Origin of the sequence: Pseudomonas spartinae, assembly GCF_965197125.1 — a bacterium.
GTDB classification, from domain to species: domain Bacteria; phylum Pseudomonadota; class Gammaproteobacteria; order Pseudomonadales; family Pseudomonadaceae; genus Aquipseudomonas; species Aquipseudomonas composti_A.
Genome location: NZ_CBDAMB010000006.1, coordinates 1 through 225,138 on the forward strand (window position 1 = coordinate 1; position 225,138 = coordinate 225,138).

Here is a 225,138-nt window from a genome sequence, read left to right on the forward strand (position 1 = left end):
GTGAACAAGGATTCCTGAGTGATATCGGCGCCACGCATGGAAATCGGGGTTCCCGGCAGATTGGAGCCGATATCGTAAACCTTACGCCGCAAAGCCAGACAGGGCGTAGGCGAATTTCAACAGGCTGCTATGGCTCACCCACGGGCGCTGCATGGCATAACCGCTTCACCCCGCTGGCCGTTAATCGCTTCGGCCAGCGGCCTTTTTTCGGTTTGATTCGCAGGTGCCCCATATGCCGTTCGAATGGAGCTATTTCTTCTCCCTGTTTTCCATGCCGGCCTTCTGGGCCGCGTGCTGGACGGTGGTAAAACTCAGCAGCCTGGCCTGGTTGCTCGGCCTGGTACTGGGCTTTGGGCTGGCCAGTGCCAAGCAGGCCAGCAGCCGCTGGCTCAGCGCGCCGGCAGCAACCTACGTCTGGTTCTTTCGCAGCGTGCCGCTGCTGGTACTGCTGATCTTCGTCTACAACCTGCCGCAGCTCGTCCCGGCCAGCGGCAAGGTGCTGTCCAACCCGTTCTACGCCGGCCTGTTCGCCCTGGTGCTGACCGAAGCGGCGTACATGGCGGAGATTCATCGCGGCGGCCTGCTTTCGGTGGCCAAAGGTCAACGCGAGGCTGTCCGTGCGCTGGGCATCGGCCGACTCGGCGCGCAACGCCTGATCGTGGTGCCGCAGGCCTTCCGCATCGCCCTGCCGACCCTGACCAACGAGTACGTCACCATCGTCAAGCTGACCTCGCTGGTCTCGGTGATCTCCCTCAGCGAGCTGCTGCTGGTCGGCCAGCGTCTCTATGCGCAGAACTTCCTGGTGCTGGAAACCCTCGGCGCCGTGGCCGTGTACTACGTGCTGATCGTCAGCCTGTTCGGCTGGGGCCTGCAGTATCTGGAACGCCATCTCGACCTGGCCCGGCGCAAACCCGACACCCTCGCTGACGCCCAGGTGACCGAGCTGCGCAGCAGCCTGCCAGCGGTGAGCGCCGGCAGCCGCCAGGCTCGTCAGCCCGGCGCACCGGCGGCGCTGCACCTGAGCAACATCCACAAGCACTATGGCAACCACCACGTACTCAAGGGTATCGACCTCAGCGTACAACCTGGCGAGGTGATCGCCATCATCGGCCCGTCCGGCTCCGGCAAGACCTCGCTGATTCGCACGGTCAACGGCCTGGAAAGCATCGACGAAGGCGAGATCGTGCTGTTCGGCGAAAGCTTCATCCTGGCCGGCGACCGCCCCGAGAACCGCCGCCAGCGCGAAGGCGTGCGGCGCATCGGCATGGTGTTCCAGAGCTTCAACCTGTTCCCCCATCGCACCATCGCCGACAACGTGCTGCTCGCGCCGCGCTACCACGGCCTGGGCGATACTGCCGAACTGCGTCGCCAGGCCCTGGTGCTGCTGGACAAGGTCGGCCTGCTGGCCCACGCCGACAAGTACCCGCACCAGCTGTCCGGCGGCCAGCAGCAGCGTGTGGCCATCGCCCGCGCCCTGGCGATGAAGCCGGACATCATGCTGTTCGACGAGCCCACCTCGGCGCTCGACCCGGAACTGGTCGGCGACGTGCTCGCGGTGATCCGCGACCTGGCCCGCGAAGGCATGACCATGCTGATCGTCACCCACGAGATGGACTTCGCCCTGTCGATTTCCGACCGCGTGCTGTTCATGGAAAACGGCCAGGTTCAGCTCGACGCCTCGCCCGAGGCCATCCGCACCGGCAACCACCAACGCGTACGCCGCTTCATTGGCCTGGAGAACGCATGAACGACATCGCCACCCTGCGCCGCGACCTGGCCGCGGCCTATCGCCTGGCTGCCCTGTTCGGTTGGGACGACACCCTCTACACGCACTTTTCCGTGCGCCTGCCGGGCGACGGCGAGCCGCGCTTTCTGATCAACCCGTTCGGCCTGTTCTTCGAGGAGATTCGCGCCAGCGATCTGATCGTGGTGGACATGCACGGTCAGGTGGTCGAGGGCCACGCCGACTACAACGTCGCCGGCTTCACCATCCACAGCGCCGTGCACATGGCCCGCGACGATGCCCACTGCGTGATCCACACCCACACGCTGGCAGGCATGGCAGTGGCCGCGCAGGATTCCGGCCTGCTGCAGCTCAACCAGATCAGCACCGAGTTCCACGGACGCCTGGGCTACCACGCCTATGAAGGCGTGGCGCTGGATCTGGACGAACGCACGCGCATCCAGGCCTCGCTGGGCGACAACATCGCCCTGCTGCTGCGCCACCATGGCCTGCTCAGCGTCGGCACCAGCGTCGCCGATGCCTTCTATGTCATGCATTACCTGAACCGCGCCTGCGAGATCCAGCTTGCCGCCACCGGCGCTGGCCAGCCGTGCAGCGAGATTCCCACGCACCTGGCGCAGCACGCCTGCGAGCAGTTGCAGGGCGCCGAATGGCAGCGCCAGCTGCTGTGGCAGGCCTGGTTGCGCAAGCTCGATCGCCTCGACCCCAGCTACCGCGACTGATGAGCACACCCTGCCAACCCTTATGAACCGGGGCTTACAGCCTTACTTCAAACAATCCTGAAGTAAGTTTTTGCCCCAGCCGATTTTTCCCAGCGCCTGGCCGGTCAAGACTCCGGCCACAACCAGAACGAGCCTGAGGCCTAGCCATGGACAAGACCTTCCACCAGCCCCTGGGCGGCAATGAGATGCCGCGCTTCGGCGGCATCGCCACCATGATGCGCCTGCCGCATATCCAGAGCCCCGAGGAAAAGCGCCAGCTCGACGTCGCCTTCGTCGGCGTGCCGCTGGACATCGGCACTTCGCTGCGCTCCGGCACCCGCTTCGGCCCGCGCGAGATCCGCGCCCAGTCGGTAATGATCCGCCCCTACAACATGGCCACCGGCGCCGCGCCGTTCGACTCGCTGAACGTGGCCGACATCGGCGATGTGGCGATCAACACCTTCAACCTGCTCGACGCCGTGCGCATCATCGAAGAGGCCTACGACGAGATCGCCGAACTCGGCATCAAGCCACTGACCCTGGGCGGCGACCACACCATCACCCTGCCGATCCTGCGCGCGCTGCACAGGAAACACGGAAAGATCGGCCTGGTGCACATCGACGCCCACGCCGATGTGAACGACCATATGTTCGGCGAGAAGATCGCCCACGGCACCACCTTCCGCCGCGCCCAGGAGGAAGGCCTGCTCGACAGCGAGCGCGTGGTGCAGATCGGCCTGCGTGCCCAGGGCTACACCGCCGAGGACTTCAACTGGAGCCGCAAGCAGGGCTTTCGCGTGGTGCAGGCCGAAGAGTGCTGGCACCAGTCGCTGGCACCGCTGATGGCCGAGGTGCGCGAGCAGGTCGGCGGCGGCCCGGTGTACCTGTCCTTCGACATCGACGGCATCGACCCGGCCTGGGCGCCCGGTACCGGCACCCCGGAAATCGGCGGGCTGACCACCATCCAGGCCATGGAGATCATCCGCGGTTGCGCGGGCCTGGATCTGATCGGCGGCGACCTGGTCGAGGTCTCACCGCCCTACGACACCACCGGCAACACCTCGCTGCTCGGCGCCAACCTGCTGTACGAAATGCTCTGCGTGCTGCCGGGGGTTCAGCACCGCTGACCCAAGGTTTGCCAACCCGTTCGGGTGTCCTCGAAGACACCCGAAACATCCATACAACAACAATTAGGGTGCCCTGATGAATCGAGAAGACGCTGCCACGACACTGGACAAGCAGCCACCAGCCAACGCCCCGGCCACGCGGCCCTACGACCTGCGCCAGTTTCTGATCTTCCTGATCCCTTCCCTGCTCGGCGTGCTGCTGTTTCTCACCCCCATCGTCTATGAGGAGAAGGTGACCATCGGCCTCGGCGTCATGGCCGATGCGCTCAAGGCCGCCACCAGCGACCACCTGCCCGCCATCGCCACAGCGCTGCTGATCCTCTCGGCAGTGCTGGGCGTATTCGCTAGCCTGCTCAAGCCGCGCTGGATTACCGAACGCCGCGCGCTCGATGACCTGTTCAACCTTCACCCGCTATGGCTCGGCCTGCGTGTGGTCGGCGCGCTGTTCGCAGCGATGACCTTCTGGCAGTTCGGCCCTGAGTGGGTCTGGAGCGCCAATACCGGCGGCGTGGTACTGAAAGACCTGGCGCCGGTACTGATCACCTTCTTCCTGGTCGCCGGGCTGATTCTGCCGCTACTCACCGACTACGGTTTGATGGAGTTCTGCGGCACCCTGGTGCGCAACGTGTTCCGCAAGATCTTCGGCCTGCCGGGACGCTCGGCCATCGACGCCATCGCCAGTTGGCTCGGCTCTGGCACCGTCGGTGTGCTGATCACCGCCCAGCAGTATCAGAAGGGCTTCTACAGCGCCCGCGAAGCAGCGGTGATCGCCACCAACTTCTCCATCGCCTCGATTGCCTTCAGCCTGCTGATCACCAGCTTCATGAAGCTCGACCATCTGTTCGTGCCCTTCTACCTGACCGTGGTGGTCGCCGGCCTCGCCGCTGCCATCATCACCCCGCGCATTCCGCCGCTGTCGTGGAAGAAGGACGAGTACGTCGCCGGTGTCGGCAAGCAGATTCAGGAAGACGTGCCCGCCGGCACCTCGCTGCTGCGCTGGGGCCTGACTCAGGCGGTGCAGCGTGCCAATGCCAACCCGTCGCCAGCGCAGATGGTCAAGATCGGCGTGCACAACGTGGTCGACATCTGGCTCGGCCTGCTGCCGCTGGTGATGGCCATCGGCACCGTTTCCCTGGCCATCGCCGAGTTCACGCCAATCTTCAACTGGCTGTCCTACCCCCTGGTACCCCTGCTCGAAGCCCTGCAACTGCCTGAAGCCGCCAAGGCGGCGCCAGCGATGCTGGTGGGTTTCGCCGACATGTTCCTGCCGGCGGTACTGGGCAAGGGCATCGAGAGTGAGCTGACCCGTTTCGTGGTGGCCTGCGTGTCGCTGACCCAGCTCATCTACATGTCCGAAGTGGGCGTGCTGATTCTCAAGGCCAAGCTGCCGTTGAACCTGCTGGAGCTGTTCGTCATCTTCATCATCCGCACCCTGATCACCCTGCCGATCATCGCGCTGATGGCGCACTGGATCGTTGGCTGACGTCGACACAAGGACCTGACCATGACCACCTGCGGCGAATTTCTCGTCAAACAACTCGAAGCCTGGGGCGTCGACACCGTGTTCGGCATCCCCGGCGTGCATACCGTCGAGCTCTATCGCGGCCTGCCAGGGAGTGGCATCCGTCATATCACCCCGCGCCACGAACAGGGCGCCGGTTTCATGGCCGACGGCTACGCGCGAGTGAGCGGCAAGCCCGGCGTGTGCTTCATCATCACCGGCCCAGGGATGACCAATATCCTCACCGCCATGGGCCAGGCCTATGCCGACTCGATCCCGATGCTGGTGATCTCCAGCGTCAACGAGCGCCAGCGCCTCGGCCTGGGCAAGGGCTACCTGCACGAACTGCCCAACCAGCGGGCGATGACAGCCGGCGTCACCGCCTTCAGTCATACCCTGATGAGCGTCGAGGAGCTGCCCGCGGTGCTGTCTCGCGCTTTCACCGTGTTCGAGGGCGAGCGACCACGGCCGGTGCACATCGAACTGCCGCTGGACATCATCACCGCCGACGCTTCGCACATGTCCTTGGCGCCACGCCCGACGGTACGCCGCCCAGCGCCGAACCGTACCTTGATCCGCGAGGCCGCCGGGTTGCTCAAGCAGGCCGAACGCCCGCTGCTGCTGCTCGGTGGCGGCTGCGTCGGCGCCGAAGCCGAGGCGCGCGCTCTGGCTGCCGTGCTGGATGCACCGACCGCCCAGACCATCAACGCCAAGGGGTTGCTACCGCCGGGGCATCCGCTGTTGCTGGGCAGCAACCAGTCGCTGCGCCCGGTGCGCGACCTGGCGCTGGAGGCCGACGTGGTGCTGGCCATCGGCACCGAACTGGGGGAAACCGACTACGACGTGGTGTTCGACGGCGACTTCCGCCTGCCTGGCCGGCTGATCCGCATCGATATCGACGGTCAGCAGTTGCAGCGCAACTTCACCCCTCACCTGGCGATCCAGGGCGATGCGCGCCTGGCCATGCGCATGCTGTTGGCCGAGTTCGATCCCCGCCAGGCGAGCGGGAACAGCCCCGGTGCCCAGCGTACGGCTGCCGTGCAGAAACGCCTGAGCGAAGATTTCAGCGATTGGGCGCACTACCAGCAGTTGTTCGACTGCATCCTCGATGTCCTGCCCGATGCCCGCTTCGTAGGCGACTCGACGCAGACCGTGTACAGCGGCAATCACCTGGTGGAGCTGGACGGCGCACGGCGCTGGTTCAACGCCTCCACCGGCTACGGCACCCTCGGCTATGGCTTGCCGGCAGCCATCGGCGCCAAGCTGGCCGAACCGACTCGTCCGGTGATCAGCCTGATGGGCGATGGCGGCATCCAGTTCACCCTGCCCGAATTGGCCAGCGCCGTGGAAGCCCGGGTTGGCATCATCGTCCTACTGTGGAACAACGCCGGTTACGGCGAGATCAAGCGCTACATGCAGCGCCGCGATATCACCCCGATTGCCGTCGACATCTACACGCCGGATCTGCTGGCCATCGCCCGTGGCTTTGGCTGCGCCGCCGAGCGCGCGCGTGACCATGCGCACCTGGCCGAGCTGCTGCGCAGCGCGCCCGCAGACCGCCCGTTGATCATCGAAGTGCAGGAGGCCGCGCCCTTTCATCCCTGACTAGATCAATCGCGGCTAAAGCCGCTCCTACAGAAAGCTGGGTATCCCTGTGGGAGGGGCTTTAGCCGCGACATCCCCGCCCCGGATTGCATCCGGGCGACGGGCATAACCACAAGATTCAGCTGTACCACTGACTGCCGCCCACCAATACCAATAATCAAGCATCGGGGAGTCGTTCCATGTTCAAGAACCTCAGCCAGCATTTCGGCCAGGACGGCCTGGCCCCAACCGACAAGGCCCATCGCAGCCTCGGCTTTGGTGGCACCATCGCCCTGTGGCTGGGCGCCAACGTGGTGGTCACCACCATCCTTACCGGCATGCTGCTGGTGCCGGATCTGAAATTCACCCAGGCCATGCTCATCGTGCTGATCGGTTCGGGCATCGGCATCTTGCCGCTGGTGCTGGTCGGCCTGATGGGCCAGCGCAGCGGCCTCACCACCATGGTGCTGGCACGCGGCAGCTACGGCTCGCGCGGCGCCAAGCTGCCGTCGCTGGTCAACCTGCTGACCCTGCTGGCCTGGAGCTGGATTCAGGCGCTGCTGGCCGGTATGAGCCTGAACTATGCGGTGGAGCACCTGACCGGTTACTCCAACCTGCCGCTGTTCACCATCCTCTGCGAATCCCTGGTGCTGCTGATCGCCCTGCGCGGCCATCTGGGCATCGAGAAGGTCGAGCGCTGGGCGGCCATCGGCATGCTCCTGCTGGCCGGCGCGGTGTTCTACGTGATGGGGCAGAAGTTCGAGTTCGCCAGTCTGTTGGCCATGCCCACCGAACCACGCAACCAGATCACCCCCGGCATCGCCTTCGATATCGTCATCGCCACCGCCTTCTCCTGGATTCCACTGGCTGCCGACTACAACCGCAACTGCCGCAGCCAGGGCGTGGCCGGGGTCGGCACCTGGATTGGCTATGTCGCCGCCACCCTGCTGGCCATGGGCCTGGGCGCGACCGTGTCGGGCTTCTCGGTACTGACCGGCATGCAGCAGACCTACGACCCGGCCGTGCTACTGGCGGGCTTCGGCTTCGGTCTGCCGGCGGCCATCGTAGTGTTCCTCTCGGTGATGACCACCAACGTCATGTGCGTGTACAGCGCCTCGTTGTCGTACCTGAACATCAGCCCGAAGACCCCGTTCTGGAAGCCCGCCCTGTGCATCGGCGTGCTGTCGATCCTCGGCTCGCAGATCCCCGGCATTCTCGACAATTTCCAGAGCTTTCTACTGGTGATCGGCAGCGTGTTCATCCCGGCCTTCGCCGTGCTGATCGCCGACTATTTCCTGATTCACAAGGGCCAGTACGCGGTGGACGAACTGCTCAGCGAGGATGGTGGTCGTTACCGTTACCTGAATGGTTTCAACCCGGCCGCTTTCGTCGCCTACGGCCTGGGCGCCGTGCTGGCTTACTACTGGGGCTGGGTCTCGCCGCTGACCTGGGGCGCCTCGCTGCCGGTATTTTTGATCACCGCGGCCAGCTATGCGGTACTACGCCGCTGGGTGCTGGTGCCACGCGCGCAGCTGGCGTAGCGTGATGACCATTGTGGCGGGTTGCCCCCACCCTACACGCCACACGAACCTGTGGGGCGCGTACACCCGCCAATGAGGTGAGTTCCTGTCATGAAAATCGTCAGCCGAGACCGCTGGTTCGAGGTCGAGCACCGCCACGACGGCATCTGCCTGATCCACGAACCCTACGTGCGTCCCTTCTATCGCTGCAACATGTGGCATGTGCAGGGGCGCGAGCAGGACGTATTGATCGACTCAGGCTCCGGGCTGGTCAGCCTGCGCGAGCAACTGCCCTGGCTGACCGACAGGCCGCTGCTGGCGGTGGCCAGCCACTGCCACTTCGACCATATCGCCGGCCATCACGAATTCGACGAGCGCCTGGTGCACCCGGCCGAGGCCGATATCCTTGCCGCGCCGGACGGTGCCAACACCCTGGCCACTGATTTCGTCGGCGACGACATGTTCGAGGCGCACCCGGATTGCCCGCTGTGCTACGCCGAATACCGCGTAAGGGCGGCACCGGCCACGCGCCTGATCGAGGATGGTGACGTGCTGGATCTGGGTAATCGGGTATTGCAGGTGCTGCACACACCCGGTCATTCACCGGGCAGCATCAGCCTGTGGGAAGCGAGTACGCAGACGCTGTTTTCCGGCGACATCCTCTACGACGGGCCGCTGATCGAGGACGCCTACCATTCGAATGTTGAGGATTACGCGCTAAGCCTGGCGCGCCTGCGCGAACTGCCCGTACGCAGCGTGCACGGCGGGCATTTCGCGAGTTTTTCGGGGCAGCGGATGCGCGAGCTGATAGACGCCTGGTTCGACGCCCATCGGCTCACCTGATGAGTTTCAGCGACGCTGACGCGCTTCGCGGCGCAGGCGTTGCTGCTCGGCCTCGCTGATACGAATTGGCTGAGGTTGCGGGACCAGGCCAAGGGCCTGCAGCACGGCTTGCAGTTGTTCTTGCAGCTTGGCGAGCATGGGTACTACCTCCTGCCAAGTAAAGGGAAAAGCCAGTGGCTCACCTATCAGATTAGGCCGGGCAAAACGAATTTCAACCGGGCGCCGTCAAATTACCGGACTCTTGCGCCGATAGGGGAACACGTCGATCACCTTGCCTGCGCGGATCGCCTCCTGCAACTGTTTCCAGTAGTCGGCGTCATAGAGGTTGCCGTGCAGCTGGCTGAACAGCCGACGCTGCTTGATATCGGCGAACAAAAACGGCGGGAACTCCTCGGGGAATACGTCATTGGGCGCGACCGAGTACCAGGGTTCGGCGCTCATCTCGTCCTCGGGGAAACGCGGCGGCGGGATGCGCCGGAAATTCACCTCGGTGAGAAAGCAGATCTCGTCATAGTCGTAGAACACCACGCGACCATGGCGGGTAACGCCGAAGTTTTTCAGCAGCATGTCCCCGGGGAAGATATTGGCCGCGGCCAGCTGCTTGATGGCCAGGCCGTAGTCATCCAGCGCCTCACGCACCTGCGCCTCGTTGGCACTTTCCAGATAGAGGTTGAGTGGCGTCATGCGCCGCTCGGTCCAGCAATGGCGCACCAGCACGGTGTCGCCCTCCACCACCACGGTCGAGGGCGCCACTTCCAGCAGCTCGGCCAGACACTCGGGCTCGAACTTGGCCTTGGGGAAGCGGAAATCGGCGAATTCCTGGGTATCGGCCATGCGCCCTACGCGGTCGACGCTTTTCACCAGCCGGTACTTCTCGATCACCGTGTTGCGATCCACCGTCTTGGCGTGGGCGAAACGGTCCTTGATGATCTTGAACACGGTGTTGAAGCCCGGCAGGGTGAACACGCTCATGACCATGCCGCGCACGCCGGGCGCCATGATGAAGCGGTCGTCGGTGCTGGCCAGGTGGCCGATCAGCGAGCGGTAGAACTCGCTCTTGCCGTGCTTGTAGAAACCGATCGAGGTGTACAGCTCGGCGATGTGCTTGCCCGGCAGGATGCGCTTGAGAAAACCGATGAACTCGGCCGGGATGGCCACGTCCACCATGAAATAGCTGCGGGTGAAGGAGAAGATGATCGACACCTCCGCCTCGTCGGTGATCGCCGCATCGGCCTGGATGCCCTGCCCTTCACGGTGCAGCAGCGGGATCGCCAGCGGCCATTGCTCCTCGCGGTTGTAGATACGCCCGATCAGGTAGGCGCCCTTGTTGCGATACAGCACCGAGGAGAAGAGTTCGATGCACAGCTGCGGATCCTTGCACACCCAGTCCGGCAGGCTGGCACGCAACTGCTCTTCGAGACGCTGCAGGTCACGCGGCAGATCCTCGTAGGATGCGTCGAAACGGTAGTCGTCGAAGATCGCCTGCAGTGCCGAGTGCAGTTCTGCGGCCGGGCGATAGCTGCGCGTTTGCGCCGCGCCGGGCTGGTTGCGCAAGGACGGTCGCGTGGTGTGGATAAACATGCAGCCATCGCTGATCTGGTCGTGGCTGAACAGGCTGCAGAAGATCGAGTTGAACCAGGTTTCCGCCAGCTCGTCGTCGAAACGCAGGTCGATCAGAGCAATGTAGGCACTTTTGACCAGCGGCCACTGCCCCACGTCCAGCAACGAAGCATCGAAGCCCTGCAGCAGGCGCTCGCGGGTTTGCGCGACCTGTTCCTCGTACAGGTTGATGCGCGCCGCCGAGGCCTGCTGCGCCTCCTGCCATTGCGCCTGCTCGAAGCGCACGCGGGCGCCATCGGTGATCTGGCGAAAGTGCTCGCGGTAGTCATCGAAGCCCTCGAGGATTAGCTGAGCGATCGTGCCAGCCGACCAGTGCTGTCCCATTACCCATGCCTCGTCCGCCATGATCAGCCGAGCTTAGCCGACAACGCACGGCTGGATACAATCGGGGTTCGCCAGTCGCGGCTAAAGCCCCTCCCACGCGCACCCCTGCGCAGACATTCAAAAGCGCAATGCGGATTGCCAGAACCCCATCGAGCGGCAACACTCTGCGCCCCACCCTGCCGGATGTTTCGCCTTGCGTACCGCCGATCTGCTCCGCCTGTTGCTGCTTGCCGCCATCTGGGGCGCCAGCTTCCTGTTCATGCGCGTTGCCGCGCCCGTGCTGGGCAGCATGCCGACGGCGTTCTTCCGCGCCAGCTTCGGCGTACTGGGCTTGCTCGCGCTGCTTTTGCTGCTGCGCTGCGACTGGGACTTTCGCGGCAAACTGCGTATCTGCATGGGCTTGGGCGTGATCAATGCCGGTCTGCCCTCGGCCATGTACTGCCTGGCAGCGTTGATCCTGCCGGCCGGTTATTCGGCAATCTTCAACGCCACCACGCCGTTGATGGGCGTTTTGATCGGTGCGCTGTTCTTTCATGAGGGCATCACCCCAAGCAAGGCGGCGGGCGTGTTCCTGGGTTTGCTCGGGGTGGCCGTACTGACCCGCACCGGCCCGGTGGCCTTCGACATGCAACTGCTGCTCGGCGCGGGTGCCTGCCTGGTGGCGACCACCTGCTACGGCTTCGCCGGCTTTCTCACCCGGCGCTGGATCGGCCAGCAGGGTGGTCTGGACAACCGCCTGACCGCCTTCGCCAGCCTGGCGGGTGCCAGCCTGTTCCTGCTGCCGCTATTTGCCGGCAGCCTGGTGCTGCAACCACCAGCAAGCTGGGGCGGTATCGAGGTGTGGCTGTCGCTGGCGGGTCTCGGCCTGGTCTGCACGGCGTTCGCCTACGTGCTGTACTTTCGTCTGCTGGCCGATATCGGGCCGATCAAGGCCAGCACCACCACCTTCCTCATCCCGCCGTTCGGCGTGCTGTGGGGCGCGCTGCTGCTGGACGAGCCGCTGAGCTGGGACTACCTGCCCGGCTGCGTGCTGATCGCCCTGGCGCTGTGGCTGGTGGTCAGGCCAAGTGTGAACAGAACGTAGCCCGGATGTGCTCCGGGAGACAGGGACGTAGGGTGGATCGCGCTTTATCGATCCACCAAAGCGGTGGATGTGAAAAGCAACATCCACCCTACGCCTGCAACCGCCTTACTGCTGCAGCTCCTGTTCGGTGAACATATCGCTGAACAGCATGCTCGACAGGTAGCGTTCACCGGAATCCGGCAGGATCACCACAATGGTCTTGCCCTGCATTTCCGGCTTCTCCGCCAGACGCACCGCCGCCATCATCGCCGCACCACAGGAAATCCCGCAGAGGATGCCTTCCTCGCGCATCAGGCGCAGGGCCATGGACTTGGCATCGTCATCGTTGACCAGTTCGACCTGATCGACCATCGCCAGGTCGAGGTTCTTCGGCACGAAACCGGCGCCAATGCCCTGGATCTTGTGCGGAGCCGGTTTGACCTCGTCACCGGCCAGGGTCTGGCTGATCACCGGCGAGCCCACCGGCTCCACCGCCACCGAGAGGATCGGCTTGCCCTGGGTCTGCTTGATGTAGCGCGAGATACCAGTGATGGTGCCGCCTGTACCGACACCGGCGACCAGCACGTCGATGGCGCCGTCAGTGTCGCGCCAGATCTCAGGGCCGGTGGTCTTTTCGTGGATGGCCGGGTTGGCCGGGTTCTCGAACTGCTGCGGCAGGTAGTAGTCAGGGTTGGCAGCGACCAGCTCATTGGCTTTCTCGATCGCGCCCTTCATGCCCTTGGCCGGTTCGGTCAGCACCAGTTCGGCGCCGAGGGCCTTGAGCACCTTGCGTCGCTCCAGGCTCATGGAAGCCGGCATGGTCAGCACCAGCTTGTAGCCGCGCGCAGCGGCGACGAAGGCCAGGCCGATGCCGGTGTTGCCGGAGGTCGGCTCGACGATGGTCATGCCCGGCTTGAGCACACCGCGCTCCTCGGCATCCCAGATCATGTTGGCGCCGATGCGGCATTTGACCGAATACGCCGGGTTACGCCCTTCGATCTTGGCCAGGATGGTCACGCCTTTCGGGCCCAGACGGTTGATCATCACCAGCGGCGTGTTGCCGATGGCCTGGGCGTTGTCTGCGAAGATACGACTCATGACGGAAGTCCTTGCGGGCAGGAAAAACCCCAAGCCTATGCCGCCGCCCGCTGGCCGTCCAGCCGGCAGACCGAAAGCTGGGTGACACGCCATTCAGTGACTGAATACCGTGTCTGCGTTCACAGCCACCTGAGCGGCGCGTTATAGTCGCGCTCTGAATTTGTGCAGCGGGCCGGCCCGCGCTATCGCTCCGAGGATTTTCCGATGAAGTTCGAAGGTACCCAGTCCTACGTCGCCACCGACGACCTCAAGCTCGCGGTCAACGCCGCCATCACCCTGCAGCGCCCGTTGCTGGTCAAGGGTGAGCCGGGCACCGGCAAGACCATGCTCGCCGAGCAACTGTCTGAGGCCTTCGGCGCCAAGCTGATCACCTGGCACATCAAATCCACCACCAAGGCGCATCAGGGCCTCTACGAATACGATGCGGTCAGCCGCCTGCGCGACTCGCAGCTCGATTCCGACAAGGTTCACGACGTTCGCAACTACATCAAGAAAGGCAAGCTGTGGGAGGCGTTCGAGTCCGACGAGCGCGTGATCCTATTGATCGACGAGATCGACAAGGCCGACATCGAATTCCCCAACGACCTGTTGCAGGAACTCGACAAGATGGAGTTCTACGTTTACGAGACCGACGAGACGATCAAGGCCAAGCAGCGCCCGATCATCATCATCACCTCGAACAACGAGAAAGAACTGCCGGACGCCTTCCTGCGCCGCTGCTTCTTCCACTACATCGCCTTCCCCGATCGCGACACCCTGAAGAAGATCGTCGACGTGCACTACCCCAACATCAGCGGCGAGCTGGTGGCCGAGGCGCTGGACGTGTTCTTCGACGTGCGCAAGGTGCCGGGCCTTAAGAAGAAGCCTTCGACCAGCGAACTGGTGGACTGGCTCAAGCTGCTGATGGCCGACAACATCGGCGAAGCCGTGCTGCGCGAACGCGATCCGACCAAGGCCATCCCGCCGCTGGCCGGTGCACTGGTGAAGAACGAGCAGGATGTGCAGTTGCTCGAGCGCCTGGCCTTCATGACCCGCCGCGCCTCTCGGTAGACATCGGGCGGCTGCGCGTCGGCCAGGCGGCGTTGAGAGCAGGCTCGCAATGCTCATGTACAAAAGTACATTGCGCTTGCTCGCCTGCTCTCGCCTTGCCTGACTCTAGCTCGCTCGCCCTTCCTCTGGTGCGGGCAGTGGCCACAGGCAGTCACAGACTTTCATGAGGGCATAGCATGCTGCTCAACCTATTCAACGAAATGCGCGCGGCCAAGGTGCCGGTGTCGGTGCGCGAGTTGCTCGACCTGATCAACGCGCTCAAGCACAACGTCGTGTTCGCCGACATGGACGAGTTCTATTACCTGGCGCGCGCGATCCTGGTCAAAGACGAACGTCACTTCGACAAGTTCGACCGTGCCTTCGGCGCCTACTTCAAGGGCCTGGAAAACCTCAACCAACACATCGAGGCGATGATTCCCGAGGAGTGGCTGCGCAAGGAATTCGAGCGCCTGCTCAGCGATGAAGAGAAAGCGCAGATCCAGAGCCTCGGCGGCCTCGACAAGCTGATCGAGGAGTTCAAGAAACGCCTCGAGGAGCAGAAGGAAAAACACGCCGGCGGCAACAAGTGGATCGGCACCGGCGGCACCAGCCCGTTCGGCTCCGGCGGCTACAACCCCGAAGGCATCCGCGTCGGCGATGCCGGCAAGCGCCAGGGCAAGGCCGCCAAGGTGTGGGATCAGCGCGAGTACAAGAACCTCGACGATCAGGTCGAACTGGGCACGCGCAACATCAAGGTGGCGCTGCGTCGCCTGCGCAAATTCGCCCGCCAGGGCGCGGCCGAAGAGCTCGATTTGGACGGCACCATCGACCACACCGCCAAAGACGGCGGCCTGCTCAATATCCAGATGCGTCCGGAGCGGCGCAACACGGTCAAGCTCCTGCTGCTGCTGGACATCGGCGGCTCGATGGACGCCCACGTAAAGGTCTGCGAGGAGCTGTTCTCGGCCTGCAAGACCGAGTTCAAGCATCTGGAATACTTCTACTTCCACAACTTCATCTACGAGAGCGTGTGGAAGAACAACATGCGCCGCACCAGCGAACGCACCTCGACCCTGGACCTGTTGCACAAGTACGGCGCCGACTACAAGGTGGTGTTCGTCGGCGACGCGGCCATGGCGCCCTACGAGATCACCCAGGCCGGCGGCAGCGTCGAGCACTGGAACGAGGAAGCCGGTTACGTCTGGATGAAGCGCTTCACCGAGAAGTTCAAGAAGATCATCTGGATCAACCCCTACCCCAAGGACACCTGGAACTACACCGCCTCCACCGGCCTGGTACGCGAACTGGTCGAAGATCGCATGTACCCGCTGACCCTGCAGGGCCTGGAAGACGGCATGAAGTACCTGTCCAAGTAAGCCCGCCGCCACGAAAAACGCCGCGAACCCTGCAGAGGATTCGCGGCGTTTCTGTAACCCGGATGCAATCCGGGAAATCTCGAGTTTCCCCGGATTGCATCCGGGCTACGCGTACAAACTCAACGTTTGTCGGCGTCGTCCGGCTTGTTCAGATCCATCACCGTCTGCGCTGGCGTCTGCAGTGGTTCTTCCGACTTGCTCTCGGCAGCCGCTGCTACGGGCGCGGCCGGAGCACTGACTTCTTCGCTCACGTCTTCCTTCTTACGCATGCCCAGGCGCTTGCCCAGCCAGCCGAACAGCAGCACCGGGACGATCCAGAACTTCTTCAACAGCACCAGCAGCATGGCCAGCAGACCGGTCTTGGCGGCCACTTTGCCGGCCACCAGCGCGCCCAGGCCGTAGGCCGCCACGGTGTCCAGATCCGGGTTGAACTCGGCATAGCGCTGGCCCGGGTTGAACTCGGTCGCCGCCAGCACGGCCGGCACGTTGGCTTCGATTTCTGCCAGTTGATCCATATTGGCGACGAAGTTCAGCACCAGCACGCCCTTACGGCCCAGCACGCGGATGTTGTAGTTCAGGGTGTTGGCCTCGCTGTCGCCGAACTTCAGCTCCTTGGCCCAGTACAGTTTCTTGCCTTGCGCATCGTAGTGCGGCTCTGCAGCCCAGCCGACCAGTTGCACGGCCTCATAGCCGTTCTCTTCACGCCAGGTGTTGGCCTCGCGCATATCGGACTGCATGTCCTTGAGCATGTCGCTGTAGTCGATGTCGGCCGCGTCCTCATCGGACACGTAGCCGCTGTCTTCATACTCGACGGTCACACCCCAGGATTCGTCGGCCAGCGGCGATACGCCGGCGGGCAGGATCATGCCCAGCGGAGGAACGTCATCCGGCGGGTTGCCCCAGCCGTCGACCAGCAGGCGCTGGGCATTCTCACCATCGAGAAAGACCAGCGAATCGGGCAGATTGAGGGTGGCCAGATCATTGCCCAGGACCACGCGGCCGCTCTGGAACTGCAGGCTGGCAACGAATTCTTCAGGGCTTATGTACTGCGCCGACTCGTCGCTCTCGCTGACTTCCTCGCTGACCGCAGCGCTGTCAGGCTCGGTCTCGGGGTTGGCGTATGCAGCACAGGTGAATGGCAGGACAGCAGCCAGCGCGGCTGCCAGGATCGAATCCTTGATCGACATGGAAACTCCAATGACACGAGAGAGGGATAAATGTAACGCCGTATTACATTATCACGAGCGGCCTCGTACCCAGGCGAACCAGTGCTCTTTTTTGTGGCCTGCCATCCCTGGCGGCCACCCTTCGGGCTCGCGCGAAAAAACGCTCCCGCGTTTTTTTGTGGCCTGCCCATCCGTGCGGCCACCTCGGCTTAGGCAAAACCGACGATCATCCTATTCAGCGCCAGTGGCGTTGCTGGGCACGCGTGGTCCGCCCTGCCCCGAACATCAAGCCGAACATGAGTACCAGCAACTCAGCCAACCAGGCCAACAGCAAGGCGCTGATCACGCCCCAGAGAATTGCATTCGGGGTGAACAGCACCTGGTATCGGTAAGCCTGCAGGGTTTCCTCGAACAGCTCGTGATCCGCTGCGGTCGCCAGGTGCCAGGCCTGGGTGTACCAGGGCCCCTGCATGGCCTGCCATTCGCGCTCGAGCAAGGCCGAGCGCTGCACCAGGTGCCCGACGCTCGCGGCATCGCTGCGCATCACCGGGTCGTCGCTGACACGGTAGTGCGCCACCAGCGCGTCCATATCGCCCTTGAAGAACTTCTGCGCGGTTTCCTGAAAACCCTTGAGACTCTGCTGCGACTCCAGGCGATGAGCCTCGACGCGCTTGGCGTAGTCATCGATGAAACCCGGCACCTGTACGCCGAGCAACAGGCCGAAAGCGAACAGTGTCAGACGCAGGTAACTTCTAAGCATGGGTCAGGCCTTGCCGTGAGTGATGCATTCGCCGCGGCGCCACAGGCGCCATTCGCCGGGCTGGTACAGCGCCCATTGTTCGTTATCGGTCAAAGGTTCGGTAGCGATCACCGTCACCACGTCGTTGGGCGTGGTTTCTGACTGGAAATCCACCTTCAGGTCGGCATCGCGTAGTTGCGCGGGGCCGAACGGCGCGCGCCGGGTGATATGCGCCAGCTTGGTCGAACAGAAGCTGAACAGCCAGTCGCCGTCGCTGAGCAGGCAGTTGAACACGCCGAGCTGACGGTAGCTGGAACAGGCCGCCACCAGCACCGGCAGGAGCATTTCCACCGATACCGGCTCGGGAAAGGCGCGGCGCACGCGGTTGAGCAGGTCGCAGAACGCCGCTTCGCTGTCGGTCTCGCCTATCGGCCGATAGAAGCTGCGGGAGCCTTCCAGACCGGTCAGCTGGCCGTTATGTGCGAAGCACCAGTTACGCCCCCACAGCTCGCGACTGAACGGATGAGTGTTGGCCAGACAGACCTTGCCGACGTTGGCCTGACGGATATGGCCGATCACCACTTCGCTCTTGATCGGGTAGCGCTGTACCAGCTGCGCCACCTCGGATTCGCTGCTCGCCCGCGGGTCCTGGAACAGACGCAGGCCGCGCCCCTCATAGAAACCGATGCCCCAGCCATCGCGATGCGGACCGGTACGGCCACCGCGCTGCATCAGTCCGGTGAAACTGAACACGATGTCTGTGGGTACATTGGCGCTCATGCCGAGCAATTCGCACATCGAATCAATTCTCCTTGCCGAGAGTCAGGCGCAAACGATCGGCTTCATCTTGCAGACGCGCTTCGATTCGCTTGCGGCCCATTGGCAGAAAACGCACCAGCAATCGCCAGAGCAGCGCCGGCAGGTCACCCGGCCGGCGCGGAATCAGGTGTAGATGAAAATGAGGCAGGTGCTGATTGGCATCCGGGCCATCGTTGATCAGCAGGTTGATGCCGTTCTCACCAAAGCCCGCCTCGCGCAGCGCTGCAGCGATACGCTCGGACAGTGCCAGCAGGCGCTCACGCGCCGAAGCCGGCAAATCATGCAGAAATGGCGCATGCAGGCGGCTGACGATCAACACATGGGCCGGACGCATCGGAAAGATATCCAGCAGCACGATGAAATCATCGTCCTCGAACAGGCGATGAGCGGGTAGCCGTTGCTCGGCAATGGCACAGAACACGCAATCCATCGAGCCTCCCTTGCACAAGGCCATCATGCTGAACGCACGGGCCAGCAGGCGCAAGGGGGCAAATCAGATACGCGGCTCCATACGGCCGCTGCGATCATGCCCGTAGTCGCGGATCGGCAGTTCGTCGTCTTCTTCCATACGCTCGCGCAGCGTGCGCGGGTCTTCGTCGGGCTCGACTGCGTGCTCCTGCTTGCGGCCCTTCCACCAACGCTCGATGGGCCAGCGCACGGCGACGAACAGCAGATAGACGGCCAGCGCGATCAGGCTGTAGAGCGCCAGATCGGCGACCGCGCGCCAGGCGTTGTTGCCGACCTTGAGCAATACGTCCATGGCAGTGATCGCCAGCGCCGGCGCGAACAGCTCGCGCGTCGGATCGACGATGGTCGGGCTGAACAGCAGCACGGCCACCAGCACGGCGAGCGGCTCGCGCAGGTAGCGCCACATCCAGCTGGTCAGGCGCATCCACACCAACAGGCAACCCAGGGCAGCAATCCCGTAGGCCGCCCAGGCCAGGAGGTAGTCGTTTTCATTCATCATAAGCAGGCGCCGGCGTGGCAGGTCTGGCAAAGGGGCGCTTATGATAGCGGCTTTTGCCCGATGCGGCGCCCCTGCCGTCGCCCTCTCGTTCTCTGGAGCCATGCCATGCCCTCTGCCCCCATCGCCCGCCAGGAAGCCGGAAAAGATCCCTATCGCTGGCTGGAAAACCGCGATAGCGATGAGGTTCTGGCCCATCTGCAGGCAGAGAACGCCTACCTGGAGGGCGTTCTGCAACCGCAGCAAGCGCTACGCGAGCAGTTGTTCGAAGAGATCAAGGGGCGCATTCGCGAGACCGACCTGTCGCTGCCCACGCCCTGGGGGGATTACCTCTACTACCAGCGCACCACGGCCGGCGACGAATACCCGCGCCACTATCGCTGCCGGCGCCCGGCCGATGGTTCGCTGGTGGTCGATGCGGCCAGCGAAGTGCTACTGCTCGACCCCAACGCACTGGCTGGCGGCGGCTTTCTTTCCGTCGGCGCCTTCAGCATCAGTCCTGACCAGCAGCGCCTGGCCTACAGCCTCGATAGCAGTGGCGACGAAATCTACCGCCTGTTCGTCAAGGAACTGGACAGCGGTGAGATCAGCGAACTGCCGTTCGACGACTGCGACGGCAGCATGACCTGGGCAAACGACAGCCAAACGCTGTTCTTCACCGAACTGGATGAAACCCATCGCCCCTACAAACTGCATCGCCACCGCCTGGGCGACGCCGCTGCCGAGGTCGTGTTCGAGGAGGTCGATGGCCGTTTCTTCCTGCACTGCTACCGTTCCAGCTCCGAGCGCCAGCTGATCCTGCAACTGGGCAGCAAGACCACCAGCGAGGCCTGGGTACTCGACGCGCAGCAGCCGCAGGGCGAATTCAGCTGCCTGGCAACGCGTGAGGAAGGCCATGAGTACGATGTCGATCACGGCATGCTCGACGGTCAGTGGTGCTGGCTGATCCGCAGCAACCAGAGCGGCATCAACTTCGCGCTGTACCGCGCCACCGAGCAGCAGGCGCAACGCCCACACTGGCAGCAGATTCGCGCTCACGACCCGCAAGTGATGCTCGAAGGCGCCACGCTGAACCAGCACGCCCTCACCCTTGCCCTGCGTGAAGGCGGCCTGCCGATCCTCGAAGTGCAGCCGCAGGGCCTGGCGCCCTACCGCGTGCAACTGCCGGATGCAGCCTACAGCCTCTACGTGCAGGACAGCCTGGAATTCCACAGCCCGGTGATCCGCCTGCGCTACGAAGCGCTGAACCGTCCCGCGCAAGTGCGCCAGCTGGAACTGGCCACGGGCACGCAGCAGGTCCTCAAGCAGACGCCGGTGGAAGGCCCGTTCGATGCCGATGCCTACGAGAGCCGCCGCCTCTGGGCCAGCGCTGCCGACGGGACGCAGATACCGATCAGCCTGGTGGCGCGCCGCGAGGTATTCGCCGCCGGCAAGCCGGCGCCGCTCTATCTCTATGGTTATGGCGCCTACGGCGAGAGCCTCGACCCCTGGTTTTCCCATGCCCGCCTGAGCCTGCTGGAACGCGGTTTCGTCTTCGCCATTGCCCACGTACGCGGCGGCGGCGAGATGGGTGAAGCCTGGTACCGTGCCGGCAAGCTGGAGCACAAACAGAACACCTTCGACGATTTCATCGCCTGCGCCGAGTGCCTGATCGCCGAGGGCCTGACCACCGCCTCGCAACTGGCGATCAGCGGCGGCAGTGCCGGCGGCCTGCTGATCGGCGCCGTACTCAATCAACGCCCCGAGCTGTTCGCAGCAGCCATCGCCGAGGTGCCTTTCGTCGACGTCCTCAACACCATGCTCAACCCCGACCTGCCGCTGACCGTGACCGAGTACGACGAATGGGGCGACCCGAATCAGCCCGAGGTATTCGAGCGCATCAAGGCCTATGCGCCTTACGAAAACGTGCGCGCCCAGGCCTATCCAGCGATCCTTGCTGTCGCCGGTTACAACGACAGTCGGGTGCAGTATTGGGAGGCGGCGAAGTGGGTGGCCAAGTTGCGCCGCGACAGGAGCGACGACAACCTGCTGCTGCTCAAGACCGACCTCGACGCCGGCCACGGTGGCATGAGTGGGCGTTATCAGGGCATCAAGGATGTGGCGCTGGAGTACGCGTTCATCTTGCGTGTGCTCGCATAACGTATCCGTAGGAGCGGCTGGGCGGCATTCCGCTTTAGCCGCGATATTTGGGGGAATCGCGGCTGAAACGGAATGCCGCCCAACCGCTCCGACAAGAACCGATGATCAGTCCTGCTTGCGCTGCCCGTCCAGCCCCTGGCTGTTACGGCGCAGTTGCTCATCGAGTTGCGGAATCGGCTGATCGCCAGTGGATTTTGGTGCAGTCCCGGGGAGCGTCTGTCCCTGGGGCGGCGGCAAGAGGGGCGCCGATCCCTGGCGCTTGATCGTATTGGGCGTGGAAGGCTGACCGTAAGGCTGTGGGGTCGCAGTGCCCGGCGCACCCGCGCCAGGGGCAGACGGCATGCGCGGCGGTTCCTGAGCCCAGGCCAGGCCGCCAAGGCCGGAGGCCAGAATCATCACGGCGAACAGTGGGAAGCGCATGACAGTTCTCCTGTGCAGCTGGCTTTCGTTCTATTCTGGCAACATATCCAGCCAAGCGTTCACCTCTCGATAACAGGTTCTGCCATGAGCACCAACAACCGTTACTACCTGTCCGCCCAGGCCGAAGAAGGCTACCGGCAGAAAGCACTGAAAATGTACCCCCACGTCTGTGGCCGCTGCGCCCGCGAATTCTCTGGCAAGCGCCTGAGCGAGCTGACCGTGCATCACCGCGACCACAACCACCACAACAACCCGGCCGATGGTTCCAACTGGGAATTGCTGTGCCTGTTCTGTCACGACAACGAACATTCGCGCTACACCGATCAGCAGTACTTCGCCGAAGGCTCCACCGCCAGCCCGCAGTCCGCCAAATCGACCTACAAGGCCTTTGGCGATCTGGCCAGCCTGCTGAAAAAGGACTAGCAGGCAGTGAGCACCGTATAATCGGCGCTTTTGCGAGTACCACCGTGGCCAACAAGAGATACGCCTGCATCGGCCTGTTCAATCCGAAGTCGCCGGAAAATGTCGGCTCCATCATGCGCGCGGCAGGCTGCTATGGCGTCAGTTCGGTGTTCTACACCGGAACCCGCTACGACCGCGCCAAGGATTTCATCACCGACACCAAGAAGGTTCACCAGGATATCCCGCTGATCAACATCGACGATCTGCGCAAGATCCTGCCGCTGGGCTGCACGCCGGTCGCGGTTGAGCTGGTCGATGATGCCCGCGCCCTGCCCGCCTATACCCACCCCGACCGGGCGCTGTACATCTTCGGCCCGGAGGACGGCTCCCTGCAGCAGGAGATTCTCGACTGGTGTGGCGCTGAAGTGGTGTACATCCCCACACAGGGCTGCATGAACCTGGCTGCCACGGTCAATGTGGTGCTCTACGACCGCCTGGCCAAGGGCAACAACACCCGCTCCGGCCCCTTGTTCTGACTCGAACCAGACAGGGGCCAGAGCGGTGACGCTCAACGCAGCAAACGCGTATCCAGCGTCTTCGACGGGCCACCGATGACGTTCTCGGTGATGTCGATGAAGTCCTTGGTGCTGACCTTGTCCAGGCGCATCAGCCCACGGGTGACGTCATCGAGCGACAGGTTGCCCTTGTCCTTGGTCTTCTGCCGGATCTCCCGATCCAGCTCCTGCAACAGCAGCACGGCACGCGCCGTCACCGGGCCACTGGCGTTGTCGGTGCGCAGGCTGTTGACCGGCTTGCTCCAGCGAATCAGCTGTTCGCGGATCTTCTGATAGCGATCCTCGCTGATGCCGCCGGCACGGCGCACCAGCTCGATGGCGTAGTACTCGGCCAGGCCTTCGGCGATCCAGTCGCTGCGCTCACGGCCATAGATGCGGCCGAACACGTGCACCAGTTCGTGCACCAGAGAACTGGTGCCGTTTTCGCTGACCAGCGGGCGGTCGGCATGCATGAAGTAGGAATTGGCCGCCGACAGGCCGCCGCGCCACATCGGGTCGCCAGCGCCAACGATCAGCAGCTTGTCCGGATCGCGCGGGAACACCTGCTGAATCTGCGGCCAGACGAAGGTCAGGAAGGTCATGATGTCCATGCGCCGCACGCCCTCGCCAATCGGCGCGGAGATAGCGACTTCGGTGTCACCCAGGCGCGTGCGACGAGTGCCGAGCTTGCCGGCGAGCATCCAGCCGGTCGGGCGGTCGAACTTGCGCTCCGGGTTGTCGATACGGAAACGATTCTTGCCGATGCGCGGCCAGCCGGTCTCCACGCTCTTCCAGCCCTTGGGCAGATCGAACTGCAGGCGCGCCACCAGATCGGTCTTGTCCTTCTGATCGAGCTTGGCCGCCGGCACCAGGTCGTCACCACGAAACAGCGCCCAGTCCTGGGTCATCCTGGCATCGTAGCGCCCCGGCTTGCGCTGGTGGTCGATCAGCACACGGTAGCTCAGCACGCTCTTGCCCTCACCCGGCTGCCACTTGCCGCGCCCGGCCTGCTCCTGCGACCACTGGCCGTCGGCCTTGAAGTCGCTGAAACGGCCATCTTCACCGAGGTTGAAGTCGAGGCTGCGCACGCGCTCGCCCTCCTCCAGGGTGATGCTGACCTCAGCCTGGTTGCTCTCCGGCAGAAAGCGTATGCGGTAATCCAGATCGACCTTATGCGTGGCAGCGAAGGCCGGCAGACTCAGAAGCAGCAATGACGAGTACAACGGCAAGCGAAGGGACATCGAGCGAAACTCCTGATGCGGAACGTGGCGGCATATGACAGCTGCGCCACAGGGCAAATTCCATGGACAGGCAGCAGATTTGCCACGAAGCCGCGCGGCAATCAACCCGCGCGGAAAATCAGATGATCTTCCCAGTCGTCTTCGGCCACGCTGTTCTCACTGAGCATACGTCCTGATTGGGAAATACGCTCGGCATGCACCGCATCCGGGTCGCCGCAGACCAGGTGATGCCAGTGCGGCAGGTCCTTGCCCTCGCTGACCAGACGATAGCCGCAGGTCGGCGGCAACCACTGGAACTGATCGGCCTGCGCTGGTGTGAGCTGAATGCAGTCGGGCACATGCTTGACCCGGTTGGGGTAGTCGCTGCAACGGCAGGTTTGCAGGTCCAGCAGCTTGCAGGCGATGCGCGTGTAGTAGACCGCGCCGTCGTCTTCGTCTTCGAGTTTCTGCAGGCAGCACAGACCGCAGCCGTCGCACAGCGACTCCCACTCGCGCTGATCGAGCTGGGCAAGCGTCTTGCGTTTCCAGAAGGGTTGGAGGTCGGCAGCCATGGCAGCAGTATGGGGCTCGGGCGCAAAGCGCAGCAGTCTAGCGTGGGCAGCACACCGGGCCAAGTTGCGCTGGCCCGACGCCATCAGTAACCGCGGGCGAAATCCACCTCGCCGCGTAACGGCGCGCCAGCTTGCCAGCGCGCCAGGTTTTCGATGAACAGCTCGCTCATCAGCAGCGGGTCGGTGGGCGCCGAGCTGTGACCGGTGAGCAACAACCGGGGCGCCGTCCAGAATGCATGCCCAGGCGGCAGAGGCTCTTCACGGCACACGTCGATGACGGCGGCGGCCAGCTGGTTCTGCTCCAGCGCGGCCACCAGGTCGGCGTCGACCACGGCAACGCCGCGACCGGCATTGATCAGCACGGCCTGCGGGCGCAGGCGGGCGAACAGCCGGGCATCGTACAGATCGCGCGTGGCCTGCGTGTCCGGCAGCAGGTTGACCACGTAATCGGCCCAGGCGACCAGATGCGGCAGCTGATCCATGGCCGCAACCTCGACAAAAGGCGCCTGCTCACGAGCCTGACTGGCAATGCCGCGCAGCTCCAAGCCAAAGGGCTGGAGAAAATCGGCCACGGCCTGGCCGATATCGCCGCAACCGACCACCAGCACGCGGCGCCCGCGCAGGCTGCGCGGCAGGCTGTGATCCCAATGCTGCTCGACCTGAGCCGCCAGACGGGCGAACAGGCGCCGCTCATGGGTCAGCAGGTGAGCCAGCACGTATTCGGCCATCACCTGTCCGAAGATGCCAACCGCGCGGGTCAGGCGGTAATCGCGCGGCAGGTCTGCCGCCAGCAACGGCGTGATACCGGCCCAGGTCGATTGCAACCACTGCGGGCGCGCCCCTTCGCGCAGCAAGGGCGCGAGCAGATCGGGCTGGCCCAGCCACAGCTCGCAGTCGCCGGCCAGCGCACGCAGCTGTTCGAGCTGCGCACCGACCACCACTTGCAGTTCGGGGCAGGCGCTACGGATACGCTCGGAATAGCGCGCGTGGTCATGTTCGGCGATCAGCAGGCGCATCGGTCACACCGGATCGTTACGGCGCAGCAGTTCGTCGGGCAGGTGCTCGATGTACTCCTCCTCGGGCGGCGGCATCTGCAGGTGATAACCCTGCTTCTCGAGGTTCTCCAGCACCTGGGCGATGTCCTCGCGGGCCAGCTGACGTTCGGGACTGAGCACCAGATCGAAGGCATGCGCAGGCGGACCGAAGACGCTGAGCAGCCCTTCGGGTACGCGCGCCAGGGCTTCGGCCTTGAGCACGTAGAGGTACATCTCGTTCTTGCGCGGACTCTTGTAGATGGAACAGATGCGTTTCACGCGGATTCTCCTTCGGCGGCCAGACAATCCAACAGAGCCTGGCCCATCAGCTCCCGGCGCCAGCCGCGCAGGGATTCAGGCAATTGGTACGGCCCCTTGGGGAAGCCGGTTTTCAGCAAGGCTTCCAGGGTCTTCTTGCGCAACATCAGCTCGGGCACGATATCCAGGCGCTCGCCCTCGCGCTGACCGACGGCGCGCAGTTTCTTCAGCAGCGCCGAGGCTTCCACCGGCAACGGCTCGGGCAGGGCTTCGGGCCACTGTTCGGGCGGCAATACGGCCGCCTCACGAATCAGCTCCAGCAGCGTCTCACCGTCCTGACGCACGGTTTTCGGGTGCATGTCCTCGATGCGCGCCAATGCCACCAGGTTATCCGGCTGGGTGCGCGCCAGCGGCCACAGCGAATGTTCGCGCAGCACGCGATTGCGTGGCTGGTTGCGCGCCCGCGCCTCACGCTCGCGCCAGGCGCACAGCGCGCGCAGCACAGCCTGCTGCTGACGCGACAGCTTCCATGCCAGCTTGGCCTCGCGCCAGGCATCTTCAGGCGCGACTTCACGGTTCAGATTGGCCACCAGTTCGGCACCGTCCTGCTGGATCCATTCGACCTTCTGTGGCGCCAGGCGCGCGGTCAGAGCGCGATACACCTCGACCAGGTGCAGGACGTCCTCGGCGGCGTAGCGCACCTGCAGGTCGGACAACGGCCGCTGCAGCCAATCGGAGCGGGTCTCGCCCTTGGGCAGTTCGATGTCGAGCAGCGCCTGCACCAGGCGCGAATAGCCCATGGAGAAACCGAGATTGAGGTAACCCGCGGCCAGTTGCGTATCGAACAGCGGCGCCGGCAGGCTGCCTGTCAGGCGCAGGAAGACCTCCAGGTCTTCACTGCACGAATGCAGCACCTTGACCACGCCTGGCGCTTCGAGCAATGCGGCGAACGGCTGCCAGTCGCTGATGCGCAGCGGGTCAATCAGGTAGGCGCCGTCGCCGCCGCTGACCTGCAACAACCCGGCGATGGGATAGAAGGTGTCGACGCGCATGAACTCGGTGTCCAGCGCGACGAAGGGCAGCGCCTGCCAGGCAGCGCAATGCTCGGCCAGGCTGGCGTCGTCGAGAATCCAGTGAATGTCGTTAGCCACGCGGCTCTCCCGTCTTGAATGCCGCGCAGTATATATGCCCAGGCCATCGCACGGGGCGGCAGCCTGCCGCCGATCAGCGGAACTGTGTAATCTGTGCCGCGCGCCACCTCCGACACGGAAGAACAACAATGCTGAAGAAACTGCTTGCCCTGCTCGTCATGCTGCTGGCCGCAGCGGCCAGTTACCTGGCCCTGAGCCCCAGCCCGATCGATCCACTGCCCTGGGACGCCGCGCCCGCGCCGGCGCTGACGGGCGTGCTGGAGCCCAACGACACGCTGATGAAGGCCGAGCTGCTGGCCCGCGGCCAGGTCCATGGCCCGGAAGACACTGCAGTCGACAGCCAGGGCCGGGTCTATGCCGGCCTGCATGACGGGCGCATCGTGCGCGTGCTGCACGACGACAGCCTGGAAACCTTCGCCGATACCGGCGGCCGCCCGCTGGGCATGGACTTCGACGCCAGTGGCAACCTGATCGTCGCCGATGCCTACAAGGGCCTGCTCAGCATCGACCCGCAGGGCACCATCAAGGTGCTGACCACCGAGGCTGATGGCCTGCGCTTCGCCTTCACCGATGATCTGGACATCGCCAGCGACGGCACCATCTACTTCAGCGACGCCTCCTCGCGCTTCGAACAACCGGACTACCTGCTCGACCTGCTCGAGGCTCGCCCTCACGGGCGCCTGCTCAGCTATGATCCGGCAAGCGGCGAGACCCACGTTTTGCTCAATGATCTGTACTTCGCCAACGGCGTGGCGCTGTCGGCGAACGAGGACTTCGTACTGGTCAACGAGACCTATCGCTATCGCATCACCCGTTACTGGCTCAAGGGCGACAAGGCCGGCCAGCACGACATCTTCATCGACAACCTGCCTGGCCTGCCGGACAACCTGCAAGGCGACCGCAAGGGCACCTTCTGGGTCGCCCTGCCGAGCCCTCGCAAGGCCGATGCCGATTTCCTCCACCGCCACCCCTGGCTCAAGTCGCAACTGGCCAAGCTGCCGCGCGCCCTGTGGCCGAAGGCGATCCCCTATGGCTTCGCCATCGCCCTCAACGAGCAAGGCGAGATCGTCCGCAGCCTGCATGACACCAGCGGCACGCACCTGCGCATGATCACCTCGGTCAAGCCGGTGGGCGACTACCTGTATTTCGGCAGCCTGGATAACGACCGAATCGGCAAACTGCAGATTCACTGAGCCAGCAAGCGGCCCGGGTCATTCTGGCCTGGGCTGCCGGCTCAGACCTTCTGGGCGATCCAAATGGTGTGCCGCGTGCCCCGATTGCCGTGGGCATAGACCTGCACCGCCTCCCCCTTGAATCCGGCCTTGCGTACTTTCTCGGAAAAGGCGCGGTCGGCGCTCGACGACCACACCGCCAACATCCCCTTGGGCCGCAGCGCTTTGGCGCACTGGCGCAGGCCGTCCATGCTGTACAGCCAGTCATTACCCTTCTGCGTCAGGCCTTCGGGGCCGTTGTCGACATCCAGCATGATCGCGTCATAGCGCTGCTCGGCTGCCTGCAGCACCTTGGCGACGTCCTCCTGGATAATCAGCGTGCGCGGGTCGCTCAGGGGATGGCCCGACTTCGCACCCAGTGGGCCACGATTCCACTCGACCACGCCTGGCACCAGCTCGGCCACCGCAACCTCGGCATCGGCACCCAGGTGCTGCAGCGCTGACGCCAGGGTAAACCCCATGCCCAGGCCGCCGATCAATACCCGCACCTGTGGCCGACTCGCGATCTGCTTGCAGGGAATTGCGGCCAGGGCATCTTCCGAGCCGTGCATGCGCGTGTTCATCAGTTGCCCGCCATCACCGCCAGCAATCTTGATGACAAAGTCGTCACCGTACTCGAACAGATTGAGCGCGCCATCCGTACCGGGGATTGCAGCGGTGTCGAGCAAGACGAAACGTTTCATGCAGACCAAGACCTATGTAGCGAGCGACGGGGCGGGCAGCATGCCTGAATCACGCACGCAACACAGCCCCGCCAGAAACGACGAGGCCCCGCGTTATCACGCGGGGCCCCGAGTCTACTGCGATAGGCTCAGACCACGCCTTGCGCCAGCATGGCATCGGCGACCTTGACGAAGCCGGCGATGTTGGCGCCCTTGACGTAGTTGATGCGGCCATTCTCCTCACCATGGTGGACGCAAGCATGGTGGATGTTCTGCATGATGCCATGCAGGCGTTCATCCACTTCACCGGCGCTCCAGTGCAGGCGCATGGCGTTCTGGCTCATTTCCAGACCGCTGGTGGCCACGCCACCGGCGTTGGAGGCCTTGCCCGGCGCGTAGCAGATGCCGGCTTCGACGAACAGGTCCACCGCCTCCAGGGTCGAGGGCATGTTGGCGCCCTCGGCCACGCAGATGCAGCCGCTCTTCAGCAGCGCACGGGCATCCTCACCGTCCAGCTCGTTCTGCGTTGCGCACGGCAGCGCGATATCGCACGGCAGGCTCCAGGGCCGCTGCCCCGCCAGGAACTGCAGACCATAGTGCTCGGCCATCTCGCGCAGGCGGCCGCGACGCAAGTTCTTCAGGTCCATCAGATAATGCCATTGCTCAGCGCTCAGGCCGCCCTCGGCATACAGCGTGCCCTCGGAATCGGACAGCGAGATGACCCGGCCACCCAGATCCATGACCTTCTGCGCAGCGAACTGAGCAACGTTGCCAGAACCGGAGATGGCCACGCGCTTGTCCTCGAAGCCCTGGCCGACGCACTTGAGCATTTCCTGGGCGAAGTACACGCAGCCGTAACCGGTGGCCTCCGGGCGAATCAGGCTGCCGCCGTAGCTCAGCCCTTTGCCGGTCAGGACCGAGGTGAACTGGTTGGACAGCCGCTTGTACTGGCCGAACAGGTAGCCGATCTCACGGCCGCCGACACCGATGTCACCGGCCGGCACGTCCAGATCAGCACCGATATGACGATACAACTCGCTCATGAACGACTGGCAGAAACGCATCACCTCGCCTTCGCTCTTGCCCTTGGGATCGAAGTCCGCCCCCCCTTTACCGCCGCCCATGGGCAGCGAAGTCAGGGAGTTCTTGAACACCTGTTCGAAGGCGAGAAACTTGAGCACACCCAGGTTCACCGACGGGTGGAAACGCAGACCGCCCTTGTACGGGCCGATGGCACTGCTCATCTGAATGCGGTAGCCGCGGTTGACCTGCACCTGACCACGATCATCGACCCAAGGCACGCGAAACAGAATGGCCCGCTCCGGCTCGACCATACGCTCGAGAATGCCGGCATCGCGGTAACGCGGGTTGGCTTCAAGGAAGGGCCACAGGCTGCGTACCACCTCTTCCACCGCCTGGTGGAACTCGGGCTGGTCGGGGTCGCGCTGCTTCAGGCGTGACAGGAAAGAATCGACGGACAACGACATGCGGCACCTCGACACCACAAAAACAAAGTGGCCGGCACTCTATCAGGCAGCAAAGCACCAAAACAGATCAAAATGTCGCCTTGATGAAACTTTTCAGTGCATTAATCCAAAAACAGCTGATAAAGCCCGTTATAGACGCATCGCAACGGCATAAATTCGCACCAAAATTAACCAGAAACGCACCTTTATTTATCAGACCCATGTCTGGCGCTCAGCAGAAGGGAGTACGGCAAGGCTCGCGCTTGGCCAAGCGAGGCTTCGATCCCGCCGTGACGAAGCGCCTCCCTCGCGAAAGATCACTCGGCTGACAAGGCGCTATGATGCGAGCAAACCTTGCTACGACACAGGAGGCACCATGCCACTCGCTCAACTGATCAGCACGGAACAACTTCAACAACGTCTAGGCCAGAACGACCTGCTGGTACTGGACTGCCGCTTCGCCCTCGAAGACCCGGCGTATGGACGCCGCAGCTACCTCGATGGGCATATCCCGGGCGCGCACTTTCTCGACCTGGACCAGGACCTGTCCGCTCCGGTGGTCAAAGGCGTCACCGGTCGCCACCCGTTACCGGACCCGAGCGCACTGATCGAACGCCTGCGCAGCTGTGGTCTGCGCGCAGACAGCCAGGTGGTGCTGTATGACGACGGTCCCGGCGCCTTCGCAGCTCGCGCCTGGTGGCTGCTGATCTGGCTGGGCAAGCGCGATGGCCTGTACCTGCTCGATGGTGGCCTGAAAGCCTGGCGTGAATCCGGCCAGGAACTGACCACCACCCCACCGAGCAACCCACCCGGTGACTTTGCTGCGCAACCCGACAGCAGCCTGGTGCTGACGACCGAACAACTGGCCCAGCGCCTGGGCAACCCGGCCATGACCTTGCTCGATGCACGGGCTCTGCCACGCTTTCGCGGCGAGGTCGAACCACTCGACCCGGTCGCCGGACACATTCCCGGTGCCCAGTGCGCCGTGTTCACCGACAACCTGGGGGCCAACGGCCGCTTCCTGTCAGCACAAGCGCTACGCCAGCGCTTCGACACACTGCGCGGTGAGCGGCCGCTGGAAAACCTGGTGGCCTATTGCGGCTCCGGCGTCACCGCCTGCCACAATCTGTTCGCCATGAGCCTTGCCGGCTATCCGCTGGCGCCGCTCTATGCCGGCTCCTGGAGCGAATGGATCACCGACCCCTCACGTCCAACTGCCACCGGTGATTGACCGGTGGCTCTAAGCACCAATCGAAATATGGGCAATAACTCAAATCCGGAATCAATTTAAAAACAGCCCTTTACGATTGAAATATCGCACTAGACTTGAAAATGAGCGGCTAACCCCGCTCCCGGTGGAGCCTTTATCGAAGAATCCAGACCGTTGAAAGCCGTTGGCCAAGGATTGCCAGCGCACGGCTACATGGACACAGGAAGCCAAAGCCGAGCTAGTTTTTCATCGGTCTGCAACAGCTGCTACGCGCCCGGCATCCACCGGCACCCTCCGCGAGGATGCCATGGGAATTGCCGCCTGCGATCTCAGCCAACATGTGATCCGCCCTACCCTGCTCTATCTCGAACGTCATAGCGCCACGGCCGAAGCACTGCTCCTGGGCGCGGCGGCCTGCCAGTCAGCACTGGGCAGTGCACTGGACACACCACAGGGCCATGGCCTGTATCGCATCAGCGAGCAGCGCCACCAAATACTCTGGGACCGGCACCTGGCCTTGGACCCGGAACTTGCCAGCCGCGTGCGCGGCCTGGCCAGCCAGCATGCCTTTCTCGAAGCCCCGCACCTGGAACTGACGGTCAACCTGCGCTACGCCACGGCCATAGCCTGGCTGTTGATCGAGCGCGAGAACCTGGAGCTGCCAGCGGCCGACGATCTGCTGGCCATGGGCCAAATATGGTGCAAGGTTTTTCAACCGCAGGCACGCCAACACGATTTTCTCGACGCCTGGCAGCGCTGCATCGAAACCGCCAGCCAGGTTGCCTGACCGAATCGTCAGAAAATGACGCCTGAAAGATACGCACATAACCAGACTCATTGTCCGACAATACGCTGTTTTTTCTGGAACTTAACTGCCTTGGCAGGGGTCAGGAAAAACTGTAGCGTGCGCCCCCCGCCTCACCACAGGAGCTTCCCCCGTGAGCAAACGTCTTCTCAAGACCGGTCTTGCCGTCGCCATCACCGCCACCTCGAGCCATGGTTTCGCCAGCGGCTTCGCCATCAACGAGCAGAGCATTTCGGGTATGGGTACTTCGTTCGCCGGGCGCTCATCGTCCGCCGACGATGCCAGCACCGTGTTCGGCAACCCGGCCGGCATGGCCCGCCTCAAGCGTGATGAAATCTATGCGGGTGCTGCCGTCATTCATGCCAAGACCGACATCAGCCACGCCAGTGCCAATGTCGGCGCCCTGGCACTATCGGGTAGCAACGATGGCGACATGGTGCCGACCACAGGCGTGCCCATGGGCTATTACGTCAAACCGCTGGACGACAAGGTCGCCTTCGGTCTGGGTATCTACGTTCCTTTCGGCCTGATGACCGACTACGAGAGCAACTTCCAGGGGCGCTATCACGCCAACAAGAGCTACGTGCGCGTAATCACCATCCAGCCGACCCTGAGCTACCGCTTCAATGACAAGCTGTCGGTCGGTTTCGGCCCCACCTTCAACCATATCGAAGGCGAACTCAGCTCCTCGGTACTCAACCCGCTGAGCCCTGGCAGCAACGATGGCCAGGTGAGGGTCAAGGGTGACGATACCGCTGTCGGTTTCAACGTCGGCATGCTCTATGAGTTCACCCCCAACACTCGCGCAGGCGTGACCTACCATTCGCGGGTGAAATACGAGCTGGAAGGCGATACCCGTGTTTCCGGTAGTGGCGCTCTGGCTGGCGTGGCCGGCAAGTATGACGCCAATCTGGACCTGACCACGCCAGAGTCGGTGGACATGTCGATCACCCACGACCTGACCGATGCGCTGACGCTGCATGTCGGTAGCACCTGGACCCGCTGGAGCCGCTTCAAGGAAATCCGCGTGGAGAACGACTCAGCGACGCTGCCAGCCAACCTCTCCACCATCGTCGAGGAACAGAACTGGCACGACACCTGGGCGCATGCGGTCGGCCTGTCCTACCAGGTCAACCCGCAATGGACGCTGCGTACCGGTATCGCCGTCGATCAGTCGCCGACCAACAACGTCGACCGCTCTCCGCGCGTGCCCTCCGGTGACCGCACCATCTTCAGCGTCGGCGCTGGCTGGAGCCCGACCCAGGACATGACCATCGACGTCGCCTACTCCTACCTGCAGGAAGAGTCAGTGGACGTGAACCACGCCAGCGATACCCGTGGCACCTACCGCGCACGCTACAAGAACAGCGCACACGGCCTCGGCGCCTCGCTCAGCTACCGCTTCTGATCGACCTAGCCCAAGCGGCCACGGACGGCCGCACGCCCCCGTCGATCAGGGCTGCGAAGCGATAGCCTGCTCCACCGCGGCGATCAGCTCCGGATCGTCCGGCTTGGTCAGGCTGGAGAAACTGGCCACCACCTTGCCCTGGCGGTCGACCACGTACTTGAAGAAGTTCCAGCGCGGTGGCCGGCTCTGCTCGGCAAGGCCCTTGAACAACGCAATTGCATTGGCACCCGAGACTGGCTGCGGCTCGGTCATGGTGAAGGTCACGCCATAGTTGACGTAGCAGACAGCGGCCGTTTCCTTGCTGTCAGCGGACTCCTGGCGAAAATCATCGGATGGCACGCCCAGCACTTCCAGGCCCTGATCCTTGTATCGCTGGTACAGCGCTTCGAGCCCTTTGAATTGCGGCGTGAAACCGCAGAAGCTGGCCGTATTGACCACCACCAGCGGCTTGCCGGCGTACTGGCAGAGGTCGACGCTGCTGTCCTTGCTGCGCAGTTTGGGCAGCTCGCCTTGAAGCATGGCCGGACATTCGGCAGCCAGCACCGGCAGAGCCAGGCTGAACAGCAACAAGGAGCAGGCAAGACGGTGAAGAGACATGGCAGTGACCTCAGGCGAGAGCGCGATCTCACCACGCTACTCGCAGGCCCAGCCTCAGGCAACTAGCAGATGCCGACCCCCAGTTGCAGCAGCGCCAGCCCACCCTGACGCCAGCCCCACCAGGCCAGCGCCAGCAGCACGCCGAAACCCAGCGCCAGGGCACTGAGCGTCAGCAGCTTGCGGCTCATGCCGGCGCGCCCTGCAACCGCGCTACCGGCACTTCACGCACCGGCCAGTTGAGCGCGGCGGCCATCAGGCTCAGGCCGATGGAAATCTGCCAGACCAAGTCGTAGCTGCCGGTGGTGTCGTAGAGATACCCGCCCAGCCAGCCGCCGAGGAAAGACCCGAGCTGGTGGAACAGGAACACGATACCGCCGAGCATCGACAGGTTGCGCACACCGAACAGAGTCGCCACGGTGCCGTTGGTCAGCGGTACCGTGGATAGCCACAACAGGCCCATGGCAATGCCGAACAGATAGGCGCTCCACTGCGTCAGCGGCGCCACCAGGAACAGCGTGATCACCACACCGCGCAGCAGATACAGGATGCTGAGCAGACGCGGTTTGGGCATGCGTCCACCGAGCCAGCCGGCGAAGTAAGTACCGAAGATGTTGAACAGCCCCACCAGCGCCAGCACCGTGGTACCTGTCAGCGCCGGCAAATGGTGATCGACCAGATAGGCCGGCAGGTGCACAGCGACGAAGACCACCTGGAAGCCACAGACGAAGAAGCCCAACGCCAGCAGCCAGAAACCCGAATGGCTGGTGGCCTCGCGCAGCGCCTCGCCCAGCGTTTGCTGCGGACCATTGCTCACTGGGGGCGGCGTTTCCTTGATCATCGCCGCCAGCGGAATCATCAACGCCACCAGCAGCCCCAGGGCCAGCAGTGCTGCCGACCAACCGAGCCAGCCGATCAGCCCAAGGGTGCCCGGCAACATGGCGAACTGGCCGAACGAGCCTGCGGCCGCGGCGACGCCCATGGCCATGCTGCGCTTCTCCGGCGGCACGGCGCGACCGACCACCCCCAGAATCACCGAGAACGAGGTGCCGGACAGACCGATACCGATCAACAGGCCGGCACTCAGCGACAACGACAACGGCGAGTCCGACATGCCCATGCAAAAGAGCCCCAGCACATACAGCACGCCACCCGTGACAATGGCCTTGCGTGCGCCAAAGCGGTCGGCCAGCGCCCCGGTGATCGGTTGCGCGATACCCCAGATCAGGTTCTGCAGGGCGATAGCGAAGGCGAACACCTCACGACCCCAGCCAAACTCCGCACTCATTGGCGGCAGGAACAGGCCGAAGCCATGGCGCGTGCCAAGCGACAGCGCCAGGATCAGCGATGCGCCGAGCAACAGCCAGGTGGTTGAACGCCATGCAGTGGTCATCGGTCTCTCCAGCAAACGGCCGTTGGCAGCCGTTAAGGCAGTAAAAATGTGTAGGCCATCAGGCCAGTTGTTCGAGCAACTTCATCAACTCGGCACGGCGACCCTCGCCCAGTTGTGCGGTTACCTCGCGCTGCGCCTGCTCCCATAGCGGCAATGCCTGGGCGATGCGTTGCAGGCCGGCTTCTGTGAGCCGTACCTCACGAGCGCGCAAGTCGCGCCCCTCTCCCAGTTGCACCAGCCCCTGTTCCTCCAGCACCCGTACATTACGGCCCAGCGTGCTGCGATCCAGCCCCATGGCCTCGGCCAGCAGCGAAATGCTCGGCTGCCCGAGCCGGTGTACGTGACGCAACAGGGAAAACTGCGCACCACCAAGCCCGACGGGTGCAAGGGCGTCATCGTAGAGACGGGTAACGCCGCGACTGGCGCGGCGCAGTTGAGTACAGAGACAGGAGGTCGGCAACATGAATGCAGGTATATACCCGCACTAGCGATTCATACTCATACAGTTGCGCACTGCGTCGGCAGAACAGTTGCGTCAGAGGCTCAGCGCAAGCGCTAAAAGTGCGGCGCACTCAGCCAGCTCGACAAGTGCCCCGGCCGTATCGCCCGTGGTGCCGCCGAGGCGTTGCAGCAAGGCGCGGCGCAGCCAGACGAACAGTAGCAAGCCCGTCGCCAGCGCCAGCAGCCCCTGCCAGCCGAACAGCAGCATGCCCAGCAGGTGCAGACCCAGCACCCTGGGCAGTTGCCGACGCGGCAGGTGATCGACCAGCGCCTGGCCCAGGCCGCCGGCGCGCACGTAGGGTGTGGTCGCCAGCAACAGCGGCAACAGGCTGCGCCCCAGCCAGGGCAACAATACGAGATAGATCCCCTGCCCGGCCTGCAACAGCGTGAACAATGCAGCGAACTTCAGGAGCAACAGCAGCACCAGCACCACTACCGCAATCGGGCCGCTGCGCGGGTCTTTCATGATCGCCAGGGTCCGCTCGCGGTCGCCGAAGCCACCGACCCAGGCGTCGGCCGTATCGGCCAGGCCATCCAGGTGCAGACCGCCGCTCAACGCCACCCACAGCGCCAGCAGCAGCGCCGCCTGCAACAGCGCCGGTGCCTGCCCCAACAACAGGTGCGCGCCCCACAGCAGCAGACCGAGCAGCAGACCTACGGCGGGATACCAGAGCAGCGAACGGCCCATCTGCTCCGGCGAAGGCATACCCGGCAGCTTGACCGGTAAGCGGGTGAGAAACTGCAGGGCGATCAGCAGCGCGATCATGACGACTCCGTCAGTTGCCCGTCGGCATCCAGGCTCAGGCGAAAGCGCTGGGCGTAACCGACATTGACCTGCAGCAGCTCCTGGCGCGGCAAGCCGCGTGCCCGCGCCAGCAACAGGCGCATCACGCCGCCATGAGTGATCACCAGCAGACGCTCGCCGGCATAGCTGCGCTGCAAGCGCAGCAAAGCCGCAAGAATGCGCGCTTCGAACTGCAGCAGAGGCTCGCCATTGGGCGGTGTGAATGCATAGGGGTCGGCCCAGAACTGCCCCAGCGCCTCGGCATCACTGTGCATCAGCTCGGCAGCACTGCGCCCTTCCCAGTCACCAAAATGCAGTTCCTGCAGGCCAGGCTCGAGGTGCAGCGGCAAGGCATGAGCGGCGGCCAGCTCCTCGGCAAACCGGGCACAGCGCTGCAGCGGCGAGCTGATCAGGCGATCCCAGGGGCCGGCACCCCGCACGGCGCCCCGCAACTGCGCCCAGCCCTGTTCAGTCAGCGCATCGTCCAGGCTGCCGCGCAAGCCGCCGCCCAGCTCGGTCTCGCCATGACGCAGCAATTCCAGATGCAGCATCAGCCTGGCCTCTGCGCCACGGCGGCTTCGGCGAAGGTCGCCATCTGTCCGTGCAGGGCACAGGCCAGACGCAGCAATGGCACGGCCAGCGCAGCACCACTGCCCTCGCCCAGACGCAGGCCCAACTCCAGCAGCGGTTCGGCCTCCAGCGCCTGCAGTACGCGCACGTGACCCGGCTCGGCGCCGTGGTGGGCGAACAGCAGCCAGTCACGGCAGTCGGGGTTCAGGCGCACCGCGAGCAAGGCCGCAACGCTGCAGATGAAGCCATCGACCAATATCGCAATGCCGTGCTGTGCAGCGGCCAGGTAGGCGCCAACGAGCGCGGCGATCTCGAAGCCACCGAGGTGAATCAGCGCCTGCAACGGATCGCCGATCTGCCCCCGGTGCAGCGCCAGCGCGGCGTCGATCACCCGCGCCTTGTGCGCCACGCCAGCGCCGTCCAGTCCGGTACCGGGGCCGGCCAGCTCGCTCGCCGGGCAATTCAGCAGCCAGCAGGCCAGCGCTGCCGCCGCAGTGGTATTGCCAATGCCCATCTCACCGCCGACGAACAGGTCGCAACCGAGCGCACGCGCACGCTGGATGCTGTCGCGGCCGGCTTCCAGGCAAATCAGCGCCTGCGCCAGGGTCATGGCCGGAGCGCAGGCGAAGTTCTGCGTACCAGCACCGACCTGCAGATGGCGCACGCCAGGTAATGGCGGCAATGGTTCGACCGTGCCCAGGTCGATGACCTCCAGCGCGCCATCGAGCTCGCGCGCGAGCACGCTGATGGCCGCGCCGCCGCTGACGAAGTTGGCCAGCATCTGCCCGGTCACCGCCTGCGGGAAAGCGGAAATCCCCTCAGCGACCACGCCATGGTCGCCGGCAAAAATGGCGATACACAGTTTGTCCAGGCTCGGCCGCTCGCGTCCCTGCAAGGCCGCCAGATGAATGGCCAGCGCTTCCAGGCGCCCGAGCGAACCCGCCGGCTTGGTCAGTTGCGCCTGACGGGTCTGCGCCTTGGAGCGAGCGACATGATCGAGTGGCTGACAGGGCCCTTGCCACCATTGCAGAGTCATAACGAATCCCCCTTGAGCAGCATGGGCAGCCCGGCGACGGTGAACAGCACACGCTGGCTGCGCTCGGCCAGAGCCTGGTGCAGCCAGCCGGCTTCATCGACATAACGGCGGGTCAACTCGCCGAGCGGCACCACACCCAGGCCGGTTTCGTTGCTGACCAGCAGGATGCGCCCCGGCAACTCGCTCACGCAGCCGAGCAATGCCTCTCGCTCAGCCTCGAGCCGCGCCGGATCTTCCAGCATCAGCAGATTGGTCAGCCACAGGGTCAGGCAGTCGACCAGCAGGCAACGCCCCGGCACAGCCTGTTCGCGCAGCACGCGAGCCAGCGCCAGCGGCTCTTCGACCAGCGCCCAATGGGCCGGCCGCCGCGCGCGATGCTGGGCGACACGAGTGTTCATCTCGCCGTCGAGTGGCTGACTGGTGGCGACATAGACCACCTCCAGCCCCGACTCACCGGCCAGTTTCTCGGCCAACCGGCTCTTGCCGGAACGGGCACCGCCGAGGATCAATTCAAGCATCTTCACTCCGTTGCGTGCGCCGTGCGCACCGTTCAATAGCTCGTGCGTCGCGCTCGTCACAGGCCACAGAGAACCCGTAACTGCTGGGTATCCAGGTGCAGCTCCACCTGATCCGCCAGGCGCTCGATATCGCGCTCACGCAGCGCCTGATAGTCCACCGCCTGCACCTCGCGCAGCCCCGCCCAGCGCAACAGTGCTGCGAACGCCGGTGGTTGCTCGAACAGGCCATGCAGGTAGGTGCCGAACACCTGGCCATCGGTACTCAGGCCACCGTCGCTGCGCCCGTCATCGAGCTGCACGGCGCCGTTGAGCCCCGGCCCGCGACTGACGCCGGCGTGGATCTCGTAGCCGCTGACCGGCGCCTGCTCCAGGCACAAATGGCCGCGCACGTTGCGCAGCTGTTTTTCCGGCTCCAGCACCGTTTCGAAATCCAGCAGGGCCAGCCCCTCGCTGCTACCCGCCGCGCCCTCGAGGCCGTGCGGATCGTGAATCTGTCGACCGAGCATCTGCAGTCCTCCGCAGATGCCCAGAACCTTCCCGCCATAGCGCAAGTGGCGGGCAATCGCCTTGTCCCAGCCCTGCTCACGCAGACGTGCGAGATCGGCACGCACGCTCTTGGAGCCAGGCAGGATGATCAGATCCGCCGGGGGAATGGCCTGACCGGGTCCGACGAAGCTCAGGTGCACCTGCGGATGCAGACGCAACGGGTCGAAATCGGTGTGATTGCTGATGCGCGGCAGCACCGGCACCACCACACGCAAGGCCTCATCGTCCTTGGCTTGCTGACGGGTATCGACGGCATCCTCGGCTTCCAGGTGAAAGTCCATCAGGTACGGCAGCACGCCGAGTACCGGCTTGCCGGTGCGCTGTTCGAGCCAGTCCAGCCCGGGCTTGAGCAACGCGATGTCACCGCGAAAACGATTGATCACGAAGCCCCGGATGCGCGCCTGCTCGCTCGGGCTGAGCAGCTCCAGGGTGCCAACCAGATGAGCGAACACACCGCCCTTGTCGATGTCGGCGATCAGAATCACCGGGCAATCCACCGCCTCGGCAAAGCCCATGTTGGCGATGTCGCCGGCACGCAGGTTGATCTCGGCCGGCGAGCCTGCGCCCTCGACCAGCACCAGTTCATGGTGCTCCAGCAAACGCGCGTGGGACTCCAGCACCGCCGCCATAGCCACTGGCTTGTAACCGTGATAGGTCAGCGCCTGCATGTTGCCGATGGCGCGGCCGTGGATAATCACCTGGGCGCCCATGTCGCTGTTGGGCTTGAGCAGCACCGGGTTCATGTCGGTATGTGGCTGCAGGCCGGCCGCTTGTGCCTGCACCGCCTGCGCCCGGCCGATCTCGCCACCGTCGGCGGTCACGGCAGAGTTGAGCGCCATGTTCTGCGCCTTGAACGGCGCGACGGAAATGCCCTGGCGCCGCGCCCAGCGGCACAGCGCCGTCACCAGCGTGCTCTTGCCCGCATCGGAGGTGGTGCCCTGCACCATCAGCGTAGCCATCAGGGCGTTTCCTCGAGACTCGCCAGGATCGGCGCGCACTCCAGCAGTCCCTGCTCCAACCGCAGCCAGCCTGATTCGTCCGCCGGCAGACCGAAACGCAGGCTGTCCAACTCGGCGAACAGCCGCACCAGGATGCCACGCCGCGCCAGCAGCTCGGCGCAGGGCACGGCGCGACGGGTGCAGCAGAACTGGAACAGCGACGAGCCCCCGGTCGACGGCAGGCCACAGTCACGCAGCAGCGCCGTCAGACGCTCGCCGTCGGCCAGCAGGCGTTCACGCTGGCGACGCTGCCCCTCGCCATCGACCAGTAGGCTATGCGCCACGCTGCGCGCCGGGCCGCTGACGGCCCAGGGGCCGAGCAGCACTTGCAGCTCATCCAGCAGCGCCTGGGCGGCCAGGACGAAGCCCAGACGCAGGCCGGCCAGGCCGAAGAACTTGCCGAACGAGCGCAGCACGATCAGCCCCGGCATGTCGCTGTAGGCGGCCAGGCTGTGCTCCGGCGTGCAATCCATGAAAGCTTCGTCGACCACCAGCCAGCCGCCCCGCTCGGCCAGTTCATCGTGCCAGTCGAGCAGACGGGCCGGTTCGATCAGGCGACCAGTCGGGTTGTTCGGGTTGACCAGCAGCAGCACGTCCAGCTGCGGCAGCGCGCGATGCACCGAACCTTCGCTGAGCTTGGTGACACGGTGGCCTTCGCGACGCCAGGCGGCAGCGTGCTCGGCGTAGGTCGGCGCGATGATGCCCACACTGGCGTCGCGGCGCAGACGCGGCAAGGCCTGGATCGCTGCCTGCGAGCCGGCGACCGGCAGCAGACTGACGGCGCCATAGTAGTCGCGCGCGGCCTGTTCCAGCCCATCGTCCGCTTCGGGCAGGCGCGCCCAGGCCGAACCGGGGACGGCCGGCAGATCCCAACCGTAGGGCGACACCCCGGTGGACAGATCCAGCCAGTCTTCCAGGGGGATGCCATAGCGCTGCACAGCGGCGCGCAGTCGACCTCCATGCTCAAGCAACCCAGACCTCCCATAGGATCAGGCACACCAGCCACAAGCCAACGCCTGCGACGACTCGATTCATCGCCCGCTCGATATCCCGCGCACGCGGCGCCGGGCCCTCGCCCAACTGCGGGCGCTCATGCCGCTCGCCATGATACTCCGCCGCACCGCCCAGGCTCACGCCGAGGCTGCCTGCACCAGAGGCCATCACCGGGCCAGCATTGGGACTGTCCCACAACGGGGCCTGCTTGCGCCAGCAGCGCAGGGCCAGGGCGGTGCGCCCGAGCAGTGCATAGGTCAGCGCCACCAGGCGTGCAGGAATGTAATTGAGCACGTCATCGATCTTCGCCGCGGCCCAGCCAAAACGCTCGAAGCGGTCGTTGCGATAACCCCACATGGCATCGAGGGTATTGCTCAGGCGATACAGGACCACGCCCGGCGCGCCAGCGACGATGAACCAGAACAAGGCGGCGAACACCGCATCGGAACCATTCTCCAGCACCGATTCGGTACCGGCGCGGGCCACGCCCGTGGCGTCCAGTTCGGCGGTGTTACGGCTGACCATCCAGCCGACGCGCTCACGCGCCAGGGCCAGATCGCCCAGGCGCAACGCCTGCGCCACCGGTTGCGCATGTTCGTACAGGCTGCGCAGGCCAAGGGCGAAGTACAGGGCCAGGATCTCCACCGCCCAGCCCAGTGAACTGACCTGCGTCAGCAACCAGGTGATCAAGGTCAGCGGCAGCACCGCCAGACACCAGGCCGTGACGCCATGGCTGCGCCAACCGCCGCCGGCGGGATTGAAGCGCTGCTCCAGGCGCTCGGCCAGACGCCCGAAAGCCACCAGCGGGTGCGCGCGCCGGGGCTCACCCAGCGCGGCGTCCAGCGCCACGCCGGCGCAGGTGATCAGCGCCAGGCTCATCGTTCAGTCACCCTGTATTCCCCATCGATTCTCGAACAGCAACTCGGCCAGAGGCCGCGGCTTGGCCCAGCCCTCTTCCACCAGCATCGGTTTTTCGTAAAAGGCATGCACCGGCCCCAGACACAGCAGCGCCACCGGCTTGCTGCCGGCCGGCATCCCCAGCAGCTCGGCGAGTGCCTCGGGGTCGAACAGCGAGACCCAGCCAAGCCCCAGCCCTTCGGCCCGCGCGGCCAGCCAGAGATTCTGAATGGCACAGGCGACCGAGGCCATATCCATTTCCGGCAAGGTGCGTCGTCCGAAGACATGCGCTTCACGCCCGTCCATCAGCGCCACCGCCAGCAGTTCGGCGCAATCGCGGATACCTTCGACCTTGAGCCGCATGAATTCATCCGAACGCTCGCCCAGGGCTTCGGCGGTGCGTACCCGCTCGGCCTCCACCAGCGCATGGGCCGCCTCGCGCAACGGCCGATCGCTGATACGCAGGAAACGCCAGGGCTGCATCAGACCGACGCTGGGCGCGTGGTGCGCCGCTTCGAGCAGGCGCGCCAGCACCTCGGGCGGCACCTGACCACCGGCGAAGTGGCGCATGTCACGGCGCTCGGCGATGACGCGGTACACCGCGGCGCGCTCCTCAAGACTGAAAGCGTGGTCGGTCACGGACGCAACAGCGCAGCGGCTGCCTCCGGGTTGGACGGCAAGTAGAAGTGGATATAGCTGGCGGTGAGTCGACCCAGGCGGTACACCGCCTCGGCCACTGGTTTGCCATTCGGGCAGCGGCCGAGCGCCAGTGGCTGCAATGGACTTTCCAGCCGCGAGTGGTGGTAACTGTGGCCGCGCAGCTCACCCTCCGGCAACGTCACCTCCTGCAGGGCCAGAGCCGTCAGGCGGGCCTGCAATGCCGCGCTGCCGCTGAGCAGACCGAGCATGCGCCCACTGGCGCCCTGTTTGTCACGCAGCTCATCGAGCAAGTAGAGCATGCCGCCACATTCGGCGAGCAGCGGCTTGCCGGCCCGGTGATGGGCACGAATCGCGTCAGCCATGGCCTGATTGCCCTCCAGCTCGGACAGGTACAGCTCGGGATAACCGCCCGGCAGATAAAGGCTGTCCACGTCAGGCAACGTGCGGTCGCTCAGTGGCGAGAAGAAATGCAGCTCGGCCCCGAGTGCGTGCAGCAGGTCGAGGTTGGCCTGATAAAGAAAGGCGAACGCCGCGTCACGCGCCACGCCGATACGAACTCCGGCCAGCAGCTCAGGTGGCGGCTCAATCACCGGCGCGGCAAAACTCACTGCCGGCGGCAGATCAACGTCGGCGGTAGCTGCCAGCGCATCGGCAGCGGCATCCAGGCGCGCGTCCAGATCAGCCAGCTCGTCTGCCTGCACCAGGCCCAGGTGACGACTGGGCAGTTCCACCGCAGCGCTACGCGGCAAGGCGCCGAACCAGCGAATGCTGGGCGGCAATGCATCGCGTAGGATGTCGCCATGACGGGTGCTGGCCACGCGGTTACCGAGCACGCCGGCAAAAGGCAGGTCTGGCTGGAAGGTGGCCAGGCCATGGGCCAGCGCACCGAAGGTCTGCGCCATTGCTGCGCCATCGATCACCGCCAGCACCGGCACGCCGAAACGACGCGCCAGATCGGCCGCCGAGGGTTTGCCATCGAACAGCCCCATCACCCCTTCGATGAGAATCAGATCGGCCTCGCCTGCGGCCTGCCACAACAATCGACGGCTCTCGCCCTCACCGACCATGGCCAGATCGAGCTGGTACACCGGCGCGCCACTGGCACGGGCATGGATCATCGGATCGAGAAAATCCGGACCGCACTTGAATACCCGCACTCGCCGCCCCTGGCGCGTATGCAGGCGCGCCAGGGCGGCAGTCACGGTGGTCTTGCCCTGGCCGGAGGCCGGGGCGGCAATCAACAGTGCCGGGCAGTGACGTGCAGCCATCAGAATTCGACGCCCTTCTGAGCCTTAACCCCGGACTTGAAGGCATGTTTGACCAGGCTCATCTCGGTGACCGTATCGGCCGCCTCGATCATCCCCGGCAAGGCGCCACGGCCCGTCACCACCACATGCTGCAGCAGCGGCCGGGCCTCGATATCGGCCAGCACCGCGTCCAGTTCGAGGTAGCCATGCTTGAGGGCGATGTTCAGCTCGTCCAGCACGACCAGGCCGACGGACTCGTCGCTGAGCAGGCGCTGGGCCACAGCCCAGGCTTCCTGCGCCTTGGCGATATCCCGCTGACGATCCTGGGTTTCCCAGGTAAAGCCCTCGCCCATGACGTGGTAGCTGACCTCTTCGGGAAAGCGCCTGAAGAAGGTTTCCTCACCGGTGCTGGCAGCGCCCTTGATGAACTGCACCACGCCGACCCGGAGGCCATGACCGAGGGCGCGCGCGACCATGCCGAAGGCGCTGCTGCTCTTGCCCTTGCCATTACCGCTGTGCACCAGCAGCAGGCCGTATTCGTCCTGAGCCTGGGCGATCTTCTCGTCGATCAGGGCTTTCTTGCGCTGCATGCGCGCCTTGTGGCGGGCATCGCGTTCGCTGGACTCGTTCATGCTGTGCTCCTGTACATCAGGCACCCGCGTCTGCTGTTGGTTAAACAGCATGAGCGGCGATGAGAAAGCAGGTCGCGATGATCCGCACGTTCTCACCCAGGCGCCAATGGCTGGTCAGGCGAGCGGAAGACAGGAAACACCCACACCCCGGGAAACCGGAGCGTCGGCCGGACAACGCCCTCCGCGATGCCGTGAAATTGCGACAGGCCGGTCTCCGGGCTCGTGAGTGAACCCAAAGGCTCGACACCGCGCCTTCCCGTGCAGAGCACAGTGGCGTTGCAGACTGCGTGAGCGGTGTTTGACTCACCTACCGTTGCGGGGGCAGCGCCGGCATTCGGACCGGCTTCCCTGTTTCACCCCTCATGCGCGCTTGACGGCAACTCGGGGCACCTGAAGCAAGGCGCGCAGGGTAGAGGCTGGCAGCCCTGCGCGTCAACGCCGAGACCGCTCAATGCCTGGGCGTGAAGCCCGCCGGTTTGGTGGCCAGCCACTCGACGAAGGTACGCAGACGCTCATCACCCAGCAGCGCGTCGCGGCTGTTATAGGTCAGCGCCAGCTCCTTTTCGCTGAACAACCGGTGAATCTGGTTATGGCAGGCGCGACAGACCCAGAGCGTGGCCGTGATCCGCGCGTGGCGAGCGAAGCGTTTCTGCACGTAGGCCTTGTCGTGCAGTGCTTTGGGAATCAAATGATGACGCGTCAGCGCAACCGGCCGTGCGCACAGCTCGCAAGCCTCGGGCTGAGGCGGCAGGCGAATGGGCTCGGCCATGGCTGGTCAGGGATTGCGGGCAAGCTCGGGCGTGATCACACGCTTGGCATCGAGGTAGACACGCTGCCAGTAGACGTTGTCGAGACTGTCCAGACGCACCGTACCGCCCGTGGACGGCGCATGTACGAAACGCCCCTCGCCGACGTAGATACCGGCGTGACTGACAGCGCGCCCGCCATTGGTGGCGAAGAACACCAGATCACCGCTTTGCAGCGCATCGCGGCGAACGTCCGGAGTGCGCATCGCACTCAGCTCGCGGGTCGAGCGCGGTAGGCGGATACCCGCAGCATCGCGGTATACATAGCCGATCAGACCACTGCAGTCGAAGCCACCCTCTGGCGTGTTACCGCCATAGCGATAAGGCGTGCCGACCAACCCCAGCGCGCGAAACAACACATCATCAGTACCGCCCTGATAGGCGGAAGAAGACACCGGAGGAATATAGGTCGGCTGAGGAGAAGGTGCGCGGCTGCTACAGGCACTCAGCAGCAGCACGAGAGAAATGAGGGCAACACGGGTCGTGACGGGCATAAGCGAGGCGATCCAGAGCCTGAGTGCGCTCTACTCTGCCGATTCACGACGAACGGCGCAACCCTTGGGTTACGCCGTGACCCATCAGTTGTGGCGCTTGGCGGCGACCTGCTCTTCCACCGGAGCCAGTGCCAGGACGCGCTTGGCCTGCAGGTAACTGCGGTTCCAGTAGCTGTCGTCCAGGCTGTCGATACGCACACCACCGCTGCGGCTGCTGCTGGAGTGGATGAACTGGTCATCGCCCAGGTAGATGCCGGCATGGCTGACGCGACCACGGCCACGGTCGTTGAACAGAATCAGATCACCCGGCTCCAGATCGGCGCGCGCCACCTTGGGCGCGGCCAGCTTGATCAACTCACGGGTCGAACGCGGCAGTTCGAGACCAACTTCCTTGCGGAACAGGTAACCCACGAAACCGCTGCAATCGAAACCGGACTGCACCGAAGTGCCGCCATAGCGATAACGCGTACCGATCAGCGAACGCCCGAGGTCGAGCAGACTGTCAGCCAACTGCGGCATTTCGTAGGGTTTGTCGTCGGTCAGCGCGGCGATTTCATCGTCGGCAGGCTCAGGCTCGACCTGCTGGGAGAGCGGACGAGCAACTGGCTCGACCGCGGCTTCGCCGATCTGCGGTTGCGGCGCGTGGCCGGCGCAGGCAGCGAGAAAGGCTGTGAGTGCAAGAGGCACGAGGGGTGCGAAGCGTCTTAGCATGGGCACGACCGTGTCGATTGAATTTACAAGCTGGCGAATATGCCCGCTATAAGGCTCATTTGCAAATTCTATCGTTATAAATGTGACCCAGTAGTTTCGCCACGCAATCTAAAGCGCCCGACCGTTCGCACGGCCGGGCAACTCAGGCGCTAGCCGAGAATCTCGCTCAGCGGGATAAAGCGCAGCATATCCCCCTCGGCCAGCGTGCTGCCTTCCATCACCTCGGCCAGCCCTTCGGCCCAGGCGGCGCTAAGCAGCACGCCTGAACTCTGATTGGCGTAGGGCACCACCCGCCCCTGCTCCAGGCGTGCCCGCAGGTACTCGCGACGCATGCCCGGCTTGCGCCAGGCGAAACCTGCCGGCACCGCGAAGCCCAGGGGCTCGACACGCTGCACGCCCAGGCGGCGCAGCATGTAAGGACGCGCCAGCAGGCCGAAGGTAACCAGTGTCGAGGCCGGGTTGCCCGGCAAGCCAATGACCGGAACGCCCTGGTAATGACCGAACGTCAGTGGTTTGCCGGGCTTGATCGCCAGCTTCCACAGCGCCAGCTCGCCGGCCTCGCGCAGGGCCATGCCAAGAAAATCTGCCTCACCGACAGAAACACCACCCGTGGAGAGAATCAGGTCGACCTCGCCCAGGCCGCCCAGCGCCTCGCGGGTGAGCTGCAGGTCATCGGGCAGGATGCCTGCATCGACCACGCTGCAACCCAGTCGCTGCAGCCAGGCGATCAACAGACGTCGATTACTGTTGTAGATCTGGCCCGGCCCCAAGGCCTGCCCTGGCTCGACCAGCTCATCCCCGGTGGACAGCACGGCGACGCGCAGGCGCCGACGCACCGACAAGTGCGCAGCGCCGAGAGAGGCCGCCAGCCCCAGTTCGATAGGCCCCAGACGCGTGCCTGCCGGCAGCACGCAATCGCCGATACGAGTTTCCTGACCTTGAGCACGGACGTTCTGAGCGACCTTCAGCTGCTGGCGAAAATGCACGCGCCCCGCCTCATCGACTTCGACGTTTTCCTGCATTTCCACGGTGTCGGCGCCCTCAGGCAGCGGCGCTCCAGTGAAAATGCGCGCACAGGTTCCTGGCTCCAGGGGCGCAGGCGCAGTGCCGGCCTGAATGCGTTGACTGACCGGCAACGGCTGGTCGTTCCAGTCGGCCAGCCGCAGGGCATATCCGTCCATGGCGCTGTTGGCCCAAGGCGGCAGATCCAGCGCTGCGATCAGCGGCTCGGCCAGCACCCGACCATCAGCCTCGGCCAGCGCAACCTGCTCGACCTGCTCGATCGGCGCCGCCTCTGCCAGCGCCAGCAGGCGTTCCAGCGCTGCTTCCATTGGCAACAGGCCGGGGTGATCGCAACCACTCATCCACGGGTCTCGCAGGCAGCAATCTGTTTCAGGTGCGGGACGAAGTTGCAGGGACGGTGCCGCGCATCCAGCTGCTCGCCGAGAATGCCGTCCCAAGCGGTGCGGCAGGCGTTGGTCGACCCCGGCAGGCAGCACACCAGGGTGCCATTGGCCAGACCGGCCAGCGCGCGCGACTGAATGGTGGAGGTGCCGATATCGGCAACGGATATCTGCCGGAACAGCTCACCGAAGCCGTCGACCTGTTTGTCCAACAAGCAGGCGACCGCTTCCGGCGTGCTGTCACGGCCGGTGAAGCCGGTGCCGCCCGTGATCACCACGACCTGCACCTGGTCCTCGGCGATCCAGGTCGCTACCTGGGCGCGGATCTTGTACAGGTCGTCCTTGAGCAGCACGCGAGCGGCCAGTTGGTGGCCGGCAGCAGTCAGGCGATCAACCAGCAGTTGCCCCGAGGTATCGTTCTCCAGCGTACGCGTGTCGCTGACGGTGAGCACGGCGATGTTCAGCGGCACGAAAACCGCTTCGGCCTTGTGGTTCATGGCAGGCATCCAATTAGTAGACAATGGGCGCTGTTATATCACACAGCCTGCCCTCGGAGACTGCCTGCATGCCCGCTTCCAAAGCCCTTCCCAGCTGCTCGGTACTACTGCTTTCCGGCGGCCGCGGCCAGCGCATGGGCGGCCACGACAAGGGTTTGCTGGAATGGCAAGGCCGCCCACTGATCGCCTGGTTGCATGACCTGACCAGACCAATGAGCGACGACCTGATCATTTCCTGCAACCGCAACAATGAACGCTATGCGCCTTATGCCGATCAGCTGGTCGCCGACGAGGATGAAGACTTCCAGGGGCCGCTGGCAGGCATTCGCGCCGGCATGGCCGCAGCACGCCACGAACAGATGCTGGTATTGCCGTGTGACGCCCCGCTGGTCAACCGCGCACTGCTCGAGTCGCTACTGGCGCAATCAGGCAGCCAACCGGTGGTGATTCGCCAGGGTAATTACTGGCAACCGCTGTTCTGCCTGCTCCCCACACGACTGAAGGACGACCTGGAGCAGGCCTGGCAATCCGGCGAGCGCAGCCCACAACGCTGGTTCGGCAAACTGTCCCCCATCGCCGTCGAGTGCCCGGCGGGCGACGCCCGACTGGCCAATTTCAATACACCGGAAACACTGACGGCTCATCCATTGCCTGGCTGAAACACATCTGCCTCGGCGGAACTCATGTGACAGTTTTACGTCTGAGCCAGGGTATAGCATCCCTTTTAGTACCCAAGGAGACAGACCATGAACAAACGGATCATCCCCGCCCTGCTTATGACGATCGGCTTCGCTGTACTGGCCGGCTGCTCCACGCCGTCGGTGATCACGCTGAATGACGGGCGTGAGATCCAGACCGTCGACAAGCCCAACTTCGATGAAGAATCCGGCTTCTACGAATTCGAGCAGCTCGACGGCAAGCGCGCCACGATCAACAAGGATCAGGTGCAGACGGTCAAGGAGCTCTGAACAAGGGCACGTGAGGCGCTACTGAAAGATGCCGGGAACCCAAACCGGCTGACGACTGGATGCTCAGCCCGAAGATTTTTTCAGGCTAACCCCTTGTGCGATAAAAGTTTTTCAGTAGAATACGCCTCATTCGGAGTGTAGCGCAGCTTGGTAGCGCGTCTCGTTCGGGACGAGAAGGTCGCAGGTTCGAATCCTGTCTCTCCGACCAAATCAAAACCCGCCTTAACCGGCGGGTTTTTTATTGCCTGCAATTTGTTGGAATGTCGCTCTCAGCTCAGAAAGGCCACCACCTGCTCGGCATCGAATGGCCAGTTCAGCTCACCACCCGTGTCGCAGCGACGCAGTACCGGGATACGCAATCCGTAGCGCTCGACCATCCCTTCATGCTCGGCGATGTCGATCAACTCGACCAGCAGGCCATTCTCGACGAATGGCATGAGCAGCGCCTCGGCCACCTCGCAAAGATGGCAGCCCAGGGTTCCGAAAAGTTGGCATTCAGGCGTCATGAACGCACCTCACGATCAGCAAGGTGCACAGTTTAGCACCGGCGTCGATCAGCTCGCGTCGGCGTCCTTGCCCGCCTCATCGGCAACCAGCGACTGCAACCCGTCGAGCAGACTGCGGTTGAGGCTGTCGGCTTTCTCCAGGCGCGGCAGATCGAAGCGCTCATCCAGCGAGAAGCCGCCCTTGAGCAATTCCTTGAGCATGCTGCGCGGCTCCTGCGCCAGCTCACCCGCGCTGCGCAGCGCATCGAGCAGCCCCTGAGCGTAATCCTGCAGACCTGTATTGGTCGCACTGGCCCCCTGCCCGGCTACCGAACCATAGGCATCGGTGGCCTGCCGCACGCTGGTCTGGGTCAGGCGCAGCGACATCGACGCCAATTGCTCGCCATCCATGTCCAGTGCCATGGCGCGGTCGAAAGCGCCGGCCAGATCACCAGCATAGAACTTGTCGGAGAGATCCTGAACCTGACCGAACAGCTTCTCCAGCGCCTTGACCTCGTCATCGTCCAGCTCGCCTTCGACGTCCACCTGCCAGCCACCAATGCGCATGCTGCCGGACTGACTGCTACCCGCCACGGTCGCGGACTTGCCATCGCTGGAGGCGGCGAAGCTGCTCTGCGACCAATTGGCCGAAGCCTGCGCCACGGAAATACGCAGACGGTCACCATCGCGAGTGGTTACGGACAGCTCGAAGGTCTCCGCCAGTGCGCTGAAGCGTTCGCTGTAACCGGCCAGAGCGACCTTGTCCGAAGGGCTCTGGGCAGCGCTGCCGAAGCGCTTGTCGAGGTCACCGAAACCATCCTGAATACGCTTGTAGGTGTCATCGATATCGCCGGCTACCTGGCCTTTCAATACGCCCATGCCATCGAGAATCTTGCGTGCCTCGGCGAACCCCTTCTCCACGCCCTCGCGCGCCTGAGACAACAGCTTGTCCAACTTGGCCGGGTCAGCGCCGGCAGCAGCCTCGCTCTGCAAGCGCTGCTCGATGAAGCCCAGAATCCGCCCGGCCACTTTCTCCGGGGTGTAGTCCTCGCGCGACCCAGAGAGCGAGCCCGGCTGTACACCCAGCTTCTCCGCGAGGCGGTTGGCCAGCGTAGCCTGCGCATCGGCGGCGTTGTTACGCGCGGCCATGGGCTGGCTGGCTTGCGCAGTACGGGAAGCGGCGGAGTTGAGAGAGCTCAGAGGGTTCATGACTGGGTACCTGAATAGGTTATCTGCCGAACTTAACGGCCATCGAAGGGTGAGCTTTAATCTTTATCGACCAACGGTTGCCGACTTTTCTCAACTGCCGTAGCCCCTGCCGGGAATATTCCCGATGGTCGGCAAACCCGAGCAAAGCGCTGCCGAGCGCAAGCTAGAGCGCTCTCAACAATGCCACCGCTTCGCTCAAAGCCCCGCCAGACTAAAGTCTTACAGTCGACTCGCAGGTGAAATGCTTTATTTCACCGCGCCGTAACTGGCCGGTCATTTCGTGGCCGACCTGCTTATAACAACGAGGAGACAACAATAATGAGCAAGACTCCCCTCGCCCGCGCCGTGGCCCTCGCCACGCTGGGCGCCAGCCTCACCCTACCAAGCCTGGCACAGGCCGACTTCATCGCTGACAGCAAGGCCACCCTCGAACTTCGCAACTTCTATATGAACCGTGACCTGCGCGACACCACAGCCGCGCAGCAGTCCAAGCGTGAAGAATGGGCGCAGGGTTTCATCCTCAAGGCCGAGTCCGGCTTTACCGAAGGCACCGTCGGCTTTGGTCTGGACGCTTACGCAGGCCTGGGCCTGAAGCTCGACTCCTCGGACGACCGTGCCGGTACCAACCTGCTACCCAACGGCTTTGGCGATGAAGGCCCGGACGAGTATTCAGAGGCGACCGGCGCGGTCAAAGTGCGTATTTCAAACACTGTCGGCAAGGTTGGCGGCCTGATGCCCAAGCTGCCTATCGTGTCCTCCGGCGACTCGCGCCTGCTACCGCAAGTCTTCAACGGCGGCATGATCACCTCGCAGGAATTCGCCGGGCTGACGCTCAATGGCGGTCAGCTGCGTGAAGTGAACTTCCGCAACTCCACCGACAGCCAGGACATCACCGCCAGCAACGTCGGCGGCAAGAGCGACCGTTACAACTTCGGCGGCGGCGACTACAAGTTCAATGGCGGCAATACCACCGTCGGCCTGTGGTACGGCGAGCTGCAAGACATCTACGACCAGAAGCTCTACAACCTGATCCACGTGCAGCCGATTGGCGACTGGAAGCTGGGCGCCAACCTGGCCTACTTCGACTCCCAGGACAACGGCCGCAAGCTCGGCGGCGACGTGGACAACGACCTCACCTCGGTCAATCTCTGGGCCGGTATCGGCGCCCACACTTTCCGCCTGGGCTACCAGAAGGTCGGCGGCGACAACGCCTTCCCCTTCCTGAGCGAAACCGATCCCTACATCGTCAACTACCTGCAGATTCTCGACTTCACCCGCAAGGATGAGAAATCCTGGCAGGCCCGCTATGACATCAACTTCGCCAGCTACGGCATCCCGGGGCTGAGCGCCTTCGTTCGCTACGTCACCGGCGACGGCTTCGACGGCGTGGGCGGCGCGAGTGGCAAGGAATGGGAGCGCGACGTCGACATCAGTTACATCATCCAACAAGGCCCGCTGAAGAACCTGGGCGTGCGCTGGCGTAACGCGATGGTGCGCTCCAACGCGAGCATCGGTGATCTGGACGAAAATCGCCTGATCGTCAGCTACACCATTCCGCTGATGTAACACGCATCCGCGAAACAAAAGCGCCGCAACGCCGGTATCGGGTTGCGGCGTTTTTTATCGCCACGGGAAAGCAGCCAGAATCACTTCTCGGCTAGGCTGAAACCTGCGCGGAGGACGACTCGATGGACGACTACCAGCCCCTGGCCTGTGATCTCTACGATTATCTGGAGATTGCCTGCATGCATCGCTATCAGTTGGATATCGAGCTGGTCGACGGCACTCGCCTGCAGGGCCAGGCACTGACCACCGAAACGATAGCGAGCAAGGGAGAATTTCTGCTGGTACGTACAGCGGACGGCGAACAGCGCCTGCGCATGGACCACCTGCTGGCGATCACCCCGCAGGATGCAGGTGCCAGCTTTGGCCGGGTGCTGCTGGGCGGCAACAGCTGCTGAATGCGACTCGGCTAGCGCAAGGGTGCGCCACGCACCCCAGCGGCAATCGCATCAACCCGCGATGCGCACAGCACACCCTAGGCGAGCGTGCAGTAACGCAGCGTTACCACATCAGGTCGTCGGGGATCTGATAGGCCGCGTAAGGATCGTCGGCATCCGGCTCTTCGACATGGGTGTTGAGCAGGACGATGCGCGAAGCGTCGCGCTCCTGGATCTTCAACGCAGCCTCGCGCGGGATGATCTCGTAACCACCACCATGACGCACGATGGCCAGCCAGCCGTTGGAGAGCTTGTTGCGCACCATGGTATTGACCGGCAGGCGCTTGACCTTCTTGTCATCGACGAAGTTGTAGTAATCCTCGCCGTCGAGCTTGGGCAGACGCGAACGCTCGATCAGTTGTTTGACTTGCGCCGTACGCGCCTTCTGCTCGGCCTTTTCCTGCTGCTGACGATTCAGCTCCTGGTCACGCGCCGCCTTCTCGGCCTGCGCCTGCACCGCAGCCTGGCGCGCAGTGTCGTCCAGCTCGGCCTGGCCCTTGTGCGCCAGACGCTTCTGCTTCTGCTGCTGCTTGCCAGCCTGCTTGACCTGTTTTTCATTGACCAGGCCGGCTTTGAGCAGCTGGTCGCGCAGGGAAAGACCCATGACTAAAAATCCCGAACATGATTGTGTTGCGGCAGTGACGCAAATTCGCGCTGCCAGTCCAAGGCGCCCAGCATAAGGGCTAAGCGGCCGCCGCTCCAGCCCGGATCGGCGCATGACGCGTGCTACAGCTTCTCCAGCTTCTTCGCCTCGCCCCACAGGGCGTCCAGCTCCTCCAGCGAGCAGCCGTCCATGCTGCGCCCCGCGTCACGCACGCTTTGTTCGATAAAGCGAAAGCGCCGCTCGAACTTGCCGTTGGCCGCGCGCAGCGCCGCTTCCGGGTCGACTTTCAGGTGGCGCGCCAGGTTGCTGACGACGAACAGCAGGTCGCCGATTTCCTCGGCCACTGCCTCGGCATCGTTCTCGCTCATGGCTTCGAGCACTTCATCCAGCTCTTCGCGCACCTTATCCACCACCGGCAAGGCTTCGGGCCAGTCGAAGCCGACCTGGGCGGCACGCTTCTGCAGCTTGGCCGCGCGCGACAGCGCCGGCAACGCGGTCGGTACATCATCGAGCAGGGAAAGCTGCTCGGGCGCAGCGGCCTTCTCGGCGCGCTCCTGCGCCTTGAGCTCTTCCCAGCGCTGCTTGACCGCAGCCTCCTCCAGCTTCGCCGCGTCCGGCGCTCCGTACAGATCACCATCGGGAAACACATGCGGGTGGCGGCGAATCAGCTTGGTGGTGATGGCATCGACCACCCGGGCGAAATCGAAACGCCCCTCCTCCTGCGCCAGCTGGCTGTAGTAGACCACCTGAAACAGCAGGTCACCGAGTTCGCCCGGCAAGTGATCGAAGTCGCCACGCTCGATGGCGTCGGCGACCTCGTAGGCCTCCTCCAGGGTGTAAGGCACGATGCTCGCGTAGCTCTGCTTCAGATCCCACGGGCAGCCATGCTGCGGATCGCGCAGACGAGCCATCAGGTGCAGCAGATCATCGAGTTGGTACATGAATAAGTCCTGTTACGCCACGCGGTGACGACGCGCCTCGATGATATTGGGCAGCTGACCGATGCGCGCCAACAGGCGGCCCAGGGCATCGAGCCCCGGAATCTCCACGGTGATCGACATGGAGGCGGTGTTGTCCTCCTTGTTCGAGCGGGTGTTGACCGCCAGTACGTTGAGCTTCTCGTTGAGCAGCACCTGGGTGACGTCACGCAGCAGACCGGAACGGTCATAGGCCTTGATGACGATCTCCACCGGATAGGTCTGCACCGGCACCGGTCCCCAGTTCACCTGGATCATGCGTTCCGGCTCGCGCGCAGTCTGCTGCAGCGCCGTGGGGCAATCCTGGCGGTGAATGGTGACGCCGCGGCCGAGGGTGATGTAACCGACGATGGGGTCGCCCGGCAGCGGCTGGCAGCAGCCCGCCATCTGCGTCAACAGGTTGCCGACACCCTGGATCTGGATGTCGCCACGCTTGCCCGGCTTGAAGCCCTGAGCCTTGCGTGGGATCAGCTCCAGCTGCTCGTTGCCGCGCTCCGGCTCGACCAGTTGCTGCGCCAGGTTGACCGCATGGGCCAGGCGCACGTCGCCAGCGCCAAGGGAGGCGAACAGGTCATCGGCGGTTTTCAGGTTGGCCTTCTCGGCCAGCTTGTCGAAGTCCGCACCGACCAGGGCCATACGTGCCAGTTCGCGCTCGAGCAACTGCTTGCCGGCGGCGACGTTCTGGTCGCGATCCTGCAGCTTGAACCAGTGCACGATCTTCGCCCGCGCGCGGCTGGTGGTGACGTAGCCCAGGTTGGGGTTGAGCCAGTCACGGCTCGGCGAGCCCTGCTTGCTGGTGATGATCTCCACCTGCTCACCGGTCTGCAGGCTGTAGGTCAGCGGCACGATGCGGCCGTTGATCTTGGCGCCTCGGCAGTTGTGACCGATCTCGGTGTGCACGCGGTAGGCAAAGTCCAGCGGCGTGGCGCCCTTGGGCAGGTCGATGGCATGCCCGTCAGGGGTGAAGACGTAGACCCGGTCCGGCTCGATATCGACGCGCAGCTGTTCGGCCAGGCCGCCGATATCGCCCAGTTCCTCGTGCCACTCGATGACCTGACGCAGCCAGGAAATCTTCTCTTCATAGTGGTTGGAGCCGGATTTGACGTCGGTACCCTTGTAGCGCCAGTGCGCGCAAACCCCCAGTTCGGCTTCCTCGTGCATGGCGTGGGTGCGAATCTGCACCTCCAGCACCTTGCCTTCCGGGCCGAGCACGGCGGTGTGCAGCGAGCGATAGCCGTTTTCCTTGGGGTTGGCGATGTAGTCGTCGAACTCCTTGGGAATGTGCCGCCACAGGGTGTGCACGATACCCAGCGCGGTGTAGCAGTCGCGCATCTCCGGCACCAGCACGCGCACCGCGCGCACGTCGTAGATCTGGCTGAACTGCAGGCCCTTGCGCTGCATCTTGCGCCAGATCGAATAGATGTGTTTCGCCCGGCCGCTGATGTCGGCCTTGATACCGGTAGCTTCCAGCTCCTGGCGCAGGTGCGCCATGGCATCGTTGATGTACTGCTCGCGATCCAGACGGCGCTCATGCAGCAGCTTGGCGATCTGCTTGTACTGCTCCGGCTCCAGGTAACGGAAGGACAGGTCCTCCAGCTCCCACTTGATATGACCGATGCCCAGGCGGTGAGCCAGCGGCGCATAGATGTCGAACACCTCACGCGCGACACGCTGGCGCTTCTCCTCGTCGGCTTCCTTGACCGCACGGATGGCGCAGGTGCGCTCGGCCAGCTTGATCAAGGCCACGCGCACGTCGTCGACCATGGCCACCAGCATCTTGCGCAGGTTCTCGACCTGCGTCTGCGAGCCGAGCACGACCGATTCACGCGGATTGATACTGGCGCTGATCGCGGCCATGCGCAGCACGCCTTCGATCAGCTTGGCCACCACCGGACCGAAGCGCTGGTGCACGGCGGCCAGGGTAATCTTGCCCTCGCGCACGCCGCGATAGATGACCGCAGCGACCAGCGAATCCTGATCGAGCTTGAGATCGGCGAGGATTTCCGCGATGTCGAGACCGGCGCGGAATGTCGAGGCGCCCTCGCTCCAGTGATGCTCGGTGGTGTTGGCCTGTTGCTCCAGATCACGGGCGAATTCGCAGGCCTCTTGCAGCGCCTGACGATCCAGCGCCGGATCGACGCGGGTAACGTGCTGCAACCAGGCCTCGAGGTTGATGCTGCCGTCATCGTTGACCGGCTGATGCGCTCTCACCTGAACCATCGTCTTACCTTCCCTACGGTGCGCATACGGTGCACCGAGCAGTCGCCGGCCTTCTCTGAGCCGGTCGGATTAACTGAAAGAATGCGCATCCTGCACATCCCTGCGGTACCGAACGTACCGCTTTGGCCCGAGGCCTAGGCCTCGGGTTTCTCGAACAGAGCCATCGCCTCGACATGCGCCGTTTGCGCAAACATGTCGAGTATCCCGGCGCGGCGCAGGCGATAGCCCTGCTCCAGCAACTCGGCGGCATCGCGCGCCAGCGTGGTCGGGTTGCAGGATACATAGACCAGGCGCCGCGCGCCCAACTGCGTCATCCCGCGTACCACTTGCAACGCGCCATCGCGCGGCGGATCGAGCAGCGCTGCGGTAAAACCGCCACGCGCCCAGGTCTCCTCGGCCAGCGGCTTGGACAGGTCGGCATGGAAAAAGTGCACGTTGCCCAAACCATTGTTCTGCGCGTTGCCAGCGGCGCGCTGCACCATCGCCTCGACGCCCTCCACTGCCACTACCTCAGCCGCCTGCCGGGCCAGTGGCAAGGCGAAATTACCCAGGCCACAGAACAGATCCAGCACCCGCTCACCAGGCTGCACTGACAACCAGTCTAGCGCCTGAGCAACCATCGCCTGGTTGACCAGACCATTGACCTGTACGAAGTCACCCGGCCGATAGGCCAACTGCAGCTGCCAGCGCTCAAGCATGAAACCCAGCTCGGCGGTTTGCTCGTCAGGCTGCGGTAGCCCCTCGCCCTGCAGCCATAATTGCGCACGATGCTCGCTGCAGAACGTGCGCAGGCGGCCCAGGTCAGCCTCGCTCAAGCTGCTGGTATGGCGCAGCAACAGCGCTTCGGCAGTACCACTGAACAACTCCACATGCCCGACGGCCTGCGGCTTGTCCAGGCTGCGCAACAAGGCCGGCAGTGCCTTGAAAATGGGCTGCAAGGGCTGTACCAGCACCAGGCAGTGGTCGATGGCAACGATGTCCTGACTGGCTTCGGCGCGGAACCCGACCTGCAACTGACGCCCCTTGGCGTCCCAGCGCACGGCAACGCGCGCGCGGCGGCGGTAGCCGAATTCCGCGCCGACCAGCGGCGGTGCCCACTCATCCGGCTGCACACCGCCCAGACGTGAAAGTTGTTCGGCCAGCGTGCGCTGTTTCAGGGCAAGTTGATCGGCATGAGGCATGTGCTGCAGGTTGCAGCCGCCGCAACGGTCGGCGTGTACGCAAGGCGCCTCACGGCGCTCGCTGCTGGCGGCGATGATCCTTTCGGCGCGCGCTTCGATGGTCTGGCTGCGCGCGCTGAGCACCCGTGCCTCGACCTGCTCGCCCGCCAGCGCACCGCTGACGAACCAGGTTCGCCCGCCTTCGAACGCGATACCGCGACCGTCACCAGCCAGGCGCTCGATGGACAGCTTCTGCTTCTTGCCCACCGGAACCTGCGCCGCACGAGTGCCGCCGCTGGGCTGAAAGCGCAAGTTGGAGCTGCGTCTGGCCATCAGTGCGCCGGTTCTTCGTAAACGCCGGTGGACAGATAGCGGTCGCCGCGGTCGCAGATGATCGCCACCAATACCGCGTTTTCCAGCTGCTGCGACAGGCGCAGCATGCCGGCCACCGAGCCGCCGGAAGACACACCACAGAAGATGCCCTCTTCCCGCGCCAGGCGCCGCATGACCTGTTCGGCTTCGGCCTGGCCCATGTCCATGACCTGATCGACCCGTTCGGCCTGATAGATCTTCGGCAGGTATTCCTGCGGCCAGCGGCGGATACCGGGAATGGCCGAGCCTTCCTGCGGCTGCAGACCGACGATCTGGATCGCCGGGTTCTGCTCCTTGAGGTAGCGCGAGGTGCCCATGATGGTGCCGGTGGTGCCCATCGAGCTGATGAAATGGGTGATGGTCCCACCGGTCTGGCGCCAGATTTCCGGGCCAGTACCGCTGTAGTGCGCCTCGGGATTGTCGCCGTTGGCGAACTGATCGAGCACCTTGCCACGCCCCTCGGCCTGCAGTTTCTCGGCCAGGTCGCGTGCGCCTTCCATGCCCTCTTCCTTGCTGACCAGGATCAGCTCGGCGCCATAGGCGGTCATCGCCCACTTGCGCTCGGCGGTGGAGTTGTCCGGCATGATCAGGATCATCTTGTAACCCTTGATCGCCGCGGCCATGGCCAGGGCGATGCCGGTGTTGCCACTGGTGGCTTCGATCAGGGTGTCGCCCGGCTGGATGGCACCACGCAACTCGGCGCGGTTGATCATCGACAAGGCCGGACGGTCCTTGACCGAGCCCGCCGGGTTGTTGCCTTCCAGCTTGACCAGCAGCGTGTTGCTGGTGTCACCGCCCAGGCGTTGCAGACGTACCAGAGGGGTATTACCGATGCAGTCGGCAATGGTGGGGAATTGCAGGGTCATGGGTCGCTCGAATCCAGACTGACGCGAAGGGGCGTCATGATACGCCGAACCCGTCGCGGCATCACCCAGCGAACGTAACCAGCCGTTGTGCGCCGTGATCAGGCCGCCGGCAAGTGCATATGGATGCGCAACCCTGGGCGCCCGTTCTCGGCCCAGACACGCCCGCCTTGTGCCTCGATCATGCTGCGGGCAATGGCCAGGCCCAGGCCGAAACCGTCGCCACCCGGCCTGGCGGCGCTGAGGCGAGTGAAGGGACGGAAGATGGTCTCCAGTTCACCCTCGGCCACGCCCGAGCCCTGATCCTCGATGCACAACAGCCATTTATTGCCTTCAAGTCGACCACCCAGGCGAACCACACCGCCATCTGGCGAATGACGGATGGCATTGCGCAGGACGTTTTCCAGGGCCTGCGCCAGGCCATTGAGGTTGCCGCGCACCCGACAATCCGCCGGCAGATCACAGGGCATGCGCGTAAGCGGCCAGCCGGTTTCGAAGCCGGCGTTCTCACGCAGTACATCCCACAGCCTGACCACATCCACGTCTTTACTGGGCAGTTGCGGCCGCTCCGTGTCCAGCCAGACCAGCTCCAGTGCATCGCCGACCAGCTTTTCCATCGCGTCCACTTCACGCACCAGGCGCTGGCGCAGCGCATCGCCATCGCGCTCGTTTTCTCCGGCCACGCGCAGGCGGCTCAGCGGGGTGCGCAACTCATGGGACAGGTCGCGCAACAACTGGCGCTGAAAAGCGACCGTACCCTGCAGACGCTCGGCCATATGGTCGAAACTTCGCGCCAGCTCACCCAGTTCGTCCCGGCGCCGGGTGACCGGTGGACCAAGCCTGGCGGACAGGTCCCCCGCGCTCAGCGCGGCAGCCTGGCGCCGCAGGATCGCCAAGGGAGCGATCAACAGTCGATACAGCAGCAGTGCCACGACCACGGCAAGCACCGCCGGCAACACCCGCTGCAGGAGCACCTCCCATAGTTGGTTGTACTGGCGTGGGTTCAAGCGCTGCGGCAACTGCATGACCAGTCGTGCGCTGGAATCGCTGAAAGGCAGATAGAAAGTCGGCGTTGTACCCGGCCGTCCCACGGAAAAATCCAGCTTGCGCACGAAATCCAGGCGCTGCTCTTCTTCATCGGTCAGCGGCCGCGAGGCCAGCGAATGTTTGTGCTCATCGACCACCACAGCCCAGACCTGCTCGCGCTGATGCAGATTCTGTAGATAGGCATCGACACCTGACGCCCCACCATCCCGCCAGGCCGTTTCGGCCTGGCGAGCCTCGTCCCTGAGAAGCTGCCGGCTCGACTCGGGCAGATAAGAGGTCGTATCGAGCAGCATCCGCCCCACATCCACATGCAGGCTGACCAGCAGCAGGCAGAACAACGCCAGGGCGCCGGCCAGTCGCCAGAGCAGCGAATGTCGCCCCGGAAGGTTCATGCCAGAGCCTGCGTAAGGAGGTAGCCCTTGCCCCAGACGGTATCCACACGCGCCGCCTCATAGCCGACCGCCTGCAATTTGCGCCGAATGTGGCTGACGTGCATGTCCAGGCTGCGATCATGCTGCGAATAGGCACGGCGTAGCGCCTGCTGATAAAGGAAGGGTTTGCTCAGGGCCTCGTCGCGATGCCGCCAGAGCAACTCCAGCACCCGGTACTCGCTGGGCGTCAGGCCAACCCAGGTGCCGCAGAAGGCAACATCGCTGCGCCCTTCATCGAACTGCAAACCATCCCCGGAGGCGCTGGGCTGCTGCTCGCGGCGCTCGTAGGCGACTCGACGCAGAATCGCCTCGACCCGCACGCTCAGCTCACCCAGGCTGAAAGGCTTGGGCAGGTAATCGTCGGCGCCCTGGCTGAAGCCGGCGATGCGATTCTGCTCATCACCCAGGGCTGACATCAGCAGCACCGGCACACTGCGGCGCTGGCGTAGACGCTGCAAAACCTGCAGGCCATCGATGCCGGGCAGGAGGATGTCCATCAGCACCAGATCGAAATCTTCGCTTTCGGCCAACTGCAAGCCTTCGCGGCCGTCATGGCTCAGGGTCACGTCAAACCCGCAGCCCAGCAGATGCGACTGCACATGACCAGCGAGCAAAGGGTCATCCTCGACGGCAAGGATGCGGGCCGAGGGAGGCAAGCGGGTCAGCATGACGGTAAACCGATAGATATTGAATGCGAACAATTCTATCTATTAAACGACAATCTCTCACCTGGAGATTCCGCTGCGCCGAATCGCTACACTGACCAGATGTCCTGAAGGAGGAAAATCGTGTTCAAGGATCTCAGCATCAAAGGCCGCGTGCTGCTGCTCACCCTGCTGCCCAGCAGCCTGCTGGCCCTGGTGCTGGGCGGTTATTTCACCTGGGTGCAGCTCTCGGATTTGCAGGCTCAATTGCTGCAACGCGGTGAAATGCTGGTCGAACACCTGGCGCCCCTGGCCGCTCCGGCGCTGCAACACAAGGATGTGAAAAAACTCGAGCGCATCGCTCAACAGGCGCTGGAGCACCCGGACGTGCGTGCGGTCGGCTTTCTCGCCCCGCAACGTGAAGCCCTGGCACACGCCGGGCCCAGTATGCTCAACCCCTCGCCCAGCGGCCAGCCGGGCGTCAGCCTGCTCAGTGGCCAGGATGCCACGCGCTTTCTCCTGCCGGTCTACGACCAACACCTGGTACTCAGCGACAACCTCGGCGAAGACCGCCAACTCGAACTGCTCGGCTGGGTCGAGCTGGAACTCTCGCATCAGGGCACGCTACTCAGCGGCTATCGCAGCCTGTTCGCCAGCCTGCTGTTGATCGTCGGCGGCCTGGCCGTGACCGCCCTGCTCGCCCTGCGCATGAGCCGCAGCATCAACGCTCCGCTGCGCGCGATAAAGGCCGGAGTCGCCCAACTCAAGGACGGCAACCTGGAAACCCGCCTGCCACCGCTGGGCAGTCATGAGATGGACGAGCTGGCTTCGGGCATCAATCGCATGGCCGAAGCCCTGCAGAACGCCCAGGAAGAATTGCAGCACAGCATCGAACAGGCCACCGAAGACGTGCGCCAGAACCTTGAGACCATCGAGATCCAGAACATCGAGCTGGACTTCGCGCGCAAGGAGGCCCTGGAAGCCAGCCGCATCAAGTCCGAGTTCCTGGCCAACATGAGCCACGAGATCCGCACGCCGCTCAACGGCATTCTCGGTTTCACCAACCTGCTGCAGAAGAGCGAGCTCAGCCCGCGTCAGCAGGACTACCTGTCGACCATCGAGAAATCCGCCGACAACCTGCTGGGCATCATCAACGAGGTACTCGACTTCTCCAAGATCGAGGCCGGCAAGCTGGTGCTCGAATCCATCCCGTTCAACCTGCGCGACCTGCTGCAGGACACCCTGACCATCCTCGCCCCTGCGGCCCACGAAAAACAGCTGGAGCTGGTCAGCCTGATCTACCGCGACACCCCGCTGGCCCTGCGCGGCGACCCGCTGCGTCTGAAACAGGTGCTGACCAACCTGGTCAGCAACGCGATCAAGTTCACCCGCGAAGGCACCATCGTCATGCGTGCCATGGTCGAGGACGAGAACGCCGACAGCGCGCAGCTGCGCATCAGCGTGATGGACACCGGCATCGGCCTGTCGGACGACGACCTGCGCGCGCTGTTCCAGTCCTTCAGCCAGGCCGACAACTCGCTCAGCCGCCAGGCCGGCGGCACCGGCCTCGGCCTGGTGATTTCCAAGCGCCTGATCGAGCAGATGGGTGGCGAGATCGGGGTCGACAGCACCCCGGGCGAAGGCTCGGAATTCTGGATCACCCTGACCCTGCCCAAGGCTCGCGACGACGCCGAAGACCTGCCGCGTGCAGCCCTCCAGGGCCGGCGCGTGGCAGTGCTGGAGAGTCACGAACTGGCCCGCCAGGCGCTGGCCCACCTGCTCGAGGACTGCGGCCTGGAGGTCGAGAGCTTCTCCGATCCAGGCCAGCTCTTCGAGGCGGTGAACAACCAGCACAATCGTGAGCGTCCATTGAGCCTGGCAGTGCTGGGCATCACTGCCAGCCAGCTACCGCCGGACAGCCTTGGCCAACGGATACGGGACCTCGACCAACTTGGCTGCAAGGCGCTGGTGCTGTGCCCGACCACCGAACTGAGCCTGTTTCACGAATCGCTACCCGACGCCTACAACCAGCTGCAGGCCAAACCCCCGTGTACGCGCAAGCTGCACAAGGCCCTGGTCGAAATGGTCAACCCGCAGCGCTCGGCCAGCGAACCGGCGGCGATCAGCGATACCCGCCGGCCACAGATTTTGTGCGTCGACGACAACCCGGCCAACCTGCTGTTGGTGCAGACGCTGCTCGACGACCTTGGCGCCCAGGTCACAGCCGTCGACAGCGGGTACGCCGCGATAGAAGCGGTCCAGCAAGGCAGCTTCGACCTGGTATTCATGGACGTGCAAATGCCCGGCATGGATGGTCGCGAAGCCACCGAGGCGATTCGCCAGTGGGAGAGCGATCAGAGCCGCAGCGCCACGCCGATCATCGCACTCACGGCCCATGCCCTGGCCAACGAGAAACGCGCCCTGCTGCGAAGCGGCATGGACGACTACCTGACCAAGCCGATCAACGAACGCCAGCTGGCCCAGGTGGTGCTCAAATGGACCGGCCTGAATCTGCGTAACCAGCCGACTCACAAGGTCGCGCCACCTGCGCCACCCCAGGCGCAACCCAAGGTGCTCGACGCCGAAGAAGGCCTGCGCCTGGCAGCCGGCAAGGCCGATCTGGCCGCCGACATGCTGAGCATGCTGCTGGCAGGTCTGGCCGGTGACCGCCAGGCGATCCGTCAGGCCCGCGATGCCGGCGAGCGCACGGCCTTGATCGAACGGGTTCACCGCCTGCATGGGGCCACGCGCTACTGCGGCGTTCCGCAGCTACGTGCGGCCTGCCAGCGCAGCGAGACACTTCTCAAGCAGGACGATCCTGAGGCCCAGCGAGCCCTCGATGAACTGGATGCGGCGATCACGCGCCTGACCGAAGCGGCGGCCCAGAGCGCCTGAAGGTGCGCCATGGGTGACGACCTCAAGCGATGAGGTCGAGAGCACCGCGTGATAGCATGCCGGCTGATCCGGAGGACCCATGGCCGAACACGATTTCCGTTATTCCCTGCTCAACCCGCAACACACGCTCACCGAATGCCGCGCTCTGGCACCAGGCCGCTATCAGGTCACCGGCAACGGCGGCTCGATCAAGGCAGGCGACACGCTGCTGGTCACCCTCAAGGGCAGCCGCGATCTGCACATGCGCCTGGACGTGGAAAAGGTCCGTCACCTGATCAATCCGCCCGGCCAATGGCTGGCGGTGTGCAAGGGTCCGCAGTTCAAGGAGCTGGCCATTCATAACTGGCAGGTGAACTGCGACGCTTGCGGCAAGCAGCTGGACTTCGAATTCGCCGTCGATGCAGCCCTCGGTAAAGCCGCTCAAGCGCCCGCCGCCGAAGCCCGTATCGCCGAGCTGGGCTGGCGCCACGATGCCGGTCGTCACCTATGCCGCACCTGCCAGGAGGCCTGAGACCATGTACCGCGCCCTGCCCCTCGCTCTGCTCGCCGCGACTCTGGCGGGCTGCGCCAACGATGCACCGCAGCTGGAAACCGAACGCAGCTACCGCGTCGAATGGATCGGCGAACGCCCGCTGATCGACCGCAGCCACCTGACCGTCACGTTTGCCGCTGATGGCCGCGCTCACGGACATGCTGGTTGCAACCACTGGTTCGCTGGCTACAGGCTCAAAGGTGACACGCTTGGCTTCGACGCCCCCGGCAGCACCCGCAAGGTGTGCGCACCCGCACTGATGGAGCAGGAACGCCGCTTCCTCGCCGCACTGGGCGAAGTGAAGCGCTGGGACTTCAACGACATCGGCCAGCTGCAACTGTGGCCAGCCAGCGGTAAGCCAATTCGCCTCTGGGCGGAGTGAGCAGCTGGTAAACGCAATCCGAGGGCGGCGCTTGGGCGCGCGACATCTTTACCGATAGTCGCGGCCTAAGCCCCTCCCCGACCGGCAACTAGGTGAACAGCTCCAGCTGCGTCTGCCGCCCGCGCAGGTCATGCAATCTGACCCCCACCCCAAGCAACCGCACCGGCTTGTCGCCCCGCGCGAAAGCGTTGCTCAGTAGCAGTCGATAGCTGTCCAGATCGAGACTGGCGCCGGCCTGCTCCAGGGTGGTCTGGGTAAAGTCATGGAACTTCACCTTGACGAAGGGCTTGTCCGGCCGATAGCTGGCGTCGAGGCGCTGCAGGCGGCCGTGCATTTCTTCGAGCAGTGCCGGCAGTTTTTCCAGGCAGGACTCCAGATCGGGCAGATCCTGATCGTACGTGTGCTCCACGCTCAGTGACTGACGACGGCTATCGACCTTTACGTCGCGCTCGTCGATGCCATGGGCCAGACGCCACAGGCGCTCGCCAAAACTGCCGAACTCACGCACCAGCGCCAGCTTGTTCCACTCACGCAGGTCCAGGCAGGTGCGAATGCCCAGGCGCGTCAGCTTGTCGGCCGTGACCTTGCCGACGCCATGCAGCTTGTTCACTGGCAACTCTGCAACGAAGTCATCGACCTGATCCGGGGTGATGACGAACAATCCGTTGGGTTTGCGCCAGTCGCTGGCAATCTTGGCCAGGAACTTGTTCGGCGCCACGCCGGCCGACACGGTGATATGCAGTTCCTGCACCACGCGGCGGCGAATCTCCTGGGCAATGCGTGTGGCGCTACCAGAGAAATGTGGCGAGTCACTGACATCGAGATAAGCCTCGTCAAGCGACAGCGGCTCGATCAGGTCGGTGAACTGACGAAAGATGCCGTGAATCTCACGGGAAACCGAGCGGTACACCTCGAAACGCGGCTTGACGATCAGCAGGTCCGGGCACAACTTCAGCGCATGCCGCGACGACATCGCCGAGCGCACGCCATAAGCGCGCGCCTCATAGTTGCAGGTGGCGATCACCCCGCGCCGGTCGGCCGAACCACCTACAGCCAGCGGACGATTGGCCAGGCTCGGGTCGTCACGCATCTCGATTGCGGCGTAAAAGCAGTCGCAGTCAACGTGAATTATCTTGCGCACAACACCCTCGAAAGCCTCGCCAGATATGGTCGAACTCGCTGAAGTCTAACAGTTGTTTGAGGCTAACCATCTGAGTTGAAAACAGTTTTTAAAGATAATGGTTGACGTAAGGCGCTCTTTCGATAGAATGGCCACCGCGGGATGGAGCAGTCTGGTAGCTCGTCGGGCTCATAACCCGAAGGTCGTAGGTTCAAATCCTGCTCCCGCAACCACCTTCCGAAAGGCCACTCTAGCGAGTGGCCTTTTTGTTTGCCTGGCCGATTAGTATTTTCGATTAAAAGCAAGAAACCGATTGACAACACTCTCTCCCTGAGTAGAATGGCCGCCGCGGGATGGAGCAGTCTGGTAGCTCGTCGGGCTCATAACCCGAAGGTCGTAGGTTCAAATCCTGCTCCCGCAACCACCTTCCGAAAAAGGCCACTCAATCGAGTGGCCTTTTTTGTTTGCCTGGTCGATTAGTATTTTCGATCAAAAGTAATAAATCGATTGACAAGACTCTCTCCCTGAGTAGAATGGCCGACGCGGGATGGAGCAGTCTGGTAGCTCGTCGGGCTCATAACCCGAAGGTCGTAGGTTCAAATCCTGCTCCCGCAACCACCTTCCGAAAAAGGCCACTCAATCGAGTGGCCTTTTTCGTTTCCGGACATTGATCTTCCTCAGCTTCACATAAGCAAAGCGGCTCTATCCTAGAAGCACCTGCCGCAGATGCAGGACATTACCGAGGAAGCCTGTATGAACTGGAAGAACACCCCGTCCCGCTATTCAAGCCTGTCCATTGGCCTGCACTGGCTGATGCTGGTCCTGATCGCCGCCGTCTACGCCTGCATCGAACTCAAGGGTAATTTCCCCAAAGGCAGCGATACCCGCGAGCTGCTCAAGCAGTGGCACTTCATGCTCGGCCTGGGCGTCTTCGCGCTGGTCTGGCTGCGACTGCTGGCCCGGGCGCTGAGCCCTACTCCGGCCATCGAACCTGCGCCAGCTGGCTGGCATAAACTGCTCGCCAAGCTGATGCACCTGGCCCTGTACGCCCTGATGATCGGCGCACCGCTGGCCGGCTGGCTGATCCTCAGCGCCGCTGGCAAGCCTGTTCCCTTCTTCGGTATGGAACTGCCGGCACTGATCGGCCCAGACAAGGCGCTGGCCGGACAGATCAAGGAATTGCACGAACTGGCCGGCAGCGCCGGTTACTGGCTGATCGGCCTGCACGCGGTCGCCGGCCTGTATCACCATTACGTGGTGCGCGATAACACCCTGACGCGCATGCTGCCGGGGCGCAATTGAGGTGACGGCGCCTCTGGTCAAGCGCCCGAACCGCCGCTAGAATTGCGCACTTTTTGATCAGAGGCGCCAGCCAGGCGCCCGTTAGAGGTTAGCCCGCATGTCCAGCGCCACCCCGAAAGTCGGATTCGTCAGCCTTGGTTGCCCGAAAGCGACCGTCGACTCCGAACGCATCCTGACCCAACTGCGCATGGAAGGTTACGAGATCGTACCGACCTACCAGGATGCCGACGTGGTGGTGGTCAATACCTGCGGCTTCATCGACAGCGCCAAGGCCGAATCGCTGGACGCCATCGGCGAAGCCCTGGCCGAGAACGGCAAGGTGATCGTCACCGGCTGCATGGGCGTGGCCGAAGACAGCATCCGCGACGTACACCCGAGCGTGCTGGCCGTCACCGGCCCGCAGCAGTACGAGCAGGTGGTCAACGCCGTGCATGAGGTGATTCCGCCGAAAGCCGAGCACAACCCGCTGATCGACCTGGTGCCGCCGCAGGGCATCAAGCTCACCCCGCGCCACTACGCCTACCTGAAGATTTCCGAAGGCTGCAACCACAGCTGCAGCTTCTGCATCATCCCGTCGATGCGCGGCAAGCTGGTCAGCCGCCCGGTGGGCGATGTGCTCAGCGAGGCCGAGCGCCTGGTCAAGGCCGGCGTCAAGGAGCTGCTGGTGATCAGCCAGGACACCAGTGCCTATGGCGTCGACATGAAGTACAAGCTGGATTTCTGGAACGGCCAGCCGGTGAAGACGCGCATGCTCGAGCTGTGCGAGGCGCTGTCGTCGATGGGCGTCTGGGTGCGCCTGCACTACGTCTACCCCTACCCCAACGTCGACGACGTGATCCCGCTGATGGCCGCCGGCAAGCTGCTGCCGTACCTGGACATCCCCTTCCAGCACGCCAGCCCGAAAGTGCTCAAGTCGATGAAGCGTCCGGCGTTCGAGGACAAGACCCTGGCGCGCATCAAGAAGTGGCGCGAGATCTGCCCCGAGCTGACCATTCGCTCCACCTTCATCGTCGGTTTCCCCGGCGAGACCGAGGAAGACTTCCAGTACCTGCTCGACTGGCTGACCGAAGCCCAGCTCGACCGCGTCGGCTGCTTCCAGTATTCGCCGGTGGAAGGCGCACCGGCCAACGACCTGGGCCTGGAAGTGGTGCCGGACGACGTCAAGCAAGAGCGCTGGGAGCGCTTCATGGCGCATCAGCAGGCCATCAGCTCGGCGCGCCTGCAGGCCAAGATCGGCCTGGAGATGGACGTGCTGGTCGACGAAGTGGACGGCGAAGGCGCCGTGGCACGCTCCTGGGCCGACGCCCCGGAGATCGACGGCAGCGTGTTCATCGACGCCACCAGCGTCAAACCGGGTGACAAGGTGCGTGTGCGCATCGTCGATGCCGATGAGTACGACATGTGGGGCGAGTTGGTCTGATCCAGCTCCCCCCTGAAAAGCCCCGCAGCCTGCGGGGCTTTTTCTTTCCGGCCTCCCCCAACGCCTTGCCGGTACAATGACCTTCTTTTTGTCGAGCGCCACCATGACCGAACCCACCCGCCTGTCCAAACGCGTCATCGAACTGTTCGGCTGCTCGCGCCGCGAGGCCGACCTGTACATCAGCGGCGGCTGGGTGACGGTGGACGGCCAGGTGGTCGAGGCGCCGCAATTCAAGGTCGAGGATCAGCGCGTCGAGCTGCATGCAGATGCCACGCTCGAGCCGGTAGAGCCGGTGACACTGCTGGTGCATGGTGCGACTGGCTGCAACGCCGCACAGTTGCAGCACCTGCTGGTACGCGAACGACACTGGGAAGAAGACCCGCACGCCCAGCGCATCCTGCATGGCCACTTCCTGCGCCAGGAGCAAAGCCTGCCGCTGCAGACCGGTGCCAGCGGCCTGATAGTGCTCAGCCAGGATTGGCGCACGCAACGCAAGCTGCGCGAGGACGCTGCCAAGCTGGAACAGGAATACCTGGTCGAGGTAGCCGGCGAACTGCCCGCCAGCGCACTGGAACGCCTGAAGAAAGGTTGGCTGCACAAGGGCACGCAATTCCCACCGTGCAAGGCCAGTTGGCAGAGCGAACAGCGCCTGCGCTTCGCCCTGAAGAATCCTGCCCCTGACCTGCTGCGGCAGATCTGCACGGCACTGGGCCTTAAGGTGCTCGGCATGAAGCGTATCCGCATTGGCGGCGTGCCCATGGCCAAGCTGCCGGTCGGGCAGTGGCGCTATCTGGGCGAGAAGGAGCGCTTCTGAGACCGTGTTAGGCTGTGTCCGTCACGCTCTGGAGACCACCATCATGCGTACCCTGTTACTCACTGCCCTGCTCGCCCTGAGCCTGCCCGGCTTGGCGGCGCCTGCCCCCTTCTTTCTCTGGCAGAGCAAGGTCGACGGCCACCTGACCTGCGCCCAGGTCAGTCCTGGCGAAGGCTGGATCCGTTTTACCGGCCCGTTCCGCGACGCCGGTTGCCGGGTCGCGCACGACGCCCCTGTGCGCAGCCGCTAAGAGAACGCCATGCAGCATCTGGTTTCCCCTGTCGGCATCGTCCATTCCTGCTTCAAGGAAAAATTCGCCATCCCCCGCCAGCCGCACCTGGCACCTGCCGCACGCGGCGTACTGGAGCTGCTGCCGCCCTTCGATCAGGGCGAGGCCGTTGAGGGTCTGGAACAGGTCAGCCACGTCTGGCTGCTGTTTCTGTTTCACCAGGCGCTGGAAGACAAACCACGCCTGAAAGTGCGCCCGCCACGCCTGGGCGGCAACCAGTCGGTCGGCGTGTTCAGCACCCGCGCCACCCATCGCCCCAATGGCATCGGCCAATCGGTGGTTCGCCTGGAGAAGGTCGAGCCGGGCCGCCTGCACCTGTCCGGCATCGACCTGCTCGACGGCACGCCCGTGCTGGATATCAAGCCGTACGTTCCCTACGCCGACTGTGTGAGCGATGCGCACAACACCATGGCCGATGCCGCACCACGGCTGATCCCGGTCCAGTGGCATGGCGATGCATTGCCGTTGGCGCGCCAGCACGCACAGCGCCTGAACGAGCCGCTGGTCGAGTTGATCGAACAGTGCCTGGCGCAGGATCCGCGCCCGGCCTACCAGCAGCCGGAGCCGGAGCGGCGCTATGGCGCACGCTTCTGGGATCTGGACGTGCACTGGCATTATCCCGAGCCGGGGCGTATTCGCGTGCTGGATGTGCAGATCGCTGATCGCGGCTAAAGTCCCTCCTACAGAGCGCCGATTGCGTGGGAGGAGCTTCAGCCGCGACCAGACAAAACGCATGAAGCGTCATTTCGCCCAGCAATGATGCCTGCATTCCCCGCTGCCAGGCCCTAGGGTGAAGGCCTTATCACTCAGCGAGGCCTTCCCATGCATCCGTACTTTTCCCTTGCCGGGCGCACTGCCCTGGTCACTGGCGGCACCCGTGGCATCGGCCTGATGATCGCCAAGGCCTTCGTCGAAGCCGGTGCCCATGTCTATGTCTGCGCGCGCGACGGCGAAGCCTGCATGCAGACCGCCGCCGAACTATCTGCGCTGGGCCAGTGCACCGGCATTGCCGCCAACCTGTCCAGCGAGGAAGGCGTTCAGGCACTGGCAGCCGAACTGAGCGGGCGCATCGACAAGCTGGACATTCTGGTCAACAACGCCGGCACCACCTGGGGCGCACCACTGGAAAGCTACCCGGCCAAGGGCTGGGAGAAGGTCATGCAGCTCAACGTCACCTCGGTGTTCGGCTGCATCCAGCAACTGCTACCGCTGCTGCGCAAGGCCGGCTCTGGCGAATATCCAGCGCGGGTGATCAATATCGGTTCGGTGGCCGGCATCAGCGCCATGGGCGAACAGGCCTATGCCTACGGCCCGAGCAAGGCGGCGCTGCATCAGCTATCACGCATGCTGGCCAAGGAACTGGTCGGCGAGCACATCAACGTCAACGTGATTGCCCCAGGGCGCTTTCCCAGCAAGATGACCCGCTTCATCGCCGAGGACGAGGCCGCACTCGCCGCCGATACTGCCGTCATTCCAATGAAGCGTTGGGGCCGCGAAGAGGAGATGGCGGCTCTGGCGCTGAGCCTGGCCGGTAGCGCAGGTGCCTACATGACCGGCGCCATCATCCCTATCGACGGTGGATTCCATCTGGGCTGAGGATCAGGTGCGGAACTGTCGCACCAGCCCCTGCAGCTCCACACCCAGGCGAGCCAGCTCGGCGCTGGAGGCGGCGGTCTGCTCAGTGGCGGTGGCGCTCTGCTCGCCGACATCGCGCACGCGGGTGATGCTTTCGTTGATCGCTTCGGCCACCGCGCTCTGCTCCTCGGCGGCGGCGGCGATCTGCTGGTTCATCTGCTCGATGGTACTCACCGCATGAGTGATACGAGCCAGCGCACCGCCGGCTTCGCCAGCCAGTTCGACGGTGCGGCGGGTCAGATCGCGACTGCTGTCCATCTGCTGCACGGCGCCTTTAGCCATGCGCTGCAGACCGGCGATCAGGCTCTCGATCTCCTCGGTACTCTCCTGAGCGCGCTTGGCCAGCGCCCGCACCTCGTCGGCGACCACGGCGAAACCACGGCCCTGCTCCCCGGCGCGCGCCGCCTCGATGGCCGCGTTGAGCGCCAGCAGGTTGGTCTGCTCGGCGACGCTACGAATCACCTCCAGCACGCTGCCGATACGCGCGCTTTCCTGATTCAGGTCAGCCATGGCCTTGGCCGACTGCTCCACTTCGCTGGCCAGGCTGTCGATCTGTTCCACGGCCTGCTGCACCACGCGATTGCCCTGCTGTGCTTCCTGGTCGGCATCGCGCGCAGCCAGCGAGGCTTGCTCGGCGTTCTGCGCCACTTCCTGTACGGTGGCAGCCATCTCGTGCATGGCCGTGGCGGTCTGTTCGGTCTCCATTTTCTGCGTCTGCACACCGGCGCTGGTCTGCGCGGTGATCGCAGAGAGCTGTTCGGCCGCCGCGGCAATCTGCCCGACACCACCGCCAATACGACCAACCAGATTGCGCAGGCTGAGGGTCATGTCCTGCATGGCGGCGAGCAATTGCCCGACTTCGTCGCTGCGCTCCTGCGGGATGTCCTGGCTCAGATCGCCAGAGGCGATGCGCTTGGCGAAGATCACGGTTTGCCGCAGCGGCACGACGATCAGGCGGGTGATCAGCAGCGCGGCGCACAGGCCCAGTACCACAGCGGCCACGCCCATGATGCCGAGCATCAGCAGCGCCCGCCGGCTATCGACGAGCATCCGGCTTTCGGCACTGGCCTGGGCCGACTCGGCCAGATCGACAACCGAACGGGCGCGCTCGATCATGGCCTTCTCGGTGGCGTGGTTCTGCTCACGCAGCTGTTGGTAGTAGAGGAAGGAGCGCTGATAAAGGGTCAGCGCCTGCAAAGCGGTCTCGATGGAGGCCTTCTGTTCATCGTTGAGCCAGACGGTCAGGCTGCGGGCGACGTTCTGCAGGTCCTCGCTGACGTACTGCCATTCTTCCAGCGCTTCGGACGAACCGTCGATGATGTAAAGGCTTTCCTGACCCCGCAGGTCGAGCATGCGCTTGCTCAGACCGGATGCGGTTTCCGCCAGGGTCAGCGGGTCGCTGCCACGCAGGCGATCACCTTGCAGGCGTAGCTCGCGCACCGCGTCGTACATATCCAGCTCGATCACCTCGAACTGGTCACGGGCTTCCCCCGCTGCAGTACGCATGTCCTGGCGCGCCTCACGGGCTTTATCCTGCTGCTCGACATAGTTATCGAACTGTTTCAGGTACTCGGTGGTGGCCTGCTGCATGGTCTGCACACGCGTGCTTTCAGCCGCCCCCTCGCTCAGATGCTGCAACATGCCCTGCACCTTGAGCAGGCTTTCGCGCACTCGGCCCGCGTTGTCCGGTGTCTGCTCGATGGCGAAATTGCGCTCCAAACGGCGCGCCTGGAGGATTTCCTGGTTCACCTGCGCCAGTTGCCCCACCTGCTCATGCCCATGCAGAACCGCCTGCACGGCCAGGTAGCCGCTGCCGGTCATGGCGGCAGTGAGCAACAGCACCAGACCAAAACCGATGAAGAGTTTCTTGCCCACGGCAAGGTTGGCGAAAAAGCGTGCGGCAGGCTTGAACATAAGGCGCGACTCCAGATTCTTCTTATTACGACCGCGTCTCATGGACGCGACCTGGTCGACTGACCACGCAACTGCTATGCCATATCTAATCCAACCTATCGGCAAGAGTGTAGCGCCGCTTGAGTGCTGGCAATTCGCCAAACCATGATTCTCAGGATAGCCGATCAAATCGCCAACACCGGCAATGATCCGCTTATTGGCGCCGAACGAATGGCGAAAACCCGCCGACCGCAGCGATGCCGACAAAAAAGGCGCAGCCCCTGACGAAGCTGCGCCTCTCGACTCACGCCGCGATCAACGCCCGGCGAGCACCGGCACCACTCTGGGCCGCAGGATCTCGCCAGCCACTGTCAGCAGACCGATGGCACCGGCGATCCAGTACCACTGCGTGACCGGATCGAACAGCAGCCAGCCCAGCGCATGCAGGAAGACCACCATGATCAGCACCGGACTGACGTAGCGCACCATGAACAGCCACAAGGCGTAGCCGGCCGGCGGCAGGTCCAGTTCGTCGCGCAGGATATCGCAGCGCAGCGCGTAACCAGCGAGCACCACCATGAAGATGCCACCGAGCGGCATCATCCAGCGCGAGGTGAGGTAGTCCAGCCAGTCGAAGAAGTTCTTGCCCAGGGGCGTCCAGCCCGCCATCAGGTTGAACGACAGCATCGCCAGCAGGCTGATCACCAGCAGCACCGCGCCGGCACCCATGGCCGCGCGCAGACGGCTGATGCCGTGCTTCTCGTTCAGGTAAGCCACCGTGGCTTCGATCATGGAGATCGCCGAGGTCAGCGCGGCAATCGATACCATGGCGAAGAACAAGACGCCGAAGACCGTGCCGAAGGGCATCTGCTGGAAGGCCAGCGGCAGGCTCATGAAGATCAGCCCCGGCCCGGCGCTGGGGCTCATGCCATTGGCGAAGATGATCGGGAAGATCGCCAGGCCGGCGAGCAGCGCCACCAGGGTGTCGCAGATGGCGACCATGAAGGTGGTGCGAGCGATGGATTGGCCATCCGGAATGTAGGAGCCGTAGGTGAGAATGGCGCCCGAGGCCAGGCTCAGGGTAAAGAAGGCGTGGCCCAATGCCGCCAGCAGCGCCTCGCCGGTGATCTTCGAAGCGTCGAAATGGAAGAGAAAGGCGAAACCGGCATCGAAGCTACCGCTGCTCAGGGCATAGCCGACCAGTGCGACGAGCATCAGCGCCAGGCCCGGCATCATCCAGCGCACGGCATTCTCGATGCCCTGCTGCACGCCCTTGGCCACGATCCACAAGGTCAGCAGCGCTACCAGCACGCTCCAGCCCCCCAGTTGCCAGGGGTTGGCATTGTGCGCCTCGAACACGCCGCCCAGCGCCTCGACACTGCTGGCCGCCAGCGAGCCGTCGAGCATCTTCCAGGTGTAGGCGAAGGCCCAGCCGGCGACGACCACGTAGAAGCACAGGATCATGAAGCCGGCTAGCATGGCCATGCCGCCAACCGCCTTCCACAGCGGGTTGCCGCCGTTCTCGCGGACCACGCGGCCAATGGCGTCGATGGGGCTGCCACGGCCGCGGCGGCCGACGGCAATTTCGGTCATCATCACCGGGATGCCGATAGCCAGGATGCACGCCAGGTACATCAGCACGAACGCGCCGCCGCCGTACTCGCCGGTGATGTAAGGAAATTTCCAGATATTGCCCAGGCCCACGGCCGAGCCGGTTGCAGCGAGAATGAAGCCCCAGCGCGAGAGCCAGAGGTTCTTCGGTTTTTCACGGGTCATGCGTCACCTGCTTGTTTTTATCTGTGACGGAATCGGACCCGCCGCGCTTGTGGCGCAGCGGAATGCAAGGCTTGGGTTGAAGCCAGAGGTGTCACTGGGCGTCGGCTTGCACCTCCGGCGCGGCCAGTTGGAAGGCCTCCAGGGATTCACAGCGCGCCGCCATGGCGACAATGCGTGGGTACGCGGCAAGGTCACAGTTAAAACGCCGCGCATTATACAGCTGCGGAATCAGGCAGGCTTCCAGATATCCAGGTCGTTCGCCGAGCGACAGGCGCCCGCCGAACGCACCGAGCCCCTCTTCCACCGCGGCCAGGCCAAGGGCGACCCAGTGTCGGTACCAGGCGTTCTTCACCTCGTCGGCGACGCCCAGCTCAGCGCTCAGGTACTGCAGCACGCGCAGGTTGTTCAGCGGATGCACGTCGCAGGCGATATGCAGCGCCAGCGCCCTTACCTGGGCGCGCTCGGCCGGTTCGGCCGGCAGCAATGCCGGCACCGGGAACATTTCTTCCAGGTATTCGAGGATCGCCAGCGACTGGGCGATGCGTACACCGCCGCTGCCCTCGTCCACCAGAAGCGGCAGCAGCCCCTGCGGGTTCAGTGCGCGATAGTCGGCGCCGTGCTGCTGGCCACCGTCCTTGACCAGATGCACTGGCACCTGCTCATAGGCCAGCCCCTTGAGGTTGAGGGCGATGCGCACACGGTAGGCGGCGCTGGAGCGCCAGTAGCCGTAGAGTTTCAACATTGCGCATTCCTTTCTAAACGCGATTAGGTAGGAGCGGCTTCAGCCGCGATGCTTTAAGCGACTGCTGGCGAATCGCGGCTAAAGCCGCTCCTACAGCTGCCCTTACGAATCAGTGGGCGTCGTAGCGCTGCACTACCTGATCGATGGCACCAAAGAGGCTCTGCCCGGCGACGTCGAACATCTCGATGCGCACCCGGTCGCCAAACTTGAGGAAGGGGGTTTTCGCCTCGCCCTGCTCGACGATTTCCAGCATGCGTTTCTCCGCCAGACAGGAGGAGCCTGCGCTGCGGTCGTAATTGGACACCGTGCCCGAACCGATGATGGTGCCGGCGCCCAACGGGCGGGTCTTGGCCGCGTGCGCCACCAGAGTCGGGAAGTTGAAGGTCATGTCCACACCGGCGTTCGGCTGGCCGAAAAGCGCACCGTTGATCTGCGACACCAGCGGCCGGTGCACCTTACCGTCCTTCCAGCTCTCGCCCAGCTCGTCCGGGGTAATGGCCACCGGCGAGAAGCTCGACGACGGCTTGCTCTGGTAGAAACCGAAGCCCTTGGCCAGCTCGCCGGGAATCAGGTTGCGCAGCGACACGTCGTTGACCAGCATCAGCAAGCGGATGTGCCCGGCCGCTTCGGCCGCCGTGGCGCCCATGGGCACGTCGTCGGTGACCACCGCCAACTCGGCCTCCAGATCGATGCCCCAGGCCTCATCGGCCAGGCGGATCGGGCTGTGCGGCGGGATGAAGGTGTCAGCGCCCCCCTGGTACATCAAGGGGTCATGCCAGAACGACTCCGGCATCTCGGCGCCACGCGCCTTGCGCACCAGCTCGACGTGATTGACGTAGGCGCTGCCATCGGCCCAGTGATAGGCGCGTGGCAGCGGGCTGTGACAGGCTGCCTGATCGAAGGCGAAAGCGCCCTCCTGCATGCCGTCGTTGAGGCGTTGATAGACCGCTTCGAGCTTGGGCCGGGCGATCGCCCAGTCGTCCAGGGCGGCCTGCAGGGTGGCGGCGACCTGCGGCACACGCACGGCGCGGGTCAGATCGCGGGAAACGACGATCAGCACGCCATCGCGGCCTTGATTGAGTGATGCGAGTTTCATGGTTCCTACCTATTCGTCTGTTCGCGTGCGGGCTGTTCTCCCCTCTCCCACGTGTGGGAGAGGGCACGATTGATGACCGCCCTTAACCTTGTATACCCGGCGCACGCCAGGAATTGACGTACTCGGCGACATCCACCGCGCTGGCGGCATCGGCCACCTCCAGGGCGCGACGGGTGTCGATCATCACCGCCACCTCATCGATGAAGGTGGCCGGATCCTCCTGGCTCTTCTTCAGCGCCTTGGGATGCGGCCCATGAGGGAACCCGCACGGATGCAGGGTGACCATGCCGGCCTCGATGTTGTCGCGGCTGAAGAAGTTACCCCGGTGGTAGAACAGCACTTCGTCGTAGTCGTCGTTGTTGTGGAAGAACGGCACCTTGAGCGCGCCGGGGTCGGACTCCACCGGGCGTGGGGTGAAGGTGCAGATCACGAAGCCATTGGCGACGAAGGTGGTGTGCACCGACGGCGGCAGGTGGTAGCGATGGCTGACCAGTGGGCGAATGTCACGCCAGTTCAGGCGCACCACGGTGTTGTCGCCATGCCAGCCAACCACGTCGAGCGGGTTATAGGGGTAGGTCACGGTGCTGATCTGGCCGCGCCGCTTGATGCGGATCTGCCAGGTGTTCTCGTCCTGCTGCGCCTTGAAGGCGTCATCGATATGCGGGTGCTCGAGCATGGCCAGATCGAAGATCGCCTGCGGGCCGAGCAGGCCCTTGTCCGGCAGCTGATAAGCACCGTCGGTGTTCTCGATCAGCAGGAAATAGCTCGGCGTGCTGGCCTCGATACGCCAGGCGGTGCCGCGCGGAATCAGCAGGTAGTCGCCGTCGCGGTATTCCAGATGGCCGAAATCACAGTAGAAATGCCCGCTGCCTTCGTGGACGAACAGCAGCTCGTCGCCGTCAGCGTTGCGCACCAGATGATGCATGGCGCCATGGGTGCGCCAGACACGCAGTTTGACATCGGCATTGTGCAAGGTCAGCGGCGCCGCCAGCGGGCAGTCGCGCTCGCTGGGGATGTCGTTGAAGTTGAACGCATGCGGGCGCAGCGGGCCCTGCCAGTCGACCCAGCCGGTTGGCGGGTGCTTGTGATGCAGGTGCGCGGTGGGCCCGAAGAAACCCTCGCGGCCCATTTCGCGCTCGTAGGTGCCCTGCGGCAGGTCGCAATGCGCCTGGCGCGAGCACTCGCCTTCACGCAGGGGAAAGCGAATCCATTGACGGCTCATGGCATCACTCCTCGGAGATCACACCGCGACGCAGCTGGTCTTCCTCGATGGATTCGAACAGCGCCTTGAAATTGCCCTCACCGAAGCCCTGATTGCCCTTGCGCTGGATGATCTCGAAGAAGATCGGGCCGATCACCGTGTTGGTGAAGATCTGCAGCAGGATGCCGTCGTCCCCGGGGGCACCGTCGATGAGGATATTCAGCTCACGCAGCACCTCGGTCGGTTCCCCGTGACCGGCGACGCGGGTGTCGACCTTCTCGTAATAGGTATCAGGGGTGGTCATGAAATCAACGCCGTTGGCGCGCAGCTGGCGCACGGTGGCGTAGATGTCGTCGGTGCTCAGGGCGATATGCTGGATGCCCTCGCCGTGGTATTCGCGGATGAATTCCTCGATCTGCGACTTGTCATCGGCCGACTCGTTGATCGGGATGCGGATCTTGCCGCACGGCGCGGTCATCGCACGGGAGAACAGGCCGGTGAGCTTGCCTTCGATGTCGAAGTAGCGAATCTCGCGGAAATTGGCGATGCGCTCGTAGAATCCGGACCACACGTCCATCTGCCCACGGCGTACGTTGTGGGTCAGGTGGTCGATGCACTGCAGGCCGACGGCGTTGTCGTTGGGGCTGCGACCTTCGATGTACTCGAAATCGACGTCGTAGATGCTCTTGTCACCGTAGCGGTCGACCAGATACAGCAGGGAGCCGCCGATGCCTTCGACGCAGGGGATGTTCAGCTCGCCGAAGTTGGCGTGGCTGCCCACCAGCGTGGCGCCCTGCTGCTCGACGTAGGCTGCCGCCTGGGCCGCATTCTTCACGCGGAAGGCCATGGCGCAGGCACTCGGCCCATGTTTCTCGCCGAAGGCGCGTACATGGCCGACCGGGCTGCCGTTGAGCACGATATTGATGTCGTTCTGCTGGAACAGCCACACCTGCTTCGAGCGGTGCTTGGCGGTCTCGGTGAAGCCCATGGCGGTGAACAACTGGCGCAGTTGCTCGATACCCTCGGCGCTCGGTGCGGTGAATTCGACGAACTCGAAACCGTCGGTCCCGATGGGGTTGTGCTGCTCGATCTTGGCCACGGCGTTCATTCTGCCTCCTGATTGTCATTGTTATGGCAAGCGCACGAATGCGTTGCGGACAACCTCATGACAACCGAGCGCAGAGCCGCTCTCAAGATGGCTTGCGACAGCTCGCCACAGCAGTCGGGCCCCTGCATGGCAAGTTTTCCTTACACCCCTATATATGCGTGTAGCCGAGCACCAAAAACCCGACCATGCGTAAATATTTCATTACATCGTGGTTGGCAAACCTGCCACTCGCTCTCAGGCCGAACGATAGAAACCGTAAGCCCGCTCCACCTTGGCCACACGAGTGGTACAGGCGGCGTACCACTCGGCACGCCCTCGCTCGCGGACGGCGCTGTGCTCGGCATGCTCGCGCCAGGCGCGGATGGCCTCTTCGCTCTGCCAATAGGACAAGGTAATGCCCAGGCCATCGCTGCGCGCCGACTCCACGCCGAGAAAGCCCGGCTGCTGCGCGGCCAGCTCCAGCATGCGCTGCGCCGCCTCGGCGTAGCCGGCATCGACCGCCGTGCGTACCGAGGTGAATATCACCACGTAATAGGGAGGCTCCGGCGTGGCTGCGATCACGAAGCCTGCTCCAGATGGGCCTCGTGCACCGATTGCACTGCGCAGGCACCGACCAGGCCAGCGACCACCGGCGGCACGCGGCCTTCCAGCGCCGCGCGCTCGGGCTGGAACAGGGTGGCGATGAAGAACGGATGCTCCTCCAGTTCGATGGCGCGCACAGCACCCGCCTCGTCATGCCCGGAAGCCTTCAATGCCTGCACCATCAACGGCTCGACGAAGGCATCGTCGAGGCCGTAACGGCACAGGTACTGCTCGCTGATTTCACGCACACCATAGAGCTCGGCGATACGAGAACCCGAAACCAGACGCACACACTCACTGACATCCTGCAGAGCGCAGGCCAAGGGTGCGATCAACGGGGTTTGCGCCTGTGGCGACAGCTCGGCGTGTTCAGCATCCAGCCAGCCCAGGCGGTTGCGCGCGTACTCCAGCAACGCGTGCTGGAAACCACCGCAGGTACCGAGGAACGGCACAGCCTGTTCACGGGCGAAACGGATCGCGCGTAGCGCCCCATCGGTACTGGCGTACGGACTGCCCGGCACGCACCAGATGCCGTCATAACTCATCAGGCCCGTTTCATCGACGATGCTGTCGGTGGCCAGCCAGTCGTATTCGACCGCCACGCCCAGCGCCTCGGAGGCCAGACGCAGCGCCTCGGGGATGGCACGATGGGCGGTAATCGCCGGATTGAATTCACCCACCAGGGCGACCCTGACTCGACACTTGCTGTACATGCGCATCTGCCCCTCTTGCATGGCGGTTTACCTGCCACTATAAGAGGGCGCCTACGCAATAATAATTGGCAAACTGACAAGCAGGAATTGCAGCGATGCAATATCAGATCGACCACGCCGACCTCTCCCTGGTACTCGCTATGGTACGGGGCCGCTCCCTGGCACGTGCTGCGGAGCTGCTGCAGGTGGACGTTTCCACCGTGTTTCGCGCCGTACGCCGCCTGGAAGCCGCACTGGGCGCGGCGCTATTCGAGAAGAGCAGGCGCGGCTACGAACCCAGCGAAACCGCCAGGGCCCTGGCGGAGCAGGCTGAGCACGCCGAACGGGCGCTGGAGGCTGCACGTGTGGCTCTGGAGCAAGGCAAGCATGTGGTCAGCGGCACGGTACGCCTGACCTGCACGGATGCCGTGTTGAGCAGCCTGCTGCTGCCAGCGCTGGCGCGCTTCATGCCCAGCTACCCGGCACTGTCGCTGGAACTGGTGACCTCCAACGACTTCGCCAACCTCAGTCGTCGCGATGCCGACCTGGCCCTGCGCCTGACCAGCGAGCCGCCGGAGCACCTGGTCGGCCGGCGTCTGGCCAGGGTGTCCTACCTCGTCTGCGCCCGCGATGATGGGCAGGACCGTAGCGACCTGGCGCGGCAAAGCTGGATCGCCCCGGACGAGGCGATGCCGGACCACGCCACGGTGCTCTGGCGCCTGCGCGAACTGCCGAGCATCACCCCAAACTATCGCTGCAGCAGCATGTATGCCGTGGCGCAACTGGCACGCGCCGGACTAGGCCTCGCCGCCCTGCCCGACTTCGTACTGCGCGCCCACCCCGAGCTCAAGGCACTCGGCCCGCCGGTCGCTGGTTGCGACACCGAACTCTGGCTGCTGACCCGCCCCGACTGCCGCGCCTTGCGCTCGGTGCAGACACTGTTCGAAGAGTTGAGCGAAGCATTGATGAGCAACGCTTGAGACAAACGCATCGCCGCTGAAGCGCCTCCCACAGGAGCCTGCCATGGCAGCGAGCAAACTTGTGGGAGGGGCTTTAGCCGCGACAGGCCAGCACGCATTGTAGATCGGAGGCAATCCGGGGCCGCTAGGTGCGCAAAAGAGCATCGCGGCTGAAGCCGCTCCTACCTACCATCACGAAGGAGCAGCTGGGCGGCATTGCGCTTCAGCCGCGAACATTCCAGAAGCCTCACCCCTGCTGCAGGTGCCCATACAGCTTGGCGTACAGCCCACCTTCGGCAATCAGCTGCTGGTGGTCGCCATCCTCGGCAACGCTGCCGCCATCGAACACCAGCACGCGGTCGGCCTGTTTCACCGCACTCAGGCGGTGGGCGATGATCAATGTGGTGCGCCCTTCAAGAAACTGCGCCAGGGCTTCGTGCAGCGCGTACTCGGTGGCGGCGTCCAGCGCCGAAGTGGCCTCGTCGAGGATCACCACCTTGGGCTCGGCCAGCACCATGCGCGCAATGGCCAGACGCTGGCGCTGACCACCGGACAGGCGCACGCCGCTGCGTCCGACCACGCTGTCCAGCCCCAGTGGCAACTGCCCAATGGTGTCAGCCAGTTGGGCGATGCGCAGCGCCTGCCAGCAGGCCTCGTCACTGCGCTCACGGCCCATGGTCAGGTTGGCACGCACCGTGTCGTTGAACAACGCCGGGTGCTGCAGCACCACCGCGACGTTATCACGCACGCAATCCAGGCCGACCTCCTCCAGCGTGCTACCGCCGAAACGGATACTGCCGGCCTGCGGTGTATACAACCCCAACAGCAACTGCACCAGAGTGCTCTTGCCGCCCCCCGAAGCGCCCACGATGGCGACCTTCTCGCCCGGCCCGATGGACAGGTCGAGGCGATCGAGCACCGGTTCGTCGCCGTAGGCGAAGGTCAGCCCCTGGATCTCGATGCCCACCGTGTTGCGTGCCCTGAAAGGATCGACACGCCCCTGGTACTGAGGTTCGTCCTGGCGCGCCAGCAGCTCGTTGATGCGTGTCAGCGCGCCACCAGCGGCATAGAAGGCGTATTGCAGGCTGAGCAACTGCTCGACCGGGCCGATCATGAACCACAGGTAGCTGAACACCGCGAGCATCTGGCCGATGGACAGGTCGGAGAACAGCACGGTGAGCATCGCCGCCGCGCGGAACACGTCGATGCCGAATTGGAACAGCAGGCCACTGGCACGGTTGGAGGCGTCGCTCTTCCACTGCGAGGCCACAGCAAAATCGCGTACCTCGCGTGCCCTGCCGCCGAGACGGCCGAGGAAATACCCCTGGCGATTGCCGGCACGCACTTCCTGAATTGCCTCCAGGGTTTCGCTCAGCGCCTGGGTGAAGCGCGACGTGCTGTCGTTCTCCAGCTTCTTCAGGTGCTTGACCTTCTTGCCCAGCAACACGGTGGCGTAGATCACTAGCGGGTTGAACAGCAGGATCAGCAGCGCCAGTTGCCAGTGCATCCAGACCAGGATGGCCGAGGTGCCGACCAGGGTCAGCACCGCCACCAGAAAGCGGCTCAGGGTCTCGCCGACGAACTTGTCCAGGGTTTCCAGATCGGTGACCAGGTGAGTGGTCACGGTGCCGCTGCCCAGGCTCTCGTACTCGCCCAGGGAAATACGCTTGAGGCGCTCGATCAGGCGCATGCGAATGCGGTAGACGATGTCCTTCGACAACCTGGCGAACAGCCGCGCCTGCAGCACGTTGAAGATCAGCGCCGAGCCGCGCAGCAACAGAGTCAACAGCAGCATCAGGCCGATATAGCCGGCCGCGGTTTCCCAATCGGCCGGCAGGAAGTTGTCCATCACCTTGAGCGCGGTGTCGCCGTCGTGCAGCAGCACTTCGTCGACCAGCAGCGGCAGCAGCAGCGGAATCGGTACGCTGCACAAGGTCGCCATTACAGCGACCAGATTGGCCAGGACCAGTGCCTTCTTGTGACGCAGGGCCAGGCGACGAACTTCTACCCAGCTCAACCGATCAGGCATTGGCAGCGCGCTCCAGCCAGCGGCCGAGCAGAGGAGAGAGAACCTCGAGCGGCTGATAGCCATTGGTCAACAGCGCCAGCTGGCCATCGCGCTCGGCCAGCAGCGTGGGGAAGCCGGCGATACCCAGATCCTGAACCCAGGTGAAGTCGGCGGCGGTCGCCTCCTGCATGGCCTGGCTGTCGAAGGCCTCGGCGAACTCGATGCGCGGAATGCCCGCCTGTTCGGCCAGTTGCACCAGCACGCCGGCCTGGGTGACGTCGGCGCCTTCGGTGTAGAACGCCCTCTGGATCAACTTGAGCAAGCTCCAGGCGCTGGGCGCGTGGAGGCTGCGAGCCGTCACCAGTGCGCGGCAGGCGGGCTCGGTGTCGTACACCAGGCCCTCCGGCAGGCCGCGCTCGAAATCGAACAGCTGCCCGGTGCTGGCGTTGACCGCCTGCCAGTAGCCCAGGTAACGCACCCGCGCAGCCGCGTCGACGGCCACCTGGTCACGACGCAGGCCTCCCGCCACGATCTGCAGCGGCACCTCGGCAGCAGCAGCCTGCTCGGCAAGGGCTTCGACCACCGGTGCAAAACCCCAGCACCAGGAGCACATCGGGTCCATCACGTAGAGCAGGCGGCTAGCCATGGGTCAGGCCTCGTTCAGTTGGCGGGGGTCACGGCCGATGGGGTGCGGCTGATTGCGCTGGCGCGCCAGCTCGATCTGCTTCTGCCGCTCACGGGCGCTTTCGCGGGTTTTCTCCGGCAGCGAATCCCAGCAATGCGGGCAGCTGACGCCGGGGCTGTAGAACTCGGACTGACGGTCTTGCACGGAAATCGGTGTGCGACACGCGTGACACTGATCGTAGTCGCCTTCGGACAGGTCATGGCGCACGGTCACACGATTGTCGAAGACGAAGCAGTCGCCCTGCCACTTGGTCTGCTCCTGTGGCACGTCTTCCAGGTATTTGAGGATGCCACCCTTGAGGTGATAGACCTCCTCGAAACCCTCGCCAAGCATGTAGCTGGAGGCCTTCTCGCAGCGGATGCCGCCGGTGCAGAACATCGCCACCTTCTTGTGCTTGCTCGGGTCGAAGTGCTCGCGGATGTAGTCGGGAAACTCGCGGAACGACTTGGTCTTAGGGTCGATGGCGCCCTCGAAGGTGCCGATAGCCACTTCATAATCGTTGCGGGTATCGATCAGCAGCACTTCCGGGTCACTGATCAGGCTATTCCAGTCCTGCGGCTCGACGTAGGTGCCGACACGCTGATTGGGATCGACACCGGGCACACCGAGGGTGACGATTTCCTTCTTCAGCTTGACCTTGGTGCGATAGAACGGCTGCTCATCGCAGTAGGATTCCTTGTGGTCGATATCGGCCAGGCGAACATCCTGGCGAAACCACGCGAGCAGCGCATCGATAGCCGCGCGGCTACCGGACACGGTGCCATTGATGCCCTCTTCGGCGAGCAACAGGGTGCCCTTGATGTCGTTATCGATCAGGGTTTGCAGCAGGGGCTCGCGCAGCGCCTGGTAATCCGGCAGGGAGACGAATTTATACAGCGCCGCGACGACGATCTTGTCGGTCATGAATATTCTCTCAGTAGTCGCCCACGTAAAGGGCGGACTGGGGTGACATGAAAAACGCCGGCATGAGCCGGCGCGGACGGATTGTAGCAAAGCAGGGATTCGCCGGGGTGGCTTGGCGACAAGGCGTGACAGCCTGTCACGTAGCCCGGATGCAATCCGGGACTTGACGCCCGATCTCCGCGGATTGCCCCTGGGCTATCTCAATGACCGCCGTGGCAGGTCGGTGAGGCCGGAGCCACGCCCTGCGCTGCCCACTCCTGGGGGGTGTAGGTGTGCAGCGCCAATGCGTGGATCTGCCCCATCAACTCACCGACGGTGGCGTAGACCTTCTGATGTCGCTTGACCGCATTCAGGCCGGCAAAGGCCGGACTGACGATCACCGCCTTGTAGTGGGTCTCCAGACCGCGGCTGTGCATATGGCTTTCGTCCAGCACCTCGAGGTGCTCGGGTTGCAGGGCGGCCAGGGCGGTGACGATCAGGTCTTGCTTGGACATCTTGGGCTCCATCAGGGCTGTTTCGGCAGGCCGAGTTCGTTGCTCATGTCGGCCAGCAGCTTGTTCACCTCGGGTACGGCGGACTCCAGTTTACTCTGGGTGATCTGCGCGGATTGTGCGGTCAGCATCGGCATCTTCTGCAATACCTTCTGCCCCAGCGGCGACTCATAGAACGCGATCAGGTCCTTGAGCTCCTGCTCGTTGAAGTTGCTGGTGTAGAGCTTGACCATGTCCGGCTTCAGCTTGTCCCAGGCGACGGCCTTGTCCAGCGCGGTGTTGGCCTTGGCCTGATAGCTCTCCAGTACCGCTTTCTTGCCATCCGGCGCCTGGGCGAAACGCTGCGCGAACATCTGCTGAACCTGGCCATAGACCGGCACGGTCAGCTTGTCGGCGTGGGCCAGCTTGAGAAAACGCTCGGCATCGGCGGCGTGGCTGGCGGCATCGGCCATGGCCAGGGATGCGCTAGCGCTGAGCAGAACGGCGGTGCAGAGTTTGGAAAAACGGAGCATGGGAAGCTTCCACTGGTGATGAATGAGTCTGGGTAGACTGCGGTGGCGGCATTTTGTGCCCTGCGCCGAAATCCCTCAAGGGACGCGAGTTGTGACACGACTCACAGACGCCCTGCACACTGGCGCACCCACTGGTCAGTTGCCAAATTGCCAGCACTTGCCCATGCTTGGGCTAGCTCGGCATTCTGCAAGATATTCGCCAGTCTTATAAAGGCGTGCACACTCCCCCGAGCCGGCAATTGATCGCCAGCCTGCGCACATACATGGACGTGCCTTATGACCAGCCTAACCTCACATGCCCCCTTCACGCTCCAGCCGCTCTGCGACAGCAAGGGCCGATTGCTGGAGGACGCCATTGGCTGGTCCAGCCGCCCGCAGGTGGACTGCGCCCTCAACGGTCACGCCGGGCGGCGCAAACGCTGGAATCACTGGTGCATCACCACCCCGCAGTGGATGCTCGCGCTGACCCTGTCCGACCTTGATTACCTCGGCTATGGCGCCGCCTACTTTCTCGACCTGGAGACCGGCCAGGCCGTCGCCCATAGCCAATTTCGCCCATTTGCCCTCGGCTGCCAGCTCCCCGACCTGCCGCTGGAGAGCCATTCGTTCAGCCACTCTCGCCTGCAATTGCGGATCGACGAACACCCCGGCCGGCTGCGCCTCACCGCTGCTGCTCCGGATATCGGCGGGCAACCGCTGCAGGCGGCCCTGGACATCCAGCGCCCAGCCCACCTGCAATCGGTCAATCTGGTCGCGCCCCTGAAAAATGGCGGCTTTCATGCCACCAGCCGCCAACTGGGCCTGCCTACCGCAGGCAGCCTGCAACTGGGCAACAAACACTACAGCTGCGTGCAGGGCCAGAGCTTCGCCGCGCTGGACTTCGGCCGCGGGGTCTGGCCGCTGAACACCTACTGGCAACGCGCAGCCTTCGCCGCAGCCGGCGGCATCGCCGGTAACTTCGGTGCGGGCTGGCTGGATTACAGCGGCCTGTCGGAAAACGCACTGTGGTTCGGCGGTGAAGTGCAGCAGCTCGAAAGCCCGCTGCATATGCAGTGCAGCTCGCAGGCAGCGCTGGCCCCCTGGCGCTTGGACAGCGAAGACGACCACGTCGCCCTGCGCTTCACTCCGCGTCAGGTCCACAAGGCCTGCCCCAAGCTCGGCCCCTTCCACGCCAACACCGTGCAGCACTTCGGCCACTACGACGGTGTACTGCGTGGCCCCAAGGGCGAACGCGTACCGGTCGATGGCGCACTGGGCTGGCTGGGTGAAACCCATGCCCGCTGGTGAGCACGCACTCTGAGTTCCGATCAACCTGATAGACAAGTTGTGGAACCAGTCTTCGGTGGCGCGACCTAAACTGCCAGCAACCTCGCACTTGCCCCGGAGAACGCCATGAGCCGCACCGAAACCGACAGCATCGGCCCGATCGAAGTCCCCAACGACGCTTACTGGGGCGCACAGACCCAACGCTCGCTGATCAACTTCGCCATCGGTCAGGAGCGTATGCCGCTGGCCGTGCTACACGCCCTGGCGCTGATCAAGAAAGCCGCAGCACGGGTCAACAGCCGCAGCGGCGAGCTGCCGGCGGACATCGCCCGACTGATCGAGCAGGCCGCCGACGAGGTGCTCGAAGGCCAGCACGATGCGCAATTCCCCCTGGTGGTCTGGCAGACCGGTAGCGGCACGCAGAGCAACATGAACGTCAACGAGGTGATCGCCGGCCGCGCCAATGAGCTGGCTGGCGGCCAGCGCGGCGGCAAGACGCCGGTGCACCCCAACGATCACGTCAACCGCGCACAGAGTTCCAACGACTGCTTCCCTACGGCCATGCATATCGCCGCCGTGCAGGGTGTGCGCCATTGCCTGCTGCCGGCGCTGGCCGAGTTGCGTGACGGCCTGCAGGAGCAGGCGCAGCGTCACGCCAACCTGGTCAAGACCGGGCGCACCCACATGATGGACGCCACGCCGATCACCTTCGGTCAGGAGCTGTCGGCCTTCGTCGCCCAGCTCGGCCATGCCGAAGCGGCGATTCGCGCCGCCCTGCCTGCCGTCTGCGAGCTGGCCCAGGGAGGCACGGCCGTCGGCACTGGTCTGAACGCGCCGAGCGGCTTCGCCGAAGCCATTGCCGCCGAACTGGCCGCACTGTCGGGCCTGCCGCTGACCAGCGCACCGAACAAGTTCGCCGCACTGTCCGGGCACGAGCCGCTGGTACAGCTCTCCGGCGCGTTGAAAACCCTGGCTGTGGCCCTGATGAAGCTGGCCAACGACCTGCGCCTGCTCGGCTCCGGCCCGCGCACCGGCTTGGCCGAAGTACGCCTGCCGGCCAACGAGCCAGGCAGCTCGATCATGCCCGGCAAGGTCAACCCGACGCAGTGCGAAGCGCTGTCGATGCTGGCCTGCCAGGTGCTGGGCAACGACGCCACCATCAGCTTCGCCGCCAGTCAGGGCCATCTGCAGCTCAACGTGTTCAAGCCGGTGATCATCCATAACCTGCTGCAATCGATCCGCCTGCTCGCCGACGGCTGCCGCAACTTCCAGCAGCACTGCATCGCCGAGCTGCAACCGGATGCCGTGCAAATGGCCGCGCACCTGGAGAATGGCCTGATGCTGGTGACCGCCCTCAACCCCCATATCGGCTACGACAAAGCCGCTGAAATCGCCAAGAAGGCCTATGCCGAAGGCAGCACCCTGCGTCAGGCTGCACTGCAGCTCGGCTATCTGAATGAAGAGGAGTTCGACCAATGGGTACGACCACAGGACATGCTCGGAGCCGGGCGGCATGACTGAAGGCAAGAGCGGTGCCACACGGCTGGAAGGCGATGGCAAGCGGATCCTGCTGATTCTCGGCACGCCGAAGAAAGACAGCCTCTGCCATGCCCTGGCCGAGGCCTACAGCCAGGGAGCGCGCAGCAAGGGGCATGTGGTACGCCAACTGCGGCTGGGTGAGATGCAGTTCGACCCGGTGCTGCGCGACGGCTATGAACAAAGCCAGACCCTCGAACCGGATCTGCTCGAAGCTCAGCGTCTGATCCACTGGGCCCAGCACCTGGTGTTCGTCTACCCGGTCTGGTGGGGCGGCGTACCGGCGCTGCTCAAAGGCTTCTTCGACCGGGTGTTGCTGCCCGGCTTCGCCTTCAAGTACCGCAATCGCTCGCAACTCTGGGACAAGCTGCTCAGTGGGCGCAGCGCCGACCTGCTGGTGACCCTGGACACACCCTGCTGGTATTTCCGCTGGGTCTATGGTGCCCCGGCGCATCGGCAGATGGTGCGCACCATCCTCGGCTTCTGCGGCATCAAGACCCGCCGCCTGAGCGAATTCGCCCCGGTGCGCCCATCCAGCGAGGAGCAGCGCCAGAGCTGGCTGCGCAAGGCCGAAGCGCTGGGCACGAAGGCGTGAAATCTACCAGCCGGGGCCTGTAGGCAATCCCGCACATTCAGGGGCGCGAGCAGTCCTCGCGCGCTCTGCCCGCCCACCACAGCGCCAGCGGCCCCAGCGTCAGCAGCAGGCCCATCAGGGCGAACGCCGCCCACCAGCCAAACAGCAGCTCATCGCCCAGAACATCGAGCGTCATGCCGAACAGCAACGGGCCGAGGAAGGCGCCGGTAAAGCCAGTGCAGGAATACAGCGCCATCGCCGCGCCACGGTGGCTGGCCGGGGCCACACTGACCAGCCCGGCGGTCAGCGAAGCCGAGTCGGCGGTCACCGTCACCGCGTAGATCAGAATCAGCACCAGCATCGCCCAGAACGGCAACGCTGCGCCCTGGCCGACCACGGCGGCCAGCAGCGCGGAGCTGAGCATCACCCCAATCAGCCAGCGCTGACGCCCGAAACGCAGCGCCAGCTCATTACCGAGAATGCTCGACGGCATGCCGATCAGCGTGGCCAACATCGCCACCCAGGTGCCTGAGAGCCAGGGATCGACGCCCTGCAAATGCCCGGAGAACACCACGAAGGCCACCAGCCAGGCACGCAGGGCGAACAGCTCCAGGTTGTGCATCGCGTAGGCCAGACAGTAAGCCAGTACCGCACGGTTCTTCAGCGGTGCCAGATCCAGCAGATTGCGCGGCGCATGAGCGACCACCGCTTTCGGTGCCATTGCCCAGTACACCAACGCCCAGGCCAACAGCGCGCAGGCGCCGCTGAGCAGTGCCGGCAGCTGCCAGCCGCCGAGCTTGGCCAGTTCGCCGGACAGGGTGAACGACAGCGCCGTACCCAATCCAAAGCTGGCGGTGTAGAAGGCGATGGCACGCGACTGCGAGGCACCGTCGATACGCTCCGACAGCGCCTTGAGCCCCGGCATGTAGGTGCCCGCCAGACCGATACCAGCGAGCACACGCCAGAGCAGCGCCGACCAGAAACCATCGGCGAAGACGAAACCGGCGCTGGCTACCGCCGTCAGCAGCATCGCCCACAGGTAAATCAGCCGAGCATCGTGGCGGTCGGTCAGGCCAGTGAGCACCGGCACGGCCAGCATATAGCCGAGAAAGAAGCCGCCGCCGATCCAACCAGCCTCGGTGTTGCTCAACCCCCAAAGCGCCTGGAACTGCGGCAGCAGCGCGGCGAACAGGGCAAAGCCCGCCATGCCCAGGGTCTCGGCCGTACACAGCAACAGGGTAATGCGGCGGGCGTTCATGCGTTCTCTTCGCTGGCGGCAAACACGTCGGAAGGCCTGGCACTGTAACGGCAAGCCCGGCAAATCTGAAATCTTTGGTTACAGATAGCGACGCGGGCTCACAGCACCAGGCCGTCGCTTGCCAGCATCACGCCCGGCGGCAAGGCGTCGGGATGGTCCAGCAGCCAGGCATCGAAGCTGTGGCCGATATGGGTCAGCACCGCCTGGGTCGGCTGCAGGTGCTCGATGACTTCCAGTGCACGGGTCAGGTCGTTGTGGTTGCGCGGCGCCAGTGCTTGCGGCGCGGTGGAGCAGTCGAGCACCAGCAGATCCAGCGGTGCACGCTGCAGTTCGGCGCAACTCGCTTGCGGCACGCCGACCGTGTCGGTGAGGTAGGCGATGCGCCTACCCTCCCCTTCGTCTCCTGGTCCTTCAAACAGATAGCCGAAGGTCGGCTTGGAATGCGTCAGCGGCAGTGCGGTGACATCCAGCTCACCCAACTGGCGACGCTCGAAGGCAGCGAAAGGCAGGCTGAAATCGAGAATGCCGGGGTGCTTGTACAGGTCGGCCAGACCTTCGGGGTCATCCGGGCCATGCACCGGAATCACCAGGCCCTGGCCCCAGCGCAAATGCAAAAGCCCCTGGGCGTGGTCGGCGTGGTAGTGGGTCTGCAGGATGCCGCTCAAGCTATGCGGGGCGAAGCGCTCGGTAAGATCGGTGAGGCCACTGTCGATCAGCCAGCGCTGCGTACCGCACTCGATGAGCGCACAGCAGGGACCACGGCGCCGCGCGGGATACACCCGCGCCGCATCGCAGGCCGGACAGCTGCAGTTGTACACCGGCACCTGGCGGGCATCGCCGGTACCAAGCAAGGTCAGGCGCATTGACGCGCCTCGTCGAGCAGTTGCAGCAGGCGAGTGACGGTGTGCGGCAGCGGGCCTGAGTTGTCTAGAACGCAGATGTGCTCCTGCGCGACAGTCGCCGCTGAAGCACCTGCCACACCAGTAAAGCTGCGGCTGCGGGCCAAGCGCTGCTCGATTTGCTCCGGCGTCTCGCGACCGCGGGCCAGCAGGCGCTGACGCAGCACCGCTTCGTCGACCTGCAGAAGAATCGCCAGCAGATCCGGGTAGCGTTGCCGCGCCGCCTCCAGATGACCGCGCGAACCGTTGATCAGCACATCCTGCCCGGTGCTCAGCCAGTCATCGATCTCGCGCGGGATGCCATAGGCCAGACCATTGGCGCGCCAGCTCAGCGCGAAGGCACACTCGCCCTCCAGGCGCTCGAATTCGGCCGGGGTCACCCCCAGTGCATCCTCACCTACCGATTCGGCACTGCGCGTGATCACTCGCCGGGCGAACCGGCAGCCGTGCGCCTCAAGCGGCGCACGTGCGGCTTGCAACAGGCTGTCCTTGCCCGAGCCCGAAGGTCCCATCAGATAGATCAACCTGCCCTGCATCAGAACACCCTTCGTGCTTGCCGCCATACCTGCTGGATCACCGGCTGCTCGCCATGCGCCCTGGCCTGAACCAGGTCGGCGCGCAGGCCGACGCGGATCTCGCCGCGATCATCCATGCCGGCCGCCCTGGCCGGCGCGCGACTCACGGTGGCGATGGCCGCAGGCAAATCATAGTCGTTGTCCTGCCCGGCGAGCAGCCAGGCTGCGTGCAGCAGGCTGGCCGGGTAGTAGTCACTGGAAAGGATATCCAGCACACCGTGGCGCGCCAGTTCCGCCGCGGCGATATTGCCCGAGTGCGAGCCGCCACGCACCACGTTCGGTGCCCCCATCAGCACCTTCAATCCCAGTTCGTGGCTGGCCTCGGCCGCCTCCAGGGTAGTCGGGAACTCGGCGATGGCCATGCCGAAGCCGGCCGACTCCTGCACGTGGGCCAGGGTCGCGTCGTCATGGCTGGCCAGCGAAATGCCCCGGCTGTGGCAGTCCTCGACGATGGCGCGGCGCTGACGGTCGCTGTACTGACACGAGTTGGCGATCTGCTCCTGGATAAAATCCTCCATCTCCGCCGGACTCAGGTGGTACTTGCCCATGTAGTACTCGCGGTACTTCTCAACCTTGGCGAACTGGCGCTGGCCGGGCGAGTGATCCATCACCGACACCAGCGCCACCAGCGGGTGTTCCACCAGGTCACGGTAGACAGCCAGAGCATCGGGGTGACACAGCTCGCAGCGCAGGTGCAGGCGGTGCTCGGCGCGGGTCTGCCCGGCCGCTTCGCTGGCGGCGATGGCCTCGATCATCGCTGGCAGTTGCTGCATGCGCTTGCCACGCGGGTTGATGTCGCCGATGGCCAACGCATCGAACACCGTGGTGATACCGGCGGCGACGATCTGCGCATCGTGGGTGAGCACCGCCGACACCGACGGCCAGTCCACCCCGGGGCGCGGGCTCATGTGTTTTTCCAGGTTATCGGTGTGCAGCTCCACCAGCCCCGGCAGCAGGTAGTCGCCGCCCAGATCCTGGGCCTGCGGCAGGCGGCTGGTACCCTCGTCCACCGCGGCGATCAGGCCGTCACGCAGCAACAGGGTGCCGAGGAATTCACGCTCGGCGGTGACGATGCGGGCATTGCTGAGAATCTGTTCAGACGACATAGACGTACTCCGGTTGCGCCGCAGCGGCGCTCATGTCGAGGTAACGGTCGGCCACCGCCTCACGGGCGCTGCGGTCGTGGAAGATGCCGATCAGCGCGCTGCCCGCGGCCTTGGCCTCTTCGATCAGCGCCAGCACCACCTGGCTGTTGGTCTCGTCCAGCGACGCGGTGGGTTCGTCGAGCAGCAACACCGGCCACTCGACCATGAAGCCGCGGGCAATGTTGACGCGCTGCTGCTCGCCACCGGAGAAGGTCCCCGGCGCCAACTGCCAGAGCGCCTCGGGAATGTTCAGCCGGGCCAGCAACGCCTTGGCCCGCGCCTCGGCATCGCGACGCGCCCAGCCACGTGAGAGCGCCGGCTCCATCACCACGTCGAGGGTCGAGACACGCGGAATCACCCGCAAAAACTGGCTGACATAACCCAGGCTCTGCCGGCGCACCTCCAGCACTCGGCGCGGCTCGGCGCCGACCAGCTCTACAGGCGTGCCCCGATGACGGATGCGGATGCTGCCGCCAGCGGCCAGATAGTTGCCGTACAGGGTACGCAGCAGCGTCGACTTGCCGGCACCGGACTGGCCGTGCAGCACCAGGCACTCGCCGCCGCGCACGCTGAAGTTCAGATCACGCAGCACCTGCAGGACGACGCCGTTCTGCTGATGCAGGGTGAAGGTCTTGCTGAGGCCGGTGACCTCGATCAGGTTGTTCATTTGAACCTCTCCCTCCGTAGGAGCGGCTGGGCGGCATTCCGCTTCAGCCGCGAAAGGCGATTCGCGGCTGAAGCCGCTCCTACGGGGATTACTTTCAGGGTTGCAGGACGGAGGACACCAACAGCTGCGAATACGGGTGCTGCGGGTCGTCGAGGATCTGGTCGGTCAGCCCCGCCTCCACCACCTTGGAGCGGCGCATCACCATCAGCCGGTCGGCCAGCAGCCGCGCCACCGCCAGGTCGTGGGTGACGATCACCACCGCCAGGTCCAGCTCGCGCACCAGGCCGCGCAGCAGGTCGAGCAGACGTGCCTGCACCGACACGTCCAGCCCGCCGGTCGGCTCGTCCATGAACACCAGGCGCGGCGCGGAGACCAGGTTGCGGGCGATCTGCAGGCGCTGCTGCATGCCGCCGGAGAAAGTGCGCGGCAGGTCGTCGATGCGTGCCGGGTCGATCTCCACCTGGCTCAGCCAGTCGAGCCCGGCGGCGCGCAGCTCGCCGTAGTGGCGCACGCCCTGAGCCATCAGCCGTTCGCCGATGTTGGCGCCGGCCGACACCGCCATGCGCAGGCCGTCTCGCGGGTTCTGCTCGACGAAGCCCCACTCGGTGCGCAACAGCGTGCGCCGCTCGGCCTCGCTGGCGCTGTAGAGGTCGAGCCACTGCCCCGTGCGACCGCGATAGCGCACCGCGCCGCGATCCGGCAGGCAGCGCCCGGAGAGCAGGCTGAGCAAGGTGGACTTGCCCGAGCCGGACTCGCCGACGATGCCCAGCACTTCGCCGGGATAGAGATCGAAGCTCACGCCCTGGCAGCCCTTCTCCGGGCCGTACAGGCGAGTCAGGTCACGCGCCGAGAACAGCGGCTCGGCCGTTTCCAGGGCAGGTTGCAGACGTTCGGCGGCGCTCATTGCAGGCTCTCCTCGGTGCGCTGGCGGCAGTAGTCGGTGTCGGAGCAGACGTAGCGCTTGCTGCCGGCGTCGTCGACGATCAACTCGTCGAGGAACGACTCGCTGCTGCCACAGAACGCGCAGCACTCGTCCCACTGCTGCACGGCGAAGGGATGATCCTCGAAGTCCAGGCTGACCACGCGGGTGTAGGGCGGCACCGCGTACAGGCGCTTTTCACGGCCGGCACCGAACAGCATCAGCGCCGGGCTCATGTCCAGCTTGGGGTTGTCGAACTTGGGGATCGGCGACGGATCCATCACGTAGCGCTCATCCACCGTCACCGGGTAGGCGTAGGCGGTGGCGATGTGGCCGAAGGTGGCGATGTCCTCGTACAGCTTCACGTGCATCACGCCGTAGTCTTCCAGCGCGTGCATGGTGCGCGTCTCGCTCTCGGACGGTTCGATGAAGCGCAGCGGCTCGGGAATCGGCACCTGGTAGACCATGATCTGCCCGGCCGAAAGCGGGGTTTCCGGGATGCGGTGACGGGTCTGGATCACACTGGCTTCCCGCGTGCGCTCGGTAGTGGCGACGCCGGCGGTGCGGGCGAAGAAGCGGCGGATCGACACCGCATTGGTGGTGTCGTCGGCGCCCTGGTCGATGACCTTGAGCACATCGTCACGACCGAGGATGGCGGCCGTCAGCTGCATGCCACCAGTGCCCCAGCCATAGGGCAGCGGCATCTCACGGCCGCCGAACGGCACCTGGTAGCCGGGGATCGCCACGGCCTTGAGCAGACCGCGGCGGATCATGCGCTTGGTCTGTTCGTCGAGGTAGGCGAAGTTGTAGGCGGACGCCTCGCGGGCGCCGCTTGCAGTGCAAAGATTCATCAGCGGTTCTCCTCTGCCGGCGCCTGGCGACGCAGCTTGCGGATCAGTTCCAGTTCGGCCTGGAAGTCGACGTAGTGTGGAAGCTTGAGGTGCGAGACGAAGCCGGCGGCCTCGACGTTGTCGCAGTGCATCAGCACGAATTCCTCCTCCTGCGCCGGGCCCTGCACCTCCTCGCCGTACTCGCCGGCGCGCAGGGCACGGTCGACCAGCGCCATGCCCATGGCCTTGCGCTCGGCGTAGCCGAAGGCCAGGCCATAACCACGGGTGAACTGCGCCTGCTCGGCGCTCTCACCAACGAACTGGTTGACCATCTCGCACTCGGTCACTTCGATGTCGCCCAGCGGCACGGCAAAGCCCAGCTCGCCTGGCGTCATCCACACCTCGATGTCACCGATGCGGATCTCCCCGGCGAAGGGGTGGTTGCGCCCGTAGCCGCGCTGGGTGGAATAACCCAGCGCCAGGAGGAAGCCTTCGTCACCACGGGCCAACGCCTGCAGGCGTTCGGCACGACTGGAGGGGAACGCCAGCGGCTCGCGGGTGATGTCCGGTACCGGCGCGGCATCGTCCTGTTCGCGTGCCATCAGCCCCTCCTCGGCGAGGAAATCCAGCACCCGCGGGCAGGCTTTTGGCTCTTCGTCGACAGTGGGTTGCGGCGCCGCATACTCGCCCTCGGCCAGCAGCGCGAAGTCCAGCAGGCGATGGGTGTAGTCGAAGGTCGGGCCGAGCAGCTGGCCGCCCGGCAGGTCCTTGAAGGTGGCGGAGATACGCCGCTGCAGTTGCATCTGCGTGGTGTTGAGCGGCTCGCTGGCGCCGAAGCGCGGCAAGGTGGTGCGATAGGCACGCAAGAGGAAGATGGCTTCCATCAGGTCACCAGCGGCCTGTTTGATGGCCAGCGCAGCCAGCTCCTCGTCGTACAGCGAGCCCTCGCTCATGACGCGGGCTACAGCCAATGGCAATTGCTGGCGAATCTGCTCCACCTGCAGCTCGGTGACGCTGCTGTCGCCACGACGGCGACTGGCCAGGAGCTGATGAGCATTGTCGATGGCACGCTCGCCACCTTTGACGGCGACATACATCAGGCGGCCTCCTCGGTTTCGATCAGCACATGGGTGCTACGCGGCAGGCCGATGACCTCGACGCCGGCAGCGAAGAAGCAGTCCAGCCCACGCGGGAATGCGGTACGGGCCTGGCGCTGCGGCCAGAAGCACGCCGGCAGCTGCAGGCTGACGCTGCGCACATCCTTGATGCCCGGGCCGCGCCAGCGCTGGGCGGAGCCCGCATGCAGGTCATCGAGCTGGATCAGCAGGGTGCAGGACTGGTCGGGGTAGCGTTCGCTGCCGTTGTCGAAGTCGGACAGATCGACCAGCTCGCTCTCGTCGAGCAGGGCGAACAGGGCAATCTCGCGGTCTTCGACGATCGGGCAGCCGCAGTGAAAGGCCAGGTTGGCGCGAATCAGCGGCGTATCGAAACGCGGCGCCAGCCACAGCGGCGTGTCACTGTCGAGAAAGGCCAGGCACAGGCCATAGGTGGCCGGTGCCAGGTCGCCAAGTGGATGGGCACGTTCCATGGCGCGCGGCAGTCCCGGTTCGGCCAGGGCATTGAGCGCGGCGCGAAAACTGACCTGGGCATCGAGCACCGGGTCATCGAAAGCCGGTTGCAGCCAGTGCGAGCTGTGCGGCGTGTTCATCAATCCTCTCCTCTGACCAGGGTGAAGAACTCCACCTGGGTGGTGGCGGTGCGGGCGGCCCGGGCCAGGCGCTGTTCGCGCTGCTGGCGGGCCAGGGGTTCGATCAGATCTTCCAGCCAGCGCGCCTGGTCGCCGCCTTGCAGGTGGGCGTCGGCCAGGGCCGCCAGCTCGGCGCGGCGTTTGTCGCGGCCGGCCAGGTAGCTGTAGCCGGTGCGGCCGTCGGCCAGGCGTACCACGCAGCGGGTCACGGTCATCTCGCCCAGGTTGAAGGCGCTGCCGGTGCCGCCCATGCGCCCGCGCACCAGGGTCATGCCCACTTCGGGCGCGCGGATCAGTTGGTAGGCGCTGTCCTTGAGTGCCGCTTCATGGGCGTCGAGGGCACCGCCGGCGCGGGCCAGCACGCCCATCCAGCGCTGACGCGCGGCGATGTTCGGTTCAAAGTCGTTCATGCGGGGCTCCATCAGGTGGCAACCTGGTACTGGAAGCGATCGGCGCGGCTGCTGGACTGCGCCAGCTCCACGGCACGACCGGCGGGATCACGGGACAGGGTGAGCACGCTGAGCAGCGGCGCATGCCGTGGCATCAGCAGGTGCGCGGCCTCCTCGCGGCTGGGCAGGCGCGCACCGATCAGGCTAAAGGTGCGTACCAGCGGCAGGTCGCGTTCGGCCAGGTACTGACGCAACGAACCACCCTGATAGTCCGCCAGCAGCGGCGCCAGGCTGGCGCAGAAACGGTGGCGGATCAGGCTCAGCGGCTGACCATCGAGCAGGCGCAGGGTGGCCAGTTCGAGCAGCTCGCTGCCATCGGGCAGTTGCAGGTGGCGGCATTCCTCGCTGCTGCCACTGCGCCGCAAGCGCTCGATCAACTGCGCTTCGACGCGGTGGCCAAGCGCCGACAGCGACTGACTGAAGGCACTGCCCGCCTCCACCGGATACACCAGCGGCTTGGCCAGCACCTGAGTACCCTTGCCCTGACGGCGCAGCAGGCGGCCTTCAAGCACCAGCTCGTCGACCGCGCGGCGCAGGGTGTGGCGATTGACGGAGAAGCGCGCAGCCAGTTGCATCTCGCCCGGCAGGTAGTCGCCCGGGTTCATGCGCTGCACGTCTTCGCGCAGCACGGCAGCCAGTTCGCGGTACAGCGGCTCGCTTTGTCTAGACAAGTTCATCGTTTGCAAAGGGCGCACACAGGCGCCCTTCCTCTCCTTCAGATAAAGAGCTTGCGCAGGCGCTGGGACAGGATGTCGATGGCACTCACCACCAGAATGATCACGATCAGCAGCGCGCAGGTCTGGCCGAACTGGAAGCCGCGAATGGCCTCCCAGAGGATCACGCCGACGCCGCCGGCGCCGACCATGCCGACCACCGTGGCCGAGCGCACGTTGGACTCGAAGCGGTACAGCGAGTAGGAAATCCACAGCGGCAGGACCTGCGGGATGACGCCGAAGATCACCTCCTGCAGCGCACTGGCGCCAGTAGCGCGCACGCCTTCCACCGGGCCCGGGTCGATGGCCTCGACCGCCTCGGCGAAGAGCTTGGCCAGCACCCCGGTGGTGCTGATGAACAGCGCCAGCACGCCAGCGAACGGGCCAAGGCCGACCGCGACGACGAAGAGCATGGCGAAGACCATCTCGTTGATCGAACGGCAGGCATCCATCACCCGGCGCACCGGCTGGTAGACCCACCAGGGCACGATGTTCTCGGAGCAGAGGATGCCCAGCGGAATGGCGCAGACGATGGCCAGTACGGTGCCCCAGAGGGCGATCTGTACGGTGACCACCATCTCCTTGAGGTAGTGCTGCCAGTTGCTGAAGTCCGGCGGGAAGAAATCGGCGGCGAAGGTGGCCATGTTGCCGGCATCGCGCACCAGCGCCAGCGGGTTCATCTCCGCGCCCTGCCAGGACCAGGCGAGCACGGCAAGGAACAGGCCCCAGCCAATCAGTTGCGGCCAGCTACGCTTGCCGTCGGTGACCGGGGTGGCGGTGGTCAGTGTGGTCATGGGTCATTCTCGATACTGTGGGAGGCGCTTTAGCGGCGAGCCTTTCGAGAGCCGCCCCGCTCTGGCGGGGCGGCTGCGAGGCTCAGCCGGCGCTGGCGCCGTTTTGCTGCTCGAGCTCGGCCATGCGCTGCTGCAGCTTGGCCAGTTCGGCATCAAGCTCCTTGAGCTGAGCCTGCTTGTCGGCGTCCTTGAGCCCGGTGTTGTTGGCTACGTCGGTGCGCTTCTTGAACAGTTCGAGCTGACGGATCGGCAGCAGCTGGTCGTTGTCCGACGCCTTGAACTGACCCCATTGCAGGCCGGCGAGCACCTTCTTCTCCTCCGGCTTGGCGCCGTAGGTCATGAAGAAATTACGCAGCTTGTCGCGGGTTTCCTGGGGCAGGTTCTTGCGCCAGACGATGGGGTCGGACGGGATCAGCGGCGACTGCCAGATGACCTTGAGCTGGGCGGCCTTGTCCGGCGCGGTCACTTCCAGGCGCTCCATCCCTTCGCTGTTGAAGGTGCCGACATCGACCTGCTTGTTGGCCACCGACAGGGCATTGACCTCATGGCTGCCATTGAGCGAGCGCTTGAAGATCTTGCCGGCATCGACGTTGTTCTTGGCGAACACGTAATAGCCCGGTACCAGGTAACCAGAGGTGGAGTTGGGATCACCGTTGGCGAAGGTCAGATTCGAGGCATTCTTGAGCATGTCCTCGACCGAGTTGAGCGGGCTGTCCTTGTGGGCGACCAGCAGGCTGTAGTAACCCTGGGCGCCATTGGCCGCGACGGTCTGGGCGAAGATCTCGCCACCGGCACGGTCCACCGCTTCCATGGCCGACTTGTTGCCGTACCAGGCCACGTCGACCTTGTCGAAGCGCATGCCCTGGATGATCCCGGCGTAGTCCGGGGCGAAGAAAGCGTTGATCTTCAAACCGGTCTGCTTGCTCATGTCGGCCAGGAAGGGATCCCACATGGTCTTGAGGTTCTGCGAGGACTCGGTGGAAATGATGCCGAAATTGAGTTCCTCGGCAGCCTGGGCCGAGCCCAGCAGGGAACCGGTGACGAGCGCGGAGGCAGCCAGCACCTGGCCGATACGTTTGAACATGGAGCACACTCCTGTTGCTGATTGGCGTTGGTATTTCGAATGAGAGAACTGAGCTCAGGCCTTGGCCAGTGTCAGCGGACGCTCCATGGCGCGGGGGCGCTGCCCTTGCGGCAGCAACAGGCTGATATCGAGATCGCCACCGTAGAGGTCGTTGAGGAACGTGGGATTGAAGCCTTCGGTGGGGCCATCGAAATGGATGCGCCCACCCTTGAGTGCCACGGCACGCTGGCAATAGCGCACCGCGTAATCGACTTGATGCAGGGTCACCACCACCGTCTTGCCGTCGCGGCGGTTGATATCGGCGAGAATCTCCATCACTTTGCGCGCCGACTCCGGATCGAGCGAAGCGATGGGCTCATCGGCGAGAATCACCTCGGCCTGCTGGCACAGTGCACGGGCAATGGCCACGCGCTGCTGCTGACCACCGGAAAGGGTCGAGGCACGCTGCCCAGCGAACTCTGCCAGCCCCACCCGCTCCAGCGCCTGCAACGCACGCTGCTTCTCTTCGGGGTTGAACAGACCAAGGCTGCCGCGCCAGCGCGGCATGCGGCCAAGGCCACCGAGCAGCACGTTCTGCAGCACACTGAGACGACCGACCAGATTGAACTGCTGGAAGATGTAGCCGATCTCGGCGCGCTGACGACGCACACCACCATCAAGCCGCCCGTCGGCTTGCACCTGGCGCCCAAGCACCTCGATGCTGCCGGCATCACCGCGAGCCAGGCCGGCCAGATGCCGCAACAGCGTGGATTTTCCCGAGCCAGATGCCCCGATCAGCGCTACCATCTCGCCCGGCTGCACCGACAGGGCCAGATCGAAAAGCGCCTGCTTGCGGCCGAAGCTTTTATTCAGACGGTCGACTCGAATCGCTGCGCTCATGTGCTGGCCCTCTACTATCATTGATGAACAGAGGGCGCTTCGGCTGCCTTCTGGTGTAGACCAAGGTAGGCAGATCCTGTGTCAGAGCTGTGAAGCAGTCGTTACGTTTAGGTGACCATCGCTTGAATCTTTTGCACGCCAAGGCGTCGAACGGGAGGACTAAATGCTGAATAGTGCGCATTTCTGACAGCCGGTGCTGGCATAAAGCCTGTACCTGAAGCACAATGTGACACGTATTTGGCGTCAAGGAACTGTTCAGATGACCTCATGGTCATAATGACGCAGAACGCGATACCGGTTGAACGGCTAGTGCGAAAGACGGTCAAACCGGTGACAATCTCGACACTGACTACCAGTATCGCTCCCTGAACTAACCGGTAATGTATGCGCCCTATGAAACAGGCTATTTATTCCAGCCGCACGGCTGACAAATTCGTCGTTCGCTTGCCCGATGGCATGCGTGAGCGTATTGCTGATGTAGCACGCAACCATCACCGCAGCATGAACTCTGAAATCATCGCCCGTCTGGAGCAGAGCATGCTGCAGGAAGGCGCTCTGGATGAGGATCTCAGCCTGCGCCTCGACAGCCCCGAGCTGAGCCTGCACGAGCGCGAACTGCTGCAACGTTTCCGTCAGCTGTCGCGCCGCCAGCAGAATGCTCTGGTTGCCCTGATTGCCCACGACGTGGAGATGGCCGCCGAAGAAGCCTGAGGCGCGCTGAACCCAAAAAACCGGCCTTGCGCCGGTTTTTTATTGCCTGCCATTTATGCCAGTGGTGCTGACAGGCATTCAGCGCGGAGCGAACTCCGCGCCCTGTTCAGCCAACGAAGCTGAGCAGCACCCCCGCCGCCACCGCCGAGCCGATCACCCCAGCTACGTTCGGTCCCATGGCATGCATCAACAGGAAGTTCTGCGGATTGGCCTCCAGGCCGACCTTGTTCGACACCCGCGCCGCCATCGGCACCGCCGACACCCCCGCCGAGCCGATCAGCGGATTGACCTTGTTGCTGCTGAACAGATTCATCAGCTTGGCCATCAGTACGCCCGCCGCCGTACCCGCGCAGAACGCCACCATGCCCAACATGAGAATGCCCAGGGTCTTGAGCTGCAGGAAGGCTTCTGCCGACAGCTTCGAGCCCACGGTCAGCCCGAGGAAGATGGTGACGATATTGATCAGCGCATTGCGCGACGTATCAGCCAGACGCTCGACCACACCCGCCTCGCGCAGCAGATTGCCGAGGGCGAACATGCCAATCAGCGGCGCGGCATCGGGCAGCAGCATGCCGATCAGAATGCACAGCACGATGGGGAAGATGATCTTCTCGGTCTGCCCCACCGGACGCAGTTGCTGCATGACGATGGCGCGCTCCTCCTTGGTGGTCAGCGCACGCATGATCGGTGGTTGCAGCAACGGCACCAGCGCCATGTAGGCATAGGCCGCGACCGCGATCGGACCAAGCAGATCAGGCGCCAGCTTGGAGGTGACGAAGATCGAAGTCGGCCCATCTGCCCCGCCGATGATGGCGATGGACGCCGCCTCTTTGAGGGTGAACTCCATGCCGGGAATGCCCAGCGCGGTGATCGCCAGAGCCCCCAGCAAGGTGCCGAAGATACCGAACTGCGCGGCAGCCCCCAGCAGCAGGGTCTTGGGGTTGGCCAGCATCGGACCGAAGTCGGTCATGGCGCCGACACCAAGGAAGATCAGCAGCGGGAAGATACTGGTCGGCAGACCCACTTCATAGATCAGGTGAAGGAACCCCGCGCCCTCGGCCATGTTGGCCACCGGGATGTTCGACAGCAGGCCGCCGAAACCGATGGGGATCAACAGCAGGGGCTCGAAGCCTTTCTTGATCGCCAGGTAGATCAGCAGCATGCACACCGCGATCATGAATGCCTGGCCGGGTTCCAGGTGATACAGGCCGGTGCTCTGCCAGAGCTTGAGCAGCTTTTCCATTATGCGCCCCTCAGCCGATGGTCAGCAGGCTGTCGCCCACCGCCACCACATCACCCACCTTGACCTTGACGGCACCGACGGTGCCAGCCTTGAAGGCGCGAATCTCGGTTTCCATCTTCATCGCTTCGAGGATGATGACCAACTCGCCCTCTTCGACGGCCTGGCCCGGCTGCACCAGCACCTTGAAGATATTGCCGGCCAGCGGAGCCGCCTGCGGCTCGCCCGCACCGCTCGCCTGCACCGCCGCGGCCGGAGCGGAGCTGACCGCACCACCAAGCGGCTTGATACCTTCGATATCCCCGCCTTCATTGACCTGCACGACGAACGACTTGCCATTGACCTCGACGGTGTAGACCTCGGGCTTGCCGGCCTCGCGGGCGAGCGCTTCCTTGCCAGTCGGCGCCGGCTCGAAGGCAGCCGGATTGCCACGGTTCTCGAGGAACTTGAGGCCGATCTGCGGAAACAGCGCGTAGGTCAGCACATCGTCGATTGCCTCGGCTGCCAGCTTGATGCCTTTTTCCTGAGCAATGCCCTTGAGCTCGGCGGTGAGCTTGTCCATCTCGGCGTCGAGCAGATCAGCCGGGCGGCAGGTAATGGCCGCGGCGCCATCGAGCACACGGGCCTGCAATTCGGCGTTGAAAGGCGCCGGCGCGGCGCCGTATTCGCCCTTGAGCACCCCAGCGGTCTCCTTGGTGATCGACTTGTAGCGCTCACCGGTGAGCACGTTGATCACCGCCTGGGTGCCGACGATCTGCGAGGTGGGCGTGACCAGCGGAATGAAACCGAGGTCTTCGCGCACACGCGGGATTTCAGCCAGCACCTGGTCGAACTTGTCCTGGGCGCCCTGCTCCTTGAGCTGGCTTTCCATATTGGTGAGCATGCCACCCGGCACCTGGGCGACCAGGATGCGCGAGTCTACACCCTTGAGATTGCCCTCGAATTTCGCGTACTTCTTGCGCACCTCGCGGAAGTACGCGGCAATCTCTTCCAGCAGCTCCAGGTTCAGCCCAGTGTCGCGCTCGGTGCCCTGGAACATGGCCACCACCGACTCGGTCGGCGAATGACCATAGGTCATCGACAGCGAGGAGATCGCGGTGTCGACATTGTCGATGCCCGCCTCCACAGCCTTGAGAATGGCCACCGACGACAGCCCAGCCGTGGCGTGGCACTGCATGTGAATCGGAATCGACAGACTGGCCTTGAGGCGCGAAACCAGCTCGAAAGCGGTGTACGGGGTGAGAATCCCGGCCATGTCCTTGATCGCCACCGAGTCGGCGCCCATGTCCTCGATCTGCTTGGCCAGGTCGACCCACATCTGCAGGGTATGCACCGGGCTGGTGGTGTAGGAAATGGTGCCCTGGGCGTGCTTGCCCTGCTGCTTGACCGCCTTGAGCGCAGTTTGCAGGTTGCGCGGGTCGTTCATCGCATCGAACACACGGAACACGTCGACACCGTTGACGGCGGCGCGCTCGACGAACTTCTCCACCACATCATCGGCGTAGTGGCGATAGCCCAGCAGATTCTGCCCGCGCAGCAGCATCTGCTGACGGGTATTGGGCATGGCTTTCTTCAGTTCGCGGATACGCTCCCAGGGGTCTTCGCCAAGGTAACGAATGCAGGCGTCGAAGGTCGCGCCGCCCCACGACTCCACTGACCAGAAACCGACCTGATCGAGCTTGGGCGCGATCGGCAGCATATCCTCCAGACGGACACGCGTCGCCAGGATCGACTGATGAGCGTCACGCAGCACCACATCGGTAATTCCGAGTGCTTGTTTTACGGCAGTCATGCAGGTACTCCCTCTGAACCTGATCAACCGCGGCGGGCGCGGTGCTGGACAATAGCGGATTGGATGGCGGCCAGCGTTTCTGCATCCGGCTCATGGCTGGCCGGCTTGGCACTGGGCATTGGAGAGGAAACGACAGAGATCGGTGCGGGCGGAGCGAAGGTCGCAACCAGACGGGACATCAGGCTGACCACGCCAACCAGCAACACCAGAAAGACAAACACGAAGCCCATGCCGAATAGCATGAGTTCGACACCCTCGAGCAGCAGTTCACTGGGGGTCATCTTGGCTCCTTTGGCCAGCAGCTCGGCGGCTGCATTCATTATTTGATCAGGAGCGCCCGGCACCTAGGCCCGGGCAAAGCTGCCGAACCTTAGCCTGAAACGAGCGTTTCAGGCAAACCACATAAGGGCTGAACGAAGGATTTATGTAGTGGTTTCGCCGCATTCACTACCAAAGAACTAGAACGCCTTGGCAAAGCTCGCCCTAGCAGACCGCGCGAGCTGGGCTATCGAGCGCCGCAGCGAGGGCCAGGAAGCTCTTGAAATGGTGGGTTTCATCTCCCGAACAGAGGCTCGGTTCGCGGATGAATTGCGACGGGCTTGCGCGCCCCTGATCGCACTCATGGCGCTGCGGGTCATCGGCAGGCGCAATTGCTGCACGCAACTGGAGGGCAGCCGGATCACCAGGGGCACGGCCTTTCTGGACACCCGGCACCTGCTCGCGCCGATGAACTGAGGTTACAGCAGGAAGATCGACGCCATTCCGAGGAAGATGAAGAAACCGCCGCTGTCGGTCATGGCGGTGATCATCACGCTGGCCCCCATGGCCGGATCGCGCCCCAGGCGTGCCAGCGTCATGGGTATCAGCACCCCCATCAGCGCGGCCAGCAACAGGTTCAGGGTCATCGCAGCGGTCATCACCACGCCCAACGACCAGCTGTCGTACAGGTAATAGGCCACCCCACCGATCACGCCACCCCAGAGGATGCCGTTGATCAGGGACACCCCCAGCTCCTTGCGCACCAGGCGCGCGGTATTACCGGTGCTGACCTGATCGAGCGCCATCGCGCGCACGATCATGGTGATGGTCTGGTTACCCGAGTTGCCACCGATGCCGGCAACGATGGGCATCAGCGCCGCCAGGGCGACCAGTTTCTCGATCGAACCCTCGAACAGGCCGATCACCCGTGACGCCAGGAAAGCGGTGACCAGGTTGATCGCCAGCCAGGCCCAACGGTTGCGAACCGACTTCCACACCGAGGCGAAGATATCTTCCTCCTCGCGCAGACCGGCCATGTTCAGCACTTCGCTTTCGCTTTCCTCACGGATCAGGTCGACCATCTCATCGATGGTCAGACGACCGATCAGCTTGCCGTTCTTGTCCACCACCGGGGCGGAAATCAGGTCGTAACGCTCGAATGCCTGGGCGGCGTCATAGCCGTCCTCGTCCGGGTGGAAGCTGACCGGATCGTCGGCCATGACCTCACCAACCTGCTTGTCCGGATCATTGACCAGCAGACGCTTGATCGGCAGCACGCCCTTGAGCACGCCGTCGTAATCGACCACGAACAGCTTGTCGGTATGCCCCGGCAGCTCCTTCAGGCGGCGCAGGTAACGCAGCACCACCTCCAGACTGACGTCTTCGCGGATGGTGACCATCTCGAAGTCCATCAGCGCGCCGACCTGATCCTCCTCATAGGACAGGGCCGAGCGCACACGCTCACGCTGCTGGGCGTCGAGGGACTCCATCAGCTCGTGAACGACGTCACGCGGCAGCTCCGGCGCCAGGTCAGCGAGTTCGTCGGCGTCCAGATCCTTGGCTGCGGCGAGAATTTCGTGATCGTCCATGTCGGCGATCAGGGTTTCTCGGACCGCGTCGGACACTTCCAGCAGGATGTCGCCATCGCGCTCGGCCTTGACCAGCTGCCAGACGGTCAGGCGGTCGTCGAGCGGCAAGGCTTCGAGGATGTGGGCGACATCAGCCGGGTGCAGATCTTCAAGCTTGCGTTGCAGCTCGACGAGATTCTGACGATGTACCAGGCTTTCTACCCGGTCGTGATGCTGGCCTTCCTGACGATGGGTCAGGTCTTCGACCAGTCTGTGCCGATGCAGCAGCTCGATCACCTGGGCCAGGCGATCCTGCAGGCTCTCTTGCGGCTTTTTGGCTTCTACTTCAGTCATGGCGCGCTCCACCCCCAGCTGGCGGGCACGCCAAAGGGGATCAATCAGGTCTTACACGATTGTGCGAGGGGAGTATTGAGTAACTACTGGGTAAGTCCATGGTGGTATTCCACAAGCCCCGGCGGGGCTGACGCGGCGAATGATAACACCGCAAAACAGCTTTGTACGTGACAAAAGCGCGGCAAGAACAACTGCTTGCATCGCAAACTTCGATCTCGCATGAAACCTGGCTATGCGACGCCGGCCGCTCGCACGGGGACACCCTGACGAGCAGGAAAAAACGGTCTAACCTGAAACAGGCAAACGTCACGGAGGACGCCTCATGCAAGGACAGCATTGGGCAGCGCTATTTACCGCTGCACTTCTCCACTGTATTGAAGACAGCCATGCCGCCAGCGTGTTCCGCTGCGTGGGCGCAGACGGCCATGTCACCTTCACCCGCCACGGCTGCGCCAGCGATCAGGAACAGCATCTGCAGGACACGCGCAACCATACGCCAAGCAGCGGCAAGGCAATCCCTTTGGCTACCCCGAGCCGACGCACAGCAACCACCTCGGCAAGCAATGGCGAGCTGACCATCATCGGCCAGCAGGACGATGGCTGCGGCAACCTGCTGAGCAGCAGCGAGAGACGCCAGGCGATCATCCGCAAGGACATTCGCCGCGGCATGAGCCGGAGCGACGTGGAAAGCAGCCTGGGCAAACCGGACAGAGTCACGGCCAGCAATGGGCAGGAGCGCTACCACTATCGTGAAAAGCGCAAAGGCGGCAACAGCCGACAGGTCAGCTTCGACGAAGCCGGGTGCGTGAAGAAATAACGCACAAAGAAAAAGAGCCTGCATTTCTGCAGGCCCTTTCGGTATGGCGGACTCAGGAGGATTCGAACCTCCGACCGCTCGGTTCGTAGCCGAGTACTCTATCCAGCTGAGCTATGAGTCCGTTGCAGAGCGCCTTCAAGGCAGTGCCTTTCGTGCGATCTTATGGCGCTTTTAGACCAGATCACCGCTGGTTGAAACATGACCTTGCATCGCTGCAGTGCCATTGAATATGGCGGACTCAGGAGGATTCGAACCTCCGACCGCTCGGTTCGTAGCCGAGTACTCTATCCAGCTGAGCTATGAGTCCGTTGCAGAACGCCTTCAAGGCAGTGCCTTTCGTGCGATCTTATGGTGCTTTTAAACCAGACCACCACTGGCTGAAACAAAATGGCTTGCAGCGATGCAAGCCATTGAATATGGCGGACTCAGGAGGATTCGAACCTCCGACCGCTCGGTTCGTAGCCGAGTACTCTATCCAGCTGAGCTATGAGTCCGGTCGGTGCTTTTATACCAGATCACCTCTGGTTGATTCGCCAGCCTGGCTTGCGCCCGACTCGCTGAATAATGGCGGAGAAGGGGGGATTCGAACCCCCGACACCCTTTTGAGGTGTACTCCCTTAGCAGGGGAGCGCCTTCGGCCACTCGGCCACCTCTCCGCAACACGGGGCGCATGATAAACATGTTTTCCCCGTTTGCAAACAGAAATTTGTAGAAAAATTAGTGGCTTGGTTCGTCACCCTTCTCTTTCTGGATGCGTTGGTAGATTTCTTCACGGTGTACGGCAACCTCTTTCGGCGCATTGACACCAATGCGCACCTGATTGCCTTTCACACCCAACACGGTGACAGTCACATCATCACCGACCATCAGGGTCTCTCCGACCCGGCGAGTCAGAATCAGCATTCCTTTCTCCTCACGGATTACATTATTCAGGACAACAGTCTGCAAAAAAGAAAATGGTGCCAGCTTGCGGCTAAATCAAGCCCGAAAGCCTCCACCCAAGTATTGACCAGCCCGCGTAGAAAGAAAGTTCCCGCGCACCAGTCAAAAAAACGAAAGGCGCGGAACCAGCCGCGCCTTTCGAATCAGTGCATTCACTCACCCTGTCGGGCCGGGGCATCCAGCTCGAAGGCGGTATGCAGAGCGCGTACCGCCAGCTCCAGATACTTCTCTTCGATCACCACGGACACCTTGATCTCGGAGGTGGAGATCATCTGAATGTTGATGGTCTCCTTGGCCAGAGCTTCGAACATGCGGCTGGCAACGCCAGCATGGGAACGCATGCCGACACCGACGATGGACACCTTGGCGATATTGGTATCACCCACCACCTCACGAGCGCCCAGCTCCTCAGCCGTCTTCTGCAGCACGCTGAGGGCGTTGTTGTAGTCGTTGCGATGCACGGTGAAGGTGAAATCGGTGGTGTTATCGTGCGAAACGTTCTGCACGATCATGTCCACTTCGATATTGGCGGCGCTCACCGGGCCGAGAATCTTGAAGGCGATGCCGGGAATATCCGGCACCCCACGGATGGTCAGCTTGGCTTCGTCGCGATTGAAGGCGATGCCGGAAATGATCGGCTGTTCCATGGATTCCTCTTCATCAAGGGTAATGAGGGTGCCCGGCCCCTCCTGGAAGCTGTGCAGAACGCGCAGCGGGACGTTGTACTTGCCGGCGAACTCCACCGAGCGAATCTGCAGCACCTTGGAACCGAGGCTGGCCATTTCCAGCATCTCTTCGAAGGTGATCTTTTCCAGGCGCTGGGCCTTGGGCACCACACGCGGGTCGGTGGTGTAGACACCATCGACATCGGTGTAGATCTGGCATTCCTCGGCTTTCAGCGCCGCTGCCAGAGCCACACCGGTGGTATCGGAACCACCACGACCGAGGGTGGTGATATTGCCGTGCTCATCGACACCCTGGAAACCTGCAACCACGACGACGCGACCGGCCTTGAGATCAGCACGAATCTTCTGGTCATCGATCTGCAGAATACGCGCCTTGTTGTGCGCGCTGTCGGTGAGGATGCGCACCTGGTTGCCGGTGTAGGACACCGCCGGCACGCCACGCTTGATCAGCGCCATCGCCAGCAGGGCAATGGTCACCTGCTCACCAGTGGACACCATGACATCCAGCTCACGCGCAACCGGCTCGCCATCGGTGATCTGTTTAGCCAGATCGATCAGGCGGTTGGTTTCGCCGCTCATGGCGGAAACCACGACGACGATGTCGTCACCGTTCTCGCGGAACTTCTTCACCTTGTCGGCTACCTGCGCGATACGCTCGATGGTGCCGACGGAGGTGCCCCCAAACTTCTGTACGATCAAAGCCATTTCAAAAAGCCGCCTGATTCCTCGAAGGGCGCCCATTAAACCCGCATCGGGTCATACTGCCAAGGCCCGCCGGACGCACTGCGGGCCCCGCTTTCTCGCTCGTTACGAAGCCTGCTCGACCAGAGCCGCGGCCAAGGCCAGGGCTTCATCCAGCTTGCCGGCATCGACGCCGCCGCCCTGGGCCATGTCCGGACGACCACCGCCCTTGCCACCGACGACCGCAGCGGCTTGACGCATCAGGTCGCCGGCCTTGAGCTTGGCGGTCAGATCCTGGGTCACGCCCGCGACCAGCACCACCTTCTCGTCGAACACACCGCCGAGCAGGATCACCGCGCTGCCCAGCTTGTTCTTCAGCTGGTCGACCAGTGCCAGCAGCGCCTTGCCGTCCAGGCCATCGAGACGCGCAGCCAGCACCTTGGTGCCTTTCACGTCCACGGCCGAGCCCGCCAGGTCGTTACCAGCGGCACTGGCGGCCTTGGCCTTGAGTTGCTCCAGCTCCTTTTCCAGCTGACGGTTGCGCTCGATCAGTGCCGAGAGTTTGTCCAGCACGTTGTCGCGATTGCCCTTGACCAGGGAAGCGGCTTCCTTGAGCTGCTCCTCGGCGCCATTGAGCCAGGCCAGCGCTTGCGCACCGGTGACCGCCTCGATACGACGCACGCCGGCAGCTACGCCGCCCTCGCTGACGATCTTGAACAGGCCGATATCGCCAGTACGCGAAACGTGGGTACCGCCGCACAGTTCGACGGAGAAATCGCCGCCCATGCTCAGTACACGCACCTGATCGCCATACTTCTCGCCGAACAGCGCCGTGGCACCCTTGGCCTTGGCGGTCTCGATATCAGTGATCTCGGTTTCCACCGCCGAGTTCTCGCGCACCACGCGATTGACGATGTCTTCGATCTGCTTGAGTTGCTCCGGCTTGATCGCCTCGAAGTGGCTGAAGTCGAAGCGCAGGCGCTGGCTGTTGACCAACGAGCCCTTCTGCTGCACATGGTCGCCGAGCACGATACGCAGGGCTTCATGCAGCAGGTGAGTAGCCGAGTGGTTCAGCGCGGTAGCCTGACGCACATCGGCCTCGACCTCGGCCTTGACGCTGGTACCGACGCTCAGGCCGCCCTTGGCGACTACGCCGTGGTGCAGGAAAGCACCGCCCGCCTTGGTGGTGTCACGCACGTCGAAGCGCACGCCGGCGCCCCCCAGATAACCGCAGTCACCGATCTGACCGCCGGACTCGGCGTAAAACGGGGTCTGGTCCAGCACCACCACGCCCTCCTCGCCTTCGGCGAGGCTGTCGACCGCGGCGCCGGCCTTGAACAGGGCGATGATCTTGCCGCTGCCGCTGGTGCCTTCGTAACCGAGGAAGTTGGTGTCGGTATCGACTTTCACCAGCGCGTTGTAATCCATGCCGAAGGCGCTGGCGGAACGGGCACGCTCGCGCTGCGCCTCCATTTCACGCTCGAAGCCTTCTTCGTCCACCGACAGCTCGCGCTCACGGGCGATGTCGGCGGTCAGGTCGACCGGGAAACCGTAGGTGTCATACAGCTTGAACACCACGTCACCGGGAATGACCTTGCCCTTGAGCTCGAGCAGGTCCTGCTCGAGGATCTTCAGGCCCTGCTCCAGGGTCTTGGCGAACTGCTCTTCTTCGGTCTTGAGCACGCGTTCGATGTGCGCCTGCTGCTGCTTGAGCTCGGGGAAGGCTTCACCCATCTCGGCCACCAGCGCGGCGACGATCTGGTAGAAGAAGCTGCCCTTGGCGCCCAGCTTGTTGCCGTGACGGCAGGCGCGACGAATGATACGGCGCAGCACGTAGCCACGGCCTTCGTTGGACGGCGTCACGCCATCGGCGATCAGGAAGCTGCAGGAACGAATGTGGTCAGCCACCACCTTCAGCGACGCCTCGCCCGCGTTGGCGCAACCGATGGCCTTGGCCGAGGCGGCCAGCAGATTCTGGAACAGATCGATCTCGTAGTTCGAGTTGACGTGCTGCAGCACGGCGCTGATGCGCTCCAGGCCCATGCCGGTGTCCACGCTCGGTGCCGGCAGCGCGTGCAGCACGCCATCGGCAGTGCGATTGAACTGCATGAACACGTTGTTCCAGATCTCGATGTAGCGGTCACCGTCCTCTTCCGGGCTGCCGGGTGGGCCGCCCCAGATGTGCTCGCCATGGTCGAAGAAGATCTCGGTGCACGGACCGCACGGCCCGGTATCACCCATCGCCCAGAAGTTGTCGGAGGCATACGGCGCGCCCTTGTTGTCGCCGATGCGGATCATCCGCTCGCTGGGAATGCCCACTTCACGGGTCCAGATGTCGTAGGCCTCGTCATCGGTGGCGTAGACGGTGACCCAGAGTTTTTCCTTGGGCAGGTTCAGCCACTTCTCGGAGGTCAGGAACTCCCAGGCGTAATGAATGGCGTCACGCTTGAAGTAGTCGCCAAAGCTGAAGTTGCCCAGCATTTCGAAGAAGGTGTGGTGACGCGCGGTGTAACCGACGTTTTCCAGGTCGTTATGTTTGCCGCCCGCCCGCACGCACTTCTGGCTGGTGGTAGCGCGGGTGTAGGCGCGCTTTTCCAGGCCCAGGAAGCAGTCCTTGAACTGGTTCATGCCTGCGTTGGTGAACAGCAGGGTCGGGTCGTTCGCTGGAATCAGCGAGCTGGAAGCGACACGGGTGTGCCCTTTTTCTTCGAAGAAGCTCAGGAAGGCTTCACGGATTTCTGCGCTTTTCATAGGGGTCATCCACGGAATCAGGCGGCCACGGCAGAGCCGGCAAGGTAGAGAGCGTGAAAACGTCGCGAGCGAAGGTCAGGCGAGGCAAAAACCGGCGAACGTGCGCAATTTACTGAGTGTAAATGAGCATTCTGAGCCGTTTTCCAACGCAACATGACCGGGCGCAGCAGTTGTCACGCAGTCTGCAAAGGGACGCATTATATCGGGCCTGCTGCCCACGGCTAGTGCCTTGTTGACAGCCGACCGCCAGGGGCGGCCGGCCGCAGGATCAATGGTCGCGGAAAGCAGCGAACGCCTCGATCACCCGCTCGACGCCTTCGGTCCCGACATCCAGATGAGTGATCAGACGCAGACGCGGCGAAGCGGTGACGGCAATGCCGCGCTCGGCCATGAAGGCCTTGATCTGGTCGGCACGTTCACCGAGCTGCACATAGACCATATTGGTCTGTACCGGCTCGACGCTGTAGCCCAATTCGCTCAACGCCTCGCCCATACGCGCGGCCTTGGCATGGTCCTCGGCCAGGCGCTCGACCTGGTGCTGCAGCGCATAAAGACCGGCCGCTGCCAGCACACCGGCCTGACGCATGCCGCCGCCGACCATCTTGCGCGAACGACGCGCCCTGTCGATCAGCGCGGCGCTACCGCAGAGCACCGAGCCGACCGGCGCCCCGAGCCCCTTGGACAGGCATACCGAGACCGAATCGAAATGTTGGGTAATCGCGCGCGCCGGCACCCCGAGCTTGACCGCCGCGTTATACAGGCGGGCGCCATCGAGATGCAGGCTCAAGCCACGACGACGAGTAAACTCGCGGGCGGCAGCCAGGTAGTCGAGCGGCAGCACCTTGCCCTGCATGGTGTTTTCCAGCGCCAGCAGGCGTGTACGGGCGAAATGGAAGTCGTCCTGTTTGATCGCCGCCTCGACCCTGGCCAGGTCGAGCGAGCCATCGGCCTCGCCCTCGATCGGTTGCGGCTGGATGGAGCCGAGCACGGCGGCGCCGCCGCCCTCATATTTGTAGGTGTGCGCCTGCTGGCCGACGATGTACTCGTCACCGCGCTCGCAGTGGGCCATCAGGCCGATCAGGTTGCTCATGGTGCCGGTAGGGACGAACAGCGCCGCCTCGAAGCCCAGCTCATTGGCCAACCAGGTCTGCAAACGGTTTACCGTGGGGTCTTCGCCATAGACATCATCGCCCAGCTCGGCAGTCATCATGACTTCACGCATGGCGGCAGTGGGTTGAGTGACGGTGTCGCTACGCAGGTCGATCAGAGGCATGACAGGCTTTCCCGGCAATTGGCGAAAGGCCCATGCTAAAGAGATGGCGAAGCCCGCCACAAGATACAGTTGAGGCGAAATCCGGCGGAACGGCGAGCGAGCCGGCTGTCTCTGCTGACAGGTGGCGGAGCCCAGACGGCGAGGTGTATCGCGGCTGAAGCCGCGCCTACGGGATGCCGTCCGGATACCCAGGCAGATGGCGCGCAGGCTAAACCAGGCCGGCACCGTCGTCCGGGACGATCAGGATGGCGGCGCGCAGGCCGTTCTTGACCTTGGGATTGGGGAAGATGATGCGCGCGCCCTGCTCCTCCACCACCCAGCGGCTGTCGGCAATGTCTTCGGCAAGCAGATAGCCGCGCTCCAGCTCGGTGAAGTTCTCGATATCGGCCGGCAGGTGCAACTGGAAGCTGTCACTGTGCTTGATCACCTCACGCGATACCGCGAACAGCTGCATGCCGTCGAGTGTCGGCTCGCCGCTGATCACCTCGCGCCCTTCGATCAGCGCGTGCAGGGCGTTCTCCAGCAGGTCGAGGTGGACCAGCTCGTTCTGCCCGAAGGCACGGGCCTTGCCCAGCTCCAGAGTGAAGGCTTCGGCACCCAGCTGCGCGTAGGTGTAGGCACTGAACGTGGTCGACGCCTTGTTCTGCAGCAACACCGCCTCGATACCGGCAGCGTGCAGGCGCTCCAGCTCACGCCGGGAATGCGCGCGCCCCTCTTGCCAGGGGTAGAGGGCGAACTGCTCGATCTTGGAGGCTCGGATGGCGGTATGCAGGTCGTAGTGCAGCCGTGTGCGGCCGGTGTCCTTGCCGAAGAAGTTGACGACCAGGTGCTCCAGGTCGCAGGCCCTGATGGCCTCGAAGCCACTGGACTGCTCATGACGACCGCTGAACAGGCGATTGAGGTCCTGCTCGACGTAACGCTCGCCACGGCGCATGGCCTCGGGATTGCCGAACAGAAAGAGAATGCGTGCTGTTGGATGCAACTCGTTGCGCGCGATACCCCGCAACAGGCGATCGAGCAGTTCGATCGGCGCGGTTTCGTTGCCGTGGACGCCTGCCGACAGCAGCAGGTCGAGGCCGTTGTCGCGCGCCGCAGGTGGGGTCACCTCCAGCGCGCCTTCGTCGAGCCAGCGCAAACGCGTGCCATCGGGCGTCAGTTGAATCTTCGCCGACGGCTCGTGGCCGGCCAGGGTCAGTTCAAGCAGCTTTCCGAGGACAAGCATCGGACACTCCTCAAGGCTTAGTGATTGCAGTCCGGGCCATGAACATGATCGTCCTCATCGGCGATCATCGGCTCCATCTCCAGCTCCAGGCTGACCAGGTTGGTGGCCTGCGGACGCAGCAGCAGGTTGACGTATTCGGTATCGCCCTCCTCCACGTCGACACCGATCAGCAACTGATCGCCAACGGCCTGGACCCACACTTCCTTGCCCTGCCAGACCACGGCAAAGCGGCTGCAGGAGGTTTCCAGCTGGGTGCCGTCGTTGTCTTCAAGAATCAGTTGCAGCGCATCGCTCATAAAATCTCCGGGAATCGAGGTCAGGTTCAGGCTATCTGGAAAGGATAGACCGAGCCCAGTTTAAGGATCTGTGTCAGTTCATCCAATGCCGTGCGGCATTCGCTCAACAATTGCGGGTCGGCCAGATCGGCTTCGCTCAATCGGTCGCGGTAGTGTTTGTCGACCCAGACCACCAGGGTATCGTGCAGCGCGTCGCTCATCACCACCCCGGGATTGATTGCCGCCAGTTCCTGCTCGTTGAGCGCCACGCGCAGACGCAGACATGCCGGGCCACCGCCGTTCTGCATGCTCTGCTTGAGGTCGAACACTCGCACCTCACGGATCGGCCCGCCGCTGGCGGTCAGCTGTTGCAGGTAACGCCAGACGCTGGGGTTGTTGCGGCACTCTTCCGGCACCACCAGCAGCATGCTGCCATCGGCACGGCTCAACAGCTGGCTGTTGAACAGGTAGGAGCGCACGGCATCCTGCACGCTGACGGCAGAACCCGGCACGCACACCGCCTGAAAGTTGCCACCACGGCGGGCCAGTTTGTCGCCCAGTTCGGCCAGCACCTTGTCGGTATCGAGGAAGGCGTCCTGGTGATAGAACAGCACCTCGCCATTGCCCACCGCGATCACATCGTTGTGAAACACGCCCTGATCGATCACGGCCGGATTCTGCTGGGCATAGACCACGCCTGCCTCGCTCAGCCCGTGCAGGCGGGCGACCGCCTGACTGGCCTCCAGGGTCTGCCGCGCCGGATAACGCGCCGGCGCCGGATAACGGGTGTCGAAGGCGCTACGACCGTAGACGAAGAACTCCACCCCCGCGTCGCCATAACCCTTGCAGAAACGCGTGTGGTTGGCCGCGCCCTCGTCACCGAACTGCGCCACCGCCGGCAATGCCGGGTGATGGGCGAAGTGCGCGTCGTTGGCGAACATCGCCTGCAGCACGCGGCTGGTGGTCGGGTGTTCGATGCTGCGGTGGAACTTGCAGTTGAGGTTGGCGGCGGTGAAATGCACGCGACCGTCTGCCGTGTCGGCGCTGGGGCTGACGGTGCAGGCATTGGCCGTCCACATGCTCGAGGCCGAGCAGCTCGCCACCAGCAGCGGCATGGCTTCTCGCGCAGCACGCGCGATCACCTCGACATCGCTGCCGGTAAAGCCCAGACGACGCAGCGCGGCGACATCCGGGCGCTCCTGCGGGGCCAGCACGCCCTGTTTGAAGCCCATGTCCATCAGCGCCTTCATCTTCGCCAGGCCCTGCTTGGCCGCATCCCTGGGGCTCGATGCGGCATGGCTGTTGCTCTGCGAGGCAACGTTGCCGTAGGACAGCCCACCGTAGTTGTGCGTCGGCCCGACCAGGCCATCGACATTCATTTCAAAAGCGGACATCACAAAGTCACTCCCGGAGTCAGGGTCGCGGGCAGGGTCAGGCTTTCGCTTTCGAGCCCGGCCACCGGGTAGGCGCAATAATCGGCGGCGTAATAGGCACTGGCGCGATGGTTGCCCGAGGCGCCAATACCGCCGAACGGCGCAGTGCTGGCGGCACCGGTGAGCTGCTTGTTCCAGTTGACGATGCCGGCGCGGCTATGCAGCCAGAATTGCTCGAAGCGCGCGCGCGAGTCGGACAACAGGCCAGCGGCCAGCCCGTAAGCGGTGGCGTTGGCCTCGGCGATGGCAGATTCGAAGCTGTCGTAGCGAATCACCTGCAGCAGCGGGCCGAAAAATTCCTCGTCCGGACGCTCGCCCAGCGCCGTGACATCGAGGATACCGGGCGTCAGCAGTGCGGCATCGGCCTGCGGCTGGGTCATTTCCAGCAATGCCGTGGCGCCGCCAGCCAACAGGTGCTGCTGTGCCTGCATCAGTTGCCCGGCGGCCTGCAGAGAAATCACCGAGCCCATGAATGGCGCCGGCTGTTCGTCGAAACGACCGACCCGGATCTGCCGCGTCACCTGCACCAGGCGCGCCAGCAGGGCATCGCCCCACTCCCCTTGCGGCACCAGCAGGCGGCGCGCGCAGGTGCAACGCTGGCCGGCCGAGATGAACGCGGACTGGACAATGGTGTAGACCGCAGCGTCGACATCCGCGACCTGATCGACGATCAGCGGGTTGTTGCCGCCCATCTCCAGCGCCAGGATCTTGTCCGGACGGCCGGCGAACTGGGCGTGCAGCAGGTTACCGGTGCGACTGGAGCCGGTGAAGAACAGCCCGTCGATACCGGGATGGCCGGCCAGGGCGACACCGGTTTCGCGGCCGCCCTGCAACAGATTGAGCACGCCCTCGGGCAGCCCGGCCTCGATCCAGCACTGCACGGTCAGCTCGGCCACCTTCGGCGTCAGCTCGCTGGGCTTGAACAGCACGCAGTTGCCGGCCAAGAGCGCCGGCACGATATGACCATTGGGCAGGTGCCCGGGAAAGTTGTAAGGGCCGAACACCGCGACCACGCCATGCGGCTTGTGGCGCAACACCGCGGTGGCGTCGCCGAGCGGGCCACTCTTCTCGCCAGTGCGCTCACGGTAGCTCTGAATGGAAATCGCGACCTTGCCCACCATGCTGTTGACCTCGGTGGCTGCCTCCCACAGCGGCTTGCCGGTCTCCTCGCCAATTGCCCGGGCCACTTCGTCCGCCCGCGCTTTCAGGCAGGCGGCGAACCGTTCCAGCACGGCGATACGGCCATCCAGCGAATGCGCGGCCCACAGCGCGGACGCGCCACGGGCAGCGGCCACAGCGGCGTCGACCTGCGCGGCCGTGGCGCTCTGGCCCTGCCACAGCAAGGCCTGGCTGACCGGGTCGAACGATTGCAGCGGCTCGCCCTGACCAGACTGCCACTGCCCTGCGATGTAATGAGTGTTCATCTTGTTCTACCACTCCCAGCATTCAACGGCAGCCGCACGAGCCGCCGGGCAAAACCCATGACTCAGCCGTGCGCCGCCAACGCCACGGCGCGCACCTGATCGCCAGCGGACAGACGCAGACGTCTGGCAGTCTGCGGATCGACCACCAGGGTGCCGGCCGCCAGACGCGCAGGCGCGGCGGTGATCCGGCAATCCTGGCGCTTGCGGTTGTGTACCAGGAAGGACTCGGCGTCATCACCCGGCGTGCCGATGGCCAGCACCAGATTCTGGCTATCGCGCACGGCGCGGATCTTCGCAGTCTCCGCCTCGATCGCCGGACCGGCATCGAAGATGTCGACATAGCCCTGGTAGCTGAAGCCCTCGGCCTTGAGCATGGCCAGCGCCGGCTCGGTGTCCGGGTGAACACGGCCGATCACGGCGCGTGCATCTTCGGAAAGGAAACAGGTATAGAGCGGAAACTTCGGCATCAGCTCGGCGATGAAGGCCTTGTTGCCGACGCCGGTGAGGTAGTCCGCCTGGGAGAATTCCATCTTGAAGAAATGCCGGCCGAGACTCTCCCAGAAGGGAGAACGCCCGCGGTCGTCGGACATGCCGCGCATCTCGGCGATCACCTTGTCACCGAACAGCTCGCGAAACTCGGCGATGAACAGAAAGCGCGCCTTGGACAACAAACGTCCGTTGAGGCCCGTGCGGTGATCGGCATGCAGGAACAGCGAGCACAGCTCGGAGTTGCCAGTCAGGTCGTTGGCCATGAACAAGGTCGGCACCTGGCGATGGATGTTCAGCTCCTGCGAGGCGCTGACGGTCAGGCCAACCCGATAGTTGTACCAGGGCTCACGCAGACCGACGGCGCCTGCCACCGCAGAAATACCGACCACCTTGCCGGCATCGTCTTCGAGCACAAACAGGTAGTCGGCATCAGCGCGTTCGGCCTCGCCGCGAAAGGCCTTCTCCGCCCAACCGACCCGATGCGCCAGGCGCTGCTCGTTGGCGGGCAGCGTGGTCAGCCCAGCACCAGTGCTGCGAGCCAGGTCGATCAGAGCCGGCAAGTCGGCACTGCGCACGGGACGAACGATCATAGAACCTCCGGTTCAGCTTCCAGCCACAGGCGCCAGGCCTTGGGCAGAAGCCTCAATTCTCTGCCTGCAGCCTGCTGCTCGCAGTCTGCAGCCTTCTATTTAAAGCGCTACCAACCTGACACTGGCGCCTTCACCGACACCCAGCGCCTCGGCCGTTTGTGCACTGAGCACAACGGGCTTGCCCGGCACCCAGTCGAGTTCGGAGACGATGGCGCGGAAATCCTGCAACTGGCCGTTGCTCACCAGATACTGGCGCCCTGCGCCGTCGGCCTCGCCGATCTTCACCGGCACCAGGCGGCTCTGCGCGATGCTGCGGATGCCCGACGTGCGCGCATGCAGGGTCGGGCCACCGTCAAAGATGTCGATGTAGTGATCGGTCTCGAAGCCTTCGCGCATGAGAATGTCGAAGGTGATCTGCGCACGCGGATGCACCTGTCCCATGGCCTCCTGCGCCTCGTCGGAGAGCAGCGGCACGTAGATCGGGTAATGCGGCATCAGCTCAGCGAGGAAGGTACGGCTCTTGAGCCCGCACAGACGCTCAGCCTCGGCGTAGGTCATGTCGAAGAAGTTACGCCCCACCGCTTCCCAGAACGGCGAATCGCCCTTTTCGTCGCTGTGGCCGACGATCTCCACCACCACAGCATCGGCGAAACGCTCCGGGTGCCCGGCCATGAACAGCAGGCGCCCGCGCGAATTGAGTTCGGCGAACGCACTGCTGACCAGCGAACGCTCGACATAGAAGCTGGTGAGCAGGCTGTTGCCGGTCAGGTCGTGACACAGCGACAGCACGTGAATCTTGTTGTGGATCTTCAGCTCGCGCGAATTGTGCACGAAGGTTTCGTTGCGAAAGCTGTAGAAGGGCTCGGAGTAGCCAGCCGAGGCGACGATACCCGAGCAGCCGACCAGACGACCGCTCTCGGTGTCCTCGAGGACGAAGAAGTAGCTTTCCTCGCCATTGAAACTGACCTCGGCGGCGAACGACGCCTCCGAGGCAGCGATCTTGTCGCCCAGCCGGCCTGCATCGTCCGGCAACGAAGTGACACCCACCGGGCTGTCAGCAGCCAGTCGCTGCACGTCCGCCAGGTCCGCCATTTGCGCAGGGCGCATCACCAGCATGGGTCACTCCTTCTAAACACGGAAGCTGCAAGGTTGGTAGCCAGCGCGGGAGGCACTTCAGCGGCGACTGGCGCGGCTAAAGCCCCCCCACTGGAAGTCAGCAAGGACTCAGGCCGCCGTCAGTTTGCCCAGCGCACGCTCGAAACGAGTCAGGCCTTCTTCGATATCGGTTTCTTCGACCACCAGGCTCGGGGCGAAGCGCACCACGTCCGGACCGGCCTGCAGAATCATCAGGCCTTCGGCGCTGGCGGCATCGAGCACCTGCTTGGCCTTGCCCTTCCACTGTTCGTTGAGCACGCAGCCGAGCAGCAGGCCCATGCCACGCACCTGCTCGAACAGGCCGTACTGCTTGCCCAGGGCCAGCAGGCGGGTCTTGAATTGCTCGCTCTTGGCCTTCACACCGTCCAGGGTTTCACGGGTATTGACGATATCCAGCACCGCCTCGCCGACCGCGCAGGCCAGCGGGTTACCGCCGTAGGTGGTGCCGTGGGTGCCGGGCGAAAAATGCGTAGCCAGATCGGTGGTGGTGAGCATCGCCGCGATGGGGAAACCACCGCCCAGGCTCTTGGCGCTGGAGAGGATGTCCGGCACCACGCCGTAATTCATGTAGGCGAACAGTTCGCCGGTACGGCCCATGCCGCTCTGCACCTCATCGAACACCAGCAGCGCGTTGTGCGCATCGCACAGGGCACGAGCGCCTTCGAGGTAGGCCTTGTCCGCCGGCAACACGCCGCCCTCGCCCTGGATCGGCTCCAGCACCACGGCGCAGGTCTTGTCGGAAATGGCGGCTTTCAGCGCCTCCAGATCGTTGTACGGAACATGGGTGATGCCTTGGATCTTCGGCCCGAAACCATCGGAGTACTTCGGCTGGCCGCCGACGCTGACGGTGAACAGGGTACGGCCGTGGAAGCTGTTGGTGGCCGCGATGATTTCGTGCTTGTCCGGTCCGAAGCGGTCATGGGCGACACGGCGCGCCAGCTTGAACGCCGCCTCGTTGGCCTCGGCGCCGGAATTGCAGAAGAACACGCGCTCGGCGAAGGTCGCCTCGACTAGCTTCTTGCCCAGGCGCAGGGTCGGCTCGTTGGTGAACACGTTGGAGATGTGCCACAGGGTATTGGCCTGCTCGGTGAGCGCCGCGACCAGCGCCGGGTGGCAGTGGCCAAGCACGTTGACAGCGATGCCGCCGGCGAAGTCGATCAGCTCTCGACCGCTCTGATCCCAGACTCGCGAACCCAAGCCGCGCACGGGTACGAAGGCAGCAGGGGCGTAGTTGGGGACCATGAACTGATCGAAATCGGCGCGTTGCACCGCATCGTGCTGAACGGACATCAAAGCTCTCCTGATGAGAAATACCCGCCGCAGGCAGGCGACGAAGCGCCCGAAACGACAGGGAATGCAAGGATTGTAGGGACTGAATCGGGGCCGGCATTGTCGCCATGCGACAACTTCTTACAGCGCCACCCCAGGTTTTCCGCGGGTTTTCGTCCAAGCGACAGAAAGCGTCGGAAAGGCGCAGTTTAATCGCAGATCGCTGCCTGGAGCACGCCGGCGAAAAAAATCTCCGCAAGCTGACTGGCCGGTATCGAAAGTTCCAGGTACGTAGCCCGGGTGAAACCCGGGGCCGCACGCGATCACCCCGGATTTCATCCGGGCTACGACCATTGATCCCACAAGGTGGATCAGCCGCGCTCGACCGGCGTCGACGTCAGTTCGAAGGGGCTGTTGCTGCGACGCTGGTTACGGTCGTCGCGCGGCGTCGCGCCGAAGAAGTTGCGATAGGCGCTGGAGAAATGCGGCCCCGAAGAGAAACCGCAGGACAGGCCGATCTGGATGATCGACTTGCTGGTCTGCATCAGCAACTGGCGCGCCTTGTTCAGGCGCAGCTCCAGGTAGTACTGGCTCGGTACGCGATTGAGGTACTGCTTGAAGATGCGCTCCAGCTGCCGGCGCGACACGCACACGTGCTGGGCGATCTCGTCGGTGGTCAGCGGCTCCTCGATATTGGCCTCCATCAGCAGCACCGCCTGGGTCAACTTCGGATGACTGGAGCCGAGGCGATTCTGCAGTGGAATACGCTGACGCTCACCGCCCTCGCGAATGCGCTCGACCACCAGTTCCTCGCTCACCGCACCGGCCAGTTCTGCGCCGTGATCGCGCGCCAGCACCGCCAGCAGCAGGTCGAGTACGGCAAGACCACCGCAGGCGGTCAGCCGGTCGCGATCCCAGTCGAACAGATGACTGGTGGCGATGACCTTGGGGAAACGCTCGGAAAAATCGTCCTGCCAGCGCCAGTGCACCGCGGCGCGATAACCGTCGAGCAAACCAAGCTGAGCCAGCGGATAGACCCCGGCAGACAGCCCGCCGATCACACAACCGCCGCGCACCTGCTGTTTCAGCGCCGCTGCCAGGCCGGCGGACACCTGCGCCGGCGGCGCATCGGCGAGCAGGAACAGCTTGTCCAGCCCTTCCAGATGCCCGGCCCAGGGCTCACCTGGCAAACGCCAGTCCCCCGCTGCCAGCGGCTCGGCCTGGAGGAATACCAGCTCGTACACCACTTCCGGATGCACCCGCTGGGCGACACGCAAGGCTTCCTCCGCCAGGGACAGGGTCAGGGCCTTGGTGCCGGGCCAGTATAAAAAGCCGATTCGATGGGGGGTCATTAGTGTCTGTTCAAGGTCCGCTGCGCACCGGTTCAGTGCGCAGTCTAGCTTCTTATTATTTGAGACTGCCGGAAAGGAACTGTTGCAGTCGCTCGGATTGCGGATTGGTCAGCACGTCCCTCGGGCAACCGCGCTCTTCGACCAGCCCCTTGTGCAGGAACACCAGCTGATTCGACACCTCGCGGGCGAAACCCATTTCGTGAGTCACCACCACCATGGTGCGCCCTTCGGTGGCCAGGTCCTGCATGACCTTGAGCACTTCGCCAACCAGCTCCGGGTCGAGCGCCGAAGTCGGCTCGTCGAACAGCATCACTTCCGGCTCCATGGCCAGGGCACGGGCAATGGCCACGCGCTGCTGCTCACCGCCGCTCATGTGCGCCGGGTAGGCGTCCTTGCGGTGCGCAACGCCAACCTTGGCCAGATAATGCTCGGCCTTGTCGCGGGCTTCTGCCTTGTTCACCCCGAGCACGTGCACCGGCGCTTCCATCACGTTTTCCAGGGCGCTCATATGCGACCACAGGTTGAAGTGCTGGAACACCATGGCCAGGCGCGAGCGCATGCGCTGCAGCTGCCTGGCATCGGCGGCGCGCAGCGAACCATCCTTGGCCGGCACCAGTTTCAGCTCTTCGCCGTTGAGCAGGATCTTGCCGGCATGCGGCTGCTCCAGCAGGTTCAGGCAACGCAGAAAGGTGCTTTTGCCCGAGCCACTGGAGCCGATGATGCTGATCACGTCGCCGGCCTTGGCCGCCATCGACACGCCCTTGATCACCTCATGACTGCCGTAGCGCTTGTGCAGGTCCTGAACTTCGAGTTTGTACATGTTCGGGTTCTCTTGAATCGTCATGGCATCAGGCCTTGCGCGGCGCCAGGTAAGCCAGCCAGCGGCGTTCGGCCAGCTTGAACAGGCGCACCAGGATGAACGTCAATGCCAGGTAGAACAGGCCGGCGGTGACGTAGGCCTCGAACGGCAGGTAGTACTGCGAGCTGACGGTTTTGGCTGCACCGGTGATGTCGATGAGGGTCACCACCGAGGCCAGGCTGGTGGTGTGCAGCATCATGATCACCTCGTTGCTGTACTGCGGCAGCGCCCGGCGCAACGCCGACGGCAGCAGGATGCGCGAATAGAGCTTGCCGCGCGACATGCCCATGGCCTTGGCCGCCTCGATCTCGCCGGGCGGCGTGGCCTTGAGGCTACCAGCGAGGATTTCAGCGGTGTAGGCACTGGTATTGATGGCAAAGGCCAGGCAGGCGCAGAAAGTGGCGCTGGACAGGTAAGGCCACAGGAAACTCTCGCGCACCGCTTCGAACTGGGCCAGGCCGTAGTACAGCAGGTACAGCTGCACCAGCATCGGCGTGCCACGGATCACATAGGTGTACAGCCACGCCGGGAAGTTGACCAGCTTTTGCTTCGACACCCGCATGATCGCCAGCGGCACCGCCAGCAACAGGCCCACGGCCAGCGCAATGATGAGCAGCTTGAGGGTCACCAGCACACCACCGAAGTACAGCGGCAGGCTTTCGAGAACCACGTTGTAATCGAAAAGCATGGTCACTCCCTCAGAGTTCGGCGGCTTTTACGCCGACCGAATAGCGCCGTTCGAGATAGCGCAGTACCAGCAGCGACACGCTGGTGATCGCCAGGTACACGGCCGCCGCCAGGAGGATGTAAGTGAACGGCTCGCGAGTCGCGTCACCGGCGCTCTTGGCGCGGGCCATCATGTCCTGCAGGCCGACCAGGGAGATCAGCGCGGTAGCCTTGACCAGCACCAGCCAGTTGTTGGTGATGCCTGGAATCGCCAGGCGGATCATCTGCGGCACGAGGATGCGCAGGAACACTCGGCGCGGGCTCATGCCATAGGCCATGCCAGCCTCGCCCTGCCCTTTCGGGATGGCCATGAAGGCGCCACGAAAGGTCTCCGACAGATAAGCACCGTAGATGAAGCCCAGCGTGCCGACACCCGCCACGAAGGGATTGATGTCGATGTAATCCTCATAGCCCAGCAGCGGAGCGATGCGATTCACCAGATCCTGACCGCCGAAGAAGATCAGCAGAATCAGCACCAGTTCGGGAATGCCACGAATCACCGTGGCGTAGGTCTCGCCCAGCAGGGCCAGCCATTTCACTGGCGACAGACGAAAAGCCGCACCAAGCAGGCCAAGTGCGACGGCGACCGCCATCGACAACAGCGCCAGCTGCACGGTAAGCCAGGCACCCTCGAGAATGGTCGAGCCGTAGCCTTGAAGCATGCGCCAATACCTCTCAGGCACCGGGGTGGCGCCGTATCGCACAAAGGAAATGGATGTCGCCGCAGCGACCTACAACGCCTGAACGCCAGCACGGACGAACAGACAGCCGATACCTAAAGGATTAACCAAGAAAAAAGTGGCACAACCTCAGAGGATGTCTACAAATTGCTGCGCTTTGTAAACACCCTCTAGCAAAGGTTAGTGCCACTTCATCCGTCTCGAAGCGCTTACTCGCCGTAAACGTCGAAGTCGAAGTACTTGTCCTGCACTTCCTTGTACTTGCCGTTGGCGCGAATGGCCAGGATGGCTGCGCTGATCTTGTCGGCCAGCGCCTTGTCACCCTTGCGCACGGCGATGCCCTGGCCTTCGCCGAAGTACTTCACGTCGGTGAAGTCCGGGCCTACGAAGGCGAAGCCCTTGCCGCCGTCGGTCTTGAGGAAGCCGTCATCGATATTCACCGAATCGGCCAGCGTGGCATCCAGGCGACCGGACTGCATGTCCAGGAAGACTTCGTTCTGCGAGCTGTAGCGCACGATTTCGGCGCCCGCCGGAGCGAAGATGTCGGTGGCGTAACGGTCATACACAGAAGAGCGCTGCACGCCGATCTTCTTGCCTTTCAGGTCGACCAGCGGATCCTTGAGCTCGGTACCGGCCTTCATCGCCAGTTTGGCGGGAGTGGCGTAGTACTTGCCGGTGAAGTCCACCGATTTCTTGCGATCTTCGGTGATCGACATCGACGACAGCACGGCGTCGAACTTGCGCACTTTCAGCGCCGGAATCAGGCCATCGAACTCCTGCTCGATCCACTTGCACTCGACCTTCATCTCTTCGCACAGGGCATTGCCGATGTCGTAGTCGAAGCCGGAAATCTGGCCATCAGGAGTCTTGAATGCGAAGGGTGGGTAGGCCGCCTCGATACCAATGCGCAACGGCTTCTCGGCCAGGGCCAGGGGCGACATCAGGGACAGCGCCAGGGCGCCGAGCAGTGCGATCTTCTTCATTCTTTGCTCCTTCGAATTGGGTATGGCATCGATGGCAGTGAGGGGCCCGGGCCTTTTATGGGTTATAGAAGGCAGTGCGGCACGGTCGTGTAGGACGAGCGACAAAGGGCCTTGGCTGGGTGAGCGGCATTCTAGCGGCAGGCAATGAGGCGATATTTCTTCAATGCGACAACTAATTACAGAAGCGCAGGAAGCACCGAGGGCAGATATTGACAGCCCGCAAAAGCAGTGATCAAGAGAAAAAGGTAAACCCATACCTTTAGCAATACTCAGGCCATCAATCAGCGAAAGCCCGTTTCATGGGCTTCAACGCCGTTTTACCGCGTCATCCAGTATTGGAAATGGCACCGTATCGGCGCACCAACGTTCCCTAAGCGCCCAATCGGGTGCGTGATGTTACCGTGGCGCCATGCAAACCTTAGGGTGCGCATGGCGCACCCTAGCCATCTACCCGCAGGGTGAGACGGGTGGTCACGCGATTTTCCTCGGCGCGGTCCAAGCCGGCTTCCTCGACGCGCACGCCCTGCGCTTCCAGCGCCTCGATCCAGCCTAGCAACTGGGCGAACGCCACCGGCTGCAGGCTGACCTGCACCGCGCCTACGCCCTCGGTATCCAGACGCTCGATCACCAGCCCCCGCTGCGCCGCGCTGGCCGTGACCACGCCCTGCAGGCGCGCCGGGTCGAGGCTGGCGCGCGGCTGCAGATCGCGCCCCTGCAGCTGCGGTGCACGGCTCCGCAGATAGGCATACAGCGCCCGCTGCTCTTCGAACGCGGCGCGCGCTGCCTGGGCATGACGCTGCGCCGGCTGCCACAAGGCCAGGTAGAACAGCACCAGCAGCAGGAAAGCGCTCAACGCCATCAACGCCAGGCGATCACGCGCAGGCAGCGCCTGCCAACGTTGCGCCAGTGGCGAGCGCTGCCAGTGCAGGTGCAGGTTTTCGCTCAATCCCGTTCTCGACATACCGCTCATCCTCCTATCACCACACGCGCGCTGACGCCTTCGGCTTCGCGGCTAGCCGAGCCCATCTGTACCGACAGTCCCGCCGCCTCCAGGCGCTCGCGCAGCCCCTCCAGCTCGGCGAACCCCGGCGCCTGCAGCTGCAACGACATATCGGCGCGCGTCGCACTGTAGTCGAGCTGATTGACCTGCACCTGCGGCGCTCCTTCGGCATTTAGCGCGGCCGCCACCTCGGCCAGCAGACCGAGTAGCGGACTGTCGCGCCCCGTGGACTGCGCCAGATGCTGGTCGAACTGCGCACGCAGATTGATCAACTTGCTGTCCTGTGGAAACAACTCGCGATACAGCGCCTCGCTGGACGCGGCGTAAGCATCGGCTTCACGCTGCAGGTACCAGCCCTGCGCCAGATTGAAGCCCCACTGCAGTATGAGACACAGCGCCAGCACAGCGGCCAGCGGACGCCAACGCAGCCAGCCATCACCGCTCTGGCGCAGGGCGAACTCGCCTTGCGCGAGGTCGACACCCGCATGCTGACGCACCAGCCACTGCTGCGCATCTTCCAGCAGGTGCGCTTCATCGACGACTTCAGGCAACTGCTGCCCCGCTGGCGCACTGGCGATGTGCGGCGCAGGGCATCGCCCTGCCAGTACCGGCCAGTCCTCAGACTGCAAGGCCAGGCGCCAGGGCGCCTCGCCGCCGAGCAGCCAGCGCGACTGCAGCCAGAGCAACTGACTGCCCTGGCGCGGCAACAGATCGGCGTCGACACGAATCGCCTGCGGCGGTTGCGCCGCACACAGGGCCAGGCACTCGCGCAGCCAACTGGCGCGCACCGCGTAGACACGATGACGACCATCGGCCAGTTGCTCGCCCAGCGCCAGGTGCATCAGCTCGACCTCCTCGGCCAGCAGCTCCTCCACCGCGAACGGCAGGGCCTGACGCATCCAGCGCGCCTTCTGTGTCGGCAGCTGCACGGCACAGGCAGTGACGGCTTCTACCGGCAACACCAGTTGCCAATGCGCAGGCACATCGGCCAGTGCCTCGGCCAGGCTCATTGCACGACTGCCATCTGCCGTAACGCGCATGACGGGCAGCTCCGCTGACAGGTCGTGGCACGCCTCGGGCGGCAGGAAAATCCATGTAGGGGTCATTCTTGTGCTTCCTCAATGGGCGTAGGCGGCATACCGCCCTGTCCCAGATCACGCGCCAGGACACTGACCTGGCCATCATTGCTGCGCTGCAACAGGCTGCGCAATACCACCCGGCGTTCGCCCAGGCTCACTTCGCTGAACACCTCGAAATACTGACTGCCAACCGCCAGCCCCTGCACCACCTGCTCGCCCAACCCCGCGAGCGCAGGCTGAGCAGCGAAGGCACTGGCGCTGGGGTAACCCTCAGCGCCGCGCCCGGCGATCAGCGCCATGGCCGCATCCGGACTCAAGCTGTCGGACAGGCTGGAGAGCACCATGGCGCTGGCCGTGTTGACGTTGAGCAACGTACCGCTGGGCAAGGCGCTGACGAAGGGCTGCAAGCGGCGGTAGTCAGCATCGTCCATTTCCAGCAGCAGACGCAGCTCGGACACGTCGCTGATCTCGCGATTGGTGGTGCGATAAGGCGGCGTCGCCAGCAGGTACTGGCTATCCTCCGCGCCATTGCCCCCCTGCAATTCGCTGTCGCGATCCAGCCAGTCCAGCAGGCGCTCGGCATAGGGTTTGCCGATGTCCAGGCGCTGCAACAGACGGCGAAAACGCAGCACCGCCAATTCATTGGGCCGCCCCTGACTCACCAGATTGTTGAGATTGAAGCGGCCACTGGGGTCGACGATCTGCACACGCAGTTCCCCGCCCTCATCCAGCGGAAAAGGTGGCAACGGCCTCGCCCAGGGCTCCAGCGGATGATCAACCGGCTGACGCGGGTCGCCCTGGCGCAGATCGCGCTCGAGCATCGCCTTGGCCAGCGTCTCGCCGCCCAGGGCGTAATGCCAGGCCTGGGTCACGTGCAGCTGGTTGGCACTGCTGCGGATCGACAGCTGCTGGCGGGCGATCAGCCCGGCGCAGACCACCGTCACCACGGCGACCACCAGCAGCACGGTGATCAGGGCCACTCCGCTCTGCCGTCTCATGACTGCGGCACCTCGTCCTGCTCACCCGGCGGCGCCGCTGGTGCCTGCTGCGCGGGCAGATCCGGCAGGCGCAGCAGGCGACGCAGCTCGCCATAACGGCGATGCTGCAGGCGCAGCTCGATTGCATGCGGCAAATCGGTGAGCAGGCTATCGCCAGAGGCATTGGCCGGCGGCCAGTCGGTCTGCCATTGCCCCTCCTTGTCCAGGTAACGCAGGCTCAGCGACTCGACACCATCGAGCGCCTGCTGGATCTGCGGCGTGCTGTCCTGCGCGCGATCCAGTACACGCCAGTAGCGGCGCTGCCATTGTTCGCCACTGAGCTGCCAGCGCACACGCTGCACCTCGGCACGCGGCTGGCCCAGCGGATTGCGCCAGCCGGCGCGCGTCAGCTCCAGCGCGGTGGCATCGGCTAGGTCGCTGTGCAGCGCCGGCTGATCATCGCCGAAACCATCGCGAGTCGGCCGTACCGTCACCTGGCGCACGTCGCGCTCGAACGCAGACAGGGCACGGCTCAGCTCGCGCAGCTGGCGTTCGTGTTCACGGGTGACGGCGTCGGCGCTGAGCACGCTGTCGAGCATGCGGTAGGTGGCCAGCCCCAGCAACGCGAAGATGGCGATGGCAATCAGCAGCTCCAGCAGGGTGAAACCGCGCTGCTCACGCATCATCGCGGCGCTCCGAGAAATCCGCTGAGGCTGACCACGGCCCGCTCGCGCATATCGCCACGGGCGCCGCGCTCATCGACAGCGACCCACAGCGTCACGCGGCGCATGGTCGGCTCGCTGGTGGCCTCGATCTCGCTTTGCCAGCCCCAGCGGCGCCCGGCGAATTCCACCTGGCCCTGATCGCGGCCGTCGGCAGGCGGCGTCTCGGCCAGTTGCAACTCGGTCATACGGTTGTCGGCCACCCACATCGCCAGGGTCTTGTCTTCCAACTGACTGGCGGTGCGCACGCTGCGTGCGCTGGCGGTCAGCACGCTGGCGGCGACCAGGGCGAAGATGGCCAGCGCCACCAGCACTTCGAGCAGGGTGAAGCCGCGCGCCCCCCTCATCCAGCACGCCCCGCGCCCAGCTCCTCGACGCGCGGCAGGCCGAAGCCGTCGCTGGACAGTTGCAGGCGCAGGCCGTCGCGGCGGCGCTCGGCGATACGCAGGCGAAATGGCGTCAGCTCGCCACTGGACAGGATCAGCAACTGCGGCGTGTCAGCACCGGCCTCGGCCACCAGGGTCATGGCCTCGCCTTCCACTTCGAATTCCATTTCGGCCCACTCCGGCAGTCGATGAGCCTGACGATCCAGCGCCTGCCATTCGGCGCGCTGCGGATCGTAGCGCAGCACCCGATAACCCTCGCGGGTAAAACTCAGGCCGTACTCGCGGTTATCCAGCACGGCCTCGTCGAGCAGCACGCCGATCAAGCCACTGAGGCGTTCGGCCTCGCTGCGCAACTCGCGCGCCGGCCCGGCGATGCCGGTGCTGAACACCGCCAGGCCGATCAGGCTGCCGAGAATGACCAGCACCACCAGCAGTTCGATCAGGGTGAAGCCGCGCGTCTTGGCCGGTACGCCAATCATGATCGGGTCAGAGATCCCAGTTACCGATATCGGCGTTCAGATCGCTGCCGCCCTGCTTGCCGTCGGCGCCGAGCGAGTAGAGATCGAAGGCGCCCTTGGTTCCGGGTGCCAGGTATTGGTAAGGGTTACCCCAGGGGTCGATGGGCAGGCGCTTGAGGTAGCCGTCCTTGTTCCAGTTCTTCGCTGGCGGGTTACCGCTCGGCTTGCTCACCAGTGCTTCCACGCCCTGCTGGGTGCTGGGGTAGTTGTGGTTGTCGAGCTTGTACATGTCCAGCGCCGCACCGATGGCGCGGATGTCGTTCTGCGCTGCGGTAACCTTGGCCTGATCCGGCCGGCTCATCACCTGCGGTACCACCAGCGCCGCCAGAATGCCCAGAATCACCACCACGACCATGATTTCAATCAGGGTGAAACCCGCTTGTCTGCTATTCACCTAACTACCCCACCATCTGGTTCAAAGAAAGAATCGGCAACAGGATGGCCAGCACGATCACCAGCACCACTGCCCCCATGAACACCAGCATGAACGGCTCGAACAAACCGACCAACAGGGCGATCTGAGCACTGAGGTCGTTTTCCTGGTTCTTTGCCGTACGCGCCAACATCTGATCCAGCTCGCCGGAGCGTTCGCCACTGGCGATCATGTGCAACATCATCGGCGGGAACTGCCCGGTGGCTTCCAGCGAACGGGTCAGGCTGCCGCCTTCGCGCACCTTCTGCGCCGCCACCAGCACCTCGCCACGAATCACCCGATTGCCGATCACCTCGCCGGCAATCGCCAGCGCCTCCACCAGCGGCACGCCACTGCGGGTGAGAATCGCCAGGGTCGAGGCGAAACGCGCGCAGTCGGTGGCGCGGCCCAGCCGGCCGATCAGCGGTATACGCAACAGAAAGCGATGCCAGCGCAGGCGAAAGGCCTCGTCACGCAGCGCGGCACGCAAGGCGATCACCGCCAGCACCAGCGCCACCAGTGCGACCAGGCCCCAGGCCTTGACCCAGTCGCTCAGGGCGATCAGGCCGCGCGTGAGCGCCGGCAGGGTCTGCCCGGAATCGACGAATACCTTGACCACATCCGGCACCACGTAACCGAGCAGAAAACCGACGATAAGCAGCGACGCGCACATCAATATCACCGGATAGAGCAAGGCCAGCTGCACCTTCTGCCGCGACTGTTGGCGCTGCTCGGTGTAGTCGGCCAACTGTTCCAGCACCGGCCCGAGGTGCCCGGCATGCTCACCCGCCGCCACCGTGGCGCGATACAGCTCGGGGAAGGCCCCCGGGAACTCCTTGAGGCTGCCGGCCAGGCTGTGCCCCTCGAGCACGCGGGCGCGTACCGCCAGCAGCATGCCCTGGATACGCGAATTGGTGGATTGCGCGGCCGCGGCGCGCAGCGCTTCTTCGATCGGCAGCGCCGCCTGGATCAGCGTTGCCAACTGGCGGGTGACCAGCGCCAGGTCGCGTGCCGACAGGCCACGGGCAAAACCCAAACGCGCCTGGCCGCTGCCCTGCTCACGACTGCGCGTGGCCTTGACCTCCAGCGGCGCCAATTGCCGCTCGCGCAACAGCTGGCGTACCTGGCGCGCACTGTCGGCCTCGAGCACGCCCTTCTGCTGGCGGCCGCGCCCGTCCAGGGCGATGTATTCAAAGGCCGCCATCGACGGATCGCTCCAGTGTTCCGTGTAGGAGCGGCTTCAGCCGCGATCTGCGCCAACTCGCGACTGAAGCGCAATGCCGCCCAGCCGCTCCTACAAGAACCGATGCCAACATCCCAATCGCCATCATTCCTCCCGCGTCACGCGCAGCACTTCCTCGACCGTGGTCACCCCTTCCAGCACCTTGCGCCGGCCATCGTCGCGGATGCTCGGCCCCAGGGTGCGGGCGTGACGGGTCATGTCCTGCTCGGCAGCGCGGCTGTGTACCAGGGTACGCATGGTTTCGTCGAACACCACCAGCTCGTAGATGCCGGTACGCCCGCGATACCCCTGCTGATGGCACTGGGCACAACCGCGCGCATGATAGAGCGTCGGCGGCGAGCTGGCCGGCACGCCGAGCAAGGCGCATGCGGCTTCATCGGCTGCATAGGGTTCCTTGCACGCCGGGCACAGCACGCGCACCAGACGCTGGGCCAGTACGCCGAGCAGCGATGATGACAGCAAGAACGGCTCCACGCCCATGTCCACCAGGCGGGTGATGGCGCCGATGGCGCTGTTGGTGTGCAGCGTGGACAGCACCAGGTGGCCGGTGAGCGAGGCCTGCACGGCGATTTCGGCGGTTTCCTTGTCGCGGATCTCGCCGACCATCACCACGTCAGGGTCCTGACGCAGGATGGCGCGCAGGCCACGGGCGAAGGTCATGTCCACCTTGGTATTGACCTGGGTCTGACCGATGCCTTCGAGGTGGTATTCGATGGGGTCCTCGACGGTGAGGATGTTGCGCGTGTGATCGTTGAGGCTGACCAGGCTGGCGTACAGCGTGGTGGTCTTGCCCGAACCGGTGGGGCCGGTGACCAGCAGAATGCCGTGCGGCTTGCGCACGGTTGCTTCCATCAGCGCGCGATCCTCGGCGCGCATGCCCAGGTGCTGCAACGACAAACGCCCGGCCTGCTTGTCGAGCAGACGCAACACCACCCGCTCGCCGTTGGCCGACGGCAGCGTGGAGACACGAATATCCACCTCACGCCCGCCCACCTTGAGCGAGATGCGCCCGTCCTGCGGCACGCGCTTCTCGGCGATGTCCAGACGCGCCATGACCTTGACCCTTGAGACCAGCAGCGCGGCCAGCTCACGCTTGGGTTCGAGCACCTCACGCAGGATGCCGTCAACGCGAAAGCGCACCACCAGACGTTTCTCGAAGGTTTCCAGGTGAATGTCGGAGGCATTTTCCTTGATCGCTTCGCCGAGAATGGCGTTGATCAGGCGGATGATCGGCGCGTCGTCTTCCTGCTCCAGCAGGTCTTCGGTTTCCGGCACCTGATCGGCCAGCGACGCCAGGTCGAAACTGCCGCCGATGTCCTCGGCCAGCTGCATGGACGCCGAATCATGCTGATAGGCCGCCCCCAGCGCCTGGGCGAACGCCTGCGCATCGAGCACCTGCAACGGCAGGCTGCGCCCGGCAAAACGCTGCGCCTCGGCCAGCGCCACCGGATCGCAATCGGCGCGATGAGCCAGACTGGCGCGCCCGTCATGCATGACGAACACCAGGCCATGACGCTTGGCGAAACTGAAGGGCAAGCGGCGCAATGGAGTTTCGAGCAGCGAAGCGTTCATGCGAGACCTTAGAACAGAACCTTATCCCGGTAGTACAGCCTAACCCGGCTGCCTGGCTCAATGGGCCACCTCTGGGACGGTCTTTTTTTGTAATGGTTATCTCATTCATCTTTATCACATTGACTGGAACCGCACACCCACCCTATTGGGGGGATGCCAAGCGTGCGCAGGCTGCTATGATCAGCGCGCGACGCCCCGCACACAGAAGAATTAGAACGTCGTTTTCGGAGTGACCGCTTGCCCATCTCGGCCCTTCCCCAGCGGCTCAAGGACAACCTCCCGAGCCTGATCGGCATGCTCATGCTGATCGCCCTGAGCCTCAGCCTGGCCTGGCGGAGCGCAGAACTGCTGCGCCTGGTGCGCGGCCCGGTGCAACAAGCGCCCAGCCAGAGCGCCGCCAGCCCGGAACTGCGCGCCCAGGCACCCGTCGACCAACTGTTCGGTACGCCCCGGCAGGCCGCCAGCGGCCCTCCGCCGGCCACCAACCTGCAACTGACCCTGCTCGGCAGCTTCGTTCACAGCGACCCGCAACGCTCCAGCGCGATGATCCAGCGCCAGGGTGAGAGTGCCCAGCGCTTTACCGTCGGCTCCGATGTGGACAACGGCGTGCGTCTGGATGCCGTCTACACCGACCGCGTCGAACTGGTGCGCAACGGCCGCCGCGAAAGCCTCACCTTCCCGCGCCCGAGCAGCGGGCAATACAGCTACACCCCGCCGGTCGAAAGCGCAGCGCCAGACTCGCTGCAACAGCTCGACCGTCTCGACCAGGACAACCTCGAACAACTGCGCCAGCGCATGCAGACGCTGCGCGAACAAATGGAAGCCTCCGGCACCCAGCCCGTGGAAACGCCCTCTGATCAGCCCATGGAAAGCGACTGAACCGATGCATTTTTTCCGTAGCCGACTGACCCTCGCCCTTCTCGCCGCCGGCCTTGCCACCGCCCCCCTGCCCCTGCTCGCGCAGATCCAGCAGGTGCCGCCCAGCGCCAACCAGCAGGAAGAAAGCTGGACCATCAACCTCAAGGGCGCGGACATCCGTGAATTCATCGACCAGATCGCCAGCATCACCGGACAGACCTTCGTCGTCGACCCGCGCGTGAAGGGCCAGGTCAACGTGGTATCGAGCACACCGCTGGGGCTGTCCGAGGTGTACCAGCTGTTCCTCTCGGTGATGGCCACCCACGGTTTCAGCGTGCTGACCCAGGGCGACCAGGCGCGCATCGTGCCCAATGCCGAGGCCAAGGCCGAAGCGGATGCCGGGCGCCCGGCGCCGGATCGCCTGGAAACCCGCCTGATCCAGGTGCAGCACACGCCGGTGGCCGAGCTGATCCCGCTGATTCGCCCACTGGTACCGCAGTACGGCCACCTGGCCGCCGTCACCTCTGCCAACGCGCTGATCATCAGCGACCGCAGCGCCAACATCGCCCGCATCGAAGACCTGATGCGCCAGCTCGATCAGAGCGGCGCGCAGGACTTCAGCGTGGTCACCCTGCAACATGCCTGGGTGATGGACGCCGCCGAAGTGCTCAACACCGCCATTGCTCGTGGCCAGGCCAAGGGCAGCGGCGCCACCCAGGTGGTGGCCGATGCGCGCACCAATCGGCTGATCCTGCTCGGCCCGCCGGACGCCCGCGCCAAGCTGGCCGACCTCGCCCGCTCGCTGGATACGCCCACCAGCCGCTCGGCCAACACACGGGTGATTCGCCTGCGCCACAACGACGCCAAGGCCCTGGCCGAAACCCTCGGGGAAATCTCCGAAGGCCTGAAGAGCCAGCAGAACGGCGAAACCACCGGCAAGCAGTCAAATATCCTCATCCGCGCCGACGAGAGCCTCAATGCGCTGGTGCTGCTGGCCGAGCCAGACCTGGTGGCGACCCTCGAAGACATCGTGCGCCAGCTCGACGTGCCGCGCGCGCAGGTGATGGTCGAGGCGGCCATCGTCGAGATTTCCGGCGACATCAGCGACGCCGTCGGCGTGCAGTGGGCGGTGGACGCTCGCGGCAAGACTGGCGGCCTGGCCGGGGTGAATTTCGGCGGCACCGGCCTGTCGATCGGTACCGTGCTGCAGATCCTGCAGAATGGCCAGGTGCCGGAGAACACCACCCTGCCCGACGGCGCCATCATCGGCGTCGGCAGTGACCGCTTCGGCGCACTGATCACGGCGCTGTCGGCCAACAGCAAGAGCAACCTGCTGTCCACGCCAAGCCTGCTGACCCTGGACAACCAGAAGGCGGAAATTCTCGTGGGGCAGAACGTGCCGTTCCAGACGGGTTCCTACACCACCGACTCGTCCGGTGCCGGCAACCCCTTCACCACCATCGAGCGCAAGGACATCGGCGTCACCCTCAAGGTCACCCCACACATCAACGACGGCGCCACCCTGCGCCTGGAGATCGAACAGGAAATCTCCTCCATCGCCCCCAGCACCAGCCTCAATGCACAGGCGGTCGACCTGGTGACCAACAAACGCTCGATCAAAAGCACCATCCTTGCCGAGGATGGCCAGGTGATCGTGCTCGGCGGCCTGATTCAGGACGACGTTACCCAGGCGGTTTCCAAGGTCCCCCTGCTCGGCGACATTCCCCTGCTCGGCGGGCTGTTCCGCTCGACTCGCGACTCACATATCAAGCGCAACCTGATGGTCTTCCTGCGGCCCACCGTCGTGCGCGACGGCGCCGGCCTGGCGGCGCTATCGGGCAAGAAGTACAGCGATATCCGCATCCTCGGCGACGGTGCAAATGGCAAGCCCAGCATCCTTCCCAGCACCCCAACGCAGCTGTTCGACGGCCGGGGCGAACCGGCGATAGATTTGCGGCAGTAGAAAGCTCGTACGGGCGCAACCTACCATTGCGGACCGCTACCCCAACACTTCAGCAATTAGAAAATGCCACAGTGCTGGATCGTAGAGTCGCCCGTTCATATGAATAAGCTTGCTTTACAGCAAGTACTGATGGTCGGTGAAACCTCGATTCGAGGTTTGCATCAGGGCCGGAGGTTAGGCCTGCCCCTCCCAGGACGACACCAAACGGAACATCGGCGATGCACCCGATGGCGGACCAGTTTCATTGTCGACGGTATCGATCCAACCCTGTTGGTCACGCAACTGGCAAATGAACCGACCTGTCCCCCCTTCGCATCGCCCTTCACCGAGGTAGAAAGGACAATACCCCCTCATAGCACTACTCAATCAATTTATATCTGGAACAACTCCCTGGAAGTCTAAAGGCCATCCACCTCACCAAAAACTTCATGCTTATGTTAGGCATAGCTTACAGCGCGCAGGTCAAACATCTACATACAGGCTTGCATCCTGACAAACAATATCAATACCCCAAAAGAACAGCAGAGATCATAAAGCCCACCCCTCCTACATCCTGCCTTTATAAAAGTACCAGCCTGAACCTTCTGCTTTGAGCTTCTTCCAATGTAATCGCTAGCGAATCTCGTGTTTCGAAAGCTCGCTCTTCCTCACCAATAGCTTTGTTCAACATCACTCGCTCACCAGCAATGAGAAAGCTCTGTTTTATCTCACAGCCCAACACAAGGTTAGCCCTTCGCCCAACTAGAGCACCCGCATTACCCTGGACTTCACAGGCCAATACCGTAGAGCCATCTGACAAATGGAAAACATTCGTAACAACCATCTCAGCAACCATATCAAAGCCCTTTATCTTTGAGCACCTGAAGGATTCGCATATCCGCACCACTCAAACCAAGGGCACCTCTAAAACCCGGCTCCGCCCCAAACACAAGGCGTGAAAAGTTGATCAGCACAACGAACTGCGGCCAGCACCTATCGCAACGGGGGCGTTGACCATCAAGGTTTTCCTGACTTATCTGCAACTCAATACAAAACTCAGACGCCTGGAATATCTTCAAACCAGGCCGAATATCTATCAGTGACCGCATAATGAATAATAAGCTCTGCAACTGCCCTTTTTCCCCATGCGTTTTCTCGCTGCGGCTTGCAGCAAATGTTGCATATCATCCACGCCCAGCAAGTATTTGTATCCGACCTCCAAGCCCTCTTGGAGAACTCGACAATCACTGGTCAATAACACGAACTTGGCTTCCCGGGGGGGATCGCAAGCAGAACAGCTTCACTAGATTGCACGGCTATCGTATTAATGGCCTGCTCTACGTTCATAATTCCCTCCAGCATTACCAGTCGAGCGAAACCTCCCCGTGTGGCACCGAACGGCGCATAGGCCATGCGCTCGATGGCTACGCCGATTTCATTGACGACGGTATCGATCGAACCAATTGGTCACGCAACGGGAGATGAACCGACCTATGCCGCCTGTGAAACTACGCAGGTATTGCAGATAGCCATCGAGATAGCGGTTTTGCACACGAGAAGTGCCTTGCACCACTTCCTCGAACTACCCTTCGTCAAGATAGAATGTAGTGCTGCCGTCAGTACGCTGGAAGAAGCGTTTGCGCTGCGGGTGGTATTGGAATTCGCCAACATGACCGCCTGCACTGATGCTCAGGGGGTTGCCGTACAGGCTGCAGGTGATCTAACGGCCAGAGCCACTGATCTGATTGCCCTTGCGTCATAGCAATAACTTCCCGCCGGACTGCGCAAAACGATGAGGCCCAGGGTCGCTGAAGCCCTTGCTAGCCCAGGAGGCCTTTCCGGTACTGCCGTACTATCCGTACTACAAGATGCAATTGCGCAGGTTCCGTGCCAGATTGCCAAGGTCATCGTAGGCTATAGACGTCCTTGAGCGCCTGCTCACGGAAGGCTCGGGGGCTGCTCAACAATCGCTGCAGTGGGTCGTAGGCAAATCCCTCTCTGTAGCCGCGAGCATCTTCACGGGCCAGCAGAGCGCCATTCTGCCCGTAGGTATAAATCAGGTTCTGCAGATCATAAATAAATCTGTCACCTTTTCATCTGTCGATGCCCAGGCCCACGGTACCGATTCGGAACAGGCGCTACTCGACCCCGTCATCGAAGCCACGCGCTCGCTACGCGGTGCTGATACCCACTACACCGCCGACGCCGGCTATCACAGTCGTAAGGCACTCGAGAGCCTGGAGGCGGCGGGCATCTCTGCCTTTATTCCCGACAACGGTTACCGCAAACGGGACGAGCGCTACGCCGGGCAGCAACACCATACGGCCAAGCCCGATCCGCTCTGGGACAAGGGGCTGAAACGCATCAGCAGCCACTGCTACACGCCGGCTGACTTTTACTTCGATCCACAGCAGAAGATCTGTATCTGTCCGGCGGGCAAGCAGCTATATGGCAACGGCAGTCACTGCCTGATCAAGGGCCAGCCGGCGATCAAGTTCAAGGGCACCCTACGCGATTGCCTGAGTTGCCTGCAACGCAAGTAGTGCCTGCGCACGCCGGAGAAAACTGCGGCGCGCCAGGTCGCGTTCTTCCTGCCGAAGACAGAGCAGGAGAATGTCCTGACGCGCATGCGCCAACGCATCGACAGCGACATCGGGCGTGAGATGATTACCCGCCGCTTTGCCACCGTGGAGTGTTGTGGCTCAATGATTCTGGACACCCCGATAGGGCGTTAAGCTTCGCCCAGCCATGAGGTGTTTGCGTGACCAGAAGATCATTCAGTACAGATTTCAAGCTCGAAGCAGCCGGCCTGGTTTTGGATCAGGGGTACACCATTCCTGAAGCCTGCAAATCGATAGGCGTAGGCCCGACTGCATTGCGTCGCTGGGTAGAGCAACTGCGCAGCGAGCGTGGCGGCACGACACCGCCACGCAGCAAAGCCCTGACGCCTGAACAAAGGCGCATACAGGAACTGGAGGCCCAGGTTCGACGCCTGGAGCGGGAGAAAGAAATCCTAAAAAAGCTACCGCTCTCTTGATGTCGGACTCCCTCGATCAGTAGCGCTGATTGAGGCATTGGGTGAGCGGTATCCACGAGCCGAACTGTGCCGAGTGTTCAATGTGCAGCGCAGTAGCGTTTACGAAGCATGCAAACGCCGTCGCCGGGTTGATCACAGGCGAATTGCCTTGCGACATCTGGTTGCCGAGCTTCATGCACAAAGTCGTGGTTCTGCTGGAGCCAGAACATTATCGGCAGCGCTACGAATACAGGGCGCGCAGGTTGGTCGCTTTCTGGCTGGGCGCCTGATGAAAGAAGCCAGGCTATTCAGCTCGCAATGTCGCAAGCATCGCTACCGCAAGGCCGATGGTGAAAGCGCCATTGCGGCCAACACACTGGGTCGGCAGTTCACAGTGAGCGCCCCCAACCAAGTGTGGTGCGGTGATGTGACATGCCTCTGGGCGGGTAACCACTGGATCTACCTGGCAGCAGTCATGGATTTGTATGCGCGCCGCATCGTCGGTTGGGCACTGTCCAATCGACCTGATTCACAGCTCACGACACGCGCGTTACGCGTGGCCTACGAGTCCCGAGGTTGCCCGCAACAGTTGATGTTTCACTCAGACCAGGGTTGCCACTACACCAGCATTGAATTCCGCCAGATGCTCTGGCGCTACCGTATCAAGCAGAGCATGAGCCGCCGCGGCAACTGTTGGGACAACGCACCGATGGAGCGTTTTTTCAGAAGCCTGAAAACGGAATGGATACCAGAGCATGGCTATGTCAGCCAGGGGCAAGCTGAGGCTGATGTGCTGCGCTACCTGACGGGTTACTACAACCATCAACGACCACACAGCTACAACGGATACAGAACGCCAGCGGAAACCGAATCACTGGCCGGATAAACCTAAACCAGTGTCCAGTTTTCGTTGACCACAACAGTCGAGCGTTTCCTGTGTACGAGAGCGTGCATGACCGTGAAGGTTGCCCTCAGCGTCAGAGGCAACTGCTCGATGCACTGGAAGCCATGCTTCCCAACCAATGCGTGCCGATTTTGGTAACGGATGCTGGATTTCGTCGCCCCTGGTTCCAGGCTGTCGAAGCCAAGGGATGGTATTACGTGGGGTGCACCCGCAATCGTGATCTTTATCGCGACGAGAAAGGCTAATGGCAGTCGATCAAGCAGCTCTACTTGCAGACGACATCGAGCGCACGCTCACTTGGCCAAATCGAGATGACGCGCAGTGCGCCGCACCGGGTTGCGTTGTACGACATTCACCAGCCGCCCAAGGGCAAGAAACATCGACGCGTGACAGGCAGCATCGCGCACAGCAAGCTCAGCTGGCAGAACGCCCGTCGTGAACAAGAGCCCTGGCTGCTCGCCAGCAATCGGCCAGAGATTTATCCTACTCAGCACTCAGATGGAGCCATTGCTACGTGACGAGGCTCACCGGCAAGCTCAGGCACTGGAGTAGATTTGTGGGGACGCCTCATTGTCTGCCCTCTTTTTGCAGCCCTTTTTTGTAGTCAATGTCTATAAGGAGGCTCATGATTTTTTTCTAGGAAAACCTCTACACCGACCTCTCCCGTTCGGCGATCCACCCGGGCACAGGTGATTACCTTGGCGTCAAGCGGCCGTTCACCAGCGATATAGAGTTCAAAAATCCCTTCGCTCTCAGTAAGTTGGGTACCTAGTGTCAAATTTTCCGAATCACTCCCCTGTAGCCTTGGATATGGCATCAGAGCATCGTGTGTGGCCCTCTTTGCGATGTTTTCCATTTCCTTGAGGTTCAATAATTTTTTCTTGCTCATGATTATGGCATCCACCCTTGAAGGCTATCGCTCCGTGGCGTAAACATACTCCGTTGCCCCATTGAATTAAATATTGAACTTCGCTGGCCCCCCATCGCCTCAAGAACCGCTCGATCTCCAATAGACGAACGCAATACACCAGCCCCTCCCGGGTGCGTATGCAAGGACCAGCGCCAACCTTGGCTAGCCAATTGCGAGGCCATATCTGGAGTGATTGGCACCGAACCAGAGTCACCTCGAAATATCAAGCGACGCCCACCGACGGAGAACATAGCGAATTCGTCGCCCGTCGCGGCAGTCAATGCCGACAGATCGCGTTGACCAAATGACTTATGAGCAATCGTGCTGGAACCAAACTCCGGTAGCTGTTCCAACACGGTAGACTGGCGGGAATTCAGCGTGCCGAACCCTCGGAAAATGGCAGCAGGATTTCCAATCGCCGGATTAGCGGCAATAGTCAAACCATTGCTTGAAGTTCTTACTGCCAACACCCGGAAACTTCCCGCCAACCCAGTTGCCAGCCCACCTATACCAATCAACCCATCGCCATAGCGCTGATCAATATTGCTCGGTTCCAGAAAGGGCTGAACGTAACTATTTATGGTTTTTGAATAAAGAGACATCTGCGGATTTGTCATAAGTGCTATCTGCAGTCCGCCATTCGTCAAGCTCTTGGCACCACCTATCGCCACATCAAACCAACTAGATGGAGCATTACCTGCAAAGAGGTTGTAGAAAACCAACCCCATATTCTGCGTGGCTAATTGGAACCAGTTACTTGGAGCTCCAGCCTCCTCCAGTGCATATCCCGTCGGATCCACCCCACTGAACGGCGAGTTGAACCCATACGAATACCGATTGAACGCCTGCCCATTGGTCGTGTCCTGATAGACGATATCGGCACTGAGGAAGCGTCCCAGAGTCGGGTCGTAAACCCGGCCGTTCATATGGATCAGCCCACTATCGGGTAGGTGCTCGTGGTCGGTAAATCCGCGGCGGGTGGTCAGCAGCACTGCTGGGCTGTCGGACCAGTCTGCACCACGTAAACCACCAAAGGGGGCGTAGCTGCGTCTTTCCACCAATGCGCCGTTAGCGTCGGTGACGCTTTCCAGCGAACCTAGCTGATCGCGTAGCTGGTAGTGCAGCTGGTACTGGCTACTGCCGTGGTTGCGCTGTACTTGTAGGTAGTCACCAATGTAGCTGTTCTGCCAGCGCTGACTGCCGTTCAGGTGTTCTTCAAAGCGGCCTTCGTCGAGGTACACCGTGCCCCTGTTGCTGCCGGAAACCAATAGGTAGCGCCGGCGTTCGGGGTCGTAGCTGAAATCGCTATGCTGGTTGCTGGTGCTGATGCGCAGGGGTTTGTCGTACAGGCTGTAGCTGACCGTGCGCCCTGGGCCGCTGAGCTGGTTGCCACGGGAGTCGTAGCAGTAGTCGCCAGCATTGCTGCGCAGTACGGCGTGGGGGCCGGGGGTAACGCCATTGCCGCAGGCACTTTGACCGGCGGCGTCGTACTGACCGTAGCTCAGGCTGGTGAAGTGTGGGCTTTGCAGAAGGTTGCCCAGGCCGTCATAGACGTAGCTGTCGTGCACTGTCTGGCCGTCGGCCAGAGTGCGGGTGCTGCTGGTCAAACGGTTCAGCAGGTCGTAGCTGAAGGTTTCCTTGTAGCCTCGGCCATCGTCACGGGCCAGCAGTACGCCGTTTTGTCCGTAGGTGTAGGTCAGGTCTTGCAACGTGCCGACAGCGCCTGTGCTGTGCAGGCTCGTTAGCCAACCGGCACCTGGCGTATAGGTGTAGTTGCTGACCACGCCATTGCCATAAGTCACCCGGGTGATCTGGCCCCGTTCGTTCTGGCTGTTGATGGTGCGCAACGATTTGCCGCTGACAAAGTCAGTTTCGCCACTGGCATAGCCATAACCGTTGTAGTCGTTGACATAGCGGAAACCGCTGGCGTCCTGGACGATATGCGGACGGTTGAAACCGTCGTAGACCTGCCCGTCGGTGTAGTTCAGAGTCTGGCCGGCAGCCTGGATGGTGGTCTTCCGCACGTAAGGGCGGGACAGTTCATCGTAGCTGTAGACCTGCATGAAACCCTGGTCGGTACGGCCCATACCGGCCAGCTTACCGATGCCGTTGGGGGCGCTGTCGTAAGTCCAGATGGACTCCTCGACCGTCCCCCCTTGTGGATTGATATCCTGACGACGAACCATACGTCCCAAGCGGTCGTAGCGCTGGCGGATCTTGCTGCCATCGCTGGCAGTCACCTCACCGATCTGGCCAAACCCGTCGACGCTCATGGTCTGCAGGCCACTGTTCGGATCCTGAAGCGAGATGCGGTTACCGGCCACGTCATAGGTCATGAGCACGTCGGTCGCTTGCGCGCCATTGACGCGGGTTGCAGCCAGGTTGCCGTCAGGATCGTAGAGGTAGCGGACACTGGTGGCGACCGAGCTGCCCACAGCATTGATACTGACCTCCAATTGACCCAGGGCATTACTTTCTCGTCGTTCGGTACGGCTCTGAGCACCACCGGCCTCGTAGGTCAGGGTGTATTGCCGCCAGGTACCACCCTCCGTTCGTGAACCGTAAGTGAATGACAACGCAGCACCGCCACTGAGCTGCCGGGTCAAAGGTCGGTCACGGTTATCCCAGGTCGACAGCAGATAGTTCGGCGTAGCGCCGCTGTAGGGCTCACTCTGTTTGATCAATCGCCCCAGGGCATCGAATTGGCTGTCGGTATTGATCCAGCCGCCGTCGTATCCCTGGTGACGCTCGCGCACTGCACGAGCGAGCTGATCCAGATAAGTCCACTGCTCTGGCGCACCTTGTAAACCGGAACCGGAAACAGTGCGTTTTCTTATGGCAGCAACCGCCCCGGCAGGGCAGGACACCATCCCACCACATATGCTGTAAGTCGTTAGCTCGGTGGCGCCACCTGGTCGGCTAACCTGGGTTTCACGCCCAAAGGCGTCGTAGCTGTAGGTGGTTATGAGCCCGTTGGCATCCGTTACCGTCAATGGGTTGCCGGTAACACGGTCGTACGTGGTGGATTGCGTATGCCCAAGGGCGTTCTGTTGCGATGTCGGCCAAGGGCCTTGGAAAGCACTTTGTGTGGAGGTTCGGGCCTCCTGACCAGCAGTCGTCTCAGTGGTACTGACAACACGGCCGGCGCCATCACGCCCATAGCTGACCGAAAGCTGCGCCGCCCCCGCCCCGGCATAGCGCACTTCACTGGCAACAGCGAGCGTCCCGGGTACGGCGGTATAAGTGTGAGTGCGCGAACGACTTTGCCCGCCACTGCTGCTTTGCGTGGTTTCACTCGCCAAGAAGCCCAGTAACCACTGACTTTCGTCATTATTGAAGCTACGGGTCTTGGAAATGGTGTGCAGAGGCGTGCTTAACCCTGCAACGGTCGACGCCGTACGTGTAATGGTGCTTTGAGCATTGCCGTAAGTGTCGTGTGTTTGCGTGGACTGGCTGACTGCCACCACCGCCCCACCCTCAAATTGCTCCTGCGTGCTGACGGCAACGTAGGGGTAATAGGCTTTCCCCGAAATCGGTTCGAGCTCTTCCCACTGCTGTGTAGTGCGCGAAATTAGCTGGCTGTCCTGCTGGATTTCATCCTTGCTAACGGCACCAATGAACGGGAAGTCCTGGCGTAGGGTACGAGTTCGTGTTTGGTTACGAGCTAGGTCTTTCGCTTCGATCGAAGCAAAGCCAAGAAAGCCACGCCCTAATCGATTCAAGCGTGCACCGCGATATTTGTATTCATGGCTGGCTTGGCCACCCACGCCATTGGCGATCAGCAGCGTGCTGACTACAGGCTTGGGCGAACGCACGGCCATATCAGGGAATGCAACATTGGTGGCAGGCGTATGAATGGCGGTGTCATTCAGTTTTCCGTAGTTGATTTCAACGGTGTTGCCTGCCCCGTTATCGACTTTGCTGAGTAGCTCAGGGTACTGCCGGGCCTGCGCAAAATGTTGCCACTGCTGACCTACCAGCCTAGTCGTACCATATGAAACCTCAACCACCGGAGTTCCCAAAAGCACTTCATCCACACCCTTGCCGGTGTAATCGGCAGGAAACATTTCAAACGGGTCGATCTTGACGCCCTCATAGTTGTATCCACAGGTGATGGCCGTACCGATATAGAAAAAGTACTCCAACGAGTCGGCAATCGCCGTGTTGCCCTGCCTACGGTGGTCGGCTATTAACGCTCGGGACTCATTGACCAATTGCCTACAGTTAGGCGTCAGCTTGGAGACATCAGAATGGAACGCGCGGCTGACCGGGATACCGGTAGCAATCCTTTCGAAGGTCGAACCGGTAAAGCGCAGCAGATAGAACAGTGCGTCCTGCCCCGGATAAATGATCTCCTGAGCGCCATCACCATCGTGATCCAGCGCTTTGGCCGGATAGTCCGCAGCGGCGCTGCGAATTTTATAGAGCGGCAGCACTTCGGCTGAAGAATAAGGCGTGTCGATTCGCTGGAACATCGAACCGGAGGGAGAAGCACCGGTGTTCAACAGCACTGACAAGGTACTGTTCGCCCCTTGCACCACGTAGTCGGGTAATCCATCGCCGTTTACATCGGCGCTGACAGCACGATCGGCGTTCACCCCCATGGAAACTAGCGAGCTGTCACTCAGTGCGACCCCATTCTTCAATATCGCACCATGCAGCACCCCAGCTTTCTGGGTGATCAGCTGCACCCCACCGGACGGGTCAAGCCCCAAAGGCACCAACCAGGGATATTTCGCCAGAGTGAACCCCGGCAACCAGTTCACCTTGGTAAAGGTCGGTGTCTGCGTATTACCGCTATTTAAAAATACGCTCCACTGACCACTCACCGGCAACAACAAGTCATCTCTGCCATCATTGTTGGCGTCGAGGGTGCTGCCTGAAATCATAGAAATCGTGAACAATCCCGGCGCATAGCTGGTAAGAACGCCAGTACCATCGGTTTGCCAGGCATCGCTAATGGGAACCTCACCATTCTTGGTCAGCGCGAACCAACGCAGTGTCTTGACCGCATTATTGTTCGACGAGGAGATTATCTTGAAGTAGTAGAGCTCTTCGGTACCGTCACCATCGAAATCGAAACGACCTAGCGAGACAGGAAACTGATTGCCCTCAAATAGCACTTGCTCGGTCAGTGTGGAGCCATTGGATTTGATCAGACCGATACGCGCGGCCTTACTGGCCATAGAGAAATAGCTACGTGCGAATTCTTTTGCGCCATCACCATTCCAGTCCACTGGCACAAAACTCGGCCCCATCGTGCGAGTTACGTAGAAATCCTGAGCAATTTTGAGGCTGGGCATCCATTGCAGTGCTTGCTTCAGGTAACTGAAAGCAACCGATTGCTGACAGGCTTTACCCTCACTTCCCCATTGACAGGCTTGCACGCTGGAAAGGACGCTATAGAGCGGGTTATCCAATGCCGGGTTGTAGCTCAGCTGATAACGCATCGCTTGGGCTCCTGCCGCCTTTACATCAAGCGCCGAAATGACCTTGCCGGTTTCGCTATAACCACCACCGCGATATTGGCGAAGGGTGTAAGGCAGGGTCTGATAAACGAAACTCACGACGATGTCGGAATAACTGATTTGCGTCGGGATGACTGAACTGGCGCCCACCTCATAACTGTATTGCACTGCATTGCCAAAACCATCCGTTCTGGACTTTATCGCCCAAATGTATTCGGCGACTTTGCCTTTGCTGTTGATCGTTGCATTACCGCCACCGTACTGCAGGGTTTCGCCAGCTCGGGTTTTTATCTCAAAGGTCAGAGCATTATCCGAGCCCTTCAGTGTTATCCGATTGAAACCGTCAAGTTCGGTTCGATAAACACTGCCCACTTGTAGATATTGCCCAGATATCAGTTGAAGGCGCATACCATCTAGACAAAGTTTGTCGGCCACTGCCAAAGCCACGGGGATATTGGCGCCGTCCTGCACAATGGTAGAGGCACAGCGCTGGATGGTAGATAGCCCTCCCAGCCCCCAGCCACGCCCCAGCACACCATTCTGGCCAAGGCCAACGTAAGTCACGGATAGCGCCGGCTGCATGCCATTGATGCCTGCGGGAGCGGCAATAGGCAGGCTGTACTGAGCGTCGCCACCGAGCCCCACACTCACTTCAGGCAAGGTCAGATTGAGAGCACTGTAACTTTCCGGGGCATCGCCAATTTCCAGGTTGTCTGAGGTCTTGGCGACAAGAGGCATGGCGCTACTGGTGAGATTACTATCAACCAGCAAGGTATCGCTTCCATGCAGCGGGTGAGTAACACGCACAAACAATTTACCGTTTCGGCTCTTGCCCAGAAATTCGATTTTTGCCCCGGAACTGGCAGCGATGTCCGCCCCCATGGACTGCCCTGTCCCTTGGTAAATAATGCTTTTCTTGGACTCTATAGCACTTACGACAAGTAACTCTCCACTGGATTCGTTGGGTTGCATGACCAAATCGAACAGTTGATCGCCATCGACATCAACAGCCTCGAGTTTATAGGGCGCAGGTAACCAGTCAGTATTCGCGAGCCGAGCATCGTCGAACTCATAAATGGAGACATAGCTGTAGCCCTCACGCAAAAGCATGCGGCTTTTGAACGGCGCCTTCTCGACAATTGGCTTGGGAACCCCAGCTACACTGACATCCACTGCCTTCAGGTAGATGTCCGCCTGGCCATCGGCGTTGTAGTCACCAATATAGGCCTCAAGGTGTTTGATACTCCATTCACTGGCGTCAGCTGGTGCTAAAAACACCGTCAGAGATGAAAAAATTAAAACCGCAACTAAGCGAATAGACATAACTCTCGCCTTCCATAGCTGATAGAGGTTTCAAAGCACGATGGCGGCTATAAATAAGTGGCCAACAGGCAGTCGTCAATATCGTCACCCAGAAAAGCTACACTTTTATAACTATTCAAACCTTTGGTTTGGGTGCACAGGAAAGCAGAAACACATGCGACTAGAGACGGTTAAGGCTCGCCATTTCGCACCCGTATCCGTTGCCTCTCAATTCTTCCATGACTACGCGTGGGTTAACGATTACATGAAAGGCGGGGTTCCTTATGAAGCCCCGCAAGCTCAGTTCAACTAATTGCAACTCACGCCAGTGGCGGCGTGCGCGGCGGCACCTGGCGCTTGCTGCCGGTCGACTCATAGGCCGCCGCCAGTTGCAGCAACGCCGAGTCGTCGTAGGCACGGCCGGCGAAGGTCAGGCCCACCGGCATGCCGATATCGGCCATCACACCCATCGGCACGGTAACGGTGGGCACGCCCTGATGACGGATCGCCAGGTTGCCGTTGGCGACCCAGATGCCGTTGCTCCAGGCGATGTCGGCCGACTCCGGATTGACGTCGGCATCGGCCGGCCCCACATCCGCCACGGTAGGGAAAAGCACCGCGTCGAGCTTGAGCTCGTCCATCCAGTCTTCCAGATCCAGCTTGCGGGTCTGCTCCAGAGCGCGCATGCCATCCGGCACGCTGGGAATTTCGCTCCACGACTTGAGGCCGCGCTGGGCCATGCGCACGTATTCGTCCATGCCGAAGGCCAGGTCATCCTCGCGGTTGGGCAAGGTGCCGGGATCGTGGGGAAAGATCTGCGGGCCGTCGACGTCGGCCAGGCGATTGAGTTTCGGGTCGCCATTGGCACGCAGGAAGTCGTCGAACGCCCAGCCCGACAGCTCCCCCAACTCGTCAAGCAGGAACTGGTGTGGCACCAGGCCGCGGTTATATACGGTCGGCGCGCCGGGGCGGTCACCCTCGCAGTTCGACACCAGCGGGAAATCCACCTCGATCACCGTGGCACCGGCCTGCTCCAGTACCGCGCGCGCCTGCTCCCACAGCTCGATCACCGAGTCGCGAGTGTGGATGCGCTGCCCGGTTGGCCCGCCAATGCCGGGCTGTTCGCTGGTGCCGGCTGCCTCGTCCTTATTGATGTACATGCGCGGCACACCCAGGCGCTTGCCCGCCAGTGCGTCGGCCTTGGCTGCCAGGGCCAGGTAAGACTCGGGGCGCACCTCGGAAGCTTTCGGGATCGGCACCCAGGGCTGCAAACGCCAGAGGTCGCCACGGTTGTCGGCATCGTCGGCCACCACCACGTCGAGCACTTCGAGCAGATCGGCCATGCTGCGGGCGAATGGCACCACCACGTCCATGGTCGGCGTCAGCGGCCAGTTACCGCGTACCGAGATCACCCCGCGCGACGGCGTGTAGGCGCACAGGCCGTTGTTCGAAGCCGGGCCACGTCCGCTGGACCAAGTTTCCTCGGCCAGACCAAAGGCGCAGAAGCTCGCAGCGGTCGCGGTACCGGCACCGTTGGATGAGCCCGAGGCGAACGGCGCGGTCAGGTAATCGGCGTTGTACGGGCTTTCCGCGCGGCCATAGACGCCGCGCTGCATGCCGCCATTGGCCATCGGCGGCATGTTGGTCTTGCCCAGGCAGATGGCGCCAGCGGCACGCAGGCGCTCGACGGTGAAGGCATCACGTTGCGCCACCAGGTCCTTGAACGCCGGGCTGCCGGAGGCGGCCGTCAGGCCCTTGACCAGGTAGCTGTCCTTGGCGGTGTAGGGAATGCCATCGAGCGGGCCGAGGGTTTCGCCACGGGCGCGGCGCGCATCGGAGGCCTCGGCCTCCTTCAGCGCATCGGGGTTGTGTACCACCACCGCGTTGAGCCGGGTCGGCGTATCCGGGCCGTCGTAAGCCTCGATACGCGCCAGATAGGCCTTGACCAGCTCGACCGCCGTGGTGCGGCCGGACTCCAGCGCGGCGCGCAGCTCGGCAATGGAAACTTCGGTTACCTCGATCATGGTGTCATCACTCGCAGATGGCGGGCCGGCATCATGGCCCCGGATACGAAAACAGGCCCCGATGATACATGCCACCAGGCTGTCGCAGCAGCCGCGCCAATGGCCAGGATGCGCGCCAGCCATTACAGTCTCGCCACCGAGTCCGCCGCTGTGGGCACAACAGGCTTATGACCCGCGAAGAACGCATCCATCTGTGGTCCGCGCTGTCGGAGGTATTCGTCGACAACGAAGTCGACTACGCCCGCATCGCCCGTCAGGTGGCAGGTTTCGACCGCGCCATGGTGCAAGCCGCCTTCTTTGAGGACGTCGCGCCCGCCTGCTACTCCAACATGCTCGCGCCCATCCCCCCGATCTGGACCGGCTTCGACAGCGTCTGGCTCGGCGAAACCATCGAGCGTACCCGCACCGCCAGGCAGCACTCCAGCCTGCGCCGCCTGCGCGACCGGTTCTTCATCGCCTACCTGCGCCGCGCGCTGAAAGCGGACTGGGCGAAGATCGCGCAAGAACTGGATCGCCTCTGAAACCGGGCTAACGCCCCAACTCCCGCAGCCAGGCCAACAACTTGGCGTGCAGGCTTTCGGGCTCCGGTGCACGTCGGCTATTTCACTCCGCTCGCGTTGGCCAGCCAGCGCTGGTAGCGCAGCGAACCTTTGCTATGGTGGCCGCTACACGCCCACGCACTGGAGGACTCCAACATGGATCGACTTACCGGCGGCTGCCTCTGCGGCCAGGTGCGCTTCGAAACCAGTGGCCAGCCTTATCGGGTCGGCGTTTGTCACTGCATGGATTGCCGCAAGCACCACGGCGCCCTCTTCCACACCTCGGCGATATTCCCGCAGGACGCGGTGAAGGTAGAAGGTGAAACCGGCGAGTACGCCGGCCGCCACTTCTGCCCGCGCTGCGGCTCGTCGGTGTTCGCACGCTCGGCGGATGAAATCGAGGTCAACGTCGGCTCGCTGGATGAACCGAACCGCTTCACCCCCACCTACGAACTCTGGACCATCCGCCGCGAAGCCTGGCTACCGCCCTTGCCTTTGGAGCGGCACTACCCACGCGACCGCGACCACAGCACGCGCCACGAGTAAAACCGCTCGCGGTTCAGGCATCGGCTTCGCGCCGGCTGACCCAGCCGTGCATCAGCCCGGCCTGGAAGAACTGCACCGGAGCAATGAACCCGGCCGCCTGGATGATGCCAGCCACCTGCGGCGCCGGCAGCACCGCCACATCACGGGCGTAGGCCGCACGGGCGCGCTCCAGCATCTGCGCATCGACCCCGGCGGCAGCCATCAGCGTCATCCAGCCTGGTAGTAGAACTTCGTAGGCCGGCGACTGGATATCCGCCGCCAGATCGACACTGGCCAGCATCCCGCCTGACTTGAGGCGCTGCGCGATCTGGGCGAAGAACCCGGTACGCAGCATAGGGTCGAGCAAGAACTGCGACACCAGAAAACAGGTAGCGCCGTCATAGGCCGCCCCAGGCGCCAGCGTATCTAGATAGCCTTCGTGAAAGTCGCAGCGCGAGGCAAAGCCGCCGCGCTCCGCGCGCTGGCGGCAGACCTCAAGCATCGCCCCGGACGGATCCAGTGCGGTGAAGCGCCAGCCCGGAAAGCGCTCGGCCAGGTGCGCGATTTCCGCCCCCGTGCCGGTGCCCACGCACAGTATCCGCGCGTCGGCCGGCAGATCGATGAACAGCGCATCGAGCAGCAGATAAAGCGCCTCCCGAATCGGCGCCATCCCCGCCCACTGCTTGTCGTAACCCGCCGCCTGCTGATCGAACAGCGCCTTGATTTCCTCATCCCGCATGGCCATGCCTCCGTCGAATGTTCATCCTCATGCCTTCCAGTATCCCAGAGCTGTCAATCCCCCTCGCCGCACGGCTGCAAGCCCGACCTAACTTTGTGGGCACTTTGCCAGAGCATCGGGGGACTAACTGGCATGTCCCTTCGCAGCGAACCCGATATGCAGAACCCGACCTTCGAACAGAAAGCCTTCATCCTGCTGCTCGTCCTGGTGACCATCGCCTTCTTCTGGATACTGCTGCCGTTCTACGGCGCGGTGTTCTGGGCCATGGTCCTGGCCGTGGTGTTTTCGCCCCTGCAGGAACGCCTGCTCCGCCGCATGGGCGGGCGAGGCAATCTGGCTGCCCTGCTGACGTTGATCATCTGTCTGCTGGTGGCGATTCTGCCGGTGATCTTCATCACCTCTGCGGTGGTGGCCGAAGGCACCGCCCTGTATCAGAAACTGGAGTCAGGCGAGCTGGACGCAGGCGCCTACGTCACCAGCGGCATACGCATGCTACCGCCATCGATACAGGATCAGCTGGCCCGCGTCGGCATCTCCAACCTCGACGGCCTGCGCGAACAGATTTCCAAGGGCGCCATGGCCGGCAGTCAGTACCTGGCCACCAAGGTATTCGCCATCGGCCAGGGCACCTTCGAGTTTTTCGTCAGTTTCTTCGTCATGCTCTACCTGCTGTTCTTCCTGCTGCGCGACGGCAAGGAGCTGGTGCACAGGATTCGTAGCGCCATCCCACTGGCCGGCAACACCAAGCGCCGCCTGCAGATCAAGTTCACCCGTGTGGTACGCGCCACGGTAAAGGGCAACGTGGTGGTCGCCGCCGTCCAGGGTGCGCTCGGCGGCTTCATCTTCTGGGCGCTGGGCATCTACAGCCCGCTGCTGTGGGGGGTGCTGATGGCCTTTCTGTCACTGCTGCCGGCAGCAGGCGCCGGCATCATCTGGGCGCCCGTAGCCATCTACCTGATGCTCAGCGGCAGCCTGGTGCAGGGCATCATCCTCACCGCCTTCGGCGTGCTGGTGATCGGCCTGGTGGACAACATCCTGCGCCCCATCCTGGTCGGCAAGGACACCCGCATGCCCGACTACCTGATCCTCATCTCCACCCTTGGCGGCCTGGCCCTCCTCGGCCTCAACGGCTTCGTGATCGGCCCGCTGGTGGCGGCGCTGTTCGTCGCCAGCTGGAATCTGTTCGGGGCGAAGAAGAAGGTCAGGTTGCCGGTGTGAACCGGCCACGGTTCACGCAGACGCTCTAACCAAGAAGGCAATGCGGCAGTTCGCCCTAGCGCCTATTCAACACAGCAGTGATACAAGATTCAGACATCACGCAGCTTTGGACTGGAAATGGACTTCAGCGAATACGGAAAACCCACCGGCAAACCGGTCGTTTACTTCCACGGGGTACCGAGCTCGCCTTCTGAGGCCTCCATATTCGACGCACCCGCCCGAGAGCAGGGCCTACGCATCCTTTGCTTCGACCGTTTCGCCATCGTCCCATCCATCACCGGCGCCGAGTACTACCGACAGATCGCCCAGGCAATCAGCGAGACCGTGCAAGGTGCTCCGGTCGACTTCATCGGTTTTTCCCTCGGCACGCATGCCGCATTGGAAGTCAGCGCCCTCATGCCGGGCCAGGTCCGCAGCCTGCATCTGATTTCCGCCGCCGCCCCGCTCGACGGTGGGGACTTCCTCAATAAGATGGCTGGCAAGGCCGTGTTCTCACTGGCCCAGCGCAGCCCAGGCTTGTTCCACTGGCTGGTGAAGTGGCAGGCGCTGCTGGCCAAGCGAGCACCGCAGATGCTGTTTCGCATGCTGTTCGCCAGCGCCCAGGGACAGGATCGGGAGTTGGTGAAATCACCGGAGTTCAGGGCGCTTATCGGCCAGGTCTTGCAGCAATGCTTTGCCCAAGGTACGACCGGCTACACGCGGGATATTCGGCAGTATCTCCAGCCCTGGTCAGCCAGCGCCTTCGCCAGCGAAGCAGATGTCTGCCTGTGGCATGGCACGGCAGACAACTGGTCGCCATTCGGGATGTCGGGACATCTGGCTGAGTGCTTCCCAAGCGACGCGCGCATCGAGCGGATGGAGGGGCTTTCTCACTACTCGTGCTTGTATGCCGCAGCGCCGATGATCTGTGCGTTGCTCGCCTCGATCTAGGCTCTGACCACTATTGGCTAGGCCTTTCCGGAGATTCTGTCCTATCGCGCCACCGCATCAAGGTACAGCGCATCGCTCAGGACCGCCGCGGGGCACACCACACGCAACAGCTTACGAAACCTCGGGCACTCCTTGTGAGATGGCGCAGGGCATTCGCAACATGCCTGAGCAGACGACTCATGGTGGTCATGCGCAGCTCCTGGTGATCGAGCTCACGGGCCGGATCAGCCCCAGCTGTTCGTGATAGTGGAGCGTAGAGGTGAGCACCCCGCAGGTTTTCGACAGCACTCCGATATCGACGAGCGTCATGCTTGACCTCAAGTTGACTTGAATTTGCACAGTAGGCCATCGCCCCCCCGATAGGCAGACATCGCACATGAAACCTCACCCCTCCCCTGCGGCCAACAAACGAACACTCGCGGCACTGGCCGGCGCCATCCTGCTCGCTTCGCTTGGCATCAGCATCGCCACCGTTGCACTACCCAGCCTGGCAACCGTCTTTTCGGCCGGCGTGCAGCAGGTGCAATGGGTCGTACTGGCCTACCTGCTCGCCTTGACTTGCGTCATCGTCGTTGCAGGACGAATGGGCGATCTCTACGGAAATCGCCGCGTGCTGATGGGCGGCATCCTGCTGTTCACCCTGGCCTCTGCCGGCTGCGCAGTGGCGCCGACCCTGGGTTGGCTCATCGCAGGTCGCGCGGCGCAGGGGCTGGGCGCGGCAACGCTGATGGCGCTGCCGCTTTCTATCGCCAAGACCCTGATTGCGAAAGAGCGCCTGGGTGCATCGATGGGCCTGCTCGGAACGATGTCGGCCATCGGAACCACACTAGGCCCTTCGGTCGGCGGCATCCTGATCGGCGAATTTGGCTGGCGCTCCGTTTTCGTTCTGTTGACGCTATGCGGTAGCGGCTTGCTGGTTCTGACTGCTAGCGGCATTGGAAAAACGGCACCCACTGAAAACTCCGCACGCATCGATTGGGCCGGCAGCGGCTGGCTATCGGCAGCGTTGCTCTGCTTTGCACTCGCGGCCAGCGGGGGCCGGGTCGGCGTGGCCATTGCCCCCTGGATGCTGCTGGTGTTGGCCGCCGCTGCGCTTCTCGTATTCATCCGTACCGAGCGGGTCGTGCCCAATCCCCTGATCCCGTTAGCGCTTGCGCGCGGACGCGGTATCGCCACGTCACTGTCCATGAACCTCGTGGTGGCGACAATCATGATGTCCACGCTGGTGGTTGGCCCGCTGTTTCTCTCGTTTGGCCTGGGCCTCAGCGAAGCCGGGACAGGTTTGGTAATGGCCGCCGGGCCTTGCGCCGCGGCGCTGTCGGGAGCGCCGGCGGGTAGGCTTGCAGATCGCTTCGGAACCGACCGGACACTGCTCGCGGGCCTGCTGCTCTCCAGCGTGGGGCTGTGTGGCTTCGCCGTGTTGCCCATGCTCATCGGAATTCCGGGCTACATCCTGGCGATAGTGCTGATGACGCCAGGCTTCCAGCTGTTCCTGGCGGCCAACAATACGGCTGCGCTGAACCTGGCGGCGGAAGCGCACCGAGGGGTGCTCTCAGGGCTACTCGGCCTGTCACGCAACCTTGGCCTGATGACGGGTGCCTCCTTGCTACCGCTACTGTTTGCCTCGCTATTGGACAGCCGGACATTGGCGGATAACTCCACACCAACGATCAGCAACGCTTTCTCCGTTACCTTCCTGAGCTTGGCAGGCCTGTGTTTTCTCACCTTCCTGTTCGCCGCGCGGGGATGGCGTCGCGATGCTGAAAAGGTTGGCTGATAACAGCCAGAAGCAGTCATTTCGCGTCAACTAGCTACAGAGCGCCGATGATGTCCAGCGGGCATGTCTAGGGCGGTGGGGGGGGGGTAGTCCATACGCCGACCTCCTTTAAGGCGTTTAGGTGGTTTCAAAACCAGGAGCGATTAATTCCCTGTGGCTAGAAAGTCTGAGCCTACCCTTTGCTTTTTGTTAGAGACTACAAAAACTTGCCAACAACCGGACAAGCTCTGTCTGACGTCGGCAATTGCTTTTAGCAAGCATTGACTTGATTTGCATACGCACAGTGCTGACCTTGACGGAGTGACTGTCAGCCATTTCTTCGGTTGTCTGATTCGCAAGTAGATCTATACTTAAACGTATTTCTGCCGGGGTAAAGCCATAAAGTTGAGCGAGTGTTTGCCCAAGACCTTGAGACGAGAAGGGGCCACCTTGCAGCAAAATCAGCGCAAGTGTTTTATTGCTGTCATTTGCTACTGGTAGATGCGGCGGTATCGGCATTAGGTGCAGGCAATACCTATTCCCGATGCCATCATCTAAGGTGAGTATTCCGGCTTGAGGGGTACCTGTACAAGCCTTGAGTAGTAGGCGCCGGAAGCAATCAACATATGCATGGTTCTGGGGTTGTAATTGTTGTTGCTTACCCCGCATCAATTGGTTGACCCAGCTCGCATCACAAGATTTGTTGGTAAAGTGAATGCGGCCATTGCTCTCAAGAATCCATACCGGATTGTTGAAAAGATTAAGTGCACCTAAACCACAAGCAGCCAAATGACGTAGTTCAATATTCTGTTCGCGCAAAGTAAGCACTTGGCGGAGGTGAGGTAATAATCGACTGAGCAGCGCTATTGAATCATCAGTAATGTCCGGCATACCTCGTGATTGTTGGATAGCAAGCCTGAACTGAGCTGGACCGTTCACAATTCGAAGGGACAGCCATTGTGAGAAGCCATTAGGCAAACAAAATTCCTGTAGGTAAGTACTCCGAGCCTGTTCGGGCTTGGATATTTCACGTGAACTGATAAATAGACTGCCACTAGCGTGCGTGTCTGCGCTGTCAATGGTCGGATCATACTGATGGTAGTGCGCGTCGTATTGTCCGGTCCAGCTGTCGAAGTGGGTTGAGTCAGTGGAGAAGCGTGCTATGCACGATGGAGCCTCACCTGGGGTGCGATCCCAGCGCATCAGAGCTCCGTGTTCTTCGCCGATTAATCTTGCGGCGCCGGCCAGAGCAGGCTGGAGAGAGCTATCATCTAAAACCGCCTCATAGAGCCGCTCAATCACTGCGAGTATATCTGTGTCACTTGGTTTGACGTTTGGCATGCATGCTCCCAATGAAAATGTTCCACATCTACCAAATGGTAGATGTGCTTCATGGAAAAGAAAGGTGAAAGTCAGTCCGATGAAGCAATGAAATTATGAGATAGGCCTGCTGGTGGAGAATTTCTCATGAAATACGCGATAGCACTATTTTTTTTAATATTTATCAATGGTTGCACAACAGTTGAGTATACGTCTGGAGGCGATGCTGGGTATGGCAATGGAATCATGACTGGTTTTGATGGTATTTATGAGGGGGAGCTTTATAACGCGCAGCCTGAAGGTCGCGGGAAATATAAATACAACGCAGATAAGCGTGTGTGCAAGGGTATTTTTAGAAATAGTAGAATGAATGGTCGCGGTTCTTGTCGGTGGGCGAGTGGAGATTCATACATCGGAGAGTGGGTCAATGGGTTGCGGCAAGGAAAAGGGACTTACCGTTATTCAAATGGAGATCTATATGTGGGCGAATGGTTTAAAGGTGATAAGAATGGAAGCGGGGTATATACATGGGCAGACGGCACGAAATATACAGGTATATGGATAGCTAACAAAAGAGTTAGCGGATCTACTAAAAGGCCGCCTGGATATCGTGAGGAGGAGGATGCCGGATATGTAAAAAACAATAGTTCACCAGGAGCCCAGTTGATAACGGTGCTGGGCGCTGCACTTGTTGGGGCTGCTGCTGTTAGCTCTTTAAGTGCAAAGCAGAAAAGTAGTCATAGAAACAGCTCGCAGGAGCTATACAGATCGCAGCAAACCTCGCTTGGTATGCAAAAAACCGTTTCTGCGGCTGAAGACCAAGAAAGAGGTTTATCTTTTACCAATAGAATTAAAAACACACAAGGAACATCTCACCAAGAACCAACTTATAATGAGTGCATCAGGTTCTACTCTCAGCATCGAAGCCTGTCTTCTGGCTATGGGGAAATCTTAAATACATGTAGCTTTGCGATAGATGTAACTAGTTGCAATAAAACAGCAGATATAGATTTTTGCTCAAGACAAACATTTGCCAGAGAGGTTATTCAACCTGGCAGTTCTGGCTTCACACTACCAGGCAAAAAAACCCTCTTGGTTGCTTGTAAATATCCAGCTAGTGCTTCTGGCCATGTTACATATAGTGGCAGTGGTGGTGGAGTCATAACTGGTTATTGTACGCAATAAATTTAAATTGCTAATGACTGGCCCCTGATTGACAGGTGGAGTTAGTTTTTTGGCATGCACATTCTTATTACATGCATGAAGCGAAAAGCCTCCATACTGGCGCTGCTATTATTGACTCACGGCAATGGTCTCTATGCGGGCGAGAATGTCGCAGTTGATAGTGCTGATGAGCTTTTCCGTAATGCGCTCAGTAATAATGATCTTGCCCCCTCAGAGAGGGATCGAAATCTCGACGAGCCTGATAGGCAGCGTATTATGCGAACCCCAGTCCAGCTATTGAAATCAGTCAGGGCGCCAAGAAAATCCAAAAGTCACATAATACCCCCGTGCAGTTTTCAGCGGACAGTGGTGGCCAATCAGGAAATGGTTCGACTGTGCCAGTTGGTAAATTTAAATGCAATCAGATTGGCTACGATCAGAATGCCAATGAATTTTGCGATGCACAGCCCCCTCAGACTGGCCGGGTAGAAACCTGCCATTACATCTTCAATGAAGGAAATGTCTATCAGAGCGGGGGGCAGTTCATCAGAGCCTAGAAAGTGTGTAGAAAACCTGGGGCAATTCATAGCTTCATATACCAAATGGTAGATGAAATACCCGTGAATGACGGGGGAGGATTAAGCATACCGCTTAATCAGTGTTCGGGTCTTTATACCCCTCTAGGAGACGGTGTACATGAAAACGAAGAGCCATATTTCAAAGATTGTGTTAATTACAGCCGCGCTCGCGCCGCAAATCGTACTTGCCGAGATAAATCTTGTGACATTTTCAGTATCTAGTATCCAGTTGAGCAAAGACTGCACTACGGCAGAAAATCAAGCAGCAGATTATGCGCAACGCTTAGCTCAAGCTGCGAAAAGAAGCGGGCCTACAATTTGTCAGTCTGCAATAGCTCAACGTAAAACAGCTGAAATCGGTATTTTGCTTAATAAGCAATGCCCCTCAGGGCCAGACTTCGACCAACAGATGAGAATAATGATCAGTCAAGCGGATAAAACAATACACGAAAGTTGTCATGACTGAAAAATTGACACAAGTAATAACTCGTCTGAAACTGAAGAGCTTCCAGATTGAACCGCTATAAGTTATGGATGTGTCTCAGACGGTGCCATAGTGCGAGTTCGCCGCCAAGGCGAAAAATCAAACCACATTTCTCACACTCAGTAGGAGAAGAAAATATGCTACTTCGCTTTTTGGTGACTGGGCTAGTAGCCACGTCCCTGATTGGCTGCTCCACAAATCAAATTACTGAACTGAACTCCTTAATCAATGAGGGAGCGAGAGCATATCAATCGGGAGATCCAAGCCAGATGATGCATTACCAATTGAAAGCTCTGGATAACTCAACGGAATCGGGCTGCGTCCCTCCAGATCCAGAGTGTACAGAGGAATAATGAAACGCCGTGATTTTCTCAGACACTCACTGGCCGCTCCTGGCCGATAGCTGCCGATCCAAACCTTGCCCTGCTCCCTCTCCCGCGCTACAGTCCGCCCTGTCACGGTCAATCCCGTGACCGGGTGTAGGAACCCGTTTTCACGAAGGGCGCGGTAGCGCCATAGCCGAGAGCAGGCGCTTTTTTTGTGCCTGTTGTTTTCTTGTGCATTTATGGCGGGCCGTGTGAGGCAGGCCTCGGCCTGGCCGGCGTCCTTCGTGGCCGGTATTCCTACCCTTGCACGGTCCGCCTCCCAACGCCCGTAGGAAGGCCTGGTTGGCGGCTCCTTAATCACACGAAGGAGCATAAGGAAAATGCACTATCCCCCTTTTACCCAAGGGCTCCGCCCTGGGCTGCTGGCTGTCGTGTCGACTTCCGTGTTGGAGGTGCTGCATGGCCAAGTCTGAATCCGTCGTTATCCCCTTCCCTGCACCACGCAATCCGCTGCACAGCCATCTGGCGGACGATTGTCCGACCCAGGCGGCGGCCGAATATAGGGCGGCGTTGCTGGCCAAGCTGCTGCGCCGTTTGCCGGAGCCGGAGCTGGCAAGCACCAGCAGTGCGCTGCTGAGCGAGCTGATCGTGCTCTATCGCCAGGCCATCGCCCAGGCGAAAAGAGGCAATGCCCATGGCTGATCGACATATCACTCACTTACCCACCCACGACGGCCACCCAGGCGCGGCGTTCGGCTGGAACGAGCAGAGCCAGGCGAGCTTTATCCATGGCGTGCAGCAAGCGCAGGCCTGGCTGGACGACGCCAACAGCGGCTGGCTGTGGGCCAACCTCTTGGTGGAGCGCCAGCTGTTCCCGCCGGGAGCTCAGCGGCATGCCTTCGAGCTGGGGTTTCTCAGCCGCATCCATCAACGCTTGTGCTCGCCGCTCGGCGGCGGGCATCAGGCCAGGCGCACGGAGTTGCGGTTGTAGGCTTGCGGCCTGCGCCTAAGCTGTCGCTTGAAACGGAGCAAGGCCACTCGCTCGTATGCGTTGCGTGCAAAGCGAGTGGCCTTGGCTGTGCCGGCCAATCCGTGGGCAGGTCGTAAGTCCCGCCACGATGGTTTGCCGCGATCACGTTCGCTGCGTTAGTGTCTGCCGCCTCAGGGGGCGGAGCCCTCATTCGTTTCGGCATGGAGGTGTACATGTTCCCCATCGATACCTGGCTGGCTTACACGGGCGCCTGCATTTTGCTGGTACTGGCTCCCGGCCCGGACAATCTGCTGGCGGTGGCGCGCGGGCTCGGTCAGGGGCGCCTGGCAGCCATCGTTTCAGGCATGGCATCGGGCACCGGGATTCTGTTTCACGTACTGGCGGCGTCGCTGGGGCTGACCCTGCTGATGCAGACGTCGGAGCTGGCGTTCTGGCTGATCAAGTGCATCGGCGCCGGTTATCTGCTGTGGCTGGGTATCAAGGTGCTGCGCACGCGCAACCTGATCAGCTTTCGCTCCGTCACGCGGCAATCGCTGCCGAGTATCTTTCTCACCGGTTTTCTGTCCGCCGCGCTCAACCCCAAGCCGGGCTTTTTCGTGCTGGCGTTCATCCCGCAGTTCGTCGACCCGCAGCGCGGTTCGGTGAGCACGCAGATGCTGGTTTACGGTCTGTGGTTCGCGGTGCTGACGGCAATTGGCTTCGCGCTGATGGGCGTATTCGCCACTTCACTGTCGCGCTATCTGCAGGCGCGCCCGCGAGTGGTGAAGGGCCTGAATCTGGGCGCCGGGATGACCTTCGTGGCCTCCGGCGTATCGGTAGCGACGCTGAGCCAGCGCTAGGCCCAGCGTCAGCGGCGGCGCCACTCAGGCGTCGCCGTTTGTTCCTGCATTCAAGGCGGCATGGGTGCGCAGTTCTTCGTCGATGAATGCGGCGATCATCGCCCGGTAAACCTGCTCCACCACCGCTGCCGAGGCGCCGCGCTCATCGGCGAGTGCACGCACCTTGGCGATGACCTGTTCGACGCGCGCAGGGGCGCGAACGTCCGCACTGTCTTTCTTGAAACGCGCCGCCTGGGCGACGAAGCCACCGCGTTGGGCGATGAGATCGACCATGGCGCGGTCGATCTGGTCGATGCGCTCGCGCACCTCTTCGAGGGAATTGCATTGCACGTCCATATGACGATGTCCTGTGGTGGTTCGACTGAGGCGACCACGTTAGTCAGCCCTGCGCCGAGCGTCCAGCACAGATGCCACTGGCGTTGCGCGGCGCGCGTGGCAGGCCGGTTATTTAAAAACAGTGAATGACTGGAGGGCTCGCGGTCTAACTCGTCAGCCCCCAAGCGGCTGCTCGTCTGTCGGGCATGCCCACTGACAGTCGAGCACAGCCCATGAAAAGCGCCCGAATCATTACCTCCGAAGTTCATGACCCGCAGCTCGAGAAGCAGGCGGAGTGGATGATCTTCGGCACGCCGAAGGAGCGGCTGGATTTCTATCGGCGGGAGATTCAGTACGAGACCAGCCTGCTGGCCGGGCGTACCAACGCCTATCTGACGGCGCAGTCGTTTCTGGTGATCGCCTATGCATCGTCCATGGCCAACTCGAACGAAAACTGGGGGGCGCTGTTCACCCTGGTGGTTCCGGCGCTGTTCACGTTGCTGGGCATCATCAACTCTCTGCACGCCTGGCCGGGGATCAGGGCCTCTGCCACCATCATCGAGCACTGGCACTACAAGCAGGTGCAGTTGCTGCACAGCGACCCGGAGTTCGGCCACGCCTATGATGACTCCTCCCTGTTCAGCGAGCAGGAGGCCAGCTGGGAGAACACCTACAAGTCGCTGTCGTTCTTTCTGCGCTCACCCTGGCTGTTCATCGTGTTCTGGAGCGTGCTGGGCCTGTTCTCCGTCTGGCTGCAGTTACCTTCGGCGAAGCTGTGAGCCGCCACGACGGGCTGATCGCGCCCGCCGCTCGCCAATCAATTCGAACTTCTGTTTGTTGTGCCTTTCAACCCTGATGCAGGCCGCGTTGGTCAACAACGCGTTCACTCACGGCGCCCGTGCGGCGCATCAGCGGAGGTATCGATCATGAGTTCGAATCTGCAAGGCAAGAAGGTACTGTTCATCACAGCCAACATGGGCATCGAGCGCGATGAGTTGCTCAAACCGATGCAGGCACTGAAGGCTCAGGGCGCGAGCGTCACTCATGCCAGCGTCAAAGGTGGCGAGACCGAAACCTGGCTCAAGGACAGCGAGAAAGACGTTACCGTGCAGTCGGACACGCAACTCAAGGGGCAGAGCGCTGAGCATTACGACCTGCTGGTGATCCCCGGCGGCACGGTGAATGCAGACAACCTGCGCCAGGACCAGGATGCCCAGCGCCTGGTCCAGGAATTTCGGGATGCCGGCAAAACGGTCGCAGCGATCTGCCATGGCCCCTGGTTGCTGATCGACGCCGGTGTGGTGTCGGGCAAGGTGATGACGTCGTACTCCAGCGTGCGCCTTGACCTGAGCAACGCTGGCGCAAGCTGGGTGGACGCCCAAGTGCAGGTGTGCCCGTGCCAGGGCTGGACGCTGATCACGTCGCGCAACCCGGGCGATCTCACCGCGTTCAACGAGGCGATCAGCCAGGCGCTGAGGGCCGCCTGAGTCAGAGGCAAATCAATGGTGCTCGATCCGGTTGCGCCCGCCGCGTTTCGCGCAGTACAGGGCGATATCGCTGCGCGAAAGAGCGGCTTCGACGTTGGCATCGCTGGCGTTGAGCGATGAGATGCCAACGCTGACAGCCAGGAAGATGGACTCCCCGGCATGCACGATCGGCGTCTTGGCCAGCTCGCTCTGGATGCGCTTGGCGAAGTGCATGGCCTTGTCCAGATCCGCTTCGCTGAGCACCACGGCGAACTCTTCACCGCCCAGGCGCCCGGCGCTGTCGGTCTTGCGTAGCTGGGCCCGGAGAATCGCCGCGAAGTGACGCAGGGCCTGGTCGCCGACGTCGTGGCCCCAGCGGTCGTTGATGGTTTTGAAGTAGTCCAGATCGAACATCAGGATCGCCGCGCTCTGCTTGGGGCTGCGTTGCAGGCGCACCAACTCGGCTTCGAGCTGTTGCATGAAGTGCCGACGGTTGGCGAGCTGGGTGAGGAAGTCGGTGGTGGCGAACGCCTGCAACTCGGCCTCGATCTGCTTGCGCCCGGTGACGTCGGTCATGAAGCCATGCCAGATCACGCTGCCGTCTTGTTCGCGGCGCGGGCAGGCTTCGCCCTGGCACCAGGCGATTTCCCGTCCTGGCACCTGCACACGAAACTCCAGGTGCCAGGGCGTCAGTTGCTCGGTCGACAGCCGGAGGGAATCGGTGAACGCCATGCGGTCGTCCGGGTGGACGATGGCCGTCAGTGCCTGGGCATCCTGCATCAGTTGCGTCGCGCTGAGGCCGCAGATGGCTTGCGAACCTGCACTGACGTAGGTGAAGCCGGACGTTCCGTCGGCCTGGCGACGGAACTGGAAGACCATGCCGGGGATTTCATTGGTCAGGTCGGTCATCAGGGCAGCGGTCTGCTGCACCTGGTCGGACAGACGCCGCATGGCGGTGATGTCGGTGGTGGTGCCCATCATGCGCAGCGGTTTGCCGTGCTGGTCGCGCTCGACCACCTTGCCACGGCTGCATACCCATTTGTACTGGCCGTCGCGGCAGCGCAGGCGGTGCTCGACCTCATAGGCCTCAGTGCGCTGATCCAGGTGCGCCTGGATGGTCGCGCGCACGTAGTCGAGGTCGGCCGGATGCACGCGGGTGTAGCTCTCTTCGATGCGATTGCCGATTTCATGATCGGCATAACCGAGCAGCGCCTTCCAGCTGCTGGAGTAGTGAATATCGCCGCTGCTGATATCACGATCCCAGATGCCTGTGCCGCTACCGGCGATGGCCAGTGCCATGCGCCGTTCGCTGCCTTGCAGGGTGGCGATTTCATGACGCTGCCGGGCTGCGTCCGCTTCGCACTCCAGCAGGTCGAGAATCAACCTGGCGAAGTCCTGCAGAGCCTGATGCTGCTCGGCGTCGAGCGCACGGGGCTGGTGCAAGCACAGGTATATCGTGCCGAGCCGGGCACCCGCCTGCGCCTGCAGTGGCCAGACGACAATGCTGGGTGAGCTTGAGTGGGTGCCGATGATCTCCGCCAGGCGAGCATCGCTCAGGCCAGGGCTAGCCGAGACATGGCGCGCAGAGCCAACACCGCAGACCAGCACGGCAGCCGAGTCGAAGTAGCGACCAAGCAGACGCACGAAGCCATCGAGCCGCTCATCATTGGCGCCATTGGGCGCGTTGCCAGAACACAGAGACTGCATAGTGATTCTGCTTGGATAAAAACGCGGAAGACGCCTGATAGTGATACGTCATAAGTGGCCCGACGTCTAATCGTTCGTGCGCCCCGCGCCACGCCCCATCAGCCCTTGCGCTGAGTGCTCGGCCAGCGATGGCTCTAGCCAGAGCCTTTTCCGCCCCTGACAGCAAGGTTCGAAGGTGGCCGCATACGCCAATAATGTTATGCTATAACATCTTTAAAAATGGCGCGTCGATACCTTTCGGCAGTAGCCAGCAGAACACCCTCCCCCCTCACTTATAAAACGCAACGCTAGGAATACCCATGAAAGCCACTTCGGCCTCCATCGCCGTCATGACCGCCCTGGTCACGCCTCAGATTCACGCCGCCTCGTCCGGCAACTCCACCGTCTCGCTCGGCTCGGTCTATGTCACCCCCGAAGCCAGCGGCACGCTGCGCACCGACAGCATCCTGACCTCGGTCGACATCATGGGCAGCGACAAGATCGAAGACAAAAACGTGATGAACAGTTGGGAGCTGGTGGGCCAGATGCCCGGCATTCAGCTGACCGAAACGCGCATGGGCGCCGAGTCCGGCAAGGTGACCTTCCGCGCGTTCAACGGCGAGGGCTACATCAATGGCATCAAGACGCTGATCGACGGCGTGCCGAGCAACGTCAACAGCGGCAACCAGCGTTTCATCGACATGATCTTCCCGCTGGACCTGGACTACATCGAAGTGGTGCGCGGCACCAACGACCCGCGCTACGGCCTGCACAACATCGGCGGCAACATCAATTTCGTCACCCGTCAGGGCGGTAATTACACCGACGGCCGCCTGACCTACGGTAGCTTCAACACCCGCGAACTCCAGCTGGCCGTGGGCCACGAGGAAGGCAACTTCGCGCAGAACTACTTCCTGGCCAAGCAGGATTCAGACGGTTTCCGCGACCACAGCAACTCCAACAAATACTCCCTGGGCGGCAAGTGGTTCGTCACCGATGACGCGCAGACCATCAAGCTCGGCGTGGTCGCCCGCCTCTACCACCATCAGGCCGAAGAGCCGGGCTTTCTCACCGCGCAGGAGCTTTCCGCGAGCCGTTCGCAGTCGCCGGAGAAGAACGCCAACGATGGCGACGACCGCGACATGAAGCACCTCAGCGCGCATGCCGACTTCCAGCTCAGCGACGATCTGAGCCTGAGCAACAAGCTGTACTACAACAGCTACGACGATGACCGCACCGTGACCTTCACCAGCTACCCGGTCGGCAACGCCCCGCGCCAGCGCCGCCAGTGGCAGGAGCGCCAGACCGGCATGCTGAGCAATCTGACCTGGCGTGCCCACGAAATGCTGACCCTGGACGGCGGCATCAACTACGAGCAGCAGAACAACGAGTACCGTCGCTACCGCTACAACTTCAGCATTCCCACCGATTTCGACGCAGCGCCTGCGCGCACGCAGAATGACGACAGCTACACGCTGTACAACACCGGCGCCTATGCCCAGGCGATCATCCAGCCCATCGAGCAGTTGAAGATCATCCCGGCGTACCGTGTCGACAAGTTCTCCGGTAATACCGAGCTGATGAACGGCGAGAAGGCCGAGCTGCAGGATTACGGCTGGATCGAACAGCCCAAGCTCAGCGTGGTGTACAGCATCACCCCAGATCTCAACGTTTACGCCAACTGGGGACGCACCTTCCAGATCCTCACCGGGTCGACCGCACCGGCCTACATGACCGCCGGCCAGGCCTCGTACAAGCCGTCGATCAATACCGGCAAGGAAGTGGGGGTGAAGTTCAAACCCTTCGCGGGCTCCGAAGCGCGCATCGCCGTGTGGCAACAGGAAGCCACCGACGAAGTGGCCAACATGCCCAGCACCGGCACCACCGTTGGCCTGGGTGAAACCAAGCGTCGCGGCATCGACATGCAGCTCACCGCGCAGTTGAACGATCAATGGACGGTGTGGGGCTCGCATGCCATCCAGGAAGCCAAGGTGGTCAGTGCATTGACCGCTGATGGGCAATCGCTGGCGGGCAAGGAAGTGTTCTCCACGCCGCGCTACATCAGCAATGCGGGTGTCGACTATCAGTTCAACGACGCCTGGCGCTTCGGCCTGTCGGCCCGCGCGCAGGGCGACTACTACATCGACGAGCAGAACGAGCAAGGCAAGTACGGCGGCTTCGCGGTACTCGATGCCAACGTGCGCTATCAGCTGTCGGCCACCACCAGCCTCGACCTACAGATGAAGAACCTCACCGATCGCGACTATGAGTACGTGTGGTTCGACAACTTCTTCTGGGGCGGTGATGACCAGCCGATGTTCTCCCCAGCACCCGGTCGCTCGGCCTATCTGTCGGTGAATATGAAGCTGTAGATTCACTCTGGAGACGGTCCGAAGCCCAATCTGTAGGAGCCGCTTTGCCGGCGATCGCGTCAGGCAGCCATCGCCCGCAAGCGGACTCCTACAGCGCACATAATGCCAATGCCGAGCGAACCTAGGGTGCGCATACGCACCCTACGACAACTGCCCTCAGAGGTACTTCAACCAGCGAATGTCGCGACGCCGCGCCTTGAGCCGAGCGAACCATTGCGTGGGTGGAAACAGAACCACGGCCAGCACCAGCGTCGCGGCCCAGACCCAACCCATCGAATCGAAGCCGAAGTAATGCCCCTGGTTCGCACCCCAGATAGCGAAGGCAGCGATGTAAAGCAGCTTCAGCACATACAGGTGCAGCAGGTAGAAGAACATCGGCGCACTGCCGAACACAGCCAGGGTACGCACCATGCGTCCATCGTTGCGGCGCTCGAAGACCGCCAGCAGCAACAAACCGATGCCCAGCGTCAGCGCCAGGAACAGCAACGACGGTGGGTACTTGGTGATATTGAGCAGGCTCATCAGCGTCTGCAGGCCGGTCTCTTCGAATGCCCAGGGTTTCTCGCCGTAACCATTGATCAGGCGCAGTGCGACGAACAGCGCCAGCGCGCTGAAGCCAGCCTTGCGCAGCCATTGCAGGCGCTGCTCGGGCGCGCTCGACCAACGGAACCAGGGGCCAATCACATAGCCCAGAGCGATCACCCCGATCCATGGCAGCACCGGGTACGACGTACGGAGGTGCAGCGTGTCGGAAAACTCTAGCCAGCCACGGTCATGCAGGATCGCCCAGGGAATGTGCATCACCGACTCCGGGCCAAAGTGCAGTCCATCGAGCAGGTTATGCCCGGCCACCAGCGCCAGGCCAAGAATGGCCAGCAGCATTCGCGGCAACCATAGCAGCACAGCGAGCGCCAGCATGCTCAGGCCGATGGCCCAGATCACCTGCAGGTAGATCACCGTGGGCGGGAACTGGAAGGTCCAGGCGAAGTTGACCAGAGTGAACTCCAGCACCACGAGGAACAAACCGCGCTTGAACAGAAAGGCGCTGGTCGCCGCCGGGCTCATCTGCTTCTCCCCATAGAGGAACGCGGAAAGCCCGGTAAGCAGGATGAACACCGGTGCACACAGATGCGCCAGGGTGCGGCTGAAGAACAGTGCAGGGTCGGTGGCGGTCACGTCCATCGGGTCGCCGACCTGCTGGTGCAGGTAGAAGGTTTCGCGAACGTGATCGAGCAACATGAAGAGGATGACCAAACCGCGCAAGGCGTCGATCGAGAGCAGACGATTGGAGGACATGAAAGGCTTCGAGTGGGGCATGAATGGGACGTAATACTATAACAATTAACTGTTAGCGATGTGATCTGCAGTGGCGCTCACCACTCGCGCTGCGCTCGGCCCCAGCTGAACGATGAACAGCGAAGGCAGTCGGAAAAGCAGGACAATCGTCACGGAACCCTGCCCCATGCTGCCCAACCGCGCCCTTCTCTCCGCTCTGCTCATGACCGTGCTCAGCCCGCTTGCTGAGGCTCAGGAGCCTTTGCGTATCCAGAGCCTGCAACGCTGCGGCGACCTGCTCGCCAGCGAGCGGCAGGAGTGGTGCCTGAAGGTACGCGGCCTGGGCGCGAAACTGCCCAGGCTGCGGCTCGGCGACGACACCCTGCCTGCCTCTGCCGTCAAACGCAGTGGCGACGGCCTGCGCCTGCAGTTGAGCAGCGGCGAACATCGCAGCGCGCCGCTGTGGCTGGAGGACGGCTCGCGCGCCAGCAATCCGGTGTGGCTGTCGCTGCATCGCAGCCATGTGCTCGCAGCCGGCCCGGATGAAGTGGCGAAGAACATGGATGGCCTGACCACCTACGTCGATCTGGTCAGCCTGCTGATCGAGGAAAGCCACGACGGCCTCGACGAGGCCAGACGCCTGGCCAAGAAGTACGACGCCGAGGTGGTCGGCGCCATTGCCCCGCTGAACGTCTACCAGCTACGCCTGCCGGTGAAAAACCTCACCGAGCGCGACGCGCTGGTGCTGCGCATCGGCAACGAAACCAGCGTCGACGCTGTGGTGGTGGAAGAAAGCGCACCGGAGCGCGGCGAGGAAAGCGAAGCCGCGCGTCAGCCGGCGCACAAACCGGAAAAGAACTCCGAGGAATGGGCGGCAAACCGCTTCATGGATGCGGTGAACTATTACCAGCGGCGCATCCCGGCGGGTGATACGCCCATTGAAGCCGAGCCGATCCGCATCGGCGTGATTGAACGCAACGTCGATTTCGACGCGCCCGATTTCGCCGATTACCTCGGCGCCTGCCCAGACGGTAAACCACGCACCTGCGTCTATGCACGTGACGCAGGCGAACCGAATAATCACGGCAGCACCGTGGCCGGCATCCTTGCCGCACACTGGGACAAGGGCGGCAACACCGGTTTCCTGCGTGGGCTGGACAAGGCCAGCCAGGGCTTCGAGGTCATCGTCGAGCGCAACTCGGATGCCGGCATCACCGCCAATATCGCCGCGTCGGTGAACCTGGTCGAAGACGGCGTGCGCGTACTCAACTGGAGCTGGGGCATCCACCGCGTCGGCACGCGTAATGTCGAAGGCGACGAGATCGACTCGCTGGTGCGCTCTGGCATCGCCATGAGCGGCTACGAAGAGCTGCTGGAAGAGTTCTTCCTGTGGCTGCGCGAGGAACACCCGGACGTGCTGGTGATCAACTCCGCCGGCAACGGCTCGTCCTACTCCGGCCGTGACGAGTACCGCCTGCCCTCCTCCTTCATCACCGAGCAGTTGCTGGTGGTCGGCGGACATCAGCGCAGCCAGGAAAAAGAGGCCGAGATCGACGACCCGAGCTACGTGGTCAAGCGCGACTCGTCGAACGTCGACATGCGCGTCGACATCACCGCGGCGGCCTGCGCCCGTGCTTCCACCCGCGAAACCGACGCAACCGGCGAAGTGCATTGCGGCACCTCCTACGCCACGCCACTGGTCACCGGGGTGGTTGCCGCCATGCTGTCGATCAACCCGCGCCTGCAGCCGGAACAGGTGCGCATGCTGCTGCGGCGCAGCGCCATGACCATTGGTGGTGATTACGACTTCGAGCCGATGGACGCCGAAGACCTGACCGCGCCGATCCTGCCGTCAGAGCGCAACTACAAGATGCGCGACAAGGACGTTGGTCGCTCGGCGCGACTGGACATGCAGAAGGCGCTGGACTTGGCCGTACAGAGCCGGGATCGGGTGCGCTGAGTGCGGCTCAACGCAGCAAGGCGGGAACCTTGCGCTGCAACAGGCTGACCAGCTCCGCCTGCATGTAGGCGTAGTCATCGGGAATATCCAGGCAGATAACCCGCTTGCCCGCCAGGATCTGCCGATACTGACGCTTCAGCTTGCTGCGCTGACTCTTCTCCATCACGAAGATCAGCGTCGCCCAGTCGAGTTGCTCTGCCGAGAGGCGAATTTCAGCGTCTGGGGCAAGCCCGGCCGAGTCGGTCTCGACACCCGGCCAGTTGGCGAACACCCGCTCTGCGGTGGGGCTGCGTAATCGATTGCGACTGCAGATGAACAAGGCGCGAATCACTCGTCGGAGACCCTCTCGTAGAGCTCGACCGGCTCCATCTTGCCGTGGCAGCCGCACTGGCTGTGCCCCAGCCCCACATGACGGAAGCCGGCCTTGAACAGCACACGACCGGACTGCGGGTTGCGCGCCAGATGACTGGCGTGCAGCCGGCGCAGACGCAACTGATGGAAGGCGAAGTCCACCAGCGCATTGCACGCCTCGCTGGCGTAGCCACGGCTCCAGTACGGCACGCCGATCCAGTAACCGACCTCGGCCTCGCCTCGGCCAATGTCCTTGAGCGCCATGCTGCCGACCAGCTTGCCGCTGTCCGACTCGGTGACGATGAAGTTGGCCGCCGCGCCGCTCGCCCAATCCTGCACGCAACGTTCGATCCACCGCTGAGCCAGCTCGGGCGGATAGGGATGCGGAATGCTGCTGGTGACGTCGGCGATACGAAAATCGCCGGCCAGACGCTGAATCTCGTCGGCATCCTGCAGCTGCGGCGGACGCAGCGTCAGCCGTTCGGTTTCGATGCGATGCTCATCCATTTGCGTCTCCTGTCAAATCCGCAGGGTGCGCCGTGCACACTGGCGCGACTTCAGGCCGGAGAAGGCCCGATGGGATAGAACACCCCGCCGCTCCACACGCCCAACCAGGGTTCTCCGTCGACCTCGCGCTCTACCGCCAGTTCCACCAACTGGTAGAACACGTTGCGGTGAATCAGCGCTTCGAGGTTACGCCGCACCAGAATGTAGGGCGAGGGCTCGAGTGTCGCAGAGTCGATCTCGACCCGAATGGGGTGCTCGCCGCCCGCGACGACTTCGTCCTCGACATTGGTGGTAAAACGCAGCAGCTGCGCCTCGCCCTCACCTTCGACCTGCAGGGTCACGGCGACGAAGGGCGCATCTTCGACCTGAATGCCGACCTTCTCCACCGGGGTGATCAGGAAATAGTCGTCACCGTCACGGCGGATGATGGTGGAAAACAGCCGCACCATGGGTTTGCGGCCGATGGGTGTGCCCAGGTAATACCAGGTGCCATCGCGGGCGATACGCATGTCGATATCGCCACAGAAATCGGGATTCCACAGGTGCACGGGGGGCAGGCCCTTGCCTTCGCCCTTGGGAATCTGCGCCAGCAGATCACCCGCCTTACCGGGGTCGCTCATGCTCTCTCCTCGTCCATATTGGGCGCCTCTAAAAATGTAGGCGAGGCAGCCAGTGCAAGGCAAAAACAGCCGAAAAAGCGCAGTTTACGTGTTGTAAATGAGCATTTTGAGGCTGTTTTTAACGCAGCAATGGCAACGCAGGTAATTTTTAGAGGCGCCCTATTGCCGCGAACCGAAGAGGATACACCCTGCCACCTGTCGCGGCTAAAGCCCCTCCCACAAGAGCGGCGCGCCGGTTACCCCCACTCTCAGGCTTTATACGAAAAGTCGTCGAGCGAAGGTCAGGCAATACCGATGGCGGCCCCGCGAAATTGCTCGAAGAAGCGCAGTTTACCTGCTGTAAATGAGCATTCTGAGAGCAATTTCAGCGCAGCATCACCGAGCGCAGGCACTTTTCGTACAGAGCCTAGCGCCCGACACCCAGCAGGCTACGCGCATAGTCATGCAGCGGCGGGCCGATCAGGTCTTGCGGCTGGGCATCGTAGAACGTCAGGAATCCGCCACGACTGCGGATTCGCGCCGTGTCCACCAGAAAGCGGGTATTGGTTTCGATCAGCATCAGCTGGATTGATGCGCGGTCGGTGCCGAGGCGATCAAGCGCTTCCTGATCCATCCACTCATCCTCGTTGCCGATACGGTCGTCGCTGTAGGCGAAACGGGCGTAAAGCAGATAGTGCGCGCCTGCGGCGCGGGCTTCGGCCATGGCTTCGTCCAGGCCTGCCGGCTCACGCGCACGGCGCACCAGCGGGAAGTACTCGACGAACCCCTTGAACGCCTCCTCGGCCACCACGTTGGGTCTCGGGTAGCCGTGACCTGGCGGCACGAAATGGCCCTGGGCGATGTAGATGAAGGAGTCCTGCTGCAGGCGCCGCGAAGCCATACGCTCGGTGCGGCCATGGTCGAGAAAACCGGCGTCGCGCAGCTGGTACTCGGCGCCGCTGGCCAGATCACTGACCTTCATGCACCCAGCCAACCCCAGCAGCGCCACCAGTAGAAGCAGGTTTCGCATCAGTCCATCCTCCTCGTGCCGGTGACGGAAAACCGGCGGATAAGGCACAGATGCAGGTTCTGCGCCAGGCCTGACGGCGCGCTGGAGCGCCCTGGCTCTTCGCTGGTTCCGTCCATTGCCTTTGACGTTTTTTTGATGCGTTTTTGACGCGGCCTCTACACGCCACTGCCTAGGCTGCGACACCTGCCAAATTCCTTGGCACTGTGCGAGGCGCGCCCATGAACAAACTCCCCCAGATCACCCTGGCCTTCTGGGTCATGAAAATCTGTGCCACTACGCTCGGCGAAACCGCCGGCGACCTGCTGTCGATGACCCTGGATGTGGGCTATGCAATGAGCTCGGTGCTGCTGCTGAGCCTGCTCGTCGTCTCCCTGCTTGGCCAACTGCGCGCACGCAGTTATCAACCGGCGCTCTACTGGACGGTGATTCTCACCACCAGCACAGCCGGTACGACGCTGTCGGACTTCATGGATCGATCGCTGGGGCTGGGTTATGCCGCAGGAGCGCTGGTGCTGGTGACGCTGCTGGTCAGCGTACTGACGGCCTGGCGGCTGAGCGAGAAGTCTCTCTCGGTGGATCACATCAGCAGCCGTCGCGGCGAGCTGTTCTACTGGGGCGCCATCCTCGTTTCCAACACGCTGGGCACCGCGCTGGGCGACTACCTGGCCGATGACTCGGGCCTGGGCTTCGCTGGTGGCGCCCTGCTGATCGGCGGCCTGCTGGCTGTGGTAGCGGTCGCCTACTACCGGACGAAACTGTCGCGCGTGGCCTTGTTCTGGATCGCCTTCGTGCTCACTCGCCCGTTCGGCGCCACCCTCGGCGACGTACTGACCAAGAGCACGGAAAAAGGCGGGCTGGACCTCGGCACCATCGGCTCATCGGCCGTGCTGGCAGGCATTCTGGCGCTGATGGTGTGCCTGGCGATCTGGGCACAACGGATGACGCCGGTGGCCATCCGTAACGACTGAGTCAGCAGCGGCTCAGCCGCCGATGATCTTCATCACGGTGACGCCGCCGGAGAAGGCCAGGTCCTGTTTGTCACCCAGCGCCTTGACCAGCAGGCGCTGGAGTGCCGGCAGGGCCTGGTGACGGGGCTTGTCCAGCAGGTCACCAACGTAGTGGCGGTTGCTCGACGACAGGCAACCATGCAGCCAGCCAGTAGACGACAGGCGCAGGCGCGAGCAGGTGCGGCAGAACGGCACGCTTTCATTGGCGATCACGCCGAAATGACCGGCACCGGGAATGGCGTAACGCATCGCCGTGGCGTCGACCGGAGCGCTGGCCTGAACGTATTGGTGGCGACTGCCGATCAGCTCGAGCAGCTCCGGCAGGCCAACGAACTGCTGGTTGAAGGCGTTGGGGTCGCGCGCCAGGTGGCCCATGCGCATCAGCTCGATGAAGCGCAGTTCGAAACCACGCTCCAGGCAGTACTCCAGCAGCGGCAGCACCTGGTCGAGGTTCTGCCCGCGCAGCGGCACCATGTTGACCTTGATCTTCATCCCCGCTTCACGCGCAGCTTCCATGCCGGCCAGTACGGTGGCCAGGTCACCGCCACGGGCGATACCGCGAAAGGCATCGGCGTCGAGCGTATCGAGGGACACGTTCAGACGGCGAATCCCGCACTCGGCCAGCAGCGGCAGCTTGCGCTCGAGCAGCTGGCCGTTGGTGGTCAGGCTGATGTCGTCGAGGCCGAGTTGGCTTACCTGGTGCAGGAAAGGCTCCAGGCGCGTGCTGACCAGCGGTTCACCACCGGTGATGCGCAGGCGCTCGATGCCGGCGGCTTCGATCAGGTACGCCACACCGCGCGCCATGGCGTCGGCGGAGAGTTCATCCTGGGCGGCGACCAGACGCTTGCCGTTCGGTACACAGTAGGTGCAGGCGTAGTTGCAAGCGGCGGTCAGGCTGACGCGAAGGTTGCGAAAGCGTCTGCCCTGGCGGTCAACGATCATGGCGAACTCCGATGGGAATGACGGGAGTATATCGCCGCAGCCGGCCGCGGCACATGGACCATAGGCCGGCTGAATGAGCGGGGTCGCATTTACCGCGGGTCGGGGTCGCCCGGGCGCACCCCGTATGAGTTCAGTCGCGCTTGCGCTTGTTACCCATGCGTACGCCGATATCCATCAGGAACTGGAAGAAACCTTCCTGATCCTCGAGCACGTTGCTCCAGAACGGCGAGTGATACAACGCCACGGCGCCATGCACCAGCGCCCAGGCGGCGCAGTAGTGGAAGTATGGCGGCACGTCTTCCAGCTTGCCCTCGGCGATGCGTCCCTTGATCAGCTGGGTCAGACGCTCGAAGTTGGACGCACGGATCTTGTGCAGTTGCTCGACCATCTCCGGCACCTGATTGCCCTTGACCACCTTCTCTTCCAGGCGGTCGAACAGGCGATAGCGCTGTGGGTCGCGCATGCGGAACTCGAAGTACGCACGCGACAGCGCTTCCTTGTCACGATCCACGTCAGCCGAATGCAGCAGCTCGTTGAGATCGCGCTCGTAGTCGAGCATCAGGCGCAGGTAGATCTCCGCCTTGGACTTGAAGTGCTTGTAGATAGTGCCTTTGCCGATACCGACCGCATCAGCGATCATCTCGACGGTCACGCTGTCTTCTCCTTGCTCGAGGAAGAGTTTCAGCGCGGTATCGAGAATCTCTTGCTCGCGGCGACGGAATTCGCGGACCTTACGGGGTTCTTTCTGCATAAAGGGACTACGGGGTCAAAAATCGAAGCCGCCTATTATGCCCAAATGCCGCCAAATTGCACGGATCATCCGACCATGTACGTGTTTCATGATGAGTTCCCCCAAGAAAACGGACTGCGCTATCTGAACCATGCGGCGGTCGCCCCCTGGCCGAAACGCAGTGCTGATGCGGTGCGGCGGTTCTCGGAAGCGAACATGACCAGCGGCGCGCGTGACTATCCCGACTGGCTGAAACTTGAGCGTAGCCTACGCGAACGGCTCATGCGCCTGCTGAACGCACCAAGCACCGGTGACATTGCCCTGGTCAAGAATACGTCCGAGGCGCTGTCCTTCGTGGCCTTCGGTCTGGACTGGCGGGCCGGCGACCAGGTGATCATCAGCGACGAGGAATTTCCCTCCAACCGAATCGTCTGGCTGGCGCTGGCCGCCCAGGGTGTCGAGGTAGTCGAGGTCAGCCTCAAGAGCGAGGATCCGGAAGCCGCGCTGCTCGCCGCCTTCACGCCACGCACGCGTTTGCTGTCAGTCAGTGCCGTGCAGTTCGCCAGCGGCCTGCGCCTGGATCTGCCGCGCCTAGGTCGTGGCTGCCGCCAGCATGGCGTGCTGTTCTGCATCGATGCCATCCAGCAACTGGGCGCCCTGCCCTTCGATGTCCAGGCCTACGACTGCGACTTCGCCATGGCCGACGGTCACAAATGGATGCTCGGCCCGGAAGGCCTGGGCGTGTTCTATTGCCGCAGCGCGGTACGCGATCAGCTGAAACTTCACGAGTACGGCTGGCACATGCTGGAGCATGCCGGCGATTACACCCGCCAGGACTGGCAACCGGCGCGCAGTGCCAGGCGCTTCGAATGCGGCAGTCCGAACATGCTTGGCGCCTTCGCCCTGGAGGCGAGCCTGTCGCTGCTGGAAGAAGTCGGCATGACCACCGTCGGCGCCTTGCTGGCAGAACGGATACAGCGCTTCGACGACGGGATTCGCCGACTACCCGGCGCAATAATCCATAGCCCGCTCGCCCCTGCGCGCCGCGCCGGCATCCTCAATTTCAGCCTGGCAGGCTGGGAAAATCCGGCGCTGTACCAACGTCTGCGCGAGGAGCAGGTGATCTGCGTGCAGCGTGGTCCAGGTGTGCGCCTGTCGCCGCATTTCTACACCAGCGAGCAGGTAATCGAAGAGACCTTGGGTCTGCTAACCCAGCTGGCAAAAGGGTGAGGACTCAACAGCGTCCGCGGTATTCCAAATCCGTTTAAAAAACTCAGGCTTTGGCCTGGACGCTCGCCGATCATGGCCAATACTGAAATTTACTGGTGTGCGGCATCTCCCCCCAAGTGCCCCGCCAGCCAAGGTACCGTGGACCGCGTACCTTGATTTACTCCTAATGGTCTTAACCCGGATTCATCCCCCAGAATCCGGGTTTTTTTTGCCTGCGCGGGCTCATACGCGCCACACCTAGCGCGGATTCAGGCGACGCTGGCCAGCGGGAACAGACGCTTGAAGTTGTTCGAGGTCTGCTCGGCTAGCGCCTCGTAGCTCACCCCGCGCAGCACGGCCAGGTACTCGGCGACCTCACGCACGTACTGCGGCAGGTTGGGCTTGCCACGGTGCGGTACCGGTGCCAGGTAGGGCGAGTCGGTCTCCACCAGCAGACGATCGGCCGGCACCTGACGCGCCACTTCACGCAGCGCTTCGGCGTTGCGGAAGGTGACGATGCCCGACAGGGAAATGTAGAAGCCGATATCCAGCGCGGCCTTGGCCATTTCCCAGTCTTCGGTGAAGCAATGCAGTACGCCGGCCTGTGGCAACGCCGCTTCGCACAGCAGCCCCAGGGTGTCGGCACGGGCCTCACGGGTATGCACGATCACCGGCTTGCCAGTGATGCGCGCGGCCTCCAGATGCAGACGGAAGGAGGCCTGCTGCAGTGCCGCAGACTCCGGCTCGTAGTGGTAATCCAGGCCGGTTTCGCCGATGGCGACAACCTTCGGATGCGCCAGCTCACCGACTAGCCAGTCCAGCGCTGGCGCCGCACCCGGCTGCAGATCCAGCGGATGCACTCCCACCGAGCAATCGACATCGTCATAACGTTCGGCCAGGCCCTTGACCGTGGCGGCATTGTCAGCGCTGACGCCGATGCACAGAAAGTGGCCTACGCCGGCGCCACGCGCCGCATCCAGGGCAGCATCCAGCGAGCCACCGTGGGCAGCGAGGTCGAGACGATCAAGGTGGCAATGGGAGTCGATCAGCACAGCGGGAAAACTCGGGCAAAGGGAAAGCCCGAATTGTAATCGAAAGCAGCAGGTGCCTGGTCGTGTGGGAGGGACTTTAGCCCCGACGATACGAGTTCGCGGCCAGAAGACTTACATCGTATGGGTCGGCCGATCAGACTTCAGCGCACCGGCGAGGTAGGTTTCGATCTTGTTGCGCGCGGTGTTGTCGCCATCGTTGAACTGCACACCGACACCAGCGGCGCGGTTGCCCTGAGCGCCCTTCGGGGTGATCCACACCACCTTGCCGGCAACCGGAATCTTCTCCGGCTCGTCCATCAGGTTGAGCAGCATGAACACTTCGTCACCGAGCTTGTAGCTCTTGTTGGTGGGAATGAAGAGACCGCCATTCTTGATGAAAGGCATGTAGGCCGCGTACAGCACGGACTTATCCTTGATGGTCAGGGACAGAATTCCGTTACGGGGACCCAGATTGGGTGGCAGGCTCATCAGCGCATTCCTGGCGTTTATTGCTTAATGGCTGATTCTAGGGCCTGTTCATACTCATGCGCAAACAACCGGGTGGCAGGCAGCCAGCAGAATGTGACGGCCTGCCGAATCCTGCTACCCGACTCGGCTCAACCGCGATCCTGTCCCGGTAGAGCGGCCCACTGCACCAGCAAGGCCTCCAGCAGCAACACGCGATTGAGGTTGGCTTTACCCATCACCTTCTGCCGCTGCATCAGCAGCCACTCCTGAATGGCCAGCACCTTGGCCTGCGCGCTTTTGTCCGCCAGGTACTGCACCACCTTGCGCATGTCGGCCTGGCCCAGCCCTTCCTCGTCCTTGGTCAGCTGGTAGCGCAGCATCAGCTGCGCCCAGTCACAGAACCAGTCGAACAGCAGATTCAGCGGCAGCGCATTCCAGCTTTCCGCCAACTGGCTCGGCGAAATCTGCTGCTTGAGCAGTTTCTTTACCCCCTCCACTGCCTGCGCGCGCTGCTCGCGTACCCCCTGAGCCTGCAGGCGAACGGCAGCCAGTGGCGACCCCGCCGCTAGAGTCAGCAGGTCGGCGCGCTCATCGTCACCCAGTTCGGGCAGCGCCTGGGCCAGCCAGGTCAGGCTCATCGCCTCGCTCGGCAACGGACAGGCCTGCTGCACGCAACGGCTCTTGATGGTCGGCAGCAGACGGCTGGGCTGGTGGCTGATAAGCAGCAGCACGGTATTGCCGGAGGGCTCTTCCAGGCTTTTCAGCAGCGCATTGGCGGCATTGAGGTTCATCGCCTCGGCCGGTTCCAGCAGCACCACCTTGCGTCCGCCGAGCTGCGCGGTCTGCACCACGAACTCGACCAGCTCACGCACCTGATCGACCTTGATCGGCTTGTCCGCCTCCTCGGGCTCGAGCACGAAGTTGTCCGGATGGGTACCGGCAGCCAGCAGATGACAGGATTTGCAGTTACCGCAGGCATCCAGGCCATTGGGCGCCAGGCACAGCAGGCGCGCCATCAGACGCTCGGCCAGCGCGCGCTTGCCGATACCGGTCGGGCCATGCAGCAGATAGGCATGGGCATGCTGCGTGCGTCCGGCCAGCTGCTGCCAGAGCGATTGCTGCCAGGGGTAGACCTCAGCCACGGCAGGCCTCCAGCAGGCTCGGCAACAAGGCGTCGATATCGCCCTGCACCTGGGCCAGGGTCTGCCCGGCATCCAGCACGCGATAGCGCTGTGGCGCCTGCGCGGCGCGCTGCAGGTAGGCCTGGCGTACGGCCTCGAAGAAGCCACGGCCTTCCTGCTCGAAACGATCCAGACGTCCACGAGCCGCAGCACGAGCCAGACCGATCTCGATCGGCAGATCGAAGATCAGCGTCAGATCAGGGCGCAGCTCACCCTGGACGAACTGTTCCAGCTGGGCGATGCGCTCGATGCTAAGGCCACGGCCGCCACCCTGGTAGGCGTAGGTGGCATCGGTGAAACGATCGCACAGCACCACACAGCCCCTGGCCAATGCAGGGCGAATCACCTGCTGCAGATGCTGGGCGCGGGCAGCAAAAACCAGCAGCAGCTCGGTATCGGCTGTCATCGCTTCATCACTGGGATCGAGCAGCAGCTCACGGATACGCTCAGCCAGCGGCGTACCGCCGGGCTCACGGGTCAGCAGCACGTCGATGCCGCGCTCGCGCAGGCGCTCGGCCAGGTACTCGCGGTTGGTGCTCTTGCCGGCGCCTTCCGGGCCTTCCAGAGTAATAAACAGACCGGTCACGGATTGCCCTTATTCAGTTTCGGCCGCCGCGCGCGGCGCGGGGCTGGAGCGGTAGTCGGCGCGACGCTTGAGCTGATACTCGCGCACCGCGCGATTGTGCTCGGCCAGGGTGTTGGAGAACACGTGGCTACCGTCACCTCGCGCGACGAAATACAGAGAGCGGCCATCGAGCGGGTTGAGCGCGGCGTTGATCGCCTCGCGGCCGACCATGGCGATGGGCGTCGGCGGCATGCCGTCGATGGTGTAGGTGTTATAGGGCGTCGGCGTACGCAGGTCGGCACGGGTGATGCGGCCGTTGTAGCGCTCGCCCATACCGTAGATCACCGTCGGGTCGGTCTGCAGGCGCATGCCCATGCGCAGACGACGGACGAATACACCGGCGATTTCGCCACGCTCCTCGGGCACGCCGGTTTCCTTCTCGATCATCGAGGCCATGATCAGCGCATCGTAGGGCTCGCGATACGGCAAGCCCTCGGCACGCTGCTGCCACTCTTCGTCCAGTACGCTTTCCAGGCGCGCGCTGGCCTTCCTGAGCAGGTCCTCGTCGCTCATGCCACGCACGTAGCGATAGGTATCGGGAAAGAAACGCCCCTCCGGATTCTGCCCGGCCATGCCCAGACGCTCCATCAACTGGGCATCGGTGAGATCGGCCAGACGCTGCTCCAGACGCTCCTGGCGTCCCAGGGCCGCACGTACCTGCCGGAAATTCCAGCCCTCGACCAGCGTCAGGCTGTACTGCACCACCTCGCCACGTTGCCACAGGCCAAGCATGTCTCGCGCAGTCTGCTGTGGAAGCAGGCGATATTCGCCGCTGTGCATGGCCGGACCACGCAGATTGAAACGCCAGTAAAGACGCAACCAGAAGGCGTTGTCGATCACGCCCTGCGCTTCGAGGCGATTGAGCAACCCGCTCGGGGTCGCGCCAGAGGGCACCTCCAGAAGCATTTCTTCATTCAGATGCAGGGGCTGTTCGAGCGCCCTCTGCTGTTGCCAGGCGGCAACGACTACCAGCAGCGCAGCCAGTAGCACGCCGCACTCGAGCAGCACCAAGATCTTGCGTAGCACCAGTTATTTACTCAGTAGGTCGCAGACGATGGCCTGCAGTTTACGGGTGAGCGGCCCGACCGACCAGTGTCGCTCTTGCAGCGCCCGTACAGGCCAGATGCCGTAAAGGCTGTTGCAGAGAAAGACTTCATCGGCATCCAGCAGTTCGTCGAGGGAAATATCGCGTAACTCGATGGACAACCCGAGCACCCGCGCCTGCTGCAGGATCTCGGCTCGCATCACCCCGGCCACGCCACAGCGCGACAGATCGGCCGTCACCAGCCCAGCGTCGACGACGAGAAACAGATTGCTGTAAACGCCCTCGATGACCCGCCCACTGCTGTCCCGCATCAGGCCCTCGGCGTACTCGGCGTCCTGCCACTCGGCGCGCGCCAACACCTGCTCCAGTCGATTGAGGTGCTTGAGCCCGGCCAGCGCCGGCTGCTCGGCCAAACGAGTGACGCAGGGAAATAGACGCACGCCCTGTTCGGCATGGGCAACGGGGTACTGCGGCGCCGCTGCGGCCTGCAGGATGCGCAGTGGCTGACAGGGTTGTGGTGGCGCATAGCCGCGCTGCCCCTCGCCGCGGGTGACGATGAGTTTGGCCACACCCTCACCCACCTGCTGGGCGAACGCCTGCAGCTCACGCTCCATGAGGAGCAGATCGAGAGGGATGGACAACCGCCGACAACCATCGGCCAGGCGCGTCATATGCCGCGCCAGTAGCGGGATGCGCCCGCCACGCACGGCGATGGTCTCGAACAGACCATCGCCGTAAGCCAGGCCACGGTCACGAACCGACAACTGCTCGCCGGGCGCGCCGTTGACCCAGCTCAGCATCAACCGTGATACCGACGGAACAGCAGCGAGCCGTTGGTGCCACCAAAACCAAAGGAGTTCGACAGGGCGATTTCGATCGGCATGGCCTTGGCCTGGTGCGCCACGAAGTCCAGGTCGCAGCCTTCGTCTGGCTCGTCCAGGTTGATGGTCGGCGGTGCGACCTGATCACGCAGCGCCAGCACGCAGAAGATCGCTTCCACCGCGCCCGCAGCACCGAGCAGGTGACCGGTCATGGACTTGGTCGAGCTGACCGACAGCTTGTGGGCGTGATCACCGAACACGCTTTTCACCGCTGCGACTTCAGCTTTGTCGCCGGCAGAGGTCGAGGTGCCGTGCGCGTTGATGTACTGCACCTGATCGGCATTGATGCCTGCATCACGCAGGGCCGCCGACATGCAGCGCGCTGCCCCCGCACCATCTTCGGGTGGCGAGGTCATGTGGAAGGCATCGCCACTCATGCCAAAGCCGATCAGCTCGGCGTAGATGGTGGCGCCACGCGCCTTGGCGTGCTCCAGCTCTTCCAGCACCAGGGCACCGGAGCCGTCGGACAGCACGAAGCCGTCACGGCCCTTGTCCCACGGACGGCTGGCCTTGGTCGGCTCGTCGTTGCGCGTCGACAGCGCACGTGCGGCACCGAAGCCGCCCATACCCAGGCCGCAGGCTGCCATCTCGGCGCCGCCTGCAACCATCACATCGGCTTCGCCGTAGGCAATGTTGCGCGCGGCCATGCCAATGCAATGCGTGCCGGTGGTGCACGCCGTGGCAATGGCATAGTTCGGCCCCTGCAGACCCAGGTGGATCGACAGGAAGCCGGAAATCATGTTGATGATCGAGCCTGGCACGAAGAACGGCGAAATGCGTCGCGGCCCCTGCTCATGCAACGATTTGCAGTTGTTCTCGATATTGGTCAGGCCGCCGATGCCGGAGCCCATGACCACACCGATCCGCTCACGATTGGCGTCGGTGATTTCCAGCCCGGAATCACGCACAGCCTGGAAGCTGGCAGCAAGACCATACTGGATGAACAGGTCGAGCTTGCGCGCCTCTTTGGCGGACAGATATTCCTCGACGTTGAAGCCCTTGAGCGATCCGCCAAAACGGGTGGAGTAGGCGGACAGGTCCATATGCTCGATCAGACCGATGCCACTGCGCCCGGCCAAAATGCCCTGCCAGCTGCTCGGCACATCGTTACCCAGCGGCGACAACATGCCCATACCGGTAACCACGACGCGTCTACGCGACACAGCAATCTCCTCTTGTTCTACTCAGGCGCGACATGCGCCCTGCACGTAAAGAAAAGCCGCACGCCTGATTAGGGGAGTGCGGCTTTTCTCAGTCAGAAAGCTGACGGTGACTTATTGCGCGTGGGCAGTCACGTAGTCGATCGCTTCCTGAACGGTGGTGATCTTCTCAGCTTGCTCGTCCGGGATCTCGGTCTCGAATTCTTCCTCGAGAGCCATCACCAGCTCAACGGTGTCAAGAGAGTCGGCACCCAGGTCTTCAACGAAGGAAGCGCTGTTGGTGACTTCCTCTTCCTTGACGCCAAGTTGCTCAGCAACGATTTTCTTGACGCGTTCTTCGATGGTGCTCATACCTTGTTTTCACTCCTATTGGACAAATCCAGGCAGCTGGTAGCGGCCAAGTGTATAGAAAGGGTTTTTAGCATTTCAAGCTGAATGCCGGGGAGCCCCCAGGAACACTTCAACGATCTGTCTATAAACCTGTTGCAGCTTTATAACGGATTTTAGACAGCCACTATGACAGTTTTCTGATGGCTCGCGTCACATTCGAGTGCCTCCGAACATTCAGAGGCGCCCTTTTTAGCTCATGTACATACCGCCGTTCACCGGGATAGTAGCCCCAGTGACGTAACCAGCGCCATCGGAAGCCAGGAAACCGACTACCTTGGCGATCTCTTCAGCCTGACCCAGACGACCCAGCGGAATCTGCGTCAGCAACGCATCGCGCTGGCCTTCCGGCAGCTCACGGGTCATATCGGTGTCGATGAAACCAGGCGCCACCGAGTTGACCGTGATACCGCGCGAACCCACTTCACGCGCCAGAGCGCGGCTGAAGCCTTCCAGGCCGGCCTTGGCAGCAGCGTAGTTGACCTGACCAGCATTACCCATGGCCCCAACGACGGAGCCGATGTTGATGATGCGCCCGAAACGCGCTTTGGTCATGCCACGCAGCACAGCCTTGGACAGACGGTAGAGGCTGTTCAGGTTGGTGTTGATGACATCATGCCACTCGTCATCCTTCATGCGCAGCATCAGATTATCGCGGGTGATACCGGCGTTATTGACCAGGATCAGCGGCTGACCAAGATGTTGCTGAATGTGTTCGAGGGTGGTGGCAACCGATTCGTCGTTGCTCACGTCGAGCACCAGACCGGCGCCTTCGACGCCATTGGCCTTGAGGGTTTCGGCAATGCGCTCGGCACCCGAGGCACTGGTAGCGGTGCCAATCACGATAGCGCCCTGACGACCCAGTTCCAGGGCGATTGCCTGACCGATACCACGGCTGGCGCCAGTAACCAGCGCGACCTTACCTTGCAGACTCATGTTCGTTCTCCTTTCTCAAGCCAACGCAGCGCGAGCAGCGGCGAAAGCATCGGGGGTATCCAGGTTGTATGTGTTGATGCCTTTGACGCAGCGCTTGTTCAGACCGCTCAGCACCTTGCCCGGGCCGCACTCGACCAGCTCGGTCACGCCTTGCTCGGACAGACGCACCATGGACTCGACCCAGCGCACCGGGCTGTACAGCTGCGCCAGCAGGTCGGCTTTCAGCGTAGCCAGATCAGATACCACGGCCGCGCTGACGTTCTGCACCAGCGGAATCTGCGGTGCCTGCCAGCTCAGCGCTTCCACCGACTCGGCAAAACGCTCGGCAGCCGGCTTCATCAGCGCGCAATGCGACGGCACGCTGACTGGCAGCGCCATGGCACGCTTGGCGCCACGGGCCTTGCACACCTCGATGGCGCGCTCGACAGCAGCGGCGCTACCGGCGATCACTACCTGACCAGGTGCGTTGAAGTTCACCGCACTGACCACATCGCCCTGCGCCGCTTCGGCGCAGGCGGCCAGCACGTCGGCGTCTTCCAGGCCGAGAATGGCGGCCATGCCGCCCTGCCCGGCCGGAACGGCCTGCTGCATCAATTGACCGCGACGTTCAACCAGCTTCACGGCATCAGCGAAAGCGATGCTGCCAGCGGCGACCAGCGCGGAGTATTCACCCAGGCTGTGACCTGCGACGAACGCTGGCTTGGCACCAGCCTCGGCCTGCCACAGACGCCACAGGGCGATGGAGGCAGTGAGAATGGCCGGCTGGGTCTTGTCGGTCTGGTTCAGTTGCTCTTCCGGGCCCTGCTGGGTCAGCGCCCAGAGGTCGTAGCCGAGCGCTTCGGAAGCTTCGCCAAACGTATCGAGCACCAGCTTCTGCTGGGCGCCGTGATCGGCGAGCATGGCCAGGGCTTGCGAACCCTGACCGGGGAAGACGAATGCGAGGGATGCAGACATGAATAAGTCCCTTGAGTCGAAAAACCAGCGCCAGGCGAGCCTGGCGCAGCAAACTGACAGTTGGATGACAGGCAGCGTGCCGCGGTCACATTCCGTCGCAGCCAGCGCCCTGAAAACGTGACGAGTTTACAGCAACAGATCCTCAAGGCGACCATGCAGTCGCTGCGGCAGATTTTCCTGCACTTCGCGCAACGCGCAGCGAATGGCACTCTGAAAACTCTCCTGCCCTGCCGCGCCATGGCTCTTGACCACGATGCCCTGCAGACCGAGGAAGCTCGCGCCATTGTGCCTCGCCGGCGCCAGGTCGGCCTTGAGGCGACGCAAGAGCGGCATCGCCAGGGCACCAATCGCCTGAGCGAACAACCCGTCGCTGAACAGCGTCTCGACCCGCCCGGTGATCATTTTGGCCAGGCCCTCGCTGGATTTGAGCAGGATATTGCCCACGAAACCGTCGCATACCACGACATCGGCTTCGCCGCGATACATGCCATCGCCCTCTATGTAGCCGATGAAGTTCAGCCCATGCGCCTGCTGCAGCATGTTGGCCGCCAGCTTGACCTGCTGATTGCCCTTGATGTCTTCGGTGCCGACATTGAGCAAGGCGACGCGTGGCCAAGACACACCCAGCGTCTCGGCCGCCACGGCGCCCATGATCGCGAACTGATAGAGATGCTCGGCGCTGCAATCGACATTGGCGCCCAGGTCCAGCAGGTAGCAGTGACCGCGCTCGGTGGGAATCGGGCTGACCATCGCCGGCCGATCGATGCCCGGCAGCGTCTTCAGCACATAACGCGAGAGCGCCATCAGCGCGCCGGTATTGCCCGCACTGACACAGGCATGCGCCTGACGCTGACGCACCAACTCCAGCGCCACGCGCATCGAAGCATCTGGCTTGCCACGCAGCGCCTGGGCCGGACGTTCGTCCATGCCGATCACTTCACTGGCGTGATGAACCTGCAGACGCGAGCGATCGACGCCGGACTGGCGAGCGAGCTGTTCTTCGATGAGGGGAGCTTGACCGACGAGGGCCAGGTGCAGCGAGGGGAATTCGGCCAACGCAGAAATGCAGGCCGGGACAATGCAGTGGGGACCGAAGTCCCCACCCATTGCATCAATCGCGATGATCGAGGCGGACAAGGATTACTCGTCAGCGCCCTTGTCGATCACTTTGCGACCGCGGTAAACGCCTTCCGGAGAAACGTGGTGGCGCAGGTGAACTTCACCGGTGCTCTTCTCTACGGACAGGGTGCTGGCCTCGAGAGCGTCGTGCGAACGACGCATGTCGCGGGCGGAACGGGATTTTTTGTTCTGCTGAACAGCCATAACTCATTAACTCCTAAACGTTTGGGTCACGCTTTAACTGCGCCAATACACTGAACGGGTTGGACCGCGATACCTCGTCCTCGCCCGGCTCGGGCTCATCGAGACCGTCCGGCTGCTGGCAATCACCTGGGGCATGAGCAGGAACGATCGGCAGGGCGAGAAGTAATTCATCCTCGACCAGACCAAACAGCTCCAGCGGCTCTTCACCCACTTCCAGCACGTCGTAGCCCTTCGGCAAGGACTGAGTGTTCGCTCCAACCCGGACCACGGCGTATTCACATTCGCTGCGGATGGGTAGCGCGACCAGCTCCAGACAACGCTGGCAGACCATTTTGACCTCAACCTCGAGCTCACTGCGGATAACCACAGTTTTCTGCTCATCACGGGCGAAGTGAAACTTCGCCTGCACCTGACCTGCCGTATCGGCAAGCGGGTCGCAGAGACGCGGCAGGCTGGCCAGATCGAGCTGCCCTTCGAGGGTAGCTTCGCGGTCGGCGAGCTTGCGCGGATCAACGTGAGGTGGAATCGGCCCATTCAACATAGGCGCAGCATTCTAGGGATGCACCCTGTCCGTGTCAAAGGAAATTCAGCCTGTATTCAAGGGCCGCTCGAAAAACTACCTGCGCTGCCATCGCGGCGTTAAAAACAGGCCCGCAACCGAGGATTGAACGCGCCTTAGCACGACCCCGAAAGGGGGGGGGTGAGCGAAGCGAATCAAAGGCTCATCTACAACAGGTAAACTGCGCCTCTTCGCCTGCTTTTGTGGGGCCACCATCGGCATAGCACTGGCCGCCTCGGCTCGGGCCTCTTGCTTCGCCCTACTCCTGCACCCCGCAGTCGTCGCCTACGTTTAGAGGTGCCCTCAAGCACTGGCGATCAGTAGAATTGCCCGCCTACCCATATAAAGGAAGAGAACATGTCCGCGCTGCTGCTCGCCTCCAGCTCACCCTACCGCCGCGAGCTGCTCGAACGCCTGCAACTACCCTTCACCTGGCAATCGCCGAGCATCGACGAAACCCGCCAGAGCGGCGAAGCTGCCATCGACCTGGTCAAACGCCTGGCCGAAGAAAAAGCCCGCGCCCTGGCCGCCAGCCACACCGACCACCTGATCATCGGCTCGGACCAGGTTGCGGTGCTCGGCGACGGACAGATACTCGGCAAGCCCCACGACCTGCCGAGAGCCCAGCAGCAACTGCGCGCCGCCAGCGGCAGCAGCGTTACCTTCCTGACCGGCCTGGCGCTGCTCAACGCCAGTAACGGCAACTGCCAGGTAGACTGCGTGCCCTTCACCGTGCATTTTCGCCCGCTGAGCGACACGCAGATCCTGCGCTACCTGCAGCGCGAGCAGCCATTCGACTGCGCCGGCAGCTTCAAGTCCGAAGGTTTGGGCATCAGCCTGTTCCGCAGCACCGAAGGCGAGGACGCGACCAGCCTGGTCGGCCTACCACTGATTCGCCTGGTGGACATGCTGCTGAACGAAGGCGTCGAGATTCCCTGAGCCATCAACGAACAAGGCCCGCTGCGCGGGCCTTGTCTGGACATCAGCGCAGCGTTGGCCCCTGAAAGCCCATCCACAGCGCAATGCGATCCGCCACACTGGTACCCAGGCGCTTGGCGAAACGATCGAACGGCGTGTCACGCTGCGTGTAATCGACCATCTCCTTCTCGCCGATCACCTCACGCGCCACATAGCTGGCGCTACCCAGCGCATCGATCAAGCCCAACTGCAGCGCCTGCTCACCGGACCAGACCAGACCTGAAAACAACTCGGGATGCTCGTCAGCCTTGAGACGATCACCGCGCCCCTTCTTCACGCTATCGATGAACTGGCGATGAGTGGTGTCCAGCACGGTTTTCCAGAAGCGGGTTTCCTCTTCCTTCTGTGGCTGGAACGGATCGAGGAAGGCCTTGTGCTCACCCGAGGTGTAAACGCGGCGCTCGACACCCAGCTTCTGCATGGTCTCGACAAAGCCGAAGCTGGCGGCCGTGACACCGATGGAGCCAACCAGACTGGCCTTGTCGGCATAGATTTCATCGGCCGCACTGGCGATGTAATAAGCACCGGAAGCGCCCAAATCACTGATCACCGCATAGACCTTGGTCTGCGGATACTCGGCGCGCAAACGACGAATCTCGTCATAGATGTAACCGGACTGCACCGGACTGCCACCCGGACTGTTGATGCGCAGGATCACACCTTTGGTGTTGGCGTCCTCGAAGGCGGCACGCAGACTGCTCACCACCTTGTCGGCACTGGCCTCCTCGCGATCGGCGATCATCCCGCGAATTTCGATCAGCGCCGTATGCGCGGTAGTGGTCGAGGCCGACTTCAGGTCGAGCATCGGCAGCACCAGCGCCAGCGCACCGAACAGATAGATAAAGGTCAACAACTTGAAGAAAATGCCCCAGCGGCGCGAACGACGCTGCTCCTGAACACTGGACAGCAGCGCCTTCTCCAGCAGCTTCCAGCTTTTGGCATCCTCGCCCGACGAAGACGATGACTTCCACTCATCCGACATGTTCTCTCTCCCCGATTAGATGCTGCGCGTGACGGCCTTCCAGCCACGCACGCAGCTCATTGAATTCGTTGATCGCCAAACGCGGCGAACACTCGCGCAGCACCGACAGCGGCTGCGCACCAAAGCCGACCGCTACCGCATCCATACCGGCGTTGCGCGCCATCAGCAGGTCGAAGGTGGAATCCCCCACCATCAGTGCCCGCTCGGGCGGCATGCGGCAATGCGCGAGAATCTCGTGCAGCATCAAAGGATCCGGTTTGCTCGCCGTCTCGTCAGCGCAACGGGTGATATCGAAGTAATCCAGCCAACCCTTGTCAGCCAGCACCCGATGCAGCCCTTTGCGCCCCTTGCCGGTCGCTACCGCAAGACGATAGCCCTGCTCACGAAAGACTTCGAGCGACTCGCGCACGCCTTCGAACAGCGGCGACGGCTCGGTCTCCAGCGCCAGATACTGCTCACTGTAGGCACGGCGGATGGTTTCGATGCGCGGCGCTTCGTCGAGTTCCGGATAGAGTGTGCGAATCGCCACGCCCAGCTCCAGACCGATGATGCCGCGCACTGCACCATCACTGCAGCGCGGCACACCCGCCACGTCAGCAGCGCGATGCATGGCCTCGACGATGCGGCCGATGGAGTCAACCAGCGTGCCATCCCAATCGAAGATCAGCAGCTGATAGTCAGGCACTCAAGCGCTCCAGGGTCCTGGCCCACATATCGTCCACCGGCGCCTCGAGCTTCAGCACACCACCATCGGGCAACGGCACATGCAGCTCATAGGCATGCAGGAACAGACGCTTGCCGCCCAGCTCGCGAATCTCACGGGTGAATTCGTCATCGCCGTACTTGGAGTCACCCGCAATGGAGTGCCCGGCATGCTTGGCATGCACGCGAATCTGGTGGGTGCGCCCGGTGACCGGCTTGGCCTCGACCAGGGTGGCGAACTCGCCGAAGCGGCGCAGCACGCGGAACAGCGTCAGCGCCTCCTTACCCTGATCATCGACCTCGACCATGCGCTCACCAGAGCGCAGGTTGCTCTTCTGCAGCGGCGCATTGACCTGCTTCTTGGCCGTCGCCCAATGGCCGCGCACCAGCGCCATGTAACGCTTGTCGACACCGTCACCGCGCAGCGCCTCATGCAGATGACGCAGCATGCTGCGTTTCTTGGCGATCATCAGCAGGCCCGACGTATCGCGGTCCAGACGGTGCACCAGCTCCAGATCCTTGGCATCGGGGCGCAACTGGCGGAACGCCTCGATCACTCCGTAGTTCAGGCCACTGCCGCCGTGCACGGCGATGCCAGCCGGTTTGTTCAGCACGATCAGCGCCTTGTCCTCGAAGACGATGGCCGCTTCGAGGCGCTCGAGCAGCCCCTGCGCGAGCGGTTCGGGCTCATCGCGCTCGGCCAGGCGCAGCGGTGGCACGCGCACGATGTCGCCGGCCTGAAGCTTGTACTCGGGCTTGATGCGCCCCTTGTTAACACGCACTTCACCCTTGCGCAGAATGCGGTAAATCAGGGTCTTGGGCACGCCCTTGAGCTGTGTCCTGAGGAAGTTGTCGATGCGTTGGCCGGCGAGTTCCGGTGCAACCTCGATCAGCTGAACGCCGGAGGTTGGAGAGGCAGGAGTAGTCATCGCGCAATCATAACAATTTTTTATGGAATTGAAGCACTTAATCATTGCTGCTATAGTCGCGAACGCCGCCAAAAGCGGACTGGCTTGCGGATGATTGCCAAACTTGCCATCCCCTGCCCGCGCAAACCTATTGGGACGTGAGGCCGTCCGACGGATTCTTCAGGTTAGAAAGGCCGCAAAAGGCCACGAAGACTTCGGAAATAAAGCCTTGAGTATGATGCGCGATTCGCCCGCCGGGCGGTCGCGGTAAATGACAACCGCTGCGGAATCCGCGCGCGGCACCCGATTTTCAGCGATACGTGTAGGGTGGAGATGTACAACTGTCGGACTGCGTAGCACATCGCTTGATCAAAGACGCCTTATCTCGTCCGCTACCGCCAGTTGATTCCTCCTCCTGACTGAGTGCTTTCTGTCACCACAGCAAGCAGGAGACGTCCGTCGCGACCGCAGCCGATATTGGCTGACCGTCGCTAGACAGTGGAACGATTTACGACCGTTTCTGACGCGCCTGACACCGACCCTGAGAGTCGTGTGTGCCTAACGTGGCTTCCGCTAGCCCGGAACCCATTGGTACCACATGAAAAGAATGCTAATTAACGCAACTCAGCCCGAAGAGTTGCGTGTTGCCCTGGTAGATGGCCAAAAACTCTACGACCTGGACATCGAGTCCGGCGCCCGCGAACAGAAAAAGGCCAACATCTACAAAGGCCGCATCACCCGCGTTGAACCCAGCCTTGAAGCCGCTTTCGTCGATTTCGGTTCCGAACGCCACGGCTTCCTCCCCCTCAAAGAAATCTCCCGCGAATACTTCTCCAAAGCCCCCGAAGGCGGCCGCGTCAACATCAAGGACGTGCTCAAGGAAGGCCAGGAAGTCATCGTCCAGGTCGAGAAAGAGGAGCGCGGCAACAAGGGCGCCGCCCTGACCACCTTCATCAGCCTGGCCGGTCGTTATCTGGTGCTGATGCCGAACAACCCGCGTGCTGGTGGCATCAGCCGCCGCATCGAAGGCGAAGAGCGCAACGAACTGCGTGAAGCGCTGAATGGCCTCAACGCTCCGGCCGACATGGGCCTGATCGTGCGCACTGCCGGCCTGGGCCGCTCCAGCGAAGAAATGCAGTGGGACCTCGATTACCTGCTGCAACTGTGGAGCGCCATCAAGGAAGCCTCCACCAGCCGCCCTGCCCCGTTCCTGATCTACCAGGAATCCAACGTCATCATCCGCGCCATCCGCGACTACCTGCGCCAGGACATCGGCGAAGTGCTGGTCGACAGCGTCGAAGCCCAGGAAGAAGCCCTGAGCTTCATCCAGCAGGTGATGCCGCAGTACGCCAGCAAGATCAAGCTGTACGAAGACAGCGTGCCGCTGTTCAACCGCTTCCAGATCGAAAGCCAGATCGAAACCGCCTTCCAACGTGAAGTGAAGCTGCCGTCCGGCGGCTCCATCGTCATCGACCCGACCGAAGCCCTGGTTTCCATCGACATCAACTCGGCGCGCGCCACCAAAGGCAGCGACATCGAAGAAACCGCCCTGCAGACCAACCTGGAAGCGGCCGAGGAAATCGCCCGCCAACTGCGTCTGCGTGACATCGGCGGCCTGATCGTCATCGACTTCATCGACATGACCCCGGCGAAGAACCAGCGCGCCGTCGAAGAGAAGGTGCGTGAAGCACTGGAAGCCGACCGTGCCCGCGTTCAGGTCGGTCGCATCTCGCGCTTCGGCCTGCTGGAAATGTCCCGTCAGCGCCTGCGTCCGTCGCTCGGCGAGACCAGCGGCATCGTCTGCCCGCGCTGCAACGGCCAAGGCATCATCCGCGACGTCGAATCCCTGTCGCTGGCCATCCTGCGCCTGATCGAAGAAGAAGCGCTGAAGGATCGCACCGCCGAAGTGCGTGCCCAGGTACCGATCCCGGTCGCTGCCTTCCTGCTCAACGAGAAACGCAACTCGATCACCAAGATCGAACTGCGCACCCGTGCGCGTATCGTGATCCTGCCGAACGATCACCTGGAAACCCCGCACTTCGAAGTCCAGCGCCTGCGTGACGACAGCCCGGAAGCGCTGAGTGGCCAGACCAGCTACGAAATCGCCGCGACTGCCGAAACCGAAGAAGCAACTGCCCAGCCGGCGGCCGCCACGCGCACCCTGGTTCGCCAGGAAGCCGCGATCAAGGCTGCACCGCGCAGCAGCGCGCCGGTCGCTGCCGAGCCGCAACCGGCACCACTGGCCCCGACCAAGGCGCCTGAGCCGAGCCTGTTCAAGGGCCTGGTCAAGTCGCTGGTCAGCCTGTTCGCCGGCAAGGAAGAAGAAGCCCAGCCAGCAGTCGTCGAGAAGAAGAGCAGCGAGCGTCCGCCGCGCGAAGAGCGCCGCAATGGTCGCCAGCAGAGCCGCAATCGTGGTGGTCGTCGCGACGAAGAGCGCAAGCCTCGTGAAGAACGCGCCCCGCGTGAAGAACGTCAGCCTCGTGAACCGCGCGAAGAGCGCCAGCCTCGCGAAGAGCGTGCTCCGCGTGAAGAACGCGCCCCACGCGAGCCGCGTGAAGGCCAGGAAAACCGCCGCGAGCGCAAGCCGCGCGAAGAGCGTGCACCGCGTGAAGAGCGCGTACGTGAACTGCGCGAGCCGCTGGATGCTGCCGCTAACGAGCAACGTGAAGAGCGCGCCGAGCGCCAGCCACGTGGCGAGCGCCAGGAGCGTCAGCGTCCGCCGCGCGAAGAGCGTCAGCCACGCGCTGAGCAGGCCGAAGCCGTGCAGGACGAAGCCCTGCCGAACGAGGAGCAACTGCAGGACGATGAGCAGGACAACAACGATGGCGAGCGTCCGCGCCGCCGTTCGCGTGGCCAGCGCCGTCGCAGCAACCGTCGCGAACGTCAGCGCGATGCCGATGGCAACCTGATCGAAAGCGCCGAGAACAGTGAAGCTGCAGGTAACGAAGCGCAAGCCGCGGCTCCGGCTGCCGTAGCCACTGCTGCCGCCGTGGTTGCAGAAAGCGTCGACAGCAGCGAAAGCGTTGCCAGCGAAGCGCCGGCCACCGAAACACCGGCTGCTCAGGCTGAAGAAGCCCCTGTCGCTCAACCGGTCGAGGCACAAGCCGAGACTACCGTGAGTGAAGTGGTCGAGGCCGCTCCGGTCGCAGAGAACGTGGTCGAGGCAGAGCCTGTCGCCACTGCCGAAGCCCCTGCTGACGTGCAAGAGCCTGCCGCAGAAGCGGTCGTGCAAGCCGAACCGGCTGTAGAAGTCGCTCAGGAGCCTGCTCCAGCGCCTGCAGAGGAAGCGCCTGCCGCCACGGCGGCTCCGGTCACTGCCTCTGGCCGCGCGCCGAACGATCCGCGTGAAGTGCGTCGCCGCAAGCGCGAAGCTGAGCGTCTGGCCCGCGAAGCCGCCGAAGCTGCAGCTGCAGCGCCGGCCGTGGAAGAAGCTGCGCCGGTCGTGGAGCAAAGCGCTCCGGCAGAGGCTGAAACCGTCGCTGTCGAAACCGCCCCTGCCGCTGAGCAAGCTGCCGAGCAAAGCCCTGATGCCAGCGAGCAGAATGCGAGCGAAGCGGTAGAGCAAGCGCAGCCGGAAGAAGAAGCACAGGCCGAGAAAGAGGAGATCAAACCTCAGGTTTGATCATTCTGCGGTCAGCAAAAAGGGGATGCCTAGGCATCCCCTTTTTCATTTCCGCTTTTTGTGGTGGTGACGCATGCGCAGGCTCTGAACAGCCCGTTTCTACACGAGCAAGCCTTAGAGAACGTTGGGCTCGATCTCCAGCTCCACGCCAAAACGCGCTAGCACATCGGCCTGGATGCGCTGCGCAAGCTGCAGCAGCTGCGCCCCCGTTGCCCGGCCGTAGTTAACCAGCACCAGCGCTTGCAAACGATGCACACCGGCATCGCCGTCGCGAAAGCCCTTCCACCCTGCCCGCTCGATCAACCACCCCGCCGCCAGCTTGACCAGGCCGTCGCCTGCCGGATAGCTGACCAGGTCAGCATGCTCGGCGCGGATACGCTCCGCCAGTTCGAACGCCACCACCGGGTTCTTGAAGAAGCTGCCGGCATTGCCCAGCTCCACCGGATTGGGCAGCTTTTCGCTGCGGATGGCGCAGATGGCCTGACTGACATCGGACGCAGTCGGCGCTTCGATACCCATTTCCACGAGACGCTGACGCACCGGACCATAATCCAGACGCAACGAAGCCAGGCGGCTCAAACGGAAACGCACGCGCAGGATGAGCCAGCGTCCGGCTTCACGCTTGAACAGGCTGTCGCGATAGGCGAAGGCGCACGCCTCCAGGCCAAAGTCGCGCAGCTCGCCGGTCTGCCGATCCAACGCAGTCAGGCCGGCGAACAGATCCTTGATCTCCACCCCGTAGGCGCCGATGTTCTGCATCGGCGCGGCGCCGACGGTCCCGGGTATCAGGCTGAGGTTTTCCAGGCCGCTCAGGCCCTGCGCCAGGCTCCACTGCACGAAGGGATGCCAGGGCTCGCCGGCTTCGGCCTCAACCAGCACCTGGTCGCCATCCTCACTGAGGATACGAATGCCGCGACTGGCCATGCGCAGCACCAGCGCCTCGACATCACGGGTGAGCAGCAGGTTGCTGCCGCCGCCGATCACCAGCAACGGCAGACCTTGCTGCAGCGCCAGACTCAGGGCCTCACGTACATCACCATCGTCATGCGCCTCGGCGAACAGCCGTGCACGCACATCCACGCCAAAGCTGTTGAAGGCCTTGAGCGAAACGTCATTCTGCAGATTCAGGCTCACAGGCGCCCCTTGATTTCCACCAGCAGCGCATCGCTGGCTTGCTCGATCAGATCCAGCACCTGCTCGAAGCCGTCTTCGCCGCCGTAGTAAGGATCAGGCACCTCATCCAACGCCAGCTCATAGCGGCGCAGGTACAGGTCAAGATCGGCGCGGGCATTCGCCGGGCGCAATGCCTGGAGGTTGCGCAGGTTGCTCTGATCCATGGCCAGGATCAGGTCGAAGCGCTGAAAGTCGGTGACCTCGACCTGACGCGCACGCTGCGCCGACAGGTCATAGCCGCGGCGCAACGCAGCCTGCCGCGTGCGGCTGTCCGGCGCTTTGCCGACGTGCCAGTCGCCGGTCCCGGCAGAGTCGACCTGCACACGATCCTCCAGGCCGGCCGCGCGCAGCTTGTGGCGGAAGACGCCCTCGGCGGTGGGCGAGCGGCAGATATTGCCCAGGCAGACGAAAAGAACCTTCATCAGGCCCCCAGCAGGTGGCGAACCCGTTCCAGGTCCTCGGCGGTATCCACCCCGGCAGCCGGCGCTTCGATGGCGTCGGCAACGTGGATGCGCACGCCGTTGTACAGCGCGCGCAGTTGCTCCAGGCATTCGGTGTCTTCCAGCCAGCACGGGCCCCAGGCGACGAAGTCATGCAGGAAGCCGGCGCGGTAGGCGTAGATACCGATGTGACGACGATACGGCACGCCTTGCGGCAGCACCTCACGGCTCTTGGCGAAGGCATCGCGAGCCCAGGCCAGCGGCGCGCGACTGAAGGTCAGGGCCAGGCCGTTCTTGTCGGCAACCACCTTGACCACATTGGGGTTGAACAGCGCGGCGACGTCCTCGATGGGCTCGGCCAACGTGGCGATCCCGGCCTGCGGGTTGGCCGCCAGGTTGGCGGCCACCTGATCGATTATCACAGGCGGAATCAGCGGTTCGTCGCCCTGCACGTTGACCACGATGGCATCGGCCGGCAAACCGAGCTGGGTGGCGACTTCAGCCAGGCGATCGGTGCCGGAGTTGTGATCCTCGCGGGTCAGCAGCACCTCGGCACCAAAGGCCTGGCAGGCTTCGACGATGCGCGCGTCATCGGTGGCGACCACCACGCGCTGGGCCGAACTCTTCTTCGCTTGCTCCCAGACGTGCTGCACCATGGGCTTGCCTGCGATGTCCTGCAGCGGCTTGCCGGGCAGACGGGTGGAGGCGTAACGGGCGGGAATGACGACGGTGAAGGCTGCGCTCATTTACTTGTCCAGACGCTCATCGGTGTTCAGCGTGCGCGCTTCGCTTTCCAGCATCACCGGAATGCCATCGCGAATCGGGTAAGCCACGCCGGCCCCCTTGCTGATCAGTTCGGTCTTGTCTTCGGAAAGCTGCAGCGGGCCCTTGCAGATCGGGCAGGCGAGGATGTCGAGCAGTTTAAGGTCCATGGCGGAGTCCTTGATGGGGTCATCAAGACCCCGGTATGAGGCGGGTCAGCTGCACATCCAGCCAATCGACGAAAGCCGGCGTAGGCACGGCGTCGACGGCTAGGTACCACCAGTCGGCGGCAGCGAAGGCCCGGCATTTCACCGCATCCTTTTCCGTCATCAGCAGTGGCAGCGGCGGCTCGAAACTGAGCCGCGCGGCATCGTACTGGGCATGGTCGGCAAAGGGGTGCGGAACCGGCCGCCAGTTTAGCGCTTCGAGGGTATTGAAGAAACGTTGCGGGTTGCCAATACCGGCGACGGCATGCACGCGCTGGCCAGGCGGGAAGTGATCCAGGCCGACGCGCTCGCCACTGGCCAGGTTGACCAGCGCAGTCGGTTGCAGGCGAAAGGCGTAGCCGCCTGCGCGATCGGCCTCGGCGCCGTTGAACAGCACGGCATCCACCTCGTCGAGGCGCTCGGCCGGCTCGCGCAAAGGCCCAGCCGGCAGGCAGCGGCGATTACCCAGACCGCGCGCAGCGTCGACCAGCACCAGCTCCAGATCACGCGCCAGACGGTAGTGCTGCAGACCGTCGTCGCAGAGGATCAGGTCCAATGGTTCCTCGGCCAGCAACGCACGCACGGCGCGGCTGCGATCCGGGTCGATCATCAGCGGCACGCCGCTGCGCTGGACGATCAGCAGCGGCTCGTCACCGCCCTGCGCGGCTGGCTGCTCGGCCCGCACGCGCCATGGCAGGCTCGGCGGCGTAGCACCATAGCCACGGCTGACCACGCCAACCCTCAGGCCACGGGCGCGGCAGTGTTCGATTAGAAAGAGGATCAGCGGCGTCTTGCCGGTACCGCCGACGGTGATGTTGCCCACCACCAGCACCGGCACCGGCGCACGATAGATATCGCCCTCGCCAGCCAGGAAACGCGCGCGCTTGGCCTGCACCACGCGGCGATACAGCCACTCCAGCGGGCGCAGCAACGACAGCGCCGGGTGGCCGCGATACCAGGCCTCGAGCAGGCGATCGGCAGCGCTCACTTACGGACTTTCCTGTGCTTCCACCGTGGTGATGCGCAGGTGCGCGAAGCCCAGCTTGCCGGCAGCATCCATGGCGGTGATCACCGACTGGTGCGGCGTCTTGCCATCGGCACTGATGATCAGCGGCAGACTGTTGTCGCCAGCGGATTCCTTCTGCAGTGCAGCCATCAGATTGCTCAGATTGCTCTCCAGCAGCGCCTTGCCGTTCACCGAATAAGCCCCGTCGGCGCCAATTATCACCTCGACCTGCTTGAGCTCGGTCTGCTCGGGCGGCGTACCGCTGGCAGCCTCGGGCAAGTCGACCTTGAGCTGGGTTTCACGGGTGAAGGTGGTGGTGACCACGAAAAACAGGAGCAGGATGAACACCACGTCGATCAACGGGGCCAGGTTGATCTCGACGTTCTCCCGCGGTTTGCGCCGGAATTTCACGCCTTGCCCTCACCCAGGTCGACGTCGCGATCACCCTGTACCATCTCCACCAGCTTGATCGCCTCCTGCTCCATGCCCACGACCAACTCGTCGACACGACGCTGCAGGTAACGATGGAAGAACAGTGCCGGGATCGCCACCATCAGGCCGGCAGCCGTGGTGATCAGCGCCTTGGAGATACCGCCGGCGAGCACCGGCGCATTGGCCATGCCCGAGCCCATGAAGGAGCTGAAGATCTCGATCATGCCCAGGACGGTGCCGAGCAGGCCCAGTAACGGCGCGATGCCGGCAATGGTGCCAAGGGCATTGAGGTAGCGTTCCAGGTCATGGATGACGCGTGCCGCGGCCTCTTCGATGCACTCTTTCATGATCTCGCGACCATGCTTGGAGTTGGCCAGGCCAGCCGCGAGGATCTGCCCGAGTGGCGAATGCTCACGCAGTTCCTTGAGTTTCTGGTTGTTGAGCTTCTTGTCCTTGATCCAGCGCCACACCTGAGCCAGCAGATTGGCCGGGGTAACGCGGGCGGGCCGCAGGGTCCACAGGCGCTCGGCAACGATACCGGCCGCGACAATGGAACAGAGAATGATCGGCAGCATCATCCAGCCGCCAGCTTTGACCAGTTCCCACACGGTAGAGATTCCCCCTCAAAAAAGTGGCGCCACTCTAGCATAGGGCGCAACGCCCGCCGACCGCTGCTGTTCTCATTTTTCCCGCCAGAAACGTGGCTCGCTTCGCAACCCACGCGGTGCGGCCTGCTCGCCCAGGCGAATATGCAGGGCGCCGCGCAATGCAGTGTCATGCACTTCGACGCCTGCACCCTGGTAGCGCGCCAGCACCTGCGGATGGGGATGACCGAACGCATTGTGGCGACTGCGAGTGATCAGCACATGCTGCGCCGCGACGGCATCGATGAAGGCCTGACTCGATGACGTACGACTGCCGTGATGCGGCGCCAGCAGCCAGCGCGAGGCCAGCGGGAAATCGTCCTGCAGCAGCGCACGCTCGGCCTGGACGTCGATATCCCCGGTCAGTAACAGCCGCTCGCCCGCCGCATCGATCTGCAGCACGCAGGAGCGCTGGTTGCCGGTTCTGCCCTGCTCCCACTGCCACACGCGGAACATCACGCCATTCCACTGCCAGGACGGCGCCGACTCGCAGGCTTCGGCGCCAAGCGTCGCATCCAGCCGCTGCGGCTCTCCGCTGATCACCCGGGCGACCGGCATTGCAGCCTTGATCGCAGCTGCACCGCCAGCGTGATCATTGTCGGCGTGGCTGAGCAGCATCAGGTCGAGACGTCGCAGATTGAGTGCGCGCAAGGAAGGCAGGACGATACGCTCGCCGGTGTCGAAATCACCAAAGCGCGGCCCCGCGTCGTACAACAAGGCGTGTTCGCGGGTGCGCACCAGCACTGCCAGTCCCTGCCCTACGTCCAGCACCCAGACATCGGCCCGCCCATCATTGAGCTGCTGGGCGGGCAGGAACAATGCAGGCAACAGCAGCGCAATGCCTGGCAGACGCAGCGGCACCCCGGCCGGTAGCAGAAGCAGCAACGCTCCCGACGCGGCCAACAACCAGGCCCACAGCGGCAGGTTGCTCGGTAACCAGGCGGGCAGCCAAGCGGCGATGATAGCCAGCAACTCGAAGAGCAGGTACAGCGCACCGCCGGCCAGCCACAGAAGCCCCTCGCCCACCAGCGGCACGGGCAACAGCAGCGTCCCCAGCAGCGCCAGCGGCACCACAACCAGTCCCACCCAGGGTACGGCAATAAGATTGGCCAGCGGCCCGCTGCTGCTCACCGGCAAACCCAGAATCAGCATCATCGGCAACAGGCCAATCGCCATGGTCCACTGCGCACGCGTCAGCCCACGCCACCAACCCCAGGCGCCCAGCCGGCCGCCGAACACCAGGGCAAGAATCGCCACCGCCGAGAACGACAACCAGAAACCCGGCTGCAAGGATGCCAGCGGCTCCAGCAGCAGCACCACAAGCAAGGCCAATAGCAGTGGCCACCAGGCGCCCAGATGACGAAAGCGCATGCGCCAGAGCAGTACCAGCGCGACCATCACGCAGGCCCGGCGCACCGGCACCTCGAAACCAGCCAGCAGTCCATAGACCAAGGCCCCGCTCAAGGCCAGCGCACAGGCGCAGGGCAACCATGGCAGACGCGCCGGCCAGGCGCCGACTCTGGCCAGCAATGCCACCAGCCCATAGAGAAAACCTGCCAGCAGCGCGATGTGCTGCCCGGAAATGACCATCAGATGGACCGTGCCGGTGTGCTGCAGCAGACGCCAGTCATTCGTACTCAGACCGGATCCATCCCCAAGTACCAGCGCGGCAATGGCGCCTTGGCGCTGGAATGCCGGCACGGCCAGCAGATGCTGACGCAGACTGTCGCGCCAACTGCCGAATCCCGTCGCCGCGGCCAGACGCTCACCCGACTTGATCGTCCCCGTGGCGCCAATGCGCTGAGCCAGCAGCCAGGCTTCGTAATCGAAGCTCTGAGGGTTCACCAGGCCATGCGGGCGCTTCAGGTTGACCGCGACACGCCAGCGCTCGCCGCCCTGCACCACGGGCCCGCCGTACCAGGCCAGGCGCATTCTTTTCGGCAACTCGGCGCGCCGCGAGTGCGCCTCTTCGAACTGAAAGCGCACTACACCAGCGGACACCTCCGGCAGCCCGACCACCCGTCCCTCCAGCCACAGCGTACGGCCATCGAGCTGCGGATCGAGGCGATCATCCAGCGCCGATTGCGCCGAACTGCAGGCCCAGGCCAATCCCAGCACAAAAAAGCCCAGCGCAAAGAGCCGTGAGAACAGCAATGCCAGGCCGATGCAGGCGGCCGCCAGGAGCAGCCACGTCGGCGGCAGGCTTGGCAGAAAGCGCAAAGTGAGCAGGCCCAAGGCCAGCGCCAACATCCCTGTCCGCATGACTCCTCCCTGCTGGTGAGCAGATCCAATACTCACCTCTGGTCACAATATGAAAGCGCTGGCGATGGTGATTCCGTGCATAATATCGGCGCTTTTTGCCTGCCCAGAGACTCTTCATGCCGCGTCGTTTATTCAAGCGCTACATGCCAAACCCTGACAGCATCAAGGGTAACAAGTCCCTGCGCTTTCTCGGCAAACTGATTCACGACCCCAATCTCTGGCATCTAAACCGTCACTCGGTAGCCCGTGGCATGGCCATCGGCCTGTTCTGGGCGATGATCCCCATGCCCATGCAGATGCTGGCCGCCGCCGCAGTAGCCATCCCGTTGCGCGCCAACTTGCCGATCTCCATTGGCCTGGTCTGGCTGACCAACCCGATCACCATGCCACCGGTGTTCTACTGCACCTACAAATTCGGCGCCTGGCTGAGCAACTCACCCGCCGTGCGCATGCCCAGCCACCTCAGCCTGGAGTGGATCACCGCCGAACTGTCGTTGCTGTGGAAACCGCTGCTGCTGGGCTCGTTCGTATCCGGCCTGATTCTCGCCGCACTCGGTTACGTGCTGACCATGTTGTACTGGCGCTGGTGGGTGCAGCGCAGCTGGCGCAAACGCCAGGAACGCCGCCGCCAGACACAGCAAGGCTAGAACGAAAAAAGCCGTCGAATCCGACGGCTTTTTTGTCACTCGTAGCGCAGCGCTTCGGCCGGCTGCACCTGGGCTGCCCGCCATGAAGGATAGAGCGTGGCAAGGAAGCTCAAGATCAGCGCTGCCGAGCAGATCAGCGCCACGTCCAGCCACTGCAGGTCAGATGGCAGGCTGCTGATGAAGTACACATCGGAGCTCAACACCTGCTGCCCGGCGAACGACTCCAGCCAGGCCACCAGCGCACTGACATTGAGCGCTGCCAGCACGCCCAGCACCGTGCCGATCAGCGTGCCGACCAGGCCGATGACCGAGCCCTGCACCATGAAAATGGCCATGATCTGTCGCGGCGTGGCGCCCAAGGTGCGCAGAATGGCGATATCACCGCTCTTGTCGGCGACCACCATGATCAGGGTGGCGATGATGTTGAACGCCGCCACCGCGACGATCAGCAGCAGGAGCAGACCGATCATGGTCTTCTCCATTTTCATCGCACTGAACAGGCTGCCCTGGGTGTGGGTCCAGTCGTCGGCGCGGTAACCCGCGCCCAACTCGGCAGCCAGTGTCTTGGATACCTGCGGCGCCTGGTACAGATCTTTCAGCGCCAGGCGAATACCCGGCACCGTGCCATCTGGCAGACGCTGCATGGCGGCTGCGTCGGCGACGTTGATCAGGGCCAGCGAGCTGTCCAGCTCGGCGCCGACCTTGAATATCGCCGCAACGTTCAGGCGCTGCATGCGCGGGGTGACACCGCCGGGAGCGCTGCTCAGCTCGGGGATGATCAAGGTCAGCTTGTCGCCCACCTGCAAGCCGAAGCGCCGCGCGGTGATATCGCCGATCACCACGCCGAATTCGCCGGGCTGCAGATTGCTCAGGCTGCCCTGGCGGATGTGCTCGGGCAGGATCGACACCTTGTCTTCTTCTGCCGGGTCAATGCCGTGGATCTGGATCGGCTGCATCAGCCCGCGATGCGAGAGCATGCCCTCCAGCTCGGCATAGGGCGCGGCAGCCTGCACCTGCGGATTGGCCATGGCCTTGGCCGCCAACGCACGCCAGTCGGCGACCGGCTCGGTACCGTAGAGCATAGCGTGCGGCACCATGCCGAGGATGCGTGAGCTCATCTCCTTCTGGAAGCCGTTCATGACCGACAGCACCACGATCATCGCCAGCACGCCGAGCGCCAGGCCGATCATCGATGTCAGCGAGATGAAGGAGATGAAATGGTTGCGGCGCTTGGCCCGTGTGTAGCGAGCGCCGATGAAGATACTCAGCGGACGAAACATCAGAGGGTCACCAGTTTGCCGTCCTGCAGGCTGAGCACGCGATCCATCTGGCGTGCCAGCTGCATGTCGTGGGTCACCACCAGAAACGCGGTATTGGAGTCGCGGCTGAGTTCACGCATCAGCTCCTGAATGCCTTCGGCGGTGTGCTGATCGAGGTTGCCGGTTGGCTCGTCGAGCAGTACCAGGCCGGGCCGGTTGACCAGGGCGCGGGCAATCGCCACACGCTGACGCTCGCCACCGGACAGCTCGGACGGTTTGTGACTCAGCCGATGCCCCAGGCCAACGCGCTCGAGCAACGCAGTCGCGCGTTGACGCGCCTCGGCAATCGACGTCTTGCCGATCAGCAGCGGCATGCAGACGTTCTCCAGCGCGGTGAACTCGGCCAGCAGGTGGTGAAACTGGTAGACGAAGCCCAATGCGCGGTTGCGCAAAAGCCCGCGCGCAGTCTCGCTCAGTGCCGACAGCTGCTCGCCGGCCAGCCAGACACTGCCCTCGCTCGGCGTATCCAGGCCGCCGAGCATGTTCAGCAGGGTGCTTTTGCCGGAGCCGGAACTGCCGACGATCGCTACGCGCTCGCCCGGGAAGAGTTCCAGTTCGAGCCCATCGAGCACCACCACCGACTCGGGACCCTCGTCGTAGCGCTTGCTCAGGTTGCGGCAGCTGAGCACGGCATTGTGCTGTTTCATGGCGTTCTGATTCATGGACTCACTCATAGCGCAGGGCCTCGGCAGGCTGGGTACGCGCGGCACGCCAGGCCGGATACAGGGTAGCGAAGAAGCTCAGCAGCAACGCCGCGGTGCAGACCATCACCACGTCGGCGCTCTGCAGTTGCGAAGGCAGGTAATCGATGAAATAGACATCGGCGTTGAGAAACTTGATGCCCAGCAGGTGCTCGATAACGGCGATCAGGCTGCTGATGTTCAGTGCAGCGACAATGCCCAGCAGCGCGCCGATGAAGGTGCCGACCACGCCAATCACGGTGCCCTGCACCATGAAGATGGCCATGATCTGCCGCGGCGTGGCGCCGAGGGTGCGCAAGATGGCGATGTCGCCCTTCTTGTCGGAGACCACCATCACCAGCGTCGAGATGATGTTGAATGCGGCCACCGCGACGATCAGCAGCAGCAGCAGGCCGATCATGGTCTTCTCCATGCGAATGGCCTGATACAGATTGCCGTGGGTACGGGTCCAGTCGCGGGCGTAGAAATCACCACCGAGGCTCTGGGCGATTTCCCAGGCGCTACGCGGCGCCTGGAACAGGTCATCGAATTTCAGGCGCAGGCCCTGCACCTGGTCCGGTTTCCAGCGCTGCAGGCGCGCCAGGTCGCTGATATTGGCCAGCGCCAGGGCGCCGTCGATCTCGCCGGCGCCAACGTGGAAGATGCCGGTAACGGTGAAACGCTTCAGGCGCGGGAACATGCCGGCCGGAGTCACGGTGACCTCGGGCGCGACGAAGGTGACCTTGTCACCGAGCTTGAGGCCCAGCTTGGCTGCCGCCTTGTCGCCGATGACCATGGCGAAATCCCCTGGCTGCAGGCTGTCGAGGCTGCCCTGCTGGAAGAAGCCATCGATGATCGACACCTTGCGCTCCTGCTCGGGGTCGATGGCATTGATCAGTACTTTCTGCACCTTGCCATCGTGCGTCAGCAAGCCCTGCATCTGGGTGAAGGGCGCCAATGCCTCGACGCGCGGATGACGCTTGACCTGGCGAGCAAGGGCCTGCCAGTCGCTGACCGGCGTGGGCGACTCGACCGTGGCATGCGGAATCATGCCCAGTACGCGGGTGCGCATCTCGTGGTCGAAACCGTTCATGACCGACAGCACCAGGATCATCACCATCACCCCCAGGGTGAGGCCGAGCATGGACGTCAGGGAAATGAAGGAAACGAAATGGTTGCGGCGCTTGGCCCGCGTGTAGCGCGTACCGATGAATACGAACAGTGGTCTGAACATGTCGGGGAAGAGTCAGGGGGAAAAAGGAACGTCCTTGTGGCAGGCCCTGGCTGGCGGCCTTACACTCAGAACAAGTTCGAGCCCGCTACGTGCCGGATCGTCAACGAGTTCTCTGACCACCACCGCTGCCATGGGTTCGCCATGTCGACAAACGATGTAGATGATCGCCGGGAATACTATCGTATCGAGGATACGATAGCACTGGAATTCAGCCTGTTATCCGGTGCTGCGGCCCACTCCAGCGAAGAGCTTCACGATGCTTCACCGCTGTTCAACCTGCTCAGCGACCTGCATCTGATGGACTTCGAGTCGCAACACCTGCTGCGCCACATCAGCGAGCGCGATCGCACCCTGGCCAACTACCTGAAGGTGATCAACAAGCGCATCGACCTGCTCGGCCAAGCCGTGGCGCAAAGCCTGCTGCGTGACATCGGCGCGCCGCGTCAGGTGTCGATGTCCGAAGGCGGCATCAGTTTCAACCACAGCCAGGCCGTGGCACCGGGCAGTCACCTGGCAATCAAGATGGTGCTGATGCCACAAGCCCTGGGGCTTCTGCTACGTGCGCAAGTCGTGCACTGCAGCCCACGCAAAGATGGCCAGTATGAAATTGGTACCGAGTTCGAAGCGTTGACCGACGCACAGCGCCAATTGCTGGCCCGGCATATCCTGCAGAAACAGGCTCTGGAACGTCGCCAGGCCCGCGAATGAACGCCGCCAAGGAACCGCCATGCATCGTTTCGCTCTGCTGCTCACCCTGCTCGTCACCCCGCCCCTGTTCGCCGACACCCTGACCATCCCCCTGGGCGACCAGGGTGCCGAGATCGATAGCCGCAACCTGCCACAGCTCGGCCAATCGAAGCGCTCGGTGCTGGAGCGCTTCGGCCTGGCTGACGAAGAACACAAACCTGTCGGCCAACCGCCCATCACCCGTTGGGACTACCGCGAGTTCAGCGTCTATTTCGAATACGATCACGTGATCAACAGCGTGCGCCATCATCGGCCGCACCACCTCGACACCGTCAAGGAGCAACAGTGACTCTCATCTACGGCCACCGCGGCGCCAAGGGCGAAGCCCCGGAAAACACCCTCGCCAGCTTTCAGCGCTGCCTGGAGCATGGCGTCAATCGTTGCGAACTGGACCTGCACCTGTCACGCGATGGTGAGCTGATGGTGATCCATGATCCGACCCTCAAGCGCACCACAGGCCTGCGCGGCAAGGTGGTCGAGCACGACGCTGCCGACCTGAGCCAATACGACGCGCGCAAGGGTGGTCCGGGCTGGGTGCGCCCCTGCCCTATTCCGCGCCTGGCAGAGCTGTTCGAACAGTGCGATTTCGAGCATTGGCAGCTGGAGGTGAAAAGCGCTTCGAAGATTCGTGCAGCGCGCACCGTACTGGCCATTGCCGAACTGGCAGCGCAGCATGGCCTGCAGGAGCGCATCACCATCACCTCAAGCTCACGCGAGGTGCTCAAGGCGGCACGCGAACTGACCCCACAACTGCAGGTAGGGTTGGTCGCCGAGTACGCCTGGCTCGACCCACTGAAGGTTGCAGCGCATTACGGCTGCCACCTGCTGGCGCTGAACTGGACGCTGTGCACCCCGGAGCGCCTGCTCAAGGCACAGAAGCAAGGCCTGCATGTCTCGGTATGGACGGTCAACGAGCCAGCGCTGATGCGGCGCCTGGCCGACTTCGGCGTCGACAGCATCATCACTGACTTTCCCGGCGTGGCAGTGAAGACGCTGCGCAGCTGAGCCTTCCGTAGGAGCGGCTTCAGCCGCGATCCGGGTCAACACGGAGCGCACAAGCATCGCGAATGAATTCGCTCCTACGCCGCAAACCTGTTAGCCCGGCTGCGCTCCAGGTCATAGCTCGCTGAGCAACGGTCTGCTTGTGGGAGGGGCCTTAGCCGCGAACACTCGAATACGATGCGTACACACTAAACCCGGGTTCACATCCAGCCCCAGCGTTGCGGTGCGCGCGGCGCACCCTGCTGGGCGCGGGACCCAAAAAACAAAAACCGGCCAATGGCCGGTTTTGTCGTTTGCTGCCGCCTGAGACGCTAGAAGCTTTCCCGATTCGGCCAGCGCCATTCGCAAGCCTGCTCCCAGCCTGCCTCTCCGACCGGCTCAGGCCGCCGGCCGGAGCCGCTCAAAAAAGCCGGTTGAGACCATCGAACGCCGCCACCCGATAGGCCTCGGCCATGGTCGGGTAGTTGAACGTGGTGTTGATGAAGTACTTGATGGTATTGGCTTCGCCCTTCTGGTTCATGATCGCCTGACCGATGTGGACGATCTCCGAAGCCTGGTAACCGAAGCAGTGCACACCCAGTACTTCCAGGGTTTCACGGTGGAACAGGATCTTCAGCATGCCCACCGGCTCTACCGAGATCTGCGCGCGGGCCATCCCCTTGAAGAAGGCCTTGCCCACTTCGTAAGGCACCTTGGCCTGAGTCAGCTCACGCTCGTTCTTGCCGATCGAGCTGATCTCCGGAATGGTGTAGATGCCGGTCGGGACATCATCGACAAAACGCCAGCTACCGTTATCGACGATGCTACCAGCGGCGGAACGGCCCTGGTCGGATGCGGCACTGGCCAGGCTCGGCCAACCGATCACATCACCAGCCGCGTAGATGTTGCTGGCTTCGGTGCGATAGCGCTCGTCGACCTGAATCTGGCCACGGCTGTTGACCTTGATGCCGATGTTCTCCAGCCCCAGCTGGTCGGTGTTACCAGTACGCCCGTTGCACCACAGCAAGGCGTCGGCCTTGATCTTCTTGCCCGATTTCAGGTGCAGGATCACGCCGTTCTCCAGCCCCTCGATGCGCTCGTACTCTTCGTTGTGACGAATTAGCACGTTGTTGTTGCGCAGGTGGTAGGAGAGCGCATCGGAAATTTCCGAGTCGAGGAAGCTGAGCAACTGATCGCGATTGTCGATCAGGTCCACCAGCACGCCCAGACCACTGAAGATCGACGCGTACTCACAGCCGATGACTCCGGCTCCGTATATGATCAGACGGCGCGGGGTGTGACCGAGGCTGAGAATGGTGTCGCTGTCGTAGATACGCGGGTGGCGGAAATCGACATCGGCCGGGCGATAGGGGCGCGAACCCGTGGCGATCACCACGTCCTTGGCCACCAGCTTCTCGACAGCGCCGTTGATGCAGACCACCTCGACGGTGTGCTCGTCGGAGAAGCTCGCGGTACCGAAATAGGTGTCGATGCGGTTGCGCGCGTAATAACCGGTGCGCGACGTGACCTGCTTGGCGATGACCTTCTCGGCACTCTTCAGCACGTCGGGGAAGGAGAACCAGCGCGGCTCGCCAATCTGACGGAACATCGGGTTGGTGTTGAACTGCATGATCTGCCGCACCGAATGACGCAGTGCCTTGGAGGGAATGGTCCCCAGGTGAGTGCAGTTACCGCCGACCAGCGGGCGGTTGTCGACGACAGCCACCTTGCGCCCGGCCTTGGCCGCGTTCATCGCCGCGCCCTCGCCTGCCGGGCCCGAGCCCAGCACCACTACGTCATAGTTGTAGACCGCCATGTTTACTCCTCGGATCAGGCCGGAGCGCTTGTGGCGCACCCTCGGCAGGGCCGACGCCGGATAACGGCGTCGGCTATCAATCTATCAGGCTGTTGAAAAACTATCTCGGCTTTGGCCCCCTGCCTCCATGCAGCCGTGCGTTGCCATTGCTGCAGAAACAGGCTCATGCACGAGTCCGACCCAGGCGCCGCGCCATCGGCATTGCAGTGGCCGCCCGCCAGGGTATTCCAACAACCTGCCGTACCGCCTGGTTCAGCGTTTGCTCGCGTCGTAAGCCAGATCGGTGTTTGGCGCTTCGCTGGTGTCGCGATTGACCTCTTCGCACTTTTCACGACTACCGCCGCAGATCGAGCATTCCTTCTCGATACCCAGATTGGCGATACCACCGCAGGAACCCGCGATGGGCTTACGCCCCATGATCACGCCGACGGCCATCATGCCGACGACCAGAATCATGGCCAGAAATACAACCAGAAAAGTCATTGCTCATCTCCTGCAGCGAATAGCTGCTCGAATGCGGGCGTGCCGTGTGTGACGAAGCCCTTGCCCTCACGCGTCACGAAAAACGCCGCGATACCGTTGCGCTCGGCGAACGCCATGCCGGCATCCGGTCCAAGTACCATCAATAGGGTAGACAAGCCATCGGCGCGCAAGGTCGATGTATCTGCCACCGTGACAGCTGCCAGCTTGTGATTGACCGGTTTGCCAGTCAACGGATCGAGCGTGTGCGAGTAGCGCTGGCCGTTCTCTTCGAAGTAGTTGCGATAGTCACCCGAGGTGGAAATACCGTAACCATCGAGTTGCAGGATGCGCTGAGCGACACGCTGATCGTCGCGCGGCGCTTCGAGGCCGATGCGCCAATGGCTGCCATCGGGCTTGAAGCCTGCGGCCTTGAGCTCGCCGGTGGCTTCGATCAGGTAGCTGGTGACGCCCAGTTCGCCCAAACGTGCGACGATCCGGTCGACAGCATAACCGGCAGCGATGCTGTTGAAGTCGACTTCCACGTCGACGTCCTTGCACAGTTGTTCGCCTTCGATCTTCAGGTGCTGCTGACCGACCCGCTGACGCACTTGCGCCAGACGCTCGGCATCCGGCACCGCTTCGCCCTGCCCTTTGGGCCCGAAGCCCCAGAGGTCGAGCAACGGCTCCAGCGTCAGGTCGAAGTAGCCCTGGCTCTCCTGGTGCAGACGATTGCCGGCGCGCACCAGATCCAGCACGCCCTTGGGCATCGACTGGCAGGTACCGGCGGGCGCCTGGTTGAACTGCTCGATCAGCGAATCATCGCGATAGGTGGACATCTGCAGATCGATCTCGGCGAGGATCGCCTCGGTCGCGGCCTTGAGTTCGGCTTGCGGCGCGACACCTTCACTGCGGACGTATTTGATCGAATAGGTGCTGCCCATGGTCGGGCCACCAAACTCTTCGATGCGTTCAGAATGCAAGCAGCCCGTTAGGGCTGCCGCCAGGGCGACAGCGATAACGGGCTGGAGTACCGCAGACCTCATGCTTAGCCGCCGAAGTCGTCGAGGAGGATGTTCTCCGGCTCGACACCCAGGTCGGTCAGCATCTTGATCACGGCGGCGTTCATCATGGGCGGGCCGCACATGTAGAACTCGCAATCTTCCGGAGCCGGGTGGTCCTTCAGGTAGTTCTCGTACAGCACGTTGTGGATGAAGCCCTTGAGGCCGGTCCAGTTGTCTTCGGGCTGCGGATCGGACAGCGCCAAATGCCACTGGAAGTTCGGGTTCTCTGCGGCCAGCTGATCGTACTCTTCGTTGTAGAACGACTCGCGCATGGAACGCGCGCCGTACCAGAAGCTGATCTTGCGCGTGGACTTCAGGCGCTTGAGCTGGTCGAAGATGTGCGAGCGCATCGGCGCCATGCCGGCACCACCGCCGATGAAGACCATCTCGGCATCGGTGTCCTTGGCGAAGAACTCACCGAAGGGTCCGTACACGGTGATCTTGTCGCCCGGCTTGAGGCTGAACACGTAGGAAGACATCTTGCCCGGCGGCAGATCGTCCTTGCCGGGGGGCGGCGAGGCGATACGGATGTTGAACTTCACCAGACCGCGCTCTTCCGGGTAGTTGGCCATGGAATAGGCACGGATCACGGTCTCCTCGACCTTGGATACGTACTTCCACTGGTTGAACTTGTCCCAGTCGCCGCGATACTCCTCCTGGATATCGAAGTCCTTGTAGTTGACGGTGTGCGGCGGGCACTCGAGCTGCACGTAACCACCGGCGCGGAAGTCGACGTTCTCGCCTTCCGGCAGCTTCAGCGTCAGCTCCTTGATGAAGGTAGCGACGTTGGGGTTGGACTCGACGGTGCATTCCCACTTCTTGACGCCGAAGACCTCTTCCGGGACTTCGATCTTCATGTCCTGCTTGACCGGAGTCTGGCAGGACAGGCGCCAGCCCTCGCGGGCCTCGCGCTTGGTGAAGTGCGATTCCTCGGTCGACAGCATCTCGCCGCCGCCAGCCTCGACGACGCACTTGCACTGCGCGCAGGTGCCGCCGCCGCCGCAGGCGGAAGACAGGAAGATGTTGTTGTCGGCCAGGGTCTGCAGCAGCTTGCCGCCAGCCGGTACCACGATGGTTTTTTCGCCGTTGATCTCGATGCTCACGTCACCGCTGGAAACCAGCTTGGCGCGCGCGGCGAGGATGATCAGCACCAGCGCGAGCACGATGGCGGTGAACATGCCGATGGCGAGGAAAATTTCGTAATTCATCTGTTCATCCTTTCCTTACAGCTGCACGCCGGAGAAGGACATGAAGCCCAACGACATCAGACCGATGGTGATGAAGGTGATGCCCAGACCCTGCAGGCCAGCCGGTACATCGCTGTACTTGAGCTTCTCGCGGATACCGGCCAGCGCGGCGATGGCCAGCGCCCAGGACACACCCGCACCGACACCGTAGACGGTGCTTTCGGCCAGGTTGTAGTCACGCTCGACCATGAACAGCGAGCCACCCATGATGGCGCAGTTCACTGTGATCAGCGGCAGGAACACACCGAGGGCGTTGTACAGCGAGGGCACGTACTTATCCAGGGTCATTTCCAGGATCTGCACGATTGCCGCGATCACGCCGATGAAGGTCAGCAGGCCGAGGAAGGACAGGTCCACCTCAGGCATGCCGGCCCAGGCCAGGGCACCATCCTTGAGTATGTTGGCGTAGATCAGGTTGTTCACCGGCATGGTGATACCCAGTACCACGACCACGGCGATACCCAGGCCGATGGCGGTTTCCACCTTCTTGGAGATGGCGATGAAGGTACACATGCCGAGGAAGAACGCCAGCGCCATGTTCTCGACGAACACCGCACGGACGAACAGGCTGATGTAATGTTCCATTAATAGGCCTCCTTGCTGGATACCTGAGGCGCCATCTTGTAGGCATTGGCCTCGACCTGGTCCCTCTTCCAGCTACGGATGGCCCAGATGAACAGGCCGATCAGGAAGAACGCCGAAGGCGGCAGCAGCAGCATACCGTTGGGCTGGTACCAGCCACCGTCGTTGACCACGGAAAAGACCTCGTAGCCCATCAGCTTGCCGGCACCGAACAGCTCGCGGATCACGCCCAGGGCGATCAGCATGGCGCTGTAGCCCAGACCGTTACCAATACCGTCGAAGAACGACAGCACCGGCGGGTTCTGCATGGCGAACGCCTCGGCACGACCCATCACGATGCAGTTGGTGATGATCAGACCGACGAACACCGATAGCTGCTTGGACAGACTGAAGGCGTAGGCCTTGAGCACCTGATCGACCACGATCACCAACGAGGCGATGATCACCATCTGCACGATCATGCGGATCGAGCCTGGAATCTGGCTGCGGATCATGGAGATGAACAGGTTGGAGAAACCGGTCACCAGCGTCAGCGCGGCGGACATCACCAGCGCGGTCTGCAGGTTCGAGGTCACCGCCAGGGCCGAGCAGATCCCGAGGATCTGCAGGCCAATCGGGTTGTTGTTGAAGATCGGATTAAGCAGGACTTCTTTAATAGTCGGCTGCGACATGATCATGCCTCCCCTGCGCGCAGGTTAGCGATAAACGGACCGAAGCCGTTCTGGCCGAGCCAGAACTTCAGCAGATGATCCACCCCATTGCTGGTGAGCGTGGCACCGGCGAGCGCATCGACCTGATGGGTCGCTTGCGGGCTCTGCGGGTCGACACCACCCTTGACGACTTGCACGGCGAGCTTGCCGTTCTCGTCGAACAGGGTCTTGCCCGGCCACTGACCTTTCCATTTCGGGTTGTCGACTTCACCACCCAGGCCCGGCGTTTCGCCGTGCTGGTAGAAGCCCATACCGACCACGGTGTTGAGGTCGCCCTTGACTGCGATGAAGCCGTGCAGGGTCGACCACAGGCCGTAACCACGCACTGGCAGGATCAGGGTTTGCAGCTGACCGTCCTTCTCCACCATGTAAACGGTGGTGTAACGCTCCTGGCGCTTGATCCCGGCGATGTCCTCGCTGCTGCTCAATGCGGTGGACAGCTTGGGATCCTTGGCCGCCTTGAGCGGGTCGAAGGTGATCGGGTCGAAGGCGTCGGAGAACTTGCCGGTTTCCAGGTCCACCAGCTTGGCGGTGATGGTACCGTCGAACACCTGCTTGACCTGGGCCGAGGACATGCCCGGCTGGGCCAGACCTGCGATCGCCAGGATGCTGCGCTGCTTGTCCAGCAGGCGGTTTTCAACCTGAGTCGGCTTCAGTGCGATGGCTGCGCCGGCGACGAACACCGAGCACACCAGACACACCAGCACCGCCACCGTCAGCGTGCGGACGGTGGATTCTTTTTGACTAGACATTACGTGCCAGCCTCCGCTTGATATTGGCCTGAACGACGAAGTGGTCGATCAGCGGTGCAAACAGGTTGGCGAACAGGATCGCCAGCATCATGCCCTCGGGGAAGGCCGGGTTGACCACACGGATCAGCACGACCATCACGCCGATCAGAGCGCCGAAGATCCATTTGCCGGTGTTGGTCATGGAGGCCGACACCGGGTCGGTGGCCATGAAGAACATGCCGAAGGCGAAGCCGCCAACTACCAGATGCCAGTACCAGGGCATGGCGAACATCGGATTGGTGGTGGAGCCGATCAGATTGAGCAGCAGGCTCAGGCCGATCATGCCCAGCATCACGCCGACGACGATGCGCCAGGAAGCAATACGGGTCAGCAACAGAACCAGACCGCCGATGGCGATGGCCAGGGTGCTGGTTTCGCCCATCGAGCCGTGAATGGTGCCGACGAAAGCGTCCATCCAGGTGATGCCGTTGTTGATCACGTTCTCGATGCCGCCACTGGCCGCCAGGCTCAGCGAGGTGGCGCCAGCGAAACCGTCGACCGCCGTCCACACCGCATCACCGGACATCTGCGCCGGGTAGGCGAAGAACAGGAAGGCACGACCAGTCAGCGCCGGGTTGAGGAAGTTCTTGCCGGTACCACCGAACACTTCCTTGCCGATCACCACGCCGAAGCTGATGCCCAGAGCGACCTGCCACAGCGGAATGCTTGGCGGCAGGATCAGGGCGAACAGCACGGAGGTAACGAAGAAGCCTTCGTTGACTTCGTGACGACGGATCGAGGCGAACAGCACTTCCCAGAAACCGCCAACGATGAAGGTCACCGCGTAGACGGGCAGGAAGTAAGCCGCACCCTGAATGAAGTTGTCCCACAGGCTGTTCGGATCGAAACCGGCCAGCGAGCCGATCAGAGCGAAGCGCCAGCCTTCCTGGCTCGCCAGCAGCTCGGGGCTCTGGGCGAAGATCAGGTTGGCCTGGTAGCCGGTGTTCCACATACCGAAGAACATCGCCGGGAAGGTGCACAGCCACACGGTGATCATCATGCGCTTGAGGTCGATGCCATCACGCACGTGAGCGGTGGTTTTGGTCACGCTGCCAGGACGATAGAAGAAGGTATCGATGGCTTCGTAGAGCGCGTACCACTTCTCGTACTTGCCGCCCTTTTCGAAGTTGTGCTCGATCTTGTCGAGGAATGCACGAATGCCCACGGATTAACCCTCCTTCTCGATGCGGGTGAGGTTGTCCCGCAGGATCGGGCCATATTCATACTTGCCGGCACAGACATAGGTGCACAGCGCCAGATCTTCCTCATCGAGTTCCAGGCAACCCAGTTTCTGGGCCATCTCGGTGTCGCCGACGATCAGGTAGCGCAGCAGCTGCGTCGGCAGGATGTCCAGCGGCATCACAGCTTCGTAGTTACCCACCGGCACCATGGCGCGCGGGCTGCCATTGGTGGTGGTGGTGAAGTTGAACAGCTTGGCGCCGGCCAACTTGGATACGAAGATGTTCAGTACCGAGTGCTTGTTAACGCCTGCGCGCAGGTAATGCATCATCTCGCGGTCGTTACCTTCACCCAGGCAGGACACCTGATTGTGGTAGCGACCGAGGAAGGCGAATGCGCCCTGAGCGGTACGACCACCGAATACCGAACCGGAGATCACGCGATTGAAGCCGGGTTTGAGCTCACCGGCGGTGAGTTCCTCCAGGCTGGCGCCCAGACGGGTACGCAGCAGACGCGGCTGCTCGGCAACCGGGCCAGCCAGTGCCACCACGCGCTCGACGAACAGCTGACCGGTGGTGAACAGCTTGCCTACGGCGATCACGTCCTGATAACCGATCTGCCATACGCTCTTGCCGATGCTGACCGGGTCGAGGAAGTGAATGTGAGTACCCGGCAGACCGGCCGGGTGCGGACCGGCGAAGGCTTCGCTCTGCACCTTGGCCAGCTTCTCGCCAGGCAGATTGGCGCCTTCGGCCTTGCACAGGAAGACCTTGGCCAGGTTGCCGAGAACCTTCAGGCCATTCTCGAAATCAGCGGCGTATTCGCCGATGATCACCGCAGGATCCGCAGCGAGCGGGTGCGTATCGACGGCAGTGACGAAGATCGAACTGGGTACGGCATCGAGCGCCGGCACCTTGCTGAACGGACGGGTGCGCAGAGCGGTCCACAGACCGGACTGCTGCAGGTTCTCGCGAACCTGCTCGTCACTCAGTGCTTCGAGCTGATCGGCAGCGTACTGGGCGAAGGTTTCCTGCTCGTCGCCATCGATGTCGATGACCACGGACTGCAGGACACGCTTCTCGCCACGGTGAATGGCGCTGATCACGCCTGCAGCGGGGGCGGTGTAGCGCACGCCGGGTGTTTTCTTGTCGGTAAACAGCAATTGACCGAGCTTGACCCGATCACCGACCTGCACTTCCATCGTCGGCTTCATCCCGTGATAGTCGAAGCCGATGACGGCAACACTACGTACGGGCCTGGCGGCCTCGATACGCTGTGTCGGCGCACCCGTTATGGGCAAATCAAGCCCATGCTTTAGTTTGATCATAGGTTTGCCTAACCACTGATTTAGAAAGCTTCTTATAGGACAGGCGGCGCTACCAAAAGTCTAATAGACCCGACCACGCCGATACGACATGGGCGTGGAGGAAGGCGCCAAACCTGGGTAAAAAATCCGCTTAATTATAAAGACCCCCCCTGTCACTGACCACCCAAGCACTTGCTTTTTTTGGCTTTTCGGTAACAGCCAGCAACAAAGTCGATGCTGACCCATATCAACCTGAGCTAACTTCAGCGAGCCGCTTTCCAGGCACAAAAAACGGGAGCCGAAGCTCCCGTTTTTCTTGCAACCCTGATGCTTAACGCGGGAATGCTGGCGGGTTGACCCCGGCCATGTCTTCCATCACGCGCACCACCTGGCAGCTGTAACCGAACTCGTTGTCGTACCAGACATACAGCACGACGCGGTTATCGTTGGCGATGGTCGCTTCGGCATCCACCACGCCGGCGTGGCGCGAACCGACGAAGTCGGTGGAAACCACTTCCTGCGAGCTGACGAAGTCGATCTGCTTCTGCAGATCCGAGTGCATGGCCATCTGGCGCAGGTACTCGTTGATTTCTTCGCGGGTGGTGGCCTTCTCCAGATTCAGATTGAGAATGGCCATGGACACGTTCGGAGTCGGCACGCGAATGGCATTACCGGTCAGCTTGCCCTTGAGCACCGGCAGCGCCTTGGCGGCAGCGGTAGCAGCGCCAGTTTCGGTGATGACCATGTTCAACGCAGCGCTACGGCCGCGACGACTGCCTTTGTGGAAGTTGTCGATCAGGTTCTGGTCGTTGGTGTAGGAGTGCACGGTCTCGACGTGACCGTTGACGATGCCGTACTGATCATTGACCGCCTTGAGCACCGGCACGATGGCGTTGGTGGTGCAGGAAGCAGCGGAGATGATCTTGTCCTCGGCGCTGATTTCGCCGTGGTTGATGCCGTGCACGATGTTCTTCAGCGCGCCCTTGCCGGGAGCGGTGAGCACTACGCGATCGACACCCGGGCAGGTCAGGTGCTGACCCAGGCCCTCGGCATCACGCCACACACCGGTGTTGTCCACCAGCAGCGCGTTCTTGATGCCGTACTGGGTGTAGTCGACTTCCTTCGGGTCCTTGGCGTAGATCACCTGGATCAGGTTGCCGTTGGCCGTCAGGGTGTTGTTCTCTTCATCGATGGTGATGGTGCCGTTGAACTTGCCGTGTACCGAGTCACGACGCAGCAGGCTGGCACGCTTGACCAGGTCGTTGCTGGCACCCTTGCGCACGACGATGGCACGCAGACGCAGACCATCACCACCGCCAGTCTTCTCGATCAGGATGCGCGCCAGCAGGCGGCCGATGCGGCCGAAACCGTACAGAACCACATCAGTGCCTTCACGGCCGGAACCGTTCTGCTTGCCGACCACATCGTCCAGCTCGTCCTTGATGAACTGCTCGACGCTGCGGCCAGCGCCTTCGGCCTTGAACTTGGCAACCAGCTTGCCCAGGTCCACGGAAGCGGCGCCCAGTTTGAGCTCGCTCATGGCCTTGAGCATGGGGAAGGTGTCGTGCACCGACAGTTCGGCCTCGTCGGCCAGACGGTGACGGGCAAAACGGTGAGCCTTGAGGATGTCGATGACAGAACGGTTGATCAGGCCACGGCCATAGATCGAGGTCACCACATTGTTGTTGCGGTAGAGCTGACCAATCAGCGGAATCATTGCTTCCGCAAGGGCTTCACGATCGATCCATTCACCGAGACACTGGTCGGGCTTCTGAGTCACGGGCAATACCTTCCACATGTAGGGGCTGAAAAAAGGGGCTACATTATGACGGTGCGCGCCTGCATGAGCAATGCGCGCCTGTCGCGACTGACATTGACCACCAAGCCCCGCTACAATTCCGGGCCTTTCGTCATGATCGTGAGCCGCCTGTGTCCGCAAAGACCGCGTCCGTACTCAGACTCCCTTCCCTGCCGTCCAGCGCTGGCAAACAGCAGTGGGGCAATCTGCCCGGCGCCGCCCTGTCCCTGGCGATAGCAGAAGCGGCCAGCAATGCCGGACGCTTCACCCTGGTGCTGACCGAGGGCAGCCAGAACGCCGAGCGCCTGCAGGAAGAACTGACTTTCTTCGCCCCGGATCAGCCCGTACTGCATTTCCCCGACTGGGAAACCCTGCCCTACGACGTTTTTTCGCCGCACCAGGACATCATCTCCCAGCGCATCGCCGCCCTGTATCGACTGCCGCAACTGAGCCGCGGCATTCTGGTAGTGCCGATCGCCACCGCCCTACACCGCCTGGCACCGAAAAGCTTTCTGCTCGGCAGCAGCCTGGTGCTGGATGTCGGCCAGAAGCTGGACGTGGATCAGATGCGCACACACCTTGAAGCTGCCGGCTACCGCTGCGTCGATACCGTGTACGAGCACGGTGAGTTCGCCGTACGTGGCGCGCTGATCGACCTGTTCCCCATGGGCAGCGAGACGCCCTATCGCATCGACCTGTTCGACGACGAAATCGAGACCCTGCGCACCTTCGACCCGGAAACCCAGCGCTCGGTGGACAAGGTCGAGTCGATCCGCCTGCTGCCGGCGCGTGAGTTTCCGCTGGAAAAGAAAGCCGTCACCGATTTCCGCAGCCGTTTCCGCGAGCGCTTCGACGTGGATTTTCGCCGTTGCCCGATCTATCAGGATCTGTCCAGCGGCATCACCCCGGCCGGTATCGAGTACTACCTGCCACTGTTCTTCGAAGAAACCGGCACCCTGTTCGACTACCTGCCGAGCGATACCCAGGTGTTCTCCCTGCCGGGTATCGAGAAGGCCGCCGAGCAGTTCTGGCAGGATGCGCGCAACCGCTACGAAGACCGCCGCGTCGACCCCGAGCGCCCGCTGCTGCCGCCAGCCGACATCTTCCTGCCGGTCGAAGACTGCTTCGCGCGCCTGAAGAACTGGCCACGCGTGGTGGTCAATCAGGACGACATCGAGCCCGGCGTCGGCCAGACCCGCTTCGACGCGCGCGCCCTGCCCGACCTGGCGATCCAGGCCAAGGCCGGCGAGCCGCTGGCTGCCCTGCGCCGTTTCATCGAGGAGTATCAGGGCCGCGTGCTGTTCTGCGCCGAGTCGGCCGGTCGCCGCGAGGTGCTGCTGGAACTGCTCGCCCGCCTCAAGCTCAAGCCCAAGGAAGTCGACGGCTGGCCGGCCTTCGTCGCCAGCGGCGAACGCCTGAACATCTGCATCGCGCCACTGGATGAAGGGCTACTGCTCGACGACCTGGCGCTGATTGCCGAAAGCCCGCTGTTTGGCCAACGGGTGATGCAGCGCCGTCGTCGCGAGAAAGGTCGCGACGGTGGCGACAACGTGATCAAGAACCTCACCGAGCTGCGTGAAGGCGCACCAGTGGTGCACATCGATCACGGCGTGGGCCGCTACCTGGGCCTGGTGACCATGGAGTTCGACGGCCAGGCCGCCGAGTTCCTCGCCCTGCAGTACGCCGACGAAGCCAAGCTCTACGTACCGGTGGCCAGCCTACACCTGATCGCCCGCTACACCGGCAGTGACGATGCGCTCGCGCCCTTGCACCGCCTGGGCTCGGAAGTCTGGCAGAAAGCCAAGCGCAAAGCCGCCGAACAGGTACGCGACGTCGCAGCCGAGCTGCTCGACATCTACGCCCGCCGCGCCGCCCGCGAAGGCTTCGCCTTCCAGGACCCAGCCCTGGATTACGCCACCTTCAGCGCCGGCTTCCCCTTCGAGGAAACGCCGGACCAGCAGACCGCCATCGACGCAGTGCGTGCCGACATGCTGGCCGGCAAGCCAATGGATCGCCTGGTCTGTGGCGACGTCGGCTTCGGCAAGACCGAAGTGGCCATGCGCGCCGCCTTCATCGCCGTGCACAGCGGCAAGCAGGTGGCGGTGCTGGTGCCCACCACCCTGCTCGCCCAGCAGCACTACAACAGCTTCCGCGACCGCTTCGCCGACTGGCCGGTGAAGGTCGAGGTGATGAGCCGCTTCAAGAGCGCCAAAGAAGTCGACGAGGCCGTGCAGCAATTGGCCGAAGGCAAGGTGGATATCGTCATCGGCACCCACAAGCTGCTGCAGGACGACGTCAAGTTTCAGAACCTGGGCCTGGCCATCATCGACGAGGAACACCGCTTCGGCGTGCGCCAGAAGGAGCAGCTCAAGGCCCTGCGCAGCGAGGTGGACATCCTCACCCTGACCGCCACGCCGATCCCGCGCACCCTGAACATGGCCGTGGCCGGCATGCGCGACCTGTCGATCATCGCCACACCGCCGGCGCGACGCCTGTCGGTGCGCACCTTCGTCATGGAGGCCAACAAGCCGACCATCAAGGAAGCACTGCTGCGCGAGCTGCTGCGCGGCGGCCAGGTGTACTACCTGCACAATGACGTGAAGACCATCGAGAAGTGCGCCGCCGACCTGGCCGAGCTGGTGCCCGAGGCACGCATCGGTATCGGCCACGGGCAGATGCGCGAGCGCGATCTCGAGCAGGTGATGAGCGACTTCTACCACAAGCGCTTCAACGTCCTGGTGGCCTCGACCATCATCGAGACCGGTATCGACGTGCCCAGCGCCAATACCATCATCATCGATCGCGCCGACAAGTTCGGCCTGGCGCAGCTGCACCAGCTGCGCGGCCGTGTCGGTCGTAGCCACCACCAGGCCTACGCCTATCTGCTCACCCCACCACGCAAGCAGATGACGCCAGACGCCGAGAAGCGCCTGGAGGCCATCGCCAATGCCCAGGACCTGGGCGCCGGCTTCGTCCTGGCCACCCATGACCTGGAAATTCGCGGCGCCGGCGAACTGCTCGGCGACGGCCAGAGCGGGCAGATCCAGGCCGTCGGCTTCACCCTGTACATGGAAATGCTCGAGCGCGCGGTCAAGGCCATTCAGAAAGGCGAGCAACCCAATCTCGATCAACCGCTGGGTGGCGGCCCGGAAATCAACCTGCGCGTGCCGGCACTGATTCCCGAAGCCTACCTGCCCGACGTGCATGCGCGACTGATTCTCTACAAACGCATCGCCTCGGCCACCGACGAAGACGGCCTGAAGGAACTGCAGGTGGAGATGATCGACCGCTTTGGCCTGCTGCCGGAGCCGAGCAAGCATCTGATGCGCCTGACCCTGCTCAAACTGCAGGCGGAGAAGCTGGGCATCACCAAGATCGACGCTGGGCCACAGGGCGGTCGCATCGAGTTCGCCAGCGACACCTGCGTCGACCCGCTGACGCTGATCAAGCTGATCCAGGCCCAGCCCAAACGCTACAAGTTCGAAGGCGCCACCGTCTTCAAGATCCAGGTGCCCATGGAGCGCGCGGAAGAGCGCTTCAACACCCTGGAAGCCCTGCTCGAGCGCCTTGCGCCCACCACCTGAAGGATTCTCAAATGCGCCCATTGCACCTGATCGCCCTGCTGCTCTGCCTGCTCGCACCGAACGCCTTCGCCGAACGCCTGTATCAGGTGGAACTGCTGGTATTCCGCCAGGCCGGTGAGCCGGTGGTCGCACCGAAGATCGCCCCCGATGACTGGGCCGGCACCGCACTGCCGATCGCCGGCAGCGAGCGCGCCACCAGCCTCGATAGCGAGGCCGCCAAGCTCAATCCCGGCAACGGCTACCAGCTTCTGCTGCACAAGGCCTGGAGCCAGACACTGGGCTCCTCAGCCAGTCGCGTGGCCGTCACCAGTGGCGATGACCACCTCGGCCACTACCCGGTAGAGGGCACCCTCACCTTCACCCAGGATCGCTTCGCCGATCTGGACCTGGAGCTTTGGATCAACAGCTTCAGCGCCGACGGTCTGCTGCAAAGCAGCGAACACATGAAAGTCGCCCAGCGCCTGAAGGACAACAGCCTGACCTATCTCGATCACGGCAGCCTCGGTGCACTGGTGCGCATCAGCCCGCTTTGAGCGCAGGACGCAAAAGGGCCGCTAAGCGGCCCTTTTCATTGGCGCAGAGAAGTTAGTCACTCAACACGCGCGCCAACACGGCCTTGACCGTCCCCATCCCCTGCTCCAGTACGCGCTCGATCTCCGCCATGGTGATCAGCCCCGACGCCTTGCCCGCAGCAGGATTGACCACCAGCGCCAGACAGGCATAGGGCAACGCCAGCTCGCGCGCCAGCGCCGCCTCGGGCATGGCGGTCATGCCGACCAGGTCGCAGCCGTCGCGCTCCATCCGCACGATTTCCGCCGCCGTCTCAAGGCGTGGCCCCTGCGTACAGCCGTACACGCCATGACTGCTGAAGGCAGCCCCTTCAGCACGCAACGCCGCGATCAGGCGCTCGCGCAATGCCGCATCGTAGGGGTGACTGAAATCGACGTGCGTCACCTGATTCAGTTCGCCCTCGAAGAAGGTGTGCGCCCGCCCGGCGGTGTAATCGATCAGTTGATGCGGCACGCAGAAGTGGCCCGCGCCCATCGCCGCATGAATGCCGCCCACGGCATTGACCGCGACGATCGCGCGAGCCCCGGCATGCTTCAGCGCCCACAGGTTGGCGCGGTAGTTGACCTGATGCGGCGCAATGCGATGCGGCTGACCATGACGGGCGAGAAACAGCACCTCGCGCCCGGCATACTCGCCACGCAGGATATCGGCCG

The 225,138-nt window shown here is 62.9% G+C and carries 218 protein-coding genes, 8 tRNA genes, 2 pseudogenes and 1 riboswitch (1 of these 229 only partly in view); of the genes and pseudogenes, 70 read left to right on the forward strand and 158 right to left on the reverse strand.

Features of this window, described 5'->3' with window-relative positions; genetic code table 11:
• Positions 1-232 precede the first annotated feature (232 nt).
• The 7 genes from ACN8M7_RS14235 (at position 233) to ACN8M7_RS14265 (ending at position 9,020) form a co-directional block, all read left to right on the forward strand.
• Positions 233-1,747 (forward strand): amino acid ABC transporter permease/ATP-binding protein, encoded by a 1,515-nt coding sequence (locus ACN8M7_RS14235; RefSeq protein WP_490261170.1) that lies wholly within the window; start codon positions 233-235, stop codon positions 1,745-1,747.
• Complete coding sequence (locus tag ACN8M7_RS14240) at positions 1,744-2,466, forward strand: class II aldolase/adducin family protein (protein ID WP_061239796.1); 723 nt, start codon at positions 1,744-1,746, stop codon at positions 2,464-2,466. Before ACN8M7_RS14235 ends, ACN8M7_RS14240 begins: the two co-directional genes overlap by 4 nt.
• A 146-nt stretch (positions 2,467-2,612) precedes the next feature.
• The gene (speB, locus tag ACN8M7_RS14245) at positions 2,613-3,572 is read left to right on the forward strand and encodes an agmatinase (RefSeq protein WP_490261171.1); all 960 of its coding nucleotides are present in this window, start codon (positions 2,613-2,615) and stop codon (positions 3,570-3,572) included.
• Between the two features lie 76 nt (positions 3,573-3,648).
• Positions 3,649-5,055 (forward strand): YjiH family protein, encoded by a 1,407-nt coding sequence (locus ACN8M7_RS14250; RefSeq protein ID WP_490261172.1) that lies wholly within the window; start codon positions 3,649-3,651, stop codon positions 5,053-5,055.
• A gap of 21 nt (positions 5,056-5,076) precedes the next feature.
• Entirely contained in the window at positions 5,077-6,678 is a 1,602-nt protein-coding gene (locus ACN8M7_RS14255; RefSeq protein WP_490261173.1) for a 5-guanidino-2-oxopentanoate decarboxylase, read from the forward strand.
• A gap of 179 nt (positions 6,679-6,857) precedes the next feature.
• Positions 6,858-8,198, forward strand: coding sequence for a purine-cytosine permease family protein (locus tag ACN8M7_RS14260; protein ID WP_490261174.1), 1,341 nt, complete (start codon positions 6,858-6,860; stop codon positions 8,196-8,198).
• Positions 8,199-8,288: 90 nt separating this feature from the next.
• Positions 8,289-9,020, forward strand: coding sequence for an MBL fold metallo-hydrolase (locus ACN8M7_RS14265; RefSeq protein ID WP_490261175.1), 732 nt, complete (start codon positions 8,289-8,291; stop codon positions 9,018-9,020).
• A gap of 6 nt (positions 9,021-9,026) precedes the next feature.
• On the opposite strand, the gene ACN8M7_RS14270 is transcribed toward ACN8M7_RS14265, so the two are convergent.
• Together ACN8M7_RS14270 and aceK are read right to left on the reverse strand one after the other, a co-directional pair.
• Positions 9,027-9,158 (reverse strand): PA1414 family protein, encoded by a 132-nt coding sequence (locus ACN8M7_RS14270; protein WP_269451536.1) that lies wholly within the window; start codon positions 9,156-9,158, stop codon positions 9,027-9,029.
• A gap of 87 nt (positions 9,159-9,245) precedes the next feature.
• Positions 9,246-10,964: a bifunctional isocitrate dehydrogenase kinase/phosphatase gene (aceK, locus tag ACN8M7_RS14275; RefSeq protein ID WP_490261176.1), complete on the reverse strand. Its 1,719-nt coding sequence runs from the start codon at positions 10,962-10,964 to the stop codon at positions 9,246-9,248.
• A 193-nt stretch (positions 10,965-11,157) separates the two neighbouring features.
• Between aceK and ACN8M7_RS14280 the strand changes: the two genes are divergently transcribed.
• Positions 11,158-12,048 carry a DMT family transporter gene (locus ACN8M7_RS14280; RefSeq protein WP_061239816.1) on the forward strand — a complete coding sequence of 297 codons (891 nt, stop codon included), beginning with the start codon at positions 11,158-11,160 and terminating at the stop codon, positions 12,046-12,048.
• Between the two features lie 105 nt (positions 12,049-12,153).
• Here the strand turns inward: ACN8M7_RS14280 and cysK are convergent, their stop codons facing one another.
• On the reverse strand, positions 12,154-13,125 hold the full coding sequence (gene cysK, locus ACN8M7_RS14285) for a cysteine synthase A (RefSeq protein ID WP_490261177.1): 972 nt from the start codon (positions 13,123-13,125) through the stop codon (positions 12,154-12,156).
• Between the two features lie 204 nt (positions 13,126-13,329).
• Between cysK and ACN8M7_RS14290 the strand changes: the two genes are divergently transcribed.
• Complete coding sequence (locus tag ACN8M7_RS14290) at positions 13,330-14,175, forward strand: AAA family ATPase (RefSeq protein ID WP_061239823.1); 846 nt, start codon at positions 13,330-13,332, stop codon at positions 14,173-14,175.
• 176 nt (positions 14,176-14,351) lie between these two features.
• Positions 14,352-15,530 carry a vWA domain-containing protein gene (locus ACN8M7_RS14295; RefSeq protein ID WP_490261178.1) on the forward strand — a complete coding sequence of 393 codons (1,179 nt, stop codon included), beginning with the start codon at positions 14,352-14,354 and terminating at the stop codon, positions 15,528-15,530.
• A gap of 119 nt (positions 15,531-15,649) precedes the next feature.
• Here ACN8M7_RS14295 and ACN8M7_RS14300 read toward each other — a convergent pair whose 3' ends face one another.
• From ACN8M7_RS14300 to ACN8M7_RS14320, 5 genes are all read right to left on the reverse strand, one after another.
• The gene (locus tag ACN8M7_RS14300; RefSeq protein WP_490261179.1) at positions 15,650-16,717 is read right to left on the reverse strand and encodes a DUF2167 domain-containing protein; all 1,068 of its coding nucleotides are present in this window, start codon (positions 16,715-16,717) and stop codon (positions 15,650-15,652) included.
• Positions 16,718-16,931: 214 nt separating this feature from the next.
• Entirely contained in the window at positions 16,932-17,456 is a 525-nt protein-coding gene (locus ACN8M7_RS14305; protein WP_490261180.1) for a DUF2937 family protein, read from the reverse strand.
• 3 nt (positions 17,457-17,459) lie between these two features.
• Complete coding sequence (locus ACN8M7_RS14310) at positions 17,460-18,233, reverse strand: class II glutamine amidotransferase (protein WP_061239834.1); 774 nt, start codon at positions 18,231-18,233, stop codon at positions 17,460-17,462.
• Between the two features lie 4 nt (positions 18,234-18,237).
• Entirely contained in the window at positions 18,238-18,684 is a 447-nt protein-coding gene (locus ACN8M7_RS14315; protein WP_490261181.1) for an HIT family protein, read from the reverse strand.
• 63 nt (positions 18,685-18,747) lie between these two features.
• Positions 18,748-19,221 (reverse strand): hypothetical protein, encoded by a 474-nt coding sequence (locus ACN8M7_RS14320; protein WP_061239840.1) that lies wholly within the window; start codon positions 19,219-19,221, stop codon positions 18,748-18,750.
• A gap of 105 nt (positions 19,222-19,326) precedes the next feature.
• On the opposite strand from ACN8M7_RS14320, the gene ACN8M7_RS14325 reads away from it, so the two are divergent.
• Positions 19,327-21,357 carry a S9 family peptidase gene (locus ACN8M7_RS14325; RefSeq protein ID WP_490261182.1) on the forward strand — a complete coding sequence of 677 codons (2,031 nt, stop codon included), beginning with the start codon at positions 19,327-19,329 and terminating at the stop codon, positions 21,355-21,357.
• 105 nt (positions 21,358-21,462) lie between these two features.
• On the opposite strand, the gene ACN8M7_RS14330 is transcribed toward ACN8M7_RS14325, so the two are convergent.
• Complete coding sequence (locus ACN8M7_RS14330; RefSeq protein WP_490261183.1) at positions 21,463-21,777, reverse strand: hypothetical protein; 315 nt, start codon at positions 21,775-21,777, stop codon at positions 21,463-21,465.
• Between the two features lie 84 nt (positions 21,778-21,861).
• Between ACN8M7_RS14330 and ACN8M7_RS14335 the strand changes: the two genes are divergently transcribed.
• A complete protein-coding gene (locus ACN8M7_RS14335) occupies positions 21,862-22,200 on the forward strand; it encodes a YajD family HNH nuclease (protein WP_061239852.1) in 339 nt (112 codons plus the stop codon).
• 44 nt (positions 22,201-22,244) lie between these two features.
• Entirely contained in the window at positions 22,245-22,715 is a 471-nt protein-coding gene (locus tag ACN8M7_RS14340; protein WP_037002491.1) for an RNA methyltransferase, read from the forward strand.
• A gap of 32 nt (positions 22,716-22,747) precedes the next feature.
• On the opposite strand, the gene ACN8M7_RS14345 is transcribed toward ACN8M7_RS14340, so the two are convergent.
• The 5 genes from ACN8M7_RS14345 to rnd all read right to left on the reverse strand — a co-directional run bounded on the left by ACN8M7_RS14345 (position 22,748) and on the right by rnd (position 26,968).
• On the reverse strand, positions 22,748-23,974 hold the full coding sequence (locus ACN8M7_RS14345; RefSeq protein ID WP_490261184.1) for a hypothetical protein: 1,227 nt from the start codon (positions 23,972-23,974) through the stop codon (positions 22,748-22,750).
• A 101-nt stretch (positions 23,975-24,075) separates the two neighbouring features.
• Complete coding sequence (locus ACN8M7_RS14350) at positions 24,076-24,525, reverse strand: YcgN family cysteine cluster protein (protein WP_061239857.1); 450 nt, start codon at positions 24,523-24,525, stop codon at positions 24,076-24,078.
• 83 nt (positions 24,526-24,608) lie between these two features.
• Positions 24,609-25,541, reverse strand: a complete 933-nt coding sequence (locus tag ACN8M7_RS14355; RefSeq protein WP_490261185.1) for a D-2-hydroxyacid dehydrogenase — start codon at positions 25,539-25,541, stop codon at positions 24,609-24,611.
• 3 nt (positions 25,542-25,544) lie between these two features.
• On the reverse strand, positions 25,545-25,838 hold the full coding sequence (locus ACN8M7_RS14360; protein ID WP_061239862.1) for a YcgL domain-containing protein: 294 nt from the start codon (positions 25,836-25,838) through the stop codon (positions 25,545-25,547).
• The gene (rnd, locus tag ACN8M7_RS14365; RefSeq protein WP_490261186.1) at positions 25,835-26,968 is read right to left on the reverse strand and encodes a ribonuclease D; all 1,134 of its coding nucleotides are present in this window, start codon (positions 26,966-26,968) and stop codon (positions 25,835-25,837) included. The genes ACN8M7_RS14360 and rnd overlap by 4 nt, the downstream gene beginning before the upstream one ends.
• Before the next feature lie 131 nt (positions 26,969-27,099).
• Here rnd and ACN8M7_RS14370 point away from each other — a divergent pair, with 131 nt between their 5' ends.
• The gene (locus ACN8M7_RS14370; RefSeq protein WP_156458599.1) at positions 27,100-28,161 is read left to right on the forward strand and encodes an SMP-30/gluconolactonase/LRE family protein; all 1,062 of its coding nucleotides are present in this window, start codon (positions 27,100-27,102) and stop codon (positions 28,159-28,161) included.
• Between the two features lie 41 nt (positions 28,162-28,202).
• Here the strand turns inward: ACN8M7_RS14370 and ACN8M7_RS14375 are convergent, their stop codons facing one another.
• Both ACN8M7_RS14375 and gdhA read right to left on the reverse strand, forming a co-directional pair.
• A complete protein-coding gene (locus tag ACN8M7_RS14375) occupies positions 28,203-28,883 on the reverse strand; it encodes a spermidine synthase (protein WP_061239871.1) in 681 nt (226 codons plus the stop codon).
• A 128-nt stretch (positions 28,884-29,011) separates the two neighbouring features.
• On the reverse strand, positions 29,012-30,349 hold the full coding sequence (gene gdhA / locus ACN8M7_RS14380) for an NADP-specific glutamate dehydrogenase (RefSeq protein ID WP_490261187.1): 1,338 nt from the start codon (positions 30,347-30,349) through the stop codon (positions 29,012-29,014).
• 355 nt (positions 30,350-30,704) lie between these two features.
• On the opposite strand from gdhA, the gene ACN8M7_RS14385 reads away from it, so the two are divergent.
• From ACN8M7_RS14385 to ACN8M7_RS14395, 3 genes are all read left to right on the forward strand, one after another.
• Positions 30,705-31,559, forward strand: coding sequence for a sulfurtransferase (locus ACN8M7_RS14385; protein ID WP_490261188.1), 855 nt, complete (start codon positions 30,705-30,707; stop codon positions 31,557-31,559).
• Between the two features lie 286 nt (positions 31,560-31,845).
• Complete coding sequence (locus ACN8M7_RS14390; RefSeq protein WP_061239878.1) at positions 31,846-32,325, forward strand: hypothetical protein; 480 nt, start codon at positions 31,846-31,848, stop codon at positions 32,323-32,325.
• Between the two features lie 151 nt (positions 32,326-32,476).
• Positions 32,477-33,751, forward strand: a complete 1,275-nt coding sequence (locus tag ACN8M7_RS14395; protein WP_490261189.1) for an OmpP1/FadL family transporter — start codon at positions 32,477-32,479, stop codon at positions 33,749-33,751.
• Between the two features lie 45 nt (positions 33,752-33,796).
• Here the strand turns inward: ACN8M7_RS14395 and ACN8M7_RS14400 are convergent, their stop codons facing one another.
• The 19 genes from ACN8M7_RS14400 to moaB all read right to left on the reverse strand — a co-directional run bounded on the left by ACN8M7_RS14400 (position 33,797) and on the right by moaB (position 49,031).
• Positions 33,797-34,348 (reverse strand): glutathione peroxidase, encoded by a 552-nt coding sequence (locus ACN8M7_RS14400; protein ID WP_061239883.1) that lies wholly within the window; start codon positions 34,346-34,348, stop codon positions 33,797-33,799.
• Between the two features lie 62 nt (positions 34,349-34,410).
• Positions 34,411-34,536 carry a hypothetical protein gene (locus tag ACN8M7_RS14405; RefSeq protein ID WP_490261190.1) on the reverse strand — a complete coding sequence of 42 codons (126 nt, stop codon included), beginning with the start codon at positions 34,534-34,536 and terminating at the stop codon, positions 34,411-34,413.
• Positions 34,533-35,738 (reverse strand): MFS transporter, encoded by a 1,206-nt coding sequence (locus ACN8M7_RS14410; RefSeq protein ID WP_061239885.1) that lies wholly within the window; start codon positions 35,736-35,738, stop codon positions 34,533-34,535. Before ACN8M7_RS14410 ends, ACN8M7_RS14405 begins: the two co-directional genes overlap by 4 nt.
• Positions 35,739-35,796: 58 nt before the next feature.
• Complete coding sequence (locus tag ACN8M7_RS14415) at positions 35,797-36,201, reverse strand: MarR family winged helix-turn-helix transcriptional regulator (protein WP_061239886.1); 405 nt, start codon at positions 36,199-36,201, stop codon at positions 35,797-35,799.
• A gap of 72 nt (positions 36,202-36,273) precedes the next feature.
• On the reverse strand, positions 36,274-37,005 hold the full coding sequence (locus tag ACN8M7_RS14420; RefSeq protein ID WP_490261191.1) for an adenosylcobinamide-GDP ribazoletransferase: 732 nt from the start codon (positions 37,003-37,005) through the stop codon (positions 36,274-36,276).
• Positions 37,002-37,574, reverse strand: coding sequence for an alpha-ribazole phosphatase family protein (cobC, locus tag ACN8M7_RS14425; RefSeq protein WP_490261192.1), 573 nt, complete (start codon positions 37,572-37,574; stop codon positions 37,002-37,004). Before cobC ends, ACN8M7_RS14420 begins: the two co-directional genes overlap by 4 nt.
• Complete coding sequence (gene cobT, locus ACN8M7_RS14430) at positions 37,574-38,629, reverse strand: nicotinate-nucleotide--dimethylbenzimidazole phosphoribosyltransferase (protein WP_490261193.1); 1,056 nt, start codon at positions 38,627-38,629, stop codon at positions 37,574-37,576. The genes cobC and cobT overlap by 1 nt, the downstream gene beginning before the upstream one ends.
• Positions 38,626-39,147 carry a bifunctional adenosylcobinamide kinase/adenosylcobinamide-phosphate guanylyltransferase gene (gene cobU / locus ACN8M7_RS14435; RefSeq protein WP_490261194.1) on the reverse strand — a complete coding sequence of 174 codons (522 nt, stop codon included), beginning with the start codon at positions 39,145-39,147 and terminating at the stop codon, positions 38,626-38,628. Before cobU ends, cobT begins: the two co-directional genes overlap by 4 nt.
• 56 nt (positions 39,148-39,203) lie before the next feature.
• The gene (locus tag ACN8M7_RS14440) at positions 39,204-40,652 is read right to left on the reverse strand and encodes a cobyric acid synthase (RefSeq protein ID WP_490261195.1); all 1,449 of its coding nucleotides are present in this window, start codon (positions 40,650-40,652) and stop codon (positions 39,204-39,206) included.
• The gene (gene cobD, locus ACN8M7_RS14445; protein WP_490261196.1) at positions 40,652-41,662 is read right to left on the reverse strand and encodes a threonine-phosphate decarboxylase CobD; all 1,011 of its coding nucleotides are present in this window, start codon (positions 41,660-41,662) and stop codon (positions 40,652-40,654) included. The genes ACN8M7_RS14440 and cobD overlap by 1 nt, the downstream gene beginning before the upstream one ends.
• Positions 41,655-42,563, reverse strand: coding sequence for an adenosylcobinamide-phosphate synthase CbiB (cbiB, locus tag ACN8M7_RS14450; RefSeq protein WP_490261197.1), 909 nt, complete (start codon positions 42,561-42,563; stop codon positions 41,655-41,657). The genes cobD and cbiB overlap by 8 nt, the downstream gene beginning before the upstream one ends.
• A 3-nt stretch (positions 42,564-42,566) precedes the next feature.
• Positions 42,567-43,220, reverse strand: a complete 654-nt coding sequence (bluB, locus tag ACN8M7_RS14455) for a 5,6-dimethylbenzimidazole synthase (protein WP_490261198.1) — start codon at positions 43,218-43,220, stop codon at positions 42,567-42,569.
• On the reverse strand, positions 43,217-44,509 hold the full coding sequence (locus tag ACN8M7_RS14460) for a cobyrinic acid a,c-diamide synthase CobB (RefSeq protein WP_490261199.1): 1,293 nt from the start codon (positions 44,507-44,509) through the stop codon (positions 43,217-43,219). The genes bluB and ACN8M7_RS14460 overlap by 4 nt, the downstream gene beginning before the upstream one ends.
• Complete coding sequence (gene cobO / locus ACN8M7_RS14465) at positions 44,509-45,120, reverse strand: cob(I)yrinic acid a,c-diamide adenosyltransferase (protein WP_490261200.1); 612 nt, start codon at positions 45,118-45,120, stop codon at positions 44,509-44,511. The genes ACN8M7_RS14460 and cobO overlap by 1 nt, the downstream gene beginning before the upstream one ends.
• 188 nt (positions 45,121-45,308) lie before the next feature.
• Positions 45,309-45,529: riboswitch (cobalamin riboswitch) on the reverse strand.
• 39 nt (positions 45,530-45,568) lie between these two features.
• The gene (locus ACN8M7_RS14470; RefSeq protein ID WP_490261201.1) at positions 45,569-45,889 is read right to left on the reverse strand and encodes a hypothetical protein; all 321 of its coding nucleotides are present in this window, start codon (positions 45,887-45,889) and stop codon (positions 45,569-45,571) included.
• Between the two features lie 6 nt (positions 45,890-45,895).
• Positions 45,896-46,420: an NlpC/P60 family protein gene (locus ACN8M7_RS14475; RefSeq protein WP_061239920.1), complete on the reverse strand. Its 525-nt coding sequence runs from the start codon at positions 46,418-46,420 to the stop codon at positions 45,896-45,898.
• Positions 46,421-46,504: 84 nt separating this feature from the next.
• Positions 46,505-47,131 carry a C40 family peptidase gene (locus tag ACN8M7_RS14480; protein WP_490261202.1) on the reverse strand — a complete coding sequence of 209 codons (627 nt, stop codon included), beginning with the start codon at positions 47,129-47,131 and terminating at the stop codon, positions 46,505-46,507.
• 149 nt (positions 47,132-47,280) lie between these two features.
• Positions 47,281-48,495 carry a molybdopterin molybdotransferase MoeA gene (locus ACN8M7_RS14485; protein WP_490261203.1) on the reverse strand — a complete coding sequence of 405 codons (1,215 nt, stop codon included), beginning with the start codon at positions 48,493-48,495 and terminating at the stop codon, positions 47,281-47,283.
• Positions 48,492-49,031 carry a molybdenum cofactor biosynthesis protein B gene (moaB, locus tag ACN8M7_RS14490; protein ID WP_061239929.1) on the reverse strand — a complete coding sequence of 180 codons (540 nt, stop codon included), beginning with the start codon at positions 49,029-49,031 and terminating at the stop codon, positions 48,492-48,494. The genes ACN8M7_RS14485 and moaB overlap by 4 nt, the downstream gene beginning before the upstream one ends.
• Before the next feature lie 68 nt (positions 49,032-49,099).
• Here moaB and mobA point away from each other — a divergent pair, with 68 nt between their 5' ends.
• The 3 genes from mobA (at position 49,100) to ACN8M7_RS14505 (ending at position 50,207) form a co-directional block, all read left to right on the forward strand.
• The gene (mobA, locus tag ACN8M7_RS14495; RefSeq protein ID WP_490261204.1) at positions 49,100-49,690 is read left to right on the forward strand and encodes a molybdenum cofactor guanylyltransferase MobA; all 591 of its coding nucleotides are present in this window, start codon (positions 49,100-49,102) and stop codon (positions 49,688-49,690) included.
• 87 nt (positions 49,691-49,777) lie between these two features.
• On the forward strand, positions 49,778-49,999 hold the full coding sequence (locus tag ACN8M7_RS14500; RefSeq protein WP_061239935.1) for a YgdI/YgdR family lipoprotein: 222 nt from the start codon (positions 49,778-49,780) through the stop codon (positions 49,997-49,999).
• 131 nt (positions 50,000-50,130) lie between these two features.
• Positions 50,131-50,207 (forward strand) — tRNA-Pro (locus tag ACN8M7_RS14505).
• A gap of 61 nt (positions 50,208-50,268) precedes the next feature.
• On the opposite strand, the gene ACN8M7_RS14510 is transcribed toward ACN8M7_RS14505, so the two are convergent.
• Both ACN8M7_RS14510 and ACN8M7_RS14515 read right to left on the reverse strand, forming a co-directional pair.
• Complete coding sequence (locus ACN8M7_RS14510; RefSeq protein ID WP_490261205.1) at positions 50,269-50,505, reverse strand: glutaredoxin family protein; 237 nt, start codon at positions 50,503-50,505, stop codon at positions 50,269-50,271.
• 48 nt (positions 50,506-50,553) lie between these two features.
• Positions 50,554-51,693, reverse strand: coding sequence for a DUF5610 domain-containing protein (locus ACN8M7_RS14515; RefSeq protein WP_490261206.1), 1,140 nt, complete (start codon positions 51,691-51,693; stop codon positions 50,554-50,556).
• A gap of 318 nt (positions 51,694-52,011) precedes the next feature.
• Between ACN8M7_RS14515 and ACN8M7_RS14520 the strand changes: the two genes are divergently transcribed.
• Positions 52,012-53,259: an OprD family porin gene (locus ACN8M7_RS14520; RefSeq protein WP_490261207.1), complete on the forward strand. Its 1,248-nt coding sequence runs from the start codon at positions 52,012-52,014 to the stop codon at positions 53,257-53,259.
• A gap of 122 nt (positions 53,260-53,381) precedes the next feature.
• The gene (locus tag ACN8M7_RS14525) at positions 53,382-53,654 is read left to right on the forward strand and encodes a Rho-binding antiterminator (protein ID WP_061239946.1); all 273 of its coding nucleotides are present in this window, start codon (positions 53,382-53,384) and stop codon (positions 53,652-53,654) included.
• Between the two features lie 103 nt (positions 53,655-53,757).
• On the opposite strand, the gene ACN8M7_RS14530 is transcribed toward ACN8M7_RS14525, so the two are convergent.
• From ACN8M7_RS14530 to ACN8M7_RS14560, 7 genes are all read right to left on the reverse strand, one after another.
• The gene (locus ACN8M7_RS14530) at positions 53,758-54,297 is read right to left on the reverse strand and encodes a DUF2058 domain-containing protein (RefSeq protein WP_061239949.1); all 540 of its coding nucleotides are present in this window, start codon (positions 54,295-54,297) and stop codon (positions 53,758-53,760) included.
• A gap of 122 nt (positions 54,298-54,419) precedes the next feature.
• Positions 54,420-55,238 carry a nucleoside triphosphate pyrophosphohydrolase gene (gene mazG, locus ACN8M7_RS14535; RefSeq protein ID WP_490261208.1) on the reverse strand — a complete coding sequence of 273 codons (819 nt, stop codon included), beginning with the start codon at positions 55,236-55,238 and terminating at the stop codon, positions 54,420-54,422.
• A gap of 12 nt (positions 55,239-55,250) precedes the next feature.
• Entirely contained in the window at positions 55,251-57,494 is a 2,244-nt protein-coding gene (relA, locus tag ACN8M7_RS14540) for a GTP diphosphokinase (protein ID WP_490261209.1), read from the reverse strand.
• A 134-nt stretch (positions 57,495-57,628) separates the two neighbouring features.
• Positions 57,629-58,987: a 23S rRNA (uracil(1939)-C(5))-methyltransferase RlmD gene (gene rlmD, locus ACN8M7_RS14545; protein ID WP_490261210.1), complete on the reverse strand. Its 1,359-nt coding sequence runs from the start codon at positions 58,985-58,987 to the stop codon at positions 57,629-57,631.
• On the reverse strand, positions 58,987-59,892 hold the full coding sequence (gene cysM, locus ACN8M7_RS14550; RefSeq protein WP_061239961.1) for a cysteine synthase CysM: 906 nt from the start codon (positions 59,890-59,892) through the stop codon (positions 58,987-58,989). Before cysM ends, rlmD begins: the two co-directional genes overlap by 1 nt.
• A gap of 98 nt (positions 59,893-59,990) precedes the next feature.
• A complete protein-coding gene (locus ACN8M7_RS14555) occupies positions 59,991-61,328 on the reverse strand; it encodes a histidine kinase sensor domain-containing protein (RefSeq protein WP_490261211.1) in 1,338 nt (445 codons plus the stop codon).
• Positions 61,325-62,035: a response regulator transcription factor gene (locus tag ACN8M7_RS14560; protein ID WP_490261212.1), complete on the reverse strand. Its 711-nt coding sequence runs from the start codon at positions 62,033-62,035 to the stop codon at positions 61,325-61,327. The genes ACN8M7_RS14555 and ACN8M7_RS14560 overlap by 4 nt, the downstream gene beginning before the upstream one ends.
• Positions 62,036-62,155: 120 nt before the next feature.
• Here ACN8M7_RS14560 and ACN8M7_RS14565 point away from each other — a divergent pair, with 120 nt between their 5' ends.
• From ACN8M7_RS14565 to ACN8M7_RS14575, 3 genes are all read left to right on the forward strand, one after another.
• Entirely contained in the window at positions 62,156-64,906 is a 2,751-nt protein-coding gene (locus ACN8M7_RS14565; protein WP_490261213.1) for a response regulator, read from the forward strand.
• Positions 64,907-64,985: 79 nt separating this feature from the next.
• Positions 64,986-65,417, forward strand: coding sequence for a hypothetical protein (locus ACN8M7_RS14570; RefSeq protein ID WP_490261214.1), 432 nt, complete (start codon positions 64,986-64,988; stop codon positions 65,415-65,417).
• 4 nt (positions 65,418-65,421) lie between these two features.
• Positions 65,422-65,820, forward strand: a complete 399-nt coding sequence (locus tag ACN8M7_RS14575; RefSeq protein WP_490261215.1) for an META domain-containing protein — start codon at positions 65,422-65,424, stop codon at positions 65,818-65,820.
• Positions 65,821-65,908: 88 nt separating this feature from the next.
• Here the strand turns inward: ACN8M7_RS14575 and dinB are convergent, their stop codons facing one another.
• Positions 65,909-66,961, reverse strand: coding sequence for a DNA polymerase IV (gene dinB, locus ACN8M7_RS14580; protein WP_082768072.1), 1,053 nt, complete (start codon positions 66,959-66,961; stop codon positions 65,909-65,911).
• Between the two features lie 135 nt (positions 66,962-67,096).
• Here dinB and ACN8M7_RS14585 point away from each other — a divergent pair.
• From ACN8M7_RS14585 to ACN8M7_RS14625, 9 genes are all read left to right on the forward strand, one after another.
• A tRNA-Met gene (locus ACN8M7_RS14585) sits at positions 67,097-67,173 on the forward strand.
• A 114-nt stretch (positions 67,174-67,287) separates the two neighbouring features.
• Positions 67,288-67,364: transfer RNA gene (locus tag ACN8M7_RS14590), tRNA-Met, on the forward strand.
• Positions 67,365-67,481: 117 nt separating this feature from the next.
• A tRNA-Met gene (locus tag ACN8M7_RS14595) sits at positions 67,482-67,558 on the forward strand.
• 135 nt (positions 67,559-67,693) lie between these two features.
• Complete coding sequence (locus ACN8M7_RS14600; protein WP_061239975.1) at positions 67,694-68,242, forward strand: cytochrome b; 549 nt, start codon at positions 67,694-67,696, stop codon at positions 68,240-68,242.
• A 97-nt stretch (positions 68,243-68,339) separates the two neighbouring features.
• Positions 68,340-69,662 (forward strand): 30S ribosomal protein S12 methylthiotransferase RimO, encoded by a 1,323-nt coding sequence (rimO, locus tag ACN8M7_RS14605; RefSeq protein ID WP_061239977.1) that lies wholly within the window; start codon positions 68,340-68,342, stop codon positions 69,660-69,662.
• A gap of 103 nt (positions 69,663-69,765) precedes the next feature.
• Positions 69,766-70,476, forward strand: a complete 711-nt coding sequence (locus ACN8M7_RS14610; RefSeq protein ID WP_490261216.1) for an rRNA pseudouridine synthase — start codon at positions 69,766-69,768, stop codon at positions 70,474-70,476.
• A 43-nt stretch (positions 70,477-70,519) separates the two neighbouring features.
• Positions 70,520-70,726: a hypothetical protein gene (locus ACN8M7_RS14615; RefSeq protein ID WP_061239982.1), complete on the forward strand. Its 207-nt coding sequence runs from the start codon at positions 70,520-70,522 to the stop codon at positions 70,724-70,726.
• A 9-nt stretch (positions 70,727-70,735) separates the two neighbouring features.
• Positions 70,736-71,437, forward strand: coding sequence for a tRNA (N6-threonylcarbamoyladenosine(37)-N6)-methyltransferase TrmO (gene tsaA / locus ACN8M7_RS14620; protein ID WP_061239984.1), 702 nt, complete (start codon positions 70,736-70,738; stop codon positions 71,435-71,437).
• 150 nt (positions 71,438-71,587) lie between these two features.
• Entirely contained in the window at positions 71,588-72,361 is a 774-nt protein-coding gene (locus ACN8M7_RS14625) for an SDR family oxidoreductase (protein ID WP_061239986.1), read from the forward strand.
• Positions 72,362-72,364: 3 nt separating this feature from the next.
• Here the strand turns inward: ACN8M7_RS14625 and ACN8M7_RS14630 are convergent, their stop codons facing one another.
• From ACN8M7_RS14630 to ACN8M7_RS14670, 9 genes and pseudogenes are all read right to left on the reverse strand, one after another.
• Entirely contained in the window at positions 72,365-73,237 is an 873-nt protein-coding gene (locus ACN8M7_RS14630) for a methyl-accepting chemotaxis protein (RefSeq protein ID WP_490261371.1), read from the reverse strand.
• Positions 73,223-74,356, reverse strand: a pseudogene (locus tag ACN8M7_RS14635) (HAMP domain-containing protein); the annotation flags it as partial. The pseudogene ACN8M7_RS14635 and the gene ACN8M7_RS14630, both read right to left, overlap by 15 nt.
• Positions 74,357-74,608: 252 nt before the next feature.
• Positions 74,609-76,069: a sodium-dependent transporter gene (locus tag ACN8M7_RS14640; protein WP_490261217.1), complete on the reverse strand. Its 1,461-nt coding sequence runs from the start codon at positions 76,067-76,069 to the stop codon at positions 74,609-74,611.
• Positions 76,070-76,160: 91 nt separating this feature from the next.
• On the reverse strand, positions 76,161-76,811 hold the full coding sequence (gene maiA, locus ACN8M7_RS14645) for a maleylacetoacetate isomerase (RefSeq protein ID WP_490261218.1): 651 nt from the start codon (positions 76,809-76,811) through the stop codon (positions 76,161-76,163).
• 109 nt (positions 76,812-76,920) lie between these two features.
• Positions 76,921-77,907, reverse strand: a complete 987-nt coding sequence (locus ACN8M7_RS14650; RefSeq protein ID WP_490261219.1) for a fumarylacetoacetate hydrolase family protein — start codon at positions 77,905-77,907, stop codon at positions 76,921-76,923.
• Positions 77,908-77,989: 82 nt separating this feature from the next.
• Positions 77,990-79,129 carry a homogentisate 1,2-dioxygenase gene (locus ACN8M7_RS14655; RefSeq protein ID WP_490261220.1) on the reverse strand — a complete coding sequence of 380 codons (1,140 nt, stop codon included), beginning with the start codon at positions 79,127-79,129 and terminating at the stop codon, positions 77,990-77,992.
• Between the two features lie 4 nt (positions 79,130-79,133).
• The gene (gene hppD, locus ACN8M7_RS14660) at positions 79,134-80,216 is read right to left on the reverse strand and encodes a 4-hydroxyphenylpyruvate dioxygenase (protein WP_490261221.1); all 1,083 of its coding nucleotides are present in this window, start codon (positions 80,214-80,216) and stop codon (positions 79,134-79,136) included.
• Positions 80,217-80,450: 234 nt separating this feature from the next.
• Entirely contained in the window at positions 80,451-80,777 is a 327-nt protein-coding gene (locus ACN8M7_RS14665; protein WP_490261222.1) for an antibiotic biosynthesis monooxygenase family protein, read from the reverse strand.
• On the reverse strand, positions 80,774-81,511 hold the full coding sequence (locus tag ACN8M7_RS14670) for a CTP synthase C-terminal region-related (seleno)protein (protein ID WP_490261372.1): 738 nt from the start codon (positions 81,509-81,511) through the stop codon (positions 80,774-80,776). The genes ACN8M7_RS14665 and ACN8M7_RS14670 overlap by 4 nt, the downstream gene beginning before the upstream one ends.
• Before the next feature lie 95 nt (positions 81,512-81,606).
• On the opposite strand from ACN8M7_RS14670, the gene ACN8M7_RS14675 reads away from it, so the two are divergent.
• Positions 81,607-82,470 carry a LysR family transcriptional regulator gene (locus ACN8M7_RS14675; protein WP_490261223.1) on the forward strand — a complete coding sequence of 288 codons (864 nt, stop codon included), beginning with the start codon at positions 81,607-81,609 and terminating at the stop codon, positions 82,468-82,470.
• Positions 82,471-82,696: 226 nt separating this feature from the next.
• Here the strand turns inward: ACN8M7_RS14675 and ACN8M7_RS14680 are convergent, their stop codons facing one another.
• The 5 genes from ACN8M7_RS14680 to ACN8M7_RS14700 all read right to left on the reverse strand — a co-directional run bounded on the left by ACN8M7_RS14680 (position 82,697) and on the right by ACN8M7_RS14700 (position 87,048).
• Positions 82,697-84,478 (reverse strand): ABC transporter ATP-binding protein, encoded by a 1,782-nt coding sequence (locus tag ACN8M7_RS14680; RefSeq protein WP_490261224.1) that lies wholly within the window; start codon positions 84,476-84,478, stop codon positions 82,697-82,699.
• Positions 84,471-85,103 carry a DsbA family protein gene (locus ACN8M7_RS14685; RefSeq protein WP_061240003.1) on the reverse strand — a complete coding sequence of 211 codons (633 nt, stop codon included), beginning with the start codon at positions 85,101-85,103 and terminating at the stop codon, positions 84,471-84,473. Before ACN8M7_RS14685 ends, ACN8M7_RS14680 begins: the two co-directional genes overlap by 8 nt.
• A 3-nt stretch (positions 85,104-85,106) precedes the next feature.
• Positions 85,107-86,045: an oxygen-dependent tRNA uridine(34) hydroxylase TrhO gene (trhO, locus tag ACN8M7_RS14690; protein ID WP_490261225.1), complete on the reverse strand. Its 939-nt coding sequence runs from the start codon at positions 86,043-86,045 to the stop codon at positions 85,107-85,109.
• Between the two features lie 200 nt (positions 86,046-86,245).
• On the reverse strand, positions 86,246-86,539 hold the full coding sequence (locus tag ACN8M7_RS14695) for a BolA family protein (protein ID WP_490261226.1): 294 nt from the start codon (positions 86,537-86,539) through the stop codon (positions 86,246-86,248).
• Positions 86,540-86,550: 11 nt separating this feature from the next.
• Complete coding sequence (locus tag ACN8M7_RS14700; RefSeq protein ID WP_490261227.1) at positions 86,551-87,048, reverse strand: DUF2059 domain-containing protein; 498 nt, start codon at positions 87,046-87,048, stop codon at positions 86,551-86,553.
• A gap of 276 nt (positions 87,049-87,324) precedes the next feature.
• Between ACN8M7_RS14700 and ACN8M7_RS14705 the strand changes: the two genes are divergently transcribed.
• From ACN8M7_RS14705 to ACN8M7_RS14715, 3 genes are all read left to right on the forward strand, one after another.
• Positions 87,325-88,335: a DUF2804 domain-containing protein gene (locus ACN8M7_RS14705; RefSeq protein WP_490261228.1), complete on the forward strand. Its 1,011-nt coding sequence runs from the start codon at positions 87,325-87,327 to the stop codon at positions 88,333-88,335.
• Positions 88,336-88,440: 105 nt separating this feature from the next.
• A complete protein-coding gene (locus ACN8M7_RS14710; RefSeq protein ID WP_490261229.1) occupies positions 88,441-89,835 on the forward strand; it encodes a class II fumarate hydratase in 1,395 nt (464 codons plus the stop codon).
• Entirely contained in the window at positions 89,828-90,445 is a 618-nt protein-coding gene (locus ACN8M7_RS14715) for an NAD(P)H-dependent oxidoreductase (RefSeq protein ID WP_490261230.1), read from the forward strand. Before ACN8M7_RS14710 ends, ACN8M7_RS14715 begins: the two co-directional genes overlap by 8 nt.
• A 37-nt stretch (positions 90,446-90,482) precedes the next feature.
• Here the strand turns inward: ACN8M7_RS14715 and ACN8M7_RS14720 are convergent, their stop codons facing one another.
• The 14 genes from ACN8M7_RS14720 to phnC form a co-directional block, all read right to left on the reverse strand.
• On the reverse strand, positions 90,483-91,682 hold the full coding sequence (locus tag ACN8M7_RS14720; protein ID WP_490261231.1) for an MFS transporter: 1,200 nt from the start codon (positions 91,680-91,682) through the stop codon (positions 90,483-90,485).
• Between the two features lie 98 nt (positions 91,683-91,780).
• Positions 91,781-92,545 carry a phosphonate metabolism protein PhnP gene (phnP, locus tag ACN8M7_RS14725; RefSeq protein WP_490261232.1) on the reverse strand — a complete coding sequence of 255 codons (765 nt, stop codon included), beginning with the start codon at positions 92,543-92,545 and terminating at the stop codon, positions 91,781-91,783.
• Entirely contained in the window at positions 92,536-93,117 is a 582-nt protein-coding gene (gene phnN / locus ACN8M7_RS14730) for a phosphonate metabolism protein/1,5-bisphosphokinase (PRPP-forming) PhnN (RefSeq protein WP_490261233.1), read from the reverse strand. Before phnN ends, phnP begins: the two co-directional genes overlap by 10 nt.
• A complete protein-coding gene (locus ACN8M7_RS14735; RefSeq protein WP_490261234.1) occupies positions 93,117-94,262 on the reverse strand; it encodes an alpha-D-ribose 1-methylphosphonate 5-triphosphate diphosphatase in 1,146 nt (381 codons plus the stop codon). Before ACN8M7_RS14735 ends, phnN begins: the two co-directional genes overlap by 1 nt.
• Positions 94,252-94,968: a phosphonate C-P lyase system protein PhnL gene (gene phnL, locus ACN8M7_RS14740; RefSeq protein WP_490261235.1), complete on the reverse strand. Its 717-nt coding sequence runs from the start codon at positions 94,966-94,968 to the stop codon at positions 94,252-94,254. Before phnL ends, ACN8M7_RS14735 begins: the two co-directional genes overlap by 11 nt.
• A 94-nt stretch (positions 94,969-95,062) precedes the next feature.
• A complete protein-coding gene (phnK, locus tag ACN8M7_RS14745) occupies positions 95,063-95,872 on the reverse strand; it encodes a phosphonate C-P lyase system protein PhnK (protein ID WP_490261236.1) in 810 nt (269 codons plus the stop codon).
• Positions 95,869-96,738 (reverse strand): alpha-D-ribose 1-methylphosphonate 5-phosphate C-P-lyase PhnJ, encoded by an 870-nt coding sequence (locus tag ACN8M7_RS14750; protein WP_490261237.1) that lies wholly within the window; start codon positions 96,736-96,738, stop codon positions 95,869-95,871. The genes phnK and ACN8M7_RS14750 overlap by 4 nt, the downstream gene beginning before the upstream one ends.
• Positions 96,738-97,814 carry a carbon-phosphorus lyase complex subunit gene (locus ACN8M7_RS14755; RefSeq protein WP_490261238.1) on the reverse strand — a complete coding sequence of 359 codons (1,077 nt, stop codon included), beginning with the start codon at positions 97,812-97,814 and terminating at the stop codon, positions 96,738-96,740. The genes ACN8M7_RS14750 and ACN8M7_RS14755 overlap by 1 nt, the downstream gene beginning before the upstream one ends.
• The gene (gene phnH / locus ACN8M7_RS14760; RefSeq protein WP_490261239.1) at positions 97,814-98,425 is read right to left on the reverse strand and encodes a phosphonate C-P lyase system protein PhnH; all 612 of its coding nucleotides are present in this window, start codon (positions 98,423-98,425) and stop codon (positions 97,814-97,816) included. Before phnH ends, ACN8M7_RS14755 begins: the two co-directional genes overlap by 1 nt.
• Positions 98,425-98,874 carry a phosphonate C-P lyase system protein PhnG gene (phnG, locus tag ACN8M7_RS14765; protein WP_490261240.1) on the reverse strand — a complete coding sequence of 150 codons (450 nt, stop codon included), beginning with the start codon at positions 98,872-98,874 and terminating at the stop codon, positions 98,425-98,427. Before phnG ends, phnH begins: the two co-directional genes overlap by 1 nt.
• An 11-nt stretch (positions 98,875-98,885) precedes the next feature.
• A complete protein-coding gene (phnF, locus tag ACN8M7_RS14770; protein ID WP_082768074.1) occupies positions 98,886-99,608 on the reverse strand; it encodes a phosphonate metabolism transcriptional regulator PhnF in 723 nt (240 codons plus the stop codon).
• Positions 99,609-99,628: 20 nt separating this feature from the next.
• Positions 99,629-100,420: a phosphonate ABC transporter, permease protein PhnE gene (phnE, locus tag ACN8M7_RS14775; RefSeq protein ID WP_061240034.1), complete on the reverse strand. Its 792-nt coding sequence runs from the start codon at positions 100,418-100,420 to the stop codon at positions 99,629-99,631.
• Between the two features lie 82 nt (positions 100,421-100,502).
• Positions 100,503-101,504 carry a phosphonate ABC transporter substrate-binding protein gene (gene phnD / locus ACN8M7_RS14780; RefSeq protein ID WP_490261241.1) on the reverse strand — a complete coding sequence of 334 codons (1,002 nt, stop codon included), beginning with the start codon at positions 101,502-101,504 and terminating at the stop codon, positions 100,503-100,505.
• A gap of 54 nt (positions 101,505-101,558) precedes the next feature.
• On the reverse strand, positions 101,559-102,383 hold the full coding sequence (gene phnC, locus ACN8M7_RS14785; RefSeq protein WP_061240037.1) for a phosphonate ABC transporter ATP-binding protein: 825 nt from the start codon (positions 102,381-102,383) through the stop codon (positions 101,559-101,561).
• A 384-nt stretch (positions 102,384-102,767) separates the two neighbouring features.
• Between phnC and ACN8M7_RS14790 the strand changes: the two genes are divergently transcribed.
• The gene (locus ACN8M7_RS14790) at positions 102,768-103,094 is read left to right on the forward strand and encodes an Arc family DNA-binding protein (RefSeq protein WP_061240039.1); all 327 of its coding nucleotides are present in this window, start codon (positions 102,768-102,770) and stop codon (positions 103,092-103,094) included.
• A 106-nt stretch (positions 103,095-103,200) separates the two neighbouring features.
• Here ACN8M7_RS14790 and ACN8M7_RS14795 read toward each other — a convergent pair whose 3' ends face one another.
• From ACN8M7_RS14795 to ACN8M7_RS14805, 3 genes are read right to left on the reverse strand one after another with little or no spacing between them, the layout of a single operon-like run.
• Positions 103,201-104,337 carry a sodium ion-translocating decarboxylase subunit beta gene (locus ACN8M7_RS14795; protein ID WP_490261242.1) on the reverse strand — a complete coding sequence of 379 codons (1,137 nt, stop codon included), beginning with the start codon at positions 104,335-104,337 and terminating at the stop codon, positions 103,201-103,203.
• Between the two features lie 10 nt (positions 104,338-104,347).
• The gene (oadA, locus tag ACN8M7_RS14800; protein WP_061240043.1) at positions 104,348-106,126 is read right to left on the reverse strand and encodes a sodium-extruding oxaloacetate decarboxylase subunit alpha; all 1,779 of its coding nucleotides are present in this window, start codon (positions 106,124-106,126) and stop codon (positions 104,348-104,350) included.
• Between the two features lie 23 nt (positions 106,127-106,149).
• Positions 106,150-106,407, reverse strand: a complete 258-nt coding sequence (locus ACN8M7_RS14805) for an OadG family protein (RefSeq protein WP_061240057.1) — start codon at positions 106,405-106,407, stop codon at positions 106,150-106,152.
• A 187-nt stretch (positions 106,408-106,594) separates the two neighbouring features.
• On the opposite strand from ACN8M7_RS14805, the gene ACN8M7_RS14810 reads away from it, so the two are divergent.
• Positions 106,595-106,861 carry a hypothetical protein gene (locus ACN8M7_RS14810; protein ID WP_490261243.1) on the forward strand — a complete coding sequence of 89 codons (267 nt, stop codon included), beginning with the start codon at positions 106,595-106,597 and terminating at the stop codon, positions 106,859-106,861.
• A gap of 2 nt (positions 106,862-106,863) precedes the next feature.
• Here ACN8M7_RS14810 and mgtE read toward each other — a convergent pair whose 3' ends face one another.
• Complete coding sequence (mgtE, locus tag ACN8M7_RS14815; RefSeq protein ID WP_490261244.1) at positions 106,864-108,306, reverse strand: magnesium transporter; 1,443 nt, start codon at positions 108,304-108,306, stop codon at positions 106,864-106,866.
• 322 nt (positions 108,307-108,628) lie between these two features.
• Here mgtE and bamE point away from each other — a divergent pair, with 322 nt between their 5' ends.
• Complete coding sequence (bamE, locus tag ACN8M7_RS14820; RefSeq protein ID WP_490261245.1) at positions 108,629-109,123, forward strand: outer membrane protein assembly factor BamE domain-containing protein; 495 nt, start codon at positions 108,629-108,631, stop codon at positions 109,121-109,123.
• Between the two features lie 44 nt (positions 109,124-109,167).
• On the opposite strand, the gene ACN8M7_RS14825 is transcribed toward bamE, so the two are convergent.
• From ACN8M7_RS14825 to gspE, 29 genes are all read right to left on the reverse strand, one after another.
• A tRNA-Arg gene (locus ACN8M7_RS14825) sits at positions 109,168-109,244 on the reverse strand.
• A gap of 109 nt (positions 109,245-109,353) precedes the next feature.
• A tRNA-Arg gene (locus tag ACN8M7_RS14830) sits at positions 109,354-109,430 on the reverse strand.
• Positions 109,431-109,540: 110 nt separating this feature from the next.
• Positions 109,541-109,617 (reverse strand) — tRNA-Arg (locus ACN8M7_RS14835).
• Positions 109,618-109,688: 71 nt separating this feature from the next.
• A tRNA-Ser gene (locus ACN8M7_RS14840) sits at positions 109,689-109,779 on the reverse strand.
• Between the two features lie 61 nt (positions 109,780-109,840).
• Positions 109,841-110,026, reverse strand: a complete 186-nt coding sequence (csrA, locus tag ACN8M7_RS14845; RefSeq protein ID WP_003244478.1) for a carbon storage regulator CsrA — start codon at positions 110,024-110,026, stop codon at positions 109,841-109,843.
• A 191-nt stretch (positions 110,027-110,217) separates the two neighbouring features.
• The gene (locus ACN8M7_RS14850; protein WP_061240403.1) at positions 110,218-111,456 is read right to left on the reverse strand and encodes an aspartate kinase; all 1,239 of its coding nucleotides are present in this window, start codon (positions 111,454-111,456) and stop codon (positions 110,218-110,220) included.
• Between the two features lie 102 nt (positions 111,457-111,558).
• A complete protein-coding gene (gene alaS, locus ACN8M7_RS14855) occupies positions 111,559-114,183 on the reverse strand; it encodes an alanine--tRNA ligase (protein WP_490261246.1) in 2,625 nt (874 codons plus the stop codon).
• 268 nt (positions 114,184-114,451) lie between these two features.
• Positions 114,452-115,456, reverse strand: a complete 1,005-nt coding sequence (gene ltaE / locus ACN8M7_RS14860; protein WP_490261247.1) for a low-specificity L-threonine aldolase — start codon at positions 115,454-115,456, stop codon at positions 114,452-114,454.
• Between the two features lie 208 nt (positions 115,457-115,664).
• The gene (gene astE, locus ACN8M7_RS14865; RefSeq protein ID WP_061240400.1) at positions 115,665-116,678 is read right to left on the reverse strand and encodes a succinylglutamate desuccinylase; all 1,014 of its coding nucleotides are present in this window, start codon (positions 116,676-116,678) and stop codon (positions 115,665-115,667) included.
• Positions 116,679-116,695: 17 nt separating this feature from the next.
• A complete protein-coding gene (locus ACN8M7_RS14870; RefSeq protein WP_490261248.1) occupies positions 116,696-116,974 on the reverse strand; it encodes a topoisomerase II in 279 nt (92 codons plus the stop codon).
• Positions 116,975-117,000: 26 nt separating this feature from the next.
• Positions 117,001-118,347: an N-succinylarginine dihydrolase gene (gene astB / locus ACN8M7_RS14875; RefSeq protein ID WP_490261249.1), complete on the reverse strand. Its 1,347-nt coding sequence runs from the start codon at positions 118,345-118,347 to the stop codon at positions 117,001-117,003.
• The gene (astD, locus tag ACN8M7_RS14880) at positions 118,347-119,810 is read right to left on the reverse strand and encodes a succinylglutamate-semialdehyde dehydrogenase (RefSeq protein ID WP_490261250.1); all 1,464 of its coding nucleotides are present in this window, start codon (positions 119,808-119,810) and stop codon (positions 118,347-118,349) included. The genes astB and astD overlap by 1 nt, the downstream gene beginning before the upstream one ends.
• A 62-nt stretch (positions 119,811-119,872) precedes the next feature.
• Positions 119,873-120,889 carry an arginine N-succinyltransferase gene (gene astA, locus ACN8M7_RS14885; protein WP_490261251.1) on the reverse strand — a complete coding sequence of 339 codons (1,017 nt, stop codon included), beginning with the start codon at positions 120,887-120,889 and terminating at the stop codon, positions 119,873-119,875.
• A gap of 99 nt (positions 120,890-120,988) precedes the next feature.
• Entirely contained in the window at positions 120,989-122,005 is a 1,017-nt protein-coding gene (gene aruF / locus ACN8M7_RS14890; RefSeq protein ID WP_061240395.1) for an arginine/ornithine succinyltransferase subunit alpha, read from the reverse strand.
• Positions 122,006-122,113: 108 nt separating this feature from the next.
• Positions 122,114-123,334, reverse strand: a complete 1,221-nt coding sequence (locus ACN8M7_RS14895) for an aspartate aminotransferase family protein (protein ID WP_490261252.1) — start codon at positions 123,332-123,334, stop codon at positions 122,114-122,116.
• 350 nt (positions 123,335-123,684) lie between these two features.
• Positions 123,685-124,665, reverse strand: a complete 981-nt coding sequence (argR, locus tag ACN8M7_RS14900; protein WP_061240393.1) for a transcriptional regulator ArgR — start codon at positions 124,663-124,665, stop codon at positions 123,685-123,687.
• 55 nt (positions 124,666-124,720) lie between these two features.
• Positions 124,721-125,485, reverse strand: coding sequence for an ABC transporter ATP-binding protein (locus ACN8M7_RS14905; RefSeq protein ID WP_061240392.1), 765 nt, complete (start codon positions 125,483-125,485; stop codon positions 124,721-124,723).
• Between the two features lie 28 nt (positions 125,486-125,513).
• Entirely contained in the window at positions 125,514-126,212 is a 699-nt protein-coding gene (locus ACN8M7_RS14910; protein ID WP_490261253.1) for an ABC transporter permease, read from the reverse strand.
• 10 nt (positions 126,213-126,222) lie between these two features.
• Positions 126,223-126,912 (reverse strand): ABC transporter permease, encoded by a 690-nt coding sequence (locus ACN8M7_RS14915; RefSeq protein ID WP_061240390.1) that lies wholly within the window; start codon positions 126,910-126,912, stop codon positions 126,223-126,225.
• Positions 126,913-127,139: 227 nt separating this feature from the next.
• Positions 127,140-127,913: an ABC transporter substrate-binding protein gene (locus tag ACN8M7_RS14920; RefSeq protein ID WP_061240389.1), complete on the reverse strand. Its 774-nt coding sequence runs from the start codon at positions 127,911-127,913 to the stop codon at positions 127,140-127,142.
• Between the two features lie 439 nt (positions 127,914-128,352).
• Positions 128,353-128,874: a type II secretion system protein M gene (locus tag ACN8M7_RS14925; RefSeq protein WP_490261254.1), complete on the reverse strand. Its 522-nt coding sequence runs from the start codon at positions 128,872-128,874 to the stop codon at positions 128,353-128,355.
• A 5-nt stretch (positions 128,875-128,879) separates the two neighbouring features.
• Positions 128,880-130,019, reverse strand: coding sequence for a type II secretion system protein GspL (gene gspL / locus ACN8M7_RS14930; RefSeq protein ID WP_490261255.1), 1,140 nt, complete (start codon positions 130,017-130,019; stop codon positions 128,880-128,882).
• On the reverse strand, positions 130,016-130,990 hold the full coding sequence (gene gspK / locus ACN8M7_RS14935) for a type II secretion system minor pseudopilin GspK (protein ID WP_490261256.1): 975 nt from the start codon (positions 130,988-130,990) through the stop codon (positions 130,016-130,018). Before gspK ends, gspL begins: the two co-directional genes overlap by 4 nt.
• Complete coding sequence (gspJ, locus tag ACN8M7_RS14940; RefSeq protein ID WP_490261373.1) at positions 130,987-131,652, reverse strand: type II secretion system minor pseudopilin GspJ; 666 nt, start codon at positions 131,650-131,652, stop codon at positions 130,987-130,989. Before gspJ ends, gspK begins: the two co-directional genes overlap by 4 nt.
• Entirely contained in the window at positions 131,652-132,038 is a 387-nt protein-coding gene (gspI, locus tag ACN8M7_RS14945; RefSeq protein ID WP_490261257.1) for a type II secretion system minor pseudopilin GspI, read from the reverse strand. Before gspI ends, gspJ begins: the two co-directional genes overlap by 1 nt.
• Positions 132,035-132,556: a type II secretion system minor pseudopilin GspH gene (gene gspH / locus ACN8M7_RS14950; RefSeq protein ID WP_061240385.1), complete on the reverse strand. Its 522-nt coding sequence runs from the start codon at positions 132,554-132,556 to the stop codon at positions 132,035-132,037. Before gspH ends, gspI begins: the two co-directional genes overlap by 4 nt.
• A gap of 7 nt (positions 132,557-132,563) precedes the next feature.
• Positions 132,564-132,989 (reverse strand): type II secretion system major pseudopilin GspG, encoded by a 426-nt coding sequence (gspG, locus tag ACN8M7_RS14955; RefSeq protein WP_082768085.1) that lies wholly within the window; start codon positions 132,987-132,989, stop codon positions 132,564-132,566.
• Positions 132,990-132,993: 4 nt separating this feature from the next.
• The gene (xcpS, locus tag ACN8M7_RS14960; protein ID WP_490261258.1) at positions 132,994-134,211 is read right to left on the reverse strand and encodes a GspF family T2SS innner membrane protein variant XcpS; all 1,218 of its coding nucleotides are present in this window, start codon (positions 134,209-134,211) and stop codon (positions 132,994-132,996) included.
• A gap of 123 nt (positions 134,212-134,334) precedes the next feature.
• Positions 134,335-135,822, reverse strand: coding sequence for a type II secretion system ATPase GspE (gene gspE, locus ACN8M7_RS14965; RefSeq protein WP_490261259.1), 1,488 nt, complete (start codon positions 135,820-135,822; stop codon positions 134,335-134,337).
• A gap of 237 nt (positions 135,823-136,059) precedes the next feature.
• Here gspE and ACN8M7_RS14970 point away from each other — a divergent pair, with 237 nt between their 5' ends.
• The 5 genes and pseudogenes from ACN8M7_RS14970 to ACN8M7_RS14990 form a co-directional block, all read left to right on the forward strand.
• Positions 136,060-136,701, forward strand: coding sequence for a type II secretion system protein N (locus ACN8M7_RS14970; RefSeq protein ID WP_490261260.1), 642 nt, complete (start codon positions 136,060-136,062; stop codon positions 136,699-136,701).
• A gap of 4 nt (positions 136,702-136,705) precedes the next feature.
• Positions 136,706-138,643, forward strand: a complete 1,938-nt coding sequence (gene gspD / locus ACN8M7_RS14975) for a type II secretion system secretin GspD (RefSeq protein ID WP_490261261.1) — start codon at positions 136,706-136,708, stop codon at positions 138,641-138,643.
• A gap of 1,390 nt (positions 138,644-140,033) precedes the next feature.
• Positions 140,034-140,384, forward strand: a complete 351-nt coding sequence (locus ACN8M7_RS14980; protein WP_490261262.1) for a hypothetical protein — start codon at positions 140,034-140,036, stop codon at positions 140,382-140,384.
• A gap of 999 nt (positions 140,385-141,383) precedes the next feature.
• Positions 141,384-142,524, forward strand: a protein-coding gene (locus ACN8M7_RS14985) for an IS3 family transposase (protein ID WP_490261263.1) whose coding sequence is annotated in 2 segments (ribosomal slippage) — positions 141,384-141,646 and positions 141,645-142,524 — 1,143 coding nt in all. Because the reading frame shifts where the segments join, the coding sequence is not laid out codon by codon here.
• Positions 142,525-142,562: 38 nt separating this feature from the next.
• Positions 142,563-143,018 (forward strand): annotated as a pseudogene (locus ACN8M7_RS14990) (transposase); the annotation flags it as partial.
• Positions 143,019-143,146: 128 nt separating this feature from the next.
• Here ACN8M7_RS14990 and ACN8M7_RS14995 read toward each other — a convergent pair.
• The 3 genes from ACN8M7_RS14995 to ACN8M7_RS15005 form a co-directional block, all read right to left on the reverse strand.
• Positions 143,147-143,431 carry a hypothetical protein gene (locus ACN8M7_RS14995; protein WP_490261264.1) on the reverse strand — a complete coding sequence of 95 codons (285 nt, stop codon included), beginning with the start codon at positions 143,429-143,431 and terminating at the stop codon, positions 143,147-143,149.
• Between the two features lie 2 nt (positions 143,432-143,433).
• Complete coding sequence (locus tag ACN8M7_RS15000; RefSeq protein WP_490261265.1) at positions 143,434-150,243, reverse strand: RHS repeat domain-containing protein; 6,810 nt, start codon at positions 150,241-150,243, stop codon at positions 143,434-143,436.
• Between the two features lie 299 nt (positions 150,244-150,542).
• Positions 150,543-152,246 carry an amidase gene (locus tag ACN8M7_RS15005; protein WP_490261266.1) on the reverse strand — a complete coding sequence of 568 codons (1,704 nt, stop codon included), beginning with the start codon at positions 152,244-152,246 and terminating at the stop codon, positions 150,543-150,545.
• A gap of 167 nt (positions 152,247-152,413) precedes the next feature.
• On the opposite strand from ACN8M7_RS15005, the gene ACN8M7_RS15010 reads away from it, so the two are divergent.
• On the forward strand, positions 152,414-152,767 hold the full coding sequence (locus tag ACN8M7_RS15010; RefSeq protein WP_490261267.1) for a DUF7079 family protein: 354 nt from the start codon (positions 152,414-152,416) through the stop codon (positions 152,765-152,767).
• A gap of 174 nt (positions 152,768-152,941) precedes the next feature.
• Entirely contained in the window at positions 152,942-153,331 is a 390-nt protein-coding gene (locus ACN8M7_RS15015) for a GFA family protein (RefSeq protein ID WP_490261268.1), read from the forward strand.
• A gap of 13 nt (positions 153,332-153,344) precedes the next feature.
• Here the strand turns inward: ACN8M7_RS15015 and ACN8M7_RS15020 are convergent, their stop codons facing one another.
• Entirely contained in the window at positions 153,345-154,049 is a 705-nt protein-coding gene (locus ACN8M7_RS15020) for a class I SAM-dependent methyltransferase (protein ID WP_490261269.1), read from the reverse strand.
• A 156-nt stretch (positions 154,050-154,205) separates the two neighbouring features.
• Here ACN8M7_RS15020 and ACN8M7_RS15025 point away from each other — a divergent pair, with 156 nt between their 5' ends.
• From ACN8M7_RS15025 to ACN8M7_RS15035, 3 genes are all read left to right on the forward strand, one after another.
• A complete protein-coding gene (locus tag ACN8M7_RS15025) occupies positions 154,206-155,267 on the forward strand; it encodes an AI-2E family transporter (RefSeq protein ID WP_490261374.1) in 1,062 nt (353 codons plus the stop codon).
• A 117-nt stretch (positions 155,268-155,384) separates the two neighbouring features.
• Positions 155,385-156,197, forward strand: a complete 813-nt coding sequence (locus tag ACN8M7_RS15030; protein WP_490261270.1) for an alpha/beta hydrolase — start codon at positions 155,385-155,387, stop codon at positions 156,195-156,197.
• A 376-nt stretch (positions 156,198-156,573) separates the two neighbouring features.
• The gene (locus tag ACN8M7_RS15035; protein ID WP_490261271.1) at positions 156,574-157,974 is read left to right on the forward strand and encodes an MFS transporter; all 1,401 of its coding nucleotides are present in this window, start codon (positions 156,574-156,576) and stop codon (positions 157,972-157,974) included.
• Between the two features lie 189 nt (positions 157,975-158,163).
• Here the strand turns inward: ACN8M7_RS15035 and ACN8M7_RS15040 are convergent, their stop codons facing one another.
• On the reverse strand, positions 158,164-159,294 hold the full coding sequence (locus ACN8M7_RS15040; RefSeq protein WP_490261272.1) for a helix-turn-helix transcriptional regulator: 1,131 nt from the start codon (positions 159,292-159,294) through the stop codon (positions 158,164-158,166).
• A 126-nt stretch (positions 159,295-159,420) separates the two neighbouring features.
• On the opposite strand from ACN8M7_RS15040, the gene ACN8M7_RS15045 reads away from it, so the two are divergent.
• The 5 genes from ACN8M7_RS15045 to ACN8M7_RS15065 all read left to right on the forward strand — a co-directional run bounded on the left by ACN8M7_RS15045 (position 159,421) and on the right by ACN8M7_RS15065 (position 163,655).
• Positions 159,421-160,458, forward strand: coding sequence for an MORN repeat-containing protein (locus ACN8M7_RS15045; RefSeq protein WP_490261273.1), 1,038 nt, complete (start codon positions 159,421-159,423; stop codon positions 160,456-160,458).
• A 675-nt stretch (positions 160,459-161,133) separates the two neighbouring features.
• Positions 161,134-161,481, forward strand: a complete 348-nt coding sequence (locus ACN8M7_RS15050) for a hypothetical protein (RefSeq protein WP_490261274.1) — start codon at positions 161,134-161,136, stop codon at positions 161,479-161,481.
• A gap of 803 nt (positions 161,482-162,284) precedes the next feature.
• Entirely contained in the window at positions 162,285-162,527 is a 243-nt protein-coding gene (locus ACN8M7_RS15055) for a hypothetical protein (RefSeq protein WP_490261275.1), read from the forward strand.
• Positions 162,520-162,816, forward strand: coding sequence for a LasR-specific antiactivator QslA (locus tag ACN8M7_RS15060; protein ID WP_197432190.1), 297 nt, complete (start codon positions 162,520-162,522; stop codon positions 162,814-162,816). The genes ACN8M7_RS15055 and ACN8M7_RS15060 overlap by 8 nt, the downstream gene beginning before the upstream one ends.
• Before the next feature lie 212 nt (positions 162,817-163,028).
• Entirely contained in the window at positions 163,029-163,655 is a 627-nt protein-coding gene (locus tag ACN8M7_RS15065) for a LysE family translocator (protein ID WP_296235986.1), read from the forward strand.
• A gap of 24 nt (positions 163,656-163,679) precedes the next feature.
• On the opposite strand, the gene ACN8M7_RS15070 is transcribed toward ACN8M7_RS15065, so the two are convergent.
• Positions 163,680-163,991, reverse strand: a complete 312-nt coding sequence (locus tag ACN8M7_RS15070) for a chorismate mutase (protein WP_490261276.1) — start codon at positions 163,989-163,991, stop codon at positions 163,680-163,682.
• A gap of 212 nt (positions 163,992-164,203) precedes the next feature.
• Here ACN8M7_RS15070 and ACN8M7_RS15075 point away from each other — a divergent pair, with 212 nt between their 5' ends.
• Positions 164,204-164,749 carry a hypothetical protein gene (locus ACN8M7_RS15075; RefSeq protein ID WP_490261277.1) on the forward strand — a complete coding sequence of 182 codons (546 nt, stop codon included), beginning with the start codon at positions 164,204-164,206 and terminating at the stop codon, positions 164,747-164,749.
• Positions 164,750-164,896: 147 nt separating this feature from the next.
• The gene (locus ACN8M7_RS15080; RefSeq protein WP_490261278.1) at positions 164,897-165,457 is read left to right on the forward strand and encodes a type 1 glutamine amidotransferase domain-containing protein; all 561 of its coding nucleotides are present in this window, start codon (positions 164,897-164,899) and stop codon (positions 165,455-165,457) included.
• A gap of 12 nt (positions 165,458-165,469) precedes the next feature.
• Here ACN8M7_RS15080 and ACN8M7_RS15085 read toward each other — a convergent pair whose 3' ends face one another.
• Positions 165,470-167,143 carry a sensor domain-containing diguanylate cyclase gene (locus ACN8M7_RS15085; RefSeq protein WP_490261279.1) on the reverse strand — a complete coding sequence of 558 codons (1,674 nt, stop codon included), beginning with the start codon at positions 167,141-167,143 and terminating at the stop codon, positions 165,470-165,472.
• Positions 167,144-167,442: 299 nt separating this feature from the next.
• Here ACN8M7_RS15085 and ACN8M7_RS15090 point away from each other — a divergent pair, with 299 nt between their 5' ends.
• Complete coding sequence (locus tag ACN8M7_RS15090; protein WP_490261280.1) at positions 167,443-169,494, forward strand: TonB-dependent receptor; 2,052 nt, start codon at positions 167,443-167,445, stop codon at positions 169,492-169,494.
• Positions 169,495-169,650: 156 nt separating this feature from the next.
• Here ACN8M7_RS15090 and ACN8M7_RS15095 read toward each other — a convergent pair whose 3' ends face one another.
• Positions 169,651-170,790: an acetyltransferase domain-containing protein gene (locus ACN8M7_RS15095; RefSeq protein WP_490261281.1), complete on the reverse strand. Its 1,140-nt coding sequence runs from the start codon at positions 170,788-170,790 to the stop codon at positions 169,651-169,653.
• A gap of 166 nt (positions 170,791-170,956) precedes the next feature.
• Here ACN8M7_RS15095 and ACN8M7_RS15100 point away from each other — a divergent pair, with 166 nt between their 5' ends.
• On the forward strand, positions 170,957-172,729 hold the full coding sequence (locus ACN8M7_RS15100; RefSeq protein ID WP_490261282.1) for a S8/S53 family peptidase: 1,773 nt from the start codon (positions 170,957-170,959) through the stop codon (positions 172,727-172,729).
• Positions 172,730-172,736: 7 nt separating this feature from the next.
• On the opposite strand, the gene ACN8M7_RS15105 is transcribed toward ACN8M7_RS15100, so the two are convergent.
• The 4 genes from ACN8M7_RS15105 to ACN8M7_RS15120 form a co-directional block, all read right to left on the reverse strand.
• Complete coding sequence (locus tag ACN8M7_RS15105) at positions 172,737-173,060, reverse strand: low molecular weight protein tyrosine phosphatase family protein (protein WP_490261283.1); 324 nt, start codon at positions 173,058-173,060, stop codon at positions 172,737-172,739.
• The gene (locus tag ACN8M7_RS15110; RefSeq protein WP_490261284.1) at positions 173,057-173,587 is read right to left on the reverse strand and encodes a GNAT family N-acetyltransferase; all 531 of its coding nucleotides are present in this window, start codon (positions 173,585-173,587) and stop codon (positions 173,057-173,059) included. The genes ACN8M7_RS15105 and ACN8M7_RS15110 overlap by 4 nt, the downstream gene beginning before the upstream one ends.
• A gap of 50 nt (positions 173,588-173,637) precedes the next feature.
• Positions 173,638-174,207: a DUF1285 domain-containing protein gene (locus ACN8M7_RS15115; RefSeq protein WP_490261285.1), complete on the reverse strand. Its 570-nt coding sequence runs from the start codon at positions 174,205-174,207 to the stop codon at positions 173,638-173,640.
• Between the two features lie 406 nt (positions 174,208-174,613).
• Positions 174,614-175,216: a DUF4823 domain-containing protein gene (locus tag ACN8M7_RS15120; RefSeq protein WP_061240358.1), complete on the reverse strand. Its 603-nt coding sequence runs from the start codon at positions 175,214-175,216 to the stop codon at positions 174,614-174,616.
• A 218-nt stretch (positions 175,217-175,434) separates the two neighbouring features.
• On the opposite strand from ACN8M7_RS15120, the gene ACN8M7_RS15125 reads away from it, so the two are divergent.
• A complete protein-coding gene (locus ACN8M7_RS15125) occupies positions 175,435-176,184 on the forward strand; it encodes a COG4705 family protein (protein WP_490261286.1) in 750 nt (249 codons plus the stop codon).
• A gap of 12 nt (positions 176,185-176,196) precedes the next feature.
• Here ACN8M7_RS15125 and ACN8M7_RS15130 read toward each other — a convergent pair whose 3' ends face one another.
• Positions 176,197-177,165, reverse strand: coding sequence for a GTP 3',8-cyclase MoaA (locus ACN8M7_RS15130; protein ID WP_490261287.1), 969 nt, complete (start codon positions 177,163-177,165; stop codon positions 176,197-176,199).
• A gap of 130 nt (positions 177,166-177,295) precedes the next feature.
• Positions 177,296-177,916, reverse strand: a complete 621-nt coding sequence (locus ACN8M7_RS15135; protein ID WP_003245158.1) for a TetR/AcrR family transcriptional regulator — start codon at positions 177,914-177,916, stop codon at positions 177,296-177,298.
• 75 nt (positions 177,917-177,991) lie between these two features.
• On the opposite strand from ACN8M7_RS15135, the gene ACN8M7_RS15140 reads away from it, so the two are divergent.
• Positions 177,992-179,125 carry an aminotransferase class V-fold PLP-dependent enzyme gene (locus ACN8M7_RS15140; RefSeq protein WP_490261288.1) on the forward strand — a complete coding sequence of 378 codons (1,134 nt, stop codon included), beginning with the start codon at positions 177,992-177,994 and terminating at the stop codon, positions 179,123-179,125.
• Between the two features lie 248 nt (positions 179,126-179,373).
• On the opposite strand, the gene ACN8M7_RS15145 is transcribed toward ACN8M7_RS15140, so the two are convergent.
• From ACN8M7_RS15145 to ACN8M7_RS15205, 13 genes are all read right to left on the reverse strand, one after another.
• Positions 179,374-180,156 (reverse strand): TatD family hydrolase, encoded by a 783-nt coding sequence (locus ACN8M7_RS15145; protein WP_490261289.1) that lies wholly within the window; start codon positions 180,154-180,156, stop codon positions 179,374-179,376.
• Positions 180,157-180,267: 111 nt separating this feature from the next.
• The gene (locus tag ACN8M7_RS15150; RefSeq protein ID WP_003245164.1) at positions 180,268-180,624 is read right to left on the reverse strand and encodes a PilZ domain-containing protein; all 357 of its coding nucleotides are present in this window, start codon (positions 180,622-180,624) and stop codon (positions 180,268-180,270) included.
• 128 nt (positions 180,625-180,752) lie between these two features.
• Positions 180,753-181,745, reverse strand: coding sequence for a DNA polymerase III subunit delta' (locus tag ACN8M7_RS15155; RefSeq protein WP_490261290.1), 993 nt, complete (start codon positions 181,743-181,745; stop codon positions 180,753-180,755).
• On the reverse strand, positions 181,738-182,370 hold the full coding sequence (gene tmk / locus ACN8M7_RS15160) for a dTMP kinase (protein ID WP_490261291.1): 633 nt from the start codon (positions 182,368-182,370) through the stop codon (positions 181,738-181,740). Before tmk ends, ACN8M7_RS15155 begins: the two co-directional genes overlap by 8 nt.
• A gap of 9 nt (positions 182,371-182,379) precedes the next feature.
• Positions 182,380-183,435, reverse strand: a complete 1,056-nt coding sequence (mltG, locus tag ACN8M7_RS15165; RefSeq protein WP_061240350.1) for an endolytic transglycosylase MltG — start codon at positions 183,433-183,435, stop codon at positions 182,380-182,382.
• 3 nt (positions 183,436-183,438) lie between these two features.
• Positions 183,439-184,254 (reverse strand): aminodeoxychorismate lyase, encoded by an 816-nt coding sequence (gene pabC, locus ACN8M7_RS15170; RefSeq protein ID WP_490261292.1) that lies wholly within the window; start codon positions 184,252-184,254, stop codon positions 183,439-183,441.
• The gene (fabF, locus tag ACN8M7_RS15175; protein WP_061240348.1) at positions 184,254-185,498 is read right to left on the reverse strand and encodes a beta-ketoacyl-ACP synthase II; all 1,245 of its coding nucleotides are present in this window, start codon (positions 185,496-185,498) and stop codon (positions 184,254-184,256) included. Before fabF ends, pabC begins: the two co-directional genes overlap by 1 nt.
• Before the next feature lie 111 nt (positions 185,499-185,609).
• Positions 185,610-185,846, reverse strand: coding sequence for an acyl carrier protein (gene acpP / locus ACN8M7_RS15180; RefSeq protein ID WP_003245177.1), 237 nt, complete (start codon positions 185,844-185,846; stop codon positions 185,610-185,612).
• A 228-nt stretch (positions 185,847-186,074) separates the two neighbouring features.
• The gene (gene fabG, locus ACN8M7_RS15185) at positions 186,075-186,818 is read right to left on the reverse strand and encodes a 3-oxoacyl-ACP reductase FabG (RefSeq protein WP_003245179.1); all 744 of its coding nucleotides are present in this window, start codon (positions 186,816-186,818) and stop codon (positions 186,075-186,077) included.
• 15 nt (positions 186,819-186,833) lie between these two features.
• On the reverse strand, positions 186,834-187,772 hold the full coding sequence (fabD, locus tag ACN8M7_RS15190; RefSeq protein WP_061240347.1) for an ACP S-malonyltransferase: 939 nt from the start codon (positions 187,770-187,772) through the stop codon (positions 186,834-186,836).
• 126 nt (positions 187,773-187,898) lie between these two features.
• Entirely contained in the window at positions 187,899-188,909 is a 1,011-nt protein-coding gene (gene plsX / locus ACN8M7_RS15195; protein ID WP_082768082.1) for a phosphate acyltransferase PlsX, read from the reverse strand.
• Between the two features lie 3 nt (positions 188,910-188,912).
• On the reverse strand, positions 188,913-189,095 hold the full coding sequence (rpmF, locus tag ACN8M7_RS15200) for a 50S ribosomal protein L32 (RefSeq protein ID WP_003245185.1): 183 nt from the start codon (positions 189,093-189,095) through the stop codon (positions 188,913-188,915).
• A 13-nt stretch (positions 189,096-189,108) separates the two neighbouring features.
• Positions 189,109-189,636 (reverse strand): YceD family protein, encoded by a 528-nt coding sequence (locus ACN8M7_RS15205; protein ID WP_061240346.1) that lies wholly within the window; start codon positions 189,634-189,636, stop codon positions 189,109-189,111.
• Between the two features lie 375 nt (positions 189,637-190,011).
• Here ACN8M7_RS15205 and ACN8M7_RS15210 point away from each other — a divergent pair, with 375 nt between their 5' ends.
• Positions 190,012-190,593 carry a Maf family protein gene (locus ACN8M7_RS15210; protein ID WP_490261293.1) on the forward strand — a complete coding sequence of 194 codons (582 nt, stop codon included), beginning with the start codon at positions 190,012-190,014 and terminating at the stop codon, positions 190,591-190,593.
• Positions 190,594-190,636: 43 nt separating this feature from the next.
• On the opposite strand, the gene sppA is transcribed toward ACN8M7_RS15210, so the two are convergent.
• From sppA to rluC, 3 genes are read right to left on the reverse strand one after another with little or no spacing between them, the layout of a single operon-like run.
• The gene (gene sppA, locus ACN8M7_RS15215; protein ID WP_490261294.1) at positions 190,637-191,614 is read right to left on the reverse strand and encodes a signal peptide peptidase SppA; all 978 of its coding nucleotides are present in this window, start codon (positions 191,612-191,614) and stop codon (positions 190,637-190,639) included.
• A complete protein-coding gene (locus ACN8M7_RS15220) occupies positions 191,604-192,299 on the reverse strand; it encodes an HAD-IA family hydrolase (protein ID WP_490261295.1) in 696 nt (231 codons plus the stop codon). Before ACN8M7_RS15220 ends, sppA begins: the two co-directional genes overlap by 11 nt.
• A complete protein-coding gene (gene rluC, locus ACN8M7_RS15225; protein WP_490261296.1) occupies positions 192,292-193,245 on the reverse strand; it encodes a 23S rRNA pseudouridine(955/2504/2580) synthase RluC in 954 nt (317 codons plus the stop codon). Before rluC ends, ACN8M7_RS15220 begins: the two co-directional genes overlap by 8 nt.
• A 577-nt stretch (positions 193,246-193,822) precedes the next feature.
• Here rluC and rne point away from each other — a divergent pair.
• Positions 193,823-196,846 (forward strand): ribonuclease E, encoded by a 3,024-nt coding sequence (rne, locus tag ACN8M7_RS15230; protein ID WP_490261297.1) that lies wholly within the window; start codon positions 193,823-193,825, stop codon positions 196,844-196,846.
• Between the two features lie 114 nt (positions 196,847-196,960).
• On the opposite strand, the gene murB is transcribed toward rne, so the two are convergent.
• The 8 genes from murB to ACN8M7_RS15270 form a co-directional block, all read right to left on the reverse strand.
• Positions 196,961-197,980 (reverse strand): UDP-N-acetylmuramate dehydrogenase, encoded by a 1,020-nt coding sequence (gene murB / locus ACN8M7_RS15235; RefSeq protein ID WP_490261298.1) that lies wholly within the window; start codon positions 197,978-197,980, stop codon positions 196,961-196,963.
• On the reverse strand, positions 197,977-198,441 hold the full coding sequence (locus tag ACN8M7_RS15240) for a low molecular weight protein-tyrosine-phosphatase (RefSeq protein WP_490261299.1): 465 nt from the start codon (positions 198,439-198,441) through the stop codon (positions 197,977-197,979). The genes murB and ACN8M7_RS15240 overlap by 4 nt, the downstream gene beginning before the upstream one ends.
• Positions 198,441-199,205: a 3-deoxy-manno-octulosonate cytidylyltransferase gene (gene kdsB / locus ACN8M7_RS15245; RefSeq protein WP_490261300.1), complete on the reverse strand. Its 765-nt coding sequence runs from the start codon at positions 199,203-199,205 to the stop codon at positions 198,441-198,443. The genes ACN8M7_RS15240 and kdsB overlap by 1 nt, the downstream gene beginning before the upstream one ends.
• Positions 199,206-199,391, reverse strand: coding sequence for a Trm112 family protein (locus ACN8M7_RS15250; protein WP_013714804.1), 186 nt, complete (start codon positions 199,389-199,391; stop codon positions 199,206-199,208).
• Positions 199,392-199,413: 22 nt separating this feature from the next.
• Positions 199,414-200,415, reverse strand: a complete 1,002-nt coding sequence (gene lpxK / locus ACN8M7_RS15255; RefSeq protein ID WP_490261301.1) for a tetraacyldisaccharide 4'-kinase — start codon at positions 200,413-200,415, stop codon at positions 199,414-199,416.
• Entirely contained in the window at positions 200,416-200,844 is a 429-nt protein-coding gene (locus ACN8M7_RS15260) for an ExbD/TolR family protein (protein WP_490261302.1), read from the reverse strand. It abuts the gene before it with no gap.
• Positions 200,841-201,473 (reverse strand): MotA/TolQ/ExbB proton channel family protein, encoded by a 633-nt coding sequence (locus ACN8M7_RS15265; protein WP_061240335.1) that lies wholly within the window; start codon positions 201,471-201,473, stop codon positions 200,841-200,843. Before ACN8M7_RS15265 ends, ACN8M7_RS15260 begins: the two co-directional genes overlap by 4 nt.
• A 72-nt stretch (positions 201,474-201,545) precedes the next feature.
• Positions 201,546-203,771, reverse strand: a complete 2,226-nt coding sequence (locus ACN8M7_RS15270) for a DNA internalization-related competence protein ComEC/Rec2 (RefSeq protein ID WP_490261303.1) — start codon at positions 203,769-203,771, stop codon at positions 201,546-201,548.
• A 116-nt stretch (positions 203,772-203,887) separates the two neighbouring features.
• Here ACN8M7_RS15270 and ACN8M7_RS15275 point away from each other — a divergent pair, with 116 nt between their 5' ends.
• Complete coding sequence (locus ACN8M7_RS15275; protein WP_061240333.1) at positions 203,888-204,418, forward strand: DUF2062 domain-containing protein; 531 nt, start codon at positions 203,888-203,890, stop codon at positions 204,416-204,418.
• A gap of 35 nt (positions 204,419-204,453) precedes the next feature.
• On the opposite strand, the gene ACN8M7_RS15280 is transcribed toward ACN8M7_RS15275, so the two are convergent.
• From ACN8M7_RS15280 to ACN8M7_RS15290, 3 genes are read right to left on the reverse strand one after another with little or no spacing between them, the layout of a single operon-like run.
• Entirely contained in the window at positions 204,454-205,698 is a 1,245-nt protein-coding gene (locus tag ACN8M7_RS15280) for a lipoprotein-releasing ABC transporter permease subunit (protein WP_490261304.1), read from the reverse strand.
• Positions 205,698-206,384 (reverse strand): lipoprotein-releasing ABC transporter ATP-binding protein LolD, encoded by a 687-nt coding sequence (gene lolD / locus ACN8M7_RS15285; RefSeq protein ID WP_490261375.1) that lies wholly within the window; start codon positions 206,382-206,384, stop codon positions 205,698-205,700. The genes ACN8M7_RS15280 and lolD overlap by 1 nt, the downstream gene beginning before the upstream one ends.
• 19 nt (positions 206,385-206,403) lie before the next feature.
• A complete protein-coding gene (locus tag ACN8M7_RS15290) occupies positions 206,404-207,651 on the reverse strand; it encodes a lipoprotein-releasing ABC transporter permease subunit (RefSeq protein ID WP_490261305.1) in 1,248 nt (415 codons plus the stop codon).
• 141 nt (positions 207,652-207,792) lie between these two features.
• On the opposite strand from ACN8M7_RS15290, the gene ACN8M7_RS15295 reads away from it, so the two are divergent.
• Genes ACN8M7_RS15295 through ACN8M7_RS15305 form a run of 3 tightly spaced genes read left to right on the forward strand, consistent with a single transcriptional unit; the run spans position 207,793 to position 209,403 of the window.
• Positions 207,793-208,359 carry a PilZ domain-containing protein gene (locus tag ACN8M7_RS15295; RefSeq protein WP_490261306.1) on the forward strand — a complete coding sequence of 189 codons (567 nt, stop codon included), beginning with the start codon at positions 207,793-207,795 and terminating at the stop codon, positions 208,357-208,359.
• 19 nt (positions 208,360-208,378) lie between these two features.
• A complete protein-coding gene (locus tag ACN8M7_RS15300; protein WP_490261307.1) occupies positions 208,379-208,687 on the forward strand; it encodes a phosphodiesterase in 309 nt (102 codons plus the stop codon).
• On the forward strand, positions 208,684-209,403 hold the full coding sequence (locus tag ACN8M7_RS15305) for a glycerophosphodiester phosphodiesterase (protein WP_490261308.1): 720 nt from the start codon (positions 208,684-208,686) through the stop codon (positions 209,401-209,403). Before ACN8M7_RS15300 ends, ACN8M7_RS15305 begins: the two co-directional genes overlap by 4 nt.
• 397 nt (positions 209,404-209,800) lie before the next feature.
• Here ACN8M7_RS15305 and sthA read toward each other — a convergent pair whose 3' ends face one another.
• The 10 genes from sthA to ACN8M7_RS15355 all read right to left on the reverse strand — a co-directional run bounded on the left by sthA (position 209,801) and on the right by ACN8M7_RS15355 (position 220,331).
• Positions 209,801-211,195 carry a Si-specific NAD(P)(+) transhydrogenase gene (gene sthA, locus ACN8M7_RS15310; RefSeq protein ID WP_490261309.1) on the reverse strand — a complete coding sequence of 465 codons (1,395 nt, stop codon included), beginning with the start codon at positions 211,193-211,195 and terminating at the stop codon, positions 209,801-209,803.
• A 252-nt stretch (positions 211,196-211,447) separates the two neighbouring features.
• Positions 211,448-211,678: a (Na+)-NQR maturation NqrM gene (nqrM, locus tag ACN8M7_RS15315; protein ID WP_490261310.1), complete on the reverse strand. Its 231-nt coding sequence runs from the start codon at positions 211,676-211,678 to the stop codon at positions 211,448-211,450.
• A complete protein-coding gene (locus ACN8M7_RS15320; RefSeq protein ID WP_490261376.1) occupies positions 211,675-212,598 on the reverse strand; it encodes an FAD:protein FMN transferase in 924 nt (307 codons plus the stop codon). The genes nqrM and ACN8M7_RS15320 overlap by 4 nt, the downstream gene beginning before the upstream one ends.
• A 104-nt stretch (positions 212,599-212,702) precedes the next feature.
• Positions 212,703-213,926, reverse strand: a complete 1,224-nt coding sequence (nqrF, locus tag ACN8M7_RS15325) for an NADH:ubiquinone reductase (Na(+)-transporting) subunit F (RefSeq protein ID WP_061240323.1) — start codon at positions 213,924-213,926, stop codon at positions 212,703-212,705.
• Positions 213,927-213,941: 15 nt separating this feature from the next.
• Complete coding sequence (gene nqrE / locus ACN8M7_RS15330; protein WP_061240322.1) at positions 213,942-214,550, reverse strand: NADH:ubiquinone reductase (Na(+)-transporting) subunit E; 609 nt, start codon at positions 214,548-214,550, stop codon at positions 213,942-213,944.
• A complete protein-coding gene (locus ACN8M7_RS15335) occupies positions 214,550-215,224 on the reverse strand; it encodes an NADH:ubiquinone reductase (Na(+)-transporting) subunit D (protein ID WP_197432188.1) in 675 nt (224 codons plus the stop codon). The genes nqrE and ACN8M7_RS15335 overlap by 1 nt, the downstream gene beginning before the upstream one ends.
• On the reverse strand, positions 215,221-216,009 hold the full coding sequence (locus tag ACN8M7_RS15340) for a Na(+)-translocating NADH-quinone reductase subunit C (protein WP_061240320.1): 789 nt from the start codon (positions 216,007-216,009) through the stop codon (positions 215,221-215,223). Before ACN8M7_RS15340 ends, ACN8M7_RS15335 begins: the two co-directional genes overlap by 4 nt.
• The gene (locus tag ACN8M7_RS15345) at positions 216,002-217,213 is read right to left on the reverse strand and encodes an NADH:ubiquinone reductase (Na(+)-transporting) subunit B (RefSeq protein WP_061240319.1); all 1,212 of its coding nucleotides are present in this window, start codon (positions 217,211-217,213) and stop codon (positions 216,002-216,004) included. The genes ACN8M7_RS15340 and ACN8M7_RS15345 overlap by 8 nt, the downstream gene beginning before the upstream one ends.
• Positions 217,214-217,216: 3 nt before the next feature.
• A complete protein-coding gene (locus ACN8M7_RS15350) occupies positions 217,217-218,554 on the reverse strand; it encodes a Na(+)-translocating NADH-quinone reductase subunit A (RefSeq protein WP_061240318.1) in 1,338 nt (445 codons plus the stop codon).
• A 310-nt stretch (positions 218,555-218,864) separates the two neighbouring features.
• On the reverse strand, positions 218,865-220,331 hold the full coding sequence (locus tag ACN8M7_RS15355; protein ID WP_490261311.1) for a glyceraldehyde-3-phosphate dehydrogenase: 1,467 nt from the start codon (positions 220,329-220,331) through the stop codon (positions 218,865-218,867).
• 131 nt (positions 220,332-220,462) lie between these two features.
• Between ACN8M7_RS15355 and mfd the strand changes: the two genes are divergently transcribed.
• Positions 220,463-223,915 carry a transcription-repair coupling factor gene (gene mfd, locus ACN8M7_RS15360; protein ID WP_490261312.1) on the forward strand — a complete coding sequence of 1,151 codons (3,453 nt, stop codon included), beginning with the start codon at positions 220,463-220,465 and terminating at the stop codon, positions 223,913-223,915.
• Between the two features lie 11 nt (positions 223,916-223,926).
• Positions 223,927-224,448, forward strand: coding sequence for a CsiV family protein (locus tag ACN8M7_RS15365; RefSeq protein WP_490261313.1), 522 nt, complete (start codon positions 223,927-223,929; stop codon positions 224,446-224,448).
• Between the two features lie 52 nt (positions 224,449-224,500).
• On the opposite strand, the gene ACN8M7_RS15370 is transcribed toward ACN8M7_RS15365, so the two are convergent.
• Positions 224,501-225,138: the 3' portion of an S-methyl-5'-thioinosine phosphorylase gene (locus ACN8M7_RS15370; protein ID WP_490261314.1), read on the reverse strand. 100 nt of this gene lie beyond the right edge of the window; the window shows 638 of its 738 coding nt (coding positions 101-738); its start codon lies beyond the right edge, outside the window — the gene reads right to left on this strand; the stop codon is at positions 224,501-224,503.

Excerpts from the sequence above, each read along its gene's own strand:
- ACN8M7_RS15060 (WP_197432190.1), top strand. The coding sequence starts at position 162,520 with ATGGCTGATCGACATATCACTCACTTACCCACCCACGACGGCCACCCA.
- ACN8M7_RS14410 (WP_061239885.1), bottom strand. The coding sequence starts at position 35,738 with ATGACCACTGCATGGCGTTCAACCACCTGGCTGTTGCTCGGCGCATCG.
- ACN8M7_RS14305 (WP_490261180.1), bottom strand. The coding sequence starts at position 17,456 with ATGCTTAGAAGTTACCTGCGTCTGACACTGTTCGCTTTCGGCCTGTTG.
- rlmD (WP_490261210.1), bottom strand. The coding sequence starts at position 58,987 with ATGGCCAGACGCAGCTCCAACTTGCGCTTTCAGCCCAGCGGCGGCACT.
- ACN8M7_RS14710 (WP_490261229.1), top strand. The coding sequence starts at position 88,441 with ATGAGCCGCACCGAAACCGACAGCATCGGCCCGATCGAAGTCCCCAAC.
- ACN8M7_RS14600 (WP_061239975.1), top strand. The coding sequence starts at position 67,694 with ATGAACTGGAAGAACACCCCGTCCCGCTATTCAAGCCTGTCCATTGGC.
- ACN8M7_RS15140 (WP_490261288.1), top strand. The coding sequence starts at position 177,992 with ATGTACGTGTTTCATGATGAGTTCCCCCAAGAAAACGGACTGCGCTAT.
- ACN8M7_RS14610 (WP_490261216.1), top strand. The coding sequence starts at position 69,766 with ATGACCGAACCCACCCGCCTGTCCAAACGCGTCATCGAACTGTTCGGC.
- ACN8M7_RS14315 (WP_490261181.1), bottom strand. The coding sequence starts at position 18,684 with ATGGATTGCGTGTTCTGTGCCATTGCCGAGCAACGGCTACCCGCTCAT.
- gspJ (WP_490261373.1), bottom strand. The coding sequence starts at position 131,652 with ATGCGTGAGCAGCGCGGTTTCACCCTGCTGGAGCTGCTGATTGCCATC.
- ACN8M7_RS15015 (WP_490261268.1), top strand. The coding sequence starts at position 152,942 with ATGGATCGACTTACCGGCGGCTGCCTCTGCGGCCAGGTGCGCTTCGAA.
- gdhA (WP_490261187.1), bottom strand. The coding sequence starts at position 30,349 with ATGTCGTTGTCCGTCGATTCTTTCCTGTCACGCCTGAAGCAGCGCGAC.
- ACN8M7_RS15080 (WP_490261278.1), top strand. The coding sequence starts at position 164,897 with ATGAGTTCGAATCTGCAAGGCAAGAAGGTACTGTTCATCACAGCCAAC.
- ACN8M7_RS14290 (WP_061239823.1), top strand. The coding sequence starts at position 13,330 with ATGAAGTTCGAAGGTACCCAGTCCTACGTCGCCACCGACGACCTCAAG.
- gspH (WP_061240385.1), bottom strand. The coding sequence starts at position 132,556 with ATGATTGGCGTACCGGCCAAGACGCGCGGCTTCACCCTGATCGAACTG.
- cysK (WP_490261177.1), bottom strand. The coding sequence starts at position 13,125 with ATGAGTCGTATCTTCGCAGACAACGCCCAGGCCATCGGCAACACGCCG.
- acpP (WP_003245177.1), bottom strand. The coding sequence starts at position 185,846 with ATGAGCACCATCGAAGAACGCGTCAAGAAAATCGTTGCTGAGCAACTT.
- ACN8M7_RS15055 (WP_490261275.1), top strand. The coding sequence starts at position 162,285 with ATGGCCAAGTCTGAATCCGTCGTTATCCCCTTCCCTGCACCACGCAAT.
- fabG (WP_003245179.1), bottom strand. The coding sequence starts at position 186,818 with ATGAGTCTGCAAGGTAAGGTCGCGCTGGTTACTGGCGCCAGCCGTGGT.
- ACN8M7_RS15035 (WP_490261271.1), top strand. The coding sequence starts at position 156,574 with ATGAAACCTCACCCCTCCCCTGCGGCCAACAAACGAACACTCGCGGCA.
- ACN8M7_RS14320 (WP_061239840.1), bottom strand. The coding sequence starts at position 19,221 with ATGATGAATGAAAACGACTACCTCCTGGCCTGGGCGGCCTACGGGATT.
- ACN8M7_RS14560 (WP_490261212.1), bottom strand. The coding sequence starts at position 62,035 with ATGCTGACCCGCTTGCCTCCCTCGGCCCGCATCCTTGCCGTCGAGGAT.
- ACN8M7_RS14440 (WP_490261195.1), bottom strand. The coding sequence starts at position 40,652 with ATGGCTACGCTGATGGTGCAGGGCACCACCTCCGATGCGGGCAAGAGC.
- oadA (WP_061240043.1), bottom strand. The coding sequence starts at position 106,126 with ATGACTGCCGTAAAACAAGCACTCGGAATTACCGATGTGGTGCTGCGT.
- tsaA (WP_061239984.1), top strand. The coding sequence starts at position 70,736 with ATGCAGCATCTGGTTTCCCCTGTCGGCATCGTCCATTCCTGCTTCAAG.
- astA (WP_490261251.1), bottom strand. The coding sequence starts at position 120,889 with ATGATCGTTCGTCCCGTGCGCAGTGCCGACTTGCCGGCTCTGATCGAC.
- phnC (WP_061240037.1), bottom strand. The coding sequence starts at position 102,383 with ATGAGCGCAGCGATTCGAGTCGACCGTCTGAATAAAAGCTTCGGCCGC.
- phnH (WP_490261239.1), bottom strand. The coding sequence starts at position 98,425 with ATGAACACGCCGCACAGCTCGCACTGGCTGCAACCGGCTTTCGATGAC.
- ACN8M7_RS14790 (WP_061240039.1), top strand. The coding sequence starts at position 102,768 with ATGCGCCCTATGAAACAGGCTATTTATTCCAGCCGCACGGCTGACAAA.
- ACN8M7_RS15120 (WP_061240358.1), bottom strand. The coding sequence starts at position 175,216 with ATGCGAAACCTGCTTCTACTGGTGGCGCTGCTGGGGTTGGCTGGGTGC.
- nqrF (WP_061240323.1), bottom strand. The coding sequence starts at position 213,926 with ATGAATTACGAAATTTTCCTCGCCATCGGCATGTTCACCGCCATCGTG.
- ACN8M7_RS15020 (WP_490261269.1), bottom strand. The coding sequence starts at position 154,049 with ATGCGGGATGAGGAAATCAAGGCGCTGTTCGATCAGCAGGCGGCGGGT.
- astB (WP_490261249.1), bottom strand. The coding sequence starts at position 118,347 with ATGTCCGCTTTTGAAATGAATGTCGATGGCCTGGTCGGGCCGACGCAC.
- astD (WP_490261250.1), bottom strand. The coding sequence starts at position 119,810 with ATGAACACTCATTACATCGCAGGGCAGTGGCAGTCTGGTCAGGGCGAG.
- ACN8M7_RS15240 (WP_490261299.1), bottom strand. The coding sequence starts at position 198,441 with ATGAAGGTTCTTTTCGTCTGCCTGGGCAATATCTGCCGCTCGCCCACC.
- ACN8M7_RS15130 (WP_490261287.1), bottom strand. The coding sequence starts at position 177,165 with ATGATCGTTGACCGCCAGGGCAGACGCTTTCGCAACCTTCGCGTCAGC.
- sthA (WP_490261309.1), bottom strand. The coding sequence starts at position 211,195 with ATGGCGGTCTACAACTATGACGTAGTGGTGCTGGGCTCGGGCCCGGCA.
- ACN8M7_RS15335 (WP_197432188.1), bottom strand. The coding sequence starts at position 215,224 with ATGATCATGTCGCAGCCGACTATTAAAGAAGTCCTGCTTAATCCGATC.
- lolD (WP_490261375.1), bottom strand. The coding sequence starts at position 206,384 with ATGAAACAGCACAATGCCGTGCTCAGCTGCCGCAACCTGAGCAAGCGC.
- cobO (WP_490261200.1), bottom strand. The coding sequence starts at position 45,120 with ATGAACGAGTCCAGCGAACGCGATGCCCGCCACAAGGCGCGCATGCAG.
- ACN8M7_RS14405 (WP_490261190.1), bottom strand. The coding sequence starts at position 34,536 with ATGAGCCGCAAGCTGCTGACGCTCAGTGCCCTGGCGCTGGGTTTCGGC.
- ACN8M7_RS14520 (WP_490261207.1), top strand. The coding sequence starts at position 52,012 with ATGAGCAAGACTCCCCTCGCCCGCGCCGTGGCCCTCGCCACGCTGGGC.
- ACN8M7_RS15350 (WP_061240318.1), bottom strand. The coding sequence starts at position 218,554 with ATGATCAAACTAAAGCATGGGCTTGATTTGCCCATAACGGGTGCGCCG.
- ACN8M7_RS15075 (WP_490261277.1), top strand. The coding sequence starts at position 164,204 with ATGAAAAGCGCCCGAATCATTACCTCCGAAGTTCATGACCCGCAGCTC.
- ACN8M7_RS15100 (WP_490261282.1), top strand. The coding sequence starts at position 170,957 with ATGCTGCCCAACCGCGCCCTTCTCTCCGCTCTGCTCATGACCGTGCTC.
- ACN8M7_RS14415 (WP_061239886.1), bottom strand. The coding sequence starts at position 36,201 with ATGTTGCCGACCTCCTGTCTCTGTACTCAACTGCGCCGCGCCAGTCGC.
- ACN8M7_RS15280 (WP_490261304.1), bottom strand. The coding sequence starts at position 205,698 with ATGTTTCGTCCGCTGAGTATCTTCATCGGCGCTCGCTACACACGGGCC.
- ACN8M7_RS14575 (WP_490261215.1), top strand. The coding sequence starts at position 65,422 with ATGTACCGCGCCCTGCCCCTCGCTCTGCTCGCCGCGACTCTGGCGGGC.
- ACN8M7_RS14640 (WP_490261217.1), bottom strand. The coding sequence starts at position 76,069 with ATGACCCGTGAAAAACCGAAGAACCTCTGGCTCTCGCGCTGGGGCTTC.
- aceK (WP_490261176.1), bottom strand. The coding sequence starts at position 10,964 with ATGGGACAGCACTGGTCGGCTGGCACGATCGCTCAGCTAATCCTCGAG.
- ACN8M7_RS14235 (WP_490261170.1), top strand. The coding sequence starts at position 233 with ATGCCGTTCGAATGGAGCTATTTCTTCTCCCTGTTTTCCATGCCGGCC.
- argR (WP_061240393.1), bottom strand. The coding sequence starts at position 124,665 with ATGACCCCCCATCGAATCGGCTTTTTATACTGGCCCGGCACCAAGGCC.
- ACN8M7_RS14680 (WP_490261224.1), bottom strand. The coding sequence starts at position 84,478 with ATGCCTGATCGGTTGAGCTGGGTAGAAGTTCGTCGCCTGGCCCTGCGT.
- ACN8M7_RS14670 (WP_490261372.1), bottom strand. The coding sequence starts at position 81,511 with ATGTACAGCAAGTGTCGAGTCAGGGTCGCCCTGGTGGGTGAATTCAAT.
- ACN8M7_RS14300 (WP_490261179.1), bottom strand. The coding sequence starts at position 16,717 with ATGTCGATCAAGGATTCGATCCTGGCAGCCGCGCTGGCTGCTGTCCTG.
- rne (WP_490261297.1), top strand. The coding sequence starts at position 193,823 with ATGAAAAGAATGCTAATTAACGCAACTCAGCCCGAAGAGTTGCGTGTT.
- ACN8M7_RS14350 (WP_061239857.1), bottom strand. The coding sequence starts at position 24,525 with ATGGCTGCCGACCTCCAACCCTTCTGGAAACGCAAGACGCTTGCCCAG.
- ACN8M7_RS15110 (WP_490261284.1), bottom strand. The coding sequence starts at position 173,587 with ATGGATGAGCATCGCATCGAAACCGAACGGCTGACGCTGCGTCCGCCG.
- ACN8M7_RS14475 (WP_061239920.1), bottom strand. The coding sequence starts at position 46,420 with ATGCCCGTCACGACCCGTGTTGCCCTCATTTCTCTCGTGCTGCTGCTG.
- csrA (WP_003244478.1), bottom strand. The coding sequence starts at position 110,026 with ATGCTGATTCTGACTCGCCGGGTCGGAGAGACCCTGATGGTCGGTGAT.
- ACN8M7_RS15210 (WP_490261293.1), top strand. The coding sequence starts at position 190,012 with ATGTCCGCGCTGCTGCTCGCCTCCAGCTCACCCTACCGCCGCGAGCTG.
- ACN8M7_RS15150 (WP_003245164.1), bottom strand. The coding sequence starts at position 180,624 with ATGAGCCTGCCACCCAATCTGGGTCCCCGTAACGGAATTCTGTCCCTG.
- ACN8M7_RS14400 (WP_061239883.1), bottom strand. The coding sequence starts at position 34,348 with ATGTCTCTTCACCGTCTTGCCTGCTCCTTGTTGCTGTTCAGCCTGGCT.
- phnE (WP_061240034.1), bottom strand. The coding sequence starts at position 100,420 with ATGACCACACTGACCACCGCCACCCCGGTCACCGACGGCAAGCGTAGC.
- ACN8M7_RS15250 (WP_013714804.1), bottom strand. The coding sequence starts at position 199,391 with ATGGACCTTAAACTGCTCGACATCCTCGCCTGCCCGATCTGCAAGGGC.
- phnN (WP_490261233.1), bottom strand. The coding sequence starts at position 93,117 with ATGCAGGGCAGGTTGATCTATCTGATGGGACCTTCGGGCTCGGGCAAG.
- ACN8M7_RS14685 (WP_061240003.1), bottom strand. The coding sequence starts at position 85,103 with ATGGCTAGCCGCCTGCTCTACGTGATGGACCCGATGTGCTCCTGGTGC.
- ACN8M7_RS14695 (WP_490261226.1), bottom strand. The coding sequence starts at position 86,539 with ATGTCCAAGCAAGACCTGATCGTCACCGCCCTGGCCGCCCTGCAACCC.
- ACN8M7_RS14995 (WP_490261264.1), bottom strand. The coding sequence starts at position 143,431 with ATGAGCAAGAAAAAATTATTGAACCTCAAGGAAATGGAAAACATCGCA.
- cysM (WP_061239961.1), bottom strand. The coding sequence starts at position 59,892 with ATGACCCTGCAATTCCCCACCATTGCCGACTGCATCGGTAATACCCCT.
- ACN8M7_RS14460 (WP_490261199.1), bottom strand. The coding sequence starts at position 44,509 with ATGGCTGCACGTCACTGCCCGGCACTGTTGATTGCCGCCCCGGCCTCC.
- ACN8M7_RS15270 (WP_490261303.1), bottom strand. The coding sequence starts at position 203,771 with ATGCGGACAGGGATGTTGGCGCTGGCCTTGGGCCTGCTCACTTTGCGC.
- ACN8M7_RS14705 (WP_490261228.1), top strand. The coding sequence starts at position 87,325 with ATGACCAGCCTAACCTCACATGCCCCCTTCACGCTCCAGCCGCTCTGC.
- gspL (WP_490261255.1), bottom strand. The coding sequence starts at position 130,019 with ATGACCCCTACATGGATTTTCCTGCCGCCCGAGGCGTGCCACGACCTG.
- cobU (WP_490261194.1), bottom strand. The coding sequence starts at position 39,147 with ATGCTTGAATTGATCCTCGGCGGTGCCCGTTCCGGCAAGAGCCGGTTG.
- ACN8M7_RS15045 (WP_490261273.1), top strand. The coding sequence starts at position 159,421 with ATGAAATACGCGATAGCACTATTTTTTTTAATATTTATCAATGGTTGC.
- mazG (WP_490261208.1), bottom strand. The coding sequence starts at position 55,238 with ATGTACCAACTCGATGATCTGCTGCACCTGATGGCTCGTCTGCGCGAT.
- trhO (WP_490261225.1), bottom strand. The coding sequence starts at position 86,045 with ATGACCGACAAGATCGTCGTCGCGGCGCTGTATAAATTCGTCTCCCTG.
- cobC (WP_490261192.1), bottom strand. The coding sequence starts at position 37,574 with ATGCTGCATCTGGAATTGCTGCGTCATGGCGAGACCGAGCTGGGCGGC.
- ACN8M7_RS14510 (WP_490261205.1), bottom strand. The coding sequence starts at position 50,505 with ATGACGCCTGAATGCCAACTTTTCGGAACCCTGGGCTGCCATCTTTGC.
- phnK (WP_490261236.1), bottom strand. The coding sequence starts at position 95,872 with ATGAGCGCCGCCGAACGTCTGCAACCTGCCCTGGAAACGGCCGAGCCG.
- ACN8M7_RS15030 (WP_490261270.1), top strand. The coding sequence starts at position 155,385 with ATGGACTTCAGCGAATACGGAAAACCCACCGGCAAACCGGTCGTTTAC.
- ACN8M7_RS14630 (WP_490261371.1), bottom strand. The coding sequence starts at position 73,237 with ATGCAGGACATGACCCTCAGCCTGCGCAATCTGGTTGGTCGTATTGGC.
- ACN8M7_RS15010 (WP_490261267.1), top strand. The coding sequence starts at position 152,414 with ATGACCCGCGAAGAACGCATCCATCTGTGGTCCGCGCTGTCGGAGGTA.
- ACN8M7_RS14470 (WP_490261201.1), bottom strand. The coding sequence starts at position 45,889 with ATGGCCGAGCCCATTCGCCTGCCGCCTCAGCCCGAGGCTTGCGAGCTG.
- alaS (WP_490261246.1), bottom strand. The coding sequence starts at position 114,183 with ATGAAAAGCGCAGAAATCCGTGAAGCCTTCCTGAGCTTCTTCGAAGAA.
- ACN8M7_RS14355 (WP_490261185.1), bottom strand. The coding sequence starts at position 25,541 with ATGCGCCTGCTGATCGCCGAACATGACCACGCGCGCTATTCCGAGCGT.
- ACN8M7_RS15090 (WP_490261280.1), top strand. The coding sequence starts at position 167,443 with ATGAAAGCCACTTCGGCCTCCATCGCCGTCATGACCGCCCTGGTCACG.
- ACN8M7_RS15005 (WP_490261266.1), bottom strand. The coding sequence starts at position 152,246 with ATGATCGAGGTAACCGAAGTTTCCATTGCCGAGCTGCGCGCCGCGCTG.
- ACN8M7_RS15125 (WP_490261286.1), top strand. The coding sequence starts at position 175,435 with ATGAACAAACTCCCCCAGATCACCCTGGCCTTCTGGGTCATGAAAATC.
- fabD (WP_061240347.1), bottom strand. The coding sequence starts at position 187,772 with ATGTCTGCATCCCTCGCATTCGTCTTCCCCGGTCAGGGTTCGCAAGCC.
- ACN8M7_RS14735 (WP_490261234.1), bottom strand. The coding sequence starts at position 94,262 with ATGTCGTCTGAACAGATTCTCAGCAATGCCCGCATCGTCACCGCCGAG.
- ACN8M7_RS14335 (WP_061239852.1), top strand. The coding sequence starts at position 21,862 with ATGAGCACCAACAACCGTTACTACCTGTCCGCCCAGGCCGAAGAAGGC.
- nqrM (WP_490261310.1), bottom strand. The coding sequence starts at position 211,678 with ATGACTTTTCTGGTTGTATTTCTGGCCATGATTCTGGTCGTCGGCATG.
- ACN8M7_RS15365 (WP_490261313.1), top strand. The coding sequence starts at position 223,927 with ATGCGCCCATTGCACCTGATCGCCCTGCTGCTCTGCCTGCTCGCACCG.
- moaB (WP_061239929.1), bottom strand. The coding sequence starts at position 49,031 with ATGAACCACAAGGCCGAAGCGGTTTTCGTGCCGCTGAACATCGCCGTG.
- ACN8M7_RS14480 (WP_490261202.1), bottom strand. The coding sequence starts at position 47,131 with ATGCTAAGACGCTTCGCACCCCTCGTGCCTCTTGCACTCACAGCCTTT.
- ACN8M7_RS14720 (WP_490261231.1), bottom strand. The coding sequence starts at position 91,682 with ATGAACGCCCGCCGCATTACCCTGTTGCTGTGTACGGCCGAGACCCTG.
- ACN8M7_RS14980 (WP_490261262.1), top strand. The coding sequence starts at position 140,034 with ATGCGCTCGATGGCTACGCCGATTTCATTGACGACGGTATCGATCGAA.
- ACN8M7_RS14250 (WP_490261172.1), top strand. The coding sequence starts at position 3,649 with ATGAATCGAGAAGACGCTGCCACGACACTGGACAAGCAGCCACCAGCC.
- ACN8M7_RS14265 (WP_490261175.1), top strand. The coding sequence starts at position 8,289 with ATGAAAATCGTCAGCCGAGACCGCTGGTTCGAGGTCGAGCACCGCCAC.
- ACN8M7_RS14420 (WP_490261191.1), bottom strand. The coding sequence starts at position 37,005 with ATGATCGCGCTGCTGATCGCCCTGCAGTTTCTCACCCGCTTACCGGTC.
- ACN8M7_RS14555 (WP_490261211.1), bottom strand. The coding sequence starts at position 61,328 with ATGAACCTTCCGGGGCGACATTCGCTGCTCTGGCGACTGGCCGGCGCC.
- ACN8M7_RS14570 (WP_490261214.1), top strand. The coding sequence starts at position 64,986 with ATGGCCGAACACGATTTCCGTTATTCCCTGCTCAACCCGCAACACACG.
- xcpS (WP_490261258.1), bottom strand. The coding sequence starts at position 134,211 with ATGGCGGCCTTTGAATACATCGCCCTGGACGGGCGCGGCCGCCAGCAG.
- ACN8M7_RS14915 (WP_061240390.1), bottom strand. The coding sequence starts at position 126,912 with ATGCTTCAAGGCTACGGCTCGACCATTCTCGAGGGTGCCTGGCTTACC.
- cbiB (WP_490261197.1), bottom strand. The coding sequence starts at position 42,563 with ATGAGCCTGGCGCTGATCACCTGCGCCGGCGTGGCGCTGGACGCCGCG.
- ACN8M7_RS14325 (WP_490261182.1), top strand. The coding sequence starts at position 19,327 with ATGCCCTCTGCCCCCATCGCCCGCCAGGAAGCCGGAAAAGATCCCTAT.
- ACN8M7_RS15205 (WP_061240346.1), bottom strand. The coding sequence starts at position 189,636 with ATGTTGAATGGGCCGATTCCACCTCACGTTGATCCGCGCAAGCTCGCC.
- ACN8M7_RS15070 (WP_490261276.1), bottom strand. The coding sequence starts at position 163,991 with ATGGACGTGCAATGCAATTCCCTCGAAGAGGTGCGCGAGCGCATCGAC.
- ACN8M7_RS14925 (WP_490261254.1), bottom strand. The coding sequence starts at position 128,874 with ATGTCGAGAACGGGATTGAGCGAAAACCTGCACCTGCACTGGCAGCGC.
- ACN8M7_RS14270 (WP_269451536.1), bottom strand. The coding sequence starts at position 9,158 with ATGCTCGCCAAGCTGCAAGAACAACTGCAAGCCGTGCTGCAGGCCCTT.
- ACN8M7_RS14310 (WP_061239834.1), bottom strand. The coding sequence starts at position 18,233 with ATGTGCGAATTGCTCGGCATGAGCGCCAATGTACCCACAGACATCGTG.
- phnG (WP_490261240.1), bottom strand. The coding sequence starts at position 98,874 with ATGAACGACTTTGAACCGAACATCGCCGCGCGTCAGCGCTGGATGGGC.
- ACN8M7_RS15275 (WP_061240333.1), top strand. The coding sequence starts at position 203,888 with ATGCCGCGTCGTTTATTCAAGCGCTACATGCCAAACCCTGACAGCATC.
- ACN8M7_RS15085 (WP_490261279.1), bottom strand. The coding sequence starts at position 167,143 with ATGCAGTCTCTGTGTTCTGGCAACGCGCCCAATGGCGCCAATGATGAG.
- ACN8M7_RS14910 (WP_490261253.1), bottom strand. The coding sequence starts at position 126,212 with ATGCTTTTCGATTACAACGTGGTTCTCGAAAGCCTGCCGCTGTACTTC.
- ACN8M7_RS15340 (WP_061240320.1), bottom strand. The coding sequence starts at position 216,009 with ATGTCTAGTCAAAAAGAATCCACCGTCCGCACGCTGACGGTGGCGGTG.
- phnL (WP_490261235.1), bottom strand. The coding sequence starts at position 94,968 with ATGAACAACCTGATCGAGGTCACCGGCCTCAGCAAGACCTTCACCCTG.
- ACN8M7_RS15065 (WP_296235986.1), top strand. The coding sequence starts at position 163,029 with ATGTTCCCCATCGATACCTGGCTGGCTTACACGGGCGCCTGCATTTTG.
- gspD (WP_490261261.1), top strand. The coding sequence starts at position 136,706 with ATGCATTTTTTCCGTAGCCGACTGACCCTCGCCCTTCTCGCCGCCGGC.
- cobT (WP_490261193.1), bottom strand. The coding sequence starts at position 38,629 with ATGACTCTGCAATGGTGGCAAGGGCCCTGTCAGCCACTCGATCATGTC.
- ACN8M7_RS15115 (WP_490261285.1), bottom strand. The coding sequence starts at position 174,207 with ATGAGCGACCCCGGTAAGGCGGGTGATCTGCTGGCGCAGATTCCCAAG.
- ACN8M7_RS14515 (WP_490261206.1), bottom strand. The coding sequence starts at position 51,693 with ATGAACCCTCTGAGCTCTCTCAACTCCGCCGCTTCCCGTACTGCGCAA.
- ACN8M7_RS15040 (WP_490261272.1), bottom strand. The coding sequence starts at position 159,294 with ATGCCAAACGTCAAACCAAGTGACACAGATATACTCGCAGTGATTGAG.
- hppD (WP_490261221.1), bottom strand. The coding sequence starts at position 80,216 with ATGAACGCCGTGGCCAAGATCGAGCAGCACAACCCCATCGGGACCGAC.
- ACN8M7_RS14240 (WP_061239796.1), top strand. The coding sequence starts at position 1,744 with ATGAACGACATCGCCACCCTGCGCCGCGACCTGGCCGCGGCCTATCGC.
- aruF (WP_061240395.1), bottom strand. The coding sequence starts at position 122,005 with ATGCTGGTGATGCGCCCTGCGCAAATGGCGGACCTGGCGGACGTGCAG.
- ltaE (WP_490261247.1), bottom strand. The coding sequence starts at position 115,456 with ATGCCTCTGATCGACCTGCGTAGCGACACCGTCACTCAACCCACTGCC.
- ACN8M7_RS14255 (WP_490261173.1), top strand. The coding sequence starts at position 5,077 with ATGACCACCTGCGGCGAATTTCTCGTCAAACAACTCGAAGCCTGGGGC.
- ACN8M7_RS15050 (WP_490261274.1), top strand. The coding sequence starts at position 161,134 with ATGAAAACGAAGAGCCATATTTCAAAGATTGTGTTAATTACAGCCGCG.
- maiA (WP_490261218.1), bottom strand. The coding sequence starts at position 76,811 with ATGTTGAAACTCTACGGCTACTGGCGCTCCAGCGCCGCCTACCGTGTG.
- kdsB (WP_490261300.1), bottom strand. The coding sequence starts at position 199,205 with ATGAGCGCAGCCTTCACCGTCGTCATTCCCGCCCGTTACGCCTCCACC.
- ACN8M7_RS14345 (WP_490261184.1), bottom strand. The coding sequence starts at position 23,974 with ATGTCCCTTCGCTTGCCGTTGTACTCGTCATTGCTGCTTCTGAGTCTG.
- ACN8M7_RS14655 (WP_490261220.1), bottom strand. The coding sequence starts at position 79,129 with ATGAGCCGTCAATGGATTCGCTTTCCCCTGCGTGAAGGCGAGTGCTCG.
- mgtE (WP_490261244.1), bottom strand. The coding sequence starts at position 108,306 with ATGACTGAAGTAGAAGCCAAAAAGCCGCAAGAGAGCCTGCAGGATCGC.
- ACN8M7_RS14715 (WP_490261230.1), top strand. The coding sequence starts at position 89,828 with ATGACTGAAGGCAAGAGCGGTGCCACACGGCTGGAAGGCGATGGCAAG.
- astE (WP_061240400.1), bottom strand. The coding sequence starts at position 116,678 with ATGCTTGTCCTCGGAAAGCTGCTTGAACTGACCCTGGCCGGCCACGAG.
- phnP (WP_490261232.1), bottom strand. The coding sequence starts at position 92,545 with ATGCGCCTGACCTTGCTTGGTACCGGCGATGCCCGCCAGGTGCCGGTG.
- ACN8M7_RS15025 (WP_490261374.1), top strand. The coding sequence starts at position 154,206 with ATGCAGAACCCGACCTTCGAACAGAAAGCCTTCATCCTGCTGCTCGTC.
- ACN8M7_RS14905 (WP_061240392.1), bottom strand. The coding sequence starts at position 125,485 with ATGTACAAACTCGAAGTTCAGGACCTGCACAAGCGCTACGGCAGTCAT.
- sppA (WP_490261294.1), bottom strand. The coding sequence starts at position 191,614 with ATGTCGGATGAGTGGAAGTCATCGTCTTCGTCGGGCGAGGATGCCAAA.
- ACN8M7_RS15135 (WP_003245158.1), bottom strand. The coding sequence starts at position 177,916 with ATGCAGAAAGAACCCCGTAAGGTCCGCGAATTCCGTCGCCGCGAGCAA.
- ACN8M7_RS14485 (WP_490261203.1), bottom strand. The coding sequence starts at position 48,495 with ATGAGTGGTTGCGATCACCCCGGCCTGTTGCCAATGGAAGCAGCGCTG.
- ACN8M7_RS15300 (WP_490261307.1), top strand. The coding sequence starts at position 208,379 with ATGCATCGTTTCGCTCTGCTGCTCACCCTGCTCGTCACCCCGCCCCTG.
- rimO (WP_061239977.1), top strand. The coding sequence starts at position 68,340 with ATGTCCAGCGCCACCCCGAAAGTCGGATTCGTCAGCCTTGGTTGCCCG.
- ACN8M7_RS14870 (WP_490261248.1), bottom strand. The coding sequence starts at position 116,974 with ATGAGCGATGCGCTGCAACTGATTCTTGAAGACAACGACGGCACCCAG.
- ACN8M7_RS14650 (WP_490261219.1), bottom strand. The coding sequence starts at position 77,907 with ATGAAACTCGCATCACTCAATCAAGGCCGCGATGGCGTGCTGATCGTC.
- ACN8M7_RS14525 (WP_061239946.1), top strand. The coding sequence starts at position 53,382 with ATGGACGACTACCAGCCCCTGGCCTGTGATCTCTACGATTATCTGGAG.
- rluC (WP_490261296.1), bottom strand. The coding sequence starts at position 193,245 with ATGACTACTCCTGCCTCTCCAACCTCCGGCGTTCAGCTGATCGAGGTT.
- ACN8M7_RS14805 (WP_061240057.1), bottom strand. The coding sequence starts at position 106,407 with ATGACCCCCAGTGAACTGCTGCTCGAGGGTGTCGAACTCATGCTATTC.
- bamE (WP_490261245.1), top strand. The coding sequence starts at position 108,629 with ATGCAAGGACAGCATTGGGCAGCGCTATTTACCGCTGCACTTCTCCAC.
- ACN8M7_RS15355 (WP_490261311.1), bottom strand. The coding sequence starts at position 220,331 with ATGTGGAAGGTATTGCCCGTGACTCAGAAGCCCGACCAGTGTCTCGGT.
- ACN8M7_RS14385 (WP_490261188.1), top strand. The coding sequence starts at position 30,705 with ATGCCACTCGCTCAACTGATCAGCACGGAACAACTTCAACAACGTCTA.
- ACN8M7_RS15320 (WP_490261376.1), bottom strand. The coding sequence starts at position 212,598 with ATGGGCAGCACCTATTCGATCAAATACGTCCGCAGTGAAGGTGTCGCG.
- ACN8M7_RS14260 (WP_490261174.1), top strand. The coding sequence starts at position 6,858 with ATGTTCAAGAACCTCAGCCAGCATTTCGGCCAGGACGGCCTGGCCCCA.
- mobA (WP_490261204.1), top strand. The coding sequence starts at position 49,100 with ATGCCCGCTTCCAAAGCCCTTCCCAGCTGCTCGGTACTACTGCTTTCC.
- speB (WP_490261171.1), top strand. The coding sequence starts at position 2,613 with ATGGACAAGACCTTCCACCAGCCCCTGGGCGGCAATGAGATGCCGCGC.
- ACN8M7_RS14895 (WP_490261252.1), bottom strand. The coding sequence starts at position 123,334 with ATGTCCGTTCAGCACGATGCGGTGCAACGCGCCGATTTCGATCAGTTC.
- ACN8M7_RS14615 (WP_061239982.1), top strand. The coding sequence starts at position 70,520 with ATGCGTACCCTGTTACTCACTGCCCTGCTCGCCCTGAGCCTGCCCGGC.
- ACN8M7_RS14330 (WP_490261183.1), bottom strand. The coding sequence starts at position 21,777 with ATGCGCTTCCCACTGTTCGCCGTGATGATTCTGGCCTCCGGCCTTGGC.
- ACN8M7_RS14755 (WP_490261238.1), bottom strand. The coding sequence starts at position 97,814 with ATGTATGTCGCCGTCAAAGGTGGCGAGCGTGCCATCGACAATGCTCAT.
- gspI (WP_490261257.1), bottom strand. The coding sequence starts at position 132,038 with ATGAGGGGGGCGCGCGGCTTCACCCTGCTCGAAGTGCTGGTGGCGCTG.
- ACN8M7_RS14500 (WP_061239935.1), top strand. The coding sequence starts at position 49,778 with ATGAACAAACGGATCATCCCCGCCCTGCTTATGACGATCGGCTTCGCT.
- ACN8M7_RS14295 (WP_490261178.1), top strand. The coding sequence starts at position 14,352 with ATGCTGCTCAACCTATTCAACGAAATGCGCGCGGCCAAGGTGCCGGTG.
- ACN8M7_RS14675 (WP_490261223.1), top strand. The coding sequence starts at position 81,607 with ATGCAATATCAGATCGACCACGCCGACCTCTCCCTGGTACTCGCTATG.
- rpmF (WP_003245185.1), bottom strand. The coding sequence starts at position 189,095 with ATGGCTGTTCAGCAGAACAAAAAATCCCGTTCCGCCCGCGACATGCGT.
- ACN8M7_RS14375 (WP_061239871.1), bottom strand. The coding sequence starts at position 28,883 with ATGAAACGTTTCGTCTTGCTCGACACCGCTGCAATCCCCGGTACGGAT.
- ACN8M7_RS15290 (WP_490261305.1), bottom strand. The coding sequence starts at position 207,651 with ATGTTCAGACCACTGTTCGTATTCATCGGTACGCGCTACACGCGGGCC.
- ACN8M7_RS14390 (WP_061239878.1), top strand. The coding sequence starts at position 31,846 with ATGGGAATTGCCGCCTGCGATCTCAGCCAACATGTGATCCGCCCTACC.
- ACN8M7_RS14530 (WP_061239949.1), bottom strand. The coding sequence starts at position 54,297 with ATGGGTCTTTCCCTGCGCGACCAGCTGCTCAAAGCCGGCCTGGTCAAT.
- gspE (WP_490261259.1), bottom strand. The coding sequence starts at position 135,822 with ATGAACGCTTCGCTGCTCGAAACTCCATTGCGCCGCTTGCCCTTCAGT.
- gspK (WP_490261256.1), bottom strand. The coding sequence starts at position 130,990 with ATGAGACGGCAGAGCGGAGTGGCCCTGATCACCGTGCTGCTGGTGGTC.
- ACN8M7_RS14795 (WP_490261242.1), bottom strand. The coding sequence starts at position 104,337 with ATGGAAAAGCTGCTCAAGCTCTGGCAGAGCACCGGCCTGTATCACCTG.
- ACN8M7_RS14625 (WP_061239986.1), top strand. The coding sequence starts at position 71,588 with ATGCATCCGTACTTTTCCCTTGCCGGGCGCACTGCCCTGGTCACTGGC.
- relA (WP_490261209.1), bottom strand. The coding sequence starts at position 57,494 with ATGGTTCAGGTGAGAGCGCATCAGCCGGTCAACGATGACGGCAGCATC.
- ACN8M7_RS14750 (WP_490261237.1), bottom strand. The coding sequence starts at position 96,738 with ATGAATCTTTGCACTGCAAGCGGCGCCCGCGAGGCGTCCGCCTACAAC.
- ACN8M7_RS14850 (WP_061240403.1), bottom strand. The coding sequence starts at position 111,456 with ATGGCTTTGATCGTACAGAAGTTTGGGGGCACCTCCGTCGGCACCATC.
- ACN8M7_RS15000 (WP_490261265.1), bottom strand. The coding sequence starts at position 150,243 with ATGTCTATTCGCTTAGTTGCGGTTTTAATTTTTTCATCTCTGACGGTG.
- nqrE (WP_061240322.1), bottom strand. The coding sequence starts at position 214,550 with ATGGAACATTACATCAGCCTGTTCGTCCGTGCGGTGTTCGTCGAGAAC.
- ACN8M7_RS15295 (WP_490261306.1), top strand. The coding sequence starts at position 207,793 with ATGTCGACAAACGATGTAGATGATCGCCGGGAATACTATCGTATCGAG.
- ACN8M7_RS14920 (WP_061240389.1), bottom strand. The coding sequence starts at position 127,913 with ATGAAGAAGATCGCACTGCTCGGCGCCCTGGCGCTGTCCCTGATGTCG.
- ACN8M7_RS14700 (WP_490261227.1), bottom strand. The coding sequence starts at position 87,048 with ATGCTCCGTTTTTCCAAACTCTGCACCGCCGTTCTGCTCAGCGCTAGC.
- pabC (WP_490261292.1), bottom strand. The coding sequence starts at position 184,254 with ATGCTGAGCTGGGTCAACGGCGCGCCCGGCGAGCAGTTGTCGGTTCGT.
- phnD (WP_490261241.1), bottom strand. The coding sequence starts at position 101,504 with ATGTTCAAACGTATCGGCCAGGTGCTGGCTGCCTCCGCGCTCGTCACC.
- ACN8M7_RS15095 (WP_490261281.1), bottom strand. The coding sequence starts at position 170,790 with ATGTCCTCCAATCGTCTGCTCTCGATCGACGCCTTGCGCGGTTTGGTC.